230 protein-coding genes and 1 pseudogene (2 of these 231 only partly in view) are annotated in these 221170 nt (G+C 72.0%); 96 read left to right on the top strand and 135 right to left on the bottom strand.

The window, feature by feature from the left end; translation table 11 throughout:
* On the bottom strand, positions 1–228 hold the start of the coding sequence (locus tag ACQPWW_RS16760) for a calcium:proton antiporter (protein WP_433134385.1). Its footprint begins 873 nt before the window's first position; only the first 228 of its 1101 coding nucleotides appear in the window; it begins with the start codon at positions 226–228; the stop codon falls past the left edge of the window.
* Between the two features lie 91 nt (positions 229–319).
* Here ACQPWW_RS16760 and ACQPWW_RS16755 point away from each other — a divergent pair, with 91 nt between their 5' ends.
* Both ACQPWW_RS16755 and ACQPWW_RS16750 read left to right on the top strand, forming a co-directional pair.
* Positions 320–682 (top strand): ArsR/SmtB family transcription factor, encoded by a 363-nt coding sequence (locus ACQPWW_RS16755; protein WP_433133772.1) that lies wholly within the window; start codon positions 320–322, stop codon positions 680–682.
* Positions 679–1194 (top strand): SRPBCC family protein, encoded by a 516-nt coding sequence (locus ACQPWW_RS16750; RefSeq protein ID WP_433133770.1) that lies wholly within the window; start codon positions 679–681, stop codon positions 1192–1194. The genes ACQPWW_RS16755 and ACQPWW_RS16750 overlap by 4 nt, the downstream gene beginning before the upstream one ends.
* Here ACQPWW_RS16750 and mug read toward each other — a convergent pair.
* On the bottom strand, positions 1191–1760 hold the full coding sequence (gene mug, locus ACQPWW_RS16745) for a G/U mismatch-specific DNA glycosylase (protein WP_433133768.1): 570 nt from the start codon (positions 1758–1760) through the stop codon (positions 1191–1193). The genes ACQPWW_RS16750 and mug overlap by 4 nt on opposite strands.
* Positions 1761–1834: 74 nt before the next feature.
* Here mug and ACQPWW_RS16740 point away from each other — a divergent pair, with 74 nt between their 5' ends.
* From ACQPWW_RS16740 to ACQPWW_RS16725, 4 genes are all read left to right on the top strand, one after another.
* The gene (locus ACQPWW_RS16740; protein ID WP_433133766.1) at positions 1835–2578 is read left to right on the top strand and encodes a methyltransferase domain-containing protein; all 744 of its coding nucleotides are present in this window, start codon (positions 1835–1837) and stop codon (positions 2576–2578) included.
* A gap of 141 nt (positions 2579–2719) precedes the next feature.
* Positions 2720–3442, top strand: a complete 723-nt coding sequence (locus tag ACQPWW_RS16735; RefSeq protein ID WP_433133764.1) for an alpha/beta fold hydrolase — start codon at positions 2720–2722, stop codon at positions 3440–3442.
* Between the two features lie 396 nt (positions 3443–3838).
* The gene (locus ACQPWW_RS16730) at positions 3839–5104 is read left to right on the top strand and encodes a ThuA domain-containing protein (RefSeq protein ID WP_433133762.1); all 1266 of its coding nucleotides are present in this window, start codon (positions 3839–3841) and stop codon (positions 5102–5104) included.
* An 87-nt stretch (positions 5105–5191) separates the two neighbouring features.
* Positions 5192–8026 carry a PQQ-dependent sugar dehydrogenase gene (locus ACQPWW_RS16725; RefSeq protein WP_433133760.1) on the top strand — a complete coding sequence of 945 codons (2835 nt, stop codon included), beginning with the start codon at positions 5192–5194 and terminating at the stop codon, positions 8024–8026.
* A gap of 110 nt (positions 8027–8136) precedes the next feature.
* Here ACQPWW_RS16725 and ACQPWW_RS16720 read toward each other — a convergent pair whose 3' ends face one another.
* The 5 genes from ACQPWW_RS16720 to ACQPWW_RS16700 all read right to left on the bottom strand — a co-directional run bounded on the left by ACQPWW_RS16720 (position 8137) and on the right by ACQPWW_RS16700 (position 16631).
* Complete coding sequence (locus tag ACQPWW_RS16720; RefSeq protein ID WP_433133758.1) at positions 8137–9066, bottom strand: helix-turn-helix transcriptional regulator; 930 nt, start codon at positions 9064–9066, stop codon at positions 8137–8139.
* A gap of 640 nt (positions 9067–9706) precedes the next feature.
* A complete protein-coding gene (locus ACQPWW_RS16715; RefSeq protein WP_433133756.1) occupies positions 9707–11992 on the bottom strand; it encodes an MMPL family transporter in 2286 nt (761 codons plus the stop codon).
* 32 nt (positions 11993–12024) lie between these two features.
* On the bottom strand, positions 12025–13155 hold the full coding sequence (locus ACQPWW_RS16710) for an alpha/beta hydrolase (protein WP_433133754.1): 1131 nt from the start codon (positions 13153–13155) through the stop codon (positions 12025–12027).
* A 33-nt stretch (positions 13156–13188) separates the two neighbouring features.
* On the bottom strand, positions 13189–14289 hold the full coding sequence (locus ACQPWW_RS16705) for an NAD-dependent epimerase/dehydratase family protein (RefSeq protein WP_433133752.1): 1101 nt from the start codon (positions 14287–14289) through the stop codon (positions 13189–13191).
* A gap of 53 nt (positions 14290–14342) precedes the next feature.
* Positions 14343–16631, bottom strand: a complete 2289-nt coding sequence (locus ACQPWW_RS16700; protein WP_433133750.1) for an MMPL family transporter — start codon at positions 16629–16631, stop codon at positions 14343–14345.
* A gap of 120 nt (positions 16632–16751) precedes the next feature.
* Between ACQPWW_RS16700 and ACQPWW_RS16695 the strand changes: the two genes are divergently transcribed.
* Entirely contained in the window at positions 16752–17237 is a 486-nt protein-coding gene (locus ACQPWW_RS16695; protein ID WP_433133748.1) for a MarR family winged helix-turn-helix transcriptional regulator, read from the top strand.
* A 61-nt stretch (positions 17238–17298) separates the two neighbouring features.
* Here the strand turns inward: ACQPWW_RS16695 and ACQPWW_RS16690 are convergent, their stop codons facing one another.
* The 4 genes from ACQPWW_RS16690 to ACQPWW_RS16675 all read right to left on the bottom strand — a co-directional run bounded on the left by ACQPWW_RS16690 (position 17299) and on the right by ACQPWW_RS16675 (position 22151).
* Entirely contained in the window at positions 17299–18936 is a 1638-nt protein-coding gene (locus tag ACQPWW_RS16690) for an FAD-dependent monooxygenase (protein ID WP_433133746.1), read from the bottom strand.
* Entirely contained in the window at positions 18933–19598 is a 666-nt protein-coding gene (locus ACQPWW_RS16685) for an HAD family hydrolase (RefSeq protein WP_433133744.1), read from the bottom strand. The genes ACQPWW_RS16690 and ACQPWW_RS16685 overlap by 4 nt, the downstream gene beginning before the upstream one ends.
* Complete coding sequence (locus ACQPWW_RS16680; RefSeq protein WP_433133742.1) at positions 19589–20647, bottom strand: ScbA/BarX family gamma-butyrolactone biosynthesis protein; 1059 nt, start codon at positions 20645–20647, stop codon at positions 19589–19591. Before ACQPWW_RS16680 ends, ACQPWW_RS16685 begins: the two co-directional genes overlap by 10 nt.
* A gap of 922 nt (positions 20648–21569) precedes the next feature.
* Positions 21570–22151: a hypothetical protein gene (locus ACQPWW_RS16675; protein ID WP_433133740.1), complete on the bottom strand. Its 582-nt coding sequence runs from the start codon at positions 22149–22151 to the stop codon at positions 21570–21572.
* A 172-nt stretch (positions 22152–22323) separates the two neighbouring features.
* Here ACQPWW_RS16675 and ACQPWW_RS16670 point away from each other — a divergent pair, with 172 nt between their 5' ends.
* Both ACQPWW_RS16670 and ACQPWW_RS16665 read left to right on the top strand, forming a co-directional pair.
* Entirely contained in the window at positions 22324–23361 is a 1038-nt protein-coding gene (locus tag ACQPWW_RS16670; RefSeq protein WP_433133738.1) for a hypothetical protein, read from the top strand.
* 67 nt (positions 23362–23428) lie between these two features.
* The gene (locus ACQPWW_RS16665; RefSeq protein ID WP_433133736.1) at positions 23429–24337 is read left to right on the top strand and encodes an NAD-dependent epimerase/dehydratase family protein; all 909 of its coding nucleotides are present in this window, start codon (positions 23429–23431) and stop codon (positions 24335–24337) included.
* On the opposite strand, the gene ACQPWW_RS16660 is transcribed toward ACQPWW_RS16665, so the two are convergent.
* Positions 24334–24783, bottom strand: a complete 450-nt coding sequence (locus ACQPWW_RS16660; protein ID WP_433133734.1) for an N-acetyltransferase family protein — start codon at positions 24781–24783, stop codon at positions 24334–24336. The genes ACQPWW_RS16665 and ACQPWW_RS16660 overlap by 4 nt on opposite strands.
* A gap of 103 nt (positions 24784–24886) precedes the next feature.
* Here ACQPWW_RS16660 and ACQPWW_RS16655 point away from each other — a divergent pair, with 103 nt between their 5' ends.
* Positions 24887–25381 carry an N-acetyltransferase family protein gene (locus tag ACQPWW_RS16655; RefSeq protein ID WP_433133732.1) on the top strand — a complete coding sequence of 165 codons (495 nt, stop codon included), beginning with the start codon at positions 24887–24889 and terminating at the stop codon, positions 25379–25381.
* Between the two features lie 18 nt (positions 25382–25399).
* Here the strand turns inward: ACQPWW_RS16655 and ACQPWW_RS16650 are convergent, their stop codons facing one another.
* The 3 genes from ACQPWW_RS16650 to ACQPWW_RS16640 form a co-directional block, all read right to left on the bottom strand.
* Positions 25400–25840: a VOC family protein gene (locus ACQPWW_RS16650; RefSeq protein ID WP_433133731.1), complete on the bottom strand. Its 441-nt coding sequence runs from the start codon at positions 25838–25840 to the stop codon at positions 25400–25402.
* 124 nt (positions 25841–25964) lie between these two features.
* Complete coding sequence (locus ACQPWW_RS16645; protein WP_433133729.1) at positions 25965–26444, bottom strand: hypothetical protein; 480 nt, start codon at positions 26442–26444, stop codon at positions 25965–25967.
* A 12-nt stretch (positions 26445–26456) separates the two neighbouring features.
* Positions 26457–26705, bottom strand: coding sequence for a hypothetical protein (locus ACQPWW_RS16640; RefSeq protein WP_433133727.1), 249 nt, complete (start codon positions 26703–26705; stop codon positions 26457–26459).
* Positions 26706–26809: 104 nt separating this feature from the next.
* On the opposite strand from ACQPWW_RS16640, the gene ACQPWW_RS16635 reads away from it, so the two are divergent.
* The 4 genes from ACQPWW_RS16635 to ACQPWW_RS16620 all read left to right on the top strand — a co-directional run bounded on the left by ACQPWW_RS16635 (position 26810) and on the right by ACQPWW_RS16620 (position 30886).
* Positions 26810–27568, top strand: coding sequence for an ATP-grasp domain-containing protein (locus tag ACQPWW_RS16635; protein WP_433133725.1), 759 nt, complete (start codon positions 26810–26812; stop codon positions 27566–27568).
* Between the two features lie 114 nt (positions 27569–27682).
* The gene (locus tag ACQPWW_RS16630; protein ID WP_433133723.1) at positions 27683–28174 is read left to right on the top strand and encodes a hypothetical protein; all 492 of its coding nucleotides are present in this window, start codon (positions 27683–27685) and stop codon (positions 28172–28174) included.
* 112 nt (positions 28175–28286) lie between these two features.
* On the top strand, positions 28287–28850 hold the full coding sequence (locus tag ACQPWW_RS16625; RefSeq protein ID WP_433133721.1) for an NUDIX domain-containing protein: 564 nt from the start codon (positions 28287–28289) through the stop codon (positions 28848–28850).
* 521 nt (positions 28851–29371) lie between these two features.
* Positions 29372–30886 (top strand): cellulose binding domain-containing protein, encoded by a 1515-nt coding sequence (locus ACQPWW_RS16620; protein ID WP_433133719.1) that lies wholly within the window; start codon positions 29372–29374, stop codon positions 30884–30886.
* 61 nt (positions 30887–30947) lie between these two features.
* Here ACQPWW_RS16620 and ACQPWW_RS16615 read toward each other — a convergent pair whose 3' ends face one another.
* Complete coding sequence (locus tag ACQPWW_RS16615) at positions 30948–33416, bottom strand: ATP-binding protein (protein WP_433133717.1); 2469 nt, start codon at positions 33414–33416, stop codon at positions 30948–30950.
* A gap of 125 nt (positions 33417–33541) precedes the next feature.
* On the opposite strand from ACQPWW_RS16615, the gene ACQPWW_RS16610 reads away from it, so the two are divergent.
* Positions 33542–33703: a hypothetical protein gene (locus ACQPWW_RS16610; protein WP_433133715.1), complete on the top strand. Its 162-nt coding sequence runs from the start codon at positions 33542–33544 to the stop codon at positions 33701–33703.
* On the opposite strand, the gene ACQPWW_RS16605 is transcribed toward ACQPWW_RS16610, so the two are convergent.
* Positions 33693–34355 carry a DoxX family protein gene (locus ACQPWW_RS16605; RefSeq protein WP_433133713.1) on the bottom strand — a complete coding sequence of 221 codons (663 nt, stop codon included), beginning with the start codon at positions 34353–34355 and terminating at the stop codon, positions 33693–33695. The genes ACQPWW_RS16610 and ACQPWW_RS16605 overlap by 11 nt on opposite strands.
* Before the next feature lie 267 nt (positions 34356–34622).
* On the opposite strand from ACQPWW_RS16605, the gene sigJ reads away from it, so the two are divergent.
* Positions 34623–35639 (top strand): RNA polymerase sigma factor SigJ, encoded by a 1017-nt coding sequence (gene sigJ, locus ACQPWW_RS16600; RefSeq protein ID WP_433133711.1) that lies wholly within the window; start codon positions 34623–34625, stop codon positions 35637–35639.
* On the opposite strand, the gene ACQPWW_RS16595 is transcribed toward sigJ, so the two are convergent.
* Positions 35640–36008, bottom strand: a complete 369-nt coding sequence (locus ACQPWW_RS16595; RefSeq protein ID WP_433133709.1) for a DoxX family protein — start codon at positions 36006–36008, stop codon at positions 35640–35642.
* Between the two features lie 120 nt (positions 36009–36128).
* Here ACQPWW_RS16595 and ACQPWW_RS16590 point away from each other — a divergent pair, with 120 nt between their 5' ends.
* Together ACQPWW_RS16590 and ACQPWW_RS16585 are read left to right on the top strand one after the other, a co-directional pair.
* Positions 36129–36983, top strand: coding sequence for a sigma-70 family RNA polymerase sigma factor (locus ACQPWW_RS16590; protein WP_433133707.1), 855 nt, complete (start codon positions 36129–36131; stop codon positions 36981–36983).
* A gap of 32 nt (positions 36984–37015) precedes the next feature.
* The gene (locus tag ACQPWW_RS16585; protein ID WP_433133705.1) at positions 37016–37540 is read left to right on the top strand and encodes a hypothetical protein; all 525 of its coding nucleotides are present in this window, start codon (positions 37016–37018) and stop codon (positions 37538–37540) included.
* Here the strand turns inward: ACQPWW_RS16585 and ACQPWW_RS16580 are convergent.
* Positions 37512–38324, bottom strand: coding sequence for an NAD(P)H-binding protein (locus tag ACQPWW_RS16580; protein WP_433133703.1), 813 nt, complete (start codon positions 38322–38324; stop codon positions 37512–37514). The two genes, ACQPWW_RS16585 and ACQPWW_RS16580, sit on opposite strands and share 29 nt — an antisense overlap.
* A 174-nt stretch (positions 38325–38498) precedes the next feature.
* Between ACQPWW_RS16580 and ACQPWW_RS16575 the strand changes: the two genes are divergently transcribed.
* Both ACQPWW_RS16575 and ACQPWW_RS16570 read left to right on the top strand, forming a co-directional pair.
* Positions 38499–39113, top strand: coding sequence for a TetR/AcrR family transcriptional regulator (locus ACQPWW_RS16575; protein WP_433133701.1), 615 nt, complete (start codon positions 38499–38501; stop codon positions 39111–39113).
* 671 nt (positions 39114–39784) lie between these two features.
* Positions 39785–40312, top strand: coding sequence for a hypothetical protein (locus ACQPWW_RS16570; protein ID WP_433133699.1), 528 nt, complete (start codon positions 39785–39787; stop codon positions 40310–40312).
* Positions 40313–40559: 247 nt separating this feature from the next.
* Here ACQPWW_RS16570 and metH read toward each other — a convergent pair whose 3' ends face one another.
* Positions 40560–44060, bottom strand: a complete 3501-nt coding sequence (gene metH, locus ACQPWW_RS16565; RefSeq protein WP_433134383.1) for a methionine synthase — start codon at positions 44058–44060, stop codon at positions 40560–40562.
* Between the two features lie 277 nt (positions 44061–44337).
* Between metH and ACQPWW_RS16560 the strand changes: the two genes are divergently transcribed.
* Entirely contained in the window at positions 44338–45207 is an 870-nt protein-coding gene (locus ACQPWW_RS16560; protein ID WP_357254177.1) for a PAC2 family protein, read from the top strand.
* Positions 45208–45329: 122 nt separating this feature from the next.
* Complete coding sequence (locus tag ACQPWW_RS16555) at positions 45330–46121, top strand: GntR family transcriptional regulator (protein WP_433133697.1); 792 nt, start codon at positions 45330–45332, stop codon at positions 46119–46121.
* A gap of 605 nt (positions 46122–46726) precedes the next feature.
* Here ACQPWW_RS16555 and mshC read toward each other — a convergent pair.
* The 6 genes from mshC to ACQPWW_RS16525 all read right to left on the bottom strand — a co-directional run bounded on the left by mshC (position 46727) and on the right by ACQPWW_RS16525 (position 52352).
* Complete coding sequence (gene mshC / locus ACQPWW_RS16550) at positions 46727–47965, bottom strand: cysteine--1-D-myo-inosityl 2-amino-2-deoxy-alpha-D-glucopyranoside ligase (protein ID WP_433133695.1); 1239 nt, start codon at positions 47963–47965, stop codon at positions 46727–46729.
* Positions 47966–48031: 66 nt separating this feature from the next.
* Positions 48032–48850: an SCO1664 family protein gene (locus tag ACQPWW_RS16545; RefSeq protein WP_433133693.1), complete on the bottom strand. Its 819-nt coding sequence runs from the start codon at positions 48848–48850 to the stop codon at positions 48032–48034.
* A complete protein-coding gene (locus tag ACQPWW_RS16540; protein ID WP_433133691.1) occupies positions 48847–49431 on the bottom strand; it encodes a DUF3090 domain-containing protein in 585 nt (194 codons plus the stop codon). Before ACQPWW_RS16540 ends, ACQPWW_RS16545 begins: the two co-directional genes overlap by 4 nt.
* A 184-nt stretch (positions 49432–49615) precedes the next feature.
* Complete coding sequence (locus ACQPWW_RS16535) at positions 49616–50320, bottom strand: MSMEG_4193 family putative phosphomutase (RefSeq protein WP_433133689.1); 705 nt, start codon at positions 50318–50320, stop codon at positions 49616–49618.
* 146 nt (positions 50321–50466) lie between these two features.
* The gene (locus tag ACQPWW_RS16530; RefSeq protein WP_357254159.1) at positions 50467–51303 is read right to left on the bottom strand and encodes an undecaprenyl-diphosphate phosphatase; all 837 of its coding nucleotides are present in this window, start codon (positions 51301–51303) and stop codon (positions 50467–50469) included.
* The gene (locus tag ACQPWW_RS16525; protein WP_433133687.1) at positions 51300–52352 is read right to left on the bottom strand and encodes an LLM class F420-dependent oxidoreductase; all 1053 of its coding nucleotides are present in this window, start codon (positions 52350–52352) and stop codon (positions 51300–51302) included. Before ACQPWW_RS16525 ends, ACQPWW_RS16530 begins: the two co-directional genes overlap by 4 nt.
* A gap of 186 nt (positions 52353–52538) precedes the next feature.
* Between ACQPWW_RS16525 and ACQPWW_RS16520 the strand changes: the two genes are divergently transcribed.
* Positions 52539–53510, top strand: coding sequence for an aldo/keto reductase (locus ACQPWW_RS16520; RefSeq protein WP_433133685.1), 972 nt, complete (start codon positions 52539–52541; stop codon positions 53508–53510).
* 13 nt (positions 53511–53523) lie between these two features.
* Here the strand turns inward: ACQPWW_RS16520 and ACQPWW_RS16515 are convergent, their stop codons facing one another.
* The 3 genes from ACQPWW_RS16515 to ACQPWW_RS16505 are packed head-to-tail and all read right to left on the bottom strand — an operon-like array spanning position 53524 to position 55833.
* Entirely contained in the window at positions 53524–54432 is a 909-nt protein-coding gene (locus ACQPWW_RS16515) for a hypothetical protein (protein ID WP_433133683.1), read from the bottom strand.
* Between the two features lie 10 nt (positions 54433–54442).
* Positions 54443–55504, bottom strand: coding sequence for a WXG100 family type VII secretion target (locus tag ACQPWW_RS16510; protein ID WP_433133681.1), 1062 nt, complete (start codon positions 55502–55504; stop codon positions 54443–54445).
* Positions 55501–55833, bottom strand: coding sequence for a hypothetical protein (locus ACQPWW_RS16505; RefSeq protein ID WP_433133679.1), 333 nt, complete (start codon positions 55831–55833; stop codon positions 55501–55503). The genes ACQPWW_RS16510 and ACQPWW_RS16505 overlap by 4 nt, the downstream gene beginning before the upstream one ends.
* A gap of 93 nt (positions 55834–55926) precedes the next feature.
* On the opposite strand from ACQPWW_RS16505, the gene ACQPWW_RS16500 reads away from it, so the two are divergent.
* The gene (locus ACQPWW_RS16500; RefSeq protein WP_433133677.1) at positions 55927–56340 is read left to right on the top strand and encodes a YbaB/EbfC family nucleoid-associated protein; all 414 of its coding nucleotides are present in this window, start codon (positions 55927–55929) and stop codon (positions 56338–56340) included.
* Positions 56337–57185: an SseB family protein gene (locus ACQPWW_RS16495; protein ID WP_433133675.1), complete on the top strand. Its 849-nt coding sequence runs from the start codon at positions 56337–56339 to the stop codon at positions 57183–57185. The genes ACQPWW_RS16500 and ACQPWW_RS16495 overlap by 4 nt, the downstream gene beginning before the upstream one ends.
* Here ACQPWW_RS16495 and ACQPWW_RS16490 read toward each other — a convergent pair.
* Genes ACQPWW_RS16490 through ACQPWW_RS16480 form a run of 3 tightly spaced genes read right to left on the bottom strand, consistent with a single transcriptional unit; the run spans position 57136 to position 58722 of the window.
* The gene (locus ACQPWW_RS16490) at positions 57136–57855 is read right to left on the bottom strand and encodes a hypothetical protein (RefSeq protein ID WP_433133673.1); all 720 of its coding nucleotides are present in this window, start codon (positions 57853–57855) and stop codon (positions 57136–57138) included. The two genes, ACQPWW_RS16495 and ACQPWW_RS16490, sit on opposite strands and share 50 nt — an antisense overlap.
* Positions 57856–57869: 14 nt before the next feature.
* The gene (locus ACQPWW_RS16485; protein ID WP_433133671.1) at positions 57870–58490 is read right to left on the bottom strand and encodes an RNA polymerase sigma factor; all 621 of its coding nucleotides are present in this window, start codon (positions 58488–58490) and stop codon (positions 57870–57872) included.
* The gene (locus ACQPWW_RS16480; protein WP_433133669.1) at positions 58483–58722 is read right to left on the bottom strand and encodes a hypothetical protein; all 240 of its coding nucleotides are present in this window, start codon (positions 58720–58722) and stop codon (positions 58483–58485) included. Before ACQPWW_RS16480 ends, ACQPWW_RS16485 begins: the two co-directional genes overlap by 8 nt.
* 314 nt (positions 58723–59036) lie before the next feature.
* Here ACQPWW_RS16480 and ACQPWW_RS16475 point away from each other — a divergent pair, with 314 nt between their 5' ends.
* On the top strand, positions 59037–59228 hold the full coding sequence (locus ACQPWW_RS16475) for a DUF5703 family protein (RefSeq protein WP_013734349.1): 192 nt from the start codon (positions 59037–59039) through the stop codon (positions 59226–59228).
* A 46-nt stretch (positions 59229–59274) separates the two neighbouring features.
* On the opposite strand, the gene ACQPWW_RS16470 is transcribed toward ACQPWW_RS16475, so the two are convergent.
* The gene (locus ACQPWW_RS16470; RefSeq protein WP_357374921.1) at positions 59275–59937 is read right to left on the bottom strand and encodes a hypothetical protein; all 663 of its coding nucleotides are present in this window, start codon (positions 59935–59937) and stop codon (positions 59275–59277) included.
* Between the two features lie 57 nt (positions 59938–59994).
* Entirely contained in the window at positions 59995–61323 is a 1329-nt protein-coding gene (locus ACQPWW_RS16465; RefSeq protein ID WP_433133667.1) for a M20/M25/M40 family metallo-hydrolase, read from the bottom strand.
* Positions 61324–61507: 184 nt separating this feature from the next.
* Between ACQPWW_RS16465 and ACQPWW_RS16460 the strand changes: the two genes are divergently transcribed.
* The 3 genes from ACQPWW_RS16460 (at position 61508) to ACQPWW_RS16450 (ending at position 63487) form a co-directional block, all read left to right on the top strand.
* A complete protein-coding gene (locus ACQPWW_RS16460) occupies positions 61508–62116 on the top strand; it encodes a hemerythrin domain-containing protein (RefSeq protein WP_433133665.1) in 609 nt (202 codons plus the stop codon).
* An 86-nt stretch (positions 62117–62202) separates the two neighbouring features.
* Positions 62203–63183: a LysR family transcriptional regulator gene (locus ACQPWW_RS16455; protein ID WP_433133663.1), complete on the top strand. Its 981-nt coding sequence runs from the start codon at positions 62203–62205 to the stop codon at positions 63181–63183.
* A 58-nt stretch (positions 63184–63241) separates the two neighbouring features.
* Entirely contained in the window at positions 63242–63487 is a 246-nt protein-coding gene (locus tag ACQPWW_RS16450; RefSeq protein ID WP_355029115.1) for a hypothetical protein, read from the top strand.
* A gap of 56 nt (positions 63488–63543) precedes the next feature.
* Here ACQPWW_RS16450 and ACQPWW_RS16445 read toward each other — a convergent pair whose 3' ends face one another.
* Genes ACQPWW_RS16445 through ACQPWW_RS16435 form a run of 3 tightly spaced genes read right to left on the bottom strand, consistent with a single transcriptional unit; the run spans position 63544 to position 66652 of the window.
* Positions 63544–63894, bottom strand: a complete 351-nt coding sequence (locus ACQPWW_RS16445; protein ID WP_088989725.1) for a DUF3140 domain-containing protein — start codon at positions 63892–63894, stop codon at positions 63544–63546.
* A complete protein-coding gene (locus ACQPWW_RS16440) occupies positions 63894–64097 on the bottom strand; it encodes a hypothetical protein (protein WP_433133660.1) in 204 nt (67 codons plus the stop codon). The genes ACQPWW_RS16445 and ACQPWW_RS16440 overlap by 1 nt, the downstream gene beginning before the upstream one ends.
* The gene (locus ACQPWW_RS16435; RefSeq protein ID WP_433133658.1) at positions 64094–66652 is read right to left on the bottom strand and encodes an ATP-dependent Clp protease ATP-binding subunit; all 2559 of its coding nucleotides are present in this window, start codon (positions 66650–66652) and stop codon (positions 64094–64096) included. The genes ACQPWW_RS16440 and ACQPWW_RS16435 overlap by 4 nt, the downstream gene beginning before the upstream one ends.
* Before the next feature lie 140 nt (positions 66653–66792).
* On the opposite strand from ACQPWW_RS16435, the gene ACQPWW_RS16430 reads away from it, so the two are divergent.
* The 7 genes from ACQPWW_RS16430 to ACQPWW_RS16400 all read left to right on the top strand — a co-directional run bounded on the left by ACQPWW_RS16430 (position 66793) and on the right by ACQPWW_RS16400 (position 75292).
* Positions 66793–67173: a hypothetical protein gene (locus tag ACQPWW_RS16430; RefSeq protein ID WP_433133656.1), complete on the top strand. Its 381-nt coding sequence runs from the start codon at positions 66793–66795 to the stop codon at positions 67171–67173.
* A gap of 152 nt (positions 67174–67325) precedes the next feature.
* Positions 67326–67586, top strand: a complete 261-nt coding sequence (locus tag ACQPWW_RS16425; protein ID WP_030504016.1) for a hypothetical protein — start codon at positions 67326–67328, stop codon at positions 67584–67586.
* A gap of 6 nt (positions 67587–67592) precedes the next feature.
* Positions 67593–68690, top strand: coding sequence for a hypothetical protein (locus ACQPWW_RS16420; RefSeq protein WP_433133654.1), 1098 nt, complete (start codon positions 67593–67595; stop codon positions 68688–68690).
* Positions 68683–71358: an FtsK/SpoIIIE domain-containing protein gene (locus tag ACQPWW_RS16415; RefSeq protein WP_433133652.1), complete on the top strand. Its 2676-nt coding sequence runs from the start codon at positions 68683–68685 to the stop codon at positions 71356–71358. The genes ACQPWW_RS16420 and ACQPWW_RS16415 overlap by 8 nt, the downstream gene beginning before the upstream one ends.
* On the top strand, positions 71355–72017 hold the full coding sequence (locus tag ACQPWW_RS16410) for a hypothetical protein (RefSeq protein WP_433133650.1): 663 nt from the start codon (positions 71355–71357) through the stop codon (positions 72015–72017). The genes ACQPWW_RS16415 and ACQPWW_RS16410 overlap by 4 nt, the downstream gene beginning before the upstream one ends.
* 82 nt (positions 72018–72099) lie before the next feature.
* A complete protein-coding gene (locus ACQPWW_RS16405; RefSeq protein ID WP_433133648.1) occupies positions 72100–74739 on the top strand; it encodes a CHAT domain-containing protein in 2640 nt (879 codons plus the stop codon).
* 37 nt (positions 74740–74776) lie between these two features.
* The gene (locus tag ACQPWW_RS16400) at positions 74777–75292 is read left to right on the top strand and encodes a trypco2 family protein (RefSeq protein ID WP_433133646.1); all 516 of its coding nucleotides are present in this window, start codon (positions 74777–74779) and stop codon (positions 75290–75292) included.
* A gap of 77 nt (positions 75293–75369) precedes the next feature.
* Here ACQPWW_RS16400 and ACQPWW_RS16395 read toward each other — a convergent pair whose 3' ends face one another.
* On the bottom strand, positions 75370–76077 hold the full coding sequence (locus ACQPWW_RS16395; RefSeq protein WP_433133644.1) for an alpha/beta fold hydrolase: 708 nt from the start codon (positions 76075–76077) through the stop codon (positions 75370–75372).
* A gap of 107 nt (positions 76078–76184) precedes the next feature.
* Between ACQPWW_RS16395 and ACQPWW_RS16390 the strand changes: the two genes are divergently transcribed.
* Positions 76185–76712 carry a PadR family transcriptional regulator gene (locus ACQPWW_RS16390; RefSeq protein ID WP_433133642.1) on the top strand — a complete coding sequence of 176 codons (528 nt, stop codon included), beginning with the start codon at positions 76185–76187 and terminating at the stop codon, positions 76710–76712.
* Position 76713: 1 nt separating this feature from the next.
* Here the strand turns inward: ACQPWW_RS16390 and ACQPWW_RS16385 are convergent, their stop codons facing one another.
* Together ACQPWW_RS16385 and ACQPWW_RS16380 are read right to left on the bottom strand one after the other, a co-directional pair.
* Positions 76714–77988 (bottom strand): cupin domain-containing protein, encoded by a 1275-nt coding sequence (locus ACQPWW_RS16385; protein WP_433133640.1) that lies wholly within the window; start codon positions 77986–77988, stop codon positions 76714–76716.
* A 9-nt stretch (positions 77989–77997) separates the two neighbouring features.
* The gene (locus ACQPWW_RS16380; protein WP_139587876.1) at positions 77998–78303 is read right to left on the bottom strand and encodes a hypothetical protein; all 306 of its coding nucleotides are present in this window, start codon (positions 78301–78303) and stop codon (positions 77998–78000) included.
* A 157-nt stretch (positions 78304–78460) separates the two neighbouring features.
* Between ACQPWW_RS16380 and ACQPWW_RS16375 the strand changes: the two genes are divergently transcribed.
* Positions 78461–79240 carry a DUF72 domain-containing protein gene (locus tag ACQPWW_RS16375; protein WP_433133638.1) on the top strand — a complete coding sequence of 260 codons (780 nt, stop codon included), beginning with the start codon at positions 78461–78463 and terminating at the stop codon, positions 79238–79240.
* Positions 79241–79286: 46 nt separating this feature from the next.
* Here ACQPWW_RS16375 and ACQPWW_RS16370 read toward each other — a convergent pair whose 3' ends face one another.
* The 4 genes from ACQPWW_RS16370 to ACQPWW_RS16355 form a co-directional block, all read right to left on the bottom strand.
* Positions 79287–79715 carry a DUF2267 domain-containing protein gene (locus tag ACQPWW_RS16370; protein WP_357812471.1) on the bottom strand — a complete coding sequence of 143 codons (429 nt, stop codon included), beginning with the start codon at positions 79713–79715 and terminating at the stop codon, positions 79287–79289.
* A complete protein-coding gene (locus tag ACQPWW_RS16365; RefSeq protein WP_357406244.1) occupies positions 79708–79893 on the bottom strand; it encodes a hypothetical protein in 186 nt (61 codons plus the stop codon). Before ACQPWW_RS16365 ends, ACQPWW_RS16370 begins: the two co-directional genes overlap by 8 nt.
* A gap of 223 nt (positions 79894–80116) precedes the next feature.
* Entirely contained in the window at positions 80117–80323 is a 207-nt protein-coding gene (locus ACQPWW_RS16360) for a hypothetical protein (RefSeq protein ID WP_433133636.1), read from the bottom strand.
* Positions 80324–80381: 58 nt separating this feature from the next.
* Positions 80382–80675: a hypothetical protein gene (locus tag ACQPWW_RS16355; protein ID WP_433133634.1), complete on the bottom strand. Its 294-nt coding sequence runs from the start codon at positions 80673–80675 to the stop codon at positions 80382–80384.
* Between the two features lie 233 nt (positions 80676–80908).
* On the opposite strand from ACQPWW_RS16355, the gene cutA reads away from it, so the two are divergent.
* Positions 80909–81241, top strand: coding sequence for a divalent-cation tolerance protein CutA (cutA, locus tag ACQPWW_RS16350; protein ID WP_433134381.1), 333 nt, complete (start codon positions 80909–80911; stop codon positions 81239–81241).
* Here cutA and ACQPWW_RS16345 read toward each other — a convergent pair.
* The 9 genes from ACQPWW_RS16345 to ACQPWW_RS16305 all read right to left on the bottom strand — a co-directional run bounded on the left by ACQPWW_RS16345 (position 81168) and on the right by ACQPWW_RS16305 (position 87728).
* Complete coding sequence (locus ACQPWW_RS16345) at positions 81168–82391, bottom strand: helix-turn-helix domain-containing protein (RefSeq protein WP_433133632.1); 1224 nt, start codon at positions 82389–82391, stop codon at positions 81168–81170. The two genes, cutA and ACQPWW_RS16345, sit on opposite strands and share 74 nt — an antisense overlap.
* Positions 82392–82621: 230 nt before the next feature.
* Positions 82622–83491 (bottom strand): DUF72 domain-containing protein, encoded by an 870-nt coding sequence (locus ACQPWW_RS16340; protein ID WP_433133630.1) that lies wholly within the window; start codon positions 83489–83491, stop codon positions 82622–82624.
* Positions 83492–83539: 48 nt separating this feature from the next.
* Entirely contained in the window at positions 83540–83938 is a 399-nt protein-coding gene (locus tag ACQPWW_RS16335) for a TraR/DksA family transcriptional regulator (protein WP_433133628.1), read from the bottom strand.
* 154 nt (positions 83939–84092) lie between these two features.
* Entirely contained in the window at positions 84093–84755 is a 663-nt protein-coding gene (locus ACQPWW_RS16330) for a uridine kinase (RefSeq protein ID WP_433133626.1), read from the bottom strand.
* 41 nt (positions 84756–84796) lie between these two features.
* The gene (locus ACQPWW_RS16325) at positions 84797–85402 is read right to left on the bottom strand and encodes a winged helix-turn-helix domain-containing protein (protein WP_433133624.1); all 606 of its coding nucleotides are present in this window, start codon (positions 85400–85402) and stop codon (positions 84797–84799) included.
* A 248-nt stretch (positions 85403–85650) separates the two neighbouring features.
* Positions 85651–86199: a winged helix-turn-helix domain-containing protein gene (locus ACQPWW_RS16320; protein ID WP_433133623.1), complete on the bottom strand. Its 549-nt coding sequence runs from the start codon at positions 86197–86199 to the stop codon at positions 85651–85653.
* Between the two features lie 50 nt (positions 86200–86249).
* Positions 86250–86738, bottom strand: a complete 489-nt coding sequence (locus tag ACQPWW_RS16315; RefSeq protein WP_433133621.1) for a rhodanese-like domain-containing protein — start codon at positions 86736–86738, stop codon at positions 86250–86252.
* A 46-nt stretch (positions 86739–86784) separates the two neighbouring features.
* The gene (locus ACQPWW_RS16310; protein ID WP_433133619.1) at positions 86785–87240 is read right to left on the bottom strand and encodes a cysteine dioxygenase; all 456 of its coding nucleotides are present in this window, start codon (positions 87238–87240) and stop codon (positions 86785–86787) included.
* 110 nt (positions 87241–87350) lie between these two features.
* Positions 87351–87728: a signal peptidase I gene (locus ACQPWW_RS16305; protein ID WP_433133617.1), complete on the bottom strand. Its 378-nt coding sequence runs from the start codon at positions 87726–87728 to the stop codon at positions 87351–87353.
* Positions 87729–87791: 63 nt separating this feature from the next.
* Between ACQPWW_RS16305 and ACQPWW_RS16300 the strand changes: the two genes are divergently transcribed.
* Both ACQPWW_RS16300 and ACQPWW_RS16295 read left to right on the top strand, forming a co-directional pair.
* A complete protein-coding gene (locus ACQPWW_RS16300) occupies positions 87792–88184 on the top strand; it encodes an ankyrin repeat domain-containing protein (protein ID WP_433133615.1) in 393 nt (130 codons plus the stop codon).
* A gap of 32 nt (positions 88185–88216) precedes the next feature.
* Positions 88217–89167, top strand: a complete 951-nt coding sequence (locus tag ACQPWW_RS16295; RefSeq protein WP_433133613.1) for a DUF3500 domain-containing protein — start codon at positions 88217–88219, stop codon at positions 89165–89167.
* A gap of 18 nt (positions 89168–89185) precedes the next feature.
* Here ACQPWW_RS16295 and ACQPWW_RS16290 read toward each other — a convergent pair whose 3' ends face one another.
* The 8 genes from ACQPWW_RS16290 to ACQPWW_RS16255 all read right to left on the bottom strand — a co-directional run bounded on the left by ACQPWW_RS16290 (position 89186) and on the right by ACQPWW_RS16255 (position 98267).
* A complete protein-coding gene (locus ACQPWW_RS16290; protein ID WP_433133611.1) occupies positions 89186–89947 on the bottom strand; it encodes a class I SAM-dependent methyltransferase in 762 nt (253 codons plus the stop codon).
* 102 nt (positions 89948–90049) lie between these two features.
* Positions 90050–90244, bottom strand: coding sequence for a helix-hairpin-helix domain-containing protein (locus tag ACQPWW_RS16285; RefSeq protein ID WP_433133609.1), 195 nt, complete (start codon positions 90242–90244; stop codon positions 90050–90052).
* Positions 90245–90332: 88 nt separating this feature from the next.
* Positions 90333–90824 carry a DUF2231 domain-containing protein gene (locus ACQPWW_RS16280; RefSeq protein WP_433133607.1) on the bottom strand — a complete coding sequence of 164 codons (492 nt, stop codon included), beginning with the start codon at positions 90822–90824 and terminating at the stop codon, positions 90333–90335.
* A 231-nt stretch (positions 90825–91055) separates the two neighbouring features.
* Positions 91056–91796 (bottom strand): GAF and ANTAR domain-containing protein, encoded by a 741-nt coding sequence (locus ACQPWW_RS16275; protein WP_433133605.1) that lies wholly within the window; start codon positions 91794–91796, stop codon positions 91056–91058.
* A gap of 182 nt (positions 91797–91978) precedes the next feature.
* Positions 91979–94270, bottom strand: coding sequence for an accessory Sec system translocase SecA2 (gene secA2, locus ACQPWW_RS16270; RefSeq protein ID WP_433133603.1), 2292 nt, complete (start codon positions 94268–94270; stop codon positions 91979–91981).
* Positions 94271–94344: 74 nt separating this feature from the next.
* Entirely contained in the window at positions 94345–96123 is a 1779-nt protein-coding gene (locus ACQPWW_RS16265) for an ABC transporter ATP-binding protein (protein WP_433133601.1), read from the bottom strand.
* Positions 96124–96175: 52 nt separating this feature from the next.
* Complete coding sequence (locus ACQPWW_RS16260) at positions 96176–97264, bottom strand: zinc-dependent alcohol dehydrogenase (protein WP_433133599.1); 1089 nt, start codon at positions 97262–97264, stop codon at positions 96176–96178.
* Positions 97257–98267 carry a Gfo/Idh/MocA family protein gene (locus tag ACQPWW_RS16255; protein ID WP_433133597.1) on the bottom strand — a complete coding sequence of 337 codons (1011 nt, stop codon included), beginning with the start codon at positions 98265–98267 and terminating at the stop codon, positions 97257–97259. Before ACQPWW_RS16255 ends, ACQPWW_RS16260 begins: the two co-directional genes overlap by 8 nt.
* A 223-nt stretch (positions 98268–98490) precedes the next feature.
* Here ACQPWW_RS16255 and ACQPWW_RS16250 point away from each other — a divergent pair, with 223 nt between their 5' ends.
* The 5 genes from ACQPWW_RS16250 (at position 98491) to ctaD (ending at position 104193) form a co-directional block, all read left to right on the top strand.
* The gene (locus ACQPWW_RS16250) at positions 98491–99474 is read left to right on the top strand and encodes a glucosyl-3-phosphoglycerate synthase (RefSeq protein WP_433134379.1); all 984 of its coding nucleotides are present in this window, start codon (positions 98491–98493) and stop codon (positions 99472–99474) included.
* 22 nt (positions 99475–99496) lie between these two features.
* Positions 99497–100654 carry a glycosyltransferase gene (locus ACQPWW_RS16245; RefSeq protein ID WP_433133595.1) on the top strand — a complete coding sequence of 386 codons (1158 nt, stop codon included), beginning with the start codon at positions 99497–99499 and terminating at the stop codon, positions 100652–100654.
* A 128-nt stretch (positions 100655–100782) separates the two neighbouring features.
* Entirely contained in the window at positions 100783–101241 is a 459-nt protein-coding gene (locus ACQPWW_RS16240) for a DUF4383 domain-containing protein (protein WP_433133593.1), read from the top strand.
* A gap of 107 nt (positions 101242–101348) precedes the next feature.
* Positions 101349–102077 (top strand): STAS domain-containing protein, encoded by a 729-nt coding sequence (locus tag ACQPWW_RS16235; RefSeq protein ID WP_433133591.1) that lies wholly within the window; start codon positions 101349–101351, stop codon positions 102075–102077.
* 124 nt (positions 102078–102201) lie between these two features.
* Positions 102202–104193 (top strand): aa3-type cytochrome oxidase subunit I, encoded by a 1992-nt coding sequence (ctaD, locus tag ACQPWW_RS16230; protein ID WP_433133589.1) that lies wholly within the window; start codon positions 102202–102204, stop codon positions 104191–104193.
* Positions 104194–104334: 141 nt separating this feature from the next.
* Here ctaD and ACQPWW_RS16225 read toward each other — a convergent pair whose 3' ends face one another.
* Both ACQPWW_RS16225 and ACQPWW_RS16220 read right to left on the bottom strand, forming a co-directional pair.
* Entirely contained in the window at positions 104335–105480 is a 1146-nt protein-coding gene (locus ACQPWW_RS16225; protein ID WP_433133587.1) for a SigB/SigF/SigG family RNA polymerase sigma factor, read from the bottom strand.
* Positions 105481–105703: 223 nt separating this feature from the next.
* On the bottom strand, positions 105704–107146 hold the full coding sequence (locus ACQPWW_RS16220; RefSeq protein WP_433133585.1) for a hypothetical protein: 1443 nt from the start codon (positions 107144–107146) through the stop codon (positions 105704–105706).
* Positions 107147–107291: 145 nt separating this feature from the next.
* Between ACQPWW_RS16220 and ACQPWW_RS16215 the strand changes: the two genes are divergently transcribed.
* Positions 107292–107522, top strand: coding sequence for a CDGSH iron-sulfur domain-containing protein (locus tag ACQPWW_RS16215; RefSeq protein ID WP_433133583.1), 231 nt, complete (start codon positions 107292–107294; stop codon positions 107520–107522).
* 83 nt (positions 107523–107605) lie between these two features.
* Here the strand turns inward: ACQPWW_RS16215 and ACQPWW_RS16210 are convergent, their stop codons facing one another.
* Genes ACQPWW_RS16210 through ACQPWW_RS16200 form a run of 3 tightly spaced genes read right to left on the bottom strand, consistent with a single transcriptional unit; the run spans position 107606 to position 111624 of the window.
* Positions 107606–108703 (bottom strand): iron-containing redox enzyme family protein, encoded by a 1098-nt coding sequence (locus ACQPWW_RS16210; RefSeq protein WP_433133581.1) that lies wholly within the window; start codon positions 108701–108703, stop codon positions 107606–107608.
* A gap of 49 nt (positions 108704–108752) precedes the next feature.
* Positions 108753–110507 (bottom strand): thiamine pyrophosphate-binding protein, encoded by a 1755-nt coding sequence (locus tag ACQPWW_RS16205; protein ID WP_433133579.1) that lies wholly within the window; start codon positions 110505–110507, stop codon positions 108753–108755.
* Positions 110500–111624, bottom strand: a complete 1125-nt coding sequence (locus ACQPWW_RS16200) for a Vms1/Ankzf1 family peptidyl-tRNA hydrolase (RefSeq protein ID WP_433133577.1) — start codon at positions 111622–111624, stop codon at positions 110500–110502. Before ACQPWW_RS16200 ends, ACQPWW_RS16205 begins: the two co-directional genes overlap by 8 nt.
* Positions 111625–111766: 142 nt before the next feature.
* On the opposite strand from ACQPWW_RS16200, the gene ACQPWW_RS16195 reads away from it, so the two are divergent.
* On the top strand, positions 111767–112315 hold the full coding sequence (locus tag ACQPWW_RS16195; RefSeq protein ID WP_433134377.1) for a hypothetical protein: 549 nt from the start codon (positions 111767–111769) through the stop codon (positions 112313–112315).
* An 84-nt stretch (positions 112316–112399) separates the two neighbouring features.
* Here the strand turns inward: ACQPWW_RS16195 and ACQPWW_RS16190 are convergent, their stop codons facing one another.
* The gene (locus ACQPWW_RS16190) at positions 112400–112741 is read right to left on the bottom strand and encodes a DUF3817 domain-containing protein (protein ID WP_433134375.1); all 342 of its coding nucleotides are present in this window, start codon (positions 112739–112741) and stop codon (positions 112400–112402) included.
* Between the two features lie 182 nt (positions 112742–112923).
* On the opposite strand from ACQPWW_RS16190, the gene ACQPWW_RS16185 reads away from it, so the two are divergent.
* The gene (locus tag ACQPWW_RS16185) at positions 112924–114402 is read left to right on the top strand and encodes a glutamate--cysteine ligase (protein WP_433133575.1); all 1479 of its coding nucleotides are present in this window, start codon (positions 112924–112926) and stop codon (positions 114400–114402) included.
* A gap of 14 nt (positions 114403–114416) precedes the next feature.
* Here ACQPWW_RS16185 and ACQPWW_RS16180 read toward each other — a convergent pair whose 3' ends face one another.
* Complete coding sequence (locus tag ACQPWW_RS16180) at positions 114417–114803, bottom strand: DUF2267 domain-containing protein (protein ID WP_433133573.1); 387 nt, start codon at positions 114801–114803, stop codon at positions 114417–114419.
* Positions 114804–115206: 403 nt separating this feature from the next.
* Here ACQPWW_RS16180 and ACQPWW_RS16175 point away from each other — a divergent pair, with 403 nt between their 5' ends.
* Positions 115207–116226 carry a S66 peptidase family protein gene (locus ACQPWW_RS16175; RefSeq protein WP_433133571.1) on the top strand — a complete coding sequence of 340 codons (1020 nt, stop codon included), beginning with the start codon at positions 115207–115209 and terminating at the stop codon, positions 116224–116226.
* On the opposite strand, the gene ACQPWW_RS16170 is transcribed toward ACQPWW_RS16175, so the two are convergent.
* Genes ACQPWW_RS16170 through ACQPWW_RS16160 form a run of 3 tightly spaced genes read right to left on the bottom strand, consistent with a single transcriptional unit; the run spans position 116223 to position 118997 of the window.
* On the bottom strand, positions 116223–116798 hold the full coding sequence (locus ACQPWW_RS16170) for a GNAT family N-acetyltransferase (RefSeq protein ID WP_433133569.1): 576 nt from the start codon (positions 116796–116798) through the stop codon (positions 116223–116225). The two genes, ACQPWW_RS16175 and ACQPWW_RS16170, sit on opposite strands and share 4 nt — an antisense overlap.
* A gap of 50 nt (positions 116799–116848) precedes the next feature.
* Positions 116849–118021, bottom strand: coding sequence for a zinc-dependent alcohol dehydrogenase (locus ACQPWW_RS16165; RefSeq protein ID WP_433133567.1), 1173 nt, complete (start codon positions 118019–118021; stop codon positions 116849–116851).
* A 25-nt stretch (positions 118022–118046) separates the two neighbouring features.
* Entirely contained in the window at positions 118047–118997 is a 951-nt protein-coding gene (locus ACQPWW_RS16160) for an SRPBCC family protein (protein ID WP_433133565.1), read from the bottom strand.
* 287 nt (positions 118998–119284) lie between these two features.
* On the opposite strand from ACQPWW_RS16160, the gene ACQPWW_RS16155 reads away from it, so the two are divergent.
* The 5 genes from ACQPWW_RS16155 (at position 119285) to ACQPWW_RS16135 (ending at position 125711) form a co-directional block, all read left to right on the top strand.
* Positions 119285–119647 (top strand): SCP2 sterol-binding domain-containing protein, encoded by a 363-nt coding sequence (locus ACQPWW_RS16155; RefSeq protein ID WP_433133563.1) that lies wholly within the window; start codon positions 119285–119287, stop codon positions 119645–119647.
* Positions 119648–119650: 3 nt separating this feature from the next.
* The gene (locus ACQPWW_RS16150; RefSeq protein WP_433133561.1) at positions 119651–121702 is read left to right on the top strand and encodes an amylo-alpha-1,6-glucosidase; all 2052 of its coding nucleotides are present in this window, start codon (positions 119651–119653) and stop codon (positions 121700–121702) included.
* Between the two features lie 275 nt (positions 121703–121977).
* Positions 121978–123486 (top strand): DUF1996 domain-containing protein, encoded by a 1509-nt coding sequence (locus tag ACQPWW_RS16145; protein ID WP_433133559.1) that lies wholly within the window; start codon positions 121978–121980, stop codon positions 123484–123486.
* A 245-nt stretch (positions 123487–123731) separates the two neighbouring features.
* The gene (locus ACQPWW_RS16140) at positions 123732–124433 is read left to right on the top strand and encodes a carbonic anhydrase (RefSeq protein WP_433133557.1); all 702 of its coding nucleotides are present in this window, start codon (positions 123732–123734) and stop codon (positions 124431–124433) included.
* Positions 124434–124619: 186 nt separating this feature from the next.
* Positions 124620–125711 (top strand): winged helix DNA-binding domain-containing protein, encoded by a 1092-nt coding sequence (locus ACQPWW_RS16135; protein ID WP_433133555.1) that lies wholly within the window; start codon positions 124620–124622, stop codon positions 125709–125711.
* An 18-nt stretch (positions 125712–125729) separates the two neighbouring features.
* On the opposite strand, the gene ACQPWW_RS16130 is transcribed toward ACQPWW_RS16135, so the two are convergent.
* The 3 genes from ACQPWW_RS16130 to ACQPWW_RS16120 all read right to left on the bottom strand — a co-directional run bounded on the left by ACQPWW_RS16130 (position 125730) and on the right by ACQPWW_RS16120 (position 127196).
* Entirely contained in the window at positions 125730–126173 is a 444-nt protein-coding gene (locus tag ACQPWW_RS16130; RefSeq protein WP_433133553.1) for a DUF5990 family protein, read from the bottom strand.
* A gap of 10 nt (positions 126174–126183) precedes the next feature.
* On the bottom strand, positions 126184–126567 hold the full coding sequence (locus tag ACQPWW_RS16125; protein ID WP_433133551.1) for a pantetheine-phosphate adenylyltransferase: 384 nt from the start codon (positions 126565–126567) through the stop codon (positions 126184–126186).
* A 95-nt stretch (positions 126568–126662) separates the two neighbouring features.
* On the bottom strand, positions 126663–127196 hold the full coding sequence (locus tag ACQPWW_RS16120; protein WP_433133549.1) for a DUF6817 domain-containing protein: 534 nt from the start codon (positions 127194–127196) through the stop codon (positions 126663–126665).
* Positions 127197–127374: 178 nt separating this feature from the next.
* On the opposite strand from ACQPWW_RS16120, the gene ACQPWW_RS16115 reads away from it, so the two are divergent.
* Together ACQPWW_RS16115 and bla are read left to right on the top strand one after the other, a co-directional pair.
* Positions 127375–128076: a DUF4396 domain-containing protein gene (locus ACQPWW_RS16115; protein ID WP_433133547.1), complete on the top strand. Its 702-nt coding sequence runs from the start codon at positions 127375–127377 to the stop codon at positions 128074–128076.
* A 136-nt stretch (positions 128077–128212) separates the two neighbouring features.
* Positions 128213–129133, top strand: coding sequence for a class A beta-lactamase (bla, locus tag ACQPWW_RS16110; protein WP_433133545.1), 921 nt, complete (start codon positions 128213–128215; stop codon positions 129131–129133).
* A 13-nt stretch (positions 129134–129146) separates the two neighbouring features.
* On the opposite strand, the gene ACQPWW_RS16105 is transcribed toward bla, so the two are convergent.
* The 3 genes from ACQPWW_RS16105 to ACQPWW_RS16095 form a co-directional block, all read right to left on the bottom strand.
* Positions 129147–129278 (bottom strand): hypothetical protein, encoded by a 132-nt coding sequence (locus ACQPWW_RS16105; RefSeq protein WP_433133543.1) that lies wholly within the window; start codon positions 129276–129278, stop codon positions 129147–129149.
* Between the two features lie 95 nt (positions 129279–129373).
* Complete coding sequence (locus tag ACQPWW_RS16100) at positions 129374–130369, bottom strand: hypothetical protein (RefSeq protein WP_433133541.1); 996 nt, start codon at positions 130367–130369, stop codon at positions 129374–129376.
* Positions 130370–130923: 554 nt separating this feature from the next.
* Complete coding sequence (locus ACQPWW_RS16095; RefSeq protein ID WP_433133539.1) at positions 130924–131433, bottom strand: hypothetical protein; 510 nt, start codon at positions 131431–131433, stop codon at positions 130924–130926.
* 184 nt (positions 131434–131617) lie between these two features.
* On the opposite strand from ACQPWW_RS16095, the gene ACQPWW_RS16090 reads away from it, so the two are divergent.
* The gene (locus ACQPWW_RS16090) at positions 131618–132502 is read left to right on the top strand and encodes a S41 family peptidase (protein WP_433133537.1); all 885 of its coding nucleotides are present in this window, start codon (positions 131618–131620) and stop codon (positions 132500–132502) included.
* A 188-nt stretch (positions 132503–132690) separates the two neighbouring features.
* Here the strand turns inward: ACQPWW_RS16090 and ACQPWW_RS16085 are convergent, their stop codons facing one another.
* Complete coding sequence (locus ACQPWW_RS16085) at positions 132691–133155, bottom strand: hypothetical protein (RefSeq protein ID WP_433133535.1); 465 nt, start codon at positions 133153–133155, stop codon at positions 132691–132693.
* A gap of 30 nt (positions 133156–133185) precedes the next feature.
* Positions 133186–133317, bottom strand: coding sequence for a hypothetical protein (locus tag ACQPWW_RS16080; RefSeq protein WP_433133533.1), 132 nt, complete (start codon positions 133315–133317; stop codon positions 133186–133188).
* A 191-nt stretch (positions 133318–133508) separates the two neighbouring features.
* On the opposite strand from ACQPWW_RS16080, the gene ACQPWW_RS16075 reads away from it, so the two are divergent.
* From ACQPWW_RS16075 to ACQPWW_RS16060, 4 genes are all read left to right on the top strand, one after another.
* Complete coding sequence (locus ACQPWW_RS16075; RefSeq protein ID WP_433133531.1) at positions 133509–133886, top strand: DUF2089 domain-containing protein; 378 nt, start codon at positions 133509–133511, stop codon at positions 133884–133886.
* Entirely contained in the window at positions 133886–134143 is a 258-nt protein-coding gene (locus tag ACQPWW_RS16070) for a hypothetical protein (protein WP_433133529.1), read from the top strand. Before ACQPWW_RS16075 ends, ACQPWW_RS16070 begins: the two co-directional genes overlap by 1 nt.
* An 11-nt stretch (positions 134144–134154) precedes the next feature.
* The gene (locus tag ACQPWW_RS16065) at positions 134155–134577 is read left to right on the top strand and encodes an SHOCT-like domain-containing protein (protein WP_433133527.1); all 423 of its coding nucleotides are present in this window, start codon (positions 134155–134157) and stop codon (positions 134575–134577) included.
* 261 nt (positions 134578–134838) lie between these two features.
* On the top strand, positions 134839–135510 hold the full coding sequence (locus ACQPWW_RS16060) for a hypothetical protein (protein ID WP_433133525.1): 672 nt from the start codon (positions 134839–134841) through the stop codon (positions 135508–135510).
* A gap of 89 nt (positions 135511–135599) precedes the next feature.
* Here ACQPWW_RS16060 and ACQPWW_RS16055 read toward each other — a convergent pair whose 3' ends face one another.
* The 3 genes from ACQPWW_RS16055 to ACQPWW_RS16045 are packed head-to-tail and all read right to left on the bottom strand — an operon-like array spanning position 135600 to position 136779.
* The gene (locus tag ACQPWW_RS16055; protein WP_433133523.1) at positions 135600–136067 is read right to left on the bottom strand and encodes a DUF3618 domain-containing protein; all 468 of its coding nucleotides are present in this window, start codon (positions 136065–136067) and stop codon (positions 135600–135602) included.
* The gene (locus ACQPWW_RS16050) at positions 136064–136495 is read right to left on the bottom strand and encodes a phage holin family protein (RefSeq protein WP_433133521.1); all 432 of its coding nucleotides are present in this window, start codon (positions 136493–136495) and stop codon (positions 136064–136066) included. The genes ACQPWW_RS16055 and ACQPWW_RS16050 overlap by 4 nt, the downstream gene beginning before the upstream one ends.
* 50 nt (positions 136496–136545) lie before the next feature.
* A complete protein-coding gene (locus ACQPWW_RS16045; RefSeq protein ID WP_433133519.1) occupies positions 136546–136779 on the bottom strand; it encodes a hypothetical protein in 234 nt (77 codons plus the stop codon).
* A 278-nt stretch (positions 136780–137057) separates the two neighbouring features.
* Here ACQPWW_RS16045 and ACQPWW_RS16040 point away from each other — a divergent pair, with 278 nt between their 5' ends.
* Positions 137058–138104: a fatty acid desaturase family protein gene (locus ACQPWW_RS16040; RefSeq protein ID WP_433133517.1), complete on the top strand. Its 1047-nt coding sequence runs from the start codon at positions 137058–137060 to the stop codon at positions 138102–138104.
* Between the two features lie 187 nt (positions 138105–138291).
* On the opposite strand, the gene ACQPWW_RS16035 is transcribed toward ACQPWW_RS16040, so the two are convergent.
* Entirely contained in the window at positions 138292–138624 is a 333-nt protein-coding gene (locus ACQPWW_RS16035; protein WP_433133515.1) for a hypothetical protein, read from the bottom strand.
* 77 nt (positions 138625–138701) lie between these two features.
* Here ACQPWW_RS16035 and ACQPWW_RS16030 point away from each other — a divergent pair, with 77 nt between their 5' ends.
* Entirely contained in the window at positions 138702–139091 is a 390-nt protein-coding gene (locus tag ACQPWW_RS16030; protein ID WP_433133513.1) for a hypothetical protein, read from the top strand.
* A 117-nt stretch (positions 139092–139208) separates the two neighbouring features.
* On the top strand, positions 139209–139973 hold the full coding sequence (locus ACQPWW_RS16025) for a hypothetical protein (protein ID WP_433133511.1): 765 nt from the start codon (positions 139209–139211) through the stop codon (positions 139971–139973).
* A 43-nt stretch (positions 139974–140016) separates the two neighbouring features.
* Here the strand turns inward: ACQPWW_RS16025 and ACQPWW_RS16020 are convergent, their stop codons facing one another.
* The 7 genes from ACQPWW_RS16020 to glgX form a co-directional block, all read right to left on the bottom strand.
* Complete coding sequence (locus tag ACQPWW_RS16020) at positions 140017–141273, bottom strand: helix-turn-helix domain-containing protein (RefSeq protein ID WP_433133509.1); 1257 nt, start codon at positions 141271–141273, stop codon at positions 140017–140019.
* Positions 141260–141418, bottom strand: a complete 159-nt coding sequence (locus tag ACQPWW_RS16015; RefSeq protein ID WP_433133507.1) for a hypothetical protein — start codon at positions 141416–141418, stop codon at positions 141260–141262. The genes ACQPWW_RS16020 and ACQPWW_RS16015 overlap by 14 nt, the downstream gene beginning before the upstream one ends.
* 123 nt (positions 141419–141541) lie before the next feature.
* Positions 141542–142732, bottom strand: coding sequence for a helix-turn-helix domain-containing protein (locus ACQPWW_RS16010; RefSeq protein WP_433133505.1), 1191 nt, complete (start codon positions 142730–142732; stop codon positions 141542–141544).
* 102 nt (positions 142733–142834) lie between these two features.
* The gene (locus ACQPWW_RS16005) at positions 142835–143413 is read right to left on the bottom strand and encodes a hypothetical protein (RefSeq protein WP_433133503.1); all 579 of its coding nucleotides are present in this window, start codon (positions 143411–143413) and stop codon (positions 142835–142837) included.
* Positions 143414–144046: 633 nt separating this feature from the next.
* A complete protein-coding gene (gene treZ / locus ACQPWW_RS16000; protein WP_433133501.1) occupies positions 144047–145771 on the bottom strand; it encodes a malto-oligosyltrehalose trehalohydrolase in 1725 nt (574 codons plus the stop codon).
* Entirely contained in the window at positions 145768–148074 is a 2307-nt protein-coding gene (gene treY / locus ACQPWW_RS15995; RefSeq protein ID WP_433133499.1) for a malto-oligosyltrehalose synthase, read from the bottom strand. Before treY ends, treZ begins: the two co-directional genes overlap by 4 nt.
* A 1-nt stretch (position 148075) precedes the next feature.
* Positions 148076–150193 carry a glycogen debranching protein GlgX gene (gene glgX / locus ACQPWW_RS15990; RefSeq protein ID WP_433133497.1) on the bottom strand — a complete coding sequence of 706 codons (2118 nt, stop codon included), beginning with the start codon at positions 150191–150193 and terminating at the stop codon, positions 148076–148078.
* 502 nt (positions 150194–150695) lie between these two features.
* Between glgX and ACQPWW_RS15985 the strand changes: the two genes are divergently transcribed.
* Positions 150696–151967, top strand: a complete 1272-nt coding sequence (locus ACQPWW_RS15985) for a glycosyltransferase family 4 protein (protein ID WP_433134373.1) — start codon at positions 150696–150698, stop codon at positions 151965–151967.
* A 366-nt stretch (positions 151968–152333) separates the two neighbouring features.
* Entirely contained in the window at positions 152334–152978 is a 645-nt protein-coding gene (locus tag ACQPWW_RS15980) for a maleylpyruvate isomerase N-terminal domain-containing protein (protein ID WP_433133495.1), read from the top strand.
* A gap of 232 nt (positions 152979–153210) precedes the next feature.
* Here the strand turns inward: ACQPWW_RS15980 and ACQPWW_RS15975 are convergent, their stop codons facing one another.
* The 4 genes from ACQPWW_RS15975 to ACQPWW_RS15960 all read right to left on the bottom strand — a co-directional run bounded on the left by ACQPWW_RS15975 (position 153211) and on the right by ACQPWW_RS15960 (position 158295).
* Positions 153211–154494: a citrate synthase gene (locus ACQPWW_RS15975; RefSeq protein ID WP_433133493.1), complete on the bottom strand. Its 1284-nt coding sequence runs from the start codon at positions 154492–154494 to the stop codon at positions 153211–153213.
* Between the two features lie 174 nt (positions 154495–154668).
* Entirely contained in the window at positions 154669–156705 is a 2037-nt protein-coding gene (locus ACQPWW_RS15970) for a sulfatase-like hydrolase/transferase (protein WP_433133491.1), read from the bottom strand.
* Positions 156698–158128 carry a methyltransferase gene (locus ACQPWW_RS15965; protein ID WP_433134371.1) on the bottom strand — a complete coding sequence of 477 codons (1431 nt, stop codon included), beginning with the start codon at positions 158126–158128 and terminating at the stop codon, positions 156698–156700. Before ACQPWW_RS15965 ends, ACQPWW_RS15970 begins: the two co-directional genes overlap by 8 nt.
* Positions 158129–158145: 17 nt before the next feature.
* Entirely contained in the window at positions 158146–158295 is a 150-nt protein-coding gene (locus ACQPWW_RS15960) for a hypothetical protein (RefSeq protein WP_179778832.1), read from the bottom strand.
* 188 nt (positions 158296–158483) lie between these two features.
* On the opposite strand from ACQPWW_RS15960, the gene ACQPWW_RS15955 reads away from it, so the two are divergent.
* Positions 158484–159338, top strand: coding sequence for an arginase family protein (locus ACQPWW_RS15955; RefSeq protein WP_433133489.1), 855 nt, complete (start codon positions 158484–158486; stop codon positions 159336–159338).
* Between the two features lie 23 nt (positions 159339–159361).
* On the opposite strand, the gene ACQPWW_RS15950 is transcribed toward ACQPWW_RS15955, so the two are convergent.
* From ACQPWW_RS15950 to ACQPWW_RS15940, 3 genes are all read right to left on the bottom strand, one after another.
* The gene (locus ACQPWW_RS15950; RefSeq protein ID WP_433133487.1) at positions 159362–160864 is read right to left on the bottom strand and encodes a sensor histidine kinase; all 1503 of its coding nucleotides are present in this window, start codon (positions 160862–160864) and stop codon (positions 159362–159364) included.
* Positions 160842–161588 (bottom strand): response regulator transcription factor, encoded by a 747-nt coding sequence (locus ACQPWW_RS15945; RefSeq protein ID WP_433133485.1) that lies wholly within the window; start codon positions 161586–161588, stop codon positions 160842–160844. The genes ACQPWW_RS15950 and ACQPWW_RS15945 overlap by 23 nt, the downstream gene beginning before the upstream one ends.
* A gap of 113 nt (positions 161589–161701) precedes the next feature.
* Positions 161702–161932 (bottom strand): hypothetical protein, encoded by a 231-nt coding sequence (locus tag ACQPWW_RS15940; RefSeq protein ID WP_433133483.1) that lies wholly within the window; start codon positions 161930–161932, stop codon positions 161702–161704.
* Positions 161933–162130: 198 nt separating this feature from the next.
* Between ACQPWW_RS15940 and ACQPWW_RS15935 the strand changes: the two genes are divergently transcribed.
* The 3 genes from ACQPWW_RS15935 (at position 162131) to ACQPWW_RS15925 (ending at position 164841) form a co-directional block, all read left to right on the top strand.
* A complete protein-coding gene (locus ACQPWW_RS15935; protein ID WP_433133481.1) occupies positions 162131–163078 on the top strand; it encodes a serine/threonine-protein kinase in 948 nt (315 codons plus the stop codon).
* 70 nt (positions 163079–163148) lie between these two features.
* On the top strand, positions 163149–163574 hold the full coding sequence (locus ACQPWW_RS15930) for an OsmC family protein (protein WP_355033508.1): 426 nt from the start codon (positions 163149–163151) through the stop codon (positions 163572–163574).
* Between the two features lie 415 nt (positions 163575–163989).
* Positions 163990–164841, top strand: coding sequence for a hypothetical protein (locus tag ACQPWW_RS15925; RefSeq protein ID WP_433133479.1), 852 nt, complete (start codon positions 163990–163992; stop codon positions 164839–164841).
* A 96-nt stretch (positions 164842–164937) separates the two neighbouring features.
* On the opposite strand, the gene ACQPWW_RS15920 is transcribed toward ACQPWW_RS15925, so the two are convergent.
* From ACQPWW_RS15920 to ACQPWW_RS15900, 5 genes are all read right to left on the bottom strand, one after another.
* Positions 164938–165435: an ATPase gene (locus tag ACQPWW_RS15920; RefSeq protein WP_433133477.1), complete on the bottom strand. Its 498-nt coding sequence runs from the start codon at positions 165433–165435 to the stop codon at positions 164938–164940.
* Between the two features lie 110 nt (positions 165436–165545).
* Complete coding sequence (locus tag ACQPWW_RS15915; protein WP_145782537.1) at positions 165546–165992, bottom strand: response regulator; 447 nt, start codon at positions 165990–165992, stop codon at positions 165546–165548.
* A gap of 68 nt (positions 165993–166060) precedes the next feature.
* Entirely contained in the window at positions 166061–166408 is a 348-nt protein-coding gene (locus tag ACQPWW_RS15910; RefSeq protein ID WP_433133475.1) for an STAS domain-containing protein, read from the bottom strand.
* 117 nt (positions 166409–166525) lie between these two features.
* Positions 166526–167563 carry a cobalamin B12-binding domain-containing protein gene (locus tag ACQPWW_RS15905; protein WP_433133473.1) on the bottom strand — a complete coding sequence of 346 codons (1038 nt, stop codon included), beginning with the start codon at positions 167561–167563 and terminating at the stop codon, positions 166526–166528.
* Positions 167560–169398 carry a SpoIIE family protein phosphatase gene (locus tag ACQPWW_RS15900; RefSeq protein WP_433133471.1) on the bottom strand — a complete coding sequence of 613 codons (1839 nt, stop codon included), beginning with the start codon at positions 169396–169398 and terminating at the stop codon, positions 167560–167562. The genes ACQPWW_RS15905 and ACQPWW_RS15900 overlap by 4 nt, the downstream gene beginning before the upstream one ends.
* A gap of 210 nt (positions 169399–169608) precedes the next feature.
* Here ACQPWW_RS15900 and ACQPWW_RS15895 point away from each other — a divergent pair, with 210 nt between their 5' ends.
* Positions 169609–169938, top strand: coding sequence for an STAS domain-containing protein (locus ACQPWW_RS15895; RefSeq protein WP_433133469.1), 330 nt, complete (start codon positions 169609–169611; stop codon positions 169936–169938).
* Between the two features lie 71 nt (positions 169939–170009).
* On the opposite strand, the gene ACQPWW_RS15890 is transcribed toward ACQPWW_RS15895, so the two are convergent.
* Positions 170010–170324: a hypothetical protein gene (locus ACQPWW_RS15890; RefSeq protein ID WP_433133467.1), complete on the bottom strand. Its 315-nt coding sequence runs from the start codon at positions 170322–170324 to the stop codon at positions 170010–170012.
* 201 nt (positions 170325–170525) lie between these two features.
* Between ACQPWW_RS15890 and ACQPWW_RS15885 the strand changes: the two genes are divergently transcribed.
* The 3 genes from ACQPWW_RS15885 (at position 170526) to ACQPWW_RS15875 (ending at position 173598) form a co-directional block, all read left to right on the top strand.
* A complete protein-coding gene (locus tag ACQPWW_RS15885; protein ID WP_433133465.1) occupies positions 170526–171503 on the top strand; it encodes a DUF2267 domain-containing protein in 978 nt (325 codons plus the stop codon).
* A gap of 118 nt (positions 171504–171621) precedes the next feature.
* Complete coding sequence (locus ACQPWW_RS15880; protein WP_433133463.1) at positions 171622–172410, top strand: spermidine synthase; 789 nt, start codon at positions 171622–171624, stop codon at positions 172408–172410.
* Positions 172411–172503: 93 nt separating this feature from the next.
* On the top strand, positions 172504–173598 hold the full coding sequence (locus ACQPWW_RS15875) for an AI-2E family transporter (protein ID WP_433133461.1): 1095 nt from the start codon (positions 172504–172506) through the stop codon (positions 173596–173598).
* 24 nt (positions 173599–173622) lie between these two features.
* On the opposite strand, the gene ACQPWW_RS15870 is transcribed toward ACQPWW_RS15875, so the two are convergent.
* Positions 173623–174924, bottom strand: coding sequence for an NAD(P)/FAD-dependent oxidoreductase (locus tag ACQPWW_RS15870; protein ID WP_433133459.1), 1302 nt, complete (start codon positions 174922–174924; stop codon positions 173623–173625).
* Positions 174925–175045: 121 nt separating this feature from the next.
* Here ACQPWW_RS15870 and ACQPWW_RS15865 point away from each other — a divergent pair, with 121 nt between their 5' ends.
* Entirely contained in the window at positions 175046–176494 is a 1449-nt protein-coding gene (locus ACQPWW_RS15865; protein WP_433133457.1) for a M20/M25/M40 family metallo-hydrolase, read from the top strand.
* 59 nt (positions 176495–176553) lie between these two features.
* Here ACQPWW_RS15865 and ACQPWW_RS15860 read toward each other — a convergent pair whose 3' ends face one another.
* From ACQPWW_RS15860 to ACQPWW_RS15825, 8 genes are all read right to left on the bottom strand, one after another.
* Positions 176554–176913, bottom strand: coding sequence for a CU044_2847 family protein (locus tag ACQPWW_RS15860; protein ID WP_433133455.1), 360 nt, complete (start codon positions 176911–176913; stop codon positions 176554–176556).
* Positions 176910–178355, bottom strand: a complete 1446-nt coding sequence (locus ACQPWW_RS15855; RefSeq protein WP_433134369.1) for an ABC transporter substrate-binding protein — start codon at positions 178353–178355, stop codon at positions 176910–176912. Before ACQPWW_RS15855 ends, ACQPWW_RS15860 begins: the two co-directional genes overlap by 4 nt.
* 2 nt (positions 178356–178357) lie before the next feature.
* Positions 178358–179407 (bottom strand): hypothetical protein, encoded by a 1050-nt coding sequence (locus ACQPWW_RS15850; protein WP_433133453.1) that lies wholly within the window; start codon positions 179405–179407, stop codon positions 178358–178360.
* A gap of 74 nt (positions 179408–179481) precedes the next feature.
* Positions 179482–180897 carry a vWA domain-containing protein gene (locus ACQPWW_RS15845; RefSeq protein ID WP_433133451.1) on the bottom strand — a complete coding sequence of 472 codons (1416 nt, stop codon included), beginning with the start codon at positions 180895–180897 and terminating at the stop codon, positions 179482–179484.
* A gap of 41 nt (positions 180898–180938) precedes the next feature.
* On the bottom strand, positions 180939–183218 hold the full coding sequence (locus tag ACQPWW_RS15840; RefSeq protein ID WP_433133449.1) for a tetratricopeptide repeat protein: 2280 nt from the start codon (positions 183216–183218) through the stop codon (positions 180939–180941).
* Positions 183215–184894, bottom strand: a complete 1680-nt coding sequence (locus ACQPWW_RS15835) for a trypsin-like peptidase domain-containing protein (RefSeq protein WP_433133447.1) — start codon at positions 184892–184894, stop codon at positions 183215–183217. Before ACQPWW_RS15835 ends, ACQPWW_RS15840 begins: the two co-directional genes overlap by 4 nt.
* A gap of 87 nt (positions 184895–184981) precedes the next feature.
* Positions 184982–185548, bottom strand: a complete 567-nt coding sequence (locus ACQPWW_RS15830) for a GNAT family N-acetyltransferase (RefSeq protein ID WP_433133445.1) — start codon at positions 185546–185548, stop codon at positions 184982–184984.
* Positions 185549–185638: 90 nt separating this feature from the next.
* Positions 185639–186364: a VOC family protein gene (locus ACQPWW_RS15825; RefSeq protein ID WP_433133443.1), complete on the bottom strand. Its 726-nt coding sequence runs from the start codon at positions 186362–186364 to the stop codon at positions 185639–185641.
* A 249-nt stretch (positions 186365–186613) separates the two neighbouring features.
* On the opposite strand from ACQPWW_RS15825, the gene ACQPWW_RS15820 reads away from it, so the two are divergent.
* Positions 186614–186724 carry an SDR family oxidoreductase gene (locus ACQPWW_RS15820; protein ID WP_433133441.1) on the top strand — a complete coding sequence of 37 codons (111 nt, stop codon included), beginning with the start codon at positions 186614–186616 and terminating at the stop codon, positions 186722–186724.
* 124 nt (positions 186725–186848) lie between these two features.
* On the opposite strand, the gene ACQPWW_RS15815 is transcribed toward ACQPWW_RS15820, so the two are convergent.
* A complete protein-coding gene (locus tag ACQPWW_RS15815) occupies positions 186849–187037 on the bottom strand; it encodes a TetR-like C-terminal domain-containing protein (RefSeq protein ID WP_433133439.1) in 189 nt (62 codons plus the stop codon).
* A 47-nt stretch (positions 187038–187084) separates the two neighbouring features.
* On the opposite strand from ACQPWW_RS15815, the gene ACQPWW_RS15810 reads away from it, so the two are divergent.
* Positions 187085–187318 carry a hypothetical protein gene (locus ACQPWW_RS15810; RefSeq protein WP_433133437.1) on the top strand — a complete coding sequence of 78 codons (234 nt, stop codon included), beginning with the start codon at positions 187085–187087 and terminating at the stop codon, positions 187316–187318.
* Between the two features lie 18 nt (positions 187319–187336).
* Here the strand turns inward: ACQPWW_RS15810 and ACQPWW_RS15805 are convergent, their stop codons facing one another.
* The 5 genes from ACQPWW_RS15805 to ACQPWW_RS15785 all read right to left on the bottom strand — a co-directional run bounded on the left by ACQPWW_RS15805 (position 187337) and on the right by ACQPWW_RS15785 (position 190779).
* The gene (locus tag ACQPWW_RS15805; RefSeq protein WP_433133435.1) at positions 187337–187630 is read right to left on the bottom strand and encodes a DUF6510 family protein; all 294 of its coding nucleotides are present in this window, start codon (positions 187628–187630) and stop codon (positions 187337–187339) included.
* A gap of 35 nt (positions 187631–187665) precedes the next feature.
* Entirely contained in the window at positions 187666–188430 is a 765-nt protein-coding gene (locus ACQPWW_RS15800) for a ferredoxin reductase (protein WP_433134367.1), read from the bottom strand.
* A 7-nt stretch (positions 188431–188437) separates the two neighbouring features.
* On the bottom strand, positions 188438–189037 hold the full coding sequence (locus ACQPWW_RS15795) for a sulfite oxidase-like oxidoreductase (RefSeq protein ID WP_433133433.1): 600 nt from the start codon (positions 189035–189037) through the stop codon (positions 188438–188440).
* A 75-nt stretch (positions 189038–189112) separates the two neighbouring features.
* Positions 189113–190138 (bottom strand): TerC/Alx family metal homeostasis membrane protein, encoded by a 1026-nt coding sequence (locus tag ACQPWW_RS15790; RefSeq protein WP_433133431.1) that lies wholly within the window; start codon positions 190136–190138, stop codon positions 189113–189115.
* Positions 190139–190368: 230 nt separating this feature from the next.
* A complete protein-coding gene (locus ACQPWW_RS15785) occupies positions 190369–190779 on the bottom strand; it encodes a DUF2267 domain-containing protein (RefSeq protein ID WP_433133429.1) in 411 nt (136 codons plus the stop codon).
* A 157-nt stretch (positions 190780–190936) separates the two neighbouring features.
* Here ACQPWW_RS15785 and ACQPWW_RS15780 point away from each other — a divergent pair, with 157 nt between their 5' ends.
* Both ACQPWW_RS15780 and ACQPWW_RS15775 read left to right on the top strand, forming a co-directional pair.
* Positions 190937–191209: a DUF2795 domain-containing protein gene (locus ACQPWW_RS15780; protein ID WP_328654669.1), complete on the top strand. Its 273-nt coding sequence runs from the start codon at positions 190937–190939 to the stop codon at positions 191207–191209.
* 42 nt (positions 191210–191251) lie between these two features.
* Positions 191252–191920: a DUF1345 domain-containing protein gene (locus ACQPWW_RS15775; protein WP_433133426.1), complete on the top strand. Its 669-nt coding sequence runs from the start codon at positions 191252–191254 to the stop codon at positions 191918–191920.
* A 254-nt stretch (positions 191921–192174) separates the two neighbouring features.
* Here ACQPWW_RS15775 and ACQPWW_RS15770 read toward each other — a convergent pair whose 3' ends face one another.
* From ACQPWW_RS15770 to ACQPWW_RS15755, 4 genes are all read right to left on the bottom strand, one after another.
* The gene (locus ACQPWW_RS15770; RefSeq protein WP_433133424.1) at positions 192175–192843 is read right to left on the bottom strand and encodes a hypothetical protein; all 669 of its coding nucleotides are present in this window, start codon (positions 192841–192843) and stop codon (positions 192175–192177) included.
* 94 nt (positions 192844–192937) lie between these two features.
* Entirely contained in the window at positions 192938–193912 is a 975-nt protein-coding gene (locus ACQPWW_RS15765; protein WP_433133422.1) for a pirin family protein, read from the bottom strand.
* Between the two features lie 638 nt (positions 193913–194550).
* Positions 194551–195111 (bottom strand): hypothetical protein, encoded by a 561-nt coding sequence (locus tag ACQPWW_RS15760; protein WP_433133420.1) that lies wholly within the window; start codon positions 195109–195111, stop codon positions 194551–194553.
* A 627-nt stretch (positions 195112–195738) separates the two neighbouring features.
* The gene (locus ACQPWW_RS15755; RefSeq protein WP_433133418.1) at positions 195739–196050 is read right to left on the bottom strand and encodes a MazG-like family protein; all 312 of its coding nucleotides are present in this window, start codon (positions 196048–196050) and stop codon (positions 195739–195741) included.
* 215 nt (positions 196051–196265) lie between these two features.
* Here ACQPWW_RS15755 and ACQPWW_RS15750 point away from each other — a divergent pair, with 215 nt between their 5' ends.
* A complete protein-coding gene (locus ACQPWW_RS15750) occupies positions 196266–197636 on the top strand; it encodes a hypothetical protein (RefSeq protein WP_433133416.1) in 1371 nt (456 codons plus the stop codon).
* Between the two features lie 67 nt (positions 197637–197703).
* Here the strand turns inward: ACQPWW_RS15750 and ACQPWW_RS15745 are convergent, their stop codons facing one another.
* Positions 197704–198417 carry a hypothetical protein gene (locus ACQPWW_RS15745; RefSeq protein ID WP_433133414.1) on the bottom strand — a complete coding sequence of 238 codons (714 nt, stop codon included), beginning with the start codon at positions 198415–198417 and terminating at the stop codon, positions 197704–197706.
* A 303-nt stretch (positions 198418–198720) separates the two neighbouring features.
* A complete protein-coding gene (locus ACQPWW_RS15740; RefSeq protein ID WP_433133412.1) occupies positions 198721–199176 on the bottom strand; it encodes a VOC family protein in 456 nt (151 codons plus the stop codon).
* A gap of 58 nt (positions 199177–199234) precedes the next feature.
* Between ACQPWW_RS15740 and tsaA the strand changes: the two genes are divergently transcribed.
* Complete coding sequence (tsaA, locus tag ACQPWW_RS15735) at positions 199235–199663, top strand: tRNA (N6-threonylcarbamoyladenosine(37)-N6)-methyltransferase TrmO (RefSeq protein WP_433133410.1); 429 nt, start codon at positions 199235–199237, stop codon at positions 199661–199663.
* Between the two features lie 34 nt (positions 199664–199697).
* On the opposite strand, the gene ACQPWW_RS15730 is transcribed toward tsaA, so the two are convergent.
* On the bottom strand, positions 199698–200327 hold the full coding sequence (locus ACQPWW_RS15730; RefSeq protein WP_433133409.1) for an MBL fold metallo-hydrolase: 630 nt from the start codon (positions 200325–200327) through the stop codon (positions 199698–199700).
* Complete coding sequence (locus tag ACQPWW_RS15725; RefSeq protein ID WP_433133407.1) at positions 200327–201412, bottom strand: S-(hydroxymethyl)mycothiol dehydrogenase; 1086 nt, start codon at positions 201410–201412, stop codon at positions 200327–200329. The genes ACQPWW_RS15730 and ACQPWW_RS15725 overlap by 1 nt, the downstream gene beginning before the upstream one ends.
* Before the next feature lie 186 nt (positions 201413–201598).
* Here ACQPWW_RS15725 and ACQPWW_RS15720 point away from each other — a divergent pair, with 186 nt between their 5' ends.
* Both ACQPWW_RS15720 and ACQPWW_RS15715 read left to right on the top strand, forming a co-directional pair.
* Complete coding sequence (locus ACQPWW_RS15720) at positions 201599–202021, top strand: hypothetical protein (protein ID WP_433133406.1); 423 nt, start codon at positions 201599–201601, stop codon at positions 202019–202021.
* Positions 202022–202041: 20 nt separating this feature from the next.
* On the top strand, positions 202042–203220 hold the full coding sequence (locus tag ACQPWW_RS15715; RefSeq protein ID WP_433133404.1) for a low temperature requirement protein A: 1179 nt from the start codon (positions 202042–202044) through the stop codon (positions 203218–203220).
* 42 nt (positions 203221–203262) lie between these two features.
* Here ACQPWW_RS15715 and ACQPWW_RS15710 read toward each other — a convergent pair.
* From ACQPWW_RS15710 to ACQPWW_RS15700, 3 genes and pseudogenes are all read right to left on the bottom strand, one after another.
* Positions 203263–203748: pseudogene (locus tag ACQPWW_RS15710) on the bottom strand (SDR family NAD(P)-dependent oxidoreductase); the annotation flags it as partial.
* A gap of 247 nt (positions 203749–203995) precedes the next feature.
* A complete protein-coding gene (locus ACQPWW_RS15705; RefSeq protein ID WP_433133402.1) occupies positions 203996–204454 on the bottom strand; it encodes a hypothetical protein in 459 nt (152 codons plus the stop codon).
* The gene (locus ACQPWW_RS15700) at positions 204454–204933 is read right to left on the bottom strand and encodes a hypothetical protein (RefSeq protein WP_433133400.1); all 480 of its coding nucleotides are present in this window, start codon (positions 204931–204933) and stop codon (positions 204454–204456) included. Before ACQPWW_RS15700 ends, ACQPWW_RS15705 begins: the two co-directional genes overlap by 1 nt.
* Positions 204934–204977: 44 nt before the next feature.
* Between ACQPWW_RS15700 and ACQPWW_RS15695 the strand changes: the two genes are divergently transcribed.
* The 3 genes from ACQPWW_RS15695 to ACQPWW_RS15685 all read left to right on the top strand — a co-directional run bounded on the left by ACQPWW_RS15695 (position 204978) and on the right by ACQPWW_RS15685 (position 208074).
* Positions 204978–205955: a helix-turn-helix transcriptional regulator gene (locus tag ACQPWW_RS15695; RefSeq protein WP_433133398.1), complete on the top strand. Its 978-nt coding sequence runs from the start codon at positions 204978–204980 to the stop codon at positions 205953–205955.
* 77 nt (positions 205956–206032) lie between these two features.
* Positions 206033–206656: an ABC transporter ATP-binding protein gene (locus tag ACQPWW_RS15690; protein WP_433133396.1), complete on the top strand. Its 624-nt coding sequence runs from the start codon at positions 206033–206035 to the stop codon at positions 206654–206656.
* Positions 206653–208074, top strand: coding sequence for a DUF6297 family protein (locus ACQPWW_RS15685; RefSeq protein WP_433133394.1), 1422 nt, complete (start codon positions 206653–206655; stop codon positions 208072–208074). The genes ACQPWW_RS15690 and ACQPWW_RS15685 overlap by 4 nt, the downstream gene beginning before the upstream one ends.
* Positions 208075–208087: 13 nt before the next feature.
* On the opposite strand, the gene ACQPWW_RS15680 is transcribed toward ACQPWW_RS15685, so the two are convergent.
* Positions 208088–209569 carry a PLP-dependent aminotransferase family protein gene (locus tag ACQPWW_RS15680; RefSeq protein ID WP_433133392.1) on the bottom strand — a complete coding sequence of 494 codons (1482 nt, stop codon included), beginning with the start codon at positions 209567–209569 and terminating at the stop codon, positions 208088–208090.
* 62 nt (positions 209570–209631) lie between these two features.
* On the opposite strand from ACQPWW_RS15680, the gene ACQPWW_RS15675 reads away from it, so the two are divergent.
* Together ACQPWW_RS15675 and ACQPWW_RS15670 are read left to right on the top strand one after the other, a co-directional pair.
* Positions 209632–210243 carry a LysE family translocator gene (locus tag ACQPWW_RS15675; protein ID WP_433133390.1) on the top strand — a complete coding sequence of 204 codons (612 nt, stop codon included), beginning with the start codon at positions 209632–209634 and terminating at the stop codon, positions 210241–210243.
* A gap of 7 nt (positions 210244–210250) precedes the next feature.
* Positions 210251–210991, top strand: coding sequence for a B3/B4 domain-containing protein (locus ACQPWW_RS15670; protein WP_433133388.1), 741 nt, complete (start codon positions 210251–210253; stop codon positions 210989–210991).
* On the opposite strand, the gene ACQPWW_RS15665 is transcribed toward ACQPWW_RS15670, so the two are convergent.
* Entirely contained in the window at positions 210964–211566 is a 603-nt protein-coding gene (locus ACQPWW_RS15665; protein ID WP_433133386.1) for an MBL fold metallo-hydrolase, read from the bottom strand. The two genes, ACQPWW_RS15670 and ACQPWW_RS15665, sit on opposite strands and share 28 nt — an antisense overlap.
* Positions 211567–211611: 45 nt before the next feature.
* The gene (locus ACQPWW_RS15660) at positions 211612–211764 is read right to left on the bottom strand and encodes a hypothetical protein (protein WP_433133384.1); all 153 of its coding nucleotides are present in this window, start codon (positions 211762–211764) and stop codon (positions 211612–211614) included.
* A gap of 181 nt (positions 211765–211945) precedes the next feature.
* Between ACQPWW_RS15660 and ACQPWW_RS15655 the strand changes: the two genes are divergently transcribed.
* The 3 genes from ACQPWW_RS15655 (at position 211946) to ACQPWW_RS15645 (ending at position 214364) form a co-directional block, all read left to right on the top strand.
* Positions 211946–213043, top strand: coding sequence for a DUF5919 domain-containing protein (locus ACQPWW_RS15655; RefSeq protein ID WP_433133382.1), 1098 nt, complete (start codon positions 211946–211948; stop codon positions 213041–213043).
* A 74-nt stretch (positions 213044–213117) separates the two neighbouring features.
* On the top strand, positions 213118–214005 hold the full coding sequence (locus ACQPWW_RS15650; RefSeq protein ID WP_433133380.1) for a pentapeptide repeat-containing protein: 888 nt from the start codon (positions 213118–213120) through the stop codon (positions 214003–214005).
* A gap of 122 nt (positions 214006–214127) precedes the next feature.
* Entirely contained in the window at positions 214128–214364 is a 237-nt protein-coding gene (locus ACQPWW_RS15645) for a preprotein translocase YidC (protein WP_433133378.1), read from the top strand.
* Positions 214365–214371: 7 nt separating this feature from the next.
* Here the strand turns inward: ACQPWW_RS15645 and rnhA are convergent, their stop codons facing one another.
* From rnhA to ACQPWW_RS15630, 3 genes are all read right to left on the bottom strand, one after another.
* Complete coding sequence (gene rnhA / locus ACQPWW_RS15640; RefSeq protein WP_357172202.1) at positions 214372–214845, bottom strand: ribonuclease HI; 474 nt, start codon at positions 214843–214845, stop codon at positions 214372–214374.
* Positions 214846–215168: 323 nt separating this feature from the next.
* Complete coding sequence (locus ACQPWW_RS15635; RefSeq protein ID WP_433134365.1) at positions 215169–216446, bottom strand: lycopene cyclase family protein; 1278 nt, start codon at positions 216444–216446, stop codon at positions 215169–215171.
* Between the two features lie 38 nt (positions 216447–216484).
* Positions 216485–217756: an MFS transporter gene (locus ACQPWW_RS15630; RefSeq protein WP_433133375.1), complete on the bottom strand. Its 1272-nt coding sequence runs from the start codon at positions 217754–217756 to the stop codon at positions 216485–216487.
* A 138-nt stretch (positions 217757–217894) separates the two neighbouring features.
* Between ACQPWW_RS15630 and ACQPWW_RS15625 the strand changes: the two genes are divergently transcribed.
* The 4 genes from ACQPWW_RS15625 to ACQPWW_RS15610 form a co-directional block, all read left to right on the top strand.
* The gene (locus tag ACQPWW_RS15625) at positions 217895–218707 is read left to right on the top strand and encodes an ArsR/SmtB family transcription factor (protein WP_433133373.1); all 813 of its coding nucleotides are present in this window, start codon (positions 217895–217897) and stop codon (positions 218705–218707) included.
* Positions 218708–219014: 307 nt separating this feature from the next.
* Positions 219015–219500 (top strand): hypothetical protein, encoded by a 486-nt coding sequence (locus tag ACQPWW_RS15620; protein ID WP_433133371.1) that lies wholly within the window; start codon positions 219015–219017, stop codon positions 219498–219500.
* 89 nt (positions 219501–219589) lie between these two features.
* The gene (locus tag ACQPWW_RS15615; protein WP_433133369.1) at positions 219590–220201 is read left to right on the top strand and encodes a class F sortase; all 612 of its coding nucleotides are present in this window, start codon (positions 219590–219592) and stop codon (positions 220199–220201) included.
* Between the two features lie 109 nt (positions 220202–220310).
* Positions 220311–221170 carry the 5' portion of a magnesium and cobalt transport protein CorA gene (locus ACQPWW_RS15610; protein WP_433133367.1) on the top strand. Its footprint extends 241 nt past the window's final position, so the window shows 860 of its 1101 coding nt (coding positions 1–860); it begins with the start codon at positions 220311–220313; its stop codon lies beyond the right edge, outside the window.

Raw genomic sequence — 221170 nt, 5'->3', positions numbered from 1 at the left:
GGTGACCGCGACGGCGAGCACCAGCGAACCGTACGGCTCCCCCACCCGGTGGGCGACCACCTCCGCGTGGTGCACGGCCGCCAGCACCGCGCCGCCCAGCAGCACCGCGACCACCGCGATGATCAGGCCCGGCAGGTCCCGCCCCCAGGTGACGACCAGCACCAGCACGGCGAGCACGGGCACGGCGACGGTCCAGTCGGTCATCCGGGAACGAAGCAGGGTGGCCATGCCGTACAGAGTGCCAGGCCAGCTGATCATGTGCCCACCATCGACGCGGCGGGGGTGACCAGACTTGTAACCTGTGGGTTACGCTTTCGGGATGGATGAGGTGGCCGCCGCGATCGCGGACCCGGTGCGCCGGCACATCCTGACCATGCTGCGCGACGAATCCCTCTCCGCCGGCGACATCGCCACCCGGTTCGCGATCAGCCGACCCGCGGTCAGCCGCCACCTGCGGGTGCTGCGCGAGAGCGGGCTGGTCCGCGACGAGCTGGTCGGTCGCAAGAGGATCTACCGCCTCGACCCCGGCCCGCTCGCCCCGCTGGCCGAGTGGCTGGCCGGGCTCGCCGGCGGCGACCGGTGGGAGCGGCGCCTCGACGCGCTGGAAACCGAGATCTACCGCACCCGCCGAGAGCGCCGCGCTCGCGGGCCGGTGGAACACCGAAGGGAGCACACGGCATGACGCGCACACCCGCCGGACGCCTGTTTCGCACCGCCACCGGCCACGATCTCGTCCTCACACGGATCTTCCGCGCCCCGGCGGCGGATGTCTGGGCCAGCCTGACCGAGTCGGAACGCACGGCCCGCTGGTTCGGCCCGTGGGAGGGCGACGCCGTGCCCGGACGGACCATCCGGGTTCAGATGGCGTACGAGGAGGAGCAGCCCTGGTGTGAGGTCCACATCGACGCGTGCGAGCCGCCGCGACGCCTCGCCGTATCGATGATCGACAGCTACGGCACCTGGCGGCTGGAGCTGGCGCTGACCGAGACCGACGGCGCCACCGAGCTGCGGTTCGTCCAGCACCTCACCGGCGTGGAGGGCATCGCCGAGGTCGGCGCCGGCTGGGAGTACTACCTGGACCTGCTCGTCGCCTCCCGGGACGGCTCGCCCCGGCCCGAGTTCGACGAGTACCACCCCGCCATGCGGCAGTACTACCAGGCCCTGGCGACCGACGAGGCGCTGCCGCACGCCTAGGGGCCGGTCTCGCGCCGCAGCTTGGCGAACTCGGCGGTCAACGCCGGCAGCGGAAAGTGCGCGTTCAGGCCGCTGGGGTTGGGCAGCACCCACACCCGGGCCGGGCCCAGCCGATCCGGCTGCGGCCCCAGCCCGGCCTTCGGTCGGACAAACGCGATCCGGTACGCGGTCACCCCGAGGATCGCCACCCAGCGCGGCCGGTAGCGCTCGGCCTTCACCGCCAACCCGGTGACCCCGGCCACCAACTCCGCCGGGGTCAGCTCGTCGGCGCGGGCGGTGGCGCGGTTGCTCAGGCTGGTGATGCCCAGGCCCTGGCGCAGCAACTCGTCGGGTTCCCACGGGTGCAACTCCCGGTCGGTGAACCCGCCGCCGTGCAGGGCCGGCCAGAACCGGCTGCCCCGGCGGGCGAAGGGCAGCCCCACGGCGGCGGAGTAGAGGCCCGGGTTGAAGCCGCAGAACAGCACCCGCAGGTCGGGGCCGATCACGTCGGGCAGGCCCCGCCCGGCCGCCGCCGCCACCTCCTGCGGGGTCGGCCGCCGAAACGGCCCCGACCGCTGCGCGTCCACCCCACCGATCCTGCCGTACGCGCGGACACCGGACCCGGCGCACGCCGACGATCACGACTTGGCACCCTCAACGGATGCAGTCAGCCGACCACCTCGCCGCCAGCCGCTACGCCCGGATGCGCTGGAACACGCCACTGGCACCGGAGCATGCGGCGTTGCTGCTGCAGCGACTCGACGTCCGGCCCGGCGCGCGCGTACTCGATCTCGGTTGCGGTTGGGGTGAGCTGCTGCTGCGGGCGGTCGCCGCCGGGGGCGTGTCCGGCCCGGTCGCGACGCGGGGCGTCGGCGTCGACACCGACGGCGCAGCCCTCGACCGGGGGCGGCGGCTGGCCGCGGACCGGTCGCTGAACCGGCACGTCGCCTTCGTCAAGGGCGAGGTGGCGGCCTGGCAGGAGCCGGCCGACCGGGTCCTGTGCATCGGATCGGCGCACGCCTTCGGCGGCACCCGGGCCGCGCTCGACGCGCTCGCCGCCGTGGTCCGACCCGGTGGCCGGCTCCTGTTCGGTGACGCGTACTGGGACCGTCCCCCGACACCGGGGGTCGAGCAGATCTTCGGGCCGGGGGTGGTGTCCCTCCCCGAGCTGGTCGAGGCCGCCCGGGAGCGCGGCTGGCGGGTGCTGCACCTGAGTGTCGCCGACCAACGGGAGTGGGACGACTTCGAGTCCACCTGGCTCGCGGGCCGGCAGGAGTGGCTGCTGGCGTACCCGGAGGATCCCCGCGCCGCCGAGGTCCGCACGCAGCTCGACGACCGGTTGCGCCAGTACGTCGGCGGCTACCGGGGCGTCCTCGGCCTCGCCTACCTCGTCCTCGGTCGCTGACGGCGCACGTCGCCGCCGCTGGTGACGCGAGCGTCGGCGTTTTGCCCCCCGGGCGGTCCGGCGTGCGGAAGAGTGGCAGGCGAGAGCTGTCGTCGACGACCCAGCGGTGGCATGGCGACGCCCCGCCCGCGGAGGTTCCAGATGAGCGACACGTCCCCGGCCACGCCCGCGCGCAACGTCGTGCTGGTCCACGGCGCTTACGCCGACGGCTCCTCCTGGTCCGACGTCATCCCCCTGCTGCAGCGGGCGGGGCTGACCGTCACCGCGGTGCAGAATCCGCTGACCTCCCTGGCCGACGACGTCGCCGCCACCAACCGCGCCCTCGACCGCCAGGACGGGCCGACGGTGCTGGTGGGCCACTCCTGGGCCGGCACGGTCATCAGCGACGCCGGCAACCATCCGAGGGTCACCGCCCTGGTCTACGTGGCGGCCCGCGCGCCGGACGCCGGCGAGGACTTCACAGCGCTCGCGGCGAAGTACCCCACACCGCCGGCGAACGCCGGTCTCGTGCACCACGACGGGTACGCACAGCTCAGCGAGAGCGCTTTCCTGGCCGACTTCGCCGGTGGGGTGGAGGAGACCCGCGCCCGCGCCCTCTACGCGGTGCAGGGGCCCATCGCCGCGGACCTGTTCCAGGGCCGCACGACGACGGCCGCCTGGCGGGACCGGCCCTGCTACTACTCGATCTCCACGCAGGATCGCACGAGCGCTCCGGAGCTGGAGCGGTTCCTCGCCGATCGGATGAACGCGACGACGATCGAGGTCGAATCATCCCACCTTGCCATGGTCACCCATCCCGAGACGATCGCCGATCTCATCCTCATGGCGACCCGGGGAACTCGTGATCGCACGTCCAACGGCTGAGGCTGACCGCCCGAGCCGCAGCGGGGTTGGTGGGTAAACCAGCAGCGCCACGCGTTGTCCCGCGCGACGTTCTCGTCTTAGTGGGTGGACCTGCCGCTGGGCACGCGGCGTGCCACGCCGCCTGCGCCGGCCGCGCCACCGGGCACCCGGGCCGGAGCTGGTGGGCTTGACGAGGGCCAGACATCGGAGGTTTACTGCGTCAGCGATACCAGTCGATACAATCTGACCGTCCACAGTGTCGGTCGGGGTGATCGACTGGCACAGCGCCCCATCCTCCATCACCCCCGCACCACCTCAGCCGAGCATCGGCGGCCCGGCTTCCGCACCACCGCCACTGCGGCCCCGGCCTGCCCCCGTGCACAGCCTGAGGTCGACGCTCAGCAGAGGAGCAAGACCATGCGTTCCCGTCCCCGTTTGTTGGCCTTCGTCATCGGCTTGGCCGTGTTGATGGCCAGCCTGCTGGTCCTTCCCACACCATCCTCGGCCGCACCCCTGACCAAGGTCCTGGTGTTCAGCAAGACCGCCGGCTTCCGCCACTCCGCGATCCCGAACGGAATCGCGGCCATCCAGCAGCTCGGCGCCGCCAACGGCTTCAGCGTTACCGCGACCGAGGATGCCAATCAGTTCACCACCTCCAACCTGGCCCAGTACCAGGCGGTGGTCTTCATGTCGACGACCGGCGACGTCCTCAACTCCAGCCAGCAGACGGCCTTCGAGTCGTACATCGCCGCCGGCGGCGGCTACGTCGGCGTGCACGCCGCTGCCGACACCGAGTACAGCTGGCCGTGGTACGGCCAGCTGGTCGGCGCGTGGTTCGACTCGCACCCGGCGATCCAGACCGCGACCGTGAAGATCGAGGACCGGAGCAACCCGTCGACCGCGCACCTCGGCGCCACCTGGGTCCGCTCCGACGAGTGGTACAACTACCGCACCAACCCCCGGTCCAGCGCACGGGTCCTCGCCAGCCTCGACGAGTCGTCCTACAGCGGCGGCAACATGAACGGCGACCACCCGATCACGTGGTGCAAGGCGTTCGGCGGCGGTCGGGCGTGGTACACGGGTCTCGGGCACACCGAGGCGTCGTACACCGACCCGAACTTCACCCGGATGCTGCTCGGCGGCCTCCAGGTCGCCGCGGGTTCGGTGAGCGCCAACTGCTCGCCGGGGACGAACCCGACGACCCCGCCGCCCACCACGGCCCCGCCGACGACCGCTCCGCCGACGACCGCGCCGCCCACCACGGCCCCGCCGACCACCCCGCCGCCCGCCGCCACCGGCTCCACCCTGCGGGCCCGCGCCAACAACCAGTACGTGAGCGCGCCCAACGCCACCACCGCGCTGATCGCCAACAAGAGCTCGGCCGGGACCAGCGAGCGGTTCGAACTGGTCAGCCTCAGCAACGGCAACGTCGCGCTGCGCGCCAAGAGCAACGGGCAGTTCGTCGCGGCGGAGAACGCCGGGGCCGCCGCGCTGATCGCCAACCGGGCCACCGCCGGCGCCTGGGAGACGTTCCAGCTCATTCGCAACTCCGACGGCACGGTGAGCCTGCGGGCGAACGTGAACAGCCGGTACGTGGCCGCTGACAACGCGGGCGCCTCCCCGCTGATCGCCAACCGGACCTCCATCGGTCAGTGGGAGAAGTTCGACCTCGTCACCAACTGACCGCGCCGCGGTTCGATCCTCACCACCCCCACCTGGTCGTGGTGCGCCCCCGCGCGCCCGTCCCCCGGTCGTCGAGAAAGGACGATCATGCTCTCGTACCCCCGGCGCTGGTCCCGGGCACTCGTCGCGGCGGTCACCACCGTCGCGAGTGTGGCCCTGGCCGTGGCCGCACCCTCCACCGCCGCCCAGGCGGTGGTGATCCCCGCAAGCGATTACCAGCAGGTCAAACTCGCCACCGGCTCGGCTGAGCTGGGCGAGGCCATGTCCCTGGCCGTCCTGCCCAACCGTTCGGTGCTGCACACCGCCCGCAACGGCGTGCTGCGGGTGACCGACGTGGCCGGCAACACCAAGGTCTCCGGCACCCTGTCGGTCTACACCCACGACGAGGAGGGGTTGCAGGGCGTCGCCGTCGACCCCAACTTCGCCACCAACCGGTGGATCTACCTGTACTACTCGCCCACGCTGAGCACCCCGACCGGGGACGCCCCCACCACCGGTACGCAGTCCGACTGGGACCGGTGGAAGGGGCACCTGCGGCTGTCGCGGTTCACCCTCAACAGCGACGACACGCTCAACCTGAGCAGCGAGAAGATCGTGCTCCAGGTCGCCAACGACCGTGGGCAGTGCTGCCACGTCGGCGGTGACCTGGACTTCGACGCCGCCGGCAACCTGTACCTGACCACCGGTGACGACACCAACCCGTTCGAGTCGTCCGGCTACGCGCCGCTCGACGAGCGGACCAACCGCAACCCGCAGTTCGACGCCCAGCGCTCCGCGGGCAACACCAACGACCTGCGGGGCAAGCTGCTGCGGATCAAGCCGCAGGCCGACGGCACGTACACGATCCCGTCGGGCAACCTGTTCGCGCCCGGCACGGCCAACACCCGTCCCGAGATCTACGCGATGGGTCTGCGCAACCCCTTCCGGATGAGCGTCGACAAGGGGACCGGCGTCGTCTACATCGGCGACTACGGCCCGGACGCGGGAAGCACCAACTCCAGCCGGGGGCCGCAGGGTCAGGTGGAGTTCAACCGCATCACCGCGCCCGGCAACTTCGGCTGGCCGTACTGCACCGGCAGCAACACGAGCACCGAAACATACAATGAATACACGTTCCCGTCCGGGCCGTCGCAGTCGAAGTACAACTGCACGGGCGGGCCGACGAACAACTCGTTCCGCAACACCGGGCTGGGCACGCTGCCCGCGGCGAAGCCGGCCTGGATCAAGTACGCCGGCGACTCCGGTTCACCGTCGGAGTTCGGCAGCGGCTCCGAGTCGCCGATGGCCGGGCCGGTCTACCGGTACGACGCCTCGCTCAACTCCAGCATCAAGTTCCCGCAGTCGCTCAACGGCCAGTTCTTCGCCGGTGAGTACGGCCGCCGCTGGATCAAGCCCATCGCCATCAACTCCGACGGCTCGCGCGGGGAGATCTCCAGCTTCCCGTGGAGCGGCACGCAGGTCATGGACATGGCCTTCGGCCCGGACGGCGCGCTCTACGTGCTGGACTACGGCACCGGCTCGAACAACCAGGCGCTGTTCCGGATCGAGTACATCGGTGGGGGCAACCGCAACCCGATCGCGATCGCCTCGGCCAACCCCACCTCGGGCGCCAACCCGCTGACCGTCAACTTCTCGTCCGCCGGCAGCTCCGACCCCGAAGGTGGCGCGCTGAGCTACCTGTGGACGTTCGGTGACGGCACCACGTCGACGGCGGCCAACCCCACGAAGACGTACACCACCAACGGCACCTACTCCCCCACCCTGAAGGTCACCGACCCGACCGGCCTGTCCGGCACGGCGAGCCTGGTCATCACCGTGGGGAACACCGCGCCGACGGTGACGCTCACCTCGCCCACCGACGGGCAGCTGTTCAGCTTCGGCGACACCGTGCCGTACCAGATCTCGGTGAGCGACCCGCAGGACGGCACCATCGACTGCTCCAAGGTGAGCCTGACCTACGCGCTGGGCCACGACAGCCACGCCCACCAGATCACCTCGAAGACCGGGTGCAGCGGCTCGATCACCGTCCCGACCGACGGTGAGCACGACGCGGCGGCCAACATCTACGGGGTCTTCGACGCCGCCTACACCGACAACGGTGGGCTGACCACGCACAGCATCAAGACCCTGCAGCCGAAGCACCGACAGGGTGAGCACTTCAGCGCCCAGTCCGGTGTCCAGGCGACCGACCACACCAGCGCCGAGGGTGGTCGTACCGCCGGGTTCATCGAGAACAACGACTGGATCTCGTACCAGCCGTACAACCTGTCGAATGCCAACCGCATCACCGTGCGGGCGTCGTCGGCCGGCGCCGGTGGCACGATCGAGGTCCGGGCCGGTTCGGCCACCGGCAGCCTGCTGGGCACCGTCACGGTGCCGGTGACCGGCAACTGGGAGACCTTCACCGAGGTGTCCGGCACGATCAGCAACCCGCCGTCCGCGTCGACCACGCTGTACCTGGTGTTCAAGGGCGGGTCCGGCTACCTGTTCGATGTCGACGCGTTCACCTTCACCACCGGCACCGGTGGCAGCACGCCGGTGAGCACCCTGCGGGCGCAGATCAACAACCAGTACGTGTCGGCGGTCGGCTCCACCGCGTTGATCGCCAACAAGGCCAGCGTCGGCACCACTGAGCAGTTCGACAGGGTGGACGCCGGCAACGGCGCCATCGCTCTGCGGTCACGCGCCAACGGGCTCTACGTCTCGGCCACGAGCGCGGGGGCGGCACCGCTGGTTGCCAGCGGCACGTCGATCGGGGCCGCGGAGACGTTCCAGCTCATCACCAACTCGGATGGGACGGTGGGCCTGCGCGCCACTGTCAACAACCAGATCGTGTGCGCCGAGAACGCCGGGGCCGGTTCCCTGATCGCCAACCGTTCGTCGGTGGGGGCTTGGGAGAAGTTCATCCTGACCACCGGCTGAGCGGCGCTACCCGGCCTGGTCGGCGGCCGGGTCGCCGAACGGCGGGAATCCGGGGCGGGCGGTGAAAACCGCCCGCCCCGGTTCTTTGACACCCGCCGTGGGCACTACCGCTAGGGCAGGCCGGCGGCCAGCAGCATGGACGCCGCGCCGTTACCGAGGCGGCCGCCGTCCGGCCCGGACAGGCCGGTCAGAGCGTGCAGGCGTTCCAGGTCGGCGGTGCCCGGGTCGGCGAAGTAGACCATCAGACTGTGCCCCGGCTCGTTGACCAGGTCGAGCTTCATGGAACGCAGCGCCATCCGGCCGACCCGGGGGTGGTTGAAGCGACGCACCGACGAGGTGAACGACACGACGTCGTGGGTCTCCCAGAACCGCCGGAACGTCGGGCTGGTGGCCCCGAGATCCCGGACCATCTCCCGGTAGCGGGCGTCACCGGTGTTCGCGGCCAACTCACCGCGCAGCAGCGCCACCAGCCGCCGCGCCTCGTCCTCCCAGTCCACCAGCAGTTGCCGGGCACGGGGCTCGTGGAACAGCAGCCACAGCGCGTTGAGCTCGTGTTCCGGGCGGCCCTCGATGTCGACCAGCAGCGCCGCACCGCTGTCGTTCCAGGTGAGGATGTCGAAGTAACGGTCGAAGACCCAGCACGGGTACGCGCCGAGCAGTTCGACGAACCGCAATGTGTCGGCGCTGACCGCCCGGCGGGTCGTCCTGCGGGTCGGCGCCCGCTCACCGGCGAGCAGGAACAGGTGGTCGCGTTCGACCGGGTTCAGGAACAGGGCACGCGCGATGCTCGCCAGCACCTGCCGCGACACCCGGATATTGCGTCCTTGTTCCAGCCACGTATACCAGGTGATACTCACTCCGGCCAATCTTGCGACCTCTTCGCGACGCAGTCCCGGCGTCCGTCGCTGGCCGGTCACCCCGATACCGGCGAGTTCCGGTCGTAGCCGGTTACGGCGGGATCGCAGGAATGCACCGAGCTCTCTTCGCGCGAAATGCGTTGTAGACGTCACATTGCCCCCGTAGAACAAAGTTCCCGTCATTGTATGGAGTGGAAACGCGCCTCGTCGTGCGTCGCGGGTGAGCGTACAACAGGCTTGTAAACACGAGATATCTGCGACGGGCAATGTCGTTGACGTCACCGTAGCGCGGATGACCCGCGCCGTACGGGCGACGCCGAACGGCACTGTCCAGCAGGTGAGTCGGCCTCTGACGGCGCCCGCCGGGGGCCGCCAGACGCCATGGCCGGTACGGCGTGACGGCGGATCGAGGACCGGATTACCTCGGCGAATAGCATGACGTCCCGTCGCCCGGCCGGTGCCATCCCGGCGGCGGATCCCGAACGGCGGGCGGGAGCGGATACGTACGCTCGTGCCGAAGAATCCGGAAGGGGTTATCTCGAATACCGGGACGCCGGGATATTGCGGATTTCCGTCCGAGATGCCGCACGGCGGGCGCAATTCCCTCACCGTCCGGCGGTCCTGTCGGTGAGGAGAACTTTCGGTGATTTGTGGCCCGCCCGGGTCCGTTTCCGGCACGCCCGCCCGGCGAACCCGGCGGGCGCGCCGGGTTCGCCGGGACGGCCACGCCGGCGGGGGGCGGCGTGGTGGAACCCGCTGGTCGGGGCCTACTTTCTGGCACGGCACATGGGGGTGGCGCCGTGGGCCCCGACCGGCGGGACGCTCACTCGCTGACCGGCGCCGCCGAGCTCAGCCGCGCCATCGGCTCCGGAGAGGTGGCCGGTACCGCGGCCGGTTCGGACTCACTGAGGCCGATGCGGCGGTGCAGCCGGCGCAGCGGACCGGGCGCCCACCAGTTGGCGGTGCCGGCCAGCCGCATGAACGCGGGCATCAGCACGGCCCGGATCAGGGTCGCGTCGACGAGCACGGCCAGCGCCATGCTGACCCCGAGCATCTGCAGGAACCCGACCCGGCCGGTCGCGTACGCGGCGAAGGTCAACGCCATGATCCCGGCGGCGGCGGTGATCAGGGGCCCGCCGCGCTGGATGCCGGTGGCCACCGAGCGGACCAGGTCGCCGGTGCGGTCGTACTCCTCCCGGATCCGGGAGATCATGAAGACCTCGTAGTCCATGGACAGGCCGTAGGCGACGCAGAACATCAGGATCGGGATGCTGGGTTCCATCCGGCCGGTGGCGGTGAACCCGATCAGTCCCGCCCCGTGCCCGTCCTGGAAGACCCAGACCAATGCGCCGAACAGCACCGACAGGCTCAGGACGTTGAGGATGGTCGCCTTCACCGGCACCAGCAGGCTGCCGCTCATCAGGAACAGGATCACGAACGTGACGACCAGCACCAGCACGATGACCAGCGGCAGCCGGTTCAGCAACCGGTCACGGAAGTCCGTCATGTCGGCGGGGAACCCGCCCACCAGGACCGGGAAGGGTGCCGCGACGGCCCGTACGGAGCCCACCAGGGCCGGCACGTCCCCGTCCAGGGCGGCCGTGGTCGGGATGACCGACAGATAGGTGCCGCGCTCGGCGTCGAACCGGTCGGTCGGCGGGCGGACCTGCTCGCCGCCGCTGAACGAGCCGGCGCGGGAGTCCACCTGGAACACCCCGGGCAGCCGGGACAGCGCGGCGGCGTAGCTGGCGATGTCGGTCTCGCGCGTCGCCGGGTCGGCCAGGTCCGCGGCGACGACCTGGATCGCGTCGCTCTGCTCGACGGCGAAGTCGGCGCGGATGTGTTCCTGCACCACGCGACTGGTCGCGTCGGCGGGCAGGATCCGCTCGTCGGGCAGCCCGAAGCGGACGCCGAGGAAGGGCGCGCCGAGCAGCAGCAGGATCACCACCGCGGCGCCGCCGGTCAGCAGCGGCCGGCGCATGACCGCGAGGGCGAGGCGGTACCAGCGGCCGCGTTCCACGTCGGTGGTCGCCGTGACACCGCGCCGGGCCACCCGGGCACCGAGGCCGGCCAGCGCCGCGGGAAGCACGAGCACCGCGCCGAGCACCGAGGTGGCCACGACCAGGACCCCGGCGTACGCGAAGGAGCGCAGGAACGGGAACGGCAGGGCGAGCAGGATCGCCAGCGAGGCTGCGACGGTGACGCCGCTGAACACGACCGTCCGGCCGGCGGTCTGGGTCGCGCGGGCCGCCGCCGAGGCGGCGTCCAGGCCGCGGGCGAGTTCCTCGCGGAACCGGAAGATGACGAACAGGCTGTAGTCGATGCCGAGACCGAGGCCGAGGACCAGGGTCAGGTTCGCGGCGAACGTGGACACCTCGGTGAAGAGGGTGATCGCCCGGAGCAGGGCGAGGGTGGTGAGCATCGCGAACAGCCCGACCCCGATGGTGAGCAGTGCCGCGGACAGCCGGCGGTAGACCCAGAGCAGCAGCAGGAACACCACCGGCAGGACGACGATCTCGGCGCGGATGAAGTCCATCCGGGCCTGGGTGGAGACCTGGCGGAACACCTCGTCCTGCCCGCCGACGGCCACCGTGATCGGGCCGCTGTCGCGGGTGAAGCGCGGCGAGAGGTCGGCCAACGCCTCGCGCGCCTCGGTCGCCGAGCCTGGCAGCCAGGCGACCACCAACGCCCGGGTGCCGTCCTTGCTGCGCAGTGCCGGGCTGGAGTCGTACGTCCAGTAGGAGCCGGCGTCGGCGACCTCGGCCTGCCCGCCCAGTTCCGTGGTCAGCGCCCGACCGGCCTCGGCGACCTCCGGGCTGTCGACGGTGCCGCTCTTCGCGGTGACGAGCAGCAGCAGGTTGGGGCTGCCGGTGCCGAACCGCTCGTGCAGCAGGGCGTCCGCGCGGACGGACTCGGCGCCGGGCGACTCGAAGCGGGACAGGGACAGGGCGTTCATCGCGCCGGCCCCGAAGACGCCGGCGAGGACGGTGACCAGCGCGGCCACCACGAGGACGGTGCGCCGGCGGGCGGCCAACAGGCGGCCGAGACGGTACAGCCGCGAGGCTTCGTGGTGCTCGGGCGGTGCGGGGTGCGGGTCCTGGGCGGACATGGGGCTCTCTCCTAGCTCGGGTACGGGTCGGGTCAGAGCCGGTGCGCGTCCAGCCAGGACGCGAGCGTGTCGTGGACCAGCGGGGCGTTGCGCTCCAGGCCCATGTAGTGACCGGCGTTCGGCACGTCGAACAACCGAACGTCGGTGGTGCCGGTGAACAGGGCACGGTGCTCCTGCCCACCGGAGACGCGGGCGTCGCGCTCGCCGTACATCAGCAGGACCGGGACCTTGATCTCGGACAGGTGCCGCAGGTCCACGAAGACGGAGCTGAGCTGGGAGGCCATGTCGCCGCAGGGGTGCCGGTTCTGGTGCGGCAGGGCGGCGTCGAGTACCGCCGGGTCGGTGTCGTGGAAGTTGCCCGTGCGGAACTCCTCGCGGCCGAGGTCGTAGTAGGCGTACCCGTCGGCGCCGTCGTCGCCGCCCGGCGAGCCGCCCCGCATGCAGGTCTGCAGCGAGCTGAAGAAGCGGGCGTTGGCCTGCGGGGTGAGGCCAAGGTCGGTCCAGTCCATGATCACCAGAGCGTCGACGTCGCGGAACGAGTAGGTGGAGATCTGCGCGATCTGGCCGCCGTTGGACTGACCGGCGAGCGCGACCTTGGCGAACCGTGGCGTCGCACGCGCCCCGGGTACGGAACCGAGCAGCTCGTACGTGCCGGCGCGCAACTGCTGCACGATCTGGTGGGCCACGTCGGCCTCGCCACCGATGCACAGCGACAGTCCGTTGGGCTTGCTGCTGGCGCCGTAGCCGAGCCGGTCGAGGGTCAGCGAGGCGTGGCCGCGCTTGGCCAGCTCCTCGGCGTGGTGGTAGCCGGGCACGTCGAGGCGCCAGTACCACTCGCCGGCGGCGATGCCGTGCTGGTAGAGGGTGATCGCCGGGTTGGGCGCCGACAGGACCCGCTCGGGCGCGGTGAGGTGGCCGCTGACCTGGTAGGTCCGGCCGTCGACGTTGCACGCGGCCAGCGAGCGGTTGACGTTGCGGACGGTGAACCGGACCGGCACGTCGACGATGTTTTGGGCGGCGAACCGGGCCGGATCGGCCTGCTGCCGGGTGACCGCGACCTCGGTGGGGAGCGGCGCGGCCGAGGAGTCCGGTCGGACCGCGAACGGCAGCGCCATGAGCGCCGCCGCGGCGAGGATGGTGGTGATGGTTCTGCCTCGGGCCATGGGAGTCGTTCCTCCGGGAAGTCGGTGCGGCGGCTAGTGGGTGGCGGGAGCGGAACCGTCGGCGGTCCGGGTCGCGCGGCGGCCGGTGGTGGATCCGGGCGGTGGCAGCAGGCCGTGGGCCCGGTACCAGGCGGCCTCGTCGGCGAGGGTGTCGGCCAGCGGCCGGAAGCTCACCCCGAGCTCGCGGACGGCGCGTTGCGAGGAGTAGCGGGCGCGGTTGCCCTCGACGAGGACCCGGACGCCGGCCCGGGTCGCGATCGGGGGCCGGCGGCGCAGCCGGGCCGAGAACTCCAGCAGCGTGGCGAAGGTCATCGCGACCGGGGCGGGCACCGAGCGCGGCGTCGGCGCCTCGGTGGCGGCGGCGATCCGGGCGCAGATCTCCGGCAGCGGGTACCAGCTGCCCGCGACCACGTACCGGCGCAGGCTCTGCCCGTCGATCGCGGCCTGGACGCAGGCGGCGGCCACGTCACGCGCGTCGACGAGGTGGTTGCCGACGCGGGGTACGGCGCGCAGCTCGCTGCGGGCCACCGCCAGGAACAGCCGGCCGGCGGAGGTGGGTCCGGCGTCACCCGGTCCCCACATCCAGCCGGGCAGGACCAGCGGTACCCGCAGGCCCGTACGGGCGCAGGCCCGGGCGACCGCCTGCTCGGCGCGGACCTTGCTCGCCCGGTAGCCGTTGCTCTCCCAGTCCGCGTCCGCCGGGGTGTCCTCGTCGGCGAGGGACTGCCCCGACCTGCGCCCCAGCACCGCCGTCGAGGATGTGTGCACCACCACCGGCACGCCGGCGGCGGCGCTCGCGTCGATCAGGTCCTCCACCGCGGTGACGTTGGTGCGGTGCAGCAGGTCCGGGTCGTGGCCGGGCTGGTAGTACTCGCGGAAGTAGGCGGCGGTGTGGATGACGGCCGCCAGGCCGGGCAGGTGCCGGCGGTAGCTGTCGACGGCGGTGACGTCGCCGGTGACGATGGACAGTCGCGGGTGGGCCGGCAGCAGGTCGCGGGCCCGCCCGGCGTCGCGGGCCAGGGCGAGGACCTCGCCGCCAGCGGCCAGCAGGTGCGCGACGACGGCCGAGCCGAGCATGCCGGTCGCACCGGTCACCAGGGTCCGGGCGGGTACGGGCGACGGGTCCTCGGGCATGGCGGGACTTCCTCCTCGGGCGGTTGGCGGCGGTGGGCCCGGTGCCGGAGGGGTCACCGGGCTACCGGGTCGGTCAGGGTGCTGTCGTCGGCACCCGCGGCCACGGCGACCGGGGTCCGGACCGGTGGCGTCGGTGGTGCTGCCGCCAGGCCGTCCTCGCGCAGCCCGACGCGCCGGTGTACGCGGCGCAGCCAGGACGGCGCCCACCAGGTCGCTCGGCCGGTCAGCGCCATGACGGCGGGCACCAGCAGGCAGCGCACCACCGTCGCGTCGACAAGCACGGCGAGGGCGACGCCCAGGCCGAGCATCTTGATGTTGGTGATCCGGGAGGTGCCGATGATGGCCAGCACGAGGGCGAGGATGACGGCGGCGGCGGTGATCAGACTGCCGGTGCGTTGGATGCCGAACGCGATCGCGCTGCGGTTGTCGCCCGTGCGCTCGTACTCCTCCCGGATGCGGGAGAGGAGGAAGACGCCGTAGTCCATGGACAGTCCGAAGGCGACGCAGAACATCAGCACCGGCAGTGAGGTCTCGATGTAGCCGGTCTGGGTGAAGCCGAGCAGCCCGGCGCCGTTGCCGTCCTGGAAGATCCAGACGACGGCGCCGAACATGGCGGTGAGGCTCAACGCGTTGAGCACCAGGGCCTGCAGCGGGATCAGCAGGCTGCCGGTCATCAGGAACACCAGCAGGAACGTGGTCGCCGCGATGAGCGCGACCGCGGCGGGCAGCCGGTCGCCGATCGCGGTGCGAGTGTCGACCAGGGCGGCGGCCTGCCCACCGACGCGCGCGGGGACCGGGGCCGCGACGGAGCGCAGGTCGCGTACCAGGGCCTGACTCTCCGGCGAGATGTCCTCGATGTCGGCGGTGGGGGTGACCGACAGGTGCGCGACGCCCCCGTCGGTACGCAGCGCGTCGGCCGGACCGGCCGCGTCGGCGCGCGCGCCACCCCGGTAGGTGCCCTGCGGGCTCTCCACCTGGGCGACGGCGGGCAGCGCGGACAGCCGGGCCGCGTAGTCGCCGAGCGCCTCCGGCTCGGTCCGCCTCTCCAGCACCACGTCGATGACGCCGGTCGGGCGTAGCGCGAAGTCGTCGCGGATGGTGTCCTGTACGGCCCGCGCCTCGGTGCCGCGCGGCAGCTGCCGGTCGTCGGTGGTGCCGAACTCGACCCGCAGAAACGGCAGGCCGAGCAGCACGAGCACGCCGGCGACCAGCAGGGTCACCACGGGAGCGCGGCGCATGACGGCGGTGGCCAGGCGGTACCAGCGCTGGCCGGCGACCCGGTCGGCGGTGCCCGAGCGGCGGCGGCGCAGCAGTCGCCGCAGGTCCAGCGCGTCGACGCGCGGGCCGAGGAGCACCAGCAGGGCCGGCAGGAGCAGCAACGCGGCGGCGGCGGCCAGCAGCACGACCGAGATCCCGGCGTACGCGAACGAGCGCAGGAAGTACATCGGGAAGATCAACATGGCGGCCAGCGACACGGCCACGGTCAGGGCGGAGAACAGCACCGTACGTCCGGCGGTGGCCAGGGTGCGGGTGACCGCCGCGCGGACGTCGGCGCCGGCCTGTTGCTCCTCGCGGAAGCGGCGCACGATGAACAGCGCGTAGTCGATGGCCAGCCCGAGACCGAGCGCGGTGGTCAGGTTCTGCGCGAAGATCGACACGTCGGTGGCGCGGCTGAGCAGGCCGAGCACTCCGCCGGTGCCGAGGATGGCGACGATGCCGACGGCGAGCGGCAGCAGCGCGGCCACCAGGCTGCCGAAGACCCAGACGAGGATCAGGAGGGTGAGCGGCAGCGCGATCAACTCGGAGCGGACGATGTCTTCCTGGATGGTGCTCTGCACCTGGTCGCGTACGGCGGTGGCGCCGCCGAGGCGGACGACGAGGTCGCCGGTCTGGCCGCGGTAGCGGGGCGCGATCACGTCGAAGACGGCGGCGGAGGCGGTCTCGTCACCCTGGATGCGGGCGAGGACGAGCGCGTAGCGGCCGTCGCGGGACTTCAGGTCGGCCACGCCGGTCTGCCAGTACGAGGTGACGCCGACCAGGGCCGGCTCGAAGGCCAGCCGCTCGGTGAGCTGGGCGCCCTGTTGCGCGATGGTCCGGTCGTCGACCGTGCGCCCGTCGGCGGCCCGCACCAGCAGCACCAGGTTCGACCGGCTGGTGGGGAAGTGCTGGTCGAGCAGCCGCGCGGCCTCGGTGGACTCGGCGGCAGGATCGTCGGTGCCGCCGTTGCCGAGCCGGTCGGCGACGCCGGAGCCGAAGACGAGGGCGTTGACCAGGAAGGTCGCAGCGAAGAGCAGGACGGCCCAGGGGCGCGCGGTGCTCAGCCGGGCGATCGCGGAAAACATCGCGGTGGGAACCCTTCCTTAGACCATGCGTACTGCACACCATGCGTACGTTATGCATACCATAAATATGACGGATCGTATGTCTAGCATACGAATATTGCCGAGACCTAAACTGGGCGCATGGCGCAACGGAACGGTGCACAGCAACCCGCGGGTACGACCAGCCCGGGTTCGGCGATGTCCGGCCGGACGGGTTTCCGGTTGATCAAGCTGGGCGAGCTGGCGATGGTCACCGCCGAGCGCGCCCTCGAACCCCTGGGCGTACGGCCCCGGCACTTCAACGTGCTGGCCACCCTGGCCGCCGACGACACGCTGTCGCAGCAGGACGTCAGCCGGCTGCTCGGCATCGACCCCAACGTGCTGGTCGGCGTCATCGACGAGCTCGAGAAGCAGGGGCTGGCCGAGCGCCGGCGCAATCCCCAGGACCGGCGCCGGCACGTCGTCGCGCTGACCGCCGCCGGCCGGCAGGTGCTACGCGACGGCGCCGCCCTGCTCGACGAGGCCGAGGCGGCGTTCTTCGCCGAGGTCCCCGCCGCCGAACTGGCGGTCCTGCACGAGGTCGCCGCACGGCTGTTGGCCCGGCATCCGGCGCCGATGAAGCGCTGACGGCGGGACGAAGCCACCGCCAGCGCTCCCCGGCCGACGTGCCCGGCTCCCCTGCCCGGACTCACCCGGTCTTCACCGGGGCTGCCCGGCGCGGCAGCAGCGCCACCAGCCCGTCGACCTGCTCCGTACCGGCCCGCGCCCCGACGACACCGTCCGGGCGCACGTACACCAGCCAGGACCGCTTGCCGCCGCTGAGCGCGGCAGGCGGGCCCTCGTCGCGTACGTCGAACCCGCCGCCGAACGGCCGCTCGATCAGCGACCCGGACGGGCGCAGCCAGAGCACGTCGACGACGTCGGACACCCCGCGCCCGACCAGCAGCGGTACCACGCGCTCGACGGCGTGCGCCGCCGCCCGGCCGCCAACCGCCAGCACCACGTGCCGGCCGCGCGCCAGGTAACCGTGCAGCGTTCCGGCAGCCGAGCCGTCGGCGGCGACCAACTCGGTGTCGGGCATCCGGCGGCCCAGCCGCACCGCCGGCGGCGGCGCCGCGTCCGGAAGGTCCACCACGGCCGTGCTGCCGGAATGGTCCAGGTGCAGCTGGGCGAGCTGGGGGACGATGCGCCGCCTGGGCAGCGCCGTGCGCAGCAGCCGGCGCATCACCCCGTCCCGCAGCGCCCGGGCGAGCGGGGCGCGCAGCATCCACAGTCGGGTCTGCTGATCGGCGCTGCGTACCGCCGCCGCCGAGGCCGGCCGCCGCTCCGCCGGGTAGCTGTCCAGCAGCTGCTGATCCGCGCCGCGTACGACGCTGGCCAGCTTCCAGCCGAGGTCGTACCCGTCCTGGACGCCGGTGTTGAGTCCCTGGCCGCCCGCCGGGCTGTGGCAGTGCGCCGCGTCGCCGGCCAGGAACACCGGACCGCGCCGGAACTCGCGCGCCAGCCGGGCGTGCACCCGGAACCGGCTGGTCCACCAGGTCTCGGTCAACGTCAGACCGCCCGGCCCCCGGGTGTCGAGCAGCCCCTGCAGCAGCTCGACGTCCGGGGCGCCCTCGGTCGCGTCCGTGCCCGTCGGACCGTCCGGCAGGTCGAAGAACACCCGGTGTCCTCCGTCGGGCAGCGGCACCAGCACCAGCACGCCGTCCGGGTGCAGGTGGTACTGGGCCTCCCGGGCCGGCGCCGGCCCGCGCAGCCGACCGTCGCCGAGCAGGAACACCCGCGGGTACGTGCTGCCCTCGTACGGGATGCCCAGCGACTCCCGTACGCGGCTGCGGGTGCCGTCCGCGCCGACCACCCACGGCACCTCGACCTGCTCGCGCTCGCCGTCGCCGTGGCCCAGCTCGACCCGCGCGCCATCCGCCGTGATCTCGACGCCGACAGCCTCGGTACGCCACTGCACCGACCCGCCGAGCTGCTCCAGCCGGTCGAGCAGCAACCGCTCCAGGACCGGCTGCGGCAGGCAGACCGGGCCGGGGAACGCCGTACCCGGCAGGTCCCCGAACCCGATCCCGCCGATGCGCCGCCCCCGCGACCAGTAGCTGGCGCCGGTCAGCGCCAGCGCCCGCCCCACCGCCTCGTCCGCCACGCCGGTACGGCGCAGTGCCTCCAACGCGCCGCTCCACAGCACGAGTGCCTTCGGCTCGTCGCCGAGGCCCTCGCGTCGGTCCACGACCCGGCAGTCCACACCAAACCGCCGTAGCGTGCACGCCAGCGTCAGACCGGTCGGTCCGGCCCCGACGACCAGCACCGATGGCTCCCGGGTCACCTCGGCTCCCGTCGCGTGCGCAGGATCTCGTCCAGGGACTTGACCGCCTCGGCGGTGTGAGTGAACTGCACGGTGCGGATGCCGAGCTGGCGCGCGGCCGCGCAGTTCGCCGCGTCGTCGTCGACGAACATGCACTGCTCAGCCCGAGCGTCGAGCCGGCCCAGCAGGATCCGGTAGATGCGCGGGTCCGGCTTGCGAACGCCCTCGTGCGCCGAGTTGACCACCACCGAGAACAGCTCGCCGACCGGGATCTGGGCCCGCCAACGCTGCTCCCACTCCCGGACGTTGTTGGTCAGCAGGGCCAGCCGGTAGCCGTCGGCGCGCAGCTCCCGCAGGTAGTCCAGGAACTCCTTGTTCGCCCGGCGGCCCTGGAACCACAGCTCGCCGAAGGGCCGGCCGGCCAGCGGGTCGCCGGTGCCCTCGGGCAGCTCGGCGAGCAGCTCGTCCACCATCTGCCGCTCGGTGATCGCCGCGACCTCCAGCGCCGCCATCGGGGTACGTCCCAGCCGGCGGGTGGCGTCGGCGAAGGCCCGCATGATCTCCTCGATCGGGATGCCGACCCGGGCCGCGAAGGCCGCGTACGTCTCCCGCAGTGGGTTGGTCAGCACGCCGCCGTAGTCGACGACGATGGTGTCGATGCCGTCCGGCCGGTTCACGCCCATACCGCCACCTGCACCTTCGCCGAGGCGACCGCCACACCGGCCTGGGTGAGCGTCACCGACACCGGAGCGACGACCAGGTCGGTCTCCTGGTGCGATCCGAGTTCGCCGACCTCGGCGGTCACCCGCGTGATCAGGTCGATCTCCGCGAACTCACCGAACTCCACCTCGGCGCCGAGGACCGTCAGGCTCTCCGCGGCCAGCCCGTACTGGCGGGCGACCGAGGCGATCGCCGCCTGGCGGGCTGCCTCCAGCGACAGGTTCCCGGGTACGTGGTCGAGCGGGTGGTCGAACATGTACGGGTGGCTGACGTCGATGACCAGGGACATCGCGTACCGCTGCCCGCCCAGCGCCGCCGCCTCGGTGACGACGACGTTGCGGACGTCACGGCGCCCGACGCCCTCCGGGCGGGCCGGCGTGAACCGCAGCGCCGCCGGCCGCTGCCGGGCGAGCTTGCCATCCCGGCCCCGCTGACGCAGCGCCTTGAACGTGTCCCGGCTGACGAACAGCAGCTTGCCGGACCCCTGCAGGGCCGGCCGGCCGTCGATCGCCACGCTGCCCTCGAACGACAGGCCGCGTAGCCGCCCCGCGCCGGTGCGCTCGGGGGAGACCGTCATGGTGATGACCACCTCGCCTGGCGAGGCGCCGACGTACACCGATCGCAGGTCGTTGATCTGCAGGGACAGCCCTCGGAAGATGAACGCCGTCTGCAGCGGTACGTCGAGGCGGGTGTGCGCGACCAGCACCCCGGCCTGGCGTACCACCTCGACGAGGATCAGGTAGTCGTACAGCCCCGCGTTCTCGCCGACGTAGTGGCCACGGGGCAGGAGGGCGGCGACCTGGTAGGCGTTCTCCCCGATCTCCACGGAGTCGGTGACGAAGACCTCGGCGATGGAGGCGCGGTGCACCAGGTACCGGGGCACCGCGGCGTCGAAGGTAAGGATCTGCGGGCCGGCCGGCGTGGAGGCTAGTCGCAGCGGTGTCGACAGCACGCGGGCCGCCGGGTCCGCCAGCAACGGTACGGATGGGGCTACGGTTCCCTCTACAGTCATGATCCACCACCATTAGTAGATTGCGTTACACGAATTGGCGGTTCGGGCCGCCGGAATGGTTCGGATCCAGCGCGTTGACGCGCGTACTCGACATCGAGCGGCGACGCACTGACCCATGACGGTAATTGCCGCAAAACAAATGTCGATAATGCGACCGCCGGTGATTCCGGCGCGAGGACTATAAGATCAACTTAGGCATGCCGCGATTACCCCCGAGTACGACGACTTGCTCCCCGATACTGCGGCAACGATGACAACGCGGCCGAGTGGGAGTCAACCAGGGAATGGCGTTTTATCCCTTCTGCAGGGATTGCCAGCGGGGTGGTATCAGCACCCCCTTGCGCCGGGGGGACCCGGGCCTCACCATGCGGTCGGGCACCGATGGCCGTACGGATGATGCCTCGTGACGCGGGGAATCGCCGACCGTGTTCACCTGCTCACACGCAGCGATTACGGTGCCTGTGGTCGGCGGGTGCCACTCGTCGACGACGACGGTCGCCCGTCGCCGGCAGCGGCTCGGCACGCGCCTGCCGGTGTGCCCGACATGCGGCGGGATACGGCCGGGAAACGGCCGAAATCCGGCTCAGCGCGATTTGTCGTCACAGCGACGCGGCGGTTGTCCGGGTCAGTCGACAGAGGGGTGGCGAAATGGCCGGCGCGATTCGCGGGTGGCACAACGTTGTCGCTCGGCCGGTCGACCCGCGGCGCGCTGTCCGGCGCGCACCAAAAATCAGCGCGGGCCCGATGCGCGACGCCACCGCCGGTTGTTCCGGGAAAGCGGAAAATCGCCGTCGTTCCCCGGCCCAACGTTTGCGCCGGCCCGGACCGCGACGGTTCGGGCTGCACAAAGCTGGACGACGCCCGGGTGCTCGCGGGCCTCCGCCAATCGCCCGAGCATCCGTAGCGCCATGCCCAGGTTGTACTAGGGCGCGGGCACCCCGGCGTCGAGCTGGCCGATCATCGGCGCGAGAAGGTCGTTGAGCTCCCGAGCCAGCACCACCACTGCTCGACGCGCCGCGGTAGAGACCTCGTCGGCCGGACCGTCCGGGGCCGGTGGCAGCTGGTCGAGCGGCACCGGCGCCTCGACGTGGAGCATCGCCCGCAGGTGTGGGCTGCGCGTCTGATCCTGCTCCGTCGGGGTCGTGTACTGGCCGAACAGTTGGGGCCAGTCCCGCCAGCCGCGGTCGCGCTGCCACTGTCTGGTCCAGGTGAGCTCGGCTGGCCAGCGGGAGATCACTGTCACCGCGCAGACCATGCTGCCGTCCCACGGGCTTCTCGTGCAGGTCGCCGAGACGATGCGCCGATGCCAGCGGACGAAGCCGGGCGACAGCTCGGTGGCGACCCGCCAGGCCGTCGCCGCGAAGCCCACCGGCGAGATGTCACCCCAACTGTCGGCGAAGTCGTCGAGCCGCCTCTGCACCTCGGCCTCGAAGCGGCCGCCCGCGTCGGTGCCGCGCTCGCGGTCGAACTGCTCGTCCAGCCAGAAGGCGCGCGGCTCAGGCATCCCCTACCCCGGATTCGTGAAGGTTTCTCAGGCACGATGCGGCACGTTCCGCAGTCAGGCAACCGTCACCGACCGTACACGACAGGACCACTGTGGACCGACCGGCAGCACCTAGCGTGAGCGGTGCGATGTCGGAGCGTAGTGGCTCTGACCACCAATCTCAGGGGGTCCCGTGCGCAGGAAACTCGGCTTCGTCTCGGTGGGCGCCATGCTGCTGGCCAGCATCGCCGTCGCTCAGCCGCCGGCCCGGGCGGATGCCGCGCCGGCGGGCTCGTCCACCGCGTCCGCGACCGTGGCCGAGGCGCGCGCCACCATCCACGGACGGGTGTCCACCGACGCGGACGCCGCGGCGTCGTTGGGCCGCGCCTACTGGACGCCGGAACGCATGCGCGCGGCACGACCCGCCCCCTTGCCGGACGGGGCCGACACCCTCGACGGCGAGGCCGCCGACCGCCCCGGCCGGATCGGCGCCCCACGCGACGTGGCCACGCCCGCGGCGCCCCGGTCCCCGGCCTCCGGTCCGCTGGCGACATCAGCGGGCGCCGGCCCGGAAGCCCAGGCGGTGAACGCCTCACCCGGCGTCGGTCGGGTCTTCTTCACCCACAACGGCGACGACTTCTTCTGCTCCGGCGGGACCATCAACAACCCCCAGGCGAACCTGGTGTCCACCGCCGGGCACTGCGTACACCCGGGGGACGGCGGATCCGTCTGGTACGACAACTGGGCGTACGCGCCGGAGTACACCGAGGGCGAGGAGCTGCACGGTCTCTGGTTCGCCAAGGAGTTCACCTCGGTCGAGGGTTGGGTGGACTGGGGTTACCTCTGGTGGGACTTCGCGTTCGTCACCATGCACCCGCTCCACGGCGACCGGCTCGTGGACGTCACCGGCGGGCAGGGGCTCAGCGTCAACAAGTCGAAGTCGCTCTCGGCTCTGCTGCTCGGCTATCCGGCCGAGGCCCCGTACGACGGTCTGTCGCAGTACTACGCCCAGGGCAACATCAAGGCCGCCGGCGTGCAGCGGGTCAAACTGAAGGACTGCCCGCTCAACCGAGGCGCCAGCGGGGGCCCGTTCCTGCGCGCCTGGGACAACACCCTCCGGTTCGGGTACGTCAACTCGGTGATGTCGTACAAGTTCTCCGGCAACATGTACGGCCCCTACTTCGACGACGACGTTTGGGACATCTACAACGTCGCGAAGAACAAGCAGTGACCGGCGTCGGGTCGACGGCTCACGCCGTGGCTTGACAAGCACCCGGGTCCAGACTGGACGATGCACCGTGCGGATTCTCGTGGTGGGTGGCAGTGGCCTGATCGGCGCTCATGTCGTGGACGTGCTGCGCGAGCGCGGCCATGCCACCACCACCGTGGCGCGGACGGCCCAGCCGGGGGTCGATCACCGGCTCGATGTCGGGTCGACCTCGATCGACGAGCTGCGACAGTTGCTCGCCGGCCACGACGGTGTCGTGTACGCCACCCGCACCGACGAGCAGCGGCCGCTGCCCAAGCCGATCTACCCGGAGTTCCGCAACGCCAACGTCGAACCGGTGGTACGCCTGTGCACCGCCGCCCGCCTGGAGGGTCTCACCCGCGCGGTCGTGATGGGGTCGTACTACACCTATTTCGACAGGCTGCATCCGCAGTGGCGGCTCGCCGAGCGGCACACGTACATCAGGTGCCGCATCGAGCAGGCCCGGGAGGGGCGGGCGGCCGCCGGCGCGGACCTGCCGGTCGCCGTCCTCGAACTGCCCTTCGTCTTCGGTCGGGCCGGTGACCGGCTGCCGAACTGGGCGGGGCCGCTGGACCGGTGGGCGCGGTCACGTACCCCACTTGCCGCGCCGACCGGCGGGAGCGCCGCGGCCTCGGCGCGCAGCGTGGCCGAGGTCGCGGCGGACGCTCTGGAGCAGGCCAGCGGCGCGAACATCCCGGTCGCCGACGAGAACCTCACCTGGCCCGACATGATCGGGCGCATCGCGGAGGCGGTCGGCCGCCGCCGCCGGGTCACCCGACTGCCGGCCGGCGCGGCACGGGCCGCCCTGCGACTCGGCGGCGCGTTGCAGGGCCTCGGGGGCAAGGAGTCCGGCATCAACCCCACCTACCTCGCCGACCTGCTGCTCGCCGACCTGTTCGTCGAGCCGACGACCGGCCGGTCACTGGACTCCGCGCTGCGCGAGACCTTCCCCGCCTAGCTTCCGGATGCCGGTGGTCGGGCGAGGTACGCGGTCTTGACGTCGGCCGAGAACCCGCAGGCGCGGTAGAAGGCGTGCGTCGCGGGGTTGCGCGAGCCGGTCATCAGCATCGCCTTGTAGCAGCCCGCGTCCCAGGCGGCCTGGAGCGTGCCGGCCATGATCTGCCGGCCGAGCCCGGTGCCGCGCCGCGACTCGTCGACGACCACGTTCTCGATGACCGCGTAGGGCGACGCCGACCGGCTGAGGTTGGGGATCAGGTTGAGGTACGTCGTGGCGACGACGACCCCGTCCAGTTCGAGGACGAACAGGTGCAGCCCTGGTGTGCCGACGATCTGCTGGAAGGCCGCCTCGTCGGAGCCGTCGTCGAGCACCGGATCGTCCGGGTTCAGTTGCCGGTAGAGGCGGATGATCTGCGCGAAGTCGTCGGGCCGGGCCGCACGGAACATGCCCCGAGCGTAACCAGAACCCCCACCGCGGCCGGTGCGGGGACCCGCGGGGTGCCCTGCGCCCGGCGCGCGGCGAGGTCTGGTCCTGTGACAGGGTGTGGCGGTGCATGACGTCGATGTCCGCGCCGCCACCGCCACCGACCGCCCGTTCCTTGTCGACATGCTCATGGAGGCCGTGAACTGGCTGCCGGAACGCAACTGGTCTCGCGAGCGGATCCTCGCTGACCCCGCGCTGGCGCACTACGTCACCGGGTGGATGCGGCCGGACGACATCGGGGTGGTCGCGGTGGAGTCGGCCGGTCAGCCGGTCGGCGCGGCCTGGTTGCGGCACCTGACCGCCGCCGATCCGGGTTACGGGTACGTGAGCGACGATGTGCCGGAGCTGACCATCGGCGTGGTGGAGTCGTGGCGCGGCCGGGGGGTGGGTCGGATGCTGCTGCGCGCCGCCCTGGACGCCGCGCGCGCACGCGGCATCCGTCGGGTGTCGCTGAGTGTGGAGCGGGCAAACTTCGCAGCGGGGCTCTACGCCGCCGAAGGGTTCCGCACTGTCGAGTCGTTCGAGAACGCGGACACGATGGTCGCCGACATCCCGGCCTGACCCTCGCTGCGCAGGCCCTCAGCTGAGCTGTTCGGCCAGTCCGACGATGATGCCCTCCGGGCCACGGACATAGCAGAGCCGGAAGATGTTCTCGTACTGCGCCACCTCACCGACGAGTTCGGCCCCGTGCGTACGCAGGCGGGCGATGACGTCCTCGACGTCGTCGACGGCGAACATGATGCGACGAATGCCCAGCGTGTTCGCCGGGGCATCCTTCGGCTCGGCCCTGATCGCCTCGGGCGTGTGAAACATCGCCAGCTCGACCTTGCCGTGGCCGTCCGGCGTCCGCAGCATCGCGACCTCCTGCCGAACGTCGTCGATCCCGATCACCCGCTCCACCCACCGCCCCTCGACGGGCCCCCTGCCCTCCACCTCCATGCCGAGTTCGACGAAGAACGCGATGACCGCGTCAAGGTCCTCGACCACGATGAGGACGTTGTCCATCCGCTGGATCGCCACGCTGGATCTCCCTTGGTCTGGTGCGGTGCTGTTGCCGCATCCGCCCCTGGGACGGAGCCGCCCCGCCGTTCTCGACATCCGCGGCGCATGTTGCACGTGGACTTGAAGGCATTCTTGTCGAGCCTCAGCCGACCGGTGCGTCGTCCAGCAGGTCGACCGCTCGGTCGAGAGTGGCCGCGAAACTGTCTGGTGGGATTCTGGCGACGAAGATCTTGCCCACGTCGTCGGGAAAGAGATGGCTCGCTCGCCCGAACGCGAAGACGATCGTCAGGTCATCGTCGAGGTAGGCGTAGGGCGTCACGTTGTCGACGATCTCGCTCCACTGCAGGAACCAGTACCGCTCGCGGAATTCTGTTCCGTCGGCCTCAAGCCGCCGGAAGATCTCCTCCGGCGATCGTCCGGGGAAGGGGCAGGGCCGAATCTCGCGCCGACGGACCTGCGCGGAGGCAGAGCGCAGGTAGTGGCAGAGGGACGGTACGTAGGCGACGTTGTCATAGGCCGTCAGCCTTTTGCCTGCCGCCCACAGGTCGACGACGCGGAGGTTGGGAGACACCGGCTCGCCGACCTCGACGGCGAAGGTGTCCCGATTGCCGATCTGTGTCATCAGCGCAGCAGGCTAGCAGCCTGACGGTGCCGCGGTCTTCCAGCGGAACTGGTGGTCGGGCTCGTCGCGGTGCTCCAGAACACCTGCCCTCACCAACGTGTGCAGCATGTCGAGGAGCGCCTCACCGACCGGATTGTCCGACCAGAACACCCATTTGACCTGTAAGAACGTGCGATCCGCAAACAGGCCCACAGTCCTGCCCAACTCGTACTGGGCGCCGTCCACGTCCGTCCACTCAGCGAGAGCATCGGCTAGGCCCATGGCCACGGATCCTCGCATCCGAGCAGCAGCCTAGGCAGCGCGACGGCGACAAGCCACGGATAACGACTGTGGCAGCGCCACCCGATACGGCAGGATCCTCGTCCGTGACGCTCGTCCTGCCACCGCGACTGACCGCCTCGGCACAGCAGTTGCGCGATGCCGCACATCGACGAGGGCTGCCCACCGTGCAGCTCGCCACCTTCGAGGTGCCCGCTGGTCTGCACGCCGACCACCTGCACGCCGGGCCGGCCTTCGCCGATGTCGTCGCCCCACTGCTCGGGATCGCCCCGCTGGAGGCCCCACCCGACTGGCTCGCCGGACTGCCTCGGGACGTCACGCTCCGGGAGATCAGAGTGCTCACGATCGGCGAGGCGTACGGCCTGCGTCGACCCGCGTTCGTCAAGTCACCGAACGACAAGACCATCCGGGCCATGATCTATACGGACGGTTCCCGCCTGCCGGGCCCTGACGCCGTCGACAGGCAGACTCCCGTCCTGGTCAGCGACATCGTCGACTTTGCCGCCGAGTACCGGCTGCACCTGCTCGACGGCGCGGTCCATGCCGGCAGTCAGTACGCCGAGCAGGGAAAGCTGCGCCTCGGCCCCGCACCAGCCGACGCGCTCGCCTTCGGAGCTGACCTGTTGGCCGGATTCGGTCACACGCTTCCCACCGCCATCGTGGTGGATGTGGGGGTCATCGACGGCCGCTGGGCGGTGATCGAGCCGAACGCGGCCTGGGCCAGCGGAGCCTACGTAGCCGACCCTGACCTGGTGCTCGACGTCATCCTGCGCGCTGCCGGCCCCGGGGCCAGAGTCAGTGGCCGTGATCGCCAATTCATTAGGCCACCACAGCCTCTTCCGTAGCAAGATTGCCGGCCACGGCTCGTTGGTGACGACCCAGCGGTGCCAGGCGGGTGCTGGTGACGATGCGATCCTGGCCCAGGCAGGCACCGGCGAAGCGTCCCGTAGCCTCGGCGCGTGGATGACGACCTCCTTCGCCGGCTCCGGACCGAACAGGCCCGGGCGTTGATCGACCACGTCGACCCGCACCACGCGGTGATGCTGGCCTGCGATCTTCTGGTGGCCGGCGTCGACGGCGACGCCGTGGTGGCGCTCGCGGCAGAGTCAGCTCGGACACTGCCGCCGCATGACGCGAATCGGCACCTGGCCGCGGTCACCGTCGAACTCGGACTCCCGGAGCCGGAGCTGTCGACGGCGGTGGCGCTGCTCGCGGCCGACACCTGCGAGCGGATTCTCGATCGCAGCATCCCCGCCGAGGTGGGAACCCATCGTCTCTACGTCGTGGGACACGAGGGCAGCACGCTGGACGACCTGCTCCCGTCGGTCGCCGCCCTGGCCAGGCGTCTCGAGGACGACCTCGGCGGGCGGGCCGACGACGACCTGCGAACCCGGCTCGCCGCGCTGGCCCGAACCATCCTGAACCGGCTGACAGCTCAGAATTCGACGTGAGGCCGCGCTGCCCGAAGGCTTGACGACCGCCGACATGGGCGCCTGGTCGCCGGCCGATGAACGAGACATCGCTCAGAGTGAGCTTGTCCCAGGCCTGTGCTCCAATCCCGCCATGCATGTCGTCGTCACAGGCGCACTCGTGGAAAACGGCGCGGTCCTGCTGGTACACCGCAGGCCGACCAAACGGGCATACCCCGATGTCTGGGATCTGCCCGGAGGGCTGGTCGAAGCGGGTGAGTCGGAACTACAGGCCCTCGCGCGTGAGATGCACGAAGAGCTCGGTGTCCACATCGCGACGGAGTCGGCCGCACGGCTGGGCGTCCTGCATGACGGCACCGGTGCGGACGCCGTCCACGTGGGCGTCTGGCAGGTGGCGAACTGGGTGGGCTCTCCCACCAACCGGGCACCTGAGGAGCATGACGACATCGCCTGGTTCGGGATCAGCGAGTTGGGCGGCCTTCCCCTCGTGCATGGCGTCCTGGCGGCAATGGTCCACTCTCGGCCCGAGTTCGAGTGCGCCCGCAGGCACTCAGAGGTTCCCGACGGAGGCACCAGAGCCAACTGTCGTGCGTGTGCGGAGACGGATTCGTCCCACACGTGGTCGGACCAGCCAACGCCGCAGCACAGTCTCCTGTCTGAGGAGCTGCGGGATAGATCGTTGTCAGAACCTGGGTGACACACGGCCCCTGGCTAGACCTGTGGATCGGCCGGCTGGTCCCAGCAGCGGGGCAGCCCGTCATCGGCAACGTCGGGATTCGCGAAGAAGAACGTCCACCACGAACCCTGTTCCTGCACGGCCCCAGTATCACCAGATCGCCGAGGTCGTCCCGGCAAACACCTGCTGCTCGTCGTCCTCGGTCGTGGCCATGTGAACGACGGTAGGACGACAGCCGGGCCGGGAATGCGCCCGCCCGTCACGCTTCCCCGCCGCCGGCGACACGCGAAGGGACCCGCCGGTGATCTGCACCCCGGGCCCATCCAGGCCCGCACCCCCGGTCGAGGTCGACCGGCTCGTCAACGAGGTGCAGGTCAGCGCAGCCACACACATCAGCCGCGTTCAGCACGAGCACCGATCCGGGCACGCCGAGCAGTGTGGGAGGCAACCCACGGACGACTGCCGGCAGGACCGCCGGCATGTTGACTCCTGCCGGGCGTCCTGCCTGTCTCCCGGCAGCGGACGTTGCTTGACTCAGCGGCATGACATCAATACGGAAAGCGATCACCCGTACGGTGGTCGTCGGGGCACTGGTCGGCGCGACGGCGCTCACCGGTCCCACCTCCGCGTACGCGGAGTCCGGCCAACCGGGGGCCGCCGGGGCCGCCAAGTCCCTCCTCGACATCATCCCGGCACAGACCCTGGACCAGATGGTCGCCCAGGCCCCACTGGTCGACGCGGCCAATGTCATCCGCACCGCGGTGGAACGCGGGCCGGCACGAGGCTATGCCGGCATCGGCCTGGTCGACGACCACGTCACCCTGTGGTGGAAGGGTGCGCCGCCCACCGACATCGCCGCAGCCGTCACCGCCGCCCGCCGCACCGCGCAGGTCGAGGTGGCCAACGCCACCTACTCCCGCGCCGAACTGCGCAAGGCGGCCGCCAGACTCACCCCGGTGGTGGAAGCCGAACCGGCGGACGCCAGCCACTCGGTCAGGCTGCGCACAGACGGTACCGGCATCGAGATCGCCGTCGACCACACTCCGGGCGCCAAGCTGCCGAAGCTACCGGTCACCGGCGTCCGTACCAGCTTCGTCGAACGCGACCGGATGGTCGAACGGTCACGGGCCAACGACTCCGCGCCGTTCGACGGCGGGGCGGGCATCGGGTTCACCACGCCCGGGTGTACCGCAGGCTTCGGCGTACGCAACGCGGACACCAACGCCGGTTACATCCTCACCGCCGAGCACTGCGGAGCCATCGGCTCGCCCTGGCACGTCGGCTGGAACACCACCACCGGCACCGGCACCCTGGTCGGCTACGCGGTCGACAGCAATGACAACCACGACACAATGATCATTTCGACGTCGACGCCCGGCGGCCACCTCTACGTCGGCGGTCAGAATGACGAGGTCCGCGCCCAGGTGGTCGGCTGGACCGAGGTCTTCCCCGGCCAACTGCTGTGCCAGTCCGGGTACACCTCCGCGGGTGAGATCGGCGGTCCGGTCTGCAACCTGCGGGTCGATTACCACTACGACGACATTGAGGACCTCGTCGAGGCCACCCAGCTAGACGGCGACGAGTCCGCACGGGGCGGCGACAGTGGCGGCCCGGTCTACGCCGTCAACGCCAACGGCACCGTGCTCGCCGCCGGCACCACCACCCGATCGGCCGGTCCGGGCTTCGGGTTCCAGGACTTCGCCACCGCCCGCGACGACTACGGCAACCTCGTGCCGGCGACGACGATCGCCAGCACCTGCCGGGTCTCCTTCGTCGTCACCAACTCGTGGGGCACCGGCTACAGCGCCAGCGTCACCGTCTACAACGACGGCCCGGCCACCAACGGCTGGTCGCTGGGCTTCGCCTTCCCGGGTGGACAACTCGTCCAGGGCCACTGGAACGGCGTCTTCCAGCAGGCCGGCCCAGCGGTGACCGTCACCAACGAGAACCACAACGCCACCATCCCGACCGGCGGCGCCGTCAACTTCGGCTTCACCGCGAACGGCTCGCCCGCCACCCCGGCACCGTTCACCCTCAACGGCACCACCTGCAACTGACCCCTGTCCATGCACACCGGGCCCCGCCGCATCGTCGGCGGGGCCCGGTGCGTGTCCGGGATCAGGACTCGGCCAGTTCGCGTCGCAGGGTGGCGCGCAGGGTCCGCACCTCCGGGGCGTCCAGTTCGCCGCACCGGTCGAGCGCCCGCTGGCGCAGCAGCCGGGCGTCGGCGGCCCGGCCTGGAGCCGAGCCGGCCAGCGCCGCGAGCGCGGACAGAGTCTGCGCCTCCCACCACGGGCAGGACAGCGCGGCATACAGGGCCAGCGCCGCCCGCAGCGCCTCGGCCGCCGCGTCGACCTCGCCCAACTCCTGAAGCGCGAGCCCGTAGCGATGGATCGCGATGGCCTCACTGAACGTCGCGCCGCACCGGTTGAACACCCGCCGGGCGCGGGCGTACTCGTCAGCGGCGTTCCGCCAACGGCCCATCCCGGCCAGATCCGCGCCGAGACTCATCATCGCGCCGGCCCGGGCCACCGCCGCGCCGGTACGGCTGAGACCGTTGCCCTGGACGTAGAACGCCAGCACGTCGCGGTGCAACTCGGCCGCTTCGGAGAACCGGCCGAGCGCGGCCAGCGCTCCGCCCAGCGCGCTCGCCGCGCTGTGCTCGCCGAGGGCGTACCCGATCTCGCGGAACAGGCGCATGGCCCGGCGGCAATGGTCGATGGCCGACCCGCCGCGGCCGACCCGGATAAGGATGGCGGCGGTGTAGGTCAGCGCCCACGCCTCCTCCCGGCGGTCCTCGATCCGCCGGGCCAGTTCCAACGCCCGGGCCAGGGCCGCCAGCCCGTCAGTGTTGCGGTCCCGGCAGAAGTACCGGGCCCAGCCCAGGAAGTTCAGCAGTACGGCCTCGTCGCGGGGGCTGCCGGCGGCCCCGGCCGCGGCCACTCCCAGCGAGAAGATCTCGTCCCAGGAGTGCCGGTGACTGTTGGCGTCCGAGTACCAGTGCAGAGCCCTGGTGACCGCGACCACGTCGGCGTGCCGACCGCGCCGGGCCGCGTCGCGCAACGCCGCCAGCCAGTTGCCGGACTCCCGATCCAACCAGTACGCCGCCGCCCGATCGTCGTCGAACGGGGAGTCGGCCCGACAGGCGACCGGTTCGAACATCAAGCCGGCCTGCCGGGTACGCCGCAGCAGCCAGCCGACCATCTGATCGTGCGCCCCCGTCCGGCAGGCCTGTTGTTCCTCGGCGTCGAGGCGTTCCTGGGCGTAGAGCCGGACCAGGTCGTGGAATTGGTACCGGTCCCCCACGGTCAGGAGGACACCGGCCTCGACCAACTCCTCCAGGGCCGCCGCCGCGGCCTCCTCGCCGGTGCCGGCCACGGCGGCGACCAGCGCGGGTTCGAAGTCGGTGCCGGGAATCAGCGAGGCCCGCCGGAACACTCGCGCGACCATGGGCTCCAACTGCCGGTAGGAGACCTCGAACGCTGATCGGACGCCCAGGTCTCCAGCGGTCAACACGGTCAGCCGCCGACGCTGGTCGCGGAGCAGGTCCACCAGCCAACCGACCGACCACTGCGGTCGGCTGGCGAGGCGGTTGCCGGCGATTCGGACGGCCAGCGGCAGCCGGCCGCAGAGTTTGACGAGTTGGTCGGCCGCTACCGGCTCGGCGGCGATCCGGTCGGCACCGACGATCGCCGCGAGCAGCAGTCGACCGGCTGCCGGGGCGAGCAGGTCGAGCGGCAGGCGGACCGCACCGGCAAGACCCGTCAGTGGGCGCCGGCAGGTGACCAGCGCGAGGCATCCCCGCCCGGCCGGCAGCAGTGGGCGTACCTGTGCCTCGCTTGCGGCGTTGTCCAGGACCACCAGCAACGGACGGTCCCGGGTGAGGGTGCGGAACAGACCACCCCGCTCAGCCGGCGACACCGGCACCCGGCTGTCCGGCACCCCGAGCGACCGCAGCAATCCGGCCAGCGCATCGGCCGGGTCGACCGGGCCGTCCGGCGAGGCGCCCTGCAGGTCGACGAAGAGCTGTCCGCCGGCGAAGGCCGGGCTGAGTCGATGTCCAGCGACGACGGCGAGGCTGGTCTTGCCGATCCCCGGCGGCCCGTGCAGCACCACCACCGAGGCGGTGTCCGGCCGTCCCGCGGTAATGTCGTCGGCCAGCGCCGCGAGTCGTTCCAGGATCTCCGCCCGGCCGGCCAGGTCCGGAACGGCGGCGGGCAGTTCCCCAGGTACGACCACGGCAGGGCGGTCATGCGGCACCTGCACGCGATCGTGCGGCACCTCCGCGCGGTCGCCCGGCACCGCGACACGGTTGTCCGGTACCGCCGCTCGGTCGTGCGGCTGCCGCTCGACCCGGGCCAGGGCGACGAAACGGTCGCGGTCCGCCCCGGCCAGCCGCAGGGCGTCGGCGAGCAGCACCACCGTCCGTCGTTGTGGGCTGCGCACCCGGCCGCGCTCCATCTCCCGGATGCCGCGGACACTGGAACCGGCCGCCTCGGCAAGCTCCTCCTGGGTCAGCCGCCGCTCCAAGCGGAGGGTCCGGAGGAGGCCTCCGAACTGGTCACGCCGCACCTGACTCTTGGGCATGTTCCCCCAACCACCCAACGGCCGCACTTACGTAGCGTGCGTCGATGCTCGCATATGCGTGACGGATTACCGGCCACTGTGCACCGAGTGTGAGTATCGCCATGGCGAATCCTGGAGGAGTCAGCGTGACATGGTCGACTTGGTCCGCTCGTCGGGCCGGACGCGGTTCGGTGACCAGCCGCTTCCTGTTCATCTCCACCCACCGCGCCGCCTTCGGCGTCAAGCGGCTGTGCCGGGTCCTGGCGGTGTCCCGCTCCGAGTTCTACCGAACGATGGCTACTCGTTGATCCAGCCGAGCTCGACTGCCTGCTCGCGCATGACGTCTTCCATCACGGGCAGCGTGAGGAACGAGACGGCATACAGCACGGCGAGGAGCCCGATCGGAACAAGCCAGGCACGAGGACGGATTTCCCACGCGCGAGGACGGATATCCGGCGAACCGGCGTCACCCTGCCCAGCGACGGCAAAGCGGTCCCGACGGAGCCGCGTCTGCGGGAGCCGACGGTCGGCTGGCCTCAGCACCCACGACGCGATGGCGCAGGCACCGAACATCAAGGGCACCCCCCACGATTGAAGACCGTCACCGACTGACAGGTGCGACACCACGGCACCCGACCACAGGAAAAAGGCGCCCACGTAGGCCCATTCCTTGAGCAACGGGAGCCCCGGCGCGATGATCGCGACGGCCGCACCCGCCTGCCACGCACCAAGGACGTAGGCGAAGAAGTGCGGGTATCCCAGGTGGTGCAACTGGACCTCCACCCATTCGATCGTCAGCAGGTTCCACACCGATCCGGCAGTCAACTCGAAACCGACGACGAACGTGGTGACCCAAAAGGCGATGGAGCGGGCCCGGCTCCAGGTCCAGCCGCTTCGTGTGATGATGGCCGACTTCCCGTCGGCGGAATGCTGGAGAGCTTTGGCCATGCGAGTCTGCATCTCACTCTTCTCGTCACATCGATCTCATACGTGCAAAGGTTTTCTCGTTGCCAGGCGGTGAGCGACTTCGGTCGTGACGATCGGCGATCCTCTAAACGGGAGCGGCCAGTCAGGTTCGAGGGCGAAGCCCGCTGGATGTGTGTTCGTCTCAGTAGTACGACAACAGAGCCCCTCGAAATGTGAGGCGACGAGCGAACCTCACAGTTCGGTGTGCTGTCTTGTCGAACCAACTGAGGGCAGAAGCGACCAGAAGGAGCCGGCGAGATCATGACCACCCGATCCGAGCCAGGACAGGCCCGACCCGATCCGAGCCTGACCGCGGTCATGAACGAACGGCGTCAGCTGATCAATCTTGCCTACCGGCTCCTCGGCTCCCTGGCCGACGCCGAAGATTCAGTCCAGGAGACCTACGCCCGCTGGTACGCCATGCCCCGAGAACAGCAGGAAGCCATCCAGTCCCCCGGCGCCTGGTTGACCAAGGTCGCCAGCCGGATCTGCCTCAACGTGCTCTCCTCGGCACGAGCCAGGCGAGAGACCTACGTGGGCGAATGGATCCCCGAACCGCTTCCCGAACCTACGGAATGGATCGCCGGACGGACGGACGTCACCACCGTCGACCCGGCCGACCGAGTTACCCTCGACGAATCGATCAGCATGGCCTTCCTCGTATTGCTCGAATCGATGACCCCGGCCGAGCGCGTAGCGTTCGTCCTGCACGATGTCTTCCGCTACTCCTTCGCGGAAGTTGGCGATATCGTCGGCCGTACCCCGGCGGCATGCCGCCAGTTGGCCTCCTCGGCCCGCCGACGCGTTCGCACGGCGCAGGCCCCCGCGACCTCGACAGCCCGGCGCGCCGACATCGTCAGGCGTTTCAAGCAGGCCTGGGAAGCCCAGGACATCGACGCCCTGATCGGCCTTCTCGACCCGGACGCGACTGCGATCGCCGACGGCGGCGGCGTCGTCGGCGCCGTGCTCCGCCCGATCGAAGGTGCCGAGCAGATCGTGCGCTCCCTGGTCCATCTCGAGGGCAGACTTCGGAACCTGACGATTCTGGAGCGTACGGTCAACGGCCAACCCGGCCTGATCGCCCAGCAGGACGACGTCACCGTGTCGGTGTACGCGTTCGAGGTCGTCGACAATCGGATCAAGCGCATCTGGGCGGTACGCCATCCCGACAAGCTCCGGCCGTGGACGGATCGCCGGCCGGGTGGTCGAGGTCGGGCATCGGCGGCCCCGGCACACGGACCCTCAGCCCCCGCACCGCAAAGGCCGATCGGAAATTGATCAGGCGCTCGTCGACGCGAAATGCCCCACGGCGGCGACGGCGAGGACGAGGAAGACCGCGGGAAACGCGATGTTGTGGAACACCCGCGCGCGGGCGTGAGCCAGGATCGCGCCGACGAAGAACAGGACGAGGCCGACGGCTGCGGCCAATCCGAAGGGACGTACGCCGAGAAGGCCGAGCACCAGACCGACGACGCCGGCCCCCTCGACCACCGCCAGGTAGGGGATCCACCGCGCGGACAGCCCGACCTCGGCGCAGTTGCGCATCACGAAGTCCGCCCTGATCACCTTTGCGGTCACCTCGATGGCGTTGGCGAGGGCGCAAAGGATGGTCACGACGACCAAGACGCCCTCCAGTACGGCGATCATGACGCGCGCCGGCGCGATCGAGCAATCGGTAAACTCATAGGTGCCTCCACGTGCGCGGGTTCATCAGGTTGTGGTCTCTCGCCCCTTCTGACGCCCAGCACGCACGAAAGGTGACCAGACGTGGAACTCGTCGAACACTTCGAGGCTTCGAGGGCCCGACTGATGTCGTTGGCCTATCGCATCGTCGGCTCACATAACGATGCCGAAGACGCGGTGCAGGCCGCCTGGCTGCGCGCGCGGTCGGCCGACCGCGCGCAACTGGTCAACCCCGAGGGCTGGCTCACCACGGTGACGGCACGCCTGTGCTTCGACCAGCTTCGCGCCCGCCATCGCCGACACGAGGTCCCGCTCAAGGCCGACGACATCCCCGGCGAGCAGCTCGCAGCCGACGAGGCGTTCGTCCGCCGTGAGGACGTCTCCCGGGCGCTGCTGGTCGTGCTCGACGAACTGTCTCCCCCGCAGCGGGTGGCCTACGTGCTGCATGACCTCTTCGCCGTCCCGTTCGACGAGATCGCGCCCGTGCTCGACACGACGGTGGCCGCGGCGAAGAAGCTCGCGAGTCGAGCGCGGATCCGGCTCAGGGACGCTCGCGCGGTCGACCTGCCGAGGTCCGCCCACCAGATGGAGATCATCGACGCGTTCCTCGCCGCGGCGCGTGGCGGCGACATCGCTCGGCTCGTCACGCTCCTGGCGCCTGACGTCGTCCGCACGGCCGACCTCGAATTCCTCGCGGACGGCGCCGCGCCTGTCGTCCGGGGCGCTTGGGCGGTCGCGGAGGAGACCAGGGCGTTCGTGGACCGCATCGCCGCCGCCGCCCCGGTCCTCGTTGAGGGTCACCCGGCCGCAGTGATCGCCCCTGGTGGGCACCCGTTCGCATTGATCCGGATCGGCGTCCGCGACGGCCTCGTCATGAGCATCGACATCACCCCCTACCAGCGCGGCACCGTGTCCCTCCCCGCTGCCTCGGGTGCGTGATTCTCAGTCCGCTCAGGATCAGAGTGACAGCTGTGCCCACGCAGGCCATCGAGCCGGCCGAGCGCAGGACCGACGAGGGACCGGCGGGTCTGCGGATCGACCGCCTGGCTGCCCGCCTCGGCCTGACGAAGGGGTCGTTCCAAGTCACTCTGCTCCATGGGCTGTCAGACGAGCTCGCGACCGTCGATCCGGTCGACGCCCTGCGGGCCCCTCCCTCGCGGCTCGACGAGCTGTTCGACGCCGAGCTGGATCGGGCGCTGCGGGCGTGGGCGATCGGGAACGACGGTGCGCGTGCCGTGGTCGAGCGCGTCGACAGCGCACGGCTCACTTTCCTCGAGACCCTCTGGAACCGCGCTGTGCCCGACCCGACCCGGGCGCGCGCCGCAGCCCTGCTGCCGCATCTGCTCCTGATCGGAGCGAACGCCATCCGCCCACCGCTCGACGCTGCCAGTCGACGTGCTCTGAGGTCCCGTTCGGGGCCCCCGCCCGCGCACAGGCGCCGTGATTGCCGTCGCTGTTGCGAATTGTTCAGTGTGTCGGGTGGGGGTCCTCGGTGAACGCTGTGGCGTGGTCGGCGACCCACTGCCGGAACGTTCGCGGTGACGTTCCGAGGATGTCGGCCACCGTGGAGGTGACGTACGCCGGCTGTCCCATCGCGGCGTTCCATGCGGCCAGGAGCATGTCCACCGCCGGGCGCGCGGCTTCCGGGGTCTCGCGCCGGAACTCGTCGGGCGGCAGATCCTCGAACACGATCGGGCGGCCCAGGACGTCTCCGATGATGCCTACCTGTTCGGCCTGACTGAGGGACTCGGGGCCGGTCAGGACGTAGTCGCCGCCGGCGTGTCCGTCCTCGTGCAGCGTCCGTGCGACAACCGCCGCCACGTCTCGATCGTCGATGGGGGCCGTCTCGGCCGCGCCGTACGGCCACCGGACCGGGCTGTCGGCACGGATCGCGGCGGCCCACCAGAGCAGGGTGTTCGACGCGAACATTCCCGGCCGGATGATCGTCGAGTCGAGTCCGGTACCGGCGATGAGCCGCTCGATCTCGGCGTGCAGCGCCGCCATCGGGTTCGGTTGCCGGAAGAACGGGTGCGGGGCGGACAGGTAGACGACCCGCTGTGCGTGGGCGGCCAGCCGGTCGACGACGGCCGCCGCGGTCTGCGGCGGGGCGGTCCAGACCAGGAAGACCGTACTGACGGCGTGCATCGCGGCGTCGAGTGATTCGGGCACGGTGAGATCGCCGGTGACGATCTCGATGTTGGTGGGCAACGTCGCCGCCGCCTCGGAGCGGCGCACGAGGGCGCGGACCGGCACGCCCGTGTCGGTCAGCAGGTCGATCACGGAGCGTCCGACCCGGCCGGTCGCCCCGGTGACGAGCACGGAGGTACGTCAACAGGCGTCATGGCAGCCTCGCCATCGTTGGCGGGGTGCGGCGGTTGTCTGTCTGTTTCATGGTCCCATAAAATCGTTACCGAGTTAAAAATGCAACCCGGTAATGGATGTTACCTTGGCAGGGTGATCGAACCGGTCGGGCTGCGGGCCCGCAAGAAGGCGCGAACCCGGGACGTGATCGCTGACGCGGCGATCTCGCTGTTCCTGGCGCACGGCTTCGACCAGGTGTCCGTGTCCGACATCGCCGCGACGGCCGAGGTGTCGAAGCCGACCCTGTTCCGCTACTTCGCGACGAAGGAAGACCTGATCCTGCACCGGTTCGCGGACCACCAGGGCGAGCCCGCACGCGTGGTACGCGACCGCCAGCCCGACATGGCACCGATGACGGCGTTGCACCGGCGCTTCCGGGCCGGTCTCGATCGCTTCGAGCCGGTCACCGGCCTCAACGATCATCCCGAGGTGGTGGCGTTTCACCGACTGGTGTTCACCACACCGAGCCTGGCTGGACGGCTCATGCAGTACATGCTCGACGACGAGGACGCGCTGGCCGCCGTCCTCGACCGAGGCATCGGGGCCCGACTACAAGCCGCCCAGGTGATCGCGGTTCAACGCGTACTGGCCCGGACCAACTGGCAGAAGATCGCAGACGGGCGGACCGCACACGATGTCCAGCCCGAGGCAGTCGCCGACGCGGACCGGGCCTTCGCCCAACTACGTCATGGGACGGGCAGCTCCTAGCCCCGCTGACGCCGCAGTAAGTTCGCCGACCCGATTCACAGCCGCTTCGCCGTGAACGGAGTGAGGTCGGCTGGCCTGTGGCACTCGCCTCCTGGCGTATGTCCGGCTGACCGTTCACGGGTGGGTCCCCACCGCAGACGGCAAGGGCTACACCCATGGGGCACGTTTCTCCGCGTGCCGCGGGAGCGTGGCGCACGGGATCCTGACCGCTCTACCAGAGCCGAGGCATCGCCACCGCAGCCGGCACCGCCCTGATCACCACCGTCCGCGAGGTTGCCCGCCACCCCGATCGACCGAACTAAACTCATCGATCGGGCCCAGCTTGCGAGACGCTCGACCAACCCATACCCGGAACTCTCTTCAAGAGAGAGCCGGATCATCCGGCCACCTCAGGCCATTGCGCCCACTGTGCGACACGCGCCGATGAAAGAACTGGTGATTCGACGGACGCCGTTTCCTACAAAGGACGACGTCGCACAACGATCGAGGCGTGCCGAGATCCTTTTGACCGGCAAGGGCAAGTCCGACGACATCCGATGAGCGAACAAGGGGCAGTCTGCCGCGCCGTACCGCGCAATGCCTATCGCGCTCCCTGATCCTGCGGCCATACTCTACGCGTCCAATCGCACGCCCTGGGTGATTTACCCGGGGGTCTGCTGACAGGAGATGACGTGCTTAGACGCGCTTCCACGCTGGGGGTCGCCCTGCTGGCCTGTTTCGCGTTCATCGGCGTGAACGCCTTGCCGGCGCAGGCGTGGGTCCCCGAGTGCCCCATCGATTCGGAATGCGGCGGTGGCGGCGGCGGTGAGGGCGGCGGCGGCACCCCACCCACCCCGACCTACAACCTGCAGGGCGTCATCCAGCTGGAAGACACCGGACACGAAGGAAGCTGGCCACTGCGTCAGGGTGGCATAAAGGTCCGCGGATACTCCCGGCTCGCCACCTGGGGCAACGACCGGGTGGACGCCAACTACATCAACGTCCGGTGTTCCGCCACAGTGCTCAGCTACTCCACCCACGACTATGACTCCGAGAACAACGGCGCCCTCGTTGACGTGACCTTCTGGTCTCCGACCGTCCCGGTCACCGGCGTTCCCGTCCAGTCCCGCACGGTCACGATCAACTGCATCCACCACGCCGAGAAGAACGGCGTCAATTACGACACCACCAGCACCGCCCAATTCATCATCCCCGAGTGATTCCCGGCGGCAACCCGAAGCACTCCCAGCGCTGCTGGTGGTGCAGGAACATTGGCAAGCGGTGGCGCATCGGCCGCCGGGTGTGAAACCGGGATGCGACAGAAGCACCCCGATGCCAGCTGATGACCCAGCACGACGTACGGCCCGCCAGGTGCGATCCTGGCGGGCCGTACGCGGATCCGGGGTGTCAGATAGGTGTTGCAGCCGCAGCGCTGCCCTGGGCGAGACGATCGGCGAGCGGCTGCCACTATTTGGCGTTGAAGTAGCTGGCCTCCGGGTGGTGGACCACTATCGCGTCGGTGGCCTGCTCCGGCATCAACTGGAACTCCTCGGACAACTCCACGCCGATCCGCTCCGACCCGAGCAGATCCACGATCTTGGCCCGGTCCTCCAGGTCGGGGCAGGCCGGGTAGCCGAACGCGTACCGGCAGCCCCGGTAGTCGTTGCGCAGGATTCCGGCCAGGTCCGTCGGGTCGCCGTGGCCCAGCGGGCGGCCGTCGGGCAGGGTCATCTCGGCCCGGATGCGCCGGTGCCAGTACTCGGCGAGCGCTTCGGTGAGCTGCACGGACAGCCCGTGCACCTCGAGGTAGTCGCGGTACTCGTTGCGGGCGAACAGCTTCGCCGCGTACTCGCTGACGGGTTGCCCGACGGTGACCAGTTGCAGCGCGACCACATCGAGCTGGTCGCCCCTGGGCTTGAAGAAGTCCGCCAGGCAGAGCCGTCGCTCCTGGCGCTGCCGGGGGAACGAGAACCGGGCGCGCTCCGCGTGCCCGTTCTCGTCGAGCACCACCAGGTCATTGCCTTCGGAGTACGCGGGAAAGTAGCCGTACACCACGGCTGCCTCCAACACCTGGTCGGCGATCAGCCGGTCCAACCAGTACCGCAGGCGCGGTCGACCTTCCGTCTCCACCAGCTCGTCGTAGGAGGGGCCGTTGCTGCCCCGGGCGCCGTTGAGCCCCCACTGCCCGCGGAACGTGGCCCGCTCGTCGAGCAACGCCGCGTACTCGGCCATCGGCACACCCTTGACCACCCGGGTGCCGAAGAACGGCGGAGTGGGCACCTCCACGTCGACGGCGACGTCGGAACGGACCGAGGAGTCGTGCAGCTCCGGCAGCGACTCGCTGACCATCGACCGCTGCCGTTCCCGCCGGGCCCGACGGGCCGCCAGGGCCGCCTCCCGCTCCGGGTCGATCACCGGCGCCCCACCACGCTTGGCGGTCATCACCTTGTCCATGAGGGACAGCCCCTCGAAGGCGTCCCGCGCGTAGTGCACCTGCCCGGGGAACATCGACCGCAGGTCGTCCTCGACGTACGCGCGGGTCAGCGCCGCGCCGCCCAGCAGGACGGGCCAGCGCTCGGCGACCCCGCGCGTGGCCATCTCGGCCAGGTTCTCCTTCATGATGACGGTGCTCTTGACCAGCAGCCCGGACATGCCGATCGCGTCGGCGCGGTGCTGCTCGGCGGCGTCCAGGATGGCGTTGATCGGCTGCTTGATGCCGATGTTCACCACCTCGTAGCCGTTGTTGGACAGGATGATGTCGACAAGGTTCTTGCCGATGTCGTGCACGTCGCCGCGCACGGTGGCGAGCACGATGCGACCCTTGCCGCCGTCGTCCACTGTCTCCATGTGCGGCTCCAGGTAGGCCACCGCGGTCTTCATCACCTCGGCGGACTGGAGCACGAACGGCAACTGCATCTGGCCCGAGCCGAACAGCTCACCGACCACCTTCATGCCGTCCAGCAGGATGTCGTTGATGATCGACAGCGGGGACCGGCCACCGGCCATCGCCTCGTCCAGGTCGGCCTCCAGGCCGTTGCGCTCACCGTCGATGATCCGCCGCTTGAGCCGCTCGTCCAGCGGTAGCGCGGCCAACTCCTGGGCGCGGCTGGCGCGGGCGCTCGTCACGTCGACGCCCTCGAACAGCTCCAGGAAGCGCTGCACCGGGTCGTACCCCTCGCGCCGCCGGTCGTACACCAGGTCGAGGGCGACCTCGCGCTGCTCGTCGGGGATCTTCGACATCGGCAGGATCTTGCTGGCGTGCACGATCGCCGACGTCAGGCCGGCCTGCACGCACTCGTGCAGGAACACCGAGTTGAGCACCTGCCGGGCCGCCGGGTTGAGCCCGAAGGAGATGTTCGAGATGCCCAGCGTGAAGTTGACCCCCGGGTAGCGGCGGGTGATCTCCCGGATCGCCTCGATCGTCTCGAGGCCGTCGCGGCGGGTCTCCTCCTGCCCGGTGGCGATCGGGAACGTCAACGCGTCGATCAGGATGTCGGCGCGGTCCAGGCCCCACCGGCCGGTCAGATCGTCGATGAGCCGCGCCGCGACCCGCACCTTCCACTCCTGGGTACGCGCCTGCCCCTCCTCGTCGATGAGCAGCGCCACCACCGCCGCGCCGTGCTCACGGACGATCGGCATCACCCGCGCGTAGCGGGAGTCGGGGCCGTCACCGTCCTCGAAGTTCACCGAGTTGACAACGCACCGCCCGCCGAGCATCTCCAGCCCCGCCTCGACGACCGCCGGCTCGGTGGAGTCCAGCATGATCGGCAGCGTCGACGCGGTGGCGAACCGCCCGGCCAGCTCCCGCATGTCCTGCGTGCCGTCGCGGCCGACGTAGTCCACGCACAGGTCGAGCAGGTGCGAGCCGTCGCGCGCCTGACTGCGGGCGATCTCCACACAGGCCCGCCAGTCGCCGGCGAGCATCGCCTCGCGGAACGCCTTCGACCCGTTGGCGTTTGTCCGCTCCCCCACCATCAGCACCGACGCGTCCTGGGCGAACGGCACCGGGTGGTACACCGAGGAGACGCCCGCCTCGTGCCGCGGCTCGCGGGCCGGGGCGGAGACGCCGTGCAGCCGCTCGGCCAGCACCCGGATGTGCTCCGGGGTGGTGCCGCAGCAGCCGCCGACCAGCCCCACGCCGTACTCGGTGATGAACCGCTCCAGGGCCTCGCCCAGCTCCACGGGAGTCAGCGGGAAATACGCCCCGTCGGCGGTCAGCACCGGCAGGCCGGCGTTCGGCATCACCGACAACGGGATGCGGGAGTGCTGCGACAGGTACCGCAGGTGCTCGCTCATCTCGGCCGGGCCGGTCGAGCAGTTGAGCCCGATCAGGTCCACGCCGAGCGGCTCGATCGCCGCCAGGGCCGCACCGATCTCGCTGCCGACGAGCATGGTGCCGGTGGTCTCCACTGCCACGTGGCAGATGATCGGCACCGACTGGCCCAACTCGGCCATCGCCCGCTTCGACCCGACCACCGCCGCCTTGACCTGGAGCAGGTCCTGACAGGTCTCGATGATCAACGCGTCGGCGCCACCGACGATCAGACCGGCGGCGTTCTCCTGGTACGCGTCGCGCAGGGTCGCGTAGGGGGCGTGCCCGAGGGTGGGCAGCTTGGTGCCCGGCCCGATCGAGCCGAGCACGAACCGGGGCCGCTGCGGAGTGCTGGCCGCGTCGGCTGCCTCCCGGGCGATGCGCGCGCCCGCCTCGGACAGCTCCCGGATGCGCTGCGGGATGTCGTACTCGGCGAGGTTGGCGAGGTTGGCGCCGAAGGTGTTGGTCTCCACGCAGTCCGCGCCGGCGGCCAGGTAGGCGTCGTGCACCCCGCGCACCACGTCCGGCCGGGTGACGTTGAGGATCTCGTTGCACCCCTCCAGCCCGTCGAAGTCGTCGAGTGTGAGGTCCGCGGCCTGCAACATCGTGCCCATTGCCCCGTCGGCGATGAGAATCCGGTCAGCCAGCACATCCATCAACGAAGTCCGCACCCGTCCAGGTTAGTGCGACAGCCGTCCCGCTCACCCACCCTCGGCACCCGATCCCAGATTGTGTCAGCGGGATCACGCTGTCCGGTCCGTTCGTGTATGACCGGGCCTCGAAGCGGCCGACCGGCGCGGCCGACAGGCCGTACCTCCGCCCGGGACGTAGGCTGACGGACGTGAAGGACAACAGGGACGCCGCTGTGCCCCACGGTATGACGACCGGGCGCCATCCCGGCGCCGGCCGCGACGAGCAGGGTGAGGTGACGGCGTGACCGAGTTCGACGGACTGCCGGTGCTGCGGTCCCCGGTGGCCATCGCCGCGTTCGAGGGCTGGAATGACGCCGCCGACGCGTCCACCGCCGCCGTCGAGCACCTCGAGCAGGTCTGGAACGCCCGGCAGATCGCCGAGTTGGATCCGGAGGACTTCTACGACTTCCAGGTCAGCCGGCCCACCATCACCATGGCCGACGGGGAGACCCGCCGGGTGGAGTGGCCGACGACCCGGTTCATGGTGGCCAGCCCGGAGGGCACCGACCGCGACGTGGTGCTGATCCGCGGCATCGAGCCGAGCATGCGCTGGCGGACGTTCTGCGAGCAGGTGCTGGAGATCTGCCACAGCCTCGAGGTGGAACGGGTGGTGCTGCTCGGCGCGTTGCTGGCCGACGTTCCCTACACGCGGCCGTTGCCGATCAGCGGCAGCGCCTCCGACGCGCAGGCCGCCGAGCGCTACCAGCTCACCCCCACCCGCTACGACGGGCCGACAGGGATCGTCGGCGTGCTGCACGACGCCTGCACCCGCGCCGACGTGGATGCCGTCTCGTTCTGGGTGCACGTGCCGCACTACGCCAACAACCCGCCCTGCCCGAAGGCCACCCTCGCCCTGCTGCACCGGGTGGAGGAGGTCGTCGACCTGCCGGTGCCGATGGCCGACCTGGCCGAGGAGTCCGCCGAGTGGGAGCAGCGGGTGCGCAGCGCCGCCGAGCAGGACGCCGAGCTCGGCGAGTACGTCCGCGAGTTGGAGGAACGGGTCGGCGACGAGGGCATCACCCCGCTGACCGGTGACGAGATCGCTCAGGAGTTCGAGAAGTACCTGCGCCGCCGGGGCGGCTCCGCCGGCCCCACCGCCGGTTCCTGGTAACACCGTTCGCTGCGGGCCTTCGGACCTTCGTGGTCCGGGGGCCCGTTTTTCGTGTGTCAGGGGTAGCGTCGTCACACCCTGTAGGGCATCCTAGGAACCTAGATGTGATCAAGGAGGCGGGTGTGCAGATCAATCCCGGGGCCGCCGAGTTCCCGCACCGACAGATCGCCGCGCAGCTCAAGGCCCAGGTCCGCCGCGGCGACTGGGGACCCGGCGAGCGGCTGCCGTCCATCCCGGCCATCGCCGAGATGTTCGGCGTCGCCAAGCAGACCGTGCAACGCGCCGTCGACCAGCTGCGGGTCGAGGGCATCCTGATCACCAAGCCCGGCTCCGGTACGTACGTCCGGGGCACCCGTCGCCGGCTCAACCGCCTCTCCCGAGGCCGGTACGGCGGCTTCCGCGGCTACCACACCGACCTGGCCGCCCGGTACCGCCAACAACTCGTCTCGGTCGGGCACGCCCCCGCCCCGGCCGAGGTCGCCGACGCCTTCGGCGTGTCCGACGGCACCAGCCTGCTCTGCCGCCGGCACCTCGTGCGCACCGACGACTCCCCCGTCGAAATGGGCGCGTCCTGGTTCCTGCCCCGCGACACCGCCGGCACCTCGCTGGAGCGCGCCGAGGCGTTCGGCCGGCCGCTCTACCAGGAGGCCGAGGAAGCCCTCGGACGGCGGTACGTCTCGGCCACCGACACGATCAGCGCCCGCCAGCCCAGCCGCGAGGAGGCCGAGACCCTTCAGATCCGGCCGGACACCCCGGTGCTGCACCTGCTGCACGTCGCCTACGACGCACACCGCAAACCGATCGAGGTGGCCCAGGCCACCTGGCCCGGCCCGATGACCACCCTCACCGAGGAGTACAAGATCCCCGGCCCGACCCCCGATCCGGAGCCCGACCCCGGCCTGGTCCTCGGCTGACCCTCCCCACCGGTCGACGGGCTGTGCGGCAAGCCTGCGGCGGAGGACGGAGTTGGTAGTTGTTCCCTGTCGAGCTGCCCCAGATATGGGGCAGCGCTACCCGGACGATCGGGTCCGCAGCGACCGAAGGCGACCTGGGGGCCGCTCGACCGGAGACCGCATCACCACGCGGCTCCCCACCGCCCCGCATCGGGCCACCGCCGCACAGCTGGCCACCGCCGCACATCCGGCCACGGCGCCACATTGGGCCACCGCCGCACATCCGGCCACGGCGCCACATTGGGCCACCGCCGCACATCCGGCCACGGCCCCACATTGGGCCACCGCCCCACAGCCGGCCACCGCCGCACAGCCGGCCACCGCCCACAGCCGGCCACCGCCCACAGCCGGCCACCGCCCCACATCCGGTCACCGCCCACATCCGGCCACCGCCGCACAGCCGGCCACCGCCGCACAGCCGGCCACCGCCCCACAGCTGGGGCAGCTCGACAGGGGCACAGCACAGCCAGGCCCGCCCGGTCGGAGAGGTTCCCTCGGCAGGTGCTGCCGAATCGCGCCAGCACCTGCCGAGCGGGTGGGACCACGAGCACTGCCGAGGCTGGCGGTTAGAGGCGGACTCCCAGGAGGGCGTCCACCGTCTTCGCGAAGAGGGCGGGCGCCTCGGAGTCGTCCGTCGCGCCGGCGAGGGTCGCCTCGGCCCAGCGGTCGGCTACCGCCAGGGCTCCCGGGGTGTCGAGGTCGTCGGCCAGGCGTTCGCGTACCCCGGCCAGCAGCTCAGCCCCGGACGGCCCGGCGGGCGCGGCGGCGGCCCGCCGCCAGCGGTCCAGCCGCTCCTGCGCGGCGGTGAGCAGGTCGTCGGTCCAGGTGCGGTCGCTGCGGTAGTGCCCGGAGATCAGCGCCAGCCGGATCGCCATCGGGTCGACCTTGTCGGCGCGCAGCCGGGACACGAAGACCAGGTTGCCGCGGGACTTGGACATCTTCTCGCCGTCCAGGCCGATCATCCCGGCGTGCACGTAGTGCTCGGCGAACGGCGCCTGACCGGTGAGGCGCTCGGCGTGCGCCGCGGACGCCTCGTGGTGCGGGAACAGCAGGTCGTTGCCGCCGCCCTGCACGTCGATCCGGTCACCGAGCAGGTTCAGCGCGATGACCGCGCACTCGATGTGCCAACCCGGGCGGCCCGAGCCCAGCTCCCCGCCCGGCCAGGACGGCTCCCCCTCGCGGGCGCCACGCCACAGCAGCGGGTCCAGGGGGTCGCGCTTACCGGCCCGGTCGGGGTCGCCGCCGCGCTCCGGGAAGATCTCCAGCATCTGCTCCCGGGTCAGGTTCGACTCGTAGCCGTACCGGCCGGTGGCGGAGATGTCGAAGTAGACGTCGCCGGTGCCGTCGTCGAGGCGGTACGCGGCGCCGTCCTTGACCAGCACCTCGACCTTGTCGGCGATGTCCGGGATGGACTCGACAGCGCCCACGTAGTGCGCCGGCGGGATGATCCGCAGCGCCTCCATGTCCTCCCGGAACAGCGCCGTCTCCCGCATCGCCAGGACCACCCAGTCCTCGCCGTCGCGGGCGGCCCGCTCCAGCAGCGGGTCGTCGATGTCGGTGACGTTCTGCACGTAGCGCACCGGGCGGCCGGCGTCCCGCCACATCCGCTGCACCAGGTCAAACGTGATCATGGTGGCGGCGTGACCGAGGTGGGTGGCGTCGTACGGGGTGATGCCGCAGACGTACATGCTCCCCGCGTCGGCCGGCTCGCTCGGGTGGACACCCTGCCGCGCCGAGTCGTACAACGCCAGTGGCTCGCCCCTGCCCGGCAGCCGTGGCACCTCGTGTCCCGCCCAAGACTCCATGGGCTCAGCCTAGCCAGCCCGACGACGCCGCCGGAGCGCCCCACGGGTGATCAAGATGACAACCTGTCACATGGGCGGCCAGGGGATCGCCGGCCAGTCCTCCGGCGGCTGCGGGAAGCGGCAGGTCTCGCGCAACCGGTCGATCCGGGCGGCCATCTCGGTCACCTCGCTGATGGTGAGGTGGTCGGCCAACTCCGCGCCGAGCGCGCCGGCGAGCTGCCCGGCGAGCCCGTCGAGCATCTCGACGGCGTCCGTGGGCAGCTGCTTGCCGGCCCAGCCCCAGAGCACCGTCCGCAGCTTGTCCTCCACGTGGAAGCTCACCCCGTGGTCCACGCCGTAGATCCGGTCGTCGTCGCCGACCAGCACGTGAGCGCCCTTGCGGTCCGCGTTGTTGATCACCGCGTCGAGCACCGCGAGGCGGGCCAGCCGTGGGTCGTCGGCGTGGGCGAGGGCGTACGCGGCGCCGTCGTCGTCGCGGGCCGCGGCGATCGGGAACCAGCGTGGCGGTAGCTCCCCGGCCGGCAGGAACCCGACAAGTGGCTCAGCGTCCTCCGGCTCGTCGATCCACAACTGGCAGGAGCCGGGGCCGAACGGGCCGTCACGCAGCACGGTGGGCGGCACTAGGTCCCAACCCGTCGCGCGGGAGACCAGGTACGCCGAGACCTCCCGGCCGGCCAGGGTGCCGTCGGGGAAGTCCCAGAGCGGGCGCTCGCCCCGGACCGGCTTGTAGACACAGCGGGCGGTGACCCCGTCCAGGGTCAGGATGCCGCGCAGCGTCGTGTTGGACGCGTCGACCAGCCGACCCTCCAGGTCGAGCGCGCCGTCACGCAGCAGCCGCAGCGCGGCGTCGCCGTCCTGGCGAGGCTGGAGGCCGGACGAGGTCACCGGTGATAACCGTTGTGCCGCGGGCACAGGTGCCCGGCGGGGTCCAACGGTTGGCCGCAGAGCGGGCACGGCGGCCGGCCCGCGTTGACCACTCGCCGGGCCCGCTCGATGAACTGGCGGGTCGCGTGCGGGGTGAGCCGGACCCGGAGCCGGTCCAGGTCCTCGTCCGGCTCTTCGTCCTCGTCGTCGTCTTCGTCCTCGTCGTCCGCGTCGCCCAGCTCGACCTCGGGCTCCACCTCGCCCGCGGCGATCGCCTCGATCACCACTGTCGCGGTGTCCACGTCGAAGGCCAGCCCGAGCGTCCCGACCCGGAACTCCTCGTCGACCGGAGTGTCCAGCGGCTCGTTGTCGCCGATCACCGGCGCCAGCTCGGGCAGATCCACCCCGAAGCGACGCTGGGCCTCGGTGAGCAGCTCCTCCAGCTTCTCGGCGAGCAGGGACACCTGGACCTTCTCCAGCGCGACGCTGACCAGCCGACCGCCGCCGCGAGCCTGCAGGAAGAACGTGCGCTCCCCCGGCGGCCCGACAGTCCCGGCGACGAACCGCTCCGGCGGTTCGAAGGCGTGCACCTGGTGGGTCATACCCACGACCCTATCCGGCCCGCCATGGCACCGCGCACCCCACCGACCCGAATCGCCCCAGGGGCGGCGCGCCCGGCATACCAGGGGCGATGGCCGGGCGTGGCGGCCCGCCGGCGGGCCTCGGTCGACCTGGGCCGGCCGTCAGGCGAAGGTGTCGCGGCGTGCCGGCCGCTCGACCGCGGCCTCACGAGGCCGCACCGGCGCCGCCGCCGACCGCGGCGTCGGAGTCGGCCACGCGGGTGGCCTGCCGACGCCGTTTACGCGGTGGCGGCACCAGGGCGCGGAGATCACCACCGGTGTCGTTGAGCCGGACCAGGAACGGCCGCAGCGGGGTGAACCGGATCGCGGTCACCGACGCCGGGTCGGCCACGATCCGCTGAAAGAGATCCAGGTGTACGCCCAGCGCGTCCGCCACGATGGCCTTGATCACATCGCCGTGGCTGCACGCCAGCCACACCGCCTCGGGCCCGTGTTCGGCGCTCACCCGGGCGTCCCACGAGCGAACCGCCGCGACCGCCCGCGCGGCCATGTCCGCCATCGCCTCCCCGCCCGGGAACACCGCCGCACTGGGTCGCTGCTGGACCACCGGCCAGAGCGGCTCCTTGGCGAGCTTCTTGAGCTGCTGACCCTCCCAGTGGCCGTAGTCACACTCGATCAGCCCGTCCTCGACGACCGGGGTGGCCTGCGGAAGCGCCAACTCCAGGGTCTGCCGGCAGCGGATCAGCGGGCTGGTCACCACGGCGGCCAACGGCACCGCCCGCAACCGCTCGCCCACCGCGGCGGCCTGGGCGCGCCCGGTGTCGTCCAGCTCGACCGGTTGCCGGCCAGCCAGGCCGCCGTCGGCGTTCGCCGTGGTCCGGCCGTGTCGCAGAAGCAGAAGGATCGCCACGGGACCACCCTATGACCCGTCTCCGGCGCCGGGGACGGCGCGGGTTCCGGAGCAGCCTCCGAGATCTTGGACAGTTTCCGTCATCCGCTAACGGAAACTGTCCAAGATTTCGTGACGGGCGGCGGTGGCGGGTGGCGGGTCGTGGGTCAGGTGGCGTCGATCGCGCCCGTCAGCAGCAGGGCCAGGACCAGGGTGCCCAGCGCGACCCGGTACAGCACGAAGACGTACAGGGTGTGGTGGGCGACGTAGCGCAGCAACCAGGCGATGGCCGCGTACCCGATGCCGAAGGCGATGAGGGTGGCCACGATCGTCTGGGCCACGGTCGGCACGGAGGTGCCCGGGGCGGACGGCTCGAAGACGTCCCCGAGGCTGAACACGCCGGACATCACCACCGCCGGGATGGCCAGCAGGAACGAGTACCGTGCCGCCGCCTCCCGGGTGAGGTTCAGCAGCAGGCCGGCGGTGAGCGTGCCGCCGGAGCGGGACACCCCGGGGACCAGCGCCATGGCCTGGGCGAAGCCCATGACGATGCCGTCCTTCATCCGGAAGTTCTCCAGGGTGCGGGTCTGCCGCCCCCAGTACTCCGCGAACGCCAGCACGAAGGCGAACACGATGAGCGTGGTCGCCACCACCCAGAGGTTGCGCCCGGCGGTCTTGATCTGGTCCTTGAACAGGAAACCGAACAGCCCGATCGGAATCGAGCCGACGATCACGTACCAGCCCATCCGGTAGTCCAGGCTCGACCGGACCGACGTGTCGCGGATGCCGACCAGCCAGGTCCGGGTGATCCGCCAGATGTCCTTCGCGAAGTAGATCAGCACGGCCGCCTCGGTGCCGAGCTGGGTGACCGCGGTGAACGACGCGCCGGCGTCCCGGTCGAAGAAGATCGCCGAGGTGATCCGCAGATGCCCCGACGAGCTGACCGGCAGAAACTCGGTCAGTCCCTGGACGATGCCCAGGACGATGGCCTCAACCCAGGTCACTCGCCGACTCCCGAAAGATCAAGTGCCTCGGCGACGGTACGCAGGGTCTGCACACCACTGTCCCGGTCGGCCACGAACAGATTCACCGACAGCGTGGTGACGCCGGCGGCAGCGTACTCCCGCATCCGCTCGGCGACCCGCTCCTTCGGGCCGAGCAGCGAGGTGCGGTCGATGAACTCCATGGGTACGGCGGCGGCGGCGTCACGCTGCCGCTTGGCCAGGTACAGGTCCTGCACGTCGCGGGCGGCGTCGCCGTACCCCATCCGGGTGGCGAGCTGGTTGTAGAAGTTCTGCTCACGGCTGCCCATGCCGCCCACGTACAACGCCGCGTACCAGCGGACCAACTCGGCGCAGGAGGCCACGTCGTCGCCGATCACCACGGGCACCGAGGGCACCACGTCGAACCCGGCCAGCTCCTTGCCGACCTTGGCCCGTCCGGCCCGTACCGAGGCCAGCTGCTCCTCGGCGAACTCCGGGGCGTAGAACACGGCCAGCCAGCCGTCGGCGATCTCGCCGGCCAACTCCAGGTTCTTCGGGCCGACCGCCGCCAGGTAGATCGGTATGTGTTCGCGTGGTGGGTGGAAGCCCAGCCGCAGCGCCTTGCCGGGGCCGTCCGGCAGCGGCAGCGTGTAGTGCTGCCCGTCGTACGCCACCTCCTTGCGGGCGATGGCCAGCTTGACGATGTCGACGAACTCGCGGGTCCGGGCGAGCGGCTTGGCGAACCGCACACCGTGCCAGCCCTCGGAGACCTGCGGGCCGGAGACGCCCAGGCCGAGCCGGAACCGGCCGCCGGAGAGCGCGTCGATCGTGGCGGCGGTCATGGCGGTGGCCGCCGGCGTACGGGCGGGGATCTGCATCACCGCGGCGCCGACGTCGATCCGTTCGGTCTGGCCGGCCATCCAGGCGAGCATGCTTGGCGAGTCGGAGCCGTAGGCCTCCGCCGCCCACACCACCGAATAGCCCAGCCGGTCCGCCTCCTGGGCCAGGGCCAGGTGGTCGGCCGGTGTGCTCCACGCCGTCTGGTATCCGAGACTGAGCCCGAGTCGCACTGGTCCTCCCCCATCCGTGGCACAGGTCGCACCAGGTTACGCAATGCCGAAAACGGACTCGATCACCGGCTCGACACCTTCGCTACCCCCTCCATCGGGGCAGCCCACGGCGGCGGAACCGGCAGAACCGGCAGAGATACGGGAGCGAGGATATCGGTGGCGGCAGGTTCGAAATAAGGTTCACCCATGCAACAGCGACCGCTCGGCCGAAGCGGGCTGGCGGTTTCCCGGCTCGCGCTCGGCACCATGACCTGGGGCCGGGACACCGACGCCGACGACGCGGCCGCCCAGCTGAAGAGTTACCTGGACGCGGGTGGCAACCTGATCGACACCGCCGACGTGTACGGCGACGGCGACGCCGAGTCGGTGATCGGCTCGCTGCTGGGCACCCTCGTGCCCCGCGACGAGCTGCTGATCGCCACGAAGGCCGGGTTGCGCCCGGGCAGTGGCCGCCGCCGCGACGGGTCCCGGGGGCACCTGCTGCGGACGTTGGACGCGTCGCTGCGCCGGCTCGGCACCGACCACGTCGACCTGTTCCAGGTGCACGGGTACGACCCGGACACCCCGCTGGAGGAGACCCTCGCGGCGTTGGACCACGCGGTGGCCAGCGGCAAGGTCCGCTACGTCGGGGTGTCGAACTTCTCCGGCTGGCAGACCGCACGGGCCGCCGCCTGGCAGACCGCCTGGCCGGGGCGGGCGCCGGTGGTCGCGTCCCAGGTGGAGTACTCGCTGCTGGAGCGGGGCGTGGAGCGGGAGGTGCTGCCCGCCTGCGACGCGCTCGGCCTCGGCCTGCTGCCCTGGTCACCGCTGGGTCGCGGAGTGCTCACCGGCAAGTACCGGCACGGCCGTCCGGCGGATTCCCGAGCCGCGTCGCCGCACTTCGAGCGGTTCGTCTCGACCTACCTGGAGCCGCGCTGTTCCAGCATCGTGGAGGCGGTGGCCACCGCGGCCGGCGGCCTGGGGGTGTCGCCGCTGGAGGTGGCGTTGGCCTGGATCCGGGACCGGCCGGGGGTGACCGCGCCGATCCTCGGCGCGCGGACCGTCGGGCAGCTGCTCGGCGCGCTCGCTGTGGAACGGATCACCCTGCCGGAGGAGATCACCACGGCGTTGGACGACGTCTCGGCGGTGCCGCTCGGCTACCCCGAACGCGACGGCTGACCGGCCGGCCGGGTCACGGGGTCGGGCGCTGCCCGGGGAGGTCCTGGATCGCGGTCAGGAAGCGCGACTGGTCGTCGCGCAGCGCGGGCTGGGTGAGCCGGATCCACGAGCCGTCGTCGAAGACGATGGTGGAGGTGAGCTGCACGAGCCCGCTCGCGCCCCGCTCGGAGTCGACCCGGGACACCCGGTCGCGGCGCACACTCCACAGCACCCGCGGTTGACGCCGGTCCGGCCGGTCGGCGTCCGGGCGCGGACCCATCCGCAGCAGGTGCAGGTGGGTGTCGGTCACCGCCAACGGGGTGCCGCTGTAGCGCTCCAGGAAGAGCAGCAGGCTGCCGGCGAGGGTGGCGAGGTCACCGCTGAAGACGTAGCGGCGACGGTAGGCGATCTCGGCGAGCTGGTCGGCCAGCGGGCGGTACTGGCTGAGCCGGAACAGCGCCCGGAACGCCTCCTGCTCCTCGGTGAGCGGGATCGGTTCCCGCTGCTCCCGCTGCGCTGGTGGGCCCGGCTCCGGCTCGGCCGCCGGCGGCAGACCGGCGGCGAGCGCGCCCGCGCGGCCGGGCAGCAGCAGCACGCCCGCCGCCAGCCGGACCGGCGCCAGCACCGCGTCCACCCAGACCACCGGGTTGACGATGTTGAGCAACCCGAACAGCACCTTCGGGTCGAGCGAGTCGGCCAACTCGTCGCCCATCACGTCGGCGAGCTGTCGGCCGGCCTTGTGGGTGTCCGGGGCGCGGACCGGGCCGAGCCCCACGTAGCGCAGCTCCTGCCCGGTCAGCAGCGGCGCCACCAGGGCGCGCTCCGGCTCGTCGCTGGTGCGGAACTCGTCGCGCAGCTCGCGGGCCCGGTCCCGGGCCGCCCGCGCGCCGCCGAGTACCGCGTCGGTGAACCGACCCAGCCGACCCCGGTCCCCTGACATCACCCGTCGCCTCCTAGCGGCCCGCCGGCTGATCTGCCGGCGGCTGCCCGAAGACATTCTTGTCGATCCAGTCCGCGCCGCCCTGCACCGCCTTGTCGACCTGGTCGCCGATCTGCTCGGCGCCGGGCACGGAGAGACCGCTGGTGAGGGCGACAGTGCCCCAGGTGACGCCGTGGACGACCGAGTTCGGCACGTTCCACGGCAGGTGGGTCGCCCAGTCCCGGGCGATCACCCGGGCGCCGTCGGCGACGCCGTGCGCCCGCAGCGCGGCGGCCCGGTCCAGCGCGCCCATGTCGAACGGCGAACCGGACTTACCCAGCTTGTAGGTGCCCTTCGTGGGGTCGAGGACCTTGTGGAACCACTTGTCGGCCTTGCCGGCGGCGTGCCGCTTGTCGGCGTACTTCTGGCCGGTGCGCAGTCCCTTCTGGAGGTCGACCAACTTGTCGAGGTGGGTGCGCAGCTTGCGCAGGTACAGCATGACCCGCTGCAACAGGCGGATGACCTTCTGCAGATGCGTGGCCAGCGGCCGGATGACCTTCAACATCCGGGTGACGACGATCAGGCCCCGGGTCGCGGCGACCCCCAGGCCGGCCGCCCACGACGCACCGGCCGTGAACGGTGCCATCAGCAACGCCGTCACCAGCGTCACCAGGAGGAAGTTGATGAACTCGACGCACATGTCGACGAGCACGTCGTGCACGATCTGCAGGCCGTCGGCGACACCGCGCAGGTATTCGGCGGTCGCGGCGAACTGCCCGGCCACGTCGAGGAGCTGCTGCTCGACCTCGGCCAGCCGGTGGCCGTACGCCGTGCCGGCGGGCGAGCGCCACCCGGCCTGGGCGGACTCACGGACGCCCCGGTGCCCCTGCGCCAGGTCGCGCACCTGCGCGGCCAGCGCATCCCACTCGGCGGCCTTCGCCCGCAGGACCTCGGGCTCCCCGTCGACCAGGTCGACGAGTTGGATGAGCGGCCAGGCCAGGGTCCGGCAGACGCTGTCGACCGCGTCCTGCACGCCGGAGAGCACGTTGTCGAGGCCGTTCCACAGCTCGACGGCGCTGCCGGCCGGCCCGCTCATCCGGGCAGCCCCGACTGGATGACCTTGAACCCGGCGTCGAGGTCCTGCTCGTTGCGCTCGTACGCCTCGACCGTGTCGCCCAGAGCGGTGGCGACCCGCCCGAACGCGGCACTCGCCGCGCCGAACAGCTCCGTGCCGCCGGTGACCTGCTCGGCGTACGTGGAGCGGAGCATGTCGCTGGCGAACGGCAGATGGCCGAAGGCGCCCGACGGCACGTCGCCCGCCGAGACGATCTGGCCCTCCAGCCCGGCGAGCGAACTGTCGAGGCGTCGGGCGGCTGTCTCCAGTCGACGGATCGCCTGTACGTCCACATCGATATCCGGCGGCATGCCGTTCCTCCCCCATGAGTCGAGCGCACCGACGATACGATCTCCCGGCCACCGGGCACCACCCCGTGGCACAGTCCACTGGGGAGGATTCTCATGACTGACCCGACGTCCGCGTTCGACGCGCTCGCCGGGCGGATCGCCGACATCGAGGGCCGGTTCGCGGGCCTGGGCGACGACCTGGCCGAGCTGTCCGGCACCGCCGCCGACGAGAGCGGGCTGGTCTCGGCGACCGTCGACGCCACCGGCGCGCTGACCGGCCTCACCGTCGCACCCGCCGCCCTGCGCGTCGGCACCGAGCGGCTGGCGGAGTTGGTGCTCGACGCGTACCGCAACGCCCGGACGGTCGCCACCGAGCACGTCGAGGAACATGCCGAGGGGTTGCAGGTCGCCATCGGCGCGGACCTCACCGACCTGTTCGGCAAGCCCGGCGACTTCTCCGCGCTGGGGCGGCTGGAGGACACCGTCGCCCGACTCGGGCGCCTCACCGACCGCCTGCCGCCGGCGTGACCTCGCCGACCTGGCCGGAGATCGCCGCGCGGCTGCGGGACACTGTCGCCCGCTGCGACCGCGACACCGACCTGGAGCTGTCCGCCGGTCCGCGCGGGATCCGGCTGCTGGTGCGCCGCGAGGTGGTGCGGGTGCTCTGCCCGGGCCACGACGAGGCACGCCTGGCCGCGCTCGGCTGGCACCGCCCGACCGGTGACGGGAGCTGGTGGTACGAGGCGCCGCGCACCGCGCAGCAGGTGGAACGCCTCAGCGTGTTCGTGGCCCGGACCGCCGCCGAGGTGCTGACCGACCGGCCCGGTGCGCTCTCCTGTCGGGTCGTACCACCGGCCGAGCGACCCGCCACGGCGACACCGCCGGTCCCGCCGACCGTCACCCGGCCCGCACCCGCCGAGGCGGCGGTGGTCGGACGCCTCGCCGCCGCTGTCGAGCGACGGGACCTGCCCGGCTACCTCGCGGCCCTGGCCGACGCCACAGTGTGCGTACCCCTGGCCGGGGCACCGACGGCGGACGCCGACTTCCCGTGGACGGTGGTCGGCGACGCGATCGGCGCGCCACTGCTGCCGGTCTTCACCTCCCCCGGCGCCCTTGCCGCGTTCGCCGGGGACGGCGTGCCGTTCGTCGCGCTGCCCTGCGCCGACCTGCTGGAGGACTGGCCGGACCCGTCGTGGGGGCTGGTGGTCGACCCGGGCGGGACTCAGGCCTTCGCCCTGGCCGCGCCGGCGCTGACGACAGTGCTCACGGCGAACGTTGACAGGCACCTCCCGGCCGGAGCGGAGGGCCATCCGCCCCGGCCGGTCACCGCAGCGCCCCCACCGTCTCGTCCGACAGGTCGAACAGTCGCTTGATCGACCCTCGCAGGTCGGTCACCTCGGTGCGGAGCTTCGCCAGCCGCTGGCGGCGCGGGTGGTCACCGCCGCCCTCGCGCTCCCTCCAGGCCGTGTCGAGAGCCTCGTCGACGTCGCCGATCCGCCTGGCCATGTCGGCGACCACGGCAAGGGCCGCTGCCAGGCCGACCCGGTTGGATTCCAGATCGTCGGCCAACCGGTGCAGGCTCAACGCGGCAATCTCCGCGCGGGTGAGGGCGCTGACCAGCCAGACACTGGTCCAGTGGTCGGGCGTGCCCTCGTCGACGACCGCGTCGATCTCCTCGCGGACCTCACCCGCCAGCCTCCGAATCCGCTCGAACGTTGTCCCGTTGTCCTGCTGGCGGCGGGCGAGGACGATCAGGCGTCGCTCGTCGGTCGTGCCCAGGGTGTCGCGCAGCCTGTCGTCGTCGTACCGCAGCGCGAGCCAGCCGTCGGGCACGTCCCCGTCAGCGCCGACGATGGCCGCGAGACCCGCCTCGACGTCGAACGTGGCGCCCTGCTCCTCGACGTACCGGTGGTAGGGCTCCTCCAGGAGGATCTCCCGAAGACCCGCCGCGAGATCCCAGGTCTGGTCCAGCCGGCGCTGGATAGCGCCGAGCTCGGCCAGGGCGGCCGTGGTGAGCGCGTCCGGCGCCTGCGTGGTGTTCATCGTGCCCCCCTCGGTCACCGGGCATCCCCTTCCCCGTCCCGGAGCAGCTCTGCGAGCGCCTTCCTGCCCTTGTAGCGGCTGCTGCGCACCGCCTCCGAGGTCATCCGCAGCTGCGCGGCGATCTCGGCCGCGGTGTAACCCTCGAACGACCAGGCGAGCACCTGCCGCTGCCGTGGCGGTAGCCGCCGCAGGGCGGCCCGGACGTCCTGTGTCAGGTCGGCGAGAGCCGACCCGCTGGGCAGCGGCGGCAGGCGCTCGGCGATCTCCTCGACGGGGACCGGGTCGAGCCGCGCCAACCGTTCGGCGTACGCCCGGGACGCCGTTGCTCTGGCCCACGCCTTCGGGTGCTCGATGGTGTGCCAGTGGCGGTACGCCCTGTGCATCGTCTCCTGCATCACGTCGTAGGCGTCGGCCTCGGAGGCGCCCTGCAGGATCAGCCAGCCCGCGAGGCGGGTGGCGAAGGCCCGGTAGAAGGCGCTGAACTCCTCGACGACCTGGTCGCGGTCCATCGCCCAGGCCGTGGTGGACGTGTCGGGACCGGGAAGCAGGGCCTTGACCTGCTCGGCGATCTCCTTGGCGAGGGTGGGAAACGCCTCGGACACCGACCGGGGCCGGTCGGCGGTGCGGTCATCCACGGCGACCCCCCGACTGCGCGGCGGCGGGCACCGTCAGGGTGAGGCACGAGCCGTCGGCGCGCTGGTCGCGGAGCCGGCCGCCGCCGGGCAGCGCCTCGGCGATCGCGACGAGCGCGTCACCCCGGGTCTTCTCCTGCTGGTCGCGCCACCGCACGCGGATCCACAACGCCCCCAGCACTGTGAGGTTGCCGGCGACCGCGGTGACGACCCACCCCCAGCCGATGATCTCCAACCCTGGGCCTCTTCTCTCGTCGGCCGGCGCCTGTCGCGCGGCTCTGCAAGGTAGAGGGGTCACGACGGGCCGACCGTGAACCGCGGTGACCAAGATTTTTTGCGGCGGCGCCCCGCCGGGGCGGGTCACCGCCGTGGCAGCACCCCCGGCGCGCCGACATGGGCGGCGAGCGCCAGTTGTCCGTGTCGGTGCCGGCCGCACGCCACGCGACACCACCCGGGCGCGCACACCGGGACACGAACCACCCACGGCAGCGGCGTCGATCACCCCCGAGGGGGTGGCGAACACCCGCTGGGCTGGGCAGCATGGATGGCATGGACTACGAATACGCGCCGCTGCGGCTGCCGCCGAACGTCGACCGGTTGACCGCCGCGGCGCAGTTGGCGATCCAGGCGGAGTTCTCCGGATGGGAGTTGGCCCGGGTGCGGCTGTACCGGGACGGCACACGGCAGGTGGTGCTCCGGCGGCGGCGGGTCAACCAGCCGCAGCCGGGTCTGTCGTACTGACGGCCGAACGCCCGGGGCCCACGTGGACCCCGGGCGTCGAACGGCCCTAGTGCTGGTGCCCGGCGTGGTCGTGGTCGTCGTCGAGCTCCAGGAACGGGTGCTCGTCGAGCCGGCCGACCAGCCGGTCGTCGACCGCCGGCTGGAACGGGCCGACCGCGTCGTCGTCGTCGAACGACTCCAGGTCGACCGGGGTGCCCACCTCGCTGACCATCACCACCCCGTCGAGGGGCTCCAGCTCGGGGACGTCCAGCGCGCCGAGCGAGCCGTCGCCGCTCTGCAGCAACTCCAGGACCGCCTCGCCGACACCCTCCACCGGCGCCGGCTCGTCGTCCTCCGGGGTGCCCTCGCGGCGGGCCGCCTCGGCCACCCGCAGCAGCGCGGCGACACTCGGCACCCGGTAGTCGCGACGCTGCCGCACCGAGATCACCCGGGGGTGCGGGTCGCTGGCCTCGGAGCCCTCCGGGCCGCCGAAGCGCTCGTCGGCCTCGTCCGGGTCGATCGAGTCGACATCCCACGGCGTCACCTCGCCGAAGGCGTCGAGCAACCGCTCGTCGTACGCGAAGGAGGCGTTGTTCAACGCCACGTAGGCCTGCCAGACGTCGTCGTCGTCGACGCGGCCCTGCGCGGCGCGTACGGCGGCCAGGTGGTGGCGGGCCGCTTCGATCACCCGCTCGAGAGCGGCGTCCAGCTCACCGTGCTGGTCGGTCATGTGGGGCAGTCCCTTCACGTTGGGGAGGTCGCGCGCCGGATGCAGCGCCGGGCGCGGCTAGCAGGTGCGGAGGAACCGGTCGAGAACCCGCACGCCGAACTGTAGTCCGTCGACCGGAACGCGCTCGTCGATGCCGTGGAACAACGCCGAGAAGTTCAGGTCGGCGGGCAGCCGCAGCGGTGCGAACCCGAAGCAGCGGATGCCGAGCTGGGAGAACGCCTTGGCGTCGGTGCCCCCGGAGAGCATGTACGGAACCGGTCGAGCCCCCGGGTCCTCGGCGCGCAGCGCTGCCGACATGGCCTCGACCAGGTCGCCGTCGAAGGTGGTCTCCAGCGCCGGCTGCCGCTGGATGTACTCGATCGCGATGTCCGGGCCGACCAGCTCACGCAGCTGCCGTTCCAGCAGCTCGGACTGGCCGGGCAGGCTGCGGCAGTCGATGGTGGCGGTGGCCCGGCCGGGGATGACGTTGTCCTTGTAGCCGGCGCCGAGGCGGGTCGGGTTGGCGGTGTTGCGGATGGTCGCGCCGATGATGTTGGCGATCGGGCCGAGTTTGGCGATGGCCGTCTCCGGGTCGTCCGGGTCCAGTTCGACGCCGAGCAGGTCGGAGACCTCCTCCAGGAAGGCCCGCACGGTGTCGGTGACCACCACCGGGAAGCGGTGCCGGCCGATCCGGGCGACCGCCTCGGCGAGCGCGGTGACCGCGTTGTCGTCGTGCACCATCGAGCCGTGCCCGGGGCGGCCCTTGGCGTGCAGCCGCAGCCAGTCGATGCCCTTCTCGGCGGTCTCGATGAGGTAGAGCCGCTGGCTGTCGTTCACCGAGTAGGAGAAGCCGCCGACCTCACCGATCGCCTCCGTGCAGCCGTCGAAGAGGTCACTGTGGTTCTCCACGAGGAAACGCGCGCCGTAGTCGCTGCCCGCCTCCTCGTCGGCGGTGTACGCGAGCACGATGTCGCGCGGTGGCCGGACGCCGGTGCGCTGCCAGTGCCGCACCACGGCGAGCACCATCGCGTCGAAGTCCTTCATGTCGATCGCGCCCCGGCCCCAGAGGTAACCGTCGCGCAGCTCGCCGGAGAACGGGTGCACCGACCACTCGTCGGCGTCGGCGGGCACCACGTCCAGGTGGCCGTGCACCAGCAGCGCGCCCCGGCTCGGGTCGGTGCCGGGGATGCGGGCCACCACGTTCGACCGGCCCGGCGCGGACTCGTGCAGGACGGACTCCACGCCCACCTCGGCGAGTTTCTCCGCCACGTACTCGGCGGCGCGGCGCTCGCCGACGCTTGTGTCGTTGTCCCCCGTGTTCGTGGTGTCGATGCGCAGCAGGTCGCGGCAGAGGTCCACGACCTCTGCGGTGGGGTCGGGTCGGGCGGAGGCCGCATCGCTCGTCATCGCCTCTTCATACCAGTCGGCGCGGGCCGACCGGCCGGCGCACCGGTGCGGACGGGCCGGCGCGCCGGTGTCCGGGGGGCCCTCGCATCGACGGGCCCGGTTTCGCCGGGACCGGGTTCGGGTACCGCCGCCCACGACCGCACATCCCTGCCGGAGCTTCCGCCCGCCAGTCGAGGAGGGCACCATGTCCGCCGTTCCCCTGCCGCCGCTGCCGCCCGCACCCGCATCCGAGGAGGGCTACCGGCCCGGTGGCCGCAACATCGCCGACACCGTCGACCGGGAGCACCGCCAACTGTTGGCGCTGCTGGACCAGCTGACCGGCCCGGGCGCCACGCCCCAGGAGGGACTGCCGGTGCTCACCGCCGCGCTGTCGCGGCACCTGTCCGCCGAGGAGCAGTACCTGCTGCCGGCGGTACGCGCCGCGCTGCCGGCCGCCGCCGAGCGGGTGGACGCCGAGATCAACGCCGACGCCAGTCTGCTGAACGCCCTGAAGGGGTTGACGGACGACGCGTTGACCGAGGTCGCCGAGCGGGTTCGTCAGCACGTCGAGGGCGTGGGCAGGCTGGTCACCGAGCTGCGCGCGGTCGCGACCGAGGAGGAGCTGATCCGGCTGGGTAACCGGCTGGAGATCGCCGAGGAGGCGGCGCCGACCCGGCCGCACCCGGGCACTCCGGCCACCCCTCCGTGGAACCGGATCGTCGAGCCGGCGGTCGGGGTGGTGGACAAGATGCTGGACGCGGTGACCCGCCGGCCGACGTACCTGGCGGACCTGCCGGAGTCACCGCGGGACTGAGCGACGGCGACGATCCCAAGTGCATTCATTATCACCGATCCGCTCGGGCTATTCCGCCGGCTGACGCGTAGTCCTACCGTCACGGTATGAACCTGGAGCTGCGTCACCTGCGGGTGGTCTGCGCGATCGCGGAGACGGGGAGCGTGACGAAGGCGGCGTCGGCGCTCGGCCTGGCCCAGCCGGCGCTGACCGCCCAGCTCCAGCGCATCGAGCGGACCCTGGGCGGCCCGCTGTTCGACAGGGACCGGCGCGGCGCCCGGCCCACCGCGCTCGGTGAGCTGGTGCTGGCTCGGGCCCGGGTGCTGCTGCCGGCCATGAAGGGGTTGCAGGACGAGGCGGCCCGGCTGGCCGGGGCCGGCGACGCGCCGCCGTGCTACCGGTTCGGCGGGGTGAACAGCCCGATCCTGGGCCGGATGGTGCACCGCCTGGCCGCCGAGCAGCCGCCCGCCCAGATCACCACGTTGGCGTCCTGGTCGGTGGACGAGCTGGCGCAGCTGGTGGCGGGCGGCCGACTCGACTTCGCGCTGACCGGGGTGTGCGGCGACGCCAGCCCGTCGGCCGGGTTCGGGTTGAGCTGGCAGGAGGTGGCCATCGACCCGGTGCTGGTGCTGCTGCCGGAGACGCACCCCCTGGCGGCGAACGACGAGGTGCGCCTCGCGGACCTGCGCCACGAACAGTGGGTGGCCGCCCCGGGCGACGGGTGTTTCGCCGACTGCTTCGCCGCCGCGTGCGCCCGCGCCGGCTTCACCCCCCGCAAGGTGTACGAGACCGACATCCGCGGCTGCGTCGACCTGGTGGAGGCCGGTGTGGCGGTGGCGTTGTGCCAGGCGACGTTCCGCCCGGTGTCCGGGTTGGTGACCCGCCGCCTCGCCGGCATCCCGCTGCGCTGGCGGCTCCTGCTCGGCTGGCATCCGGACTCCCCCGCCGCCCGGGAGGCCGACCTGATGGTGCAGACGGCGAAGGCGGCGTACGTCGACTCGTTGGCCCCGCATCCCGAGTACCTGGACTGGTTGCTGCGCCACCCGGCGTTCGGCGTCCGGCAGCCGAGCGGGGTCCGACCGGGCTGAGCGGGAGGTATCCGGCCGTTGGCGGTGCGAACCGCCGTTGGCCGGGTATCTGGCGGACATGACCGACCTCTACCCGCCCGCCGACGACCGGGAACTGCTCCGCGAGGCGGCCGCCGCGCACACCGCCGCCACCCGTGCGGTGGAGGCGTTCCTGCGCCGCCTGCCGCAGGTGCCCGACCCGGCCGCCGTCACCGAGTACGCCAACCTGCTCACCCGGGAGGACCAGACCCGCGCCGACCGCGACGCCGCCGCCGACGCGGCGGGGCTGACCATCGCCAGCCTGGAACCGGACCAGGGCCAGTAGCCGAGACGCGACGGCGCCGTCCCCGCCCGGGACGGCGCCGTCGCGCGTGGTCTCGTTCAGCGTTCGACGAGCGGGTCGTGCCCCAGGTCGAGCAGGGAGTGCCGCCAGTCGTCGTCGGCGTTGCCGCGCGACGGCTTGGCGTCCATCAGCTCACGGATCCGCTCGACCGCCTCCCGCATCACCTCGATGTCCTCCGGGGTGAGGTCGACCTTGCGCTTGTTCAGCACCTTGAGGATCTCCCGGCCCGGTTGGGGCAGGTCGAGGTTCGGGTTCGGGCTGAACGACTCCTCCCCGGAGCCCCGGGTCAGCAACCACGTCCGCAGCTGCTCCGACGGGACGTTGACCTCGGCGTGGAAGTCCTCCCAGAGCACTTCCACCTCGGGGTCGAGCCGCGCTTCGCGTACCATCAGGTCTCCTCTCCGGGCGGTTTCCCGGACGTCTCCGGGTCGTCCTTGTCGGTCCTGGGATGCAGGCCCTCCGCGGGCACCCGCGTCCGGCGGGGGTTCGCGGTGGGCGGCGCCAGGATCGGGTCGGGATGGTCGTCCTCGTCCCGGGGTTTCGTGGGCTCGTGCGGGTCCTCGTGCTCGTCGCGTCGCGCCGGCCCGCTCATCGCGGGTGGGTGGTCGTGGCGGCGGTGTACCCCCGCTCGCCCGCGCTCACCTCGAAGGTGAGCGCCCCGTCGCGGACGTCCACTGTGACCTTCTGCCCCGGCGAGATGGCCGACTCCAGCAGCATCCGGGACAGGTGGTTGTCCACCTCCCGCTGGATGACCCGCCGCAGCGGACGGGCGCCGAACTCCGGCTGGTAGCCGTGCTCGGCGAGCCAGTCGATGCCGGCGGTGGTGAACTCCACCTGGAGATCCTGGGCGTGCATGCGACGGCGGGTCTCCTCCAACAGCAGCGCGGTGATGTCGCGCAACTGCTCGGCTTCCAGCCGGCGGAAGATGATGACCTCGTCGATGCGGTTGAGGAACTCCGGGCGGAAGTTCTCCTGGAGGCGGCGCATCAGCCGTTCCCGCAGCTCGTCGTTCTCCTGCTCGCTGCCCACGTCGCCGGTGCCGAAGCCGACCGAGCGCTGGGCCCCGGTGATCAGCTCCGAGCCGAGGTTGCTGGTCATGATCAGTACGGTGTTCTTGAAGTTCACGGTGCGGCCCTGGCTGTCGGTCAGCCGCCCGTCGTCGAGCACCTGGAGCAGGATGTTGAACACGTCCGGGTGGGCCTTCTCGATCTCGTCGAGCAGCACCACCGCGTACGGGCGGCGACGCACCGCCTCGGTGAGCTGGCCGGCCTCCTCGTAGCCGACGTATCCGGGTGGCGCGCCGACCAGCCGGCTGACCGTGTGCCGTTCCTGGAACTCGCTCATGTCCACCCGGACCATCCGGTCCGCCTCGCCGAACAGCGCCTCGGCCAGGGCGCGGGCCAGCTCGGTCTTGCCGACGCCGGTCGGGCCGAGGAACAGGAAGCTGCCCATCGGCCGTTCCGGGTCGGCCAGCCCGGCCCGGGAGCGACGGACGGCCTCGGCGACGGCGGTGACCGCGTCGTCCTGACCGACCACCTTCTGGTGCAGGTGTCCCTCCAGGCGCAGCAGCCGGTCCCGTTCCTCCTCGGTGAGCTGGCTGACCGGAATGCCGGTGGCCCGGGAGACCACCTCGGCGATCTCCTGCGGACCCACCTCGGGCACCTGGGAGGAGGACAGCCCGTCGTCGCCGTTCGCCCGCCGGATCTCCTGCTCCAACTCGGCGATCCGGTCCCGCAGGGCGGACGCGCGCTCGTACTGCTCGTCGGTGACGGCCTGTTCCTTGTCCCGGCGTACCTCGTCGAGCTCCTGCTCCAACTCCCGCACGTCGGAGGCGGGGGTACGGGTGCGCAACCGCACCCGCGCGCCGGCCTGGTCGATCAGGTCGATGGCCTTGTCGGGCAGGAACCGGTCGGTGACGTACCGGTCGGACAGCTCGGCGGCGGCGACGAGCGCCTCGTCGGTGAAACGCACCTGGTGGTGGGCCTCGTACCGGTCGCGCAGCCCGCGCAGGATCGCGATGGTGTCGTCGACGCCGGGCTCGGGCACCAGCACCGGCTGGAAGCGCCGGGCCAACGCGGCGTCCTTCTCGATGCTCTTGCGGTACTCGTCGAGCGTGGTCGCGCCGATCACCCGCAACTCGCCGCGGGCGAGGGCGGGCTTGAGCATGTTGGACGCGTCCATCCCGCCCTCGCTGCCGGCGCCACCCGCCCCGACCAGGGTGTGGATCTCGTCCATGAAGATGATCAGCTCGTCCCGGTGCGCCCGGATCTCGTCGATCACCTTCTTCAGCCGTTCCTCGAAGTCGCCCCGGTACCGGGTGCCGGCGACCAGGCCGGCCAGGTCGAGTTGGACGACCCGCTTGCCGAGCAGGGTCTGCGGGACGTCCCCGTCGCAGATCCGTTCGGCCAACCCCTCGACGATGGCGGTCTTGCCGACGCCGGCCTCGCCGATCAGCACCGGGTTGTTCTTGGTGCGCCGGGACAGGATCTCGACGGCCTGCTCGATCTCGTCGGCCCGGCCGATCACCGGGTCGATCTGGTCGTTGCGGGCCAGGTCGGTGAGGTCCTGCCCGTACTGGTCGAGGGTGGGCGTGCCGCGATCCGGCTTCGGGCCGTTCATCGGCCCGCGCTCGGCGTTGGCCGCCTGCAACGACTCGGGTTGGATCCGGCCGGCGGCCAGCATCCGACCGGCCGGCGACTCGGGGTTGAGCGGCAGCGCCATCAGGATGTGCTCGGGGCCGATGTAGTTGGCGCCCATCGCCCGGGACAACTGGTGGGCGTCGAGCAGCGCCCGCTTGGCGGCGGGGGTCAGCGACAGGTTGGGCGGCACCTCTCCGCGCGGCGCGCCGTCACCCTTGCCGCCGAGGGCGTTGAGCAGGGTGTCCGGGTCGGCGCCGGCCCGGCGTACCAGGTCACGTAGCGGTTCGCGTTGCAGCGCCGCCCAGAGCAGGTGGTCGGTGTCCAGGTCGTTGCTGTGGCGTTGCGCGGCCCGCCGGGCCGCGTCGGCAAGCATCTCCCGGGCGTCCGCCGTCATCAGTCGGGTGATGTCGACCCGGTGCGGCGGTCGGCGCCCTCCCTCGCCCCGACCGAAGTACCTGGCCAGGAATTCGTCCCACGGGTCGGAGCCGGTGTCACCGGGTCCCATCATGTCTGTCCTCCGCATTCGGGCGCGGCACGGTCGGCAGGGGCTACCCGGCGCGCGCCCCGACAAACGCCGTGGGAGGCGGCGTACCGGCATCCCGGGAGTGGCGTCGGACCGGGGCCGGCCGTTGGTGGCAGGCTGACCGGATGGATGAGACCCCGTTGCTGATCGTGGATGGCGCCAACGTGGTGGGCTCCCGCCCGAACGGGTGGTGGCGGGACCGCGCCGGGGCGGCGACCCGCCTGCGCGACTCCCTCGCCCCGGTGGCGACGATCGGGCTGCCGGCCCGCCTGCCCGCCCCGGTCGAGGTGGTGCTGGTGGTCGAGGGGGCCGCGCGGGACGTGCCCGGCACCGACGACGTCCGGGTGGTCTCGGCCCCCGGCTCCGGCGACGACAGCGTTGTCGACCTGGTCGCTGGCGCACCGCAGCGACGCCGGTTGGTGGTCACCGCGGACCGGGAGCTGCGCGAGCGGGTCACCGCCCTGGGCGCGGAGGTGTACGGGCCCCGCTGGCTCCGCGAGAATTGAGAAGTTCTCGCACTGGGAGTCCCACAGAACGGACTCCCGGCACTTCGGGGGGCCTTCCGGACAGGCGGGCAGGAACACCGACAGGGCGGATGTTCTTTCGCGGCGGCCGATAGGCTCTAATGGAGATCTCCCCGCCCCCAGGAGGTTCCGCCGTGGCGAGCGTCGCCGAGCTGAAGGCCGCCATCGATGTCGCCCTCCAACAGATCGGTGACGGGCAGACAGCCGTGCAGGCGGCCGGCGAGAAACTGGCCGAGGCGCAGCAGACGCTGGCCGGCGCGCTGGAGGGCAGCGGGCACGAGACGGTGGAGGCGGCCCAGGCGTCGCTGACACAGGCCAGCCAGGAGCTGGAGGAGTGTCTCGCCGCGACACTTGTCGCGGTCGAGCAGGCGCAGCTCTACGTCGCGACCCTGTAGGCCGCCATGTCCATCATCGAGGACGTCGGTGGGCAGGTCCGCGCCGCCAGCGAGGAGTTCCCGCTGGCCCTGCTCGGGCAGGCGCTGGAGAAGTTCGGCCTGGCCGCGGAGCGGCTGCGCTGGGTGCGCCAGGAGTCGGCCAACCCGATGGGCGTGCCCGAGTTGTCCGCCGCGACCGAGCACGCCGAGAGCGCCGGATACGCGTTGCGGGTGGCCCAGGAGCAGCTCTCGGCGTACCTGTCGGCGATCGGGCTGGGCGCGGACGGCGCCCCGGCGCCGCGCCCTGAGCAACGCACTCCCCGACACGACACACCACCGCCCGCCGGACCCACCACGGTCGCGCCGGAGCCGGCCGAGCAGGTGCGGATGAGCCGCTGGTGGTCGGTGCGGGTGGCCGAGCTGACCGGCGGGCGCGAGGGCACCGACGACGGACCAGACGAGCGGGTGGACGACTCCCAGGAGTTGTTGCGCCGAGTGGTGGGCGGTGTCCGCTCCGGCGACCGGGACCGGCTCCGCAAGGAGCTGCGCCGGGCACCTGCCGACGTGGGGCTGGGGATGGCGGCGCTGGCGCCACCGCTGCTGCGCGAGCTGGCCGGGGAGCTGCTGGGGCACCCGCCGCGCGCCGCCGACCTCGGTCGGCTGCGCCGGGAGTTGGACGGGCGGGTCCGGGACCTGCTGCCCGGGCTGCCGCCGCCGGTGCTGGAGACGCTGCTGACCCGGGTGTGCCGGATGCCGCCGCCGCGCGCCTCCGGGGAGCCGCCGCACGCCGCCGACTCCGCGGTGACCGCCGGGGTGGCGACCGGGGTGCTGCTCGCCCGCCTCGGCCGGGACCTGCCCTCCGGCGACCGGGCCCGACAGTCCGCCCCGGACCAACAGGCCGGCGCGGACCAACAAGCGGGCGCGGACCGACGAGCCAGCGTGGACCAACGAGCGGGCGCGGGCCAACGAGCGGGCGCGGGCCAACGAGCCGGCGCGGGTGCGCGCGCTGATGGTGCGGTCCGGCGGTCGGGGGACGCTGGTGGACAGCGCTCCGGTGGGCTGCCGCCGCCACGCGCGGGCAGCCCGTGGCGGGACGCGCCGACTCGGCGGGGCTCCGATGGCTGACCGGCGTGGCCAGTTGGCCAGGCGGATCCGGGACACGCTTGCCGAGGCGTTGGGCGCCACCCGTACCCGGCTGTCCGCCGCCCAGGCGGAGCTGACCTCCGGGCGGGAACGGCTGGCCCGGGTCCAGCGGGCGGCGGCCGCCGTTCCGGAGCGGGTGGGCGCCCAGCGGGACCGCCGCATCGCCGAGATCGACGCCCGCTACTCCGCCCGGATCGCCGAGCTGGCCCGGCGCGCCGCCGAGGCGGCCCGGCAGGAGGCGCCCGGCTGCGCGGGGGCCGACTGGGCGGGGTGGACACCGACCCCGACCCGGCGGGCGGAGCCGCCCGGCGCGCTGCGGGTCGGCACGGTCCGGATCGACGGCGTCGACCCGGTGCCCGCGCTGGTGCCGCTTCTCGACGCCGGCCACGTCCACCTCTCCGGAGACGATCGGGCCGGCTGCGACGCGGTGGTGTCCGCGCTGCTGCTGCGGGCCGCCGGCCGCGCCGACCCCGGGGCGGTACGGCTTGTCGGGTACGACCCGGAGCAGCTCGGCGGCGGCCTGGCCGGGTTCGCGCCGCTGGGCACGGCGGGGCTGCTCACCTTCGTCGGCCCCGGCGGGCTGGGCCCACTGCTCGACGACCTGGTGGAGCAGATCCGCCGGATCAACGAGACGGTGCTCGCCGGCGAGTACGCCTCGCTGCGTGAACTGGCCGCGGCGACCGGCCGGCGACCCGAGCCGTGGCGGGTGGCGGTGCTGCTCGGCGGCGACGAGCTGAACCGGCACGAGCGCGGCCAGCTGGACCGGGTGGTCCGCGCCGGCGCGGCCTGCGGGGTGCACCTGGTGGTGCACGGTGTGTCGGTGCCGGAGGACCCGACGGTGACCCGGGTGGTGGCCGGGGCCGCCGGTGCGCGGATCGGCGGGTCGGCCGGGCTGCCGGTCCGGCTGGACCCGCCGCCACCGGCGACGCTGGTGACCGAGACCTGCCGGGAGATCGCCGCCCGGGTGAACGCGGGCCCGCCGCCGACGCCGTTCGCGGACCTGCTGCCCCCACCCGAGCTGATGTGGCGGGAAGACTCCGCCGACGGGTTGACGGCGCCGATCGGTGAGGGACCGCAGGGCCGGCCGGTACGGCTGACCTTGGGCGACTATCCACCGCACGCGCTGATCGGCGGGCCGTCCGGCACCGGCAAGACCAACCTGATCTTCGCGTGGATCGGCGCTCTCGCCGCCCGCTACTCCCCCGCCGAGCTGGAGTTCTACCTGCTGGACTTCAAGGAGGGGGTGTCCTTCGCGCGGTTCGCGCAGGGCCGGCGTGACCCGAGCTGGTTGCCGCACATGCGCCTGGTCGGCATCAACGTCAACACCGACCGGGAGTTCGGGCTGGCGCTGCTGCGGTTCCTCGCCGAGGAGCTGCGCCGGCGGGCCGACGCGGCCAAGAAGCACGAGGTGACCAAGCTGGCCGAGCTGCGGGCGGTCGACCCGACCGGGCACTGGCCCCGCATCGTCGCGGTCGTCGACGAGTTCCAGATGCTGCTCGCCGGTCGGGACGTGGTCGCCCGGGAGGCGGCCGACCTGCTGGAGGACCTGGCCCGGCGCGGCCGGTCGCAGGGCATCCACCTGGTGCTCGCCTCGCAGGACGTACGGGGCATCGAGGCGCTGTGGGGTCGCCCCGCGCTGGTCGCCCAGTTCACCCTGCGCATCGCGCTGCCCAAGGCGCTGCGGATCCTCGCCGAACGCAACGACGCGGCGCAGTCGCTGCCCCGCTGGCACGCGGTGGTCAACGCCGAGTCGGGAATGGTGGAGGGCAACGAGGTCGCCCGGATCCCGTCGGCCAGCGACTGGGAGACGTGGAGCGGGTTGCAGCACCGGCTGTGGCGGATGCGTCCGGCCGACGCGGCGCCGGCCCGCCTCTTCGACGGCGACGCGATCCCCCGGCTGGCGGACGCCCCGGACTTCCGGACGCTCACCGCGCCGCCGGACGGCAGCGTGCCGCGCAGCCCGGTGGCCCTGCTCGGCGAGATCATCGACGTGCAGTCCCGCTCGGCGGCGCTGCGCCTGCCACGCGCCCCCGGTCGTAACCTCGCGGTGCTGGGCACCCGGGTGGACGAGGCGTGCGCGGTGCTGGACGCGGCAGCCCGGTCGCTCGCCCGCCAGCATCCGCCCGGCACCGCCCGGTTCTCCATCGCCTGCCTCGACGCGGACGCCGACCCGATGGCCCGTGCCCTCTACGACGACCTGGCCGACGACGCCGCCTGGTACGACGAGGAGACGGTGGGCGAGCTGATGGCCGAGACGGCCGACGGGCTGACCGGGCCGGGCACCCCGCACTACCTGCTGCTGTTCGCTGTCGACGCGGCGGCCGGCGCGCTGGCCGCCCGCGTGGGGCGACGCACCGGCCTGGAGCAGCTCCGCCGGATCCTGCACGACGGGCCGGAACGACGGACGCACGTCCTGGCCTGGTGGCGGGGGGTGGCCCGGATGCGCGCCGACCTCGGTGGGCCGGCCGCCCGCACCGACCAGATCGGCGCCTGGGTGGCGCTGGACGCGCACGGCGGCGAGCTGGGCTCCTCGCTCTACCCGGGCACCGGGGGCCCGGACTGGTATCCGCGCCCCTGGCGGGGGCTCTTCTTCGACCGGGCGGTCCACCGCACCGGACAGGTGATCATCCCCTATGGACCGTCGCGATGAACGAACCAGTGGCCAGTGAGACGTACGCGGCGCAGTTGCGGCGACTCGCCGAGCTGACCGCGCGGGTGGGTGAGCAGCGCGCCGAGGCGCACACCTGGTACGAGCGGCAGTGCGCGGCCGCCGAACGGGCCGTCGCCGACGCCGCCGAGCAGGTCCGGTACGCCGAGGTGGAACTCGTCGAGGCGCGCGAGCAGCAGGAACGGGTCGACGCCGAGGTGGCGCACCTGTGGCAGCAGGTGCGGACCCGCCTCGGCGCCCGTCGTCTCGGCGGCCCACCCGCTCCGGCGAACAGCGGCGGGGCCACCGACGCGGTGGTGCTGCTCACCCGGGCCCGGGACCTGCTCGACCGGGCCGGGCAACCGGGTGAGCTGCCCGGTTCGGTCAACCCCCTGCTGGCGCTCTGCGGGGTGGCCGGCGCGGTGCTCGCGTACGCGCTGGGTGTCGGGGCACGGGCGTTGGGCGTCGGGTACGGCGGCGACCTGGCGGTCGGGATGCCGGTGCTGGCGTTGGTGGTGACCCTGTTCGGGCCGTTGGTCGGGTTGGCGCCGGCGCGGGTGCTTGCCGACCGCCGGCACGCGGTGCTCGGTCCCCGGCCGATCACCGTGGTGCTCGGCGCGGGCCTGCTGACCACCGCGCTGCTGCTGGCGGTCGGCCGGTGACCGATCAGTCCACCGAGGCTGTCGAGAAGCTGACCACCGGCGCGGCCGCGATCAGAGCGCGATCTTCGCTACGGTACGTCCGATGGTCAGCTTCCTCCTGAGTTACCGAGCCGCCGCCGACGACGACAGCGTCGCACGCCAGCTCGATGACGCGCTGACCGCTCGATTCGGCAGCGGCAGCGTCCTTCGCGACGATCCCAGCGCGGTCATCTCCGCCGCCGAGCGTCGGCGCCGCCTGTCAGCCTCGGCGGCACTCATCGTCGTGATCGAACCTCGCTTACCCGGCGAGTCGGCAGTACTCCCGGGCATCAGCCGACGGACGATCGCAGCCGCCCTCCAACAACAGGTTCCGGTCATTCCGGTGCTCGTGGACAACGCCGAACTGCAACGCGGCACGCGCCTACCCGAACCGCTCAGACCGCTTGGCGAGCAGCACTACCGGCGGGTCCACCGGACCAGCGCTCCGGCGGACATCGGCTACCTGGTCGACGACCTGGCGACGAGTTTCGACCCGGAGACCGCACCGGCCGGGCCCGCGATCCCGCTGATCCTCAGCGTGGAGCCGGTGCGATGGTCCATGCCGCCTCCCAGTCACGGGCCAGCGGCGATCGTCTACTCGACCCGTCGGGATGGTCTGGAGGTCGCCGACAGTGACCGACTGCTGCCGTGGCAGCACCTAAGGTTCGTGACACGCTACGAGGTGGACACCAGCGACCACTCGGTCGTCGTCGACCTCCGGCTGCCCACCGAGGGTGGCGCGTACCACTTCGAGGCGTCGATCGCCGTGGGCTTCCGGGTGACCGACCCGGCGCGGATCGTCCGACGCGCGATCACGGACGCCGCGGTCCTGGTCCGCGAATTCCTGCTGGACACCTGCCGGCCGATCACGTCAAGGTACGCCATCGACGAGGTGATCCGAGCCGAGGCAGCCATCCGCCGACGGCTCGGTCCGGAAACGTCCACTCCCGACGGCATCACCCTGCACCTGAGAAGTGTGCGGCTGTCCCTCGACGAACGAGTCGGTCGCTATGTGCGGGAGCGCGAGGTGACGCGAGCGCAGGACGACCTGCGCGAGCGCGCGCGCACCGTGCAGCGGCCGGGGCCAACCGCGAGGGCCGATGCCGGCGAGCAGACCCACGATGTCCGGCTCGGGTCCGGCGGGTTCGACCTCGGTCTGTTGGCGCGTGGTAACCACGCCAGGGCTTCCAACCGTGACGCCGACGTCAGCGAGGACCGGGCGATACCGACGTTCACCGGACCGCCGACCTCGTCATTTCCGGACGTCACCCCGACGCCGGAGCGGCTGTTGGTGGCGCGCGCGCCCACCCAGGTCCCGGCGGGGCAGGACCTGAGCGTCGAGGTCCGGCTCGTCACCGAGGGACGATCGGTTCATCCGGACGCCGTGACGGCACGGATGCGACCCTTTCTCGTCGCCGCCGCCGGCACACCTGTGACAGTGACCGTTCACGCGCCCGCCGGCCTGCACGCCGAGGGCCCGCTCCAGCAGACAGTGCTGGTCCTGCCGGACGACGATCCGGATCCGATCCGCTTCGGTTTCGGGGCGCGTACCCCTGGTCTGCATCGCGTCGACGTGACCGCCTGGACGGGCGGCACGTTCCTCGGCGAGGTCTCGGTCGAGGTCTCCGTCGCCGACGGTGGGCCGTTCCGCGACGGCCAACCGAAGACCGCGCCGATGGACGCGCCGCGGGCGCGGCCGGGCGAGGTCACCATGGAGGTCCGGTTCGACGGCAGCCGGTACACCTTCCAGTTGCGGTCCGAGGCGGCGCTGTTCGCGCCGGTTGTCGAGTCGGTCACGAACACGCCGAACGCCGCTGTGGAGAACGCCATCAGGGAGTTGCAGCAGGTGGCCGGCGGTGGTTCCCGCTACAACGCGACGATGACCCGCGAGGTCATCCGGTCGGCGGGGATCCAGCTGTGGTCGGAGCTGGTGCCGGCCGACGTGCGGGACCAGTTCTGGGAGGTCGGCGCCGACATGAGCGCCTTCACGATCGCCACCGACCACGACGTGGTCCCGTGGGAGCTGCTCTATCCGCTCAGCGCCCAGCGCGATGCCGGGTTCCTCGTCGAGCAGGTCCCGGTGGTCCGCCGCACCTACGGTCAGCGCCGCACCGCGACGATCGGCCTGCGCAATCCGCGCTTCGTGGTGTCCACGAAGGCCCCCACCGGCGCGCACGAGGAGATCGCCACCATCCGCGCGATCCTCGGCGCGGCCGACAGCGAGCCCATCACCACTGCCGACGAGCTCCTCGCGCTGATCAACTCGGGGGTGCTGGGGGCGACCCACTTCGCCTGCCACAACACCTTCTCGGCGGACGGCTCGTTCATCGACCTGGACGGCGGCCGGTTCAAGCCGACCCTGCTCGCCGAGGCCAGCATCCGGAAACTGCTGGCGGAGACCGGTCCCCTGGTGTTCATCAACGCGTGCCGGAGCGCGGGCGTGGCCCCGACGTACACCAGGATGCTCGGCTGGGCGCAGCAGTTCATGTCGTCCGGTGCCGGCGCGTTCGTCGGCACGCTCTGGGCGGTGCGCTCGGACAGTTCGGCGCGTTTCGCCACCGCGTTCTACCGCTCCCTCGCCGACGGCGCCACGCTCGGCGCGGCGGCCCTCGCCGCCCGGGTCGAGCAGCAGAACGACCCGCTCGACCCGACCTGGTTGGCCTACACCGTGTACGGCGACCCGTTCGCCACCGCCGCCTTGTGAACGGTCGGCAATTCAACTAGCGCAAGGGTGGTGCGACATGGACGTGGACGACTACAGCGTGCCCGTCGAGCAACTGGTGTCGGCGGTGAAGGACGCGGTCGAGCAGGCCGGCATCTCCACCACCGACGAGGGCCGGGACCTGCGGGTCGCCTCCGTTCAGCTGATCCTGAGCGCGGTCGTCACCACGAAGGCCGGCGGTGGCGTCGACTTCCGGGTCCCGGTGATCGGCTGGAAGGTCAAGGTGGGCGGCAGCCGATCCCACCAGCGGACCCACACGATCGACATCACGCTCGTCGCCGAGGATCTTCAGGATCGGCACGAGCTGCGGCACAGCGCGGTCGCGGCGACCCTGGTGGACGCGATCACCACGATCCGCGCGGTGGTGGCCGCCGGCAGCGGCGGTGACGACCCACTTGTGTTGAAGGCCGGCACCGTGGAGCTCGTCTTCGGCGTCACCGACCAGGGCACGATCTCGGTCGGCGCGGAGGGCGAGCTGACCGACGAGATCACGAACACGCTCCGGATCGAGCTGGTCGCGACGACCGCCGGGTAGCTCGGGCCGGGACCAGGACGGCCTCCGGGCGGGCCGCCGGCCAGGTCCGCTGGCGCAGTCGCCCGGCGAAGCGTGTGCTACGCCGGCAATGCCGCGACGGTGGCCGCGACAAAGCCGTCGGGGTTGTCCAGCATGATGTTGTGGCCGCTGTCCGGCACGGCGACGACCCGCACGCCGGCGTCGGACAAGGCGCGCGCACCGACCGGTTCGTCACCGGCGGGGTGGAGGTAGGTGCGCGGCACGGGCAGTTCGAGCAGCAGTTCACGGATGGTGGGGGTGCTGCCGCGGCCGAGGTGGACCGCCGTGCGGTAGAGCGCCTCCGGACCGGCGAGCCGCATCGTCGCCGCCCAGGCCGCGCCGACGCGGGTCAGCGTCTCGGATCGGCCGTCGCCGTGTACGAACTGCTCCTCGGTGTAGCGGGCCCCGATGCCGACGCCCGGAGGCTGCGGGTCGAGGGTGGCGTGAACGAGAACCAGTGCGCCGACAAGATGCGGATGGCGGGCGGCCAGGACGATGGCGACGGCGCCGCCCATGCTGTGGGCGATCACCTCTGCGGCGCTGACCCCGGCCGCGGTGAGCGCGGCGGCGGCGAGGTCGGCGTGCTCCTCGAGGGTGTACGAGGCGTCGGCCGGCCGGTCGCTGATGCCGTGCCCGAGCAGATCCATCAGCAGGCTGCGCCGTCCGGCGAGGGCGGAACTGGTGGCCACCGCCGTGTAGTACGCCGGCGAGGAGGCGCCGAGGCCGTGCAGGTAGACCCGAGTGGGTTCGGCGCCGGGAAGTTCCACCCAGCGGATCGTCGTGCCATCTGGTCGGACCTGGGCGCCACGCATCACGGACCTCCTGACTGATACCTCGCGTTCGAGGTATTCCGTTGCCGAGGTAAGTTAGCACGGTGTTGGAGTTCGCGATATTGGGCTTCCTGGCCGACGCCCCGCTGCACGGTTACGAGCTACGCAAACGGGTGGCTGCGCTCACCGGCCACGTCCGGCCGATCGCGGACGGGACGCTGTACCCGACTATCAAGCGGATGGAACGTGCTGGCCTGCTCCGTCGGGACGTGCAGGCCGGCCAGGTGGCGGCACCACGGCACATGCTGATTTTGAGCGCGGCCGGACAGGCGGAATTGCTGCGTCAGCTCCGCACACCCGACGAGCTCTTCATCACCGACGAGAACCGCTGGTTCACGCTGCTGGCCTTCCTGCATCATCTCGACGACCCAGCAGCTCAGGCGGCCGTCCTGCACCGCCGCCTCGACTTCCTCACCCAGCCGGCGAGCTTCTTCTGGGACGGCGACCGACCGCTGCGCGCTGACGACTTTCCCCACGACCCCTTTCGCCGAGGACTCTTTCGCATCGCCACCGCCACCAGCCGCACGGAGATCGCCTGGCTGCGAGAGATGCTGACCTCACTCGCGCGGTAACTCAGGCCGGGACCACCACCGCCTCGCGGAGCAGTCGGCGGGTCAGGGTGACCCGGTCGGCGTCGTCGGGCAACCCGGGCAGGTCACCCACCCGGGTGACCGCGCCGCTGAGCAGCACACGAGCCGCCGGCTCGCAGCTCACCGGCAGGGTGATGGTGCGGTCGAACAGCCGCAGCGCCACCGTGTCCGACCCGTGCGGCGCCAACTGCCAGCGCAGGCCCGGCCGCACTGTGACCCGGGCGTCGGCGTCCAGCGCGGCCAACGCGTGGGCCTGGGCGAGCGGCCGGATGGGTGCCGGGCGGGCAGCCGGCCAGGCACGCTGGCGCAGGCGCGCGGCGACCGCGCCCGGGTCGGCGCGCAGCAGCCAGTCGCGCAGCGCCTCCACCGTCTCGGTCAGCTCCGGCTCGATGCCGTCCGGGTCGGCGACGTCGGTGCCGAACGGCAGGCTCGCCCGCAGCCGCTGGTCCTCCGCGGCCAGCGCGAGCAGCTCCTCGACAAGGGCGTAGCGGGTGAGCGCACGGATGCCCACTGTCAGGTGCAGCGAGCTGGCGTCCTGCGCCTGCGCACTGTGCAGCCACCCCCGGGGCAGGTAGAGGGCGTCGCCGGGGGCGAGCACCACGTCCAGCGCGGCGGGACCCTGCGCGGTGGCCCCGACCTCGTCGGCGCGGCCACCCCACGGCTGCCGTTCCAGCGGGTCGGGCAGCACCGGCGGGTGGATCCGCCAGTGCTTGCGACCGTCGACCTGGAGGACGAACACGTCGTGCGTGTCGTAGTGGGTGGCGAATCCCTGGCTGCCGGCCGGGGTGAGGTAGGCGTTGATCTGTAGCGGCTGGTGGAGCGCGAGGCCCAGATCGCGGGCGAAGTCGACAAGCGGTGGCCAGATCCGGTGCAGACCCTGCAACACGAGGGTGGCTCCGGCGGCGTACTGCTCCAGGACCCGCTCGTCGAGCACCTGGTCGCCGATCTCGGCGCCGGCGCCGCCGCCGCCGGTCCAGCGGGCCGCGGGCACCAACTGGCCGTCCCTGGCGACCCGCAGAAAGGGGGTACGCAGACCGCGCCGGCTCAGCAGCTCGTCGGCGTCGGCGGGGCTGAGCAGGTCGGTGAAGCCGGCCGGGTCGGGCAGCTCGGCGGCGCGGGACAGCAGCGGGGTGTGGCCCCAGTGCGCGGCGGCGAACTTGGCCGGCTCGACCGATACGCAACGGGCCAGCGCCGCGGTGGCGGATGCGGACGAAACCGCCGGGCGGCCGTGGCCGCCCGGCGGGTCGAGGTGCGTCATGATGTGCCGCTACCGCGCGCTGCCGTCGGCGCCACCGTCCTGCTGACCCGGCGTCGCACCGCCGTCGGCGGGACCCTCCGCGCCACCGTCGGCGCCACCGTCCTGCTGGCCGGGAGTCGCGCCACCGTCGGCCGGGCCCTCCGCGCCACCGTCCGCGCCACCGTCCTGCTGGCCGGGAGTCGCGCCACCGTCGGCCGGGCCCTCCGCGCCACCGTCCGCGCCACCGTCCTGGTGACCGGGAGTCGCGCCACCGTCGGCCGGGCCCTCCAGGCCGCCGCCGCCAGTGGTCTGCATGTCGTCGTCGTTGAGTGCCATCGGTACTCCCTCGGGTGTGCCGCCCCGCCGTACGCCGGGGTCCGTCGTGCTGCGGGTGGTACCCCACGCGCGATCTTCTCTAACCCTCACCGTAGACGCCGAAGCGGGGCGACACGGGCGGTTCGCAAGCGGCGGCGGAGAGTGTCAGGATGGGACGGTGATCCTGGTGGGCACGTCCGGCTGGCAGTACCGGGACTGGCGGGGCCGGTTCTATCCGCAGCAGGTGCCGCAGCGGCTCTGGCTGGAGCACTTCGCCGACGGCTTCGCCACGGTGGAGGTCAACAACGCCTTCTACCGGCTGCCGGAGCGGGACACCTTCGCCGCCTGGCGGGCACGCACCCCGGCAGACTTCTGCGTGGCGGTGAAGATGAGCCGCTATCTCACCCACATCAAGCGGCTGCGGGATCCGGCCGAGCCGGTGGCTCGGTTCCTGGGTCGCGCCACCGCGCTCGGTGACCGGCTCGGCCCGGTGTTGCTGCAACTGCCGCCGAACCTGCGGGTGGACGTGGCGGCGCTCGACGCCACCCTGCGGCTGTTTCCCGCGGACGTGCGGGTCGCGGTGGAGCCCCGGCACCCCTCCTGGTGGACCGACGCCACCCGGGCCGTGCTGGAACGGCGTCGGGCGGCCCTGGTCTGGGCGGACCGGCTCGGACGACCCGTCGCCCCGCTCTGGCGGACCACCGACTTCGGCTACCTGCGGCTGCACGAGGGCCGAGCCCGACCCTGGCCCCGGTACGGTCGCGCGGCGCTGCGGTCCTGGGCCCACCGGCTGACCGACACGTTCGGCGTCGACGAACCGGCGTACGTGTACTTCAACAACGACCCGGGCGGCGCGGCGATAGTGGACGCTGTCGCGTTCGCGGCGTTGGCCGGGCGGGCCGGGCACCCGGTGTCCCGGGTGCCGACCGCCGCCGAGGCGGACCCCTCCAACGGCTGAGAGCCCGCCCGACGGGTTCGTCGGGCGGGCTCCGGCGCGTCAGTCGTCAGGGCATCATGGTGGCCAGGTCGGCCGGCATGGTGTCCTTCACGTCCTGCCACTCGCCCTGGGTGACGTGTCGGCGCAGGGTGTCCAGCACCACCTGCGTCACCCGCTCCGGGCCGCCCTCCACGTCGTACGGGAAGCCCTGGCGGACCTCGTAGAGGAAGTCGTCCCGGTTGAGCTTGATCGGCACGTCCGACGGGACCCACCCGTCGAAGTAGATGCCCCGCACGAGCACCGGCAACTGCTGGGCGAACTCCACGCTCTCGTCCACCGGCAGCCGGTCCCGCAACAGGTGCAACACCGTGCGCAGCGCCGCGTACGACTGGTTGCGCCGATCCTTCGGCCAGCCATAGGCGTTCTCGATGTCCTTCAGAATCAGGTTCGTCTTGTCCAGCGAGGATTCGAACGCTGAGATCATCGCGTCAGCCATCGGTGGCCCCCCGTTCCGTGTTGTCCCATCGGCGGTCGTCGGTGCGACGTGGCGGCCCCACCGGGCCGCGTCGGGCCCGCACCGGGCTGCCCTGCGGGGCGCGCCGGGCGTCGTCGGGTGTGCCGACCACGTGCAGGACGGCTCCTCGCCGTCGATCCGTCACCACTCGAACCGTCATCCCCCGTCACCTCCGTGTCGTCTCCGGCGTCGGCCGTCCACGCAGCCGGCCGTACCCACCGCGTCCACCCTCCCCGCGCGGCGGGTGAGGCCGCCCCACCCCGATCGGGTGAGGTCAGTCGCGCTGGGCGCTCCCCGTCCGGCCAGCAGGCACCGCCTCGGCCGGGATGACCCGGGCTGGCACCGCCGCGCTCAGACGCTGCCGGCCGGCACGGGTGCGGGCGCTAGACCACGCTGTCGGGGATCCGGTCCGGGGCCTTCGGGTAGTACTCCTCGTCCGGTGCCCCTAGCTTGATCAGCAGGTCGCGGATCACCTGCGCGCGGGCGTCCGCCCACCGCCCCACCTCCCGCTCGGTGGGTGATGTCGACGCCGCACCGTGGTCGCCTGTCTCCGCATAAGCGTCGAGAGCACCCTGCAGGGCGTCGATCATCGCTGCGCGCTCCGCTGGCGTCACCACCGCGTTGTCGGCAGGTGGGCAGCCACCCGCGTCACTCCCGGGCACCGCCGCACCCCCTGCCCCGCTTGCGCGGTTGCCGGACGCCCACCGGGTAGCCATCGCGGCCCGGCGGCAGCGGCGGCGGCCTGTCAGCCGCCGACAGGTCGCGCGCCGAGCGATCTGACTTCCACGAGTCGTACAAGAACCATTCCACCGCGTTGCGCAGCGCCACGAAATCGTGGCCCTGTGGGCGTGGGAAGCCGTGGTCGATCAGCACCTCGGCCATGGCGAGAAGGCAGCCGTACGAGAGGTAGGGCCGTTCGCAGATTTCCTCGGCGCGGATCACCGGATACGCGCGGGGTGTTGGCCCAGCTCCGGGCCGCGTAGCTTCGTTCACTGGGGCGCCTCCTAGCGGCGATCAAGGCCCCGGGGCGGCTTCCGCCGGTCGGGTCCGGCACCCCACCCGGTGCCGAGGTGCAGGCCGTCTGTGCAGACAGCGTCTCCCCGGGCGCCGGGGTGATCCAGACTGGCGATGTCCGCTGGTTGTCCGCGCTGTCCGCGGACAGCAACGCCGCTAGGGTGTGGCACGTGAGCGACTACCTGCAGGTGTCAACGGCCACCGAGACGCGCGACGTCGGCGTCCGGCTTGCCGAACGGGCGATCAGCGCTCGACTCGCCGCCAGCGCGCAAGTCATCGGACCGGTCACGAGCGTGTTCTGGCACCACGGGAAACAGGGTTCGGGCGAAGAGTGGCAGGTACTGCTTTACACCACGGCAGAGCGGTACCCGCAGCTGGAGCGGTTCGTTCTGGACGAACATCCTTGGACGAACCCGCAACTCAGCGCAGTGCCGGTCGTGCAGGGCTCTGCGGAGTACCTGGCATGGTTGAGCCGCTCAGTCGAGGACGCGTAGACGCGGCTGCCGCGAGGGCACGCAGCTCGACGACGCAAGGCATCGCGGCGTGCGGCTCCAGGCGGTGCAGGAACGCGTCGAGGCGTTGGCCCGGGCGAATGGATCCGACGCCGCCAGCGAGGCGGACTGCGCTGCCGGCTGCCTGGCAGGCCTGCTCAACCTCGTTCGCGTCGAGGTAGGCGTCGGCAAGCCATGACAGGTAGAGCGCCTTGTCGCGGGCCTGCGTGTCGCAGTAGGTGCCCAGCGCCCGTTCCAGAACGGGAATCGCACGGATCGGCCGGTGAAGTACCGTCCAGCACCGACCCGTCATGATCTCGCCTTCGAGGCGATCCACCCAGTACACCCAATCTGGCTCGGGCCGCTCGTCGTGCTCGGCGAGGAAGGCCGTGCCGGTGCCGAGGTACCGGTCCGCAGCCGGTGCGTCGCCAGTGACAGCGAATGCCCAGGCGGCCCGCAGATGCAGCAGCGCGCGCACTCCCGGCGTGGCGGTAGTCCCAGCAGCATCGCAGGCCGCAGTGGCGGTGTCGGCCGCCCGGCCACCGCTGACGAGCTGCTGATAGGCCAGGAACGCCAGACCGTTGCCTGTAAGCGCCTCGTCCTTGGCATCGCGGGCGGCGGCGAGGCTGACCCGGTAAAACCGCTCGGCCTCCGAATGATCACCAGCGTCGAACGCCGCCCACCCGGCCAGCTGCGCCTGTTCGGCAAGAATCACCAGCAGCTGCCGGCCGGTGGCCTCGCTGTAGGCGCCGTCCTGAATCAGCTGGGTCGTAGCGGCAACCTCAGCCGTGTAGAGCTGGTGGGTGTCGGCGCCGCCGAGGTAGTTGTCGAGCCGCCGCAGCCGGGCGGTGCGATCAGCGAGCCGTCCGGGAACGGCGTTGCCAACGTGTCGTCCGTGAGCGAGCAGAGTATGCGGTAGAGCGGCAGCCAGCCCAGCGGCGGCGACGAACTCGCGGCGTCGGATACCCGGACGTGCCGCGGCGAGCGCGGCCAGCTCCCCGCGGGCTTGAAGAGCATCGTCGACGCGTTGGGCGACCTGTGGGCTGGGCATCTTCGCGCCTGTCTCCAGCTCGTGCAGGTACGTCTTGCCGTGGTAGGTGAGCCTGGCGAGGTCGCGCAGGGACAGGCCACGCTCTCTGCGCAACTCAAGCATCCGGCCAGGAAACGATGGTTCAGTCACAGCTGTCACCCCAGGTAGAGGGCTGGGCGCGGCTTCGCCGGTCGCTACCTCGACGGGCCGCCGTCACCGACCGTACCGCCGGTGTGCCCACCCGTCACGCTTCCTCGCGGCCGGCGAGAACGAACAGGCCCACCAGCAACGCCCTACCGTTTATCGGACTTGGAGCTACATGCCAGACGCCCAACACGGCGGATCGGGAGCATTTACCTGTTCAGCAGGCCGATCAGCGTCGTCGCGTTGGTCTGCGCGTAGTCGCGGTAGCAGTTGTTCATGAGCACGTGCGTCTGCCCCGCCTGTTCGGCCAGCTCGCGCAGCTTCGGCGCCCAGTCGGCCAACTCCCGTTTCGAGTAGTGGTAGCCGAACTTCTCGTGGATGTCCTTGCTCGTCCACTTGTCGCTGTGGCCGTGGAACCGCACCACCGCGAGGTCCGCGGTGGCGGCCAGGACCGGGGGCAGCGACGAGCGGTGGCCCTGCGGCATGTCCACGCAGACGTACGGCAGTTTGTGCTCGCGCAGGAAGGCCAGGGTCTCGTCGGCGTTGTCGCCGTCGAACCAGGAGGCGTGCCGGAACTCGTAGACCGGGCGCAGCGGCGCGCAGCGCTTCGCCACCTCCAGCAGGTACTGCTTGTTGGCCCGCTTGATGGTGAACCAGGGCGGGAACTGGAACAGCAGCGCGCCCAGCTTGCCGGCCTCGACAAGCGGGTCCAGCGCGGACAGGAACCGCGTCCAGACCTCCTCGTACGCCTGCGCGGGCAGGTCGTCGGGGTAGACGTTCTTCTTGTCGGTCTCCGGCCGCAGGTCCTTGTAGAGCGCGCTGACCCGGGTGGGATGCCCGGTCAGCAGGCTGAACGCCTTGATGTTGAAGGTGAAGCCGTCCGGGGTGCGCTCGGCCCACAGCCGCGCTGTCGCCTCGGCCGGCGGGGAGTAGTAGGTGGCGTCCACCTCGACGAGCGGGAACTTCCGGGCGTAGTAGGCAAGCCGCTTCTCCGGTGTGTCAGCGGTCTGCGGATACCAGCCCGAGTCCAGCAGGGTGCGGTCGGTCCAGGACGCGGTGCCCACCAGGATGTCACCCATGGGTGCAGTCCATCGCGTTGTGGACCGACCGGCAACCGCTGGCGTCGCTCAGGCCGCCCGCCGTTCACGGGTCTGCTTGCAGGACACACAGGTGGTCGCAGCCGGGAAGATCTCCAGCCGCTCCACCGGGATCGCCGCCGAGCACCCCTCGCACCAGCCGTAGGTGCCCTCCTCAAGCCGGCCGAGGGCGTGCTCGTACTGGGCGCGGCGGTCGAGGATGGTGCGCAACAGCGACTGGGCGGTGTCCCGCTCGGCGGTCTTGGTGCCGCTGTCGGCCTGGTCGTCGCCGGCGGTGTCGCCGACCTCCACCAGCCGCAGCACCTGGCTCTGGAGCACGGCCTGGTCGTACTCGGCGGTCAGCTCGTCGTAGCGCGCCTGGAGGGAGAGCCGGATCTGGTCGATCTCCGTCTGGGGACGGGTCGCGCCGACCGTGTCGTGGACGAGCATCGCTGCCTGCCTTTCCTGGGCATGTGGCTCACGGTGAACCGGGTGCCGGCGGCATCGAGCCCGGTCGCACTGTCGCGTTCGGTACGCGGGCCATCACCCGCGCTCTGTGAGCCGGGCGAGTACCCGCCGGACGGGCCGAGCAAACCGACGACTTTCAGGCGTCGCCGCCGGGCTCCACGAGCGCGGGATGGCGGGGGTCGTCGGCCCGCACCACCACGTCGGCGAAGCTCGCCGGGACGACCTCCTCGGCGTACCTGTCGAAGGCCGGCAGCGCCCACTCCTGAGCGGTTTCGGTGCGGCGGCGCAGCGCCGCCGAGGACAACTGCAGGTGGACGGTGACGTCGAAGGGCAGACCACCGCCGAGTAGCAGCGGGCCGCTGACCAGGACGACGCCCCCGGGCGGCAGGTGGACGTAACGGGCGCGGCTGGCCCGGTCGGCGTCGGCGTCCCAGAGCGACGGGAGCAGCCGACCGGTGCCGCCCGGACCGGCCGGGTCGAGCACCTCACGGCGGAGCCCGGCCTCGTCGACCCAGTTCTCGTAGAAGGAGTCCGGGTTGGTGCGGCCCAGCTCGAAGCGCAGCGACGCAGGGCGGAGGAAGTCGGTGGCGCGGACGTGCAGCACCGGGCGGCCCTGGGCGCGCAGCGGGTCGACGAGCGCGGCGGCCAGGTCGTCGACGCCGGCGGCGGCGGCGCCGTCCACCGCCACCCGCAGCCGCGCGGGCCCGGCGGGATCGGTCGCGGCGCGTGTCGCGGCGTCGGCCAGCCGGCCGGTCAGCTCGTCGACGAGCAGGTCGGGCGAGATGGGGCGGATGCGCACCGGACCATCCTGCCCCGCGCCGGGCGGATGGGTGACGCCGGTCAGCCGGTGCGGTCGATGGTGACCCGGGCGTCGTCGGCCAACCGGTAGCCCACGCCGTAGACGGTGGTGACAAGGGGTACGTCCACGCCGACCTTGCCGCGCAGTCGACGCACGTGCACGTCAACGGTGCGTACGCCGGCGTGCTCGTAACCCCACACGGCGTTGAGCAGTTGCAGCCGGGTGAACACCCGGCGGGGGTGGGCGACCAGGTGCAACAGCAGGTCGAACTCCAGCCGGGTCAGCGGCAGCGGCTCGTCGTCGCGCAGCACCGAGCGGGACGACGCGAGGATGTGCAGGGCCGGGATGGTCGGGCTGAGCGCCCGGGTCGACGACCGGTTGGTGGAGGCCTGGTCGGGGCGGCGCTCGGCCGGGACGGCCCCGATGATCACGCCCTCGCCCCGCTCCACCATCTCGCGGGCGGCTTCGAGCAACCGACGTGCGGCCGGGGTCAGCGACTCCTCACAGGCCAGCGGGATGGACAGTGTCACGGTGAGCACGGGCGCGGCGGTGTTCGCCGGGCGACGCTGGCCGCCGGGAGGTCGACCGGGCACCGGAGGTTGGGACGTATGCCATCCGGCGCGCGACGAGGCAGGGCTGACCGACATGGTCCTCCTTGGGCTGATCCGGGTATCTCCCCACGGCCCGGGACGCCGCTTCATCGATGTTTCCCGGCGCTTGGGCGAGGGTCAAGAGGCGGCCGCGTTGCATGACTGTGACAATTGACTTACACATCGGAGCCAGGTGCTCGCTCTGCGTGTGAAGTCAGATGATTACAGCAGAGCCCGCGGGATGCCCCGATACGGGGGTCCCCGTCCTGTTCAACCGGACGTTCGGCGGAGGGCCGGAGCGGGGTTCAGCGGTTGTGGTCCACGCTGATCCGCGCCTCGTCGGCCAGCCGGTAGCCGACCCCGTAGACCGTGGTGATCAGCTCGGGTCCGGGCAGTTTGGCGCGCAGCCGGCGGACGTGCACGTCCACGGTCCGGGCCACCGCGTGCTCGTAGCCCCACACGCCGGACAACAACTGCAGGCGAGTGAAGACCCGGCGTGGCCGCTCGGCCAGGAACAGCAGCAGCTCGTACTCGATGCGGGTCAGCGGGACGACCCGGCCGTCGCGGCGGACCAGCCGTGAGCCGGCCAGGATGTGGACGTGGTCCGCGGCGACGGACGCCTCGGCGACGGCGGGGCTCGGGGCCGGTCGCGGCCCCGAGGCGACGTTCTCGACGGTACGCAGCTGGCCCTCCCCCGACTCGGCCAGTTCGCCGAGCAACTGCACCAGCCGGGCCAGCCGGGGACTCAGCGGCCCGGGAACGAGGTCGAGGGTGATGGTCAGTGTCGGCCCGGTGCGCGGCCGCGCGGGGCGCACCCCGGGGTGACGGCGGGTGGGGATGGCGACGACGGACATGGTGCCTCCTGAGTGGCGGTACGCCCACCACGCCGGGTACGGCGTGACGGTCAGTGGCGCGTCCGCCCGGTGTCGACCGGGGGCGCGAGTGGGGTGGCGCGGTGCAGCGGGGTCGGGCCGAGGGCCGGCAGACCGGCGATCCGCCAGGCGGCGAACCCACCCGCCACGTCGGTGGCCCGGCGCAGGCCGATGTCCTGGAGGGCGGCGGCGGCCAGCGACGAGGTGTAGCCCTCCTGGCAGAGGATCACCACCGGCACGTCGTAGTCGACCGCCTGCGGCAGGCGGGCCGGACAGCGCGGGTCGAAGCGCCACTCCAGCACGTTGCGCTCGACCACGAGCGAGCCCGGCACCATGCCGTGCGCGGCCCGCTGCGCGGCCGGCCGGATGTCGACAAGCAGCGCCCCGGCCCGGTACGCCAGGTGCGCCCGCTCCGGGTCCAGCCGGTCGAGGCGGGCGCGCGCGGCGCCCAGGATCTCGTCGATGCCCCGAGAGCCCGGCGGCGGCACGGGGGCCGGGCAGTGCTCGGCGGTTAGCTGCATGAGGTGTTCCTTCCGCTGACAGGTAGGGATCGTGGCTGGCCGGCGCTCACCAGGACCGGCCGGCCTCGGCGACCTCGGCGACCCGCAGTCGTCCGTCGACGAGGTGGTAGCGGGTCATCCGCAGCAGCGCCGGCCGGTAGACGTGCACGCTGACCGCCGGCACCGACCCCCGGTTGGTCACCCGGTGGACGTGCCGGGGGCCGAAGCGACGACCGGCGCCGGCGGGCAGCAGCCGTGGGCGCAGTCGACCGGCGCTGACCGTCTCCTCGGTGAGCGTGCCGTCGACGACCCGGAACGCTCCGGCGGAGCCGCCGTGGTCGTGCAGGTCGGTGCCCTGCCCGGGCAGCCAGCTCAGGGCCCACACCTCGTGGTCGTCGCCGGCGTCGAGGCGCGCGTACCAGCGCTCGGCGCTGTCGAAGCGCAGCGCGACCGGCCAGCCGGCCGGGTCGGCCCACCGGGCGGCGACGGTGCGCAGGTCGGGCTCCGGGCGGTGGTGCGTCATGGCGGTTCCTCGCGGGTCGTTCGGCGGGGTGCCCTCGTACTCTAGACGGCAAAGCCTATAGGTTTAGTAGGTAATACCGCCTGGTGGGACGCCGGCTCCACCCGCGACGATCAGCGCAGCACCGGCGGGTCCACCCGGTAGCCCGGCAGCGAGGGCCACCGCACGGTCAGCACCACCGACGCGCGCTCGGCGAACCAGGAATGGTCCACCCCCCGGGCCCACACCACGTAGTCGCCCGGTGTCGCCAGCCGTACCGTCCGGTCCGGAAGCTCCACCCGGAAACACCCCTCGACGAGAACCAGCAGTGTGGTACGCCGCTCTCCGGTGGCCCACCGCGACCGGGTCTGCCCGGGCGGATGCACGCCCCACTTCACCTCGACCTCGGTGCTGTGCCGGATCTCCCCCGGCGGCACGAAGTGCCCCAGCAGCCAACCGGCGTCGGCGGCACCGTCGACACCCGCGTTGCCCACGTACACCGTCTCGGCCATCGGACCCTCCCCCAGCGCGCCGGCCGAGCAACCTATCAGGACCGCGACGACTAACCTGGACCGGTGACCGACCACCTCGACGCCGAGACGCTGGCGTTCGCGCACCGGATGTTCGACCTGGCCCGGGCCGGCTCCACCGAGGAGCTTGCCGCGCAGCTCGACGCCGGCCTGCCCGTCAACCTCACAAACGACAAGGGCGACACGCTGCTGATCCTGGCCGCGTACCACTCCCACCCCGACACGGTGGCCGCCCTGCTCGGTCGGGGCGCCGACCACTCCCGGGCCAACGACCGCGGTCAGACCGCGCTGGCCGCCGCGGTCTTCCGCAGCAGCGCCGAGGCGGTCCGCGCGCTCCTCGCCGCCGGCGCCGACCCGGCCCACGGTAACCCGTCGGCCCTGGACACCGCGGCGTTCTTCGACCTGCCCGAAATGACGCGGCTGCTGCGCGCCGGCTGACACCGACGCCGACCGGCCGGTATACAGGGTCGGTGGAAGATCCTCTGCCCGAGCAGATGCGCACCGCCAGCACCGCGCTGCTGGCCGCGCTCGACCCCGCGGCCCGCGACAGCGCCGTGCACCCCTTCGACGACGAGTCGGCCCGACGCTGGCTGGAATACCGGCCCCGACCCCGACCCGGCGTCTGCCTCGCCGAGCTCGACGTCGCCGGCCGCAAGGCCGCGCACCGGCTGCTGGCCACCGCGCTCAGCCCCTCGGCGTACGCGCAGGCGATGGCGATCATCTCGCTGGAGGAGGTGCTGGACCGGGCCGAGGACTGGCAGCGTGGGCGGCACAGCGGTGACTACTGGGTGGCCGTCTTCGGCGATCCGGCGCGTGACGACCGCTGGGCGTGGCGACTCGAAGGGCACCACCTGTCGGTCAACATGACGGTGGTGGGTGACCAGGTCTCCCCCGCGCCGATCTTCTTCGGCGCCAACCCGGCGGCGGTCCGGTACGCCGGCCGCCCGGTCTCCCGCCCGCTGGGCGTGGAGGAGGACCTGGCCCGTGCGCTGCTCGACGCCCTGGGGCCGGCCGAGCGGGGCGCCGCGATCATCGCCGACGAGGCCCCGGCGGACATCATCAGCGCCACCCGCGGGCGGGTCGACGGGCCGTTGGAGCCGCTCGGCGTCCCGGCGGACCGGCTGGGGCCGACCGGCCGCGCGTTGCTCGACCAGGTCGTCGCGGTCTACCTGGACCGGCTGCCACCCGAACTGGCCATCCGCGAGGCGGCCCGCCTGGACGCCGGCCCGCTGCACTTCGCCTGGGCCGGCCCCACCCACCCCGGGCAGCGGCACTACTACCGCGTACAGGGCGACGACCTGCTGATCGAGTACGACAACACCACGGCGGACGGCAACCACGCGCACACAGTGCTGCGCCGCCCCGCCAGCGACTTCGGCGCCGACATCCTGGCCACCCACCACCAGGCCCACCGACACTGAGGCGTCGACGGGCCCCCGTCACCGGGGGCGGGTGGCCTCGACGAGGAAACGCTGGGCGTGGGCCACGAACGGGCCCTCGCTGGCGATCCGGTGGTGCAGGGCGCGCAGTTGGTCGCGGTAGCGGTCGACGGTGAACCCGGGCACCGTCCAGATCACCTTGCGCAGAAACCAGACCACCGCCCCGACATCGGCGAAGGTGGCGCGCAGGGTGGCCCGTCGCAGCTCGACCACCCGCAGACCGGCGGCCTCGGCGGCGGCCACCGCGTGCTCGGGGTGCCGCTCGCTCGGCGGCGGCAGCGGACCGAGGATCGCCTCACTCAGCTCCCGCATGGTGCCCGCCCCGATCTGCTGCGACAGGAACGTGCCGCCCGGCCGCAGCACCCGCGCGGTCTGCGCCCAGTCGGTGCGCACCGGGTGCCGACTGACCACCAGATCGAACGAGGCGTCGCGGAACGGCAACGGTCCGTTCTGCGCGACCGCCACCACCGTCGCGCCCACCCGCCGCAGGGTCCGCCGGGCGACAGCGACGTTCGGCGGCCAGCCCTCGGTGGCCGCCAACAGCCTCGGTGGACGTGGCACCTCGGCGAGCACCTCCCCACCACCGGTGTCCACGTCCAGCGCCGCGTCGGCGCGCGCCATCCGGTCCGCGACCAGCCGCGCGTACCCCCAGGGTGGGCGCTCCTCGGTGGCGCGGCCGGCGAGCCAGCCGAAACCCCAGCCGTCGACCGGCGCGGCAGCGCCCTGAGCGATCAACTGCTCGGCGTCATCAGTGGCGTTCACGGCGATCAGCCTCGCCGGCCGGCAGCGCGGCCGGCAACCCATTTGCCGCGGACCGGTACGCCGCGGGTGGTCGGCGGTGCCGGCAGGGACACCTCGCAGATCTCAGCCGAGCCCCAGGTGGTGCTCTTCGAGGGCGGCCTGGAGGATTCCGAGCGCCTTCGGCCCCATGCCGTGCAGCCTCGCCAGATCCGACCGGGGGACGCCGGCGAGTTGGCGCAGGGTGGTGTAGCCGGCGCCGTGCAGGGCGCGCGTCGCGGGCGCGCCGATCTTCGGCAGGCTGTCCAGATCCGAGGTCATGCGCGGATGATAGGCGGCCCGGCCGTCCCGGCGCCGGCCTGGCTGCCGGATCGGCGACGGCCCGGTTGGCGCGGCAGGCGCGGTCGGATCAGGACCGGGGGCGGGACATTTCGACAGTGGAGCCGGCGAGCGTCTCCAGGCCACCGGTCTCGGCCCGGCCGGTGTCGAACTGGCGCATCAGCCGGGCCCCCAGGTGAACGCCGACCCCACCGACGGCCAGCGCGACCAGCTCGGTGATCAGGATCGCGACCGACGCGCCACGCTGCGGGGAGTTCGACCGGACCAGGCAGGTGAGGAGGAACATGGCGGCCATCACGGTGTTGACCAGGTTGAAGGCGACAGCGGTGCGGCGGGTGCGGTCACCCGGCACGTCCCACAGGTCGACCATGCCGGCCACCGCGGTCATCGCGGCGGCGACGAGGGCGGCGACTGCCGTCCAGTAGCCGACCTCACCCAGGAACGCCGGCCCGCCGGCGACGTCGGTGAGGTCGAAGACGGCGGCGCTCACGAAGAGCCCGAGCGGGAACGTCACAAGCATCGGTTGGATCGGGTGGCCCCGCACCCGCAGTCGGCTCTGCATCGGTCCTCCCCCGGGTCGGCGCACCTCACCTGACCAAGGGTGCTACCCGAGCCCGGTCACCGTGAAACGATGCCGCCCGACTCGCCGCTGGCAGGGAGAACGGGCACCCGTGGCGACCGCGCCGGGCCGCCTGGCGGCTGATCGACTCGCGTTCCGGGAAGTCGGGTCATCGCCGAGCCCCGGACACCGCGATGTCAAGAAACCCGAGTCAATCAGCCGGCGGCGCCGCGGTCAGGTGTCGCGCTGGCGGGAGACCGTCCGGACCAGTCGCTCGGCCACCTCGCGAAGCGGGATGTCCAACGACGTCGCGGCGGCCCGCAGCACCTCCAGGGCCTCGACCGGTGGGCACCCGCGCTGGGTCATGATCACGCCGACGGCCTGGCCCACCACCCCCTCCTGGAGCAGCGAGGCGTCCCGTTCCCCGGCCAGAGCGGTTTGTCGGCCGCGGTCGCGGACGGCGGCCAGGAGCAGGCCGGCGTGCTCGGCGAGCAGCATCGCTGTCAACTGGTGTTGGGGGGTCAGGACGTCCGGCGAACCGGCGTAGAGGTTGATCGCCCCGATCACCTGGTCGTCGATGTCGACCGGGGCGGAGATCACCCCGTGTACGCCGAGGTCGCGGGCGCGGGCCGTCCAGACCGGCCAGCGCGGCTCACCGGCCAGGTCGACGGCGAGGATCATCTCGCGGCGGCGGATCGCGCTCATCGCCGGCGAGTCCGGCCCGTGCCGCAGGTCGTCCAGGCCGGCCAGCCGCCCGTCCGAGGCGGCCACGCCGGCCGGTTCGCCGGCGCGCAGGGCGGTGAACCCGCACCAGCGCACGCCGGCCACCGCGTCCCGGGTGACCCGGACCAGCGCCAGCAACGCCTCATCGAAATCGGTCAGCGCGATCAAGCCGGCGGTCAGTTCCCGCAACAGGGCTGCCGTTTCCAGGACGCCGAGACTCTGCACCGCCGGTTCCCGCGTGTCGAGGTTCACCGGTTCGCAGCCTCCGTACACCCTCGCGCCTGCCCAGCGGGCATCGTCACCTGTGTCATCGTCTGCTCTCTTCCCGACTTGACCGACCAGCCCTACTACCCTGCGAAAGCCGGGTCGAAACGGCGCAATCAGGGCCCCGGCCACCCGGGGATCAGGGTGGCCGGGGCCCCGACTTGCATACGTCAGCGCGAGGCGCCGCTGAGCCGTCGACCGATCGAGGCGATCAGCCGGTCGAGTTCCGAACCGAACGGGTTGTCGTGCACGAGGTACGTCCAGGTGGCGGTGGGCCGGACCAGGGTGCCGTCGTCGGGCTGCCAGTCCTCATCGAATTCGGTCTCGTTGAAGGTGGCGATGGTGCGGGCCTCGATCTCCGGGATGAGGTCGTTGAACGCCGGCACGGCGGCCCGGTGGAACTCGTCAAGCGGGTCGAGCCGGCCCAGCGCGCGCAGGTGCACGCCCTCGCGGACCTCCGACAACTCGGCCAGGTGCTCGGCCCAGAGCCGGTCCAGGTGGTAGAGCGCGATCGACCGGGCCACCCGGGCCAGCAGGTCCTCGTCCATCTCGCTGGCCTTCTCCGGCGCCTTCTCCAGCAGCATGACCGCTGCCACGTCGCTGGTCAGCAGCCGCTCCCGGCGCGCGGCGAGGGCCTTGCGCTGCTGCTCGATCACCACGCTGTAGCGCCAGGTGTTGCGGTGGATCTCGTGGTTGACGCCCTCGGCGACCCGCTGGGCGTGCTCCACCGCGTAGTCCACCTGCTCGTCGGTGACCAGGCCGTCGGCGTTCATCCGTGGCGACGCCGGCACCGAGTCGGCGGCGTGCCGGACCACCAGGTCGTCCTCCAGGCTGACGAGGAAGACGGAACCGCCCGGGTCGCCCTGCCGCCCGGCCCGACCACGCAGCTGGTCGTCCACCCGGCGGCTGTCGTGCCGGCCGCTGCCGATCACGTAGAGCCCGCCCAACTCGGCGACCCGCTCCTGGTCGCTCTGGTCGCTGCCGCCGAGCCGGATGTCGACGCCCCGACCGGCCATCTGGGTGGAGACCGTCACCGCGCCGTACGCGCCGGCCTCGGCGATGATCGCCGCTTCCTCGTCGTCGTTCTTGGCGTTCAGCACCACGCAGGGCACCCCGGCCGCGTTGAGCCCGGCGGCGAGCCCCTCGGACTCCTTGACGTCCAGCGTGCCGATCAGCATCGGTCGTCCCTTGGCGTGCCAGCGCTGGATCTCGTCGATCAGCGCCTCGTCCCGCTCCGCCCGGGTGGCGTAGATGCGGTCCGGCTCGTCCTCGCGGATGCACGGGGTGTTCGGCGGGATCACCGCGACCTCGAGGTCGAAGAACTCCCGCAACTGGTCGCCGACAAGCACCGCCGTGGCGGTCATCCCGCAGACCTTCGGGTAGAGCGCGATGTACGCCTGCATGGCGATCGTGCCGAGCACCTCGCCCTCGGCGGTGGCGTCCAGACCCTCCTTGGCCTCGACCGCCGCCTGGAGCCCGTCCGGCCAGCGGCGGCGCTGGGCCACCCGGCCGCGCATCTCGTCGACCAGCTCGACCGAACCGTCCCGGACGATGTAATCCACGTCACGGTTGAGCAGGGCGTGCGCGTGCAGCGCCACGTGGACCGCGGAGAGCTGGGCGACGTGCTCCTCGTCGTACAGGTCGATGCCGAGCTTGGCCTCGACGGCGGCCAGGCCGGCGGCGGTGAACGCCACGCTGCGCCCGTCCTCGGCGACCGTGTAGTGCTTGCCCTTGCGCAGCCCCCGGACCAGCGCGGCGGCGGCGTGCACCGGGTCCTGCTCGCCCGGCACCGCGCCGGCGAGGACCATCGGCACCCGCGCCTCGTCGATCATGATCGAGTCGGCCTCGTCGACGATCGCGGTGCTCAACGGCGGCTGCACCCGGTCCTCGACGTCGGTGACCAGCTGGTCGCGCAGGTAGTCGAAGCCCGCCTCGCTGACCGAGACGTAGGTGACGTCGCAGGCGTACGCGTCGCGCCGCTCCTGCGGGGTGGAGGCCTCGTTGACCCAGCCCACGGTGAGGCCGAGCAGGGTGTAGACCGGCTCCATCCACTGGGCGTCGCGGCGGGCCAGGTAGTCGTTGATGGTGAGCACGTGCACCGGCCCGTTGCCGAGCCGGACGTGCCCGTACGCGGCGATCGTGGCGGTCAGCGTCTTGCCCTCACCGGTGGCCATCTCGGCGACCTTGCCGGACAGCAGCGACATCGCGCCGAGCAGCTGCACGTCGTACGGCCGCTGGTCGAGGCCACGGCGGGCGGCCTCGCGGCCGACGGCGCAGATCTCCTCGTAGCCGACGGCGGCACCCGCGGCCTCGGTCAACTCGGCGTCGTCGAGCGCGGCCAGCTCATCCGCACGCGCCTCGATCGCCGGCAGCAGCTTCTCCAGCGGAGCGAGATCCACGGTCGAGCCGGGGCGCTGGAGGAACCGCCGGAACTTGCTCTTGAACCGTTGCGACACACCCATGAGCGGCAACGGTACGCGATTCGCGCCGGCTTGCGCGGCCCGGCCGCCGGCAAGTTGACAGCGATCCGACGGTGTCAGCCAACCAGCAGCTGATGGGCGGCGAGTTCCCGGTAGAGCGGGTCGGTGGCGGTCAGCTCGGCGTGGGTGCCGACGGCCACCACCCGGCCGCCGTCGAGGACGACGATCTGGTCGGCGTCGACAACGGTGGCGAGCCGGTGCGCCACGATCAACAACGTCCGGCGGACGGCCACCGCGTCGATGGCGCGGCGCAGCGCGACCTCGTTGCGCGAGTCGAGGTTGCTCGTCGGCTCGTCGAGCAGCAGCACCGGCGGGCTGGCGAGCAGCGCGCGGGCGATGGCCAGCCGCTGCCGCTCACCCCCGGAGAGCAGCACCCCGCCCTCGCCCACCTGGACGTCCAGGCCCTGGGCGGTGCGGTCGACCAGGTGGCTCAGGTTGACCTCGCGGAGGACGGCGCGCAGCCGGTCGTCGGTGGCGTCGGGGGTGGTGATCAGGAGGTTCTCCCGCAGCGTGCCGGCCAGCACGGGAGCCTCCTGCTCCACGTAGCCGAGCCGGGCCCGCAGCGCGTCACGGGGCAGGTCCCGCACGTCGCTGCCGTCGATCCGGACCGCCCCGGCGCTCACCTCGTAGAAGCGTTCGACGAGGGCGAGCAGCGTCGACTTGCCGGCGCCCGAGGGCCCCACCAGCGCGGTACGGGTGCCGGCGGGCACCGCGAAGCTGACCTCGCTCAGCACCGGCTCGCCGCCCGGGTAGCCGAACCCCACCCGATCGAACTCGATCATCGGGGTGCGGCCACGCGGGGTCGCCGTCGCACCGGCCGGCGCCGGCCGGTCCGCCGCGCCCTCCGCCGGCACGGCCAGGATCTCCTCGATCCGCTGCAGGGCGCCCAGACCGGACTGCAACTGGGTGTACGCCCGCAGCACCTGGGCCAGCGGCACCGCCAGCAGGAACAGGTACATGACGAACGCGACGAGGTCGCCGACGGAGATCGCCCCGGCGGCCACCCGCGCCCCGCCGATGCCGAGGACCAGCAGGAACGCGCCCTGCACGGTGATCGATCCGATCGGGCCGACGACCGCCTGCACCCGGGCGACCCGCAGCCCCGCCGTGTACGCCTCCCGGGCGCTGTCGACGACGGCTTCGGCCTCCCGGGTCTCGGCGCGGCTGGCCCGGATGGTCCGGGCCGCCGAGATGGCCCGCTCCACCGCCGAGGTCATCTCGCCGATCCGCTCCTGGGCGGTGCGGGCCAACGCCCGGACCCGCCGGGCGAAGGTGGCCGCGAAGCCCAGCCCCAGCGCCACCCCGAGCAGGGTGATGCCGAACAGCAGCGGGTCGAGCAGCACCATGGCGGTGCCGGCGCCGACCACCGTCACCGCCCCGGTGACCGTCTCGAAGAGCCCGGCGGTGACGACCGCCCGCAGCAGCGTGGTGTCCGAGCCGACCCGGGAGAGCAGGTCACCGGTGCGCCGGCGGTCGTACTCGGCGATCGGCAGCCGCAGCAGGTGCCCGGCCAGCCGCCGCCGGGTGCCCAGCACCAGCCCTTCGGCGGTGCGTTGCAGCAGGTAGTCGCGCAGGCCGCCGATCGCCGCGCCGAGCACCACGAGGACCACCAGCACCACCACCAGCCGGGTGACGCTCTGGTTGGCGCCGATCCGGTCGAGCACCGACCGGGTGAGCAGCGGTTGCGCCAGCGACGCCGCCGCGCCGACAAGCGACAGCACACCCACCACGACAAGGGTGCCGACGTGCTCCCGCAGGTACGGCAGCAGCGCGGCAAGCCCGACCGGCCGCTCCTGCGGGGTGCTGCCGACCGACCGGTCGCTCAGGGTGCTCATGTCGGGAACGGTAGCCCGCGCTGTCACCCGGCGAGCGCGCTCCGGCGTCCGGTCAGGCGGACAGCACCACCTGAAGTTCCTGGCGGCGCCGGTCGGCCAGGTCGGTGAGCAGGGTCGGCGCCTCGTCGAACGGCACCACAGCGGAGACGAGGTGCTTGCGGATCACGTCCCCGTACGCCCGGAGCAGGTCGACGGTTTCGGCGGAGAGCCGCTCCCGGTCCCAGCTGGGGGCGAGCCCGCGCGGCACCCGGCCGATCTGCGCGCAGCGCAGCGACAGGCCGTTGTGGTGGAACTCCTCACCGAGCCGGACCGCGTCCGCCCCGCCCTGGTAGAAGGCGAGGTCGATGACGGTGCCCTGGGGCCGCAGCAGCCGCAGGGCGAGCTGCAACGCCCACGCCTGCCCCCGGCACTGGAACACCACGTCGGCGCCCCGGTCGCCGGCGGTGTGCGCCCAACGGGTCTTGAGCACGACCGCCGGGTCGTCCGCGTCCGGGTCGAGGGTTTCCAGACCGAGCGCCTCGGCCACCTGACGGCGGTGCGGGGTGGGGTCGAGCACCACCACCGAGGCAGCGCCGTGGCGTCGGGCGAACAGCGCCGTCAGCAGCGCCACCACGCCCGCGCCCACCACGGCGACCCGCCGGCCGCGTACCCCGTCGCCGAGCGCGCGGACGTCGACGCCGTGCAGGTCGGCGGCGGCGTGCAGCAGACCGTTGGCGCAGATCGGACCCATGTGCGCGACGTAGACGCCGAGCAGCGGGTCCAGGTCGTCGGGCAGCGCCACGAACCGCTCGGCGACCGGGTCGGCCAGCCAGCCGGTGCGGTGCCCGTACGTCATCGCGCCGACAGTGCCCACCGCGACGGCCGGGGTGTCGCTCTCCACCACCCGGCCGACCTGCATGTAACCCAGCCGGGTCACCGGGTACGGCGTGCTCGCCGCTCCCGGTTGGAACAGCCCCAGGTCGGCGTTCCAGGTGACGTTGAGGTAGGGGTTGGTGCCCTTGACGTAGCTCAGCTCGGTGCCGGCCGAGACGCCGCTGAACAGCGTCTCGACCCGGAACGTGCCGGGGCGCAGCGGCGCGGCGTCCTGCTCCACCAGCTCCACGCGGCCCGGACCGGTGACCACCACGACCTTGTCACGCATCGACTGTCACCCCCGCCCCGAGGGCCGCCGGCAGGCCCGGCGTGGTGAGCCGCACTGTCGCTCCGGTGCGGGCCGAGTCGGCCACCGCGAGGGCCAGCCGTTGGGTGGCCAGCGCCTCGGCGTAGGGGACGCGGATGTCGTCGCCGATGCCCCGCACGGCGTCGACGAAGGCGCGGTCCACCGCCACCCGGGCGGCGTCCGGGTCGGCGGGGACGTGGCGTTCTCCGTCGGCGTCGCGGATCGACAGACCGTCCTCGCCCAGCGCGAGGGCCAGCCCGTCGGCGAGGATCTCCAACCCGGCGCGGTGCTTCCAGCCCAGCACGCAGGCGGCGCTGAGCGTGCCGACCGCGCCGTCGGCGAAGCGCAGGGAGGCGGTGGTCACCGAGTCGATGTCGGCGCCGTCGACCGGCGGCGGCGTGCCGTTGCCGTACGCGGTGACCTCGGTCACCTCGCCGGCCAGCACGCGGATCAGATCGAGCACGTGGGCGGCCTGCTCGACCACCGGGCCACCGGAGCGGTCCCGCCGCGACCACCACGCCACCGGGGGCACCTTGTCCAGCCAGGCGCCGCTGACCATCCGCACCGGACGGTCGGCGAGCAGCTCGCGGGCCTCGTCGAGCACCGTCAGGTACCGCCAGTGGTGGCCGACCGCGGTCCGCAGCCCGCTGCGGGCGACCAGGTCGGCGATCCGCTCGGCGGTGTTCAGGTCCACCGATACGGGCTTCTCCACGAACATCGGCACGCCGGCGTCGATAACGGCTTCCTCGGCCGGACCGTGCGCGAACGGCGGCACGCAGATGTAGACCGCGTCCGGACCGGTGGCCAGCAGCTCGGCGACGTCGGCGCAGGCTCGCCCGCCGTGCTGCCCGACCAGCGCGGACGCCGCCTCCGGCGTGACGTCGGTGACAGCGACCAGCTCGACGTCATCGAACCCGGCCAACACCCGCGCGTGACGTTGTGCCACCCCGCCGGCTCCGACCAGACCCACCCGGCATACACGCATTCGACACCCCTTCGAAGACCTTTCATGTGCGATGGGAGCAGTCCCCTGGGGGGTGTGCAATCAAACGTTCATCCCCCGGGAACGCGGTCATGTCACCTTTGTGATCAAGCTGTTGCCGGGAAAGCGGTTAGAGCGTGATGGCGAATGGGAACAACCTATTTCGGTTTTTCCACGCACGAACGGAGGGGTGCCCGTGCGGGATACAACGAGCGTGTCGCCGGTGGTGGAGGCGTGGGCCACCTACCGGACGACATCGGCGGCGGACTGGCCGGCACGTCGGCTGCTGCGTGCCAAGGGAGCGACCCGGGTCAGCGTGGTGCTGCCGGCCCGCAACGAGGAGGCCACCGTCGGCGCGATCGTGTCGACGATCCGGGAGCACCTGATGGATCGGGTCCCCCTGGTCGACGAGCTGATCGTCGTGGATTCCCGGTCGACCGACCGGACCGCGCAGGTGGCCCGCGCCGCCGGCGCGGAGGTGGTCAGCCAGGACGCGATGACCCGGGGGCTGCCCCGGCTGACCGGCAAGGGCGACGCGCTCTGGGCCGGGTTGGCCGCCGCCGAGGGTGACGTCGTGGCATTCATCGACGCCGACCTGCGGGAGTTTCGCCCGCACTTCGTCAGCGGGCTGCTCGGCCCGCTGCTGACCGACCCGTCGGTCGATTTCGTGAAGGGCTTCTATCATCGCCCACTGGTGGGCGCCGCCAGCGTGGAGCAGGACGGCGGGGGCCGGGTGACGGAGCTGATGGCCCGACCGCTGCTCAACCTCTTCTGGCCCGAGCTGGCCGGCTTCGTGCAGCCCCTCGCCGGGGAGTACGCGGGCCGCAGGGACGTGCTGGCCCGGGTGCCGTTCGTCTCCGGGTACGGGGTGGAGACGGCCATGATGATCGACCTGCTCGACCTGGTCGGCCTGGACGCGATGGCGCAGGTCGACCTCGGTGAGCGCAAGCACCGGCACCAGGACACGGCGGCCCTCGGCCGGATGTCCGCGCAGATCATGCTGACCGCCTGGTCCCGGCTGCAGCGGCGTGGCTGGGCGACCCCCGGGCTGGTGCCGGAGGCGTTGCTCACCCAGTTCCGTCGCGGTGGCTCCGACACGTTGCCCAACCTCGACCGGGAGATCGTGGTCAGCGACGTGTCCATCGAGGAACGCCCACCACTGGCCGAGCTGCGCCACCGGGTGCCCCGTCGCCGGGTGGCCGCCGCGTGAGCGGCAGAGAGGGACGGGCACGATGAGCCTGACCGTGCTGATGAACGCCGGCCCGTGGCTGTCCGTACCGCCGCCGGGTTACGGCGGCATCGAGAACGTGATCGCCACGCTGGTGCCGGAGCTGCGGCGACTCGGCGTACGGGTGGTGCTCGCCTCGGTGGGCAGCAGCACCCTGCCGGTGGACGAACAGGTGTCGGTCTTCCCCGACGGGCAGTTCGCCGCGTTGCAGCGGCCGTACAACCAGGTCTGCGGGATCGCCCAGGCGCACCTGGCCGGGGTGGTGCGGGAGCTGCACTCCCGCGACGACATCGACCTGGTGCACGACCACGTGGAGGCGGTCGGGCTGGCCACCCTCGCCGCGATGGGACCGGCCGGCCCACCGACCCTGCACACCCTGCACTGGGACCTGGCCAAGCACCCGGCGCTCTACGGCGCCCTGGACGGCGGCGACCGGGTCCGGGTCAACGGCGTCTCCGCGTCGCAGTTGGCCCGCGCTCCGCTGGCGTTGCGGGAGCACTCGGTGGGACACGTGCACCTGTCCACGCCGCTCGCCGTCGACGCCGACCGGCGGCCCCGACCGGCGAAGGGCGAGCACCTGCTCATCCTGGGCCGGATCAACCCGGGCAAGGGGCAGGACGTGGGCGCCCGGCTCGCGCACCGCGTCGGGTTCCCGCTGGTCCTGGCGGGGCCGGTCGGCCCGTACCACCGGCCCGCCGATCTCGCCGCGGCCGGCGACGAGGCCCGGCAGAACCCGGACGTGCGGTTCTTCCTCGACGAGGTGGCGCCCCACGTCGACGGCGACCTGGTCCGCTGGATCGGCACCGTGGCCGGTCAGGAGCGGGACGACCTGCTCGCCAGCGCCCGCGCGTCGTTGTTTCCGCTGCGCTGGGAGGAGCCGGGCGGCACGGCGGTCGTCGAGTCGCTGGCCCTGGGCACGCCGGTGGTGGCCACCGCCCGGGGCTGCCTGCCGGAGCTGATCGAGCACGGCCGCACCGGGCTGCTCACCACCGACGAGGAGGAGCTGGGTGACCTCGTACTCTCCGCCGAGTTGCTCGACCCCGACGAGTGCCGGCGGGTCGCCGCGCAGCGGTTCACCCCCGCGGTGATGGCGCGGCGCTACGTCGAGCTGTACGACCGGGTGCGCCAGCTGGCCAGCACGCCGACGCTGCTGCCGGCCTGACCGACGACCGGGCCGGACCGACGACCCGGCCGGACCGACGACCCGGCCGGACCCGGCCGCGCGGTTTGGCGGTGGCGGCAGCGGGTAGGCCGGCAGCCTCATGCCCGCCGCGCAGCGAGGAGCCGGTGATGGTCGGACCGATGGCGCACTCCCGGGCGCGCCCGAACCCGGCCGACGGCAAGCCGCCGGTGCGTCGCGCGGCGGCATCGGTGGGGGTGCTGTTCCTGCTGGTCGGGGCGCTCGGCTTCGTGCCGGGGATCACCAGCGGCACCGACGCCCTGCGCTTCGCCGGCCACGGCTCGGGCGCGTACCTGTTCGGCGTCTTCCAGGTGTCGGTGCTGCACAACCTGGTCCACCTGGCGTTCGGGGTGGCCGGTCTGGCGCTGGCCCGGACGGTCAGCGGCGCCCGGACGTTCCTGATCGGCGGCGGCGCCGTCTACCTGGTGTTGTGGCTGTACGGGCTGGCGGTGGACCACGACACCGGGGCGAACGTCCTGCCTGTCAACAACGCCGACGACTGGCTGCACCTGGGGCTCGGCGTCGGCATGCTCGTGCTGGGTGTCGGCACCGGCCGGCGCCGTTCGTGACCCGCCGCTTCGGCGCGTGACCTGGCCCGCGTCCGCCGATCCAGTTTGACGCGGCGGTGCCTCGGGTAGTTGGCAGATCCCGACCCAGCAGCGAATCGAGGGCGCCGATGTCCAGCCGGATCACCTGCGACGTGCGCACCACGGCACCGGTGGCGGTCGTCCGGCTCAGCGGCGTGCTGGACCTGGGCACGATGCGGTCGGTGCACCAGGCCCTCAACGGCGCTCTCGTCGGACAGCCGGAGGCCCTGGTGGTCGACATGGCCGACGTCGACGTCCGCGACCGGCTGGCGCTGTCGGTCTTCGCCGCGACCGCCCGCCGGGCCGAGGAGTGGCCGTCCGTGCCGGTCGTGCTCTGCGCCCCGTCGCCGGTGGCCGCGCGGTGGCTCTCCGAGTCGACCACCTGCCGGGTGGTCCCGGTGTCGCCGGACTGCGCCGAGGCGACCCGGGTGGCCGGCGCGACGTCCACGTTGCGGATGCGGACCCGGCTGGAGCCGGTGGCCGGGGCCTGCCGGCGGGCCCGGGACCTGGTCACCGACGCGTGCGCGCGGTGGAACCTGCCCGATGCGGCCGGGCCGGCCGCGCTGGTGCTCAGCGAACTGGTCGGCAACGTGGTCCGGCACGCCGGCACGCCGATGCAGGTGACGGTGACCCTGCGCCGGCCGTACCTGCACCTCGCCGTGGTGGACGGCAGCAGCGCCCAGGCCCGGGCGCGCGGGACGGACCTGCACGCCGAGGGCGGCCGGGGGCTGCTGCTGGTGCGGGAGCTGACCCAGCGGTGGGGCAGCGTGCCGGCCGGTCCGGGCAAGGCCGTCTGGGCGATGCTGCCGGCGACCTGAGTGTTCGAGGCGCTCGCGCCGGTACTGGCGATCTGACCGAAATTCCCGCTCTGGGCTGGTTACATGGTGCAAGGGTCGGGTAGGCACGCCCGTCCTTTCTGCCGTCACGACGGGGTGAGCAGCCATGCCCAAGCGGGTAACCACGGAACCCGGTCGCGATCGGGGCCCGGCGATCCTGGCGCCGGCCCGCTTCGGGGGGTTCCCCGGAGCGGTACGAGCACCGGTCCCCGGCGGCTCGTTGATCAAATTTCTCGCGACCACCGACCACAAACAGATCGGTCTGCTCTACCTGCTGACGTCCTTCGGGTTCTTCCTGCTGGCCGGGCTGCAGGCGATGCTGATGCGCGCCGAACTGGCCCGCCCGGGGATGCAGTTCCTCTCCTCCGAGCAGTACAACCAACTCTTCACCTCGCACGGCGCGGTGATGCTGCTGCTGTTCGCCACGCCCGCGGCGTTCGGGTTCGGCAACTTCATCGTGCCGATCCAGATCGGCGCGCCGGATGTGTCGTTCCCCCGGCTCAACGCGCTCGCCTACTGGCTGTACCTGTTCGGTGGGCTGATGGTGGTCGGCGGTTTCCTCGCTCCCGGCGGTTCGGCGGACTTCGGGTGGACCGCGTACAACCCCCTCAGCAGCGTCGAGAACAGCCCCGGGGTGGGCGCGAACATGTGGGTGGTCGGCCTTGTCATCTCCGGGCTGGGCACCATCCTCGGCGCGGTCAACCTGATCACCACGATCCTGACCCTGCGCGCGCCCGGCATGACCATGTTCCGGATGCCGGTCTTCACCTGGAACATGCTGTTCACCAGCGTGCTGGTGATCCTGGTCTTCCCGCTGCTGGCCGCCGCGCTGCTGGCGCTCTCCGCCGACCGGCTGCTCAACGCGCACGTGTACGACGCGGCCACCGGCGGCCCGATGCTCTGGCAGCACCTGTTCTGGTTCTTCGGCCACCCCGAGGTCTACATCATCGCGCTGCCGTTCTTCGGCATCATCACCGAGATCATCCCGGTCTTCTCCCGCAAGCCGCTCTTCGGCTACACCGGTATCGTGCTGGCCACCGTCGCGATCACCGTGCTGTCCATGACGGTCTGGGCGCACCACATGTTCGCCACCGGCCAGGTGCTGCTGCCGTTCTTCAGCATCCTGAGTTACCTGATCGCCGTGCCGACCGGCGTGAAGTTCTTCAACTGGATCGGCACGATGTGGAAGGGTCAGCTCACCTTCGAGACGCCGATGCTGTTCGCCATCGGGTTCCTTGTCACCTTCCTGCTCGGCGGCCTCACCGGCGTGCTGCTGGCCAGTCCGCCGGTGGACTGGCACACCCACGACACCTACTTCGTCGTGGCGCACTTCCACTACGTGGTGTTCGGCACCGTGGTCTTCGCCCTCTTCGGCGGCTACTACTTCTGGTGGCCCAAGATGACCGGGCGACTGCTCGACGAGCGGCTCGGCAAGGCGCACTTCTGGACCATGTTCATCGGGTTCCACGGCACCTTCCTGGTGCACCACTGGCTGGGCAACGAGGGCATGCCGCGCCGGTACGCCGACTACCTGCCCAGCGACGGTTTCACCACGCTGAACACGATCTCCAGCATCTTCGCGTTCATCCTCGGCCTGTCCACGTTGTTCTTCATCTACAACGCGTGGAAGTCCTGGCGGTACGGGGCGGTGGTGACCGTCGACGACCCGTGGGGCTTCGGCAACTCGCTGGAGTGGGCGACCAGCTGCCCGCCGCCGCTGCGCAACTTCGACCGGATGCCCCGGATCCGCTCCGAGCGCCCCGCGTTCGACCTGAAGTACGGCCCGCTCGTCGCGGATCTGGGCCGGGACCTGCCGCAGCGCACCACGAAGCCGCCGCAGCACTTCGCCGAGGAGTTGCGGATGGAGCACCACGCGCCGGAGTCACCGGCCGCCGAGGGCGCGCACGGCGCGCGCGAGGCGACCGACTTCCAGCCGGCGCCGCGATCCGGCGCCCGGCCGGTGGACGTGCCGGAGCCCGAGGGCGTCCGCCGGCCGAGCTTCGAGCAGAGCGACGCGCCAAAGGACGCCGACGACCCGCCGAAGCCGCACGAACGTTGGCGGCACCCGCACAGCGACGACAACCCCGAAGAGCACTGAGCGGCGTACGCGCAGAGGGCCGACACCTGGCGGTGTCGGCCCTCGTCGCGTCGGTCGGTGCGTGCACCCAGATCGCCCCCGGGCGACTCGGTCCCCGCCCAGGAGCCAGGGGCGACGGCTCAGGTGCGGCGGGGCGACGGCTCAGTCCCGGACGGGAGCCAGGCCGGCGGCGGTGAGCGAGCGGCGTACCGCGGGCTGGACGCGGGTCAGCCGCAGCGGCACGCCGGTTCGCTCCGCGGCGTCCCGCCCCGCCATCAGCGCGGCGATCCCCCCGGCGTCGAATCCACCGGCGCCGACCAGGTCGACGACCACCTCGCTGGGCTGGCCGGTGACCGCCTCCAACATGGCCCGGCGCAACTGGTCCGCGCCGTCGCGGTCGATCTCACCGCCGACCTCGACCACCACGCGGTCGCCGTTCTGCTTCACCGAGATCCGGGTCTTGCCCGGGTCGGGCTCGGCGGCGCCGTTCTGCCACGGTGGGGGCGCGTCGGCGAGCATCGCCTGACGCAGCCAGGTCAGCGCCCGGGACAGCAGCCGGGACACGTGCATCTGCGAGATGCCGAACCGGGCGGCGATCTCGGCCTGGGTCTGGTTGCCGTAGAAGCGCATCGCCAGGATCCGCCGCTCGCGCCAGGGCAGTCGGTGCAGCAGTCCGCTCACCGTGACCCGGTCGTCGACCGACTCCAGGGCGTTGTCCGACTCGCCGACCAGGTCGCCGAACTCCGCGGAGCTCTCACCGCCGACCGGGGCGTTGAGCGAGGCCGGGCTGTAGCCCGCCGCCGACTCCAGCGCCGCGAGAATCTCCTCCTCCGGCGTCTCGAGTCGGGCCGACAGTTCGGCCACCGACGGCGCCCGGGACAGCTCGCTCGTCAGTGCGGCGGTGGCCTGTCCGACCTCGAGGATCAGGTCCCGCAGCCGGCGGGGCACGTGGACGCCCCAGGTGCGGTCCCGGAAATGCCGTTTGATCTCCCCCACGATGGTGATCGCGGCGTACGCCGTGAACGAGCCCCGTTCCGGGTCATACCGGTCGACGGCGTTGACCAGCCCCAGCCGGGCCACCTGCTCCAGGTCCTCCAGTGGCTCCCCACGCCCCCGGTACCGGCGGGCCAGCCGTCCGGCGAACGGCAGCGCGAAGCGCACCAGGTCGTCGCGGGCCTCCCCCCGCCGCTCGGGCGGAAGCCCGGCGATCCGGGCCGCGTACGCCAGTGCCGCCGCGTCGAGGTCCTCCAGACCCCGGTCGGTGGGTGGTGGTGGTGTGGTCGTGGTCGTGCTGGTCTGTCCGAACATCCGCGCCTCCCTCAGGAAGGTCCCCCGCCCGGATCGGGAAACCGGTCGTGCGCGTGGTCGAGCCACGCACCGGGCCGGAAAAGTGGGTCAGTGACTGGGATGCCAGCGGGCGACACCGCCTCTACGCTGCGCAATCAGGCCGTCGCAGCCAGCGATGTTCCCGCTCCGTAGGTACTCAATCACGGGACCCCGGGTTCGCGAGGAAGTTTCGGCGTGCTCCGCCTCAGGAGACCAGCAACCCCTGGTGGCCGCCGCTGTCGCGGAGCACGGCGAGGGCCTCGGCGGCCCCCAGTGGGGGCGGCACGGGCAGGTCGTACGGCTGGGCCCGCAGCAGCTCGGTGGCCCGGCGGGTGGGCACCGAGGTGACCGGGTAGCCCCGGGCGGTGGTCCGGTCCAACGCCCGACGGCGCCGCCCGAAACCGGCCACCGCCAGCCACTGCGGCAGCCCGGCCAGCGCCGGTGAGCGCATCCCGGGCGGCTCGGGCAGCACGTCCACCGAGCTGAACGCCTCGCTGCCGGCCAGCCACCACTCGGCCTCGTCGACGCTGCGCCGGGTGGCGTTCTCACACCAGTACGGCACCAGCCCCGCCCGCACCACCTGCCACGGGTCGAGCAGCCGGCCGCACTCCACCACCAACCGGTCACCGGTCTTGCCGGCGCCGCGCAACCACCGCCGGTACAGGTCGGCCACGGCCGCGCTCAGTGCCGCCGGCCGGGGCGCCAGCACCCGGTGCAGCGGGTGCTGGCGGCGGGCCGACCAGTCCCGCACTGCCGGTTCGAAGCCCGGGTCGACGTCGTGCTCGGCGTACCCCGACGGGACGGAGACCTCCGGCGGCTCCCAGCGGGCCGGGTCACCGCCGACGGAGCGCAGCACCTGCCGCAGCGCGTGGCTGTCCGGGTGGAAGTCGACAGGGTCCAGCCCGCTGGCCGGGCAGCCGACCTGGAAGCTGTGGCCGGGACCGCGCTCCAGCACCGGCCAGGTGCGCGCGTCGCGGACCAGCAGCACCGGGGCGCCCGGGAGCAGCCGGTCGGTCAGAAACTGCGCGTACGCGGCCGGCAGGGCCCTCCACGCGGCGGCCAGCGACACCGTGACCCCGGTCAGCGGTCCCCGGCTGGCCGGGCAGTGCACCTGGCGCAGGTGCACGTCGGCGTTGCCGGCGAGGAGCCGGGCGGCGAGTGCCGCGCCGTGCTCCAGCGCGTCCGCCGGGCGGTCCACCGCGCCGTCGGTCCAGTGCACTGTCATCTCGAAGCCCGCCGGCAACCACGGCACGCCGAGGGCCACCGCGAGGTGTGCCGCCGCGCCGTGCGGCGAGCCGAGCAGCACCCCGGGATAGCGCCGCCGGGGATACTGGTCGACGAACCAGCGGGCCACCCGGGCGGCGTCCACCTCGTCGACCTGGGCCACGGTGAGCGCGACCCGACCGGCGGCGCGGGTGACAGCGGCGCGGCGTACCGGCTCGGGGGCGCCCGGGAAGCGCGACATCGGCCCGGTGTGCCCGAGGTCGGCGCAGTCCTCCCCGCGCAGCGCCCGGGCGGTGGCGGCGACCAACACCCGGGCGGCACTGCCCGCGGCCACGACCCGGTCGCCGGCCAGACCGGCGCCATCGGCCGTGAGCCCCTTGTGCACCTTGTGCACCGGCCCCACCTTGCCTCGTTCGCTCACCACGCGGCCCGGCTTCCCGTACCGATGGGGTTCAAACGGGGCATCACCCACCCGGCAGCACATTCCGCTGGTCAGCGGGGTGCGCCGGTCATCAATGGCGTTCGGTCCCTCGGGTTTCGGTGGGGCCAGGGCGGGCACTTCCGGGTCCATGGGCACCGACGACACCAGTGAGCCAGCCGCCGCCACGATCACCCCGTACGAGGACGGACCGCTGCTGGTCCGCGGCGACTTCGCGCTTGTCACGCCGGACGGTGAGCTGATCGACGCGCGCCGGGGCACTGTGGCGCTGTGCCGGTGCGGCAAGTCGGCGCTCAAGCCGTTCTGCGACGGCACCCACAAGGCGATCAACTTCCGGGCGGGCACCGCCCGCGAGCGCTGATCCGGCCGTCGCCACGTCCTGCGCCAGGAGCGCGCCGACAGCTCCCCGTCCCCCGCCGGCCTCGGCGCGGCCAGTTCCTCCGGTCAGACGAGCGCGGTCGGAGCCGGCGGGGCCACCGGGGCGGACGCGACGAGCGAGACGGTCGGCGGCACTGTCGGCGGGGCGGGTGGCCGCAGGGAGCTGCGGGCGGCGGCCCAGCTGTCCAGCAGGTGCGCCGCGAACAGCCGGTCCACCGCGAGCCCGGCCGCCGCGCCGAAGAGCACGTCGGGGGCGAGGGCCGGTTCGACGCGGACCAGGCCACCGCACATGTCGTGGGCGGCGATCTGCTCGTGCACCGCGTCGGCCTCGACGTGCTCGTCGTAGAAGCGGGTGGCCACCTCGTCGAGGCCGAGCCGGCGCAGGCCGTTGCCGTAACGGCGGTTCGGCAGCGAGGAGGTCATCTCGAACGCGGCCAGGTGCCCGAGCAGCGCGCCGCGCCACCGCCGGTGCAGCCCGAACAGCGACATCAGGTTGTTGGTCGCCAGGGTCACCGCGGGTGCCGCGTCCAGGTGGGCGCCGTACGCGATGTCCAGCCCCAGCCGTTCGAGGGTGCGCCGGAACAGCTCGGCGTGCATCCGGTCCAGCCGGCCGTTGCCGTACTCGTCGGTCTGGATCTCCACGAGGGCGGCCTTGGCCGGCCCGCCGAGGCGGGGCAGCGCCCAGCTGTGTGGGTCCGCCTCGCGCAGGTGGTAGACGGAGCGGTGGGTGACGAACTCGCGGAACTGGGTGAGGTCGGCGTGTCGTTGCAGCGTCGCGGCCAGCGACGGCCCGTCGTCGGCCGCGACCAGCTCGGCCAGGCCGGCGGCCACCCCGGCGGCCGGCACCGGCGGCGCGCCGACCAGCCGGCGTAGCGCCGCCTCGAACGGCCGTTCGGCTTCGGCCCGCAGTGCGAGCAGCGTCGGCTGCCACTCCCACGCCTCGTCCACCCCGCACCAGCCCCGGTAGTGCAGCTCGTAGCAGAGGAACAGGGTGAGCTGAAGGTCCTCGTCCGTGATCGGGTCGGCGGGGTCGAGGTCGGCGCCGAGCCCCGCCGGCAGGTCGTGCGGCGGCCGTCGGAGGGCGTCGAGCACCGCGGCGGAGACCGGGCCGCGCGAGCGCGGCAGTGTCGCCGGACCGTAGCGGCGGTCAGCGGGCTCGGACATGGAACCTCCAGCGTCGTCGGGCCGCTACTGATGCCCTGGCCCGGAGCGGCTAAACGAGGTCCTCGGCGTTCACGGTGACCTCCACCTGCTCCCGGACCTTCCGGGCCGGAGCGCCGTCGGCGTACAGGCCCCGCAGGTCGGCGAACGCCGGCTCCGGCGGCGCCAGCGACACCGCCGGGTCGACAACCGCCTCCAGTACGCAGGGACGGTCCGCGGCGAGGGCTTCGTCCCAGGCCGCGCCGACCAGTTCCGGGCGGTCCACCCGCACACCGTGCAGCCCCAGCAGCCGGGCCCAACCGGCGTACGGCACGTCGGGGCGGCGGTGGGTCGGGTCGGAGGACGGCTGCCGCCCGCCACCCATGCCGTTCTGGTCCCGGTTGTTGAGCACCAGCACCACCAGCCGAGGGTCCGACCACCGTTGCCAGTGGTGCGACACGGTGATCAGCTCGGCCAGCCCGTTGAGCTGCATCGCCCCGTCGCCGACCAGCGCGATCACCGGCTGGTCGGGAGCGGCGAGCTTGGCGGCCACCGCGTACGGCAGCGCACAGCCCATCGAGCCCAGGGTGCCGCAGAGCTGCGCGTTCACCCCGGGTGGCAGGGTGAGGTGCCGGGCGTACCAGTAGAGGACCGAACCGACGTCGACAGCTACCGCTCCGGTGCTCGGCAGGCGGGCCGACAGCTCCTGGAGGACGAGCTGCGGGTTGACCGGGTCGGCGGGCGCGGCCACCCGCTCGGCGGCGACCTCCCGCCACCGGTCCACCGAACTCTCCACGGTGGCGCGCCACCCCTGTTCGGGTCGACCCCGCAGCCGGGTCAGCAACGACCGCAACGTCTCGGCGGCGTCGCCGACCAGCGGCACGTCGGCCGGGTAGCGGGTGCCGATCCGGCGGCCGTCGATGTCGATCTGCACGGTGCGGGCCTGCTCGGGCATCGGGAAGTAGTCGGTCCACGGGTCGTTGGTGCCGACCATCAGCAGCGTGTCGCAGCCACCCATCAGCTCGGCGGCGGCCGTGGTGCCGACCTCGCCGAGCACCCCGGTGTGGAACGGCAGCCGCTCGTCGAGCACCGGCTTGCCCAGCAGTGAGCTGGCCACCCCGGCGCCGAGCCGGTCGGCCATCTCGATGATCTCGGCGGCCGCGTCCCGCCCGCCCTGGCCCACCAGGATCGCGACGCGCTGGCCGCCACCGAGCAGTTGTGCGGCGGCGTCGAGGTCCTCGTCGTGCGGCAGCACCCGGGCCAGCGGCTCACCGGGGGTGGTCGAGACCACCCCGACGGCGGACGGCTGCACGTCGGGCACCAGGGTTTCCTGCAACAGGCGGGGCAGCACGACACAGGTCGGGCTGCGGGTCGCCGCCGCCGTACGGAACGCCTGGTCCAGCAGCACGGCCACGTCCTCCGGGTTGCGGCCGTAGCGGACGAACTGGTTGCAGACGTCGCCGAAGAGCCGGCTCAACCCGATCTCCTGGTGCGCGCCGCCGAGCGGTCCGGAGATGTCCTCCCCGACGATCGCCACCACCGGTTTGCTGTCCAGCTTGGCGTCGTAGAGGCCGTTGAGCAGTTGGACGGCGCTGGGCCCCTGGGTGGCGAGGCAGACCCCGATGCCGCCGGTGAACTTGGCGTGCCCGGTGGCCATGAACGAGGCGGTCTCCTCGTGTCGGGCCGGAATGAACGCCGGCTCGCCGCCGGCGCGGTCCAACGCCTCGACCAGCGGGGCGATCGCCTCGCCCGGATAGCCGAAGGCGCGGGGCACCCGCCAGGCCAGCAGCCGCTCCACCACGAGATCCGCCACCCGACGCTCAGCCATTGCCGCGCCCCGGTGTGCTGGGGTCGACGTAGCGCAGCACCGCGCCGACGCCGTCGGTGAGCTCGGGAGCCTCCTCCGGGCCGAGCACTGTCAGCGCCGCGTCGGTGCCGACGAGCGCGCGGACCAGCGCGGCGTCGGCGCGTACCCGCTGCGGGTCGGCCACCGACATCGCGGCCAGCTGCCCCGCGTCGACGGCGATCTCGGTGGGCTCGGAGCCGATCCACAGCTCGCCGTCGGCCGACGGGTCGTCCACGATGATCATCGTGTCGACCTGGTTGCGTTGCAGGGCCGAGACGACCGCGTCGAGGCCGGCGCCCACGTCCTCCTGCACCCCGAACCGGTCCAGTGCGGCGCTGATCCGCTGGTCGGCGACCTCCGCGATGGTCTGCACGGTGAGGTCGTCAAGCATCGTCTGGTCGGCGCCACCGGCCCGCGACCCGGCATCGGTACGGACCACGAGGTCCTGCCACCGCTCCGGCATCTGGGCGGCGATCATGCCGGTGGCCCGGACGTCACCGGCGACCACCACCACGTCCGCGCCGACCCGGTCAGCCAGCTCCACCGTCGCGGCGGTGACGTCACCGGCGTTCTGATGCCACGCCTCCATGGCCGCCCGCTGGTAGCGCGACTGGGACCAGCCGCCGGGCTTCGACCGCCGCAGCGGGTACTCGTCCCGCCCGGCGACGTGCGCCCGCCGGGGCACCCCGCCGGCGCTGACGGCCATCGCGTCGGCGCCCAGCCGGTCGGCGATCACCCGCACCCAGGCCACCTGTTCGCCCCGCTGGGCGAGCAGCGGCATCACGTGCGGCAGTGGCGCGAAACTGGCCAGGTCACGCCGTGGCGGCGCGGACAGGTACTCGGAGAGCACCACCCGCCCGTGACTGGCGAAGACCGCGAGTCCGTAGTCCCCGACCATCGGGTCGTGACCACGGATCACCCGGTCCAACGCGGCGATGCTCGCCTCGTCCGCGCCCTGTTCGGTCAGGCGACGTTGCAGGGCGCGCCAGCGCAGGTCCAGCGCGGGATGGGCGTCCTCCGTGTCGGCGGAGGCGTCCAGGTACACCGAGCACCACGGCCCGGGACGGTCGTAGAGCGGGCGCAGGAAGGACAGCTGCATGCTCGACCCCTTTCCAGCTCGGCCCCCCGCTTACCCGGGTCGCCCGGGATGTCACCTCGCAGCCGTGAGCCCGTGACCAGGTTTCATTCACGTCGTTCAACTCAGGACGTCGATACGATCTGTGCACACACGCGGACTCTCGGTGGTGGGAATGGACAGCGGACTCGAAAGCCGACGGATCGTGCACCCGACGGAAAGGATCGTCACCGGGCGGTTGATCCGCCTGCTCGACGGTTACACCCGCGAGGTCCGCATCGGCCAGCCGGTGCTGGTGGCGGTGCTCGCCGCGGCGGCGATCGCGCGACTCCCCGCCCTGTTGCTGCGCTCGCTGTTCTCCTTCGGCGGTGGCGGCACGCGCCGGCGCTGGAAGGAGCTCAAGCAGGGCCCGGAGTACCTGGTCATCCCGGTGCGCCTGCGCAACACCGCCGGCCAGCTCTGCGAGGTGGAACTGCACGGGCACCTGCCGCAGAGCGCCCTGCACCCGGCGGACCAGGTGCAGCTCACCCTGCGCCCGCAACGCGACCCGGACCTGCCGCCGCGCATCGAGCGGATCGTCAACCTCACCACCGGTCAGTTGCTCACCCCGCGCACCGCGACCCTGTGGTCGCACCTCGGGCCGCCGCTGCTGTTGCAGGCATTCCTGGGCGCGCTGCTCCTCGCCGGCATCACGGCCTGCTCCGCACTGACCTGACCGCTCCGCCCGGCTCCGGGGCCGGGCGGCGGTTCAGCCGGCCCGGGGCGGGCTCGCGTCAGCGAGCCGAGGCGGAGTCGCGGGTCAGCCGACCGGGGCGGGCTCGCGGGTCGGCCGCTCGGCGGCGGTGTCGAGCATGCCGCGGCGGCGGGCCCAGCGTTCGAAGATCAGGGTGGCGAACGGCGGCACGGCGCAGACCAGCGCCACGACGGTGGCCGGCAGGCTCCACCGGCGCAGGCGGGCCACCGCGAGCACCAGCAGGACGTACGCGATGAACAGGCCGCCGTGGATCGGCCCGAAGATCTTGACACCCAGTTCGTTCTCCGGCGGGCCGTACTTGGCCAGCATGCCGACCAGCAGGGCCAGCCAGGAGCAGGCCTCGGCGATCGCCGCCGCAACGAACAGCCGGGTCACCTTGTCGCGCATCGCCATGCCTCCACCTCTCGGGCGGCAATGGTAGCGGCGCGGGCGCGTCGCCATCCCACTGACCAGATGGACGGGACAGGGATCACCGGACCCGCCACTGGGTAGGAAAGAAGCCTCAGGTATTCCCCTGCCCGACGAGGACGTGCGAGGTTAGGGGGACCAGCGGTGACAGGGTGGTGACGATGGGCGAGGACGTCGGCGTACGAACCTTCAGTCGGGAGGATCGGGCCCGCTACCGCGACAAGGTCCGCCGCTGTCTGGATGTCTTCGCCGAGATGCTGCGCGAGTCGCGCTTCGACGTCGACCGGCCGATGACCGGCGTGGAGATCGAGCTGAACCTGGTCGACGAGGCGTCGAATCCGGCGATGCGCAACGCCGACGTGCTGGCGGCCATCGCCGATCCGAGCTTCCAGACCGAGTTGGGCCAGTTCAACGTCGAGATCAACGTGCCGCCGCGGCGGCTGACCGGCACCGGCACCGCGGACTTCGAGGAGTACGTCCGGGCCAGCCTGAACGCCGCCGAGGTGAAGGCGCGCACGATCGGCGCGCACATGGTGATGATCGGGATTCTGCCGACGCTGCGCCCCGAGCACCTGACCGCCGAGACGCTCTCCGCCAACCCCCGCTACAAGCTGCTCAACGAGCAGATCTTCGCGGCGCGCGGTGAGGATCTGCCGATCGCCATCAGCGGCGTGGAGCGGCTGGCGGTCACCGCCGACACGATCACCCCGGAGGCGGCCTGCACCAGCACCCAGTTCCACCTGCAGGTCAGCCCGGCCCAGTTCGCCGACTACTGGAACGCCGCCCAGGCGGTCGCCGGCATCCAGGTGGCCGTCGGTGCCAACTCGCCGCTGTTCTTCGGCCGCGAGCTGTGGCGCGAGACCCGCATTCCGCTGTTCCAGCAGGCCACCGACACCCGGTCGGAAGAGATCAAGGCCCAGGGGGTACGCCCCCGGGTCTGGTTCGGCGAACGCTGGATCACCAGCGTGTTCGACCTGTTCGAGGAGAATGTGCGGTACTTCCCGGCGCTGTTGCCGGTCTGCGACCCGGAGGACCCGGCGCAGGCCCTCGCGGCCGGCGAGGTGCCCAATCTCGCCGAGTTGCGCCTGCACAACGGCACCGTCTACCGGTGGAACCGCCCGGTGTACGACGTGTCCCGGGGTCGACCGCATCTTCGGGTGGAGAACCGGGTGCTGCCCGCCGGCCCGACAGTGCTGGACACCATCGCCAACGGCGCCTTCTACTTCGGGCTGGTCCGGGCCCTGGCCGAATCCGACCGGCCACTGTGGTCGCAGATGTCGTTCAGCGCCGCGGAGGAGAACTTCACGAGCTGCGCCCGGCACGGCATCGACGCCCAGGTCTTCTGGCCCGGCCTGGGCTATCTGCCCGTCACCGAGTTGGTGCTGCGCCGGTTGCTGCCGATGGCACACCACGGCCTGGACCGGTGGGGGCTGGACTCGGGCGAACGCGACAGGCTGCTCGGCATCATCGAGCAGCGCTGCCTGACCAGCCGCAACGGGGCGACCTGGCAGGTGGAGACGCTGCACCGGTTGGAGTCCACCGACCACCTGGACCGGCCGCAGGCGCTACGGGAGGTGGTCCGCCACTACGTGGACCTGATGCACAGCAACCGGCCGGTGCACGAGTGGCCGATCCCGTAGGTCCCCCGCCGGGCTCAGCCTCGCGGGGTGGGCACGCCGAAGAGGTCGATGATGCCGCCGGGAAGCTGGGCGAGCAGATCGTGCCGCTCGTCGTCGTCGAGCGCTTCGGCGACGGTACGCAACACCGCCTGAGCGTGTTGACGCACCTGGTCCGCGTTCGCGACCTGCTCGCGGTCCCCGACGTTCTTCAGGAACTCGCCAACATCCCACCGGCGGCCCTGCGGATTGCGAGTGACGGACCCGTTCAACCGCTCCGGTAGCTGGGCCGCCAGGTTGTCCGCCTCCTGTCCGGCGAGCCGTTCACCGAGCACCGACAGGACGGCCTGTACGGACCGCACGGCCTCGTTCTCACCGAGGCCAGCGCGCTGTCGTACCGTGGCGATCATCTGCTCGTACTCCATGCTCCGCTCCTTCGGTCTCCTCGACATGCCGTCGGGCCTGCCTGCGGACGAACGGGGCGAGTTCCCACGCTCCCTGGTGACAAACGGGTGTCGTGCGGACCTGGACTTCTCCGCCATCGGCGGGCGGGACCGCACAAGCCGCCGCGAACCAGGCGCGGCGCCCGGGTTGCCTGCTGAGCCAGGTCGGGCCGTGCCGGAAGCCGGCCCGCCGACCCTGGGGGCACCGCGCGTTCGCCGGAGTGGACGGCGTCCTTTGTGGATTCCCCCGCGACATCGATGAATGTCGTAGGCTGTGGCAGCTCGCACATCGTCTGATCACGATGAGGGGATGCCGGTGGCCACTTGTGGAACAGACCCAGCTCCGACCCGGGGGCCCGGTCGGGTGCCCCTGTCCCGTCGGCACATGCTGCGGATGGGAGCGGCGGCGGCCGGTGGCGCGGTGCTCGCCGGCGGGTTGGGGACCGGGTCCGCGCAGGCCGCGCCGGAGGCCGCGAAGCGCGCGCTGCGGGCGCCGGTGTTGGCACCCGGTGACCGGGTTCGGGTCGTGTCGCCCGGCGGCACCCCCAACCCGACGACAATGGCCCGCGGCGTCGAGATCCTGCGGAGCTGGGGCCTGGAGGTCGAGCTGGGCAGCCACGTCTTCGCCACGTACGGCTACCTGGCCGGCACCGACGCGCAGCGGCTGGCCGACCTGAACGCCGCGTTCAACGACCCGGGGGTTCGTGCCGTCTTCGCCGCCCGTGGCGGCTACGGCACCCAGCGGATCGTCGACCAGATCGACGTCTCCGGGCTGCGCCGGGACCCTCGGGTGGTGGTCGGCTTCAGCGACATCACCAGCATCCAGGGCAGGCTCTGGCGCGAGGCCGGCCTGGTCACCTTCTACGGCCCCATGGTCAACTGGAACGACGCCCGCACCGGGCCGGAGTCGGCCGAGGCGCTGCGCCGGGCGGTGATGACCACCGCGCCGGTCACGATCACCAGGGATCCGGCCGAGACGGCCGCGCCCGTCCTGGTGCCCGGGCGGGCATCCGGTCCCCTGCTCGGCGGCTGCCTGACGTTGATCTCCACCTCGCTCGGCGCGGAGGACGCCCCGAGGTTCGACGACGCGATCCTGTTCTTCGAGGACGTGGACGAGGCCCCGTACAGCATCGACAGGATGCTTACCGAGTTGCGCCGGGTGGGTGTGCTGTCCCGGGTCGCCGGGGTGGCCATCGGGCAGATCACCAACAGCGTCGGCGGCCCGGGTGAGTGGGACGCCGCGGCGGTGCTGAAGGACCGCCTGTACGACCTCGGTGTGCCAGTCCTGGGCGGGCTGCGACTGGGGCACGGCAACGGGCAGCTCACCGTTCCGCTCGGCGCGCGGGCCACTATCGATGCCGAGGCGGGGACCCTGACGGTGGAGCCCGGGGTCCGGCAGCGCTAGCTGGTGGCGCCCGCGTCCCAGGGTGACGGGTCGTCGCGCAACCGGCTGTAGAGGTATCCGTCGCGCCACTGGCCGGCCCGAAACTCGCTGGCCCGCACGACGCCCTCGAGCTGAAAGCCGGCCTTCTCCAGCGCCCGCTGCTCGGCGACGTTCTCCGGGTGGGTGCCGGCCTGGACGCGTTGCGCCGGGGTGTGCTGGAACAGGTAGTCGCAGAGCAGCGCCTGCGCCCGCCAGCCGATGCCCCGCCCCCGCCAGGGCGGCAGCAGGACGATTCCGATCTCCCAGTACGACGCCCGCCCTGCGTACCGCCCCGAGGTGTAGCTGACGAGCCCGGCGGCGGCCCGCTCCTGCTCCACCTCGACGATGAGCCGCCCGTCGTCCTCGCCGAGGTAGCCGTCGACAGCGAACCGCCGCGCCGGCGCCTCGGCGTCGCGGAAGCCGGCCCAGTCCAGGCCGAGCAGGCCCGGCTCGGTGCAGAACCGCCGCAGCATCGCCAGGTCGGGCTCGGCGACCGGTCGCAGTCGGACGGTGAGATCGGCCGTCACCGGCACCGAGGGGCCACAGTGGTCCATGGCGACACGCTAGCCGCCAACCCGGCCCTATGTCGGCACTGGTTCGCCGGTCAGACGCTGAGCAGCACCTTCGTGCACTCGTCCTGCTTCTTCTGGAAGATCTTGTAACCCTTCGGGGCGTCGCGCAGCGGCATCCGGTGGCTGACGATGAAACTCGGGTCGATCTCGCCGCGCAGGATCCGCTCCAGCAGCGGCCGGGTGTAGCGCTGGACGTGACACTGACCGGTGCGCATGACGAGCGACCGGTTCATGAACGCGCCCATGGGGAACTTGTCGACGACACCGCCGTACGCGCCGACGACCGAGACCACCCCTCCCGAGCGGCAGGCGAGGATGGCCTGGCGCAGCGCGAACGGTCGTTCCGTCTCCACCCGGGCGGCCTGCTTCACCCGGTCGTACGCGTACAGGGCGGCGTTGCCGTGGTGGCCCTCCAGGCCGACCGCGTCGATGCACGCGTCGGGCCCCCGGCCGGCGGTCAGCTCGTTGAGGGTGTCCAGCACGTCCACCTCTTCGTAGTTGATCGTCTCGGCGTCGGTGTGCTCCTCGGCGAGCCGCAGCCGGTACGGGTACCTGTCGATGACGATCACCCGCTCCGCGCCGAGCAGCCGGGCGCTGGCCGCGGCGAACAGCCCGACCGGCCCGGCGCCCCAGACGGCGATCACCTGTCCGGGTTTGATGTCGCACATCTCGGCGCCCATGTAGCCGGTGGGAAACACGTCGGCGAGCATGACCGCCTGGTCGTCGCGCACCTCGTCGGGCACCTTGACCGGGCCGACGTCGGCGAACGGCACCCGGGCGTACTCGGCCTGACCGCCGGCGTACCCGCCGAGCAGGTGGGAGTAGCCGAAGATGCCGGCCGGCGAGTGACCCATGATCTTCTCGGCGATGCCGGCGTTCGGGTTGGAGTTCTCGCAGACCGAGTAGAGGCCGCGTTGGCACGACGAGCAGTGCCCGCAGGCGATCGGGAAGGGCACCACCACCCGGTCGCCGGGCTTGAGGTTGCGCACCTGCGGGCCGACCTCGACCACCTCACCCATGAACTCGTGACCGAGGATGTCGCCCTTGCGCATCGCCGGGATGTAGCCGTGGTAGAGGTGCAGGTCGGAGCCGCAGATGGCGGTGGTGCTGATCCGGACGATCGCGTCCCGGGCGTTCATGATCTTCGGGTCGGGTACGTCGATCACCTTGACGCTGTCGGTGCCCATCCAGGCGGTGGCCTTCATCCTCGGTCCCTTTCGGAGCGGGCGGTCATCGGCGCGACGGCGGCAGCGGCTGGGCGGGACGCTGCATGGCCTGTTGGCGTACGGAGATGCCGTTGGGGCTGCCGTCGGAACGGACCACCTCGCCGGTCTCCAGCACTTGCTTGAACCGGCGCAGGTCGTCCCGGACCTGCTGCTCGGGTTCCTCGCCGAAGAGCTTCGCCACCGCCCGGCCGAGCGCGCCGGCCGGCGGCGCGTAGCGCAACTCCACCCGGACCTCGGTGCCCCGGTCGCCGGGGGCGGGCACGAAACGGACCCGGCCGGCGTTGGGCACCCCGGTCCCCGCCAGCGAACGCCAGGTGATCGACTTGTTCGGCTGGTCGTCGATGATCTCGGCGTCCCACTCGACGCGGTGACCGGCCGGTCCGCGAGCGATCCAGTGCGAGCGGCGCAGGTCGTCGGCGCGCACCGACTCCAGGTGTGTCATGAACCGGGGCAGGTTCTCCACGTCCCGCCAGAACCGGTACGCCTCGGCGGGTGACCTGTTCACCGTCACCGCGACCCGCATCCGGATCATCCGCGCCCGGGCGCGTCGAGCCCGGCTGATCCGCACTGCGGAGAACACGTCGACGGCCGCGATGCCGGCGACCGCGAGGGTGGTCAGCGCGACCCGGCGGCGTCGGTCACCGCGGCGGTCGGCGAGGGCTCGGCCGAGCACTGTCAGGTCCATGGCGTCGCCGGCCACCCGGCTCCAGGCCCAGCCGGCCGGGCGACGACCGCCGAGCAGGCCGGCGGCACTGCCCAACTCCCGCACGCCGATGGACGGGAGCACCATCCGCGCGGCGGCGGAGTCGTCCACCCCGGCCAGTCGCGCGAGAGGGCCGGGCGCGACCAGGGCGCCCACGCCCAGCGCCAGGCTCAGCAGGCCCAGCGCGCTCGGCAGCGTCGCCGGCACGGGCCCGTCCAACTCCGGCAGGAGCACACTGTCGACCCGGTCCATGTCCGGTCCCCCTCCGGTCGGCGTAGCCGGCTGCGGACCGGCGCAGGGGCGCGGCCGCCACCCTGACGCTATGTCGTGAAGGCTGCCGGTGCGCCCGGTTCGCGGCAGAAGGTCCGTTCCGGGCGACGCCGTCAGCTTCGACGTCTCGACCCCGGTGCGGGTCCGGCGGGCGCCGACGGTGGTGGACTTCGACCTCAGGTGACCCGAACGAGGCACGCCGCCGGACGTTAACGGCGAGCCGCACCGGGTAGCCGGCATCCGCTTCGACGAGCGCCCGGGGAGGTGGGATGACGGCGACCAGCGCGTTCTTCGAGCGGTTGACGGTCGCCGGCCAGGATCCGCGGTTCAGCAAGGTGTGTGGGAGCGTGCGGTTCGACATTCGCGACGGCGACCACCTGGAGCAGTGGCTCCTGGTGATCGATCACGGCCGGATGCGGGTGACCCGCGGCGCCGAGCCCGCCACCACTGTGATCAAGGTGTCCGCGCAGGTCGCGGAGGCGATGGCGCGCGGTGAGGTGAACGGTCTGGCGGCGATCACCCGCGGCGAGATCCTTGTCGACGGCGACCTGGGCCTGGCGTTGCGGATCGGGCGGCTGTTTCCGCGATCGCCGGGACCGTTGCAGAGCGGCGGTCCGGGCAGTGGGACGTGACCGATGAGGGACATCGCGGGCACCGTGTCGTGTATCGACGGGAACACCTTCATGGTGTCCGACGCCAGTGGCGATGTGGAGTCGTCCCCCGCCACGCCGGTCGGGCTGTTCGCCGCCGACACCCGCTTCCTGTCCCGCTGGATGCTCTTCGTCAACGGCGAGTGCATGACCGCGCTGTCGGTGGACGACAGCCAGTACTACGAGGTGACGTTCTTCGTGGTGCCGGGCGCGGCGGTCGACTACGTGCAGGCCGACCTGTCCGCCATCCGGCGCAGGCGCATCGGCCCGGACCTGACCGAATCGCTGACGATCTTCAACTACGGCGAGCGGGACAGGGACCTCGACATCCGGCTGGAGGTGGCAGCCGACTTCGCCGACATCTTCGAGATCAAGTTCGACATCGGTGAAAAGACCGGCACGCACTACACCCACGTGGGCCCGAACGAGTTGCGCCTGGGCTACCGACGCGGCACCTACCGACGTGAGGTCGTCGTCTCGGCGAGTGAGCCCGCCGAGTTCGACGCGGACGGCCTGCGGTTCGCGATCCGACTGCGCCCCGGGGAGCAGTGGTCGACGCGGTTGCAGGCCGCCATGCTGGCGCTGCGTCCCGACGGCGTCGACCTGCGCTCCGCCCTGCGGGCCCAGCGGCCCGACGAGTCCACCCTGCCCACCAGCCTGCGGGCCTGGGTCGCGGCGGCGCCGACCCTGGACACCGAGAGCGCCGCGCTCCAACAGGTATACCACCGCAGCCTGGTGGACCTGGGGGCGCTGCGCTTCGCCCCGCTCTCGCTGGGCGGCGCGGCCGTACCCGCGGCCGGGTTGCCCTGGTTCATGACCCTGTTCGGCCGCGACAGCCTGCTGACCTGCCTGCAGACCCTGCCCGTCACCCCGTCGTTGACCCCGCCGACGCTGCGGATCCTCGCCTCGTTGCAGGGCGCCCGCTCCGACGACGTGCTGGAGGAGGATCCCGGCCGGATCCTGCACGAGCTGCGCTACGGGGAGTCGGCCGCCTTCGAGGAACAACCGCACTCCCCCTACTACGGAACCGTGGACGCCTCACCGCTGTTCGTGGTGCTGCTCGACGAGTACGAACGGTGGAGCGGCGACACCGCGCTGGTGCTCGAGTTGGAGCAGGAGGCGCGCGCGGCCCTGGCGTGGATCGACGACTACGCGGACCTGACGTCCACCGGTTACGTCTGGTACGAGCGACGCAACCGCGCCACCGGCCTGGAGAACCAGTGCTGGAAGGACTCCTGGGACAGCATCTCCTACGCCGACGGAAGGCTGCCGGGCTTCCCGAGGGCCACCTGCGAGACCCAGGGGTACGCCTACGACGCGAAGATCCGCGGGGCCCGGCTGGCCCGTACCGTCTGGAATGACCCCGCCTACGCCGACCGGCTGGAGCGCGACGCGGCAGCGCTGTACGACCGGTTCAACAGGGACTTCTGGCTGGCGGACCGCGGCTACTACGCCCTGGCGCTGGACCACGACGGCACTCCCGTGGACAGCCTGTCGTCGAACATCGGGCATCTGCTGTGGAGCGGCATCGTGCCGCCGGAGCGAGCCCCACAGATCGTCGAACACCTGATGGGCCGGGCGCTCTTCTCCGGTTGGGGCGTACGGACCTTCGCCGAGGGGCAGCGCCGCTACAACCCCCTCGGCTACCACAACGGCACGGTCTGGCCGTTCGACAACTCGTTCATCGCCTGGGGCCTGCGCCGGTACGGGTTCACCAGCGAGGCGGGCCGCATCGCCGAGAGCATCCTGTCCGCGGCCACCTTCTTCGAGGGTCGGCTACCCGAGGCCTTCGGCGGGTTCGACCGCAACACCACCCGCTACCCGGTCCGGTATCCCACCGCCGGCAGCCCGCAGGCGTGGTCCAGCGGAGCGTCAGTGCTGCTCCTGCGCACCATGCTCGGCCTCAACCCGCACGAGGACCACCTGGCCGTGGACCCGGCGCTACCGTCCGCCTTCGGCCGGGTCGCGCTGCTGGACATACCCGGCCGCTGGGGCAAGGCGGACGCCTTCGCCCGGCACCGCCCCGACCAACGCTAGGGCCACGGTCAGCCGCCGGCCCGGTGGTCCGGAAATCAACACACAATTCGTTACGCGGAATCCGTAATCCGCGAACGACACCGCTTTCGGCGAGTTAAGGAAGACTTAAGATCGCGCGGGCGAAAAACTGTTATTCGGAGCGCGTTCGGCGGCTACCAGGAAGCCTGCGGAGCGGCCCCCTTAAATCTTTCCCCGCGAGTTGATGCGGGCTCTCGACGTGCACATACTCCCTTTCGACAGGAGCGTAATCACCGACGCAAAGGACAACACTGGTAATGCGGACTCCCCCCGCACATGTCGCACCGGCGGACCGGGCGCGAAAGCGTCGCCGCCGTACCCGCATCTCACTCGCCGCCGCCGTCGTGGCGGCACTGGGCGCCAGCGGCATCTACATCGCCGGCGCCCAGGCCGAAGAGGTCGCCGTGCCCAGCCGGGTCCAGGCCGAGGCCTTCGCGGCACACTCCGGGGCGCAGACCGAGGGCACCGGCGACGCCGACGGTGGCCGCAACGTCGGCTGGCTGGCCAGCGGCGACTGGCTACGCTACGACGGCGTGTCGGTCACCGACGCCAACCTCGCGGCCCGGGTCGCGTCGCACAACGCCGCCGGCGGCACCGTCGAGCTGCACCTCGGCGCGCCGGACGGTCACCTGCTGGCGACCTTCCCGATCGCGCAGACCGGCGGCTGGCAGAAGTGGACCACCGTCACGGCGAAGGCGTCCGCTGTGCCGGCCGGCCCGCAGACCGTCGTCGCCGTCATGAAGAGCACCTCGACGGCGGACTTCGTGAACCTGAACTGGTTCACGTTCGGCCCCGCGACGGGCCCGTCGCCGAGCCCGTCGCCGAGCGCCTCGGCGACGCCCACCGCTTCGTCCGCGCCGAGCCCCACCCCGTCGGCGTCCGCCTCGACGTCCGTCCCGCCGAGCGCGCCGGCCGGCGGCTGGGTCCCGGTCGACCAGGCCCGGTGGAGCAGGGAGCTGGCCGCCTTCGACGCCCTCACCCCGAAGGCGGTGACGCCGGGAACCACCCGGGTTCCCGAGTTCCACACCGACTGCGAGGTCGCCACCTCGGCACCGGACGACCCGATCGTCGTGCCCGCCCTGCCGGGCGCCTCGCACATGCACACCTTCTTCGGTCCGAAGGTCGACGCCTTCACCACGACCGACAAGCTGCTCTCCGCGACGACCACCTGCAACGCCCCGGGTGACAACAGCGCCTACTGGACCCCGGAGTTGCGCAAGGACGGTCGACCGGTCCCGATCAAGAGCATGCGCGTCTACTACGGCTCGCGGGTCAAGGACCCGTCGACCGTCAAGCCCTTCCCGCCGGGCCTGCGAGTCGTCGAAGGCGACGCCAAGCGGCAGGTGGACACCCCGAAGAACGCCGGCAGCAATCAGTTCTGGTGCGCCGGCAGCGCCGAGATCGGCCGCAGCGCCGACGGCAACTGGCCGGTCTGCGCCCCGGGCGGCAACCTGATCTTCCAACTGGTGTTCAAGGACTGCTGGGACGGCAAGAACATCGACTCACCCGACCACAGGTCGCACATGGGCGACCCGGTGAACGGTGTCTGCACCGGCAGGTACCCGGTGGCCGTGCCGGACCTGTCCTTCATGGTCAACTACCAGTCGCTTGGCGGTGACGGTCTCACGCTCTCCTCCGGCAAGCCGTCGTCCATGCACGGCGACTTCATGAACGCCTGGGAGCCGACGCGCCTCGGCGCCCTGGTGAAGTCGTGCCTCAACCAGAACGCCAAGTGCGGCACCGAGGTCACGTTCGCCGGCGGCTGACCACCGCGTCCGCCGGACGGCCCCCTCGCCCACGCGAGGGGGCCGTCCGCCGTGGCGTCCGGCCTCGTTCGCACACCGCGTCACCGTCAGCGGCGGTTCACTGTCGCCCACTGATCGTCACCTGGTGGGCGGGGCTCGCCGGTTTCCCCTTCGGGAAGGGCGGAAACGGCCGGCGGAAACATCCCACCCTTGTGGACGACGGGCTGGTAGGAAGTAGCGAGTCGCCTCACCTCAGGGAGATCATCGTGGCACGTTCCCCCCTGTCCCGTCGTTCGCTGCTCGCAGCCGGTGGCGCCGCCGCCGTCGCGCTCGGCGCGGCCAGCCCGTCCGCCGCCGCCGCACCAGCCGACAACCCGGTCGGTACGCCGGCCGAGGCGCTGCGTCGGCTACAGGCCGGCAACCGGCGGTTCACCTCCGGCCACAGCCGGCACCCGCACCAGAGCCTCGCCGACCTGCACCGACTCGCCGCCGGGCAGCACCCGTTCGCCATCACCGTCGGCTGCGCGGACTCCCGGGTGGCGCCGGAGGTGCTGTTCGACCAGGGGCTCGGAGACCTGTTCGACAACCGGGTGGCCGGCAACATCGTCGACGACCTGCTGCTGGGCAGCGTCGAGTTCGCCGTGGAGGAGTTCGGCAGCCTGCTGATCGTCGTTCTCGGCCACGAGCGCTGCGGCGCGATCACCGCCACCATCGACGCCATCCACAGCGGCGGCACGGCGCCCGGGCACATCGGCACCATCGTGGACGCCCTGCGTCCGATCGTCGAGCCGGTGCTGGACCAGCCCGGCGACCCGGTGGAGAACGGCGTCCGCGCCAACATCGTCGCGCAGGTGGCGGCGCTCTCCGCGCGCAGCACGATCATCGCCGAGAAGGTGCACCAGGGTGCGCTGCGCGTCGTGGGCGCCCGCTACGACCTGGACAACGGTCGGGCCTCGCTGGTGGCCTGACGGGCGCTGCGCGGTCACCGCGGCTCAGCGGCCATCAGTGGTCGCGCCGGGCCGTGGTGGCCGCGCCGTCGTGCTGCGGGACCCGGCCGCACCTCGCCGGCACAGACCCTGCTGATCGCACTGGTGATCTTCGCGGCGCTGCGCGCCTGGACCCACCGGGACAGCCGCCGCAACTAGGGTGCAGGAATGGTCGACCGACACCAGGTGCTGAACTTCCGCGTCCGGGCCCAGCAACTCGACCGCGCTGAGGGCACGCTCGCCGACACCGCCGTCCTGGACCTCGGGGTGCAGAACACCGGTCCGGACGGCGCCCGATGGGCGCTGGCGGCGCGCGGGGTCGACGTGACCGCCCTGTCCGGCGAGGAGGTGGTGCTGCTGTGGACGGTCCGCGGCGCCCCGCACCTCTACCGCCGGGGCGACGTCGGGCACGTGGTGGCGGCGATCGAACCCTTCTCCGACGCCGACGCGGGCAAGCGCATCTACGACGCGGCCAAGCCGTTGAAGGCGGCCGGCATCGCCAACCTCGCTGCCCTCGACGAGGTGGCCGCCCGCATGCGGGCCATCGTCACCACGCCAACGGTCAAGGGCGACGTCTCCGGCCGCCTGGCCACTGTGCTGCCCGAGCCGTACCTGCGGTTCTGCCGGCCGTGCGACGCCACGCACCTCTACGAGATGCCGTTCCGGCTCGCCGCCGCGCGGGCCGGACTGGAGCTACAGCTCGACACCTCACCCCCGATCCTGCAGCGCATCGCCGGGTTCCGGAAGGCGTCCGCCCCGGGCGACCGCCTCGACCTCATCCGCGCCTACCTTCGCCTGCTCGGCCCGGCCACCCCGAAGCAGGTGGCCGACTATCTCGACGCCGCGGTGAAGGATGTGAAGGCGCGCTGGCCCGACGACGTGATCGACGTGACGGTCGACGGCGAGGTGCGCTCGCTGTTGGCCGCCGACGAGGAGGCGCTGGCATCGGCCGACTCCAGGGCCACCCGCCTGCTCGGCCCGTTCGACCTGTTCCTTCAGGCGAAGGACCGGGCGACGCTGGTGCCGGACGCCGCCCACGCCAAGGAGTTGTGGCCGGTGCTGGGTCGCCCCGGCGCGGTCCTGGTCGACGGCGAACTGGTCGGCACCTGGCGTCCCCGCAAGTCCGGCCGGACGTTCACGGTCGCGGTCCAGCCCTGGCGCCGGTTGTCGGACGCCACGCGCAAGGCCGTCACCGCACAGGCCGAACACCTCGCCGCGCACCGCCGCGTCCCCCTCGGCGGCGTCGACTTCGCCAGCTGACGGTGGCGGCCAGGCGGGTCACTCCACCGTCCAGGAGATGGCGGGTGGGTGGACCCGAGCGCAGAGCGGGCCGCCCCTGGCATCGGTCAGGCCGACCCGGCCGACCAGGACCCCGCCGCCCTCGTGTGCCGCGCGCAGCAGGTCGGTCGGGATGTCGGTGAACATCAGCTTCGCCCGGCGGAACATCGCGAAGCCGTCCTCGGTCACCGCGCCCCAGCCCAGATACAGGAAGCGGGCTCCGGGGCGGCCGTGCACCCACGGGCCGCCGACGTCAAGCATCCCGTCGACCTCCCGGCTGGACACCTCGAAGCTCCAGGTGGCCTGCTCCGCGTCGGCCGGCACCTGATCGACGACCTCGGCCTTGCGTTGGACCCCGACGTGCACGTTGCCGCGCCGCAGCGCGTCGGCCTCCGCGCCGGCGCGCCGCCCGGGGAGGTCGCTGCCGTCGATCCGGATCCGCATGCCACCGACTCTAGTTACTTGACCGATCCGGTCGGCCGTGCGCTCGTCCGCGCCGCAGCGTGCGCGCCGCGGTCGACGACACCGCGACCAGTTCGGGCCGCGCGGGCAGGAACACCGTGGGAACGCCCAGCGACTGGTTCATCGCCGCGAGCTGGTACTCGGCCCGAAGGTCGGTGGGGTTACGCACGCCACGGACGATCACCCCCGCGTCGTGGCGACGGCAGTAGGTGGAGGTCAACCCACTCCAGGCCACCACTGTGACGGAGGTCCACCCGACCGGCACAACGGCCCGGACGGCGGCCGCCCGCCGCTCCTCGTCGGCGCCGGGATGCTTGCCGCTGTTGACCGCGACGAGCACGACCACCTCGTCGAAGAGCCCCCGTGCCCGGTTCACCACATCCAGGTGCCCGGCGGTGAAGGGATCGAAGCTGCCGGGATAGACGGCTCGTACGCGTGCTCCCGAAGGTCGCCCCGCCGACGCGTCGGATATCACGACCGCAGGACCCGCCGCGCGGCGCGGATGACCTGCTCGGAGGCGAACGGCGCCCAGGCGGCGAAGAGGTTCCGGAAGTAGTCGCCGTGCCGGTCCGCCACCGCGGGATCCTGCTCGATGACGTCCAGTTCATTGACGATACTCAGGTCCATGAGCGACCGAAGCTGAACCGGGTTCGGCGTTCGCACCTGACCGACGAAACGGTCGAACACGTCCCCGGTCGCGGCCAGCTCCGGCCAGCTGCGGCTACGGTCGCAGGCGCCGTACAGGTAGACGAGCTCCTCGGCGTCGACCCCCACGAGATCCCGCAACACTCCCCGATCGGCCCGATCCAGCAGGGCGAGGTCGAACCCGTCGGTGCCGTAGGCGGCGTGGGTGAGGCCCGCCGCCTGCACGTCACTGCCGCAGCCGAGCAGGGCGAGTCGTTCGCGGACTCGACACAGGTGGGCGTACAGGTTGCCCCCGGGATGCGCGATCTGCTCAGCTCCCTGCCGGCGCAGCCAGACCCGCACGTCGTCGTCGGTGCCCATGGCCCGACTCTAGGGACCGGCCGTCGAATTCACCGGCCCTGGATGTGGGCAATATGTCACAGCGCGCGGGACGGGCTGAGAGACTGCGAAGACCCCTCGGCCGTCGACACCGCTCGGTGGGTCCCTCCACGTTCGGCTGCGGATCGCGCCGGCGCCCGGCCCGCGGAGAGGGGCGAGGATGCAGCCAACCTGGCTCCTGGCGGTGTCCTGGGTCTCGCTCGCCGTCGGGATCGTCAGCGGCGTGATCGTCGTCGCCGACACCTATCTTCGCGGGCACCGTCAGCCGGTCCGGATCATGGAGATCGTCTGGCTGGTGACCGTCCTCTACGTGGGCCCGGCCGCCGTCCGCCTCTACTGGAACTGGGGTAGGCCCGAGGCGTTCTCCCGGCGGCGGCAGGAGGGCCAGCCCCGAAGGCCCCGGCGCGGCATCGTCGTCACCCACGTGTCCCGCTGCGGCGCCCACTGCGCTCTCGGTTTCGTCGTCGCCGAGGTCGCCCTGTACGTCGTCAGATTCGAACCGGCACAGGAAAGCCTGTGGGTCGACTACGCCGGGGACTACCTGGCGGCGGTGGTGATAGCCGTCCTCTTCCGGTACTTCGGCGCGCCCGGCCGCAGCGTCCCGAAGATCTGGCACGCCCTGTCCACGGTCGCCACTGTCGAACTGCTGACCATCACCTCGTTCGAGCTGGCGCTGTTCGGATGGCTGACGCTCGCGCACCGGGTGGTCTTTCCGGACCCACCCCTGCGACCGGACAGCGCCATCTTCTGGTTCGCGGGCCAGTTGGGGCTGATAGCTGGCTTCCTCGCGGCGTGGCCCACCGCCTCCTGGCAGCTCGGCCGAGGGCTGCGAATCGAACCCCGCCGACTCCCCTACGACTGAACGCGGTACGCCGCGCCGCTCGCGGGTCGGCATCCGCACCGCGCTCCCGCACGACCTCGACGTCGACAGGCGCGCGCGACCGTAGGGTTGGTGAAGATCAGCCGCGACGATCGCCGCACGCTGACGAGGAGGAACGATGATGACTGTCGCTGTTCGACGCCTGGCGGCCACGGTGGCCGTGACGTCGGCCCTGGTGTCGTTGCCCGGATGCGGCGCCGGTGCCGCACCCGAGGCGCGCGCGACGCCGAGCCCGGCGGAGGTCACCCTATCCCCGTCGCCGGCCGCCGAGCAGGAGTTCCAGCGGCTGGAGCGGACCTTCGGCGCGCGACTGGGCATCTTCGCCGTCGACACGGGCACCGGCCGCACCGTGCACCACCGGCCGGACGAGCGGTTCGCGTACGCCTCGACGTGGAAGGCGTTGGCCGCCGCCGAGGTGCTCGACGACACCACGGACGCCGAGCTGGACCGGGTGGTGCGGTACTCGGCGCAGGAGCTGGTGGCCCACTCCCCCGTCACCGAGAAGCACGTCGCCGAGGGCCTGAGCCTGCGCGCCCTCGCCGACGCCGCCGTGCGCTACAGCGACAACACCGCCGGCAACCTGCTGCTGCGTCACCTCGGCGGGCCGCAGGGGTTCGAGACGAAGCTGCGTGCCCTCGGCGACACCGTCACCGACGCCGCCCGCTACGAGACCGCGCTCAACGAGGCGACGCCCGGCGACCGGCGGGACACCAGCACCGCGCGGGCCCTGGCGGGCGACCTGCGCGCGTACACAGTGGGGGACGCTTTGACGCCCGCGGACCGCGACATCCTGCGCGGCTGGCTGCGGGGCAACACCACGGGCGCGGCGCTGGTCCGCGCCGGGGTGCCCGCCGCCTGGGTGGTCGGGGACAAGACCGGGACCGGCGGGTACGGCACCCGCAACGACATCGCCGTGATCTGGCCGCCGGACCGCGCCCCGATCGTGCTCGCCGTGTTGACCAGCCGCGACACGAAGGACGCCACCCCCGACGACGCCCTCGTCGCGCAGGCCACCAGGGTGGTCGTCGCCCAGCTCTGAGCGGGACGCATGCCTACTCGGTGCCGTCGGCCGGCAGGCGCTCGGGCAGGCCGAGCCGCGGGAACTGGTCGTCGTGTCGGCGAACCCGTCCGCCACCCAGCCGTTGACCACCGCGTCGCGGCCGACGCACCGTCGTTGCGGTCACCGACCGCGCACCTGACCGGCGCCTACCGGCACGCGGGACTCAACGCTGCCGTTGGCCTCGCTCTACGCGAGGACCAGCACGGCCTCGAGGTGCCGTCAGTCGGTGGTCAGACCTCGGGTCGCCAGCTCGCTGAGCGACGCGCCGCTGTGACCGCCGAGCGCCGCGCGGGCGACCGCCGGCTGGCACAGCTCGAACGCCTCCACGAGGAACGTCGGCGAGTTGGACCGGTGGCGGATCCCGTCGACCTCCTGCCGGTCCGGGTTGAACGGCAACGTCTTCCACTGGTCCGCGGTCTGCTGCCAGCCGGACGAGATAGCCGCGACCAGGCCGTCGAGCAGGCTCTCGTAGTCTGGCGCGGTGATCCGTCGGCCCAACCCGTATCGCTCGCGCAGGGCGAGGATCTCGGCGGTGGGCGTGCCGGAGTAGCTGTCGTCCAGCCCGAGCCACCACTGGGCGAAGTAGCTGCCCTGGTAGCCCTGGGCGAGGTAGCGCGACCCGTCGTGGTGCGCCTCGATGATGAAGTTGTGCACCTGCGGGAACTGGCAGTCGAGCAGCAGGACGGTGTCCGCGCTGGCGGGCAGGGCGAGCAGGGCCTTCTTGAGATCCGCGCCCTGGCCGACGCCGTAGGCCTGGAGTGACTGGCGGACAAGTTTCCCGCCCTTGGCCTGCAACTGCTCGCGGATCTGGAACGCGGCCAGGCCGCAGTTGGCCCACCTGCGGCTCTTGTCGCGCAGTTCGATTTGCGGGTCGCCGGTCCGCCCGGTGCTCAGCACCGCCTCGCCGAGCTTGTCCAGCACGGTGTTCTCCAGGGCCTCGCCGCGCTGCCGTTGGTCGGTGTCGCCCGCGAACTCGTCCCGCGCGTAGGTGGTCGCGGCCTTGACGGCCTCGGCCCACGTGTCGAAGCTCTGGGGGCGTCCCAGGGTGCTCCCCGACCAGGTGATCAGCTGCCCGAGGACGTCCCCCTCGAATCCTGTGGGCAGGAGCGACTTGATCCGTTCGCCGATCTCGGCACAGGCCTTCTCGTCGTCCTCCAGGTTGGGGATCTGGCCGTTGGGCGGGTATGTCGCCTTGTCCGCGGCGATGATCAGCATGCCGACCTCCTCAGTCCCTTGCCTTCGGTCACTCACGGTCGTGAGCCGACTACAAGAGTGGGACATCCGAGGGCCAGCGGACTCCCTGCGTCGGGATTCCGTCGCGCCGGCCTGCTGACCGGCACCGTCGAGCCGATCGCGAGCAGCGTCAGCCCGACGCCGAAGAGGTGGCCGGGTGGGCGGCCTCCTCGGGGTAGCCATCGTCGACTATCCGTGCGATCGACTAGCCGGGCCGTGCCACGCCGACACGTCCACGGCTGGCCCGGGAACGACGACGGTCGTCCGACAGTCGCGCAGGGTGACCCTCGGCGTCAGCGCAGCGAGTGGACACAACGAGGAAGGGTGGCATCCCCGGGGGGCGCGACGTCCCCCAGTGAGCGGTATACCTGTGAGTCATAGTTATGACTCACAGGTATACCGCTCATCATGGAACGGCCCGGTCGCCGGAGGCACGTCACCCTGCGGGCCGGTGGACCGGGCAGAAGGCCCACTGCCGGCAGGGCCCGGGAAGCGTTCGTCCGCGCTCCAGCCGAGCAGTCCTGGCGGAGAGTCCCTCAGAGAACCAGATCGACTCCGGCTGCCTCGCACAAGGCGGTGACGTCCCTGCCGGCCTTCAGGTAGGCCGGGTTGTCGGCAGCGGACGCCGGGTCCGCCGCCGCCGCGGCCTTTGCCGCCTCGGCGCCAAACGGCCGGAGGGCAGCGGCAACCTTGCTCTCACCGCCGGCCGAGGCCAACGCGGTCACCCTCTTCCCCAACTCCGTCAGGATCTTCTTGAAGTCCGCCGGAGTTGGCTCACCGGCCGTGGCGATCTTCACCAGCTCGGCCTTGAGCTCGTCGCTGGCCTGCTTCATCGACGTACAGAGTTGCTTGTCGCTCGCGGCCCCCATGGCGGCGGACGACGCCGGCGCGGCGGTCGGGGAGGCAGGCGCCAAGGTTGCGGCGGCGGACGTGCTGGCAGGCGGCGTCGATCCGGCGGTCGTCGCCGCATCCGGGTCACCGCAGGCGGTCAGCGCGGTCGTAGCGGCAAGGATCAACACTGCGGAAGCAATTCGGGAGTGATTCACGGACGCGCACGCTAGCCGACGAAGAAGAGATCATGGAACCACAGGGGACAATTGCCGCGCACCACCGCGCGCTCCGCGACTGGCAGACGCCACGGTCACGAGACGCCCCTGACGTTCGTGAGGAGGCCGGGCCGGCCCGATATTCGATGGTCATGAGGCTGTCCGTGGTCTAGCATCCCCCGCCGTGCTCTCCACCCAAAAGATCATCCGACAGGCCCTGGACCGGATCGAGGCAGGGTACGTCTTTCCTGCGAAGGTCGCCGACATCGTCGCCGCGATCCGGCGTCGTCTCGCGGCCGGCGAATACGACGACCTGGACGGGCCGGCGCTCTGCGAGACGGTCACCGCTCACCTCCAACAGGTGTGCCCGGACAAGCATCTGCGGCTGCTGTGGTCAGACCAGCCGCAGTCGCTGGATCCAGCGGACGAAGACGGTGGGCGGGCCGCGTTCCTCGCGCTGCTCAGGGCGGAGAACCAGGGGATCCGCCGGGTCGAGCACCTGGACGGGAACGTCGGGCTCATCGATGTGCGGCGCATCGCGTACGCCGACGAGGGCGCCGCCGCGATCGGCGCGGCCATGCAGCTGGTCGCCCTCAGCTCCGCGCTCGTCCTCGACCTGCGCGCATGCTCCGGCGGAACACCGGAGGGAGCCGCGATGTGGTGCAGCTACTTCTTCCGCGACGACCAGGTGCACCTCAACGACTTCTACGAGCGGTCCACCGGCGCCACCCGCCAGTTCTGGACCACCGCGCACCTTCCCGCGCCGCGCTACGCCGACCGACCGGTCCATGTGCTCACCAGCGCGATGACGTTCTCCGGGGGCGAGGACGTGGCATACACCCTCCAGGCGCACGGCCGAGCCGTCGTCGTCGGTGAGACGACGCGGGGCGGCGCGCATCCGACGGCCCGTCACCCGGTCACCGAACACATCCTCGTGACCGTGCCGACCGCCCGGACCATCAACAGCGTCACCGGCACCAACTGGGAAGGCGTCGGCGTGCTTCCCGATGTGCCGGTTCCGGCGGCGCAGGCACTCGACACGGCACTCAGGGCCATCTCGGGCGCCTAGCCACGGCCGCGTCGGCGGCCGGTGGCTCGAACGCGGGGCTCGGGTCCATCCGAGCCCCGCTCCGGAGGGCCGCCGCTGTCCGGCCAGCGCACCCGTCGCCGTGCCGCCCCGCACCGGTCAACGGGTGCGGCCGAGCGGTGTCGCCGGTCGCGCCACGCCGGCCGGTGTCGACTGCGCGCACGCGACCTCTAGATACAAATCTCCATGTCGGACTTGGCGACCGTCAGCTCGATGTAGAGGTTCGGTTCCGGTGCGCCGTCCGGAACCGCATGCAACCGCAGGTAGGTGAGGTCATCCCCGGTCGAGGACCCGTAGCAGACATGCGCGGCGTCGGCGGCTCCCTCGTCGCGGGATGACGAGGTCCTGAGCTGCCACGGCCCGCCCTGCGTCGTCAGTCGCTGGCCGAGTTGCCGCACATCGTCCAACGACAGCAGCCCATCCGTCCGGAACCTCTGGCCATAGGTGATGCTGGCCTCGTCGCCGGTGCAGGGCAACTCGGAGTAGTCCCCCAGGTCGGTGCCGACCCCGTCCGCCGTGCTCCAGAGACCGTCCTTCCGCAGTGCGCCGGCGATCTCCTCCTGCCGCTCACACGACCAGTTCTCCTCCCGCCTGGAACAGGCGGAGGTGGTCGCGAGCAGCGTCAGGAGCAGCACCGCAAGACAGGGGAGGCGACGACTCACCACTCAACCACCCGTCAGGTCCAGCCGCCCGGATCGGACGGCCTTCTTGCATTCCTTGCAGATTGCCTTACGGGCGGAGTTGACCTGCCACCGGTAGTACTTGCGATCCACCTTGGCTCCGATGTCCCGACCCACGACGTTGTTCCTCGTGGGCGTCGTCCCACGCCTTGGCTTCGCTCTTCGAGCCGAGCATGACGGTGAGCATGGCCTGCCAGACGCAGCGGCCGGTAGGCGGGTCCCACCATCCACCGTCCCGCGAGCGACATCTTAAGAAAATTAAGCTTCGACTCTTGGAAGTTGAGGATTATTAAGCTACAACTTTAGGTATGACAGAACAGGCGATGGACTGGCAGGAACTGACAAGCCTGACGCGGGGGCAGCCGTTCGTCGTCGAGCGGGTGCGCCTGGCGAGCAACGGCGTCGCGATCGAGGGCGAGTTCGAGCTGCCGCAGCTGGCTCAGCTCAACGTCGAGGACCAGGTCTTCGTCACCGCGTTCGTGCGCTGCCACGGTTCGATCAAGGAGATGGAACGCATCTTCGGGGTGAGCTACCCGACGATCAAGTCACGCCTCAACCGGATCACGCAGATGCTCGACTTCGTCGAGACCGACCCGGCGCCGTCGCGGGCCGACGTCATCGACCGGTTGCGCCGCGGCGAGATCACCGCACAGCAGGCGTTGACCGAGCTGGACAGCCGGCCGTGATGCCGCAGTTGGTGACCGTCAAGGTCGACCGCCCGGACCGCCGGCCCATCCGCTTCTGGGTTCCGGTGCTCCCCGTGGCGCTCCTGCTGCTCCCGGTCGTGGTCCTGGTCGTGCTCGCGGCGATCGTGGCCTGCCTGGTGTTCCGCATCGGTGTGGTGCGGGCGCTCGGCGCCGGTTGGCGCGTCGTCTCCGCGCTGCCCGGCGCCCGTTTCGACATCGAGCAGGGCCGCACGGCCGTGCTCGTGGCTATCCGATAGGAGAGGTTCGAATGACCGAACAACGCAGGGACATCCTCGACATGCTGGCCGCCGGCAAGATCACCGCGGAGGAGGCGGAGCAGCTCATCGCCGCGCTCGAACGGGACCAGGCACCGGCGGCGGCAGGTCACGACGTCCGGCCGAAGGGCAAGGTGAAGTACCTGCGGGTGGTGGTGGACGCCACCGACAACGGCGAGCCGTCGCGGGTCAACGTGCGGGTGCCACTGCAACTGCTGCGGGCCGGCGTACGGCTGGCGGCGCTGGTCCCGCCGCAGGCCCTGGTCAAGGCCAACGCCTCCCTCAGCGACTCGGGCGTGCCGATCGACCTGACGCAGCTCAAGCCCGAGCAGTTGGAGGCGCTCGTGGAGCACCTCGACGAGGTGACGGTGGAGGTGGACTCCCCCGATGCCACGGTGCGGGTCTTCTGCGAGTAGGCGTCGTCCGATGGGACGGCCCCTCGAGAGGGTGCGGGAACACCCTCCCGAGGCCTGCGTCCGCCGCAGCAGAGCACAGGTGAACTGCCAACCTGAAGTCTAGCCACTCACCGACGACCAGCGGAGGGACCACTCGGCACGGGTGGTCCCTCCGCTGCGTCCGGCCGGACGGGTCGCATGTCGGCATTCCGTCGTTGTCCGGGCGTCGGGGCACTCCGTAGCGTCGCGGTTACGTACCGATGCCCAGCGGAAGGACTCCTCGTGACCGAACTCGTCGCTCCGCAGCTCGTCGTGAACAGCAGAATGATCTACTTCGGTTGGCTGCCGGCCAACCCCGGCGCGGTGGCCGCCCTGGTCCCCGACGGGCTCACGCCGGCACCGAACCACCAGGTCTTCATGAACCAGTACGTCGTCGACGACGACGGGCAGACCTCCGGCTTCGGCGCGTACTCCCTGACGTACATCGGGCCGGACCTCTCCGGGCTCGACGCACCCGACGGCGTCACGCCCGGCCGCTGGTGGACCCAATATTTCAACTCCAGCTCCGTCGTCCGGGCCTACGCCGCCGCCCGGGGCGCGCCGGCGACCCCGGGAAAGACCACAATCGAGGTACGCGGGCAGCGGCTGATCGCGACCACCGAGGCCGACGGCGTACCCGTGATCAGGACGACGGCCCGCGTCGGCCGCACCGGCGACGCCGTCAACCGGGGCCAACTGCGCTACCTGACCCGGCTGGGCGGTCGGCTGCACAGCGGCAACTACCCGTTCGTGGCGGAGCCGGTCGACCCGTTCGCTGTCGAGTCGCTGGAGTTCCTCGAACCCGACCATCCGGTGTACGCGCTGCGCCCGGCCGATCCGTTGGAGATCGTCTGGGGTTTCTACTCACCGCGCGCGTCGTTCGCCTACCCGGGCGGCGAGTCGGTGCTCGACTGAGCCCTGCTCTTTCCCGGCCGGTTCGGGCACCATAAGCGCGTGACCCCAGACCGGAGGCTGGTGCGGTGCATGTCGTCGTACCGGATCGTTTATCGGGACCGGCGGCGTCGGTAGGTGATGACCGCCAGGGTGGCGGCGGTGCCGGTGACGGCGAGGACCGGTAACGGTTTCGTGCGCACCGAGCTGCCGACCTTGCTGGTCATGGCCCGAGCGGAGGTGACCAGGAACGACTCCGCCTTGCCGGTGGTCTGCGCGCCGGCTTCCGCCGAGCCTCGTACCGCGCCGATGGTGTGCTCTGATTTCTGCCTGACCGACGTGACACGCTGGGAGGCCTTTTGGCTCACCGTGCGGGCGAGCTGCGTCGCTCTGGTCTTCGCCGACTGCCCGGCCTCGGTGACCCGCCCTCGGAGTCCACCGACGGTGGTAGTGGCTTTGGTGCGTGCACGGGTTTTGACGTCGGCCTTGGCGCTCAGTGCGGCCACTGTCTCGCCGAGTTCCGCGCGGGTCTGCTGAATGTCGCGCCGGGTCTGGTCGCTGTTTCCGGACGGCGTGCTCATGGCTGCCTCCGACCCGCTGCGCCACGTATCGTCTCGGCGTCGGCTCGCAGGCTGTCCATGGTGGCGCTGGGCGTGGCGGGCATGGCCTGGCTGACCTGCTTCTTACCGCGTTGGGCGGCGATGGCGGCGGCGATGGCCAGGATCACCGTGACGATCAGGGTGGCCACAGCGTCGGGCATGATCGCGGCCAGGGCCACCACGACCGTGGCGACGGCGGTCCCGCCGGCGAAAATGCCGAGTATCGCGCCGCCGCCGAGCATTCCCGCGCCGACGCCCGCGCGTTTGCCCTTGGCGGTCATCTCCGCCCGTGCCATCGTCAGCTCGTCGCGCACCAGGCGGGTGATCTGCTCGGTGGCGCGCTGCACCAACTCTGCGACCGGCGTGTCAGCAGACGCGGCGCCGGGGTTGCCGCTAGGCCGTTCTGGCATCAGTACTCTCATCTCTCTCGCACACCGCGGTGGTTCCAGGGCTGCCCGGGTCAGCCGTGCTGCGCCGCGGGCATGCTCACCGGCCCCTGGGGCGAGGCGTCGAAACGCCCGCCGAGCGACGGAGCGACGCTCTCGTCGAGCTGCCCGGCGACATCACCTCCCAGGAGGTCGCCATCCTGGCGGGAACGTCGCAACGTGAGCATGCCGGCCGCTCCGGTCAGTGTCCCGGCCGCGAAGGCGAGGATGAGTGCTTGCCTCGCCGTGGACCTTCTCTTACGTGCCATGACGACCCCCTGAATCCAACGCGGCTGCATAGGGCTGATTGTCGAACTCGCCGGACGGATCCCGCAGGAATTCGGCAGACTTGCACGAGAGGGGGCATTGCCCGCGTATCGGTTGCCCAGCTGCCGGTTTCCTCGCGTAAGGGCACTGCTGCGGGGAGACTGGGCCCATCAGCGGCGGTTAGCTTGTTCGATCCCTGTCGGACCACTGATGAACTGCGCGAGTGCCCGGTCATGGCTGACGGCGGAGCCGGCGAGCTGATCGGCGTGGCTGACGAGGAGTGGCGACGGTGAGTGACACGGATCTTGGCGCCCGCAGCGACCGGGGTAGTGAGTACGCCGACCTTTCCCGTCTGGTCCGAAACGCCGGTCTCCTCGACCGACGACCCCGCCGCTACGCGGCGCGGGTGACGGTGATGCTGGGCTGTCTCGTAGTGCTGGGCGTGCTGTTCGTACGGCTCGGGTCGTCGTGGTGGCAGATGGCTACCGCGGCCGGCGTCGCGGTGCTCCTCGCGCAGCTGGCGTTTCTCGGTCACGACGCCGGGCATCGACAGATCTTCCGCTCCCGCCGGGCGAACGACGTGGTCGGCCTGGTGTGCGCCAACCTGGTGACCGGGATCAGTTACGGGTGGTGGGTCGACAAGCACAACCGCCACCACGCGAATCCGAACACCGAAGGCCGCGACCCCGACCTCGCGGTGACTCCGCTGTCGTTCACCCCCGGTCAGGCTGCGGCGCAGCGTGGCCTGGCGGCGCTGTTCGTCCGGCACCAGGCGGCGCTGTTCTTTCCTCTGCTGCTGGCGGAGGGTCTGCATCTGCACGGTGCCAGCGTCCGGGCGGTCGTCAGCCGCGGCGGACTCAGGCGCCGACGAACCGAGGCCGGCCTGCTCGTCCTGCATGTCGCCGGCTACCTCGGAGCCGTGTTCCTGGTCCTGAGCGTTCCGCAGGCGATCGTGTTCATCCTGGTCAACCAGGCCCTCTTCGGGCTCTACCTGGGCAGCTCCTTCGCCCCGAACCACAAGGGCATGCCCATCCTGACCGAGGCCGACAACCTCGACTACCTACGCCGACAGGTCCTCACCTCCCGCAACGTGCGCGGCGGCCCGTTCCTCGACGCACTACTCGGTGGGCTCAACTACCAGATCGAACACCACCTCTTCCCCAGCATGCCCCGACCCAACCTCCGCCACGCCCAGCCACTCATCCGCCAATTCTGCGCGGAACACGACATCGCCTACCACGAAACGACCCTCATTCAGTCCTGGGCGCAAGGGCTGGCACACCTACGGGCAATGGGCACCAGAGCGACCCGACCGGGCAACGACTGAGACGTGTTGGTCACCGGTCGCACCACGACAGTGCCAGCGCCGGCAAACAGGCCGCCCCCGCCCCTGCTCCGGTGATCATGAGGTTGGCGGGCGGTTTGATCTCTGTACGGCCCGTCAACCTCATGATCACCGAAGCGGGATGAGGCGAGGGCGGTGGGGGTGGGCGCGCCGCTCGCTAACGCGCGGATCAGCCAGGCGGGGGCGGGCACTCCAGGACCGCTATCGAGTTGCCGGCGAACAGCCCCAGGTGTGGGTGCCCGGAGAAGATCCGCACCGCCTCGTCGTGCGAGTCCGCTTCGACGATGGTGTAGGCGGTCAGCGCGTCGGTGAAGTCCTCGACACCCTGCGCCGTAACCAGCTTCTTCGCGTTCAGCGGAGCGCCGGGGTCGACGATGGCCTGCTCGTTGGCCTGCGCCCACGACGCCCAAGCGTGCATGAACTCGGTCTGCTGCTGTTCGGTGAGTTCGGCCTTGCCGACCTCGTCAGCCGCGCCGTTGAAGAGCGCAAGGAACTTGCCCATCCCCGCATCGTAGTGGCGGGCTGGGCAGGCCGCCGTGTCCGGTTCGCAGGTTGTCCGCCGGTGGCACCATCGTTCAGATGAACGTCCGTCGCCTGGCGGCCATCGACATGTACGGCAGCCGGGGAACCATCCGCCGACGGTGGATCATTCTGGTCGAGTTCCTCGTCGGCGTGGTGCTGATGGTGACGTGGGGCAGCTGGCTACTGGCGTCAACGAACGGCTTCGGCACCCGAGCACTCGGCCTGTGGTTGGTCGGCGCGGGTCTCAACTACGCGCCACTGTCCCGCTACGCGCTCGCCCTGATGCGGCCCGGTGCCCTCAATGCCGAACTGGCCGGCGTCGATGCCGGCGGGGAACTGCGCCGGTACACGGTGCTTCAGCTCTGGGTCTTCGTGCCGCTCGCCCTCGTCGTGTTCGCCGTCCGCGACGCGCTCGCCCGACGGAGGACACGAACGACAGCGTCCTGAGTGGCCCGCCCGGCGGACAGCCATCGTCGATCCCTCTCGGGTCGGACGACGGCAGCCGTGTCGTCTTGCTGTCCGTTCGATGGACTCTCGTTCCGCCATTTACCTACTGTGTGGAGCATGGCGGATGGCGAGTACGGAGACGATCCCGTGATGGAGACTGCGGAGTCTCAGGGATCCGGCGGCTCCATTTTCGACGATCTGCGCTGGCTCCGGCATGCCCATGCCGGTTCGGGCGAAGGTACGGGGTCTGCCGGGCTGCCCGCGCACGACACGGTGTTCCTGGTCGACTCGTCCGGCCGTGTGGTGGGGACCGCGCACCACAACCCCGAGACGGGCGTCCTGGAGACCGACACCAGGGAGACGATGACGATCTACCGGACCTCCCATCCGGACATCGTTCCGTTCGTACCAGCCACCGTTCCCGCGGACCTACCCATCCCGCGGCAGGCCGAGGCTCCCGAACACCACCCCGAGCCGGTCGCGCAACCGCAGGAGGCGGGCGAGGAGACGCCAACCACCGATGTCGTCGATCCCAGTGTTTTTCTCTTTCGGGCCACTGGGGAAAACTGGCAGGAGACCGGCTGCGTGAGAGCGGTGGTCTTCCGCCACGGGGGCTCGGCCTTCGCTCCGCCGACAGAGATCGTGGTGGGCGTGAACATCGGAGTGCCGCGGCGACTTCGCGACGGTACGCCGGTGACCTGGCAGGAGGCGCAGATCGACTCCGGGGTTGCCGCGCAGGGCGCCGCCGACAAGATCAAGGCACTGCTGAACACCCACGCGATCGTCCCGTCCCAGGTGCAGCCACTGTTCGCCGGCTACATGGGCGGAGCGCTGATGGCCCACGGGATCGGATACCGCCTTAATCAGTGCTGGCCGGGCTGACGCCAGTCGGTTGCGGCTATCCACAGAATCGGCACTGCTGAGGTCAGCGCGTGAGGCCGACCAGCGTCGCCAGTCGCGCCACGCCGGCCGGCGCCGGCTGCGCGCGGGCGACATCGGCGATCACGGTACGCGCCAACGGCCGGCACCGAACCTCGGCCGGCGCGACACTGTCCGCGTCCACAAGCGCCCGTGCCGCCCCGCGCAGGTCACCCAGTTGCAGGTACGCCCGCGCGACGTCAACCAGGTACGCGCCCCGGTACTCGGCCGGCAGCCGCCGCCACGCCTCCCGCCGCACGATCGCCGAATGCCGCCGTACCGCCTCAGTGGCCTCACCGCGCGAGGCCGCCACCAGCACCCGCGCCACCTCGACGGCGGCCGGCCCGAAGCTGGTGCGGTGCGGGTCGTCGTACCCCCGAAGGTTGGCGGCGACGCCCGCGGCCCGGTCGGTCAGCTCCTCGGCGTGGCGGTGCTCGCCGCTGCCGGCGGCGGCAAGCGCGGCCTGCACCAGCAACGTCCCACCCACCGCCCTCCCCCGGCGCTCGCCCCCGCCCCCGCCCTCGCCGGCACCCACGCCGATACGCCGGTGATCATGAGGTTGGCGGGCGGCTTGATCTTCAAAAGGACCGCCAACCTCATGATCATCGGGGTGGGTTGGGGGTGGGAGGACGCGGTTGGCGGCGGGAAGCAGCGCGGCCAGGGCCAGGTGGTTGCGGTTCTGCGCGCGGAGCGCCTGGGCTACCTCGATGGTCGCTGTCGCCGCGAGCAGCGGGTCGTCACCGGCGGTGGCCATCGCGCGGTCGGCGGCCAGCCAGGCCAGGTCGGGCTCGCCGAGCTTGACCAGCAGGGAGGAGGTGATCCGGTACGCCTGCACCAACAGCTCCGCCGACCGCGCACCCTGGGCGGCGTCGAGCAGACCCGGCACCAGGCGCACCAACTGCCCGTAGTGCGCATGCTGGTAGGTCAACCAGGCATGCCCGACCTGCCGTCTCAGCTCGTCCGTCTGCGGCGGAGCCTGCGGGGTGTCGTAGCGGGCGAGCGCGGCCCGGATGTCGTCCACCCCGTCCGGCGTGCCCGCCGGGGTGCTGCGCGGCTGGCCGAGCAGCACCTCCGGATCGACCCGCAGGACGTGGGCCAGCTCCTGGATCACCGAGTACCGGTCCAGGGGGCGGGCACCCCGCTCGATTTTGTCCACCCAGCTCTTCGACCTGCGCAGCCGGTCGGCGAGCATCTGCTGCGTCATCTGCCGCCGCACCCGCCAGCTCGCCACGCGGCGGCCGATGGGGAGGTCATCGCTGATCACGCCGCCACCGCCGGTCCGGGACCGCGCGAGTCGTGTCGTCCACGGGTACGCGCTCCGCCTCGGCCTGGGCGAGGAGGCGCTGTTTGGCGGCCTCCTGCTCGGCCGCTTCACTGTTCTCCGGAGCGTTGTCGTCCTGACCGCTCATCCCGCCTCCTCCGGTGGAGGCCCAGCAGCTCAGGAACGACCGTTGCCACGCTGGACCATCAGGACGTGCACACGTCCCAAACCGGACAGTAGGGCGGATTGGTGATGTCGTGATTACTTGCAGTTATGTGGCCAGGTTGATGCCGATACGGCCGGCGAGCTGGCGCAAGTCGTCGGGGATGGCTCGGCGCTGGGCACGCTGCGCCAAGGTCACCACGGCGTCGCGGGCGAGGGGGTTGATGGCGAACGGGATCGGAGCTGCTCGCTCGGCCTGCACGAAAGCGGCCAGCGCCTCAACGTCTCGGCGACCGCCGTCCGCCAGGGCGCGACCGAGGTCGAGCCAGTAGGACTGTTGGCGGATCGACGCTGCGAGGACCTGCGGTCGGACCGTCCGGGACAACTCGATGACTCGGCCGGACTCGCCTTGCTCGGCGGCGATGGACATATCCCACAGCCCGACGTTGGTTGGCCCGAACCCACAGCCGTTGAAGCCCGCGCCGTCGGCAGGATCCCCAAGGGTTGCCGCCTCGCGGGCCGCCTCTACGAGATGGTCGCGTGTGGCGTCCAGGCGCCCACTCACCGCCGAGGTGAGCGCGGCAGAGAGGTGAAGCTGGCCGAGCATCTGTCGGACTCGCTCGTCGGCCGCGTGGGCTTGAAGCTCGGCCAGCGACCTGTCGGCAGCGCGGGCCGCGACGGGAGCGGACTCGATCGGCAAGCTCTGCGCATAGGCGAAACGGGATGCTGCGATCCACGCCGGGTCCCCAGCGTCCTCGGCGACCGTCCCGGAAAGCCGGGCCGCATTGAGAGCCAGGTGACGGTATCCGAGGTTCCGCAGGCAGGTGGCGACTTGGTAGGCCACCTGAACGAGCGCGGTGCCCCCCACGGCGGCCGCATCAAGCAGCAGGCCGGGGAGCAAACGAGCCATCGCCGGGTAGTTGCAGGACGTACGGAGTTGTTCGGCGCGAGCAATCTCGGCGGCCAGCCGATCCGCTGTGTAGGTCGACGGGCGGCGCTCGCCGGCCTCAATCTCGATCAGGGCTGACCATATTGCTGGCACATGCTCGGCGGCGCTCTCGCGGGCCGGATCGCCGGACTCGGTGCCCTGACCAAGCAGGTCGGCCACCGTGACCTGGAGCGCGGCGGCGAGCGCGACCAGAGTGGAGCGACGGTCGATGGTTTTCCGCCCCGACTCGACCTGCGAGATGTACGACTGGGTGACACCGGCGAGCCCAGCGAGGACAGCCTGAGTCATCCCGCCACGGCGCATACGCCAGTAACGGATCCTGGTACCGATGGTGTCCGGCTTCGTCACCATGCCTCAGCCAACCCCCAGGTAGAGGACAGGGACAGCGACCACGCCATGCTGTCCCTGCACCTTGGACGGTACACCGAGAATGCGTGCAAGTGACGGCAGCCACTACAGAGGTTGGCTTGGCCCGGTTTGTGCATCGCTATCTATCGAAGATCTCGCAGCATCACTCCCTTGCCAGGGAAGTTCGATCTTACGAGAGGGGGATCCTTCGAACCACGCCTCCTGCCGCTCATTGGCATATAGCGATTCATACTGCACGTAAATCCTGATCCGCCGGGTCACCGCCGCCCAAAACTCGGCATCTCTCGTCGGATCGTAATCCTCTATCGCAAGGAGCATCAGTTCTTGGCCGACCGGGATGGGCTTACCTGGGCGAAGGGTTGAAAAATTTGGCCAGACCGCGAACGTGCCACGCAGTGGATCGACAACCTGCTTCTCCCACGGCCCAACTTCCTCGCCATCGAGGAACAGAGTAGTTACCCGAATGATAGCCGGACCAAGGCCGGCATTTCGGATTCGAATGCCTGCCAAGCCGCTATTCAACCGGAGGCAGTCCAGGCTCAACAATGGACGGACAGATTGGAAGTTGTGTCTTCGACTTGCTCTTGCCTCCGTAATCGAAACCACAAGTGAAGCGACCGCGATCACCGTTGCGCAGATGGCAGTAACCGAGTTCGCGTCCACGGCTCTCCTCGTCACAGGGTGCGTCGAGCATGCCATCGGTCAGGAGGCACCGTCTTCCAAGCTACGTCGCTCGGGCAAGCTGAAACGGTCGCGCTGTCGGTTCGCGGTCGGCCAACTGCCGGTCCCCAAGTCCGGTGCGGCATGCGTACCCTTAACCACGATTCGACCTTGACGTCACAACGCGCCGACGGCCGATCGGCACGTCATCGCTGCTCACGCTGCCACGGCCGGTTCGGGACCGCGCGGGTTGCGTCACCATGGGCGCACGCTCCGCCTCGGCTTGTGCCAGGAGGCGCTGTTTGGCAGCTTCGCGCTCGACCGCCTCGCCCTTGTGTTCCGCATCGTTGTCGTCCGGGCTACTTTTCCCCACCTCCTTCGACAACGGCAGTTGCGGAGCTGGTCGGCTCTGGCGATCTCGGCTGCCAGGCGTTCCGCTGTGTAGGTCGACGTGCGGCGCCCGCCGTTCCTCTATCGATCAGGGCCGACCAGATCGCGGGCACGCACTCAGCAGCGCTCTCACGGGCCGGATCGCCGGGCTCGGTGGCCTTGACCGACCAGATCGGCAACCGTGATTTGGAGCGCAGCAGCCAGAGCTACCAGAGTGGAGCGACGGCGCCCCTGACCACGCATTACTCACAACGCCACGATCGCCGCAGTCTCCGCCGGCAACTGGATCCGGTCCCGCATAACGGTGACCCCCTCCCCCGTGGCCAGCAGCACCCGCCGCGCCACCCCGGGCAGGCTGATCCCCTGCCCCCGCCCAGCAAAGTTCGCCACGACAAGCGTGTCCCCCCGCCGCATCACCAGGAACTGGTCCCCATGCTGCACAGACACCTCGTGCATCCGAGGATCTGACAGGTCCGAAGACGAGCGACGCAAGGCAATCAACCGCTGGTAGAACGCCAACATCGAGGCATGCTCAGGCTTGTCCAGCTCCGCCCAGTCCAACCGCGACCGCACGAACGTCTCCGGGTCCTGCGGATCGGGCACGTCCCCCTCCGGCCACCCGTGCGAGGCGAACTCCCGCCGCCGCCCGGTCCGCACCGCAGAAGCCAACTCCGGCTCAGGATGCGAGGTGAAGAACTGCCACGGCGTAGAGGCAGCCCACTCCTCCCCCATGAACAACATCGGCGTGAAGGGTGCGGTCAGCAGCAGAACAGCGCCAACCCGTAGCAACGCAGGCGACAACGAGGCAGAGATCCGATCCCCAGTAGCCCGGTTCCCGATCTGGTCGTGATTCTGCAAGTAGGCGACGAGCCGATGACCAGGCACCCGCGAGTCCAGCGGCCGCCCATGGTGCCGGTTACGGAAGCTCGACCAGGTCCCCGCGTGGAAGAATCCGCCGGTCAACACGTCCGACAGCGTCTCCAACGAGCCGAAATCGCCGTAGTACCCCTGCCGCTCCCCCGTCAGCAACGTGTGCAGCGCGTGGTGGGCGTCGTCGTTCCACTGGGCGTGCAGCCCGAACCCGCCAGCCTCCCGAGGCGTGATCAGCCGCGGGTCGTTGAGGTCGGACTCCGCGATCAGCGACAGCGGCCGACCCAGGTGCGTCGACAGCGACTCGACCTCGATGGCCAGCTCTTCGAGCAACGGGATCGCCCGGGTGTCCGGCAGCGCGTGCACGGCGTCGAGGCGCAACCCGTCCACGTGGTAGTCGCGCAGCCACATGAGCACACTGTCGATGATGTAGCGGCGCACCTCGTCGGAGTGCGGCCCATCCAGGTTGACCGAGCGCCCCCAACTGTTGCTCTGCTCCGCGAGATACGGGCCGAACTGCGGCGCGTAGGCCCCGGAGGGCCCGAAATGGTTGTAGACAACGTCGAGGATCACCCCCAACCCGCGGGCGTGGGCGGCGTCGACGAACCGTTTCAGGCCGTCGGGGCCACCGTAGGGCTGGTGGGGGGCAAACCAGCAGACGCCGTCGTACCCCCAGTTGTGCTCGCCGTTGAAGGCGTTGACCGGGAGCAGCTCGATCAGGTCGACGCCGAGGTCCACCAGGTGGTCGAGGCGGTCGATGGCCGCGTCGAAGGTGCCCTCCGGGGTGAAGGTGCCGATGTGCAGCTCGTAGAGGATGCTGCCGGGCAGTTGCCGGCCGGTCCACGACGTGTCGGACCACGCGTAGGCGGAGTGGTCGTAGCGGCGGCTGGGCCCGTGCACACCAGCAGGCTGCCACGGTGACCGGGGGTCGGGCAGTGGGGTTTCGTCGTCGTTCAGCAGAAAGGAGTAGTCCAGGCCGGCGTCGGGCACGTCGACCCGCCACCAGCCGTCGGCGGCGGCGCGCATCTCGTGGTCGGCGTCGCCGGTCAGCCGCAGCCGCACGCGGGTGGCGTCCGGTGCCCACACGGAGAATTCGGTCATGACGCAGCCTCCACGGCAGCGGTGGGAGGGGCCAGCAGTGCGACGGGATAGTCGGACAGAAGGTCGTCCAGAGAGGTCTCCCCGCCACTGTAGACCCGACCGGTGAACAGGTCCTTAACCTCGTTAACGGGAAGCGACAGTGCGGTGTTGCACCAGCCACCGGCGCGTGCCAGGCCCAACGGCAGCCGGGTCGCCACGGTGATCGCGCCACCCCGGTCGAACGCCACGGCGTGCCGGCCCAGCGGCCCGTGCGCCGGCACCGGCCGGTAGCCGGTGAACAGCTCCGGGTGCGCCCGCCGCAACCGCAGGGTCCGCGACACGACGAGCAGCTTCGCCGCTCCGTCGGTATCGATCGGGGGACGCCAGCCGCCGTCGAGACGTGCCAGCAGCTCTCGGCGTACGTCGAAGTCGACAGGGCGGCGGTTGTCCGGGTCGACGAGGGAGTTGTCCCACAGCTCGGTGCCCTGGTAGGTGTCCGGCACCCCGGGCATGGTGAGCTGCACGAGTTTCTGCCCGAGGGAGTTGCACCAGCCGGCCGGGGCGATCGCGGCGGCGAGTTCGGTCAGCTCGTCGTGCAGGCTCGGGTCGTCGTACATCCGGTCGATCACCGCGTGCATGGCCTGCTCGAACGCCGGGTCCGGGTCCGCCCAACTGGTCGAGGCCGCGGCCTCCCGGGCGGCCTTCTCGGCGTACGCGTGCAGCCGCTCCCGCTCGATCGGCCACGCGCCGACGGCGGTCTGCCACAGCAGGTGGGCGAAGGCCGGGTCGGGCAGCGGCGCGTACTCCATCCAGGTTGTGACCTGCTCGGACCAGCGGCCCGGCAGCTCGCTGAGCACGGCCAGGCGGGCGCGGACGTCCTCGCCGCGCTTCGTGTCGTGGGTGGAGACGGTGGTCATGCTCGCCGGCCAGCGGACCTGCTGGGCGGCGGCGAAGCGGTGGAACTCCGCCGGCGGCACCCCGAAGTGGGCGGGGCTGCCGCCGACCTCGTTGAGCGCCACGAACCGGGTCCAGCGGTAGAACGCGGTGTCCTCCACGCCCTTGGCCATCACCGCGCCGGTGAGCTGCGGGAACCGCTGCGCCAGCTCGTCGGCGGGGTCGCGCAGCCGGCGGGTGACAGCGTCCAGGGCGCCGGCCAGGTCGGGGCGGCGGCGGCCAGCCTCGGAACGGGCGGCGGCGAGGTGCCGGGCGCCGTGCGGCGGGTACCCCCGGTAGACGGCGAACGCGGCGGCCAGCTCGGCGAGCGCCGCGCGGGCCTGCTCGGTGGGCACCTCCGGGGCGAGCGCGGCCAGCCGGGTCAGCTCGGCCGCGAGGAGCTGGGTGGCGGCGGCCAGCTTGGTGGCGTGGGTCAAGTCCTCCCAGGAGGTGTGCCGCCCGGTCAGTCGGGTGTCCAGCACCGTGAAGTCACCCTCGGCGTCGGTGTCGACGAAGAGCCCGCCGACGGCGGCCAGGGCGTCGTAGCCGGTGGTGCCGTCCACCGGCCAGTTCGGCAGCTCCTCGCCGTACTCCAGGATCTTCTCCACCACGAGCCAGGCGTCCGGCGCGGCCTCCCGCAACCGGGTCAGGTAGCCGGCCGGGTCGCGCAGGCCGTCCGGGTGGTCGACGCGGATGCCGTCGACCTCCCCGGCCGCGGCCCAGCGCAGGATCAGCTCGTGGGTGGCGGCGAACACCGCCGGGTCCTCCACGCGCAGACCGGCAAGGCCCGCGATGGCGAAGAACCGGCGGTACGTCAGCTCGGCGTCACCCCGACGCCAGGAGACCAGCTCGTAGTGCTGCCGGTCGTGCACCTCCCGGGCGGTGCCGTCACCGGTGCCGTCGGCCACCGGGAAGCGGTGCTCGTGGTAGCGCAGCTCGTTGTCGACCACCTTGAGGTCGTCCAGCGCGCCCGGGTCGTCGGCCAGCACCGGCAGCAGCAGCCGGCCCCGGTCCCAGTCGATGTCGAACCAGTCGGCGTACGACGAGTCGCGCCCCCGGCGCAGCACGTCCCACCACGCCGGGTTGGCCGGTGGCACGGCGACCCCGGCGTGGTTGGGCACGATGTCGACGACCAGGCCGAGCTGCTTGTCCCGCAGCGCGGCCAGCAGTCGCTGCCGGGCAGCCTCCCCGCCCAGCTCCGGGTTGACCGCCCGGTGGTCGACCACGTCGTAGCCGTGCTGGGAGCCGGGGGTGGCGGCCAGCAGCGGGGCGGTGTAGAGGTGGCTGACGCCGAGGTGGGCGAGGTAGTCGACGATCGCGGCGGTGGCGTCCAGGTCGAAGCCGGGGCGGACCTGGACGCGGTAGGTGGCCCGGGGAGGGGTGGCCGGCATGTCAGATCGTCCTCTCCAACACGACGAGGGACCGGTCCGGCACCCGGATGGTGCCGCCCGCGCTGATCACCGTGGCGTCGCCCGGCTCGGGTTCGGCAGTGCTGATCACCCGTTCCCACTTCTGGCCGTACTCGCTGCCGGGCATCGTGAAGTCCAGCGGCGCGTCGTGGGCGTTGAAGCAGAGCAGGAACGACGCGTCGTGGTGTTTCTGGCCGTACTGGCCGCGTTCGCGGATGCCCTCGCCGTTGACGAACAGCGCCACCGAACGGCCGAAGTCGTTGCCCCAGTCCTCGCCTGTCATCTCCCGCCCGTCCGGGGTGTGCCAGGCCAGATCGGGCAGCGGCTCGTCGATCCCGCGCCCGTTCACCGGCAGGCCGGTGAAGAAGCGGCGGCGGCGGAACACCTGGTGCCGTTTGCGGAACGCGGTGAGCGTCTGCACGAACTCCAGCAACTGCTCGTCGACGTTGTCCCAGTCGACCCAGGCCAGTTCGCTGTCCTGGCAGTAGACGTTGTTGTTGCCGTGTTGGGTGCGACCCAGCTCGTCGCCGTGGCCGATCATCGGCACCCCCTGCGACAGCATCAGGGTGGCCAGGAAGTTGCGCCGCTGCTTGGCCCGCAGCGCGAGCACCGCCTCGTCGTCGGTGTCGCCCTCGACGCCGCAGTTCCAGGACCGGTTGTGGCTCTCGCCGTCCCGGTTGTCCTCGCCGTTGGCCTCGTTGTGCTTGTCGTTGTACGACACCAGGTCGTTGAGCGTGAACCCGTCGTGCACTGTGACGAAGTTGATGCTGTGGAACGGGCGGCGGCCGTCGTCCTGGTAGAGGTCGGCGGAGCCGGAGATGCGCGACGCGAACTCGGCGAGGGTGGCCGGCTCGCCGCGCCAGAAGTCCCGCACGGTGTCGCGGTACTTGCCGTTCCACTCCGTCCACAGCGGCGGGAAGTTGCCCACCTGGTAGCCGCCGGGGCCGACGTCCCACGGCTCGGCGATCAGCTTCACCTGGCTGACCACCGGGTCCTGCTGGACCACCTCGAAGAACGTCGACAGCCGGTCCACCTCGTAGAACTCGCGGGCCAGGGTGGCCGCCAGGTCGAAACGGAAACCGTCCACGTGCATCTCGGTCACCCAGTACCGCAACGAATCCATGATCAGTTGCAGGGAGTGCGGGCTGCGCACGTTGAGGCTGTTGCCGGTGCCCGTGTAGTCGACGAAGTAGCGGCGGTCCTCCTCGCTGAGCCGGTAGTAGCTGGGGGCGTCCACGCCCTTGAAGCTCAGCGTCGGGCCGAGGTGGTTGCCCTCGGCGGTGTGGTTGTAGACCACGTCGAGGATGACCTCGATGCCGGCCGCGTGCAGCGCCTTGACCATGCCCCGGAACTCCTGCACCTGCTGGCCGGTCCGGCCCAGCGCGGAGTAGCCGTGGTGCGGGGCGAAGAACCCGATGGTGTTGTAACCCCAGTAGTTGCGCAGCCCCAGGTCGGCGAGGCGGTTGTCGTGGATGAACTGGTGCACCGGCATCAGCTCGATCGCGGTCACCCCGAGCCGGGTCAGATACTCGATCATCGGCGGGGAGGCGATCGCCGCGTACGTGCCGCGCAGCTCCTCCGGGATGTCCGGGTGGCGCATGGTCAGCCCGCGCACGTGTGCCTCGTAGATCACCGAGTGGTGGTAAGGGGTGCGCGGCGGCTTGTCGTTGCCCCAGTCGAAGTACGGGTTGACCACCACCGACTTCGGCATGAACGGCGCCGAGTCGGTCTCCGACATCCTGTCCGGCTCCGCCATGTCGTAGTCGTAGACCGCCGGGTCCCAGCTGACGTCCCCGTCGATGGCCTTCGCGTACGGGTCGAGCAGCAGCTTGTGCGGGTTGCAACGCAACCCGTCCGCCGGGTCGTACGGGCCGTGCACCCGGTAGCCGTAGCGCTGCCCCGGCTCGATGCCCGGCAGGTACGCGTGCCACACGTAGGCGTCCACCTCACGCAGCTCGACGCGGCGCTCCGCGCCGGTGTCCCACTCGTCGAAGAGGCAGAGCTCGATCCTTTCGGCCACCTCGGAGAAGATGGCGAAGTTGGTGCCCATCCCGTCGTAGGTGGCGCCCAGGGGGTACCGCTCGCCCGGCCAGACCTGCATGTTGCTCCTTAACCCATGGTGGTGCGCGCACCGGCCGACGCATGCCCGCGCGCACTGCACGTAGTGCCCCCGGCCCGGGCGCGCCAATCCATCCTTTCAGGCGGTGCCTGAAAACCACCTGTCTGATGCGGGCTACACCCTCAGGTGTCCTCCGTCACGATGACCCTTTTCGAGGTGCGTTCTCGGGCTCGATGCACTTTCCTTGACCGGGGACAAGCGTTCGCGCGCGTTCCGCCTGGCCCTCCGCCACCCCTTACACCTCACTCCGCCGCCACTGACGCCGGCGTACCACCATGCCTGGACGGAGATTGATGTGACCCCGCGGGTCGACGAGCAGCACACAGCCACCAAGGACCGGGCGCACCGGCCCACAGTGACCTCCCGGTCCCCGCTCCCGACCCAGCCCGGTCACTCCGCGCAGCCCGGCCTCTCCGCGCAGCCCGGCGCGACAGTGCCGGCACGGCCCGGCCCCGGGGTGCCCCCGCAGACCCGCCGCATCCTGATGCTGTCCTGGGAGTACCCGCCGGTGCTCGTCGGCGGCCTCGGCCGACACGTGCACGCCCTCTCCGTCGCCCTCGCCGCCGCCGGCCACGAGGTCACCGTCGTCACCCGCCACACCGACGGCGCACCCATGGAGGAGTACGCCGACGGCGTCCGCATCCTGCGCGCCCCCGAAGACCCGGTCACCTTCCCCCTCGCCACCAGCTCCCTCCTGGCCTGGACCATGGCCTTCAACCACACCCTCACCCGCACCGCGCTGCGCGCCACCCAGGCCGGCGCCTACGACGTCATCCACGCCCACGACTGGCTCGTCGCCCACACCGCGATGACGTTGCGCGACCACCTGGACATCCCGCTGGTCAGCACGATCCACGCCACCGAGGCCGGGCGACACCAGGGCTGGCTGCCCGAGGAGATGAACCGCACCATCCACGGCGTCGAGCAGTGGCTCACCAGTGAGTCCGGCCGGGTGATCGTCTGCTCCGGGTACATGCGCGACGAGGTGAACGCCCTGTTCGACGTACCGGCCGGGCGGGTCGACGTGGTCGCCAACGGCGTGGAGCCGCACCGCTGGCGGGTGCCGGCGCGCGCGGTGGCCGCCGCCCGCGCCCGGTTCGCCGGGGACGGCCCGCTTGTCACCTTCGCCGGACGCCTCGTCTACGAAAAGGGCGTCCAGCACCTGATCGCCGCGCTGCCCCGACTGCGGGAGCGGCACCCCGGGCTGCGTGCCGTGATCGCCGGCGACGGCCCGTACCGCGCGGAGTTGGAGGCCGAGGTGCACCGCCGCGGCCTGGGCGGCATGGTCACCATGCCGGGCTTCCTCGGCGGCACCGACCTGCCGGCGTTGATGGCCGCGTCCGACTGCTTCGCCGTGCCGAGCATCTACGAGCCGTTCGGCATGGTGGCCTTGGAGGGCGCCGCGGCCGGCGCACCCCTCGCCGTCGCCGCCACCGGTGGCCTCGCCGAGATCGTCGAGCCGGGCGCGACCGGGATGACCTTCCGCCCGCACGACCCCGACGGGCTCGCCGACGCGGTGGACGCGCTGCTGTCCGACCCCGACCGGGCCCGGGTCATGGCCCGCCGCGCCCGCCGGATGGTCCACGACCAGTACGGCTGGTCGGCGATCGCCCAGCGCACCGCCGCCAGCTACGCCGCCGCCATCGCCACCGACGCCGCGTTCACCGCGCAACGCGCCGAGCAGCGCATGGCCCAGGGTCGGGCGCTCCCGGCGCTGCCCGAGGGCAACCTGCTCGCCGCCGCCGGCCTCCGCTGACCAGCGGCGCTGACCGGCGGCGCGCGCTGACCAGCGCGCGCTGACCGGCGGGGCGCACTGGCCCTTGATCATCTCGGTTTCCTTGAAATCGGGGTGTCCTAGACGCAAGGACACCCCGACTTCAAGGAAACCGAGTCGATCACGCGCCCCTGGCTCCATCGCGCGGCGGCCGCCGCGCCTCGCGGCACGACGACCACCGCGCCCCGCCGCACGACGACCACCGCGCCCCGCGGCACGACGACCACCGCGCCCCGCGGCACGACGACCGCCGCGCCTTGCCGCACGACGACCATCGCGCCCCGCCGCACGACGACCACCGCGCCGCGCCGCTCGGCGGCGGTCTGTCGGGGCTGTCAGAATGTGCCGATGTCTCGCCCTGTCGACGCCCTGGATTCGGCGTTCCCGGTTGCCGCTTCGATCGCTCTGGACCTGATCCGCCGCCCCGAGGTGTCGGAACAGTGGTCGCGCCCGAGCGTGCTGCCGCACCTGTCCGTCGGCGGCCTGGCCTGCCACCTGGGACGTCAGGCGGTCCGGGTGGCGGAGCTGCTGCCGACGCTGACCGACCTGCCGGTTCTGGGGTCGGCCGACAACCACTACGAGCGGGCCGCCTGGGTCACCGAAGGAGTCCCCGACCAGGCCTCCGTCGCCACGAGCGACGACGAAGCCGACGCGGCCCGGGGTCCCGCCGACCTGCACGCCCGCTCGGCCGCCGCGCTGGAGGAGGCGGGCAGCCTGCTGGCACGCGGCGTGGCCCGGGACGTCGTACCCATTCCGTGGCAGGGCTGGGCCCTGCGGCGCGGTGATTTCCTGCTCACCCGCCAGTTGGAGATCGTGGTCCACTCCGACGACCTGGCGGTGAGCGTCGGGGTACCCACGCCGGAGTTTCCGGCGGAGGTCTTCGACCCCGTCCGCGACCTGCTGGTCCGGCTGGCCGTTCGCCGCCGGGGCCAGTCCGCGCTGATCAGCGCGTTGAGCCGCAGCGAGCGGACCCAGGACATCTCCGCCTTCTGACCTCGGCCGGGCCGGCAGTCGCCCTTGATCGACTCGGTTTCTTCGAAGACGCGGTATCCCAGCGCCGTTGATGCCCCGGCTTCTAGGAAACCGAGTCGATCAAGCTCTACGCGACCGGCCGCGCGCGCGACAACGGCGGCAGGCCGCCGACCCGGGCGGGTCGGCGGCCTGCGGAGGCGCGGTAGTGCGGTGGTGCGGTGGTGCGGTGGTGCGGTGGTGCGGAGTCGAACGGTCAGCGCTCGTTGAAGGGGACGTAGTCCCGCTCGGGCGCGCCGACGTAGACCTGCCGCGGGCGGCCGATCTTGGTCTCCGGGTCGCCGATCATCTCGCGCCACTGGGCGATCCAGCCGGGGAGCCGACCGAGCGCGAAGAGCACAGTGAACATCTTGGTCGGGAAGCCCATGGCCTTGTAGATCAGGCCGGTGTAGAAGTCCACGTTCGGGTAGAGCCGACGGGAGACGAAGAAGTCGTCGGCGAGGGCGATCTCCTCCAGCTCCATGGCGATGTCCAGCAGCGGGTCGGGCTTGGCCATCCGGCCCAGCACGTCCTGCGCGGCCTTCTTGACGATCGCCGCGCGCGGGTCGTAGTTCTTGTAGACCCGGTGGCCGAAGCCCATCAGCTTGACGCCGTCCTCCTTGTTCTTGACCTTGCGGACAAAGGAGCGGACGTCGTCGTCGCCGGCGTGGATCTGCTGGAGCATCTCCAACACCGCCTGGTTGGCGCCGCCGTGCAGCGGGCCGAACAGCGCGTTGACCCCGGCGGAGACCGAGGCGAACAGGTTGGCGTTGCTGGAACCGACAAGGCGGACGGTCGACGTGGAGCAGTTCTGCTCGTGGTCGGCGTGCAGGACGAACAGCATGTCCAGCACCTTCGACATCACCGGGTCGACCTCGTACGGCTCCGCCGGCACGCCGAAGGTCATCCGCAGGAGGTTGTCCACGTACCCCAGCGAGTTGTCCGGGTAGAGCAGCGGCTGCCCGATGGACTTCTTGTAGGCGTACGAGGCGATGGTGGGGACCTTCGCCATGAGCCGGACCGTGGAGATCTCCACGTGCTCGGAGTCGAACGGGTCCAGGCTGTCCTGGTAGAAGGTGGACAGGGCGCTCACCGCGGACGACAGCACCGCCATCGGGTGGGCGTCCCGGGGGAAGCCGTCGAAGAAGCGGCGCATCTCCTCGTGCAGCAGCGAGTGCCGCCGAATCCACTCGGTGAACTCGGTCAGCTGCTGCTCGGTCGGCAGCTCACCGTAGATGAGCAGGTAGGAGACCTCCAGGAAGGAGGACTTCTCGGCCAGCTGCTCGATCGGGTATCCGCGGTAACGCAGGATCCCCGCGTCACCGTCGATGTAGGTGATCGCCGATGAGGCAGCCGCGGTGTTGACGAAACCGGGGTCGTACGTCGTCATCCCGGTTTCCTTCAGCAGCTTGCTCACCCCGATACCGGCGGGGCCCTCGACCGCTGGGTGTACCGGCATCGACAGCTGCCCACCGGGGTGATCGAGCTTGACTTCCGTCATGTGGTTCCTCGCTTCGCCGGCAGATCTACGTTGAATTGCCTTCGCTTCTACCGTAATTGCGGCTCGGGGGACAACGCCCGCCATGGTTCGGCGGTGAGGTATGCGTCACCCGATTCCCGACCAGGGCACCGGGAAACCCGGCTTCCCGGTAGGCGGGACGAGCCCGGGACCGGGTCAGGACAGTGCGAGGCGTCGCAGCGTACCGTCCGTCGCGACCTGGAAGACGTCGAGCTGGTTGCTACCGGCGCGAAACAGCTTGTCGTCGGTGAGCAGCGCGGCGAACCGGCGTCCGCCGGGGTCGGGCGGCACCACCGGGACGACCGCCCCGATCCGGCCGTTGACGGCCACCGCCAGCAGCGTGCCGTCCGGGATCCGGTCCGGGACATCCCCCCAGACGAGGGCCGGGAGGGTGCCGGTGTCCGGGTCCGTGGCCGTGAACGCGGCCAGGTCGGCCACCCGGGCGTTGCCGCCGGCCGGCCCGGCGCGTACCTCGGTGCCGACCAGGGGGTGTGGTGTCGGCAGCGGCGGCGGGGCGGGCACCCCGCCGGGGAAGGTGACAGGTTCGCCGGGGCGGTCGTAGAAGTGTTTCGTGCCGTCGGTGCGGGGGGCCTGCCGGGCGGAGCGGCCGTCGACCCGCCAGGGCAGCCGAATGTTGGCCTCGTCGGCCACCGTCGGCAGTAGGTCGACGTGTTCCCAGTTGCGGTCGTCCACCCGCCCGGTCTGCTGCCGGGGCTCCTTGACGAACGTCGGCACCCAGGCGACCTCACCGGCGGCGGCCTTGATCGCGTCCATGCCCCGGCCCTGCGCGCCGGGGCGGAAGCTGACCCCGTGGTCGGCGGTGACCACGACGAGGGCCTGGTCGTAGAGGCCGCTGGCGCGCAGCGTCCGCAGGGTCTCGCCGATCAGCCGGTCGGTGTAGCCGAGCTGGGCGAGGTGGCGTTGCCGGGCCAGGTCGATCCAGCCGGCGCCGTCGTTGGGCAGGTCCTCGGGGGCGTCGTAGCGCGCCCCGGAGGGCAGGTACGCCCACGGCGAGTGCGGCATCAGCAGGTGCAGGAAGTGCAGGGTGGGCCGGGCCGTCGGCGTCAACCCGGCCAGGAAGGTGGTGAACCGGGCCGGTTGGTTGTCGTCCAGGCTGTCCCAGCGGAACGTCGGATCGGCCGGCACCGGCTCGGCGGCGTCCAGGCCGGCCTCGGCGCGGGTCCGCTCCCGGTAGGAGTCCTCCGGGTCGACGGCGCTCTCCGTCGGCCCGGCGAGGCGGCCCAGCAGCTTGCCGGTCTCCCGGACCAGCACGCCGAGCCCCTGTTTCGGGGCGACCGGTTGTTCACAGCGGCTGGGCGGGCACAGTCGGGTGATGCTCTCCTCGGCGCGGATGTCGTACAGGCCGCCGAAGGCGGTGAAGAGGTTGTCCGGGTACTGCGAGTAGTGCGGGGCGACCTGCCGCGCCGGGTACCGGCCGGTGAGCATCGCGGGTAGCGCGTTGGGTGTCCAGCCGCTGACCCCTGTGGAGTTGCGGTACCAGGTCGAGCCACCGGCCAGCTCGGCGAAGTGCGGGTACCTCGTGGCGTCGATCCGCCCGTCCGCGCCGAGCAGGCTGACCAGCGGCAGCTCGTCGAGGATCAGCATGACCACCGGCGGGTGCACGCCGGTGCCCTGCGCGGTGCCGGCCGCGCCGCCGTCGCCGCGCGGCAGGACCACCGCGGAGGTGGGTGAGACGAGCAGGAAGAGCGCCACGAACGCCACCGGTCCGGCGGCGGCCAGTCGCAGCACCCGGCTCGGCGCCCGCCACCGCCGGTGCGCGGCCGCGCCGCCGACACCGGCCAGCACGGCCACCAGCAGCAGGGGTACGCCCCGAAGCGGCGTCACGTGCCGGCCCACCTGCACGGCGAGGGCGGCGAGCAGCAGCCCGACCAGCCCGGTGTGGGTGAGGGCGCGGGCGGTCCGGCCGGCCAGTCGACTGAGTGCGCCGAGCACTGCCACCGCGACGGTGGGCAGCACCGCCACCAGGGCGGTCAGCAGCAGGATCTGGGCCGGGCCGGCGCGGTGGAAGAGGAAGAAGTCGGGGCTGCGGCCCAGCACGTCCAGCAGGGGCTGGGTGACGACCAGCCCGACCAGCGCGACCACCTCCAGCAGCCGGCCCAGCTCGCCCCGCCAGCCCTGGCCCCACCGCCCGGGGGCCGAGCGCGGCGGGTCGACCGCTGCCGGTTCAGCCACCCATCACCGTCCGGTAGAGCGTGCGGGTGCCCGAGGGCAGTTCCAGCCGGTCGGTGATCCGGCCCCGGGCGGCGAGCAACGCCTCGAAGGTGTCGCGTCGGTAGTCCGGGAAGAGGCCCGCGGGTTTGTTGGCGAGCAGTCGGGCGGCCATCGGGTCGTCCGGTGCGACGAACTCCACCACCACCGCGCCGCCGGGCGTGCTCAGCCCGGTCAGCCAGTCGAGGACCTCCGGCAGCGGCACGTTGCGCCCGATCGCCAGGTGGTGCACCACGGCCAGGGCGAGCACGACGTCGGCGGCGGCCCGTTCGGCGAAGCCGGCCCGCTCGACGCCGCGCCAGCCTCCGCCCGGTGACGGGTCGGCGAGGTCCAGCACCAGCGGCAGGATGCGGCGCTGTCCCTCGGCGCGCAGTTTGCGGTACAGCTCGTCGACCACCGCCGGCTCCTGCTCGACGGCGACCACGTAGTCGGCGTGCCCGACGGCCAGTCGGGAGTACCGGCCGTCGTTCGCGCCGAGGTCGAGCACCAGGCGGGGGCGGGCGCCGGCGGCCACCGCGGCGGCGACGAACTGCTCCTTCGCCACCCGGTCGCGGGCCGAGTAGCCGCAGGTGTGCTGGTAGTCCGACCACTGGTTCTCCGCCGGGCGGTGATCCAGCTTGCGGACCAGTTTCTGCATGCGACGGACGGTGGCCAGCAGCAGCTCCCGGGAGAAGCCGGCGGCCCGCAGTTGGTCGCGGACGTCGGTGGTGCTGGCGGCGGCGTTGCGGCGCTGCATGGCGCCGTGCAGGTGCAGGTGGGTCAGCACGCCGGGGCGCAGCCGGCGGGCCCCGCCGAACAGCGGCCGGAGTTCGTCGGCCTCGATGCCGTCGACCCGGGCGCGCAGCCAGGGTTGGAAGTCGACGCCCAGGTGGGCGGTGAGCAGCAGCGGATAGAGCACGGTCTGGCAGAACTGCCGGTAGCCGGCCCACGGCTCGCCGTCGCGGACCGGCTCGAAGGAGCCGATGTCGATGAAGACCGGCTCCGCGCCACGCCACTGCAGGTTGTACGCCGAGCCGTCCTTGGTGGTGAAGCCGTCGGTGAGCGCGGCGCGCAGGATTTCCAGGTGCAGCAGGGCGGCGTCGCGCAGCATGCCGAACGACCACTCGTACGGGTGGGAGACGAACGGGATGCGCTCGTGGCGCAGCACGGCGGCCCACGGCGCGCCGGCCCCGGCGGGCACCAGTGTCGACGGGGCGTCCTCGGTGGCGCAGACCTTCCGCGCGGCGACCAGGGCCGGGAAGAAGGTGCTGCCGGCCAGGGCGCGCCAGTGCGCGGCGGCCTGCGGGTCGAGCCCGCGCAGCACCTCGTCGCCGACGTGGAAGACGCGGTTGGCGGGGTCCCGGAAGGAGGCCGGTTCGGGTCGTACCTCGGTGGGTGAGATCGCCATCGTCGGGGCCGGCCCGTTCACCGCTGGTCGGTCGGTTGGCGGCGGAACCGGTCGACGAGGCGTCGCCAGTAGAGCTTGGCGGCGACCGCGGCGCCGGCCACCCCGCCGACGACCGCCTGCACGATCAGGCTGCCGGATCCCGCGTCCAGGTAGGCCAGATGTCTCACCGATCGCTCCTTGCCCTCGCCCGTCCCGACCCCGGTCCCAGGCGTACACCATGAGGCTTTTGACCTAGAAAGCCGGACTTGTCCCTCACCGTACGCTGGTCGTGATCCGCGTCGCGGGCACATTCGCGGACTCCCAGCCTCGCCACAGAATGGGACCGGGACACCGACCCCGCCGGTACGCTGCGGACGTGCGCTGGGTGGTGGTGGACGCGCCGTTGGACTCCTCCGGAGCCCGGCGCGGTGAGGAACGGGCGCCCGACGCGTTGCGCCGGGCCGGCCTGTTGGCCGCGCTGCGGGCCGACGACGGTGGGCGGGTGGACGAGGCGCTGTTGCGCGACCCGCTGCGCGATCCGGCGAGCGGGGTGATCGACGCCGCCGGCCTGCGCCGGGCGGGCACGGCCATCGCCGCACGGGTCGCCGCGCTGCTCACCGGGGACCACCGACCGCTGGTGCTCGGCGGGGACTGCGCGATCCTGCCCGGCATCTGCCAGGCCCTGCCGCCGGCGACCACGCTCTGGTTCGTCGACGCCCACCCGGACTTCCTCGACGGCGGCACCTCCCCGACCGGCGAGGCCGCCGACATGGACCTCTCCGTGGTCACCGGGCACGGCCCCGCCGCCATCGGGCCGGACGGCGCACTGCTCGACCCGGGCCGCGTACACCTGCTCGGGCACCGCCCGGCCAGCGACGAGAGCAGCCGGGTCGAGGCGGCGCGGATCGACCCGGCGATCCACCAGGTGCCCGCCGACGAGCTGCTGCGCCGGGGCGCCAGTGCGGTCGGGGCCGCGCTGGCCGCCGACGGCGACGCGCCCGCCTGGCTGCACCTCGACCTGGACGTGGTGGACCCGCGCGATCTGCCGGCGGTGACCTACCCCGAGCCGGACGGGCCGCGCTGGGCCGACGTCATCGCGCTCGTCACCCCGCTGGCCCGCGCCGACCGGCTGCTCGGGATGAGCGTGACCGACCTGAACACCGACGAGGACCCCGACGGACGCCACACCCGGCGCGTCGTCGAGGTCCTCGCCGAGGTGCTGCGCGGCTGAACCCCGTTGGAGCCGCGCGCCGACTAGGCGTCCGCTGTGGGATTGGGCAACCGGACGGTGAACACGGTCCGCCCGGGGCGGCTGTCCACCGCGACAGTGCCGTGGTGGGCCTCCACCACCGCCGCGACGATCGCCAGGCCGAGGCCGGTGCTGCCGTGCTCCCGGGACCGGGAGCTGTCGCCGCGGGCGAACCGTTCGAACATCTCCGGCCGCAGCTCCGCCGGCACCCCGGGCCCGTCGTCGGCGACGGTGAGCACGGCACTGTCGTCGTCGACGGTCAGCGTGGTGACGACGGTGCTGCCGGGCGGGGTGTGCACCCGGGCATTGCCGAGCAGGTTCGCCACCACCTGGTGCAGCCGCGCGGCGTCGCCGGGCACCCGGATCGCCACCTCGGGCAGACCGAGCTGCCAGCGGTGGTCGGGGCCCGCGACGTGCGCGTCGCTGACCGCGTCCACAAGCAGGGCGGTCAGGTCGACCGGGTCCGCCGCGAGCGGCCGACCGGAGTCGAGGCGGGCCAGCAGCAGCAGGTCGTCGACGAGGCTTGTCATCCGGGTGCTCTCCGACTCCACCCGGCGCAGCGCGTGCGCCACGTCGGCGGGCACCTCGTCCCGGCCGCGCCGGGCCAGCTCCGCGTAGCCGCGGATCGCCGCGAGGGGCGTCCGCAGCTCGTGGCTGGCGTCGGCGACGAACTGGCGTACCCGGGTCTCGCTGGCCTGCCGGGCGGACAGCGCGTCGGCGACGTGGCCCAGCATCCGGTTCAGCGCCGCGCCGACCTGGCCGACCTCGGTACGCGGATCGGTGTCCGCGGTCGGGACCCGGACGGCGAGCGCCACCTCGCCGCGGTCCAGGGGCAGTTCGGTGACCCGGGTGGCGGTGGCGGCCACCCGGTTGAGGGGGCGCAGCGTGACCCGCACGATCAGCGCCCCGGCGGCGCCCGCGACGAGCAGTCCGATGGCGACCACCGCGGCCTGTGCGGCGAGTTGCCGCCGGACGGTCTCCCGCACGCCGGCCAGCGGGACGGCGACGACGCGTACCCGGCCGTCCCAGTACTGCCGGGCCACGGCCCGGTAGTCACCGCGGGCGCCCAGGTCGACGGTGCGCGGTCGGGCGTCGATCGGCAGGTCCGCCAGTGTGGCGACCTCCCCGACCGGGACGGTCTGCTCGTCGGGGAACGGATCGTCGCTGGACGGGCTGTCGGTCAGGGTCCGTGCGCTCGTCACCCGGCCGTCGGTGATCTCGGCGACCACCGTGCCGGACGGGGACCCGGGTGGGATGGCCGGGCCACTGCCCGGGAAGGCCGGTCGTCCCGGGCGGTCACCGCGCAGGACAGTGGCGGGCGCCAACTCGGCGTCGAGCCGCTCGATCAGGACGTGCCGCAACGCCACTGTGGTGAGGCCGGCGACGGCGACGCTGACCACCGCCAGCAGCGCGACAAGGGCGAACACCAGCCGGGTACGCAGCGAGCGACCGGCCAGCCACCGGCGGAGGCGCGGCGGACGGCGGCTACTCGGCGGGCTTGAGGACATAGCCCGCACCACGCAGCGTGTGGATCATCGGCGCCCGACCGGCGTCGATCTTCTTGCGCAGGTACGAGATGTACAGCTCCACCACGTTGGCCTGGCCGCCGAAGTCGTAGTGCCACACCCGGTCGAGGATCTGCGCCTTGCTCAGCACCCGGCGCGGGTTGCGCATCAGGTACCGCAGCAGCTCGAACTCGGTAGCGGTGAGGGTGATCAGGTGCCCGTCGCGGCGTACCTCGTGGCTGTCCTCGTCGAGGCTGAGGTCACCGACGGTGAGGACCGCGTCCTCCCGGGCGGCGATGGCGAAGCCGGAGCGGCGCAGCAGCGCGCGCAGCCGGGCGATCACCTCCTCCAGGCTGAACGGCTTGGTCACGTAGTCGTCGCCGCCGACGGTCAGGCCGGCGATGCGTTCCTCGACGGCGTCGCGGGCGGTCAGGAAGAGCACCGGCACGGTGGGGGCGTGCTCACGCAGCCGGCGCAGCACCTGGAAGCCGTCCAGGTCGGGCAGCATCACGTCGAGGACCACGGCGTCCGGCTGGAACTGTCGGGCGGCGCTCAACGCCGCCATGCCGTTGCCGGCGCTGCGGACCTGCCAGCCCTCGTAGCGCAACGCCATCGACAGCAGGTCGGTGAGTGTCGCCTCGTCGTCGACGACCAGCACCCGGACGGGTTCGCCGTCGGGGCGACGCAGCTCGATCCGGCTCGGCGCGGCCTGCCCGTTAGTGACCATGGCCCCCATCGTGGCCGCGACGTCTGTGCCACGCCCCTGCGGGAGCTGTGTGCCAGCTGTGCGGCCGGTCCGACGGGACGCCGGCGTCACCACCGGTCAGCCCCGCCTCGTTGTCACTCGGACACCCCGTACGCGTCGGTGCGCACGAACCGCATGCGCCAACCGCCCGCGTCGTCGGGGCTGTCGCGTTCGTAGAGGTGGTCGGGGCCGGGCTGCACCGGCCCGGTGCCGTCCGGGTGCCGCATGATCCAGCGCGGTGGTGGGGCGCCGTCCGACCCGGCCGGCAGCAGGCGGACCAGACCGTCCGCCGGCCCGCCGACGAAGCGTACGGTGACCTCGCCCATCGCGGCGCCCCCTTGGGTGAGCGTGCCGGCACAGTCAGTGACGCGGCTCTGGCTCGCAAGCTACCGCACCCACCGCGGTCGGCGCAGCGCGGTGCGCGCGGAGATCACCCCGGACGCCGCTGCGGTTTGCCCAGCTCGGCGGTCGGGTACCGCGACCGAAACACCCGCCGTCGGCGGAGCGAGGGCGAGGAGTGGTCGATGCGCACACTGGACGGGCGGTACCAGCTCGAGCAGCGCATCGGCGTGGGCGGGATGTCCGAGGTGTGGCGGGCGCACGACCAGGTGCTGGACCGGCCGGTCGCGGTGAAGCTCATCCTTCCCGGTTCGGACGACGAGGACGGTCCGGTGGACCGGATCCGCACGGAGGCCCGGTCGGCCGCCCGCCTGGTGCACCCGAACGTGGCGAGCGTGCACGACTTCGGCACCGCCTCGACCTGGCCGGGCCGTCCGGTGCCCTACATCGTGATGGAGCTGGCCGAGGGCGAGACGCTCGCCGCGCACCTGCGGACCGGGCCGCTGGACTGGCGGATCGCGGTACGGGTCTGCGCCGAGGTCGCCGCCGCGCTGGCCGCCGCGCACGCCGAGGGCATCGTGCACCGCGACGTCAAACCCGCGAACGTCATGCTCACCCCGTCGGGCGTGAAGGTGCTCGACTTCGGCATCGCCATCCCCACCGGCACACCCGATCCGACCCCGACCGGAATGGTGTTGGGCACCCCGGCCTACCTGGCGCCCGAGCAGTTGGAGCGGGCGCCGGCCACCCCCGCCGCCGACATGTACGCCCTCGGCGTGCTGCTCTACTACTGCCTCACGGCCCGCCTGCCGTACCAGGCGGTCACCATCAACGAACTGCTCGGCGTACGCCGCCGTCAGCCACCGGAGCCGCTGCCCGAGATCGACGGGCTGCCGCCGGAGGTGGCCGAGTTGTGCGACTCCTGCCTCGCCGACGATCCCGCGCGCCGTCCGAGCAGCATGGTCGCGGCGCTGCTGCTGGCCGAGGCCGTGGACGCCCGGGTGTACGTGCCGATGACGATCCCGACGCCCCGCCGGCCGATGCCGACGTCGGCGTGGACCGAACGGGCCGCCGCCGAGGCGACCGAGGCGATGGTCCTGCGCGACGAGCCGGAGCGGGCTTCCGGGCGCTGACCACTGGCTCAACGGCGTTTCGGCGGGCGGCGGCCGGGTAGCCGACCTGCCGAGCGACGGGAGAAACGCGATGCCGGATCAGAGTTCCTGGCTGCGTGAGGCCACCGCGACCGCCGAGGGCGGTCACGTACGCACCGACGACGGCGGGCTCTCCACCCCGCTGGCCTCTCCGCTGGCGGCGCACTGCACGGGGCTGAGACCAGAGCAGTTGCTGGCCGCCGCCTTCGCGTCCTGCCTGCACCACGCGGCGGTGGAGGCGGCCGGGGAGATCACCGACGAGGCGCACACCGTGCAGGTGCGGGCGGAGGCGAAGCTGGGACGTGACGACGACGGTCTCTACCGGGCGGACGTGCACGCCTCGATCTCGTCGGCGGGCCTGAGCCGAGATCAACTGGCCGACCTGGTGGAGTACGCGGACCGGCTCTGGCCGTTCTCCAGCGGCGACGCGAGCCGGCACCGGTTGACAGTCACGCCAGCGGAGAACGGTCGACACTGACGTCCATCGCCGGCCGGGGCCACCGGGCCGCCCGGCCACCCGGCCTGCGGGCCAGCGCAAGATCGTGCTCGATCCTGATTGCAGGGGCATCCCGGTCGTGCCGAGGCCCCTCCTTCCTGGATCGAGCGCGATCTTGCGCGGCTACCGGGCCACGCCCACCGACGGGTGGGCCGTTCGGCGGATTGGGTATCGGCCGTTCGCACCACTCCTGAACAGGAGCCCACCGCACGGCCGGCGGATCGCCGTCGAGACCTTATCGGCCGGCCAATCGGAAATGCCGGTCTGGCCCGATCCGCGAGGTTGATCGGTCTTGCTCCACCTTCGCCCTCCGGAATCCCCAAGATCGGGGCAAAGTGTGGCGCAGGCCACCGTACGGACAGCCGATAACGAGCAATTGGGTCTTTAGCCTCGTCAGGTGCATCCCGACGACCCCTCCGACCAGAAGCTGACCGACACGCACCCGAGCACCCGATCGGGCGAAGTCGCCTCAACCGAACGGCCGATCGGCCGGCACCGCGTCCCCGAACTGCCCCGGCGTCCCCTGCTGGCCTCGACCCCGATCCGGGTAGCCCTGGCCACCGGTGTCACCTGCTGCCTCAGCCTCGTGGCGGTCGCCACCGCCCGGGGCAACGACGACATCCCGGCCCGCACTGTGGAGCCGCTCGCCGAGGCGGTGGCCGACCGCGCCGCCATCGCCGACGAGCGCGCCTCCCGGTCGCTGGATCGCGACCTCGCCCCCGCGCGGGTCCTGCCCAGCCCGACGGCGACGCCCAGCCCCACACCCACCGTCGTGCGCAAGGTGCCCAAGAAGCCGGTCAAGCCCCGCCGACCCCGACCGGTCGCCGGCCTCGACCAGGCACAGATGGACAACGCGAAGATCATCGTGGACGTCGGCCTGGACATGAAGATGCCGCGCCGCGCCCTGGTGGTGGCGCTGTCCACCGCCATGCAGGAGAGCAACCTCTACAACCTGGCCAGCGACGTCCTCCCCGAGTCGGCTGACTACCCGAACCAGGGCAGCGGCTCCGACCACGACTCGCTCGGGTTGTTCCAGCAGCGGCCCAGCAGCGGCTGGGGCACGGTGGCGGAGCTGATGCGCCCGTCGTACGCCGCGCGGGCCTTCTACAGCGCACTCAACGAGATCCCCGGCTGGCAGGACATGAGCGTCACCGCCGCCGCGCAGGCCGTGCAGATCTCCGCCTACCCGGACGCGTACGCCCAGCACGAGGATCGGGCGACCACCGTCGCGGCGGCGCTCACCGCCTGAGCCGACCGCTCGACGGTCGCGGCGAGGAACCACCTAGCCCGACGCGCTCGCGCCGGCCGCTCTCAGCGCCGGTCGGACGGCGGCTCCGCGTCCGCGTCACGCCCGCCGACTCCCACCCGGTACGCCAGCAGCCGCGGTCGGGGTGTCGGCGGGCACCTGATCCTCCGTCACCTGACCGAGGATCTCGTCCACCCGCGCCTCGCGCCGCCGCCGGGCGTGCAGCGCCGCCTCGAAGTCGCGCCGGGCCTGCACCGCTTCCTCGTACGCCCGCTCGCGCACCTGCCGGGCCTCCGCGCGAGCCTGGGCCAGCTCGGCGCGAGCCTGGGCCAACTCGGCACGGGCCTGGCCCAGGGCCTCGGCGGCCACCCGTGGCTCTCCGGCGGCGTGCCGGGTGCCGGCGCTGTGGCCGAGGTCCAGCCGCCGCAGGAGGCCGCTGAGCCACTCCGCCTCCTGCCCGATCTCGTCCCACTCGCCGCTCGCCTCGGCCGCACCCGCGGCGCGCGCCGCGAGCCGGGACAGCCGGACCCCCAGTTCGTCCAGGCAGGAATCCACCTGCCGCTTGTCGTAACCGGTCTCAACGATGGAGAACCTCATCCGTCGCCCCCAGGCAGCCGCTGTTACTTCCCCTCCTGGATCCTCGGCCGCGACAGAGACGGCCGAGGAGGTTCGGGAAAAATGTTCAGCATGCGCGCACGGGGGCTGCGTCAGACGCGCTTGGGCAGCACGACCACCCGGCCGAAGAACTCGTCGATGCGGCGGACCACGTCGTTGAAGTCGTCAAGGTCGATCGGCTTGGTGACGTACGCGTTGGCCTGCAACGTATAACTGCCGACGATGTCGGTGTCGGCGTTGGAGGTGGTCAGCACCACGATCGGGATGGTCCGCAGGTCCTCGTCCTGCTTCACCGCCCCGAGCACCTGCCGGCCGTCCATCCGCGGCATGTTGAGGTCCAGCAGGATCACGTCCGGCCGGCGGGCCTGCTGGTGCCGGCCCTCGGCGCGGAGGAACTCCATCGCCTCCTCGCCGTCGCTGACCACGTCGATGACCTTGTCGACGTCGGAGTCCGCCAACGCCTCCTCGATCATCAGTACGTCACCGGGATCGTCGTCGACCACCAGGATGCGTACCGGCTGCGGGCTGTCTGCGCCCATCACTACCTGCCTCGGGTCGACGGGGACGGGACCTGACGGTCACCGCGCTGGCGGGGAAATCTAGCCCATCAGGGGGCGGTGCGGGACGCGGGGTCGACCGATTCCGGTTCGTAGCGCAACACGTCGGCCAGACCGGTCATCCGCAACACCCGCTCGACGCGGCCGTTGGCGCCGACGAGCCGAAGCCAACCCCCGTCGGCCGCGGCCTGATTGTCCCCCCGGACGAACACGGCCATCCCGGTGGAATCGCAGAAGGTGAGGTCGGTGAGGTCGAGCAACACCCGGGACTCACCCGCGGCCGTGAGGCGGTCGATCGCGGCGGTCAGCTCGGGCGACGTGCTCATGTCCAGCTCGCCCGCCAGACGCAGGCAAGCGCCACCGCCGTCGCGCTCGACGTGGCTGACGCTGAACGTCACCGTTCTCCCCCTCGCTCCACCCGGCAGGTGGGACATTTGCAGTGCGGCAAGTATACGCAGGGTCGCGCCGCGAACCGCAGGGCGCGGTGATCGACAGCGGCGTGGGCGGATGGGCGCTCAGCGGGCGACGCCGGGCAGCGCGGCGCGCCCCCGGGCCAGCATGCGCTCCGCCCGGGGGAAGTCGCGCAACGCGACAGCGTAGTGCTCCAGGGACCCGGCGACGGCTGCGGCGGGCACTCCCCGACTCACCAGGATCCCCGTCAGCCACTCGACGAACTCGGTGAACAACGAGGCGTCGTCGACGTAGACCGCCGCGGCCAGGAAATCCACTATGTGACCCAGGTCGCTCACCGTGGAGTCGAGCTGACTGGCGCTGTAGGCGCGCGTCGCCGGCACCCGCTCCCGCAGGTCGGCCAACGCGCTGTCGATCAGCTCGCCGCGACGCCGCACCAGGCTGGCGTACTCGTCGTCGGCCAGGTGGGCCAGCCGCGCCGGCGGCACCCTCCGCAACGCCCGCTCGTCGGAGATCAGCTCAGCCGCCGAGGGCGCGTCCCTCGCCCAGGCCACGCCGAGCCGACGCGCCCACCGGCCGTCCGCACCGAACCCGCGCCCACCGACAAGCACCGGCACGTCCGAGCGGCGGCAGGCCTCGATCATGCGGTGGGCGTGCGGCAGCCGCATCGGCAGCGCACACGCCAACGCGACGGCGTGCGCGTCATAACGGTGCAGGTACGACACGAGGTGAGCCGCTGGCACACTGGCGCCCAGGAACGTCACCTGCCAGCCCCGCAACCGCAGCACCTCGGCCACCAGCCGGGGCGGCAGCGCGTGCCACTCGCCATCCATGCACGCGACAACGACCCGACCGCCGGTCGGGCGCGGGTTGACGTGGGTGGCCACCGCCGCCACCACCCGTTCGCTGACGTGGGTGGCCGCGTGCTCCTGGGCGACGCTCCACTCGTTGCGCGCCCACCGCTCACCCACCTCGGACTGGGCGGGCGCGACCAGGTCGAGCAGCACCCGCTCCGCCGGCACGCCCGCGTCGAGCAGGTCGATCGCCACGTCGATCGCGGCGTACTCGTCGGCGTCGGCGAGGCAGTCCAGATAACCGGCGTAGGCGTCGCTCGGGACGATGGCGGCGGTGGCCGCGGTCACGCGTCGACCTCGCCCGGCGGGTCGGTGCGGAACGGTGCGGGCACCGAGTGCAGGTGCCGCGACACGCGCCCACCCGGACCGGCCGCCCGCAACGCCAGCACCGCGATGTCGTCGTGGTCACCCTGCGCCAACCAGTCGCAGGTGACCTGCTCGACCCGCTCGGCCAGGGCTGGCGCCGGCATCCGTTGGCAACCGGTCACCGCGGCGACCAGCCGTTCCACACCGAACTGCTCGTCGCCACGGCGGCCACCGCGGGCCTCGGTCACCCCGTCGCTGTAGAGCAGGCAGGTCTCGCCCGGCGCCAGCCGGACGGTCACCTCGCCGACGCGGGGGTCGGGCACCACCCCGATCAGCATGCCGCGCAGCGGCACCGACTCCACCTCGCCGGAGGCGCGCAGCACCAGCGGCGGCAGATGTCCACCGCCGGCCATGGTGAGGGTGAGGCCACCATCGCGGTCGGGACGGGCCACGCCGAGCACGATCGTGGCGAAACGGCCCTGGCCGTGCGCCTGGGTCGTCTCCAGCAACGCGTCGTTGAGCAGCCGCAGCAACCGCCCGGGGTGCGACTCCAACCGGTGCAGTGCCTGGAGGCACTGGCGCAGCTGGCCGGTGAAGACGGCCGCCTCGACCCCCTTGCCCGACACGTCGCCGAGGAAGAACACCGAGCCACCGTCGGCGAGCCGGTGCGAGCCGTAGAAGTCGCCACCGATACGCAGCCCCGCCTGCGCGGGCCGGTACGCGGTGCCCCACTGCACGCCCGCGGCCTCGGCCGGCTCGACCGGCAACAGGCTGGCCTGGAGGGTGTCGGCGACCTCCGTCTGGTCGCGGTAGAGCAGCGCGGTTGTCATCGCCGCGCCGGCGCGGGCCGCGAACGCGCGGATCAGCTCAGCGTCGGCCTCGTCGTACGAGTCGGGGGCGCGACGGGCGACAAGCAGCACACCGACCGGCGCGTCCCGGCCCGGCAGCGGGACGACCCGGGCGGCGGTGCCGATGCCGGCGAGCTCGGGCAGCCAGCCGGCGTCGACCGCCTGCTCGACCAGCCAGTCCAGAGCGTGCGGCTCGACCCCGGTCAGCCCGTCGGCAATGGCGGCGGGCAGCTCACCGCCGGCCAGCACGCCGTTGTCCACCGACGCCGCCTCGTCGTCGGTGCCCGCGGCCCGCCACCAGCGGGCCCGACCGGCACGCGGCGCGAGGACCAGCACGGCCACCTCGGCCAGGGTCGGCACGGCGAGTCGGACGATCGCCGCGGCGGACCGGGCGGGGTGCAGCGGGTTGCCCAGCTTGTCACCGACCACGGCCAGGAAGGTCGAGCGGGACCGCTCGGCGAGCAGCGCCTCGGCGCGGCCGACGGTGTCGGTGACGTCCTCGACGTACCAGCAGCAGCGGGCCCCGGAGAGGGGCACCCGGCGGGCGGTCAGTCGGCGTCCGCGGTAGGTGAAGCCGCCGGGGTCGCCCTCGCCCAGGCCGGGCACACCGGCCGCGCTGAGCAGCTCGCCGGGCGTCACACCGGGCAGCAACCGCTCGGCCACCGGGCTGACGTGCCGCACGACGCCGTCGGCGTCACAGACCACCAGACCCTCACGGAGGTGCTCGACGACCTCGAACCAGTCGGGCGCGGCGGCATCGCGTTCGAGGGCCATCGGCGGTGGATCCGCGGCGGGCCGGGGCGGCGGGGCCGCAGTGGGCCGGGGCGGCTGGGCCGCGGCGGGCCGGGGCGGCGGAGCCGCGGCGGGCCGGGGCGACGTGTCGGCGGGCCAGGCCGGGGACTCGGTCGTGCTCGGCGTGAAGATCCGTCCGTCGCCCGGGTCGCAGTCCCTGACGTCGGAAGCAGTCACCAGCTGAGCCTCGCTCCTTGTCGTCCACCCGAACCCGTACCGGAACCGGCGTCCATGGCCAAAACTCTCCAGCCCACCCTACGCCGGGACGCACAGAGCGGCATCTCAGCGTGGCTGGCGAGGTGTCGCCGCCAGGGGCTGAGCGGAAGCGGGCGGACGTGTCGCGGGCCCCCGATTTGCGTTCGTCCGCCCGGCTGGGAACATGGTGGAATGTCCGACCAGCTGTTGACCATCGAGACAACTCGGCTCGACGCCGGGCACGTCCGACTGCGGCTGACTGGCGAGCTCGACTACGCCTCCGCGCCCGAGCTGATCGCCGCCGCCGCGGATCTGCACGGCCAGCAGGTGCTGATCGACCTGACCGGCGTGAGCCTCTGCGACTCCTCCGGGCTCAGCGCGCTGCTGGTGGTGCACCACACCGCCGGGGCGATCCGGCTGACCGGGGCCGGCCGACAGCTGCAACGGATGCTGGACCGCACCGGTCTGACCGAGTTGCTGACCGTCGAGCACGCCGCCGACGACCTACGCGCCATCGGCTGATCCACTGCCGCCTGCGCCCAGCCGGGGTGGCCCCCGACCCTGGGACCTGGGGTCGGGGGCCGGAGGAATGTCTAGGGTGTCGTCATCGGCTGGAGGCGCGGCCCGGTCTCGCGCAGCTCGCCCGTCGGGGGCGGATCGACGTCCTCGGGCTCACCCGAATCAGGCGTCTGGTACAGGTAGCGGACGAACTGCCCACCCGCCTCGTTGTCGTCCGCGCCGGGCCATTGGCCGATGCAGTCCATCCCGATGACCTCACGGCCGGTCCCGTCGGCCTCCTCCAGCAGCGCCCACAGGCTCACCGGGTAACACCTGGTGACCTCCGGCGTGAGCTGCCAGCGGGCGTACCAGCCTTGTCGGGCGGGGACGATCTCGACGATCTGCTTCATGACGACCTTCCTTCCGCGTACCTCGGAAGAACTTCGGTCCTGACCCGATCGTGCGGGCCGGGCGGGTGAGCACCCCTCACCCCCGGCGGATGAAGCGTCGCGGACACCGGGCCGACCCGCCCGGCGACGTCCGTTTCGGCTCCCGGGACGGCGGGAAGGCGGCTGACACAGCCCACGATCCCCAGCGGAAGGGGTGCCACCATGCGCAAGCAGATGGAGGGCGACAACCAGCGGCGTCGGGCGCTGGCCCGACAGGCCCGTGACCAGGGTCGCCAACCCAGCGAGATCGGCGCCAGCCTGAGCGCCTCCAAGCAGCTCACGAGCCTCGAGTCGGGCAAGCGGGCCGGCCCACCAGCGGCCGGACCGCACAAGCCGGACAGCACCCGCGGCGGGCCGGCGCCGCCGCAGGTCGGCACCGCCGACAATCCGAGGCCGCAGCCGTCCCCGCCGACCGGCACAGCCGGGGTACGCAGCATGGGTTACCACGACCTGGTCGACGACGTCCGGCGTCGGGCCGGGGTCGACTTCAAGACGGCCAAGGTGGGCACCGAGGCGACAGTGCTGGTCCTCGCCTTCGCCCTGGATGCCGCCGAGCGGCAACGCCTGCTCGCGGCGGTGCCGGCGTCGCTGCACGACGTGCTGCCCGTCGACGGCATCGAACGGCACCGCGACCTGCCCGGCTTCCTGGCCGAGGTGGGCCGGATCAGCGGCAACACCCCCGAGCAGGCCCGATACCAGGCGGAGGCGACGATCGCCGCGCTCGCCGAGCAGGACGGCGACCTCGTCGAGTCGTTGCACGTACCCGACGGGTTGCGGGACCTGCTCAACCCACCGGAGGCCGGCGGCGGTCTGGTGGGCGCCTCCACCACCACGCCCACCCTGGACCCGGACGCGATCGACGCGGCGCTCGACGACCTGCCCTACTGGACCGGCGACGGTCAGGGTCTGCACCGCGTGGTCGCGCTGCCGCCGGACAACCTGGACCGGGTGTTGGACCGGCTCGACCGGATGCGCCAGGACAGCGGGCGCGGGCCGAGCATCGGACGTCCGGGGGACACCGCCGCCGTACTGACAGTGCGCACCAGTCAGGCCGACGGGGTGACAGCGCTGGACGTGGATCTCGCCCACCGGATCGACGACGCGATCGACGAGGTGGGAGCCGGGATGGCCGGCGGCTGACCGGCCGCAGCGGTGCCGACGGGCCGGTGGACGCGGGACATCCCGCTCCGCCGGCCCGTCGGCAATGCCGTGCCGCCCGCCGGCAACGTGCCTGGGCAATACCGCTAGCGTGCCGGTCATGAGCCGCGCCGCCGACCGGCTGGAGCTGGTCGCCGACCCGGTCCGGCGGACCGGACGGACCCTCCTGTCCGCCGGGGTCGAGCAGTCGTACGTGGACGTCGAGGATCCCCGGCACCTGCACTTCGAGTACGTCCGGCGGATCGCCTCGGCGGTGGAGTCGGCCGCCCCGGCGGGCGCCCCGCTGAGCGTTCTGCACCTGGGTGGTGGCGCGTTGACGTTGCCCCGCTGGCTGGCCACCACCCGGCCCGGCTCCCCGCAACGCGTCGTGGAGCGGGACCCGGCGGTGGTCGAGCTGGTGGCCCGGGAGTTGCCGCCGCTGCCGCCGCAGGTACGGGTGGAGGTCGCCGACGCCCGGGACGCGCTCACCGCCGCCCCGGCCGGTTCCTACGACGTGGTGATCGCCGACATCTACCGGGCGGCCCGGATGCCCCCGCACGTGCGCACCGTCGAGTTCGCCGCCGAGGTGGCCCGCGCCCTGCGCCCCGACGGGATGTTCCTGGTCAACGTCACGGACCTGCCGCCGCTTGTCGCCACCCGGGTGCAGGTGGCAACGGTGCGGGCGGTCTTCGCCGACGTGTGCGTGCTCGGCGACCGGCGGATGCTGCGCGGCCGCCGGTACGGCAACCTGGTGTTGGCCGCGACGTCCCGACCCGGCGGGTTGCCGGTCGGCCGGCTGGCGGTGGCGGCCCTGCGTGACCCGGTGCCGGGCGGCCTGCTGCACGCCGCCGCGCTTGACACGTTCGTCGCCGGCGCCCATCCCCGCACCGACGCCGACGAGCGCCCCTGAGCCGGCTTCGTCCTTGCCACGCGGGCGGAGCAGAGCGCCCGTCGCGTCCGCAATGCCGGGTTTCCGACGGCGAGCGCGGGGAAGTCGCGGCGGATGAGCAACACCGACGACCGGGTGACCGCCCGCCGGACCCTGATCGTGATCGGTCTGGTGCTCGCGACCGCGCTCGCGCTGGCCCTCGTGTACGCGACCCGCCGGGTGCTGGTCTGGGCGGTGGTCGCCGCGTTCTTCGCCGTGGCGCTCAAGCCCCTTGTCGACCGCCTGCAACGCCGCCTCGTGCGGCGGCGCTCGGTGGCCACGCTGCTGGTGTTCCTCGTCGTGTTCGTGCTGCTGGCGATCCTGGCCGCGCTGATCCTGGTGCCGTTGTCCGGGGAGCTGGCCCGGTTCGCCGACCGGGCGCCCGGGTTGCTGCACGACGCCCGCGCCGGCCGGGGGCCGCTGGGGCAGCTGCTGGAGCGCACCGGCGCGCGGCGGTACGTCAGCGAGCACTCCGACCAGGTGCGCGACCTCGGCACCCGACTGCGGCAACCCGCCGTGGGCGTGCTGCGCGGCCTCGTCGAGACCGTCGCCGGGCTGGTCACTGTCATCGTGCTGGCGTACCTCATGGTTCTGGAGGCGCCGCGGCTGACCCGCGGTCTGCTCGCGGCGGCCGGGGACGGTCAGGGTGAGCGACTGCGCCGGGTGGGCCGGGAGGTGTCGCGCACCGTCACCGGCTACCTCACCGGCAACCTGTTGATCAGCGTCGTCTGCGGGGTGTTGACCTTCGTGGTGCTTGTCGTCACCGGGGTGCCGTTCGCGGCCGTGATCGCCCTGCTGGTGGCGGTGGCCGACCTGATACCGCTTGTCGGTGCGACGCTCGGCGCGGTCATCGCGGCCGGGGCCGGCTTCCTGCACTCCCCCACCGCCGGGGTGGTGGTGCTTGTCTTCTTCGTTGTCTACCAGCAGGTGGAGAACCACCTCCTCCAGCCGGTCATCCTGTCCCGGGCGGTCCGACTCAACCCGTTGACCGTGCTGGTCAGCGTGCTGCTGGCGGCGGAGCTGGCCGGTCTGCTGGGCGCGCTGCTGGCCATCCCCGCCGCCGGCATCGCGCAGACCCTGCTGCGCGAGTACGGCCCGCGCCGGCTGCGGCCCGCGCCGCCGGCCGGTCCCGGTGCGCGACGACCGGCCGGTCCCACCCCGCGGGGCTGACCGGCCGGCACGCGTGTCGCCCGCTCACCGGGCGCGGGACGCGACCTCGGGTGTGGTGCTCTCCAACGGCACCGCGTTCGCCGGGACCAGCCCCAACTGGACCGCCGAGCGGGTCAGCGCGGCGTCGAGCACCCAGTCGGCGCTGACCCGCGTGCGGTTCCCCGGCATCGCCATCAGGTGGTACGCCCGGGTGACCGTCTTGGCCGGCAACCCGGCCAGGTTCACCTGCAACGGGTTCGCCGCCGCGTCCTTGCCCCCCAGGTCGACGACCCAGCCCAGGTCGTGGTGCTTGTACGGCTTGCGCCGCCCGAACCCGTACGACGCGGCGATGTTGTGCGCCGCGCGCTTGCCCTGCCGCTGCGCGTGCTGAGCCGTCATCCCGCAGATCTTTCCCGGGTTCACCAGGTCGGGCACCGCCGCGGCGTCGCCGCAGGCGAACACCTCCGGGTAGCCGGGGACGTTCAGGAACTCGTCGACCACCAGCCGCCCCCGGTCCGTGCGCAGACCCAACTCGTTGACGAACGGGTCGGGGCGCACCCCCACACACCACACCAGGGTGCAGGTCGGCACATACTCACCGTCGGTGAGCTTCACCCCGTCGCAGGTCGCCTCCGCCACCGACGTGCCCATCCGGACGTCCACCCCTCGGCGGTTCAGCACCCGGTGCGAGGTGTTCGACATCCGCTCGTCCATCTCGGGCAGCACCCGCTGCGCCACGTCGAGCAGCATCCACCGCGGCCGGACCGTGAGCCGGGGCCGCTGGGCGTGCAGCGCGTCGGTGAACAACTGCCCGTGCGCGGCGACCTCGGTGCCGGTGTAGCCCGCCCCGACCACCACGAACGTGGAGCGGGCCTGCTGCTCGGCCGGATCCTCGGCCTGCTCGGCCAGTTCGAGCTGACGGACGATGTGATCATGCAGGTAGACGGCCTCGGGCAGGCCGCGGAAGCCGTGCGCGTACTCGGTCACCCCCGGGATGGGCAGCAACTTGTTGACGCTGCCCACGGCGAGAATCAACCTGTCGTACGCCAACCGGTTCTTCTCCCCCTCGGCCTGGGTGAACCCGACCCAGCGGTTCTGCAGGTCGACGTGGTCCGCCTCGCCGACCACCACGCGTACGCCCTTGAGCGTCCCGGTCAGGGGCACCGCGATCCGTTTGGGCTCGACGACCCCGGCCGCCACCTCGGGCAGCAACGGGAGGTAGAGGAAGTAGTCGGTGGAGTTCAGCACCACGATCTCGGCCCGGTCCCGGGCGATCCGGCTCAGCGTCTTCGCCGCGTGGTAACCGGCGAACCCGGCCCCCACGATCACCACACGAGGTTTCGTCATTGCGGGCCGTTTCCCGTCGACGCCCGGGACAAACGTGGAACAGCCGGTCAGGGTGCGAGTCGCAGAACATCCACGACCGGTGATATAGACAGACACCATCGTCGATGGGCAGGATGCCGGGATGGGATCAGACGACACCGGCGCACGGCCCACGAGGCCCACCCGCCGCACCTTCCTGTCCGCTTCGGCAGCCGCCACCGCCGCGACCGCCGCCACCGTCGCGATGCCCGCGCTCGCCGCACCGGCCGCCGCCGACACCCTCCCCGCCGGCCCCGGGCGCCCGGCCCGCGCGCAGCGGCCCGACCGTGAACTGCGCGAACTGCTCCGGCAGGTCGACCCGCGACGCATCGAGGCGACGGTGCGGCGGCTGGCCGCGTTCGGCACCCGGCACACCCTCTCCAGCCAGGACGACCCCCAGCGGGGGATCGGCGCCGCCCGCGACTGGATCCACGCCCGCCTCCAGGAGTACGCGGCGACCTCAGGCGGCCGGATGACCGTCGAGCTCCAGTCATACGTGCAGGAACCCGCGTCGCGGATCCCCACCGCCACCCGGATCACCAACGTGGTGGCCACCCTGCGCGGCCAGACGGCACCGAACCGCACCTACGTGGTGACCGGCCACTACGACTCCCGGGTCACCGACGTGATGGACGCCGTCAGCGACGCGCCGGGCGCGGACGACGACGCCTCCGGGGTGGCCGTGGTGCTGGAGTTGGCCCGACTGATGGCCACCCGGCCCACCGCGGCCACAGTCGTGTTCGCCGCGGTCGCCGCCGAGGAGCAGGGCCTGTACGGCTCGGCGTACCTCGCCCAGCAGCTCAAGGCGGCCGGCGCGGACGTGCAGGGCATGTTCAGCGACGACATCGTGGGCAGCAGCACCGCCGACGACGGCACCCGCGACCCGCACGCGGTGCGACTCTTCGCGGAGGGCGTGCCGACGGCGGAGACCCCGGCCGAGGCCACCACCCGGCAGTCCGTCGGCGGCGAGAACGACTCACCGTCGCGGCAACTCGCCCGGTTCGTTCGCGACGTGGCGGAAAACGACGCCACCGACATGCGGGTACGGGTGATTTACCGGCGGGACCGTTACCTGCGCGGCAGCGACCACATCTCGTTCCTGCGCGAGGGCTGGCCGGCGGCACGGTTCACCGAGCCGAACGAGGACTTCGCCCACCAGCACCAGGACGTCCGGGTGCAGGACGGCCAACAGTTCGGTGATCTGCCGGAGTTCTGCGACTTCGCGTACATCGCTCGGGTGGCCCGGGTCAACGGCGCGGCGCTCTGGTCGCTGGCCCAGGCACCCGGCACACCCCGGGGCGCCATCATCGTGACCACCGACCTGACCAACAACACGACGCTGCGCTGGCAGCGCGGCGACGAGCCCGGCCTGGCCGGCTACGAGGTGGTGTGGCGGGAGACCACGGCCGCCGAGTGGCAGCGGATGATAGGCGTCGGTGACGTCACCGAGGTCAGCATCGACCTGTCCAAGGACAACGTCTTCTTCGGCATCCGCGCGGTCGGCCACAACAACCTCCGCAGCCCGGTGGCCTTCCCCCGCCCGGGCGCCTAGGCGTTCTGCCGATCAGGAGGTCTGCGTCCCCGCCTGGCGTCGGGACGCAAACCTCCTGATCACGTCGGCGACACGGGTGCGTCGGGCTGCGGTGGGGTGGGGCCCTGTGGTCGCTGCCAGCGCACCGTCACCGTGAGCTGACCCTGCACGCCGGTCCGGGCGATCACCGCGCCGGCCTCCGCGGTCAACTGCACGCCGAAGGTGATCTCGACCTCGTCCGGACGGTGGGCCATCGACTGGAACTGGCCGAGCGCGGCGGAGGCGGCGTCGCGTACCTCCGAGAGCGCCCGGTCGAAGGTCGCCCGCGCCTCACGGACCACCTTGCCGGCATTGCCGGCCGGCGTCACGCCGGCCCTAGCGTCGACCTCGACCACCACCGAGCCGCCACCGTCGAGGTCGAATCTGCGCAGTTCCGTCATCGTTCAGTTTCCTTTTTCCCGGCCGGCACGCAGGTGAGAGCCATCCACTCGGCACTGGGCGCCAGCCTGGATGCTTCGAGTTCGGCCAGCAGACTGTCCAGGCGCTCCGGCGCTTCCAGGTAAACCAGAACCGCCCGTTCGAACGCCGTGGCCATCGCCGCCGGCATCAGGTCCGACCCGTCCCAGCACAGGGTGCCGGTGCGCAGCCGCTCGGCGACCGCCGCCAAGGCCTTGTCCTGGTACTCGGGTGCATGGCTACGTCGGCTGAAGGCCACGTCCTGGGTGTGCTCGCGCCAGTCCGCCTGCGCCTCTGCGGAGGCGAGGTACGTCATCAGTTTGCTGGCCCGCTCGGTGTCCTTGTTGTCCTTGCTGTCCTCGGTGTCACTGAACATGACCGCGACGTCGTCGGAGACCTCGCGGAGGGCCGACGTGTCCGTCAACCCGATCGGCGGTGTCGGGAAGAATGCCAAGGGCCGGGCAGCCGAGCCGGTAGGCGTCGGGCTCGGTGTTTGTGATGGCTTCGGCCGGTATTCGCGGATAGCGAAGGAACCCTGGTGGTCCAGGTGACATCGCCTTGGCTCGGACTCTGCCGCCTCCGCAGGCGGGGAGGCGGACGACTCAGCCGCCTCACCGCTCGGAAGCAGGCCCTTCGCCGCCGTTGCGAAGGTGGTGTAGAGGCTGGCGCGGGCCGTCCCCTCCGACGAGGCCCGCAGCAGGGCGCCCCAGGTTTCCCAGGCCGCCTTGACCTGCGGGGAGTTCCAGGCGAGGTCACCGCGCGTCCACTGCTCGTAGAGGGCCTGGCCGGACTGATGCAACAGGATGTCCTCGATCCAGTCAGTGCCCGGCCAACCGGAGACCGGCTGGGAACTCATGGCGAGGCACCAGCGCACCTGCTCATCACCGATCTTGCGCTGGGTCAGGCTGACCAGCTCGTCCCAGGTCCTTGGCGGGTCCTCGCCCAAACCTTTCAACTCGGTCGGGTCGTACCAGACCACGCTCTTCAGGTTGGTGGCGATCGCGACCCCGTAGGCGAGTTCGTCGCCGTCCCCTCCCGATTTGGGGGCGACCTTGATCAGCTGCGGAGCGGCGCCCGGGTCGGTCGTGACGGCGCCCGTCAGCGGCGCCAACTGTTTGGCATTGACGTAGCGTTGCAGGTCGTTGACGCGGGGCAGGACCGCGACGTCGGGCGGGCGGCCGCGCTCAATCGCCACCTGGAGCACCTGGCTGACGTCCCGGTGCCCCTGATAACGGGGTTGGAAACCGAACCTGTCCCTGAAGTCCTCCAGCACCGCCTTGAACGCCACCTCCTCGTCGCCGGTCCACGGGCCGAGGACTGTCAGCTCCTCAGCCGGCTCGGCGGAGCACCCGTTCAGCGCGACACTGGCGATCAGCACCGTGACCATCGCCAATGCCGTCCGAGTCACCCGTCCGCTGTGCTTCATGTTCACCGCTTTCCATATTCCGCCAGGCGGGGCTGGAAGCCCAGGAAGACCAGCACCGCGATGACGAGCGCGAGCACGGGCAGCAGGATTTCACCGAAGCGGCTGTTGGCCGCGGCATCGGCATCGTTCGTGATGGCGTCATCGGCCGCGACTTCGGCTTTGTCTTCGACGGCGGAGTCGGTCGCGACCGACCCCAGCGTCGAAGACGGGGACGGGGACGGAAACGGGCTGCGAAGCTCAGCAAGAGTGTCGGCGCAGGCATCTCCACACTGCGACTCCACCTGACCTGCGAGGCCGTAAGCGGCAAGGGATCCCACGTCCGTGAGCTGCCGCTTTCTGCTGTCGTCAACACCATGGACTCCCGCACGGGCCTCGTCCAACTTGTCCGCCGACAGGAGGCTCAGCGCGGTGAGGGCCATCATCCCCACCACCGCGGCCGTGGCCAGCAGCAGGGGCGCGTTCACCGTCCGGCGGAACCGGCGGGTCAGATAAGCCTGCGTCCGCACCAACAACACGCCGAGCACGACCAGCGGCAGTAACCAGACGACCGCAGTCAGCTTGTTCGTCCACGGGTTGTCCACCTGGTCGTCCAGGGCGAGCAGTTGCTTGCCCCGCAGCATCTCGAGCCGGACCAGGATGTCGTCCAACAGGCTCGCCGCGTCCCGGAGCGCGGCCACCCCGAGCGCACCCAGATCGGCGTCCCGGAAGCGCGCGTCGGCCTGGCCGATGAGCCCGGTGTACGTGACAAGCAGCGCCTCGATCGTCTGGATGTCCTGGGTGCCCTCGTCGCCGGCCGCGTTGTTCTCCGCCACCAGGGTGAGGTACTGGCCGGCGGCGGCGATCTGGCGCTGGTAATCCACCCCGGGGCCACCGAGGACGACACCACCGCGGCTGAGGTTGTCCACCGCCGCAAGGTGCGCGTTGCGCAGCGCTTCCTGCGCGTCGTAACTGGCGAGGATCGCCGGCACCGACCGCTCCCTGGCGACGTCGGCGTTGCCGGCGACGCCGAGGAAAACCGCCAGACTGGTCACCAGGGTGATCGCGGTGACCACAAGCAGCCACCCGCGCAGACCGACAAGGGTCTGCCGGGTGGTGCTGACCCACGGCGGTGTACGCGCGTCCACCGTCATGCCCGCACGCTCGCCGTCGGATCGTCAGTGAACGGCGTGCCACAGTTCTCGCAGATCTCCGAGCCGGCCGGCGAACTCTCCAGACAGGCGCCGCAGATCTTCTCCGCGACCGCCGGCCCCCGTGGCACCGGTGGGTGCGTCGGGTTGCGCACCGAGCCGACGATGCTGACCTTGATGTCGGTCTGGCTGAGATTTTCCCTGAGCCGGACGATTCCGCCGGGCTCGATGTCCACCAGGTGCCTCAGCTGCGCCAGGGCGGCCTCGTCCCGTGCCGCGGTTGCCAGCGTCACCGCCTGGGCCCACTGCGCGTGTGCCTCGACCCGGTCACCCCGGTCGTACGCGTCGCAGCCGGCGTTGATGGCCTGCCGGACGTCCTCCTGCCCGGTCACCTGGGAGACACTGAGATCGATCCGGGCCGACTTGGCCATGTCCACAGTCCAGTTCACGAGGACGGTAGCGGCGGCGGCCCGCACCTCCCCGTCGACCACCAGGTCGACCCGGGCGGCCAACCGGTCCTGCTCCAGGATGTCGTCGGGCGCCTCGACCCGCAGGCAGAGGTGGAAGTCCCGGCGCTCGGCGCCCCACGAGCCGGTGGCGAACTCCCAGGTCCGCTCGTCGACAGCGCCGGCGTACCCGGTGAGGTCCTGGATGGTGGGGCTGCTCTGTTTGAAGAAGACCAGCTGGGCGTACGGCATGGTCCGCAGCCGGATCCGGACGTCCGGCAGGAGCTTGGTCAGCGCGGCGAGAACGGACTCCCGGAAGCTGGCGGCCAGGTCGCCGGGCCGCCGTACCGCCTCGGCGGTGCCGTGCAGCGCGGCGGCGATCCGGAGCAGGTCCGCGGGGTGCCAACCCTCGCCGATGCCGCGCGGGTCGCAGACGAACCGTCCTGCGCAGCTGCGCAGGACGCGCGCCAACTCCTCCTCGGTCTCGTGCTCGTTGATGCCGTCGGTGAGCAGCAGCACGTGGTTGATCGTCGACGCGGAGGACGGGAGCAGGTCCCGGGCGGCCGCGAGCCAACCGCCCATCGCCGTCCCGCCGCTGGCGCTCAGGCGGGCGACCGCGGCGCCCGCCTCTTTGCGGGTGGCCGGTGAGGCGGTCGCGAGCGTCCGGGTCGCCGGGTAGACCACAGTGGCCTCGTGGGTCCCCTGGATCACCGCGAACCGGACACCGTCCGGCAACACGGTGATGGCCGCGGCGGCGGCCTGCTGCGCGGCGGCCATCTTGGTCGGTGGGTCGGCCATCGAGCCCGAACAGTCGATCACCAGCACCTCGACCAGCCGGGACGGATCCGTTCGGGCTGGCGTGTCGTCCGCAGCCGCCGTCTCCGGTCCGGTCACCGAAAGGACCGCGTGCATGTCCTGGCCGCCCACTGGCAGAAACTTGTTCTGGTTGACTTCCAAGGCGAACTGCATCGCGGTATCCACCGGTTCACGCTCCGTTCCGGGTCGGTCGGTCACCATCGGGTGCGGGGTCGGACGGCGTTCGCCCGGTCGACGAGTACGTCGTGGGCGGCGCGGCGCGCAGTGTCGTTGGTGCGGCCAACCCGCCGGAAGCGGCCCGGGCGCGCCGCCACCGGGTCGGGCAGGTCGGCGTGTTGCGCCTGCTGGCCCAGCGACCGATAGGACCTCTCCAGCAACTCCCGGATGGCGCGTTCGGTCGGCGGTGCGCCGAGCACCGGGCCGCCAACCAGGTCGGCGGCGTCGCCGGCGTGGGTCAGGTCGAGCGCCATCTCCCGGATCGCCGTGGTCAGCCGGTCCCGCGACTCGCCGTCGATGTTCAGCGCGGCCAGCCGGTGGACGGCGTGGTTGAGCTCACCGGCGGTGGGTGGGCCGCCGGGCAACCGGGACGACAGCACCCGCACCGCGGCGACCCGCGCCGCGTCGTGGTGCCGGGACAGCGCCGGAACCTCGTCGAGGACGGCGACCGCCCCGGCCCGGTCGGTCGCCGCCAGGCGGAGCCGGGCCAGCCCGAACGCGGCGCTGGCCTGGAACGGGTCGCGCAGCCAGACGGCCGCGTAGTAGCGGGCCGCCGACCCGTGGTCGCCGGCACGCTCGGCGCAGTAGCCGAGCGCGAGCTTCGGGGCGACCTCTCCCGGGATGTCGCTGTAGACCGCGTCGAACTGCTGCCCCGCCTCGTCGATCCGGTCGGCGGCGAGCGCGAGCAACCCGCGGTGCCAGGCGATCCGCCAGTCGACGTCGGCGCGGGTGCCGGTCGACGTCTCGGCGCTGGCCAGCGCCGCGGCGGCCGAGTCGGGATCGCCCAGCGCGAGGTGCGCCCGGCACCTGCTCAGCTCGACCTCGACCGACGTCTGCTCGACCATCGACAGCTCACCCAGCAGCGCCTGGGCGTCCGACGCGTCGACGGTGCGGAGCACGCCGACGGCCGGGTCGTCCGGGTCGGGTCGGGGCACCGGCAGGCCGAGGGCCACGTCGACGGCGGCGGGCCGGCCGTCGTCCAGGAGCGTGCCGTCGCCCGCGCCGATCCAGGTGACAAGCGGCAGGGCCAGACCCAGGCCCGCGTCCAGCAGCTGCGCGGCGGGCTGGAAGAGCGAGATCGGTTCGGGTTGGCGCCGCTCCGGCTGGCCCGCCAGGATCTCCCGCAACACCCCGAGGAGTTGCTCGGACATCTCGGCGGCGGAGGCGAACCGCCGGTCCCAGTCCGGGCGGACCGCCCGGGCGACGAGCCGGTTGAACGACTCGATGCCGAGGGCGTCCGGGGCCGCGCCCGGGGTGTCCGGGCCCGGTGTGCGGGACCGGTACAGCTCCTCCAGCGTGCGGCCGAGGGCGAACAGGTCGGAACGTTCGGTCGGCCCCCGGGTCTGGTATTCGGTCCTGCTGACCGAGAAGTCGACGGAGTGGACGATTCCCTCGAACCCGCTGTCGGCCCTGCGGACCCCGCCCAGGTCGATCACCTTGATCCGGTCGGCGGTGCGCATCACGTTGTCGGGCTTCATGTCGGTGTAGAGCAACCCACGCGCGTGCAGGTAGTCGAGCGCGGCGAGGATCTCGTGACCGTAGGCGAGGATGTGGTCGATCGGCAGCGAGACATCGGGCCGGCGCGGATCCTTCGCGGCGACCTGCAACCTGCGCAGCGACATGCCGTCGAGGTAGTCCATCACGATGTAGCCGGTGGGGCCGGCGACCGGGTCGTCGTGGGTGGCGAAGTCGATGCTCCGGACGATGTTCGGGTGGTCCAGCACGTTGAGGAACCGTCGCTCCTCGACCGCTGCCTGGAGGGAGGCCTCGTCGGCGGCGTGCAGCACACCCTTCAGCGCGACGTCGACGTGGTCGTTGTGGGTGTCGTGGGCGAGGTAGACCCAGCCCTGGCCGCCACGGGCCACGCAGCGGACCACCTCGTACCGGTCGGCGACAAGGTCGTGGGGTTGCAGGCCGGGAAGGAAGTTGAACGGTGTCGGGGTCGGGCAGTAGGGGCAGAAGCCCTTGTCCCGACCCGGTCGCCCGCCCCGGCTCCGACCGACGGGGTGCCCCTTGGGGCAGAAGCGGAACTCGTCGGGCACCCGCAACGGCGGCGTGCTCGTGCCGTCGGGCGAGAAGGTCAGCACCGGTAGGGAGACGAGACTGGCCACCGTCCAGATGTCCCGAGCGGTCGTCCGGGACGGGGTCGTTGCCGGCGTGGCGCTGCCGGTGGCGAGTGGCGCCAGGCCGCAGAGGTCACAGAAACCGGTCTCGTCGACGGCTCCGGCGCAGCCTGGCCAGTCGCAGGGTGTGGTCACGACCCGTCTCCTCCGCGCCGGCCGTCAACGTGATGGGAGACCGCCTCGGTGTACCGGCGTACCGCCGCCTCGGCGGCCACCAGATCGCACGGCGCGGTCAGCAGCAGGTCGTACGCGCGGCGGTAGGAGGTGCCGAGCGCGGGGTCCTCGGCGAGCCGGTGCTGCACGGCCATCGCGCGATAGGCGCCCAACCGGCCGTGCAGCTCGGACCACAGATCCTCCCGGGCCACGATCTCCCGCCGGACCGACTCGGCGTTACTGAGCGCCCGGTCGGTGGCCCGCTCGGTCGAGGCGAGCAGCGCGGCCAGCGTGTCGCCGTCGGTGGTGGCGGCAGCGGCCCGCAGCTTGGTCAGCTGGATGCGCAACTCGGTCGCCCTGGGCTGGAGTCGGGGCACGTCGGCGACCACGGCGGCCGCGCTGCGGTACGCCCGGCGGGTGGCCTCCTCGGTGGCCTGGAGGCTGGCGACGCGACTCGCCAGCAGCGTGGTGCGCAGCGGGATCGACTCGCCGCGGAAGGTCAGCAGCATTCGCAGGTCCCGGGTGGGCGCCTCGCCGACCAGCGGAAGCACCACCTCGGACAGCAGAGTCTCGGGCTCGGCGGCCTCGTCGATGTTGTTGATGATGATCGAGCGCGGCGCCGTGTCGGCGGCCCGGTCGTGGCCCGGCGCCGTGCTCGCGGCGTCCGCCTGGCCGGCCCAGTCGGCGATCCGCCGGGACACGTCCTTCGTGCTCCGGTCCGTCGCGTCCACCGCGAGGTCGATGCTGCCGATCGGCGGAGCGTCCGGGATCGTCTCCGGGTCGATCGATGGCCGCAGCTCCCGGCTGGAGAGCACGGCGGCCTGCCGCACCGCCGCCGCGACGTCCGACTCACGGTGGTCGACGACGATGACCAGCACGTTGTCCGAGGAGAGGCGGCCGAAGAAGTCCGCGAGCTGGCGGAGGACCCCCTGGTTCGCCGGAGTGTCCTCGGCCGACCGGAAGCTCGGGTCGACGGAGGATTCGCCGGGCACCTGGGCGCGCAGCCGCGGGAGGCGGCCCAGGATCGTCTCGACCGGGATCATCCACGACAGGCCGCTGCCCGGGTCGGCGCCGCCGGCCACGTCCTGGTTGCGGCCGCCATCGCGGTACGTGCTGACCACCATCCCGACGACGTGCCCGGTCTGCGCGTCGACCACCGCCGAGCCGCTGAAGCCGGGGCTGACCTGGGGTCCGGTGGTCGCCGAGATCATCTCGACGCGTTCCCGTCCCGCTCCGGAGCGGCCGGTGAGCCGGGCCTCGACGTAGACGCCGTGCACCACGGTCTCGGGAAAGCCGTACATGACGACGCGGCGGTCCCAGGTGCCCCGCATGCGGCGCAGTGGCGCGAACGGGCCGTGCGGCGCGGGTGCGGCCAGCTCCAGCAGCGCGATGTCGTCCCGCCCGTCGCTGGTGGGTGGCCACCAGCAGCCGGCTACGACCTGGGCCGGGACCGTCGGGTCGCCCGGTTGGCCGACCAGGTCGGCCAGGACCGTCCACGTCGGCTCGGCACCGGCATGGCTCGGGTCGCCGGCCGCGGCGACGACGTGGGCGCAGGTCAGGACGTGGCGGTCGTCCAGCGCCATCCCGGCGCCCAGGACCCCGCCGTGCTGGTCACGGAGACGGACCGGCCATGGCTCAGTGCCGAGGCTGACGATCACCTTGCTGAGGGTAATCGAACCCGATCATATATGTTGACCGTCGTCACTGCTTATGGCCGCTTTCGGACGTTTTATGGGCTATTACTGTCACTCATGCGACGGGACCTCACTGCCGTCCGGAGACCCCGCGGGCTCGCTCGGCGCGGTGATCGCCCAGCGTTCGTGGTCGCGCCAGGCGCCGTCGATGAACAGGTAGTCCCGGGAGAAGCCCTCCAGCCGGAAACCGAGCTTGCGGGCGACCCGGCGGGACGGCTCGTTATCCGGTTGGATGTTCGCCTCCAACCGGTGCAACCCGACAGTGCGGAACGCGTGGTCGATCACCAACGCGACACCCGCCGACGCGTGCCCGGTTCCGCTGTACGGCTGGAACGCGGCGTATCCCAGGTAACCACCCCGCAGCGCGCCGAGCACGATGCCGCTGATGTTCACGTAGCCGGCGATCTCGCCGCTGGCCCGGTCACAGATCAGGTAACCGGCACTGTCCCGGCGGCGGATCCGCCGCAGGTAGCTGTCGTACTCCTCGGGGCTGGCCGGCGCGACCAACCACGGGTGGTGCAGGTCCCGACTGCGCCGCGCGGCGGCGACGAACTCGTCGACGTCGGTGGGCCGGGGCCGCCGGATCGCGGCGGGACCACCGGTTCGCAGGTATCTCACGGCCGACCACTCTGACCGACCGGTGCCCCTTTTGTCCAACCCACCCCGACCCGGCGCACCGGCTGCATCCGGCGGTGGCTCCGGCCCGCGCTAGCGGGGCGTCCGGAGCGAGAACTCGCCGCCGTCCGGGTCAGCCATCAACACCCGCCCACCGGCATCGCCGGGATCGGCGTCGACGACGGTCGCGCCGAGCGACAGCAGACGGTCGATCTCCGCCGGCCGGTCGACGCCGACGCCCGGAGTGATGTCGAGTCGGACCCGGTCCCGGCCCCCGTTCGGCATGTACGGCGGACCACCCCAGGAGATCTTCGTACCGCCGCGCGGTGACTGGATCGCGGTCTCCTCGTCCTGGTCCCAGACCAGCGGCCACCCCAGCGCCGCGCTCCAGAAGTAGCCGACCTTCGGCGATCCGTCGCAGGCGAGGGCGCCGATCGGCCCGGTGTCGGCGAGGAAGTTGTTGCCCGGCCCGATCACGTCGAACTCGTTGCCCTCGGGGTCGGCGAGCACCACGTGATCGTCCGTCGGGTCCTGGCCGATGTCGATGTGTCGTCCGCCGAGTTCCAGCGCCCTGGCCACCGACCGCTGCTGGTCCTCCAGCGAGCTGCTCGTCAGGTCGAAGTGCATCCGGTTCTGGACGACCTTGGGCTGCTGGTACGGGGCGAAGTGGATCCGGAAGTCGGGGTCGCCGATGGGCAGCAGCAGGACGCCGTCGTGTGGATCGTCGACGATCTCCCGGCCGAGGAGCCCGGCCCAGAACCGCGCGAGTCGCAGCGGCTCACGCGCGTCGAAACTGATCGCGAACAGGTGTGCGGTCATCGCGTCACCATCTCCCCTCCGACCGGACACCGCGCCGGCCGTTGAAGCGGAAGCCTAGGGGTGGGCCTGGTCACCCGCACCCGAGTTTTCCGGTGCGGCGGCAGGCCGCTGCCACGCGACGCCGAGCGCGCGCTCAGCGGACGGGATAGGCCGCGGCGGTGAAGGCGAGCAGGGCGATCTCGGCCGACTGTTCCAGTTTGCCGCGCGGCGCTCCGGCCGCGGCGTGGACGGCGTGGCCCTCGGTGACGAATGGGCCAGCCGGAGGAGATCGCGAACGCCGCGCTGTTCCTGGCCTCCGACGAGAGCAGCTTCATCACCGGCGGCGAGATCTTCGTCGACGGTGGCGCGAACCAGGTCTGATCGATCCCGCGTCGATCCACTCGGTTTCCTTGACGTGGGGCCAACCAGGCCGTCTGGACACCCCGAGATCAACGAAACCGAGTGGATCACGGGCGATGCGGCGTACCGCGCCAACGGCCGGTGCTCATCCGGCGAGCGCGTCGGCGAGACGGGCGATGCCGAACTCGTACGCCTTGTCGATGTCGCCGCCCAGCTTGAAGGCGCCGGCCAACTCCATGCTGATGAACCCGTTCGCCCACGCGGTGAGCGTGCGCGCGGCGTCCAGGGCGTGCGCCTCCCCGGCGAGGTTCCCGGCTACCCGCAACACCGCCACGCGTCATCAGCCTCCCCGGTCACTCACCGGGCAGCATCGCCATCCACGTGCCGATCGCCGACGCCGTCTTCGTCGGCGACGCCCTGACCACCCGGCATGTGCTGACCGGGCAACGGGGCCCGCAACCCGCGCCCTTCACCGACGATCCCCACCAGGCGCTGGCGTCGCTGCACCGCCTCGAAGGCGTTCAGGCGTCGTGGGTGCTGCCGGGCCACGGCACGCCCTGGTCGGGTGGAGTCGCCGAGGCGGTACGCGCGATCAGGACCGTCGCCGGCCCCTGACCCGGCCGGGACGATCCGTCAGAGCGGGCCGGGGAACGTCTGCTGCATCGGCATCGGCACCTGGAGGAACGTGGTGCCGCGCAGGTCCAGCCAGGCCCGGTCCGGGCCGCGGACCAGTCGCAGCATCACCGCCTCACAGGAGGGGCAGCGGGCGACGAGGCCCGGGGCGTGCGAGTAGACGTGCAGGCTGGCCATCGAGCCGGTCGTCCCGCAGTTTTCGCAACGGCCCATCGCGGCGCTCAGGTCGACGGTGAACAGCTCACGCATCGGACCGTCGAGCATGTTGCCGTCCAGGTACGACATCTCGGTCATCGGATCTCCTCGGCGGTACGGGAGCGGGTGGGCGGTCAGCCGGTGGGGCCGAAGCGTTCGGTCTTGACCCGCCGCGACGGATGGCCCAGCCCCACCAGTAGGTCGGCCACCGTCTCCACGAACGCCGTCGGACCGCAGACGTAGGTGAGCGGTTCCAGGTCCGGGGGCCAGCCGTGCGTGTTGACGTCGGCCAGCCCGATCCGGTGCGGCTCGCCGCGCCAGCCCTCGGGCGCCTCGCGGGTGTAGACGTACGCGATGTCCAGGCCGAAGTCGTCACGGACCCGGCGGCGCAGCTCGTCGGCGTAGATCACGTCGCCCGGGGTGCGCACCGAGTAGATCAGCCGGAACGGGGCCTTGCTGCCGGCCGCCCGCCGGGCCCGGATCATCGCCATCAGCGGCACGATGCCGGAGCCGCCGGCGACCAGCTGCACCGGCGCGGCCTCCTCGGGCCGCCAGATGAACCAGCCACCGAGCGGTCCGCGGATTTCCACCGGGTCGCCACCGCCGAAGACATCGATGAGGTACGGGGACACCTCGCCGTCGTGTACCCGCTGGACGGTCACCTCGATGCGCGGTCCGCCCGGGCCGTCCACGACGGGCCCGGCGATCGAGTACGACCGGGCCGCCTGGTAGCCGTCCGGGGCGGTCAGCCGCAGGTCGACGTGCTGCCCCGGCAGGTGCCCCGGCCAGTCCGGCACCTCCAGGACCAGGGTCTGCGCGCTCGGTGTCTCCACGCGGCGCTCCACCAACCGGCCGACCTGCCACCGGTTGGCCGTCCGGGGCGGACTGCCCGTCGCCACGGCGCGCTCAGTCACCCTGGTACCGCTGTTCGCGCCACGGGTCGCCGTAGTCGTGGTAGCCGGCGGTCTCCCAGAACCCCGGCTCGTCCATCGTCTTGAGCCGGAGGCCGCGCACCCACTTGGCGGACTTCCAGAAGTACAGGTGCGGCACCAGCAGCCGGGCCGGCCCGCCGTGCTCGGCGGGCAGCGGCGCGCCGTCGAAGGTGTGCGCCACCCAGGCCTGGCCGCCACGCAGGTCGTCAAGCGGCAGGTTGGTGGTGTACCCGCCGTAGGAGTGCGCGAGCGCGAAGTGCGCGCCAGTGTCGACGCCCTCGAGCAGCGTGTCCAGCGAGACGCCCTGCCAGGTGGTGCCGAGCTTGGACCACCTGGTGACGCAGTGGATGTCCACCATCGGTGTCTCCTGCGGCAGGGCCATCAACTCCTGCCACGACCACCGGTGTTCGCTGCCGTTCTCGGCGGCGATGACGAACTCCCAGGTGTCCAGCGACACCCGGGGCGTCGGGCCGGCCGAGAGCACCGGGAAGTCCTCGGTCAGGTACTGGCCGGGTGGCAGGGCCGGCTCCTGCGTTCGGGGTCGACCCTGAAAGCCCGGTGACACGATTCCCATGGCACAGTCGTACCACCCGCGCCGGTCCGCCGGGAGCTTTCCGCCGTACCTCCCGGTCGTCCCGGCGCGGCGCGGTCAGTGCCGCTCGGTGACGACCTGGCGGTCCTCGGGCACGTCGCCACCACGGGTGGCGCGCAGGCTGGTCACGGTGACCACCACCAGCACACCGATGATCACGCCGAGCGAGGCCAGGGTGGGGATCTGCGGCACGCTGTCCCAGATGCCGTGCGCCCAGTGCAGACCCAGCTTCAGGCCGATGAACGCAAGGATGACGGCCAGGCCGTAGCTGAGGTGCACCAGCCGGCTCAGCGCCGCGTGCAGGACGAAGTAGAGCGCCCGCAGGCCGAGCAGGGCGAACGCGTTGGTGGCGAAGACCAGGTACGGGTCCTCGGTGATGCCGTAGACCGCCGGCACCGAGTCGACAGCGAAGACGATGTCGGTGGCCAGCACCGCGACCACCACCAGCGCGAACGGGGTGAGTGCCCGCTTCGCGCCCTGCCGGACGGTCATCCGGGTGCCGTGGTACTCGTCGACCACCGGCATGACCTTGCGCAGCAGCCGGACCGACCGCATCTTGTTGATGTCGACCTCCTGCTGGTGCCCGGACATGGCGTCCCGCAGCAGCTTCACCGCCGTGGCGATGAGGATGATCGCGAAGAGCAGGAAGGCGAAGTCGAGGGTCTGCAGGGCCGCCGCGCCGAGGGCGATGAAGACGGCCCGCAGCACCAGCGCGCCGGCGATGCCGTAGAGCAGCACCCGCTGGGCGAGCACCGCCGGCACCGCGAACGCGGCAAGCAGCAGCATGAAGACGAAGAGGTTGTCGACCGAGAGCGACTTCTCCACCAGGTAACCGGTCAGGTACTCCACGCCCTGCTGGGAGCCGTAGCGGGACCAGAGCCAGCCGCCGAACGCCAGCGGCAGGGCGATGTAGAACGCCGACCAGCCGATGGCCTCCCGCATGGACACCTCGTGCGGGCGGCGCGTGACCAGGAAGTCCAACACCAACAGCAGGAGCACACCGATGATGGTCACCGCCCACAGCGTGGGCGTGCCCACCGACGACAGGTCGCTGGCGGCGGACAGGTACGACACTTCGCTCATTGGGGTCTCCTCGAACACCGTCATGTTCGAGGTCTCCTTCACCCATCACCTGATGGGCAACCACCCGAGGCACGCCGGGCGCGCCGTACTGACCGGAATGGTTCGTGGGAAGTACTCCCCTCGCACGACAAGGTTAGGCCAGGCTGAATCCCCGCGCCAAGCGGGACATCGATGGTTGCCCTGATCAACCGCTGTGCGCGCCCGGAAACAACCCGCGTCACCGTCGGCGGTCAGCCACGGCGCAGCGTCGCCCCCGGCGCCATCGCCTGCTCCACCAGGCCCCGATAGTCACGCGGCAGTTGGGTGACGACATCGTCGAACTCACCACCGGTGATCGCCTCCCGCAGGGTGGTGAAGACCGCCCGTGCGGCGTCCCGGGCGGCCGGCTCCTGCACTCCCCCGCGCAGCGCCACCCGGGCGACGAACTCCGCCGCCCCGAACCGGTCCGCCTGCTCGGTGCTCGGGCTCGGCTTGAGCACCAGTTGCAGCGGCTGCGGCAACTGGGCGGCCAGGTCCAGGACCTCGCCACCGGTCAGCCGCTCGGCGAACGTCTCCAGAACAGCCCTGGTCAACTCGACAGCCTGCGTCGAGGACGTCGAGGTGCGTTGGGAAACCTGGTCGATGAAGGTGTCGTAGTTCATCGCGTACTCCCTCGGGCTCGCGTCGGCGCCTGCGGGTACCCGCGGCGGCGCTGTGGAAACGGCGCCGGGTTTCCTCCGCCGGGCGGGCGTGACCGGCCGGCGGGTGGGTAACCGCCGCCGGTCGTGACCGCATCGATGCCCCGAGGGAGCCCACGCCATGGCGAGCTACGCCGACGTCCTGCAGTACCTGTCGAGCCTGGACTACCCGGCCGAGAAGGACGACGTGGTCCGCGAGGCCGAACGCGAGGGCGCCCCGCCGGACGTGCTGAAGGCGTTGCGGGCCCTGCCGCCGGTGGACTACGCCAACGGCACCGAGGTGGCCCGGTCGGCCGGCATCGAGGCCGCGCCCGAGGTCGGTCCCGCGCAGCGCGCCGAGCAGGCCCGGGACAAGACGCACAACCGGGTCTCGCAGCATCTGCGCGGCATCTGACCCCGCGGTGGCGGCCACGGCTCCGGCCCCGGGGCGTCGCCGGTGACCCACACCGGCCCAGCATCCCGACCGCCCGACCTGGGCTTCCCGGCCGCGGTGCAACTCGCCGTGGTGGCGGTGGTCGGCGTCATCGCCGGCTTGCTCTTCGCGCTGCTGCTGCCGGTACCGCTGGCCGCGCTCGCCGGCTGGGACGTGGGCGCGCTGAGCTGGCTCGCCCTGGTCTGGCACAAGCTCTGGCCGATGGACGCCGAGCGGACCGCCCGGCTGGCCGTACACGAGGACCCGAACCGGGCGACCCGCGACGCGCTGCTGCTCGTCGCCTGCCTGGCCAGCCTGCTGGCCGTGGGCCTGGTGGTGGCCAGCGCCCAGAGCGCGCCGCCCGGACTGGGCCGGGAGGCGCACGGCGCCCTCGGCGTGCTCAGCGTGGTGCTCTCCTGGTTCGTGGTGCACACCGTGTTCGCCGCCCGGTACGCCCGGATCTACTACACGGGCCCCGACGGCGGGGTGAACTTCAACCAACCCGAGCCGCCGTGCTACTCCGACTTCGCGTACGTCGCGTTCACCATCGGGACGACGTTCCAGGTCTCCGACACCAACCTGACGAGCAACGAGATGCGTCGCACCGTGCTCCGGCACTCGATGGTGTCGTACCTGTTCGGCGCCTTCATCATCGCCGTGACCGTGAACCTGTTGGCCGGTCTGGCCCGCTGAGGGGGTGCACTGGCCCCGGGGACGGCACGGGGCGGAGCGGAACGAAGGGCCGGGACAGGCGGGCGCCCCTGGTCACGAACCGCGACCCAGGGCGCCACGCAAGCCTGCCCAGGCGGTGAGCCGCGTCCGAACCGGCCGCGGTCACCAGGCGGTGGATGCCCACCCGAACCGAGCGGTCACCACTGCCGGGACCAACCATACGACAGAACATCCTCCGTTTGGTCAGATTTTGACCAAGTGTGGGCCAGGGCACGTCACTGTCGACCTGTCAGCTCCGCGTACCGGTGCTCCAGGTCGACCCGGGCCAACGCCCCCACCAGCCAAGCCAACTGCTCCGACTCGCCGCCGGCAAGGCCGGCCAGGTCGTCCGCCGACCGGCCCAGCCCGAGCCGACGGGCCGCGGCCAACGCCCGGCGGTCCGCGACCGGGGCCACCTCCCGCCACAACGCCTGCGCCTCGCGGAGGAACAACTCGACGACCTGACCGTCCACGCCCGGAAGCTCGGCAAGAAGCGCGCGCTCCCGGACCGGGTCGTGCCGCCCCACCGCCCGCAGGCGGCGCAGATCACCCCGGTACCGCTCCACCACAGTGCGGGCCAGGTCACCCAACACGGCGGCCAACGCGTCCACGTCACCGCGCTGACCACTGGCGCGCAGCACCCGGACCCGATCCTCGTGCAGGGACCGGGCCAGCCGGGCGGCGCTGTCCCACCCCTCGTCGCGCAACGCCCGCGTTCCGTCCAACGCCCGGCGGAAGTCACCCCGACGGGCCAGCAACACCGCCAGGTAGAGCACCTGGAACAGGCTCGCGGGGTTGTTCGTCACCCGGAAGCCGTACTGCTCGGCGAAGCCCCGCCCGCTGCCGGCAAGGCGGCGCGCCAGGCGCTTCCGGTCCGAGACGGGTGTGATCAGAGTGGTCGGCATGTGGGCGACTACCCGCGCGACCGTCGGTCACACCCGGCACCCGTCCGCTCCGCCACGGCGTCAGCCGAGCAGGCCGCCGGTGCGGTCGCGGGCCTCAGCCGTGCAGGCCGCCGGTGCGGTCACGGGCCTTGAGGCGGGTGGTGGGCAGGGCGGGCGCCGGCAGCGGAGGCGCCGAATCGTCGGCGACCACGCCGAAACGTCCACTGCCAGCCATCCAGTCCTCCCGGGCGGCGGCGATCTCCTCGTGCGAACGGCCGACGAAGTTCCACCACATCACCAACGGCTCCTCGAATGGCGCACCGCCCAGCAGCAACAACCGGGCCCCGGCCCCGCCGCGCACGGTCAGCTCGCGGCGACCCGAGCCCAGGTAGAGCAACTCCCCCGGCTCGAACCCCACCTCGGCGGCCTCGGCGGCGCCGGACATCGCCAGCAGGGCGTACTCGAAGTCGGGCCGCAGCGCCAGCGTCGTCGGCGCCTCGCCGCTCAGCTCCACCTGCACACCGACCAGCGGGGTGTGCACCACCGCCGGTGACCGCCGCCCGGCGAACTCGCCGACCAGCAGGGTGAAATCCAGAGCGCCGTCGCGCCAGCGCGGCAGGTCGGCGTGGTGCGCGAAGTCGGCAGCCCCGGCCCGCGCCGGGTCCGGCAGTGCCACCCAGAGCTGCACGCCGTGCATCACCGGCGGGTGGACAGCCGGCGACCGCTCCGAGTGGGCGATGCCGTTCCCGGAGGTCATCACGTTCAGTTGACCGGGCCGGATCGGCTGGACGTTGCCGAGGCTGTCGCGGTGCAGGATCTCACCGTCGAGCAGCCACGTCACCGTCTGCAGGCCGGTGTGCGGGTGCGGCGGCACCTCCATGCCAGGCCGCTGCGCCACATCGTCCGGGCCGAAATGGTCAACGAAACACCACGCGCCGACCATCCGGCGAACCCGCTGCGGCAACAGCCTCCGCACCGTGGTGTACCGACCCAACGGCACGTCGTGGCCGGGCAACAACACACTGCCGGGATCCACGTCGGCCACGCCAGGTGGCCGGGTCTGCGCCAGCATTGATTCGGTACGCTCCACCGCCCGACTGTACGCCCACGCCCACGAGCCGCCGCGGCGCTTCCTGGTCAAGGCGCACCGAGAGCCGGACGCCTGTTCCGGCCCGACACCGGTCGAGGTGGATCCGCTTCGGCGAAGCGGTCCCTCATCCGGGGGTGCCGAGCACCGCACCCGGGGCCCTCCCGTCTCCCAGCGCTCCGTGCGGTCCCCGGGCTCCGCGGTCCGTGGTCCGTGGTCCCCGCGGTCCCCGCGCTCCGCGCACTCCGCGCATCCCCACGGTCCATGCGGTCCGCGAACCCGCGACCGAGCGGATGCCCTCGGGATCACCATCCGGCTGACTGTCGGTGCCGCTGCCTGCCGCCGTGTCGTCGCCACGTCGCCGGTCACCGCGCCGGCAGGTACGCACCCACCGGCCGACCGCATCACTCGGCGCCAATGACGCACTGCCACCCGCTGCCCGGCATAGATCTTGGACAGTTTCCGTTAGCCGCTGACGGAAACTGTCCAAGATCTCCGACCAACCGCCGTGGCACGCCGGGGTACCGGTGCCCGACGACGCGTCGCGTCCCCCGCAACCCATCGCCGCAGCCGCGAATGCCGCTGGCCGGCACCCCGGGGTGTGGGGTGCCGGCCAGCGGTCGGTGTTCAGCCGGTGGGGGTCAGCTGTTCCAGTACTGGCCGACCAGGTCGGTGGCCTGCTGCTCCCACTGGGCGTACGCGTCCGGGTAGGCAGACACCTGCACGGTCTGCGCGGCCTCGGTCAACGGCATGTCCTGCCAACCGTCGACCTGCTTGAGGCCCTTGAGGAACGCCGTCGTCGAGTAAGCCGGGTCAGTGATCTGCTCCGGAGTACCCCAACCCGAGCTCGGGCGCTGCTGGAACAGGCCCAACGAGTCGTGGTCGTTGCTGTCACCCAGATGACCCAGGTTCTCCAACTTCGACTCCTGCAGACTCGTCGCGATCGAGATCACCGCGGCCCGCTCGGGCAGGCCGGCCTTCTTCGTCGCGGCGATGATCGCCTTGACGTTGGCCGTCTGCTCACCGTTCAGGGGAATCCGAGACTGCTCACCCTGCGGCTTCGGTGCGGTGCTCTGCACCGTGGCCGCGACGGGCTTGGTGTCGACCGGGTTGGCGTGGGCGGCGATCGGACCGGCGAACACACCACCGGCGAACGCGAGACCCGCAACAGACAGGACACTCTTACGCATGATCGTGTTCATGGGGGTAGCTCCTTCGGGGGTAGGAACACCCAAACCACTGACCGGCGGGGCCGGCGGCACGGGTGTGAGCACCTCGTCCGGCGCTGCACAAAACAGGGGCAAAGTCTGGAGGGGTGGGCGACTGGTAAGCCGGAAGGCTCACGACGCCCGGCATTGCGGCGACCTCACAAGCGGGGGGCTCGCGCCAGGGTCGGCGACCTACAAGCGGTGGGCTTGTACCAGGTCGGCGAGCGGTGGGTTCCGGTGCCTGGTTCGGCGGCCGGTGAGCGGGGGCTTGTGGTGCCGGGTCCAGGTGTAACGACCGGCGGGCCGGGGTCATTCCAGGGGCGGCCCATCCACCGGCACCCTCGCGGAAGCGGTGACCGGGTGGTCGTTCGTGGGGACTGTAACGACCGGACCGCGACCCGCATTCCAACCCCGTCGGGCGGGGCGGCGAGCCGGTGGTGCTGCGATCGTCAGGGTATGTAACGACCCCGGCCCAGCCATCATTCCGACCCACGGGTGCACCCGGTCACCGGTCAAACGCCGCAAACCCGGCACGCGGCCCAGACAACCCGGGCGGGCGGCGACCTCAGGCACACAGGCGGGCAGGCGGGCAGGCGCACAGGCACTCAGGCGCACAGGCACTCAGGCGCTTAGGCGGGAGCGCACCTTCGCGGCGCAGGCGTCCAGGACGGTCTGCGCGTCCAGGCCCAGGCTCTCGATGGCCACCAACGCCGTGAAGGCGACGTCCGCCAACTCCGCCGCGACGTCCTCGCGGGTGTGGGTGACACCTTTGCGAGGATTCTGCCCGAGCAGACCGATCCAGGCGGCCGATGCCTCCCCCGCCTCCTCGGTCAGCTTGAGGATGCGGCAGGTCAGTTCGGTCTGCCCGGTGCCATTCGCCGTGTCCAGCCAGTTGCGCGACGCCCGGGCCGCCTCCCAGATCAACTCGTCCACGCCGACCAGTCAACCCGACCGGCCCACCCCCGCCGGCAACCGGGTGCGCCCGCCTGGTCCGACCGGGAGCACCTGGCCAGCGACGGTTGACCAGCCGATCAGCGCAGCCATTGACACTCATCGACGGCGGTCCTAGGTTCAGGACGCTACCGGCCGGTAGGCAACCGTCCCGCCTGGTCGCCCCGAGGGCGACATCCGTCCGATGGGGAGCAATGATGCTGTCCGCACCCGTTCGTACCCTCCGCCGGCTGCTCGCCGCCACCGTGACGCTGACCCTGGCGGTCGGGGTGGCTGGTGCCGCGCCGGCCAGCGCCACCGGTCGCGACCCGGGTGGCGGCCAGCCACTGCCCGGGTACACCATCGAGAACCCGCCGCTGGCCCCGCTGGTCGTGAGCGGCAGAGCGACGACGGTACGCCAGGGCGTACACCGCCACGCCGGCTACCTCATCGAGGTCCCCGCCCGCTGGAACGGCAACCTGGTGCTGTGGGCGCACGGCTACCGGGGTCAGGGCACGGTGCTCTCGCCGGAGGCGCCGGCCTTCGGGTTGCGCGAACGGCTCCTGGAGCAGGGGTACGCCTGGGCGTCGTCGTCGTACGACCGCAACGGCTTCGACATCCGCTCCGGTGTGCTGGGCACCAAGGATCTCGCGGACCACTTCGGACGGACGGTTCGCCGTCCACACCACACCTACCTGGCGGGGGTGTCGATGGGTGGGTACGTCATCGGTCGCTCGCTGGAGCAGTATCCCGGCTACTACGACGGGGCGCTGCCGATGTGCGGGGTGCTCGGCGACCAGACGCTGCTCGACTTCTACCTGGACTACAACCTGGTCGCGCAGGCGCTCGCCGGGGTGCCGGCCTATCCCACCCCGGCCGACTACCTGACCAACGCGGTGCCCCGCATCCAGGTGGCACTCGGTCTGGCGGGGTTGACCCCCACCGGGCCGGACACCACCACCGAGCGGGGCAGGCAACTGCGGGCGGTTACGGTGAACCGTTCGGGCGGGCCTCGTCCCGGTGCGGACGCCGCGTTCGCGGTGTGGAAGGACTTCCTCTTCTCGATCAGCGTGCCCACCGGGAGCGGCGACTCCCCCGCCCAGCGGCCCGGTCAGCTGTCCACCAACCTGCTGACCCGCTACACCCCGAACAGTCCGGTGAACGTCAACGCCACGGTGCGGCGGGTCGCTCCGGAGAACGTCGTGCAGCGGCTCCTGCCGACGCTGACCGAGGTGCCGCGGATCGCCGGTCGGCCCAGCGCGCCGGTGCTGAGCCTGCACGGCCTCGGTGACCTGTTCGTCCCGTTCAGCATGGAGCAGGCGTACGCCACTGACGTGGCGCGCAACGGTCGCAGCGGGCTGGTGGTCCAGCGGGCCATCCGGGCGACGCAGCACTGCGAGTTCACCCCGGCCGAGGCCGGCGCCGCCTGGGACGACCTGGTGTCCTGGGTACGCACCGGCAAGCGCCCGGCCGGCGACACCGTGACGGACCCGGCGGTGGTGGCGCGACCCGACTATGGCTGCCGGTTCAGCGACCGGGACGCGTACGCAGCAGGGGTCGGCACCCGCCGCCTCTACCCGGCCTGCTGACGGACACGGGTACGACGACGCCGGTCGGCCCCCGTGTCACGGGAGCCGGCCGGCGGTTGTGCGGGTGTCACCACATCTGCTGGACGATGTCCGCCGCCTGCTCCTCCCACTGCGCGTACGCGTAGGGGAAGGCGGAGACCTGGACGGTCTGCGCGGCGGCGGTCAGCGGCAGGTCCTGCCAGCCGCCGATGTTCTTGAGTGCGGTGAAGAACGCCGAGGCGGCGTACTCCGGGTCGGTGATCTGCTCGGGCGTGCCCCAACCGGACGACGGGCGCTGCTGGAACAGCCCCTGCGAGTCGTGGTCGTTGTACGCGCCGAGGTGGCCGAGGTTGTAGAGCTTCGACTCCTGCAGCGAGGTGGCGACGCCGATCACCGCGCCCCGGTCACCGACGCCGGTCTTCTTGGCGGCGTCGACGATCGCCCGGGCGTTGGCCAGCTGCGCGTCGTCGAGCGGGATGCGCGACTGCGCGCCTTCGACGCCGTGCGGGATCAGCTGGTCGCGGCTGGGCTTACCGGCCGGCGGCTTGCCGGTCGGCGAGCCGGTGGTCAGCCCCGACTCGACGGGCTGGTCCTCGTGGCGTGGCGAGGCGGCGGCCTTGCCGGTGGCCAGGTCGATGGCGGCCACGGCGCCCTGGTGCGGCCCGGAGGTGACCGGGGTGGCAGCCGCGGTCGGCGCGAGTGCCAGACCGCCGAGGGCGGCCACGCCCACCACGCTCAGCGCGGTCTTGCGGTACGAGTCCTTGGCGATGGCGGGGAGCCATCGAGTGAAGTCGACCTTCACGATGGTTGCCCTCTCGATCGCGGAGCGCTCCGGGGTGAACACTCCTCGGGAGATGACCGCGGGAAGGGGTTTGGACTCCGGCGGTACGGGGGACACAACCGGGTTGACGTGTCGGGCATTCCGGAGATGCCGGTTTCTCCGGACGCTGCGGTCCCGGTCACCTCCGGGAATCGGACACGGCACGCACGACCGGCACGGCCGCACATATCGCCGTCGCAGCGTTCATCGGACCGGGATCACGGACTGTCGCCCCAACCGCGCACCGCGGTGTCACGAAACCCGGGTCGCGCCAGCGCGCTCCGCTCAGGCGTCGCCGTCGTGTCCGGGGCGATCGTCGTGCGTCCCGGTGCGCAGCTCCTGGAAGATCGTGATGTGCAGGTCGGCCGGGGCGTCGAGGCGGGCGTTGAGCGACTGCCACGGCGTGCGAGCGAGCGGGGCGATCTCGTGGGCCCCGGCCGCGACCAACCGGGCGGTGGTCGCCGCGGCGTCGTCCACCTCGAAGGCCACCCGGATGCGGGGCGCCACCTGTCGACCCACCTCGACCTCGTCGATCATGCGCTTCTGCGCCGGGTTGGCGATCTCCAGGGTGGCGCGGCCGGCGTCCAGGATCACCACCCGGGCGTCTCCGTCACCGGTGAACGCCGCCTCCTCGGGCAGGCCGAGTGCGTCGCGGAAGAACGCGACGGCAGCGTCGTGGTCGGTGGCCTCCACCACGAGCCGCAGCTGGCGGACAACGGGGGCGGGCGGGTCGGCGGCCATGTTCGCGATCCTAGCGCCGCGACGGGTTTAGGCTGGCACCGTCCAGGGAGGAGCGACAGTGGTCGAGTCGACGAGCGATGACACGTACCTGCTGCGCCCGGTCGGGCGGGTCGCCTCACCGCTGACCGACGCGGCGAGCGCGCCACGACAGGGCGACGAGGGCTCGCCGGTGGCCTGGCTGGTCTTCGACGCGCCTGTCGCACCGGCGCTGCGCGACCTGCACGCGGGCGCGGAGCTGTTGGTGCTGACCTGGTTGGACCGCGCCCGCCGTGACGTGCTGGCGGTGCACCCACGGGGTGACGAGAGCCGGCCGGAGACGGGCGTGTTCAGCACCCGCTCCCCGCACCGACCCAACCCGATCGGGCTGCACCGGGTGCGGGTCCTGACGGTGGACGGCCTGCGGGTCCAGGTGGCCGACCTGGAGGCCCTCGACGGCACCCCGGTCCTGGACGTCAAACCGGTGCTGGGCGCGGCCGACGAGCGCTGAGCCCGTCGACCACGCGCCAGCGCGCCGGCAGGGCTCAGTGGCCGCGGGCCAACCACTCCGCCAGGTGCGGCGCCTCCGCGCCGATCGTCGTGTCGTCGCCGTGGCCGGTGTGCACGACCGTCTCCGCCGGCAGGGTGAGCAGCCGGGTCCGGATCGACCGGACGATGGTGTCGAAGTCGCTGTAGGAGCGACCCGTCGCGCCCGGACCACCATTGAAGAGGGTGTCCCCGGTGAACACCACGCCCAGGTCCGGGGCGTGGAAGCTGCACGCGCCGGGGCTGTGCCCGGGGGTGTGCAGCACCCGCAGCGTGGTGCCGGCCACCTCGATGTCCTGCCCGTCGTGCAGTTCGCCGTGCGGCGGCAGGTGCGGGTGGACCATGTCCCAGAGGACCCGGTCGGCGGCGTGCAGCAGCACCGGCGCGCCGGTGGCCTCGGCCAGCTCGGGCGCCACCCGAACGTGGTCGTCGTGGGCGTGCGTGGCCAGGATCGCCCGGACCCGCCGGTCACCCACCAGGGCGAGGATCGCGGCCACGTCGTGCGGCGCGTCCAGGACGACACACTCGCTGTCGTCGCCGATCACCCAGACGTTGTTGTCCACGTCGAACGTCTGCCCGTCCAGGGAGAACGTGCCGGAGGTGACCGCGTGGTCGACCCGGGCGGTCATCAGAACACCACCACCGAGCGGAGTACGTCGCCCTGGTGCATCCGGTCGAAGGCGGTCTCGACCTGGTCGAGCGCGATCTCCTCGGTGACGAACGCGTCCAGGTCGAGCCGGCCCTGCAGGTACAGCTCGGTGAGCATCGGGAAGTCCCGGCTGGGCAGGCAGTCGCCGTACCAACTGGACTTCAGGGCGCCACCGCGCCCGAAGACGTCAAGCAGCGGCAGCTCGATCTGCATCTGCGGGGTCGGCACGCCGACAAGCACCACGGTGCCGGCCAGATCCCGGGCGTAGAACGCCTGCTTCCAGGTCTCCGGTCGGCCCACCGCGTCGATCACCACATCGGCGCCGAAGCCGCCGGTGGCGGCGCGGATCGCCTCGACGGGGTCGGTCTCGGAGGCGTTGACGGTGTGCGTGGCGCCGAACCTGCGGGCCCAGTCCAGCTTGCGGCTGTCGGTGTCCACCGCGACGATCGTCGTGGCGCCGGCGAGGACCGCACCGGCGACCGCCGCGTCTCCGACGCCGCCGCAGCCGATCACCGCGACCGAGTCGCCGCGGGTGACGTTGCCGGTGTTCATCGCGGCGCCCAGCCCGGCCATCACTCCGCAGCCGAGCAGGCCCACGGCGGCCGGGCGGGCGGCCGGGTCGACCTTCGTGCACTGCCCGGCGTGCACAAGGGTCTTCTCGGCGAACGCGCCGATGCCCAGCGCCGGGGCCAACTCGGTGCCGTCGGTCAGGGTCATCCGCTGGGTGGCGTTGTGGGTGTTGAAGCAGTACCACGGGCGGCCCCGGCGACAGGCGCGGCAGACGCCGCACACCGCACGCCAGTTGAGGACCACGAAATCACCCGGAGCGACGTCGGTGACGCCCTCGCCCACCTGCTCGACGATGCCCGCCGCCTCGTGGCCGAGCAGGAACGGGTAGTCGTCGTTGATGCCACCCTCGCGGTAGTGCAGGTCGGTGTGGCAGACGCCGCAGGACTGGATCCGGACGATCGCCTCGCCGGGGCCGGGATCGGGCACCACGATGGTGGTCACCTCGACCGGCGCGCCCTTGCTGCGGGAGATGACTCCCCGGACTTCCTGGCTCACTTCGCCTCCTGCTGGTGGTGTGCGGCAGGGCCGGGCGCCGGGTGGGCGGGTGTGCCACGGGCTCGGCGGTGGGCCCCCGGCGAACCTACCGCGACCACCACGGCCAGCCCAGCCGGCCGGACGGGTTATCGCGGGCGGTGCCGGGTACGCGGGCCGCATTCGACAACGGCCACACGGGGAGTGATCATGAAGCTCGCGCACCTGCCGCTTCGGCTCAGCATCGGCGCGTACTTTCTCAACTCGGGTCTGGGCAAGCGGAACCTGGAGGGTGCCGCCGCGGAGGGCATGCACGGGATGGCGGTCGCCGCCATGCCGCAACTCGGCCAGTTCGACCCACCGCGCTTCGCGAAGCTGCTGTCGTACTCGGAGATCGCGCTGGGGGCCGCGCTGCTCGCGCCGGTCGTCCCGGCCCCCCTTGTCGGGTTGGGTCTGACCGCGTTCGGCGTGGGCCTGGTGCAGCTGTACCTGAAGACGCCGGGCATGCGCGAGCCCGGTAGCGTACGCCCGACCCAGCAGGGCGCCGGGCTCGCCAAGGACGTCTGGCTGGTCGGTGCCGGGCTGACCCTGGTGTTGGAGGGGTTGACCCACGGCCGTCGACGCCGCCGGTGAGCCAAGCCTGAGGAGCGGCGGTGACCCATTCCCGTTCGGTACGGCCGTTCTACCGTCCGATGCGGCCCCGACGTCGCGACGAGCCACACCGCGCGGCCACCCCGCTGGAACTCTTCTTCGACCTGTGTTTCGTGGTGGCCGTCGCGCAGGCGGCCAGCAGCCTGCACCACGACGTCGCGGAGGGCCACCTCGGCCACGCCGCGACCAGCTACGCCATGGTGTTCTTCGCGATCTGGTGGTCGTGGGTGAACTTCACCTGGTTCGCCTCGGCGTACGACACCGACGACGACGTCTACCGGATCACCACCCTGGTGCAGATCTCCGGGGCGCTGATCCTGGCGGCCGGAGTGCCGCGCGCCTTCGCCGACGGCGACTTCGCCGTCATCACCTACGGGTACGTGGTGATGCGACTGGCCGCCGTCGTGCACTGGATCCGAGCCGCCGCCGGCGACCCCCGACACCGCGCGGCGGCGACCCGCTACGCGATCGGCGTGACAGTGGTGCAGCTCGCCTGGCTGCTGCGGCTGGCGCTGCCCGCCGACTGGGGCATCGCGACGTTCGTGCTGCTGGCGCTGGCCGACGTGCTGGTGCCGGCGGTGGCCGAACGCCCCGGCATGACCCCCTGGCACCCCCGGCACATCACCGAACGGTACGGGTTGTTCACCCTGATCGTGCTCGGCGAGGCCGTCCTGGCCATCTCGATCGCGATCCAGACCGGGCTCGACGCCGGGGAGCACGACCTCTGGTCGCTCGCGGCGGCCGGCGCGATCATCGTGTTCGCGCTGTGGTGGCTCTACTTCGACCGGCCCACCGAGGCGCCCGACCGCCTGCCGTACTCCCTGATCTGGGGCTACGGCCACTACCTGGTCTTCGCCGCGATCGCCGCGATCGGCGCCGGCCTGGGGGTGTCGGTGGACGTCGAGCGGCACCTCGCGCACGTCTCCGCGGGCACCGCCGGGTACGCGGTGGCCATCCCGATCGCCGTCTTCCTGCTCACGGTCTGGGTGCTGCACGTACGCCGGCAGCAGCACGGCGCGGTGGTCGTCGCCTTCCCCGTCGTCGCGTTGCTGGCGCTGCTCGCGCCGCTCGGCCCGGCCCCGGTGTACGTCCTCGCGGCGCTGCTCGTCGCCCTCGTGACGCTGACCGTGCTGCTGCGCGGCCGCGACGTCGGGCCGAGCGCCGCGGTCAACCCGTCCTGACTCGCCCGCCGGGGCAGCACACCACCGTTACCGCGCCGCCGGTCAGGCCACCTCGCGGGCCGGGTCGGCGTCGCCGGGCCGCGGCGCCGGCACAGCGGGCGTGGGTGCCGCCGGCACAGCGGGCGTGGGTGCCGCCGGCCGGACGACGCCCCGGTTCAGACCGGCGACCAGAACCCGGTTGTACGAGGCCGGCAGGACCCGGGCCAGCAGGTCCGGCAGCTTCGCCGACCAGCCGATCAGCACCCGGCCGCGACGCCGCTCGACGCCGCGCAGGATCACCTCCGCGGCCCGGCCCGGCGCGATGGTGAGCAGCTTCTCGAACTGCGCCCGGCCGACCGCGTACTCCTCGGGCGAGACGCCACTGCCGATCCGGGCGTTCTCGGTGATCCGGGTGCGGATCCCGCCGGGGTGCACCGAGGTCACTCCGATGCCGTCGTCGACAAGCTCGTGGCGCAGCGCCTCGGTGAAGCCGCGTACCGCGAACTTGCTCGCCGAGTACGCGGTCTGCCCGGCCGGCGCGATAAGGCCGGCGCCGACGATGAGCACGTCGACGTGGTCGGAGGCCATCGCGTTCCTCCATCCGGGGCGGTGGACGGACCCTAACACCGCGAAGGGCGGGCGCCATCCGCTGCGGCCCGCCCGCCATCTCGGTGTGCTGGTGGGCGGTATACCTCAGAGGTATGAATATGACTCTGAGGTATACCGCCCACCACCGCATTCGCCCCCGCGGAGGTGACCGACGGTCACCGCCGGCCACGGGCCACACCAGGATCGTCTAGTCGGACGCTTTGGTGAAGGTCATGACCCAGTTGGTTTCCCAGGTCAGCTCGCCGTCGGTGGAGAACGCCTGTTCCCAGCGGGCGGTGGTGGCGCTGATGTCCGACCAGATGAAGCGGCACCGCACCGGACGCCCCTCGTGCTGGTCGTCGGCGTAGAAGCGGCCGACCCCGTCGACGAAACGACCCACCATCGGGGGCTGCCCCAGCACCCCGTCAACGCTGCTCATCCAGTAGATCGACCACTCCTGCCGGGCCGGGTCGAAGACCCGGACGGTGGCGCCCGCGGAACCCTTGGTCGGGAAGGTGATCTCGTCGAAGTGGCCGCCGCCGCCGAAGAAGCCGTGCGCGACCGACACCCCGGGAAACTCCTCCCACTCGTCGGAGCCCACCAGCCGCTTGCGCAGCCGCCGGTTCACGACGTTCCAGGTGCCTACAAAGAAGTCGAAGTCGCCCATCAGCGGCCCACCGGCCCTTCCGCTCGCGTGTCGTTGAGATATCCAGTCAGGTCGGGGGCCTCCGGCGCAAGCATGTGCCGAACCCAGGCGGCCCGCTCGTGCTCCAGCACCGCCAGCTCCCACACGCAGCCGACGGTGGGTCGCCGTACCTCCACGAACCGGGTCGGGTCCTCGTCCGGGCAGTCCAGCGCCGGCTGCCCGGCAGCGGCGACCCGGACCTCCACCGCGTTGTCCCACGCCCAGGTGTACGCCAGCAGGTAGGCGCCGCTGTCCGCTCCCCGGTGCAGCACCACCCACCCGGCTGCCGGGGTGCCGTCGTCGACGATGTCGACGAGGAGCAACGGCACGTGGTCGTACGCGGCCTTCTCCACCTCCGGTTCGATCGGCTGCTCCGGCTGGTCTATGTGGTAGCGCTTGAGGTGCCGGCCGTCCACCAGCACCGGTCCGGGCGTGCGCAGTTGCTTGTCGCGAAATGCCATGCCGGGACGGTAGGACCGGTCCCCTGACAACTAGTGTCAGTGAAGTGCGGGCTTCTCGACTCCTCTCTCTGCTCCTGCTGCTCCAGCAGCACGGCCGGCTGACCGCCGCGCAGCTCGCCGAGCGGCTGGCCGTCTCCCCGCGCACCATCTACCGGGACGTGGAGTCGCTGCACGCCGCCGGCATCCCGCTGTACGGAGAGGCCGGGCACGCCGGCGGCTACCACCTGGTCGACGGCTGGCGGACCCGGCTGACCGGGCTCACCGCCGAGGAGGCCGACCGGCTGTTCCTGGCGGGGCTGCCCGGCCCCGCCGACGAGCTGGGCTACGGCGACGTGGTGGCCGCGCTGCGACTCAAGCTGCACGCCGCGCTCCCCGCTCCCCTGCGCGACCGGGCCATCCAGCTCCAGCACCGCTTCCACCTGGACACTCCCGGCTGGTACGCCGACGGCGACGCCTCGCCGGAGCTGGCCCGCACGGCCGAGGCGGTCTGGCGGCAGCACCGCGTCGAGGTGCGCTACCGCGGGTGGAACGGCGAGGTGACCCGGGTGCTGGAGCCGTACGGGCTGGTGCTCAAGGGCGGCCGCTGGTACGTGGTCGCCGACCAGCCCGGCCGAGGCGCTCCGGCGACCTACCGGGTCAACCAGATCCTCGCGCTGACGCCGCTGCCGCAGGAGTTCGTCCGACCGGCCGACTTCGACCTGCCGGCCTGGTGGCGGGCGCACGTGGTGGGGTTCCGGGCCCGCCTGCACCGCGACGAGGCCACCGTCCGACTCTCCCCCGCCGGTCGACAACGGCTGCGCGAGATCGGCAGCGATCCCGTGGTGACCGCGGTGGACGCCAGCGCCCAGCCTCCGGACGCGCACGGCTGGGTGACCGCGGTGCTGCCGATCGAGTCGCTCACCCACGCCCACGGCGACTTGCTGCGCCTGGGCGCCGACGTCGAGGTGCTGACCCCGGTCGCGCTGCGCGAACGCCTGGCCGCCACCGCCGCCGGCCTCGCCGCGCTCTACGCACCCGGCTGACCGGCTCCCGGTCAACCGGGCGGACCGCGTGACGTAGGTCGCTCGGGTTGGTCGGTGGCACCGGTCTGGGAGACTCTGTGCTCGTGGATGCGCTCTCGGTACGGGGACTTAGCCGCAACTTCGGCGACCTGGTCGTGCTCGACGACGTGAGTTTCACGCTCCCGGCGGGCCGGATCGCGGTGGTGCTGGGCCCCAACGGCAGCGGCAAGACCACACTGCTGCGCTGCGTGGTCGGCGCCGACCGGCCGGACGCGGGCGAGGTGCTGGTGCAGGGCCGCCGGGCCGACGAGACCGACCCGCAGGTACGGGCGCTGGTGGCAGCCGCCCTGGACGACATCGACTTCTTCCCGGATCTGTCCGTGGTCGAGCACCTGGAGCTTGTCGCGTACGCCCACGGGAGCACCGCCGAGCCGGCCGAGGAGGTGCTCGCCGAGTTGGGGCTGGAGCCGGCCCGCGACCAGCTGCCGGTGACCCTGTCCAGCGGGCAACGCCGCCGGCTGGCGCTGGCCTCGTGTTTCGTTCGGCCCCGCCGGGTGCTGATCCTGGACGAGCCGGAGCAGCGCCTCGACGTACGCGGGCGACAGTGGCTGGCCGAGCGGCTGTTGCGGGAACGCGAGGCCGGCACCGCCGTGCTGCTGGCCTCGCACGACCCGGAGCTGATCGACGCGGTGGTCGACGAGCGCATCGAGATCGGCCGGTGAGCGCCCCGCCGGTCACCATCGCCGACACGCCGAGCGGGGTGCCCACCGCCCGGCAACTGCGTACCCACCTGCGCCGGGCCCGCAGCCGGCACCACGATCACTCCCTCGGCGACGTGCTGGGCGACGCGTACGTCATCGTCCTGTTCACCGGCATGTACGGCTGGTTCGCGATCAGCGCCAGCCGCGACCTGCTGGACTCCCCCACTGTCGGGCAGGCGGAGCCGGGGGTGCGCTGGTGGCTGGCGCTCGCCGCGCTGCTGGCCGGCGCCGGCCTGGCCTGGCGTGGCCTGCGCGCGCTCGGCCCGCTGCTTGTCACCCCGGCCACGCAGAGCTGGGCGACCAGCGCGCCGGTCGACCGGCGGGCGTGGCTGGCGCCGCGGTTCGGCATCCTGCTGGTCGGCGCGGCGGTGGGCACCGCGGCGCTCGGATTGGCCGTGGCGGCGCTCGGCGGGGTCAGCGACCCGGCGGCGCTGGGCTGGGCGGCCGCGGCCGGCGCGGGATGGGGTGCGGCGGCGCTGGCGCTCAGCGTCGTCGCCCAGAGTAGCCGGGCAGGGCGGCGGTGGCCGACGGTGGTCGGCGCGGCGCCGATGGTGCTGGCCGCCGTCCTCACCGCCGCGGTGGTGCTCCTCGGTCACGTCGATGACGGGCTGCCCCGACCGACGGCGACGCCGGTCGTCGCGCTGTTCGCCCTGGCGGTGCCCCTCGCGGGCCTCGGCACGATCCGCGCCGTTCGGGCGCTGCCCCGGGTCGACCGGGCCACGCTGACCACCGGCGCGCAGTTCGCCAACGCCGCCGCCACGGCCACGATCCTGCTCGACCCGAGCCTGCTCGCCGGCCTGGTGGAGAGCCGGCGGTGGCGTCGGATCGGCCGGGTCGGCAGCCGCCGGTTCCTGCCCGGCCCCGGCTGGTGGGCGTTTCTGCAGGCGGACGTGCGCCGGTTGCGCCGCCACCCGAGCGCCCTGCTGATCTGGGCGACGCTGGTCGGCGTGCAGTACGCTGCCGCGCTCGCCCTGCCCGGGTTGGCCGGGGCCGCGCAGGTGGTGTTCGCGTACCTCGCCGCCAACCGGCTGACCGGTGGCCTGCGGTCGATCAGCCGCTCACCCGGATTGCGCCGGGCACTGGGCGGCAGCGACGCCCTGCTGCGCGGGATCCACCTGGTGGTGCCGGCCGTCGGCGCGGGACTGTGGTGGCTGCTGACCCTGCCGACCGTCGAGCCGGGGCCGTCCTGGCTGGCGCCGACGCTGGCGCTGGGAGTGGTGGCCGCCGCGTTCCGGTCGGGCACCCGCCCGCCGATCAACTACGGTGGCGCGACGGTCAACACGCCGTTCGGCATGGTCCCGGTCGACCTGATGCGCCAGGGCTCGCGCGGGCCGGCGCTGCTCGCCGTGCTGGTGCTGGTGCAGCTGTTCCTGGGCTGACCACCGGTCGGGGTCAGCCGGGCCCCCGGCGGCGGAGAACGGCGGCGACCTCGGCGACGCCCTCCTCGATCTCGGTCGTCGTGCGGGCCGCGTAGCCGAGGACCAGGCCCGGTCGGTACGACCGCTGGCAGTGCCAGGACAGGGGCTGCACCTTCACCCCACGGGCCAGCACCGCGGCGGCCAGGTCGGTGTCCGCCCCGGCCCCGTCCAGCGTGATCATCAGGTGCAGTCCGGCGGCGGCCCCGTGCACTGTCGCCGCGGGCAGGTGCCGGGCCAGCGCGGCGATCATCGCGTCCCGCCGCCGGATGTGCCGGCGGCGCAGCAACCGCAGGTGCCGTTCCAGCGCTCCGCTGCTCATCAGCTCGGCCAGCACCAGTTGCGGCAGCACCGCGTTGCCCAGGTCGGCGTTGCGTTTGGCGGCGATCACCGCCGCGCGCAGGCGCGCCGGCACGAGCAGCCAACCGACCCGTAGCGCCGGGGCGAGCAGCTTGGACACGCTGCCGGCGTAGCAGACGTGCTCGGGCAACACGCCGCGCAGCGCCGGCACCGGGGGGCGGTCGTAGCGGTGCTCGGCGTCGTAGTCGTCCTCGATGATCAGGCCGCCGGCGTGGGCCCAGTCGACGAGCTGGCGGCGGCGGTCGCCGTCGAGCACGACGCCGGTCGGGAACTGGTGCGCCGGGGTGAGCAGCACGGTGCGCGCCTCGCTGGCGACCAGCTCGTCGACCCGGATCCCGGCGTCGTCGACGGCGATCGGCGGGGTCCGGACCCGCCAGTTGTTCAGGTGCTGCCGCACGCCGAGCGAGCCGGGGTCCTCGACCGCGACGCTGTCGACGCCGGCCGAGCCGAGCGCCTGGGCGAGCAGACCGAGCGCCTGGGACACGCCGGCCACGATGATCACTTCGGCCGGGTCGACGGCGATGCCCCGGCTGCGGGCCAACCAGGCGGCCACGGCCCGGCGCAGCACGGGCGTGCCGCACGGGTCGCCGTAGCCGAGGTCGGCCGCGGCGAGGCGGCGCAGCACCGTCCGCTCGGCACGCAGCCAGTCGGTGCGGGGAAAGGCGGTCAGGTCGGGTACGCCGGGCGTCAGGTCGATCGTCGCGCTCGCCGCGCGTACCGCGTCGAAGATGTCGCTGCCCGGAGCCGGCGGGAACAGCGCGGCCGGGGGCGGTACGGCGGCCGGGGCGGTCACCGGCGCGGCCGGCGCGGCGACGACCACAGTGCCGGCCCGGCCCCGGCCCGCGACGTGCCCCTCCTCGGTCAGCCGCTGGTAGGCCTCGGTGACAACGCCCCGGGAGACGCCGAGGTCGGCGGCGAGCACCCGGGTGGGGGGCAGCCGCTCCCCGGCCGGCACCCGCCCGTCGGCGATGGCCTGCCGCAACCGGTTGGTCAGCCAGTCGGCCCGCCCGCCCGGCGGGGCGTCGGCGATGGTCAGGTGCAGAAAATCCGACCCCGCCGTTATGGACCTGTCGGACGCCCTCGGTTTGGCTCTGCTCATCGGACCATCCTGACAGCAGAGTGGAACCGGGACCGCCCCACCAGACCCATCGGAGGACGACAGTGACCCTTGCCTTCCTGGTCACCACGCTGGTCGTGGTGGTCACCCCGGGAACCGGGGTGTTCTTCACCCTCTCCGCCGGGCTGTCCCGGGGCGCCCGAGCCGGCGTGCTGGCCGCGTTCGCGTGCACGCTGGGCACGCTGCCGCATCTGCTGGCGGCGATGACCGGGCTGGCCGCGCTGTTGCAGACCAGCGCCGTGGCGTTCGACGTCGTCCGGTACCTCGGGGTCGGCTACCTGCTCTATCTGGCCTGGTCCACCGCACGCGACCGCAACGCCTTCACTGCGATGACCGACGCCGCGCCCCGCTCGGCGACCCGGGTGATCATCTCCGGCGTGGCGGTCAACCTGCTCAACCCGAAGCCGACGCTGTTCTTCGTCGCGTTCCTGCCCCAGTTCGTCGGCGCCACAACTGTCGGCTCGACCCGGGCGATGCTCGCCTGCGGCGCGGTGTTCATGCTGCTCACCTTCGTGGTGTTCAGCGGCTACGGCATCTTCGCGGCCCGGGTGCGGGACCGGGTGCTGACCCGGCCCCGCGTGACCGACTGGCTGCGTCGATCCGTCGCCGGCACGTTCGTCGCGCTCGGCGTGACGCTCGCCCTCACCCAACGATAGGAGTGCCGTGCAGTTCGAACACTCGGCGCGGCTGCGCGCCGCGTACCCCGATCTGGTCGCCGGCGTGGTCCACGCCACCGGCATCACCGCCACTGCCGACGTGGCGCGACGGACGGCCGGCTACCTGGCCGTCGCCCGCAGGCGGTTGGCCAGCGGGTCCGAGAGCCGCTTCCCGGAGATCCAGGCGTGGCGGCGGGCGTACGCGGCGATGGGGTTGCCGCCCACCCGGTACCGCTGCGCGGCGGAGGCGCTGCTGCGCCGGCTGCGCCTGGACGGCGAGTTGCCCCGGCTCCACCCGCTTGTCGACCTCTGCAACGCCGTCTCGGCCGCGTACGCCATTCCGATCGCCGCGCTCGACCTGGACCGGATCGACGGTGACCTGGTGGTCCGACCCGCGCACGGCGACGAGGAGTACCAGACCTTCGCCGGCGACACCGAGCATCCCGACCCGGGCGAGGTGACCTTCGCCGACACCGCCGGGCGGGCCCATGCCCGACGCTGGACGAACCGGCAGAGCGGGTGGTCCGCCGTGCGGGCCGGCACGTCGTCGGTGCTGATCGTCGCCGAGGCGCTGCACGCCGAGGCCGAACCGACAATGACCCGCCTGGTCGCCGCGCTGGTGCAAGAGGTGACCGACGGATGGTCCGCGCCGACCGCCAGCGCGGTGCTGACCGCCGCCGCGCCCCGCTTCTGCGCCACGACCTCCGGTGGCGATGTCGGTCAGGCGGTGTCGCCGGGAACGAGGTGACGGTAGCCGGGGATCGTCTCGCCGAACCAGCCGGCGACGCTGGCCAGGCCACGCTCGTTGAGCTGCGCGTCGTGGATCGGGTACGCGGCGGCGGCGCCCACGGCACCGGCGAACCGGATCGCCTCGTCGAGGCGCAGCCACGAGCCCTGGGCCGGGACGAGCACTGTGTGCACCGGCTCGTCGGGCACGTGCAGCGCGTCGCCCGGGTGGTAGAGCCCGTCGCCGATCAGGTAACCGAGGTTGGGGCAGTCCGGTTGACCGCCGTGGATGGCGGCGTGCCGGCCGCCGTGGGCGCTGACCTCGATGCCGGCCGCCGTGAAGCGTTGCCCGGCGCGGACCCGGGTCACCGGCAGCGGCGCGAGATCCGGCAGTCGGGCGCCCTCCGGGGCGTACACGGGGACGCCCAGGCCGGCCAGGCGCAGCACGTCCACGTGGTCGGTGTGTTCGTGGGTGACCAGGACGGCGTCCGCGCCGACGAGGGCGCGCGGCTCACTCCACGTTCCCGGGTCGACGACCAGCACCCCGCCGTCGTGCTCGACGCGGACGCAGGCGTGCGTGAATCGGGTGATCCGCATCCGGTGACGGTACGCCCGCGGAGGCGGCCCGGTCGGGCCGGCGGGTCAGCGCCGGTCGCCCGCGGCCGTTCGCAGGATGTAGAGGAACTGCGCGGCGAACGCGGCCAGCACGGCGACCACCCCGACCGGAATCGCGAACACGTGCCCGGCCCCGGCGAGGCCGGTCAGCAACGCCTGTTCGCGTTCGCTCTCGTTCATCCGACCCCACCGTCCGCAGTCGCACGACCCCGTTACCGTCACCCTATGAGCGGTGGTGACGGTCCGGTCGGCGAAACCGCCGGTCCTGTTCGGGACAGCGAGCGGTAGAGCCGGCACGTATCCTCCGCATTCTGGTGATTTGTGGGCGGCGGTGGGCCGGCCGACGAGGAGAGGGGACCGGATGCCCGGGTGGGCTGGTCGGGGCGGGCGGCAACGACGCGCCTTCGTCGTCGGTGGGGCACTGCTCGGGGTCGCCGTCGTCATGCTGGTGGGCGCCTGGCGCAGCACCGGCTTCCTGAGCGACCTGCTGCTCAACCTCGGCGCCAGCGTCGTGCTCGCGGCCATCTCGTACGTCATCTTCGACCCGCTGTTCGAGGAGGCCCGCAAGGCGCGGGTGCAGGAGCACCTGAGCTTCGACCAGCAGGCGTTCGTGACCCGGCTGCACCGCTCCGGCCGCCGGGTGCGCATCCTCGACACCTGGACGATCCTGCTGGAGCAACGGCACCGCGAGGAGACCCTGAGCGCGATCCGGGCGGCGCTCGCCAACGGCGCCCAGGTTCAACTGCTCCTGCTCGACCCGGACTGCACCGCCGCGCAGCAACGCTCCGAGGAGCTGGAACGGCAACGGGTCGACGTCCCCCGGCAGATCCGCACCAACCTGCGCCACCTGGCCGCCTTCACCGACGCCCTCGACTCCCGGTTACGACAGCGCCTACAGGTCCGGCTCTACGACGCGTCCCCGTCGATCCAGCTCTACCAGTGGGACGGCCGGGCGTTGATCTCGTTCTTCCCGATCGGGAAGCTGTCGTTCAACGTCCCGCAGCTCGAGGTGGACATGGACAGCCCGTGGGGCGGGTTCGTGCACGCCCGGTTCGAGGAGTTGTGGGAGCACGAACAGGCCACCCTCAACCTGGAGCGATACTGGTCGGTCGTGGTCACGCTGCGCCACGACGACTCGGACGTGGTCGAGGTGCGCGTGCCGTACGTGACGGTGGACGGGCAGCACTACGTCGACTGCCGAGGGTTCCGGGTGACCGGGCCGCTGACCGTGCGCGCCATGCTGCCGCCCCGCGCGCCCGGGGCGTCCCCGGCGGTGTTCGCGCTGGCGGAGCCCGCCGACGGCGACCACACACCGGCCGACGCCGTGAAACGGCACTTCGACCAGAAGTACGGGCACGACGACGGGCAGCGGGCGATCTACCGGTTGGTGCCGCCCCCGGGCACCTCCCGCCCCCCGGCGCCCCGCCCGGCGGCGGCCGGCGACACGCACGGACGGTGACCCCCCGGCCGACCGGTCGGCTCGGCGCGCGGAACAATGACGGTCTCGCCCCGAACGCCAGGAGGACCGGCCACGTGTCGCCCCGCACCGCACCGTCGCCCGGGTCGGCGCAGCTGCGCGCCGACTGCGGACGCTGCTTCGGCCTGTGCTGCGTGGTGCCCGCGTTCGCCCGCTCGGCGGACTTCGCCATCGACAAGCCGGCCGGGCAGGCCTGCCCCAACCTGCGCCCGGACCACCGGTGCGGCATCCACACCGAGCTGCGGCAACGCGGGTTTCCCGGCTGTACGGTGTTCGACTGCTTCGGGGCCGGGCAGCAGGTCGCCCAGGCCACCTTCGGCGGACGGGACTGGCGGGACGCGCCGGAGACGCTGCCGGCCATGGCGGAGGCGTTCGCCGTGCTACGACCCCTGCACGAGCTGCTCTGGTACGTCACCGAGGCGCTGGCCCTGCACCCGCCGGCCGGCCTGCGTGACGAGCTGACCCGCGCCCGCGCCGAGACGGCGGCACTCACCGAGGGTGACCCCGCCCACCTGCGCACGGTGGACGTCGCCGCGCACCGGGACCGGGTCAACCCACTGTTGTCCCGGGCCAGCGACGCGGCCCGCTCCCCCGGGGGCGCCGACCACCGGGGCGCGCACCTGCCCGGCGTCGACCTGCGCCGGGTCGACCTGCGCCGGGCCAACCTGCGCGGGGCGCTGCTGATCGGCGCCGACCTACGCGGCGTCGACCTGAGCCTGGCCGACGTCACCGGGGCGGACCTGCGCGGGGCCGACCTGCGCGGCAGCGACCTGCGGCGCACCCTCTTCCTGCACCAGTCCCAGCTGGACGCCGCCCGGGGCGACGCGCGCACCGGCCTGCCAGCGACCCACACCCGGCCGGCGCACTGGACGGCGCTGCCACTCACCCCGGTCCGCCAGCCGTCGCGCTCCGGTGCCCCCGCCCGGCGCGGCCGACGACGCTGAACACGGCGAGTCGGGCATCCGGGCACCGCGCGACGACGCCCCCACGCCGGGCGTGAGGTTTCGGCCGGGACGACGCCGGGTAGCCAGCGCCGACGCGAACCGGCATCGACGGGGGGCACGGCGTGGGCTACCGAAATCGCCAAGGTGAGCAGCCGGGCAACCCGCAGCACAGCGAGGATGAGGCCGGCCAGGTGCCGTTGGTGCAGGTCGAGGCGGACACCGAGGTCCCCGCACCGGCGGACACCGACGTCCGGCCGGACATCGTCACCGAGCCCGACAACTCAGGTGTCGCCGGTGGTTCGTCCGGCAGCAGCGGCGGCGGGTCGACAATGCCGGGGCACCCCGACGCGAACCGCTGACCCGGGATCAGCGGCTGGCCAGCGCCGCCCGCGCCTCGGTCATGCCCTTGTTCGCCAGCCCGTCGGCCCGCTCGTTCTCCGGGTGGCCGTTGTGCCCCTTGACCCACAGCCAGGTGACCTCGTGCCGTTCGCAGGCCGCCTCCAGCCGCTGCCACAGGTCGGCGTTCTTCACCGGCTGCTTCGCGGCGGTCCGCCAGCCGTTGCGCTTCCAGGACGCCAGCCAACTGGTGATGCCGTTGCGCACGTACGTGCTGTCGGTGTGCAGCTCGACGGTGACCGGCCGGTTCAGGCTCTCCAACGCCTGGATGGCCGCCATCAGCTCCATCCGGTTGTTGGTGGTCGGTGTGGCCTCGCCACCGCACAACTCCCGCTCGTGGTCGCCGTAGCGCAACAGGGCGCCCCAACCGCCCGGCCCGGGGTTGCCGCTGCACGCCCCGTCGGTCCAGATCTGCACGCCCCTGCCGGCCGCCACGTCCACCATGCCCGGCAACCTACCGGGCGGTGACGGCGGGACTGCCGCGCGGGGCCGGGGCCGGCGCGTCGGCACACGACACCACCGGGTCGCGTCGACCACCCGACGCGGGGCGTCCCGCCCCACCCCTGGGGCACGACACCGCGAGCGTCCTGCCCCACATCTGGGGCACGACACCGGGACGTCCTGCCCCACATCTGGGGCAGGTCTACAGGCGCTGGAGGACATCAGGCCGGGGTTGGCGCGGCGCGGTGCCCGGCGCTGGTTGGCGCGGCGCGGCGCCCGGCGCTGGTTGGCGCGGCGCAGCGCCCGGCGCTGGTTGGCGCGGCGCACTACCCGACGGGAGGTGTGCCGGGCTTCGCGCCGACGGTGTCGCCCACCACCGCGGGCGGGACGGCCGGTGCGGGACGCGGCGGGCGCAGCCGGTCGCGGACGCGGTGCGCCGCGTCGCCGGCGGTGGCGGCGATCATCGGCAACAGCCGGGTGGAGTTCATGATCGCGACCTCCTCGGCCGGGGTGGTGCCGCCGTCGAGGAAGCGCAGCACCCGCTCGGCCGGGTTGCGGTCGAAGAGCCGGTCGAAGAACTCCGGACCGCTGACCCCGCCCCGGTCCAGCGCGCGCAGGGCCACCGCGTCCATCCAACGGTGCCGGCGCGGATACGCCGCCTGCGGCACCGGCGGTCGGCCCGCCGCGAGGGCGCGGGCCACCTGGTCGGCCTGGCGGTACATGGCGGAGAACGTGAATCCGGTGGAGGGGCGGGTCGCGCCACCGGCCGTACCGAGCCGGACCACCCGGGGCGAGGGCCGGACCGGGAACGGCGCATCGGTCATCGGGATCACCCCGTTCTCCACCTCGCGCACCCGCAGCCCGGCCGGGTCGAGCCCGAGCAGGTCCCGGTAACCGGCCAGCGCCGCGTCGTACCCGGCGTCGGTGAGCAGGTCGGGTGAGAACTCCGTGTACTCGACAAGGGCGTACCTGTCGCTGACCGGCAGCACGTACCCGAAGGAGACGCCCCGGCGTGGCTGCGGGGTGCGGAAGTCCATCAGCACCGCGCGGGCCGGGTCGAAGACGGGCCGCTCGGCCGCCAACCACCAGCCGCGGAAGTGCTGCAACCAGGTGGTCCGCCCCGCTCGCGCCGGTGGGCGGGGGCGGGAGTCGAGCACCCAGGCGGCCCGCACGGCGCGCCCGTCGCCGGTGCGCACCAGCACCCGGGCGCCGTCGTCGGTCACCGTCTCGGCGGGCGCGACGATCCGGGTGGCGTCCAGTCGGCGCTCGGCTGCGGCAGCCCGGTCGTAGACCGGGCCGGAGCGGAGCATGGCGTACCGCAGCGGGGTGAGGTCCAGGACGCGGCGCCGGGCCGTCGTCGCCACCTCGACCTGCTGCCAGCTCGCGCTGAGCAGCGGGTCCAGGTCGGTGCCCGGTTGGCCCCAGAACGCCCAGGTGCGGTCCTGACCGCGCCGGCGGACCGGATCGACGACGGCGATGCGCAGGCCCCGGACGCCGTGCCGATCCAGCGCGGCGAGCAGCAACGACGCCGCGCCGCCACCGCCGAGCAGCGCGAGGTCGACATCGAGCGGCGCGGAATCGGTCACCGCACCACGCTGCCACACCGCCACGCCCGGTCGCGCGCCGCCACCCGACGCAGGGCTCAGGGCACCAGCGTGGGTCGCTGCTCGACCGGGGTCGGGTCGGCGTAGGCACGCGCCACCACCGCGCGGTCGAAGACCCGCCAGGTGGCGGCGGAGACGCCGATGGCCACCGCCAAGCCGACCCAGTACGGCGCGGTGATGCCGAACCGGGCGGCGAGCAGCCCGCCCAGCAGCGCGCCGACGCAGTTGCCCCCCGCCGCCACGAAGAGGGTCGTGCTGGCCACCCGTCCTTGCAGTGTCGGTGGGGTGAGTCGTTGGCGCAGGGAGTTCGCCACGATGTTCCAGAGCGCGCCGTGCACGCCGAAGGCGAAGAGCGCGATCCCGACCACGATGGTGCTGCGGGACGCGGCCAACGCCAGGTGCAGCCCCGCCTCGATCAGCAGCCCGACCCGGATGGTCCAGGTGGGGCTGATCCAGGCGATGAGCCGGTCGCCGAGGAGCGCGCCGAGCACCCCGCCGACGGCCATGCAGGTGAACAGCAGCCCGTAACCGACGGACCCGAGTCGCAGCCGCTCGGCGGCGAGCAGCACGAGCACCGCGAGCGCGGCGGTGAGGGTCACGTTGAGCAGGCCGATCAGCATGGCCATCGTGCGCAACAGCCGCTGGTGGGCCAGCCAGCGCAGCCCTTCGACGATCTCGGCGCGCATCGATCGGGTCGACCGTGCCTCGGAGTCGGTCGCGGCGGCCCGGAAGTCACCGCCGATCAGCGCCACCAGTACGGCGCTGAGGGCGTACGTGACGGCGTTGACGAGGAACGGGCTGCCCGCCGAGACCGCGAACAGGAACCCGCCGAGCGGGCCGGCGAGCATCCCGTTCATGAGGGTGGTGCCGCCGCCGAGCCAGCCGTTGGCCCGCTCCAGGCGGTGCCGGGGCACCACGGTCGGCAGCATCGCCTGGCTGGCCGAGCGGAAGACGATCTCACCAGTGTTGATCACGAAGAGCACCACGTACAGCAGTGCCACCCCGGAGTGACCGGTCATAATCGCCGTGGCCAGGACGGCGAGCGCGACCACCCGCACCAGGTCGATGACGATCATGAGGCGGCGGCGGTCCATCCGGTCCACCAGAACGCCGCCCGGCAGGGCGAACAGCAACCACGGCAGCCAGGCCACGGCGGACGCCGCGGCCACCACGAGCGGATCGTCGGTACGCGACGCGACGAACAGCGGCGCGGCGACGGTCGCCAGCCCGCTGCCCAGGGCCGACAGGGTGCTGGCCGCCCAGAGGCGGGCGAACACCGTTCCCAGACCGGCCGTCGTTTCCTGTGTCACGGCGAGCGAACCTATCAGTGCCCTCCCCGGCTCCCCACGGATTTATCGCGGAGGCAGAAGCCCTGACGAATTGACAGGCAACCGTCTGGTTGCCTACGTTGACATGCAACCAAATGGTTGCCTGTTGACGGAGGGGCGATGGACGACGTTTTCCGGGCGCTGGCCGATCCCAGCCGGCGTCGACTGCTCGACCGGCTCAACGAACGCAATGGCCAGACCCTGCGGGACCTCTGCGACGGGCTGGCGACGAGCCGACAGGCGGTCAGCAAGCACCTCTCGGTGCTGGAGGCGGCCCACCTCGTCACGAGCATCCGGCGCGGCCGGGACAAGGTGCACTACCTGAACGCCGCGCCGATCAACGCCATCGCCGACAGATGGCTCAGCCGATACGACCGCGAGCGAGCCGCCGCGCTCGCCGACCTGAGCACCGCATTGGAGCAACAGCCCATGGAGAGCCCCACGTTCGTCTACACCACCTACGTCAGGACCACCCCGCAGCGGCTCTGGGCCGCGCTCACCGAACCGGCCTTCACCCGCCGCTACTGGGGCGGAGCGGCCCTGGCGTCCGACTGGCAGGTCGGATCCCCGGTGCTGTGGCAGGACGCGCCGGACGCCGAGCCACGCGACCTCGGTCAGCGGGTGCTCGTCGCCGAGCCGTACCGTCGCCTCTCGTACAGCTGGCACGGCTTCCAGCCCGAGCACGCCGAGCACTTCGGCTGGTCACCCGAGGACCTGGCCGCCCGGCTCGGTGAGCGTCGGTCGAAGGTGACCTTCGAGATCGAGCCACACGGGGACGCGGCCGTCCGGCTGACAGTCGTCCACGACGACTTTTCCCCGGACAGCGAGATGCATCGGGCGATCAGCGGTCAACTGGAGGGCAGCGGTGGCTGGCCGGAGCTGATGGCCAGCCTCAAGACCCTGCTGGAGACCGGCGAGCCGATCCCGGCGTAACCCGCCGGCCGACCGCTCGGGTCCCGCCCGATCGCGGACAGCCGACGCCATACCTCGCCATCGACCCAGCGGCGACAGCCCGGGCAGGGGGACATCGATCGGAGTACCGGCGCCGGTCGGGCCGTCCGGGGCTTTGCGCAGCTCTCCCGGCCTTCGGGCGGACACGTGACGGCAACGAGGATTTCTCATTTTCACCTGATCGAGGACCCAACCCACCTAGTGTTGGGCACACCGGTGCTAGTCACGGAGTTGGCCACCCGAACGACGTCCCACGCAGTCAGCGGACGAAAAGTGAGGGAAGACGCGTATGAAGGTCTCAACAGCACTCTGCTCGGCGGCGCTCGGCGTGGGCCTCGGCACGCTCCTGCTGCCAGGCGCCGCACTGGCCGACACCACCGTGTCACCGGCCACCACCCCGGTCGGTGGGACCGTCGTGCTCACCGCGACGACCTGCAACCCGAAGGCGGGTGACGCCCTCTTCCGGGTCACCGGCCCCAACCGCGACCAGAACGTCCGATCCACAACGGCCGCCGCCGGCGGCGGGCTGAGCGCCGAACTCTTCACCGCCGGATTCACCCTGGGTACGTACACGGTGGCGGCGACCTGCGGCGACGGCAGCTCGGCCGGCACCGCGACGTTCACCGTCACCCCGATCGGCGGCGCACCGGCTGGCTCCGGCGGTGACAGCCGCGACACCGGCGCTCTGGCCGCCGGCGGCACCCTGCTCGGCACCGCCCTCGCCGGCGCGGTGGTCCTGATCCGCCGGCGACGTCCGGTGTCCACTGTCGCCTGATCGGCGACTGCTCCATCCCTGAGGACGGGTGCCCGCACCGGTGACACCGGCGCGGGCACCCCGACGATGCCCTACGGAGGTGTGCCCACGTGTGGTGGCGGCGGACCCTACCGGCCGCGGTGGCCCTGCTCGGTGTGACAGGACTCGGGCTGATCACCGTCGGCCTCACCGCCGACCCGACGCGGCCACCACGACCGCCGGCCGACGCGCCGAGTCGCACCCACCCCGCACCGGACCTGGCACCGCTGCCCCGCGCCGCGCCGGTCCGGGTGCGGATCCCCGCCATCGACGTACGCGCCGAGGTCGTCCCGGTCGGCGCGAACGCCGCCGGCGTGCTGGAGGTGCCACCACTGGATCGGCCCACCCTCGCCGGCTGGTACCGGCACGGGGCCAGCCCCGGCGAAACCGGCAACGCGGTCCTGGTGGGACACGTCGACTCCCCCGCCGGTCCGGCGGTCTTCTTCAACCTCGGTCGGCTGCGCAGCGGCGCGCAGATCCAGATCACCCGTGCCGACGCGCAGGTCGCCACGTTCACAGTGGACGACGTCCGCGCGTACCCGAAGGAGCACTTTCCCACCACGCTGGTCTACGGCCCGGCGGACGCCGCCGGACTGCGCCTGATCACCTGCGGCGGCCGGTTCGACGCCACGACCGGCAACTACGTCGACAACGTCGTCGTCTTCGCCACCCGCACCGCCTGAGCACCGTCGCCCGCCTGTCGCGAGCCGGACCCTGCTCGGCAGAATGCGGTGACACCATCCCTGCGGGCACCGTGACCGGGGTGGTGCGCGGACGACGGGGAGGCACGCGGTGGGTCAGCAACCGGTACGGGACCGGGCGGGTCGAGGCGTACGCGCGCTGGCCCGTCGACTGCTCGGCCGGGCCGAGGGCGACTCCCCCACCCCACGCCGGTCCAACCCGGACGCGGTGGTCGACTGCGCCGTCTACGTCGACGGTCGGCGCGAGCCCGGCCAGCGGCACTACGCCGACGCGTACGCCCGGGCGCGGCACGGCCGAAACTCCTTCGTGTGGCTGGGCCTGCACGACCCGGGGCCGGCCGTGCTCGCCGCGGTGGGCAAGACTTTCGGCCTCGACGAACTGACAGTCGAGCAGGCGCTCGCCGACGGGCACCGGCCCACCGTGCAGCGGCACGGTCCGGTCACGCTGCTGGTGCTGCGCACCGCCGGGTACGTGGAACACGACGAGCTGACCGACACCTCCGAGGTGATCGACACCGGGGACGTGATGGTGCTGCTCGGAGACCGGTTCGCCATCACCGTGCGGCACGGCGCCGCCGGGGCGCTGCGCAGCGTCCGCGCCGACATCGAGCGCCGTCCCGCGCTGCTGGCCGCCGGGCCCTGGGCGGTGGCGTACGCGGTCTGCGCCCGGATGGTCGACTCCTACCTGGAGGTGGCCGGGCACGTGGAGCGGGACCTGGAACGGGTCGAGGAGGCGGTGTTCGCCCGCGACCGCAGTGCCGACATCCAGCACATCTACCAGCTCAAACGGGAGGTGGTGGAATTCAAACGGGCGGTGCTGCCCTTGCAGGCGCCGATGCGGACGCTGCTCGACCCCGACGGCCCACCACGCGCCCTGCACCGCTGGTTCGTCGACGTGGACGGCCGGTTGGGGCGGGCCGTCGACCGGGTCGCCGCGTACGACGATCTGCT

Source organism: Micromonospora sp. CA-240977 (assembly GCF_050942285.1).
Taxonomy (GTDB): domain Bacteria; phylum Actinomycetota; class Actinomycetes; order Mycobacteriales; family Micromonosporaceae; genus Micromonospora.
The sequence above is the reverse complement of the archived record's forward strand: the minus strand, read 5'-3'. Positions and strand labels throughout refer to the sequence as shown.

Coding starts and splice junctions, on each gene's coding strand:
- ACQPWW_RS16755 (WP_433133772.1), top strand. CDS start 320: ATGGATGAGGTGGCCGCCGCGATCGCGGACCCGGTGCGCCGGCACATC.
- ACQPWW_RS16750 (WP_433133770.1), top strand. CDS start 679: ATGACGCGCACACCCGCCGGACGCCTGTTTCGCACCGCCACCGGCCAC.
- ACQPWW_RS16740 (WP_433133766.1), top strand. CDS start 1,835: ATGCAGTCAGCCGACCACCTCGCCGCCAGCCGCTACGCCCGGATGCGC.
- ACQPWW_RS16735 (WP_433133764.1), top strand. CDS start 2,720: ATGAGCGACACGTCCCCGGCCACGCCCGCGCGCAACGTCGTGCTGGTC.
- ACQPWW_RS16730 (WP_433133762.1), top strand. CDS start 3,839: ATGCGTTCCCGTCCCCGTTTGTTGGCCTTCGTCATCGGCTTGGCCGTG.
- ACQPWW_RS16725 (WP_433133760.1), top strand. CDS start 5,192: ATGCTCTCGTACCCCCGGCGCTGGTCCCGGGCACTCGTCGCGGCGGTC.
- ACQPWW_RS16720 (WP_433133758.1), bottom strand. CDS start 9,066: ATGACGGGAACTTTGTTCTACGGGGGCAATGTGACGTCTACAACGCAT.
- ACQPWW_RS16715 (WP_433133756.1), bottom strand. CDS start 11,992: ATGTCCGCCCAGGACCCGCACCCCGCACCGCCCGAGCACCACGAAGCC.
- ACQPWW_RS16710 (WP_433133754.1), bottom strand. CDS start 13,155: ATGGCCCGAGGCAGAACCATCACCACCATCCTCGCCGCGGCGGCGCTC.
- ACQPWW_RS16705 (WP_433133752.1), bottom strand. CDS start 14,289: ATGCCCGAGGACCCGTCGCCCGTACCCGCCCGGACCCTGGTGACCGGT.
- ACQPWW_RS16700 (WP_433133750.1), bottom strand. CDS start 16,631: ATGTTTTCCGCGATCGCCCGGCTGAGCACCGCGCGCCCCTGGGCCGTC.
- ACQPWW_RS16695 (WP_433133748.1), top strand. CDS start 16,752: ATGGCGCAACGGAACGGTGCACAGCAACCCGCGGGTACGACCAGCCCG.
- ACQPWW_RS16685 (WP_433133744.1), bottom strand. CDS start 19,598: ATGGGCGTGAACCGGCCGGACGGCATCGACACCATCGTCGTCGACTAC.
- ACQPWW_RS16680 (WP_433133742.1), bottom strand. CDS start 20,647: ATGACTGTAGAGGGAACCGTAGCCCCATCCGTACCGTTGCTGGCGGAC.
- ACQPWW_RS16675 (WP_433133740.1), bottom strand. CDS start 22,151: ATGCCTGAGCCGCGCGCCTTCTGGCTGGACGAGCAGTTCGACCGCGAG.
- ACQPWW_RS16660 (WP_433133734.1), bottom strand. CDS start 24,783: ATGTTCCGTGCGGCCCGGCCCGACGACTTCGCGCAGATCATCCGCCTC.
- ACQPWW_RS16645 (WP_433133729.1), bottom strand. CDS start 26,444: ATGACACAGATCGGCAATCGGGACACCTTCGCCGTCGAGGTCGGCGAG.
- ACQPWW_RS16640 (WP_433133727.1), bottom strand. CDS start 26,705: ATGGGCCTAGCCGATGCTCTCGCTGAGTGGACGGACGTGGACGGCGCC.
- ACQPWW_RS16625 (WP_433133721.1), top strand. CDS start 28,287: ATGCATGTCGTCGTCACAGGCGCACTCGTGGAAAACGGCGCGGTCCTG.
- ACQPWW_RS16620 (WP_433133719.1), top strand. CDS start 29,372: ATGACATCAATACGGAAAGCGATCACCCGTACGGTGGTCGTCGGGGCA.
- ACQPWW_RS16615 (WP_433133717.1), bottom strand. CDS start 33,416: ATGCCCAAGAGTCAGGTGCGGCGTGACCAGTTCGGAGGCCTCCTCCGG.
- ACQPWW_RS16605 (WP_433133713.1), bottom strand. CDS start 34,355: ATGCAGACTCGCATGGCCAAAGCTCTCCAGCATTCCGCCGACGGGAAG.
- sigJ (WP_433133711.1), top strand. CDS start 34,623: ATGACCACCCGATCCGAGCCAGGACAGGCCCGACCCGATCCGAGCCTG.
- ACQPWW_RS16595 (WP_433133709.1), bottom strand. CDS start 36,008: ATGATCGCCGTACTGGAGGGCGTCTTGGTCGTCGTGACCATCCTTTGC.
- metH (WP_433134383.1), bottom strand. CDS start 44,060: ATGGATGTGCTGGCTGACCGGATTCTCATCGCCGACGGGGCAATGGGC.
- mshC (WP_433133695.1), bottom strand. CDS start 47,965: ATGGAGTCTTGGGCGGGACACGAGGTGCCACGGCTGCCGGGCAGGGGC.
- ACQPWW_RS16540 (WP_433133691.1), bottom strand. CDS start 49,431: ATGACCCACCAGGTGCACGCCTTCGAACCGCCGGAGCGGTTCGTCGCC.
- ACQPWW_RS16520 (WP_433133685.1), top strand. CDS start 52,539: ATGCAACAGCGACCGCTCGGCCGAAGCGGGCTGGCGGTTTCCCGGCTC.
- ACQPWW_RS16510 (WP_433133681.1), bottom strand. CDS start 55,504: ATGAGCGGGCCGGCCGGCAGCGCCGTCGAGCTGTGGAACGGCCTCGAC.
- ACQPWW_RS16505 (WP_433133679.1), bottom strand. CDS start 55,833: ATGCCGCCGGATATCGATGTGGACGTACAGGCGATCCGTCGACTGGAG.
- ACQPWW_RS16500 (WP_433133677.1), top strand. CDS start 55,927: ATGACTGACCCGACGTCCGCGTTCGACGCGCTCGCCGGGCGGATCGCC.
- ACQPWW_RS16490 (WP_433133673.1), bottom strand. CDS start 57,855: ATGAACACCACGCAGGCGCCGGACGCGCTCACCACGGCCGCCCTGGCC.
- ACQPWW_RS16475 (WP_013734349.1), top strand. CDS start 59,037: ATGGACTACGAATACGCGCCGCTGCGGCTGCCGCCGAACGTCGACCGG.
- ACQPWW_RS16470 (WP_357374921.1), bottom strand. CDS start 59,937: ATGACCGACCAGCACGGTGAGCTGGACGCCGCTCTCGAGCGGGTGATC.
- ACQPWW_RS16465 (WP_433133667.1), bottom strand. CDS start 61,323: ATGACGAGCGATGCGGCCTCCGCCCGACCCGACCCCACCGCAGAGGTC.
- ACQPWW_RS16460 (WP_433133665.1), top strand. CDS start 61,508: ATGTCCGCCGTTCCCCTGCCGCCGCTGCCGCCCGCACCCGCATCCGAG.
- ACQPWW_RS16455 (WP_433133663.1), top strand. CDS start 62,203: ATGAACCTGGAGCTGCGTCACCTGCGGGTGGTCTGCGCGATCGCGGAG.
- ACQPWW_RS16450 (WP_355029115.1), top strand. CDS start 63,242: ATGACCGACCTCTACCCGCCCGCCGACGACCGGGAACTGCTCCGCGAG.
- ACQPWW_RS16445 (WP_088989725.1), bottom strand. CDS start 63,894: ATGGTACGCGAAGCGCGGCTCGACCCCGAGGTGGAAGTGCTCTGGGAG.
- ACQPWW_RS16440 (WP_433133660.1), bottom strand. CDS start 64,097: ATGAGCGGGCCGGCGCGACGCGACGAGCACGAGGACCCGCACGAGCCC.
- ACQPWW_RS16435 (WP_433133658.1), bottom strand. CDS start 66,652: ATGATGGGACCCGGTGACACCGGCTCCGACCCGTGGGACGAATTCCTG.
- ACQPWW_RS16430 (WP_433133656.1), top strand. CDS start 66,793: ATGGATGAGACCCCGTTGCTGATCGTGGATGGCGCCAACGTGGTGGGC.
- ACQPWW_RS16420 (WP_433133654.1), top strand. CDS start 67,593: ATGTCCATCATCGAGGACGTCGGTGGGCAGGTCCGCGCCGCCAGCGAG.
- ACQPWW_RS16415 (WP_433133652.1), top strand. CDS start 68,683: ATGGCTGACCGGCGTGGCCAGTTGGCCAGGCGGATCCGGGACACGCTT.
- ACQPWW_RS16410 (WP_433133650.1), top strand. CDS start 71,355: ATGAACGAACCAGTGGCCAGTGAGACGTACGCGGCGCAGTTGCGGCGA.
- ACQPWW_RS16405 (WP_433133648.1), top strand. CDS start 72,100: ATGGTCAGCTTCCTCCTGAGTTACCGAGCCGCCGCCGACGACGACAGC.
- ACQPWW_RS16400 (WP_433133646.1), top strand. CDS start 74,777: ATGGACGTGGACGACTACAGCGTGCCCGTCGAGCAACTGGTGTCGGCG.
- ACQPWW_RS16385 (WP_433133640.1), bottom strand. CDS start 77,988: ATGACGCACCTCGACCCGCCGGGCGGCCACGGCCGCCCGGCGGTTTCG.
- ACQPWW_RS16380 (WP_139587876.1), bottom strand. CDS start 78,303: ATGGCACTCAACGACGACGACATGCAGACCACTGGCGGCGGCGGCCTG.
- ACQPWW_RS16370 (WP_357812471.1), bottom strand. CDS start 79,715: ATGGCTGACGCGATGATCTCAGCGTTCGAATCCTCGCTGGACAAGACG.
- ACQPWW_RS16365 (WP_357406244.1), bottom strand. CDS start 79,893: ATGACGGTTCGAGTGGTGACGGATCGACGGCGAGGAGCCGTCCTGCAC.
- ACQPWW_RS16360 (WP_433133636.1), bottom strand. CDS start 80,323: ATGATCGACGCCCTGCAGGGTGCTCTCGACGCTTATGCGGAGACAGGC.
- ACQPWW_RS16345 (WP_433133632.1), bottom strand. CDS start 82,391: ATGCTTGAGTTGCGCAGAGAGCGTGGCCTGTCCCTGCGCGACCTCGCC.
- ACQPWW_RS16340 (WP_433133630.1), bottom strand. CDS start 83,491: ATGGGTGACATCCTGGTGGGCACCGCGTCCTGGACCGACCGCACCCTG.
- ACQPWW_RS16335 (WP_433133628.1), bottom strand. CDS start 83,938: ATGCTCGTCCACGACACGGTCGGCGCGACCCGTCCCCAGACGGAGATC.
- ACQPWW_RS16325 (WP_433133624.1), bottom strand. CDS start 85,402: ATGTCGGTCAGCCCTGCCTCGTCGCGCGCCGGATGGCATACGTCCCAA.
- ACQPWW_RS16320 (WP_433133623.1), bottom strand. CDS start 86,199: ATGTCCGTCGTCGCCATCCCCACCCGCCGTCACCCCGGGGTGCGCCCC.
- ACQPWW_RS16315 (WP_433133621.1), bottom strand. CDS start 86,738: ATGCAGCTAACCGCCGAGCACTGCCCGGCCCCCGTGCCGCCGCCGGGC.
- ACQPWW_RS16310 (WP_433133619.1), bottom strand. CDS start 87,240: ATGACGCACCACCGCCCGGAGCCCGACCTGCGCACCGTCGCCGCCCGG.
- ACQPWW_RS16305 (WP_433133617.1), bottom strand. CDS start 87,728: ATGGCCGAGACGGTGTACGTGGGCAACGCGGGTGTCGACGGTGCCGCC.
- ACQPWW_RS16285 (WP_433133609.1), bottom strand. CDS start 90,244: ATGACCTCGGATCTGGACAGCCTGCCGAAGATCGGCGCGCCCGCGACG.
- ACQPWW_RS16280 (WP_433133607.1), bottom strand. CDS start 90,824: ATGCAGAGCCGACTGCGGGTGCGGGGCCACCCGATCCAACCGATGCTT.
- secA2 (WP_433133603.1), bottom strand. CDS start 94,270: ATGGGTGTGTCGCAACGGTTCAAGAGCAAGTTCCGGCGGTTCCTCCAG.
- ACQPWW_RS16265 (WP_433133601.1), bottom strand. CDS start 96,123: ATGAGCACCCTGAGCGACCGGTCGGTCGGCAGCACCCCGCAGGAGCGG.
- ACQPWW_RS16260 (WP_433133599.1), bottom strand. CDS start 97,264: ATGCGTGACAAGGTCGTGGTGGTCACCGGTCCGGGCCGCGTGGAGCTG.
- ACQPWW_RS16255 (WP_433133597.1), bottom strand. CDS start 98,267: ATGCGTGTATGCCGGGTGGGTCTGGTCGGAGCCGGCGGGGTGGCACAA.
- ACQPWW_RS16245 (WP_433133595.1), top strand. CDS start 99,497: ATGAGCCTGACCGTGCTGATGAACGCCGGCCCGTGGCTGTCCGTACCG.
- ACQPWW_RS16240 (WP_433133593.1), top strand. CDS start 100,783: ATGGTCGGACCGATGGCGCACTCCCGGGCGCGCCCGAACCCGGCCGAC.
- ACQPWW_RS16235 (WP_433133591.1), top strand. CDS start 101,349: ATGTCCAGCCGGATCACCTGCGACGTGCGCACCACGGCACCGGTGGCG.
- ctaD (WP_433133589.1), top strand. CDS start 102,202: ATGCCCAAGCGGGTAACCACGGAACCCGGTCGCGATCGGGGCCCGGCG.
- ACQPWW_RS16225 (WP_433133587.1), bottom strand. CDS start 105,480: ATGTTCGGACAGACCAGCACGACCACGACCACACCACCACCACCCACC.
- ACQPWW_RS16215 (WP_433133583.1), top strand. CDS start 107,292: ATGGGCACCGACGACACCAGTGAGCCAGCCGCCGCCACGATCACCCCG.
- ACQPWW_RS16210 (WP_433133581.1), bottom strand. CDS start 108,703: ATGTCCGAGCCCGCTGACCGCCGCTACGGTCCGGCGACACTGCCGCGC.
- ACQPWW_RS16205 (WP_433133579.1), bottom strand. CDS start 110,507: ATGGCTGAGCGTCGGGTGGCGGATCTCGTGGTGGAGCGGCTGCTGGCC.
- ACQPWW_RS16200 (WP_433133577.1), bottom strand. CDS start 111,624: ATGCAGCTGTCCTTCCTGCGCCCGCTCTACGACCGTCCCGGGCCGTGG.
- ACQPWW_RS16190 (WP_433134375.1), bottom strand. CDS start 112,741: ATGCGCGACAAGGTGACCCGGCTGTTCGTTGCGGCGGCGATCGCCGAG.
- ACQPWW_RS16185 (WP_433133575.1), top strand. CDS start 112,924: ATGGGCGAGGACGTCGGCGTACGAACCTTCAGTCGGGAGGATCGGGCC.
- ACQPWW_RS16180 (WP_433133573.1), bottom strand. CDS start 114,803: ATGGAGTACGAGCAGATGATCGCCACGGTACGACAGCGCGCTGGCCTC.
- ACQPWW_RS16175 (WP_433133571.1), top strand. CDS start 115,207: ATGCTGCGGATGGGAGCGGCGGCGGCCGGTGGCGCGGTGCTCGCCGGC.
- ACQPWW_RS16170 (WP_433133569.1), bottom strand. CDS start 116,798: ATGGACCACTGTGGCCCCTCGGTGCCGGTGACGGCCGATCTCACCGTC.
- ACQPWW_RS16165 (WP_433133567.1), bottom strand. CDS start 118,021: ATGAAGGCCACCGCCTGGATGGGCACCGACAGCGTCAAGGTGATCGAC.
- ACQPWW_RS16160 (WP_433133565.1), bottom strand. CDS start 118,997: ATGGACCGGGTCGACAGTGTGCTCCTGCCGGAGTTGGACGGGCCCGTG.
- ACQPWW_RS16155 (WP_433133563.1), top strand. CDS start 119,285: ATGACGGCGACCAGCGCGTTCTTCGAGCGGTTGACGGTCGCCGGCCAG.
- ACQPWW_RS16150 (WP_433133561.1), top strand. CDS start 119,651: ATGAGGGACATCGCGGGCACCGTGTCGTGTATCGACGGGAACACCTTC.
- ACQPWW_RS16145 (WP_433133559.1), top strand. CDS start 121,978: ATGCGGACTCCCCCCGCACATGTCGCACCGGCGGACCGGGCGCGAAAG.
- ACQPWW_RS16135 (WP_433133555.1), top strand. CDS start 124,620: ATGGTCGACCGACACCAGGTGCTGAACTTCCGCGTCCGGGCCCAGCAA.
- ACQPWW_RS16130 (WP_433133553.1), bottom strand. CDS start 126,173: ATGCGGATCCGGATCGACGGCAGCGACCTCCCCGGGCGGCGCGCCGGC.
- ACQPWW_RS16120 (WP_433133549.1), bottom strand. CDS start 127,196: ATGGGCACCGACGACGACGTGCGGGTCTGGCTGCGCCGGCAGGGAGCT.
- ACQPWW_RS16115 (WP_433133547.1), top strand. CDS start 127,375: ATGCAGCCAACCTGGCTCCTGGCGGTGTCCTGGGTCTCGCTCGCCGTC.
- bla (WP_433133545.1), top strand. CDS start 128,213: ATGATGACTGTCGCTGTTCGACGCCTGGCGGCCACGGTGGCCGTGACG.
- ACQPWW_RS16100 (WP_433133541.1), bottom strand. CDS start 130,369: ATGCTGATCATCGCCGCGGACAAGGCGACATACCCGCCCAACGGCCAG.
- ACQPWW_RS16075 (WP_433133531.1), top strand. CDS start 133,509: ATGACAGAACAGGCGATGGACTGGCAGGAACTGACAAGCCTGACGCGG.
- ACQPWW_RS16070 (WP_433133529.1), top strand. CDS start 133,886: ATGCCGCAGTTGGTGACCGTCAAGGTCGACCGCCCGGACCGCCGGCCC.
- ACQPWW_RS16065 (WP_433133527.1), top strand. CDS start 134,155: ATGACCGAACAACGCAGGGACATCCTCGACATGCTGGCCGCCGGCAAG.
- ACQPWW_RS16055 (WP_433133523.1), bottom strand. CDS start 136,067: ATGAGCACGCCGTCCGGAAACAGCGACCAGACCCGGCGCGACATTCAG.
- ACQPWW_RS16050 (WP_433133521.1), bottom strand. CDS start 136,495: ATGCCAGAACGGCCTAGCGGCAACCCCGGCGCCGCGTCTGCTGACACG.
- ACQPWW_RS16045 (WP_433133519.1), bottom strand. CDS start 136,779: ATGGCACGTAAGAGAAGGTCCACGGCGAGGCAAGCACTCATCCTCGCC.
- ACQPWW_RS16035 (WP_433133515.1), bottom strand. CDS start 138,624: ATGGGCAAGTTCCTTGCGCTCTTCAACGGCGCGGCTGACGAGGTCGGC.
- ACQPWW_RS16030 (WP_433133513.1), top strand. CDS start 138,702: ATGAACGTCCGTCGCCTGGCGGCCATCGACATGTACGGCAGCCGGGGA.
- ACQPWW_RS16025 (WP_433133511.1), top strand. CDS start 139,209: ATGGCGGATGGCGAGTACGGAGACGATCCCGTGATGGAGACTGCGGAG.
- ACQPWW_RS16015 (WP_433133507.1), bottom strand. CDS start 141,418: ATGAGCGGTCAGGACGACAACGCTCCGGAGAACAGTGAAGCGGCCGAG.
- ACQPWW_RS16010 (WP_433133505.1), bottom strand. CDS start 142,732: ATGGTGACGAAGCCGGACACCATCGGTACCAGGATCCGTTACTGGCGT.
- treZ (WP_433133501.1), bottom strand. CDS start 145,771: ATGACCGAATTCTCCGTGTGGGCACCGGACGCCACCCGCGTGCGGCTG.
- treY (WP_433133499.1), bottom strand. CDS start 148,074: ATGCCGGCCACCCCTCCCCGGGCCACCTACCGCGTCCAGGTCCGCCCC.
- glgX (WP_433133497.1), bottom strand. CDS start 150,193: ATGCAGGTCTGGCCGGGCGAGCGGTACCCCCTGGGCGCCACCTACGAC.
- ACQPWW_RS15985 (WP_433134373.1), top strand. CDS start 150,696: ATGCTGTCCTGGGAGTACCCGCCGGTGCTCGTCGGCGGCCTCGGCCGA.
- ACQPWW_RS15980 (WP_433133495.1), top strand. CDS start 152,334: ATGTCTCGCCCTGTCGACGCCCTGGATTCGGCGTTCCCGGTTGCCGCT.
- ACQPWW_RS15975 (WP_433133493.1), bottom strand. CDS start 154,494: ATGACGGAAGTCAAGCTCGATCACCCCGGTGGGCAGCTGTCGATGCCG.
- ACQPWW_RS15965 (WP_433134371.1), bottom strand. CDS start 158,128: ATGGCGATCTCACCCACCGAGGTACGACCCGAACCGGCCTCCTTCCGG.
- ACQPWW_RS15950 (WP_433133487.1), bottom strand. CDS start 160,864: ATGTCCTCAAGCCCGCCGAGTAGCCGCCGTCCGCCGCGCCTCCGCCGG.
- ACQPWW_RS15945 (WP_433133485.1), bottom strand. CDS start 161,588: ATGGTCACTAACGGGCAGGCCGCGCCGAGCCGGATCGAGCTGCGTCGC.
- ACQPWW_RS15940 (WP_433133483.1), bottom strand. CDS start 161,932: ATGGGCGAGGTCACCGTACGCTTCGTCGGCGGGCCGGCGGACGGTCTG.
- ACQPWW_RS15935 (WP_433133481.1), top strand. CDS start 162,131: ATGCGCACACTGGACGGGCGGTACCAGCTCGAGCAGCGCATCGGCGTG.
- ACQPWW_RS15930 (WP_355033508.1), top strand. CDS start 163,149: ATGCCGGATCAGAGTTCCTGGCTGCGTGAGGCCACCGCGACCGCCGAG.
- ACQPWW_RS15920 (WP_433133477.1), bottom strand. CDS start 165,435: ATGAGGTTCTCCATCGTTGAGACCGGTTACGACAAGCGGCAGGTGGAT.
- ACQPWW_RS15915 (WP_145782537.1), bottom strand. CDS start 165,992: ATGGGCGCAGACAGCCCGCAGCCGGTACGCATCCTGGTGGTCGACGAC.
- ACQPWW_RS15895 (WP_433133469.1), top strand. CDS start 169,609: ATGTCCGACCAGCTGTTGACCATCGAGACAACTCGGCTCGACGCCGGG.
- ACQPWW_RS15890 (WP_433133467.1), bottom strand. CDS start 170,324: ATGAAGCAGATCGTCGAGATCGTCCCCGCCCGACAAGGCTGGTACGCC.
- ACQPWW_RS15885 (WP_433133465.1), top strand. CDS start 170,526: ATGCGCAAGCAGATGGAGGGCGACAACCAGCGGCGTCGGGCGCTGGCC.
- ACQPWW_RS15880 (WP_433133463.1), top strand. CDS start 171,622: ATGAGCCGCGCCGCCGACCGGCTGGAGCTGGTCGCCGACCCGGTCCGG.
- ACQPWW_RS15875 (WP_433133461.1), top strand. CDS start 172,504: ATGAGCAACACCGACGACCGGGTGACCGCCCGCCGGACCCTGATCGTG.
- ACQPWW_RS15870 (WP_433133459.1), bottom strand. CDS start 174,924: ATGACGAAACCTCGTGTGGTGATCGTGGGGGCCGGGTTCGCCGGTTAC.
- ACQPWW_RS15865 (WP_433133457.1), top strand. CDS start 175,046: ATGGGATCAGACGACACCGGCGCACGGCCCACGAGGCCCACCCGCCGC.
- ACQPWW_RS15860 (WP_433133455.1), bottom strand. CDS start 176,913: ATGACGGAACTGCGCAGATTCGACCTCGACGGTGGCGGCTCGGTGGTG.
- ACQPWW_RS15855 (WP_433134369.1), bottom strand. CDS start 178,355: ATGAAGCACAGCGGACGGGTGACTCGGACGGCATTGGCGATGGTCACG.
- ACQPWW_RS15845 (WP_433133451.1), bottom strand. CDS start 180,897: ATGCAGTTCGCCTTGGAAGTCAACCAGAACAAGTTTCTGCCAGTGGGC.
- ACQPWW_RS15825 (WP_433133443.1), bottom strand. CDS start 186,364: ATGACCGCACACCTGTTCGCGATCAGTTTCGACGCGCGTGAGCCGCTG.
- ACQPWW_RS15820 (WP_433133441.1), top strand. CDS start 186,614: ATGGGCCAGCCGGAGGAGATCGCGAACGCCGCGCTGTTCCTGGCCTCC.
- ACQPWW_RS15805 (WP_433133435.1), bottom strand. CDS start 187,630: ATGACCGAGATGTCGTACCTGGACGGCAACATGCTCGACGGTCCGATG.
- ACQPWW_RS15795 (WP_433133433.1), bottom strand. CDS start 189,037: ATGGGAATCGTGTCACCGGGCTTTCAGGGTCGACCCCGAACGCAGGAG.
- ACQPWW_RS15790 (WP_433133431.1), bottom strand. CDS start 190,138: ATGAGCGAAGTGTCGTACCTGTCCGCCGCCAGCGACCTGTCGTCGGTG.
- ACQPWW_RS15785 (WP_433133429.1), bottom strand. CDS start 190,779: ATGAACTACGACACCTTCATCGACCAGGTTTCCCAACGCACCTCGACG.
- ACQPWW_RS15780 (WP_328654669.1), top strand. CDS start 190,937: ATGGCGAGCTACGCCGACGTCCTGCAGTACCTGTCGAGCCTGGACTAC.
- ACQPWW_RS15770 (WP_433133424.1), bottom strand. CDS start 192,843: ATGCCGACCACTCTGATCACACCCGTCTCGGACCGGAAGCGCCTGGCG.
- ACQPWW_RS15760 (WP_433133420.1), bottom strand. CDS start 195,111: ATGAACACGATCATGCGTAAGAGTGTCCTGTCTGTTGCGGGTCTCGCG.
- ACQPWW_RS15750 (WP_433133416.1), top strand. CDS start 196,266: ATGCTGTCCGCACCCGTTCGTACCCTCCGCCGGCTGCTCGCCGCCACC.
- ACQPWW_RS15740 (WP_433133412.1), bottom strand. CDS start 199,176: ATGGCCGCCGACCCGCCCGCCCCCGTTGTCCGCCAGCTGCGGCTCGTG.
- ACQPWW_RS15730 (WP_433133409.1), bottom strand. CDS start 200,327: ATGACCGCCCGGGTCGACCACGCGGTCACCTCCGGCACGTTCTCCCTG.
- ACQPWW_RS15720 (WP_433133406.1), top strand. CDS start 201,599: ATGAAGCTCGCGCACCTGCCGCTTCGGCTCAGCATCGGCGCGTACTTT.
- ACQPWW_RS15705 (WP_433133402.1), bottom strand. CDS start 204,454: ATGGGCGACTTCGACTTCTTTGTAGGCACCTGGAACGTCGTGAACCGG.
- ACQPWW_RS15700 (WP_433133400.1), bottom strand. CDS start 204,933: ATGGCATTTCGCGACAAGCAACTGCGCACGCCCGGACCGGTGCTGGTG.
- ACQPWW_RS15680 (WP_433133392.1), bottom strand. CDS start 209,569: ATGAGCAGAGCCAAACCGAGGGCGTCCGACAGGTCCATAACGGCGGGG.
- ACQPWW_RS15665 (WP_433133386.1), bottom strand. CDS start 211,566: ATGCGGATCACCCGATTCACGCACGCCTGCGTCCGCGTCGAGCACGAC.
- ACQPWW_RS15660 (WP_433133384.1), bottom strand. CDS start 211,764: ATGAACGAGAGCGAACGCGAACAGGCGTTGCTGACCGGCCTCGCCGGG.
- ACQPWW_RS15655 (WP_433133382.1), top strand. CDS start 211,946: ATGCCCGGGTGGGCTGGTCGGGGCGGGCGGCAACGACGCGCCTTCGTC.
- rnhA (WP_357172202.1), bottom strand. CDS start 214,845: ATGGTGGACGTGGCGGCCGGCAGGGGCGTGCAGATCTGGACCGACGGG.
- ACQPWW_RS15625 (WP_433133373.1), top strand. CDS start 217,895: ATGGACGACGTTTTCCGGGCGCTGGCCGATCCCAGCCGGCGTCGACTG.
- ACQPWW_RS15620 (WP_433133371.1), top strand. CDS start 219,015: ATGAAGGTCTCAACAGCACTCTGCTCGGCGGCGCTCGGCGTGGGCCTC.